Genomic DNA, 182,252 nt, shown 5'->3' on the forward strand with positions numbered 1-182,252 from the left:
ACCGCTTCCAACTGATTTCTAAGTGCTTTGGCTGACCATGCTCTGGGTGTGATTTCAGCTTGTTTAATTAACTCAATCAGCTTTTGATTGATTGGTGCTTTTAAATTTAATTGCGTTGCTAAACGAACAACTTCACCATTAATCCAGTCAATTTCGGTGGCTCGCCCCGCCATAAGATCATCTGCCATTGATGAGCGTGCCAACGGATCAATCGCCAGCATTTTCTTGCTCACGATATTGAAAATAGAATTGGGCAGTTTTAATACAAATGGCACGAACTGTGCTGGTAAAGCGGTCAATTGTGCAGGCTTAATTTTTGCGATTTTAAGTAGCTCTAAAGCTTCAATCTGCGCCATTGCCAAGCATTGACGATAGGCTCGAATTGAAAGTTGCTGTTTGAGTGGTAGCTGAGATAACGCATTCACTGAATTATTCAGATTTAGTAATAGCTTTGCCCATTGAATTGCCTGCATATCATCTTCAAGTTTCAGTTCAAGCTGAGCGCTATTAAATGCGATGACAAGCTCATTCAAGCCCGCATGTTTTTTCACATACAGCGCCCCATCTGTACCTTGATGAAAAACCCCATTTCCCAAAGCAGCGACATTAAAAGGCACCATACCTTCAAGAATTGTATGTTCGGATAAAACCTGCTTTAGAATTCCGACGTTACTTAAGCCATTCTGAAAACTAATAATGATGGTATTTTTCTTAAGAGTTTCTTTTAACTCATGTGCAACTTGTTCGGTTGCGGCAGACTTTACACAGACAAAAATGATATCAGCCTGAGCAGCAATGTTTGGATCAGTACTAAGTTGCAGCTTACTCGCTGGAACACTATTCTTTTCACCTAGATAGTCCGAAACAGTCAGTCCATAGCATTGCAATTGTTGTTGTATTTGGGGACGCACAATAAAGTCAACATCATACCCTGTTGCTGCTAATCTTCCACCAAGATAACATCCAATATTTCCAGCCCCATAAATACATATTTTCATTGATTTTCCTTGCTGGATTCTATTTCTTAACAACATCACTTTAACCCAAAACATGGAGTTAAGTTGTCACTTGGCTGACAAATTTATTTCTAAGCACAGAATTTAAGATTGAGCAAAGTTCATTCAGGAACATCTTCTTTTTCTTTATTTTTTAGTGCCCCATGCCATTCTGCCAATACATAACCCATTCCATAAATGTTATGGATGAGTTTAGGAAGAAAATTACGGTCAATCTTATTTCTTAAACGACTAATCGCCACTTCAATCATTTTAGTGTCTGCATCGTGGGTTATATCCCAAATCTGTGAAGCGATTAATGCTCTCGGTAAGACCTCTCCACGTCTACTCATGAATAACTCAATCAATGCATATTCTTGAGCTGTAAGATTAATCCGTTTTCCCGCTCGGCTTACACTGCGTTTCCATAAATCAAGTTCAAGGTCGGCAACACAAATTCGATTGATTTCATGATTCCACTGCTCTCTACTCAATAGACCTTTGATCCTTGTGAGAAGCTCTACCAAAGTAAATGAAAGGCCAAGCCCTTTCATTCGCTCTTCAATTTGATCACGCGCAATCAAAAACAAAATAGGCATGGTTTTTCCATTCTTGCCCACATCATGCAAAATATTCCAGCCATTTAAACCAGCAAACATAACATCCAAGACCACTAAATCATATTCACTAAACAATAACGCAAGATGCTTACCTGTTATTTCATCTGTGACCCAGTCGACCATATAACCTGCTTCTGATAATGCTTGGTTAAGATAACTCCCTATTTTTTGCTCATCTTCGACTAGTAATATTTTCATCTTAAACCTATTAAAGCCCTGCTTAAGAAGATAATAACGTTGTACTACTTTAAATAGTTTTGAATGACATAAATGTAATTTTGGTGTCATTTCAATGTTCATTTCTGCAATAGATCAATATAAAAATTCAGCTTTTGAAGCAAGATAGATCTGCAAAAAGATGCTTTAAGACGTTTCGCCGAGTTCATAAAAAATAAAAGCCTAGCAATTAAGCTAGGCTTTTAGATATTCCAATAACAAGGTTTATTGAAGATTAGGATCTGCCAATAAAGTTGCCGCGGCAAGTTTTCCTAGATTATTTGAAGCCAATGGGCTATCACCTGTTAATAGTTTACGATCTTGATGAACCTGCCCTGTGATGCCTTTATTTAAGATTTCGACACCTAGCTTTTCAAGATTTTCCCCCACTAACCAAGGCAATTGTCCTGGCATATAGCCGATATCAATATTTGCACCTTTGTCTAGGGAATCAGGGAACACACAAATCTTGTAGTCCTTAAAAATATAATTCTGCGGATCTTCATCTACAGCTGCTGCAAGCAATGAGGCTGGCCCATGACATAACGTAATCACATATTTATCATTTTTAATGGCCCACTTTAATAGCTGTTTGACTTCTTTACTTTCTGGAATCTTAGCAAGAACACCATGTCCACCCGGAATAAAGATACCCGCATAAGGTGAATCTGTACTTAAAGCTTGTTCCAGAATATCTGCTAACTTCAACGGTGCTTTGAGTTGCTTTTCATATTTTTTATACGTATCTAAGACCACTTGTTCTTCATTCGGCATTGCCCACATTTCCAATTTAACTGGATTGCCCGAAAGTGTTGCCACATCAAAGGCAAAACCTGCATTATCCAAGTGGAACATTGGCAATAACATTTCAACTGGATGATTTCCCGTAGAAAAGAATTTTTCGTTTTGCATCAAGATATAACGTTCATCTGTTGCAATCATTAAAATCCGTTTGTCGCCTTGGTATGGATTTGGGTAAGTCGTGCCATCGTAATCTGTTTTTGCCGAGGTGTATTGGCTCAGCGAATATGGCGATGGGAAAAAAGCATTGTCTTCTGCATGGTCTGGACTTGGGTTGCGATCATCAGGATTTGTTGTCATTTTGAGATTCCTCATCAGGTCGTTATGTTTATATGCATACTGCTTGAGTCACCTGCCACACTCAAGTTTTGAGTATGAACAGGCATGGATTGAACACAATTAGGCAAATTCAGACTTAATTTCGAGTACCACTTTGCCCGTATGTTGGCTGCTTTCCAGACATTGATGTGCCTGAGCTACTTCATCAAATGCAAAAGTTTTATAGATCATTGGCTTGCATTGATCCGCTTCAATTAAAGGCCAGACAAACTGCTCAAGTTCTTGGGTAATTTGGGCTTTCTCAACATTGGTTCTGGCACGCATTGTCGAACCTGTGACAACTGCCCGTTTTAACATCAATTCTTGTATATCAAAGCCATCGACTTTTCTGCCACCCATAAAACCGATAATCACCAATCGACCATCACGCTTTAATAATCTCAGGTTTTGATTAAAGTAAGCGGCACCAATAATATCCAAAATCACATCTACACCTTGACCATCGGTTTGGGCCAAAACTTCTTTTTCAAAATCCTGTGTTTTGTAGTTAATTACCTGTGATACTGAAGCTAATTTTTCAACTTTGTCACCACTCCCAACAGTGGAGAAGTTCTTAATACCCATCGCATGACATAAGCTGATTGCTGTGGAACCAATACCACTGGCTCCACCATGGATCAGTACGGTTTCATTCTTTTTCAACTGTCCAATCTGAAATAAATTTGCCCAAACGGTAAAATAGGTTTCAGGGATAGCAGCCGCTTCGACAAAACTCAGATTCTTTGGGATTTTTAAGGTTTGGTTGGCTGGTACCGCACAGTATTCTGCATAGCCACCACCATTCGTCAGTGCACAGACCTTATCACCGACCTTGAACTTTGTGACGTCATCACCCACTTGACTAATTACACCTGAAACCTCTAGCCCAGGGATGGGAGTGACCCCTTTAGGCATTGGGTATAATCCTTGACGCTGTAGAATGTCAGGTCGGTTGATTCCTGTTGCGTAGACTTCAATGAGCACTTCATCTGCTTTAATCTCTGGTCGAGGTCCTTGAGTCACTTGTAATACTTCTGGACCGCCCGCTTGTGTAATTTCGATATATTTCATTTGTTCTACGCTATTTTGATTCATTTAATCATGACTCCATTTGAGTATTAGTATCGGCATGTTTTGGAGGAAAACCAAATTGCTTTTTGAATTCTCGGCTAAATTGAGAAGAGCTCTGATATCCAACAGCATAAGCCGCTTGAGCCACACTTTGGTCTGCGTTTTGCAACAATTGTTTTGCCTTATGCAACCGAACCACTTTCAAATATTGCAATGGTGAATATTGTGTGACTTGTTTAAAGGCCTTATGAAATGCAGAAGTACTCATATTGGCCTGTTCTGCGAGCATCTCAACTGTTAATTTTTCGGTAAAATGATGTTGAATATATTCACAAATTTTATAAATCGGTCTGAGATTGCCCTGAGCGACCAAGCCTGTTAAGGCATCCGCACCTGAATGTTGAATAACGCGATAAAGCAATTCCCTTTTAATTTGATCCCCCAAGATCAATACATCCTGTTCAGACGTCAATGTATTTAATAAACGGATAAGAACATTCGATATCGTTTGATCATACCGGATCACACTCATTCCTGTGGTGAGTGGCTTAAACTGGTAATTTTCAAAATAGGTTTTAGCCAGTAGCTCATTTACAGTATCTGCCTCTAACTTCATGCTGATCGCAATCATTGGTGCTTCTGGACTGGCAATAGTGTCACAATCAAAGGGCATGGAAACTGAGACAATTAAACATTCGCTTTGCTTGAATGAATAAGTCTCTGTGCCGATATAGCCACGTTTTTGCCCTTGCAATACAAACACGAGGGTTGGTTCTTGTAATACTGCAATCGGTGGTGTGTTGTGGTCAACACGCATCAAGGTAATGCCATCAATCGAGGTAGCAAAAAAACCTTCTTTATGTACCAGTTTTAGAAATAAATTGATCAGTGTTTGGTCATTCATCATGTGTCGTCTGATGATTTGAAATGTGATTTTTATTATTAAATAGCAAACAGATAAAAACTGTTAGTTTTATGCAGAATTAGGCATGGAAAAGAGAGTTTTGTGAAGCCTAGCTTTATCTCACTAAAATAATCTCCAAGTTCAGGCACTCTTTCCATACACCTGATGCTCCCCAGTCTTCTCCCTCAAAACCATGATTATTTGACCGTCTCCTAGCTTTCAGATAATTTAAAATATATTTGGTAGTTCTTAAAATATTTATTAATTAAACGGTCTTCCCATTCTTTTACATTATTGCAAGAGGCATCAATAGCTACATTAACACAAGAAAAAGGTGCATCTAGATATTTTGTAAAAACTACAGGAAATCCTTTTTCTTCATAGATATGAGTTGCTAGAACTTTTCCTAAGCCCTCCTCATAAAACTCGAAAAGTTCCAATTTTTGTTCTTCACAAAATTTATATATATTAAGCTCTACAGCTAATATTTCTTGATCGCCCTGCTCAGACCAAATTGATTCCGACATTGTTAACACCTTATTTATGTTATTCGATAATTTAGTTTAGATTTATCGTATAAATACTAACACCGTCAATCTAATAAAACTGACTCGAATCCAACATCTGTAAGGTAATCTTTTTCACTTCATCACGACTTTGCATAATATGCGCTTCAATCGCATTGATCGCTTGTTCAGTGTGTCGATCGAAAATAAAACCCAAGATTTTTTGATGTTCTTGATAAGTTGCGTCAATCCGATAATCTTTAGAAAAATCCAAACGGCGAATAATCCGAATACGCTCACTTAAGTCTCGATGAATCCGCGCCATTTCATTATTACCTGAAGCTCGGACCAAAGCACAATGAAAATCCTCATCTTGCTGAGAAAGTTGTTTAATGTCTTTTAAATACTCAGAAGGTTGTATTAACCAGAGGTCTTTTAACACCGACAGCTCAACCGAATTGTGGTGGTCAATCTGACAGAGTTTCCGAATTGAATCTTTTTCTAGAACAATACGCACATCGTATAGCTCTTCATAGTAACGAAAATTGAGCGGTCGAATCTGCCAACCGCTCCGAAAACTCACATCAACATAGCCCTCTTGTTGCAAGCGATACAAGGCTTGTCGGATTGGGGTCCGACTCACATCATAGGCTTTGGCAACTTCTGACTCAGTAAAGCGTTCACCTGGCATCAATTTGAAATCAAAAATATCATTCTTGATGCGTTGGTAAACCAGCTCAGACAAATTGTCTGAGCCTTTAGTTGTACTTTTTATGTTGATGTTCGCTTCTTTCATTCAAGCTTATTCCATATAGACCAATGGTTCACCACTGTGTACGGTTTGCCCTGCTCTACAAATAATGGCCTTAACAATACCATCCTCTTCCGCATAGACAGGTAACTCCATTTTCATGGCTTCAATAATAGCAACAGTTTCACCTTTTTTAATCTCTTGACCATGTTCCACAAAGATCTTCCAGATATTACCTGTCATTGATGCATTTAAAGAAGAAAGATGGCTGTAATCGACCTGATTGGCTTGTTCTACATGCTGTTCAGGTTGTGCAGCAAATTCCTCTTTCCAGCGACTCACCTCAGTACTAAAGGCCTGTTGTTGCTTCTCCTTAAATGCAGCAATACTTTCAGCCTCTTTGTCTAAGAACTGCACATAGTCGGCATAGTCAAACTCAGTTTCTTCAATCTGAATTTGAGCGCGACCATTTTCAAAATCTGCGCGCCACTCATTCAGTTCAGCTTCAGTCACAGGGAAATATTTAATCTGGTCAAAGAATTGCAAGAACCATTGTTTATCACCAAATTGCTTGTTCTTTTTAAACTTGTTCCAGATCGGCAACGTTCGCCCAATCAGCTGATAACCACCCGGTGAATCCATACCATAAATACACATGTACATCCCACCAATACCAACAGTACCTTCCGCAGTAAAAGTACGTGCAGGATTGTACTTAGAGCTGAGTAAACGGTGACGTGGATCAATCGGCACCGCACATGGCGCTGTTAGATAGACATCGCCCAAACCGAGTACTAAATAATTGGCGTCGAAAATAATGTCTTTGACTTCATCTCGATGTGCAAGCCCATTAATTCGTTGGATAAAATCAACATTATTCGGCAACCACGGCGCTTTAGCACACACACTTTCCTGATAACGCTCCACTGCACCTAAAGTCGCACTGTCCTCAAACGCCATTGGCAAATGTACAATACGCGATGGAATCTTAAGCTGGCTTAAATCGCCCATTTCATCTTCAAGTTTAAGCAATTGATGAATGAGCTCAGCTTGAGGAATCACCAGACCATCATATTTGATTTGTAGTGAACGTACGCCCGGTGACAGTTCCAAAACACCTGCAAGATTGGCATCACGGATCATTTGAATCAGTTGATGCACACGCAGACGAAGCGCCAAATCTAAAACATTTTCACCATATTCGAGTAAGATATAGCTATCACCTGCTTGGCGATACACAGTTTTTGGTGATAAATCAGTTGGTTCACGTTGAGCCAAAATGGTGGTAAACACGTCTTGAACAGGTTCAATGGTTTCAACGACTTTGGTGGCATCTGCAAAGTTCTGAATATTATCGATTTGCTTACGCTCTAACGCATTGGCTTGTTCCGCCGTGATAGGATAAAAACGGATTTTGTCATCGGCTTTCAGTTGGCCTACTTTCCATAACTCGGCTTTGGCAATGGTCACAGGACAAACAAATCCACCAAGACTAGGACCATCTTTTGCCAAAATCACAGGGAAATCACCGGTAAAGTTGATCGCACCAATGGCATATTCACAGTCATGCACATTGGATGGATGTAGACCGGCTTCACCGCCATTCTCTCTTGCCCAGCTCGGTGTCGGACCTGAAAGTCTGACCCCTAAACGGTTTGAGTTAAAGTGAACCGTCCACTCAGAGGCAAAGAATTCTTCCACATATTCAGGTTTAAAGAAATCAGGTGCGCCGTGCGGTCCATACAGCACTGCGATTTCCCATTCATTGCTGTATTCTGGAATGAGATCTTTGGATAAGGCTTGTGGTGTCTCCGTTGCCAGCGGTAATTCCGCACTGGCAAGTTCTGCATCAACCATTTTGATCATGTCGCCAACACGTAAAGTCCGTCCTGCATGACCACCAAAATTACCTAATGCAAAGGTTGATCGGCTACCCAAATATAGGGGTACATCCAGTCCATCACGCACGGCTAAGTAAGTACGGCAGCCGGAAGCCACTTGACCTATTTTTAAAGTTTGACCTGCTTTGACCTTAATCGGTTGCCAAAAAGCAATAAGTTGATCATCTAGCACAGCAGTACAGCTCGCGCCTGTGAGTGCAATGGTGGTATCAGCATGGAACTTTAAGCTTGGCCCCACCAAGGTAAATTCAAACCCAGCTGCTTTTGCATCATTACCCACAATGCGATTAGCCAGTTGGAATGCATAATCATCCATAGGACCTGATGGCGGTACACCAATATCCCAATAGCCTGTACGCCCTGGATAGTCTTGAATTGAACTGAGTGTACCTGCTTGGATCACTTCAATGACTTTTGGTGAATAGTCAAAATCATCCAGCATACGTGTCCAGATTTGCATGGATTCAAATCGTTGGTCAGAAACAATCGCACGTGCATAGTCCAAGTTGGTGCTGATGCCATTTAAACGTGTTTCAGCTAAAACCACTTTTAGTTTTTCAATCGCAGTAGCTCGATCTTCCGCATGCACAATAATCTTGGCAATCATTGGATCAAAATACTGGGAAATTTCGGTGCCTGTTTTCACCCAAGTATCAACACGAATACCTTCTGGAAATGAGACTTCTGTAAGCACACCCGGACTTGGCTGGAAATTTTTAACAGGATCTTCAGCATAGACTCGGACTTCAATTGCAGCCCCTTGCGGTTGGATATTGCTGAGATACTCCCAATCCAATGCATCGCCAGCCGCGACTTTGAGCATACACTCGATCAGGTCAAGACCTGTCACCATTTCCGTTACTGGATGCTCCACCTGTAAACGAGTATTCACTTCAAGGAAATAAAACTCATCCCGCTTGGCATCATAAATAAACTCAACCGTTCCTGCACTGCGATAATTCACAGAGCGCCCCAGTTCTACTGCAGCTTGATGTAACTTTTTACGGGTTGCTTCAGGTAAGTTCGCCGCAGGTGTTTCTTCAACCACTTTTTGGTTACGACGTTGCAATGAACAATCACGCTCACCAAACGCAACTACTTGACCTTTACCATCCCCAAAAATCTGTACTTCGACATGACGTGCTTTATCAATAAAGCATTCAATAAAAACACCTGCGTCTTTAAAGAACTGCTCACCTAGGCGTTTCACGCTTTCATACGCATCTGCTAGTGCTTGTGGGGTGTCGCAACGGGTCAGGCCAATACCACCGCCACCCGCAGTGCTTTTGAGCATGATTGGATAACCAATCCGCTCAGCCGCAGTCAATGCTTCCTCCAAACTGTCCAACAAGCCTGTACCAGGAGTCATTGGTACATGCGCCGCTGCGGCAAGTTCACGTGCACGGTGTTTTAGACCAAATTCTAGAATCTGTTCTGCAGTTGGCCCCATAAAGGCAATGTTATTTTCTTCACAAGCACGAGAGAAATCTGCACTCTCAGACAGAAAACCATAGCCCGGAAAAATTGCTTCTGCCCCAGTCTGTTTAGCGGCTTGAATCAGTTTTTCGATACTCAAATAAGTATCAGCTGGTTTTAAACCATCTAGTGCAATTGCGACATCTGCATCCTGTACATGCTGTGCATAACGGTCGCTGTCCGAATAAACCGCGACACTGGTAATGCCTAATTTTTTCAGCGTTCGAATTGCTCTAACAGCAATTTCACCACGGTTTGCAATAAGTACGGTCTTAAACATGATGATTTCCCCCTAAAAATTAATTGGCTGCATTTGCTACTTGGTTATTGCGATGTTGGATATACGCTCTCCAACCGCCAAAATGGCTGATATTCTCCGCATCGCCTAAGCCATAGGGTTCACAAATAAAACCTTTAACCCAACGGCCATCTTCAAGTTCGACATTGCCCATACCCAATGGGGTTGGAATTTCTGCTACAAACTCACCGAAGCGTGCTGTTGGTACATCCCAAAGCTCGACAATGATGCTTTGTCCATCTTGCTGACGAGCCAAACCTGGTTTTGGCGGAACCGTGCCATTCAAGGCATACAGCGCATAATCCTGAGAGGTTTTGGTGGTTTCGACATGCACGGCACCACGCGTGGTGAGTTGGAAATTCAGTGGCATTCCCGTTAGATGTGCCCCTACAACCGCAACACGAATATGGTGAGGAGACAGCAAAGTCGGTGCACTTGCTACAGCTAATGTCTTATCTAAAGCACCGAGTTTCAGTGCTAAATAGTTCTGCCATGCTTTGCCGAAATGCACCAAGGCTGCATCATGCCAAGCAGGTGCAATTAAGGTGATACCAAAAGGTAAGTTGTCAGCTCTAAAGCCTGCAGGTAATGCCAAGGCACTTAAATCAGCGAGGTTGGTGAAATTGGTATACGTGCCGAAATGCGCGTTGTATTCAATCGGGTGCTGTTGTATTTGTTCAATGGTATAAATCGTTGGTGAAGTTGGCACGATCAAGGCATCAAACTCAGCCAAGCTAGCTTGGATTTTTCGAGTCAAATCCTGTTTTAAATATTCAGCATTGTAGGCATCCACTGCTGAATATTTTTCACCTTGTTGAATAATTTCTAAAACGGTCGGATCAAAATCAGCAGCATTGGTTTTGAGGAGATCGGCAGCCGCTGCAGTGCGTTCTGCCACCCAAGGGCCTTGATAAAGTTGTGCTGCAAGTTGCTCAAAAGCAGAAAAATCAATTTGAGTAATTTCAGCATTTAAGCTTTCCAGTAATTGAATGGTGTGTTGAAAGGCTTTTTCTGCTTGCTCGTCACCAAAGAAGTTCAATTTATTCGGAATGGCAAATTTCAATTTGCTGGAAAAACGTGCAGGTACGTTTTTAGGATGCTGACGTGAATAGCTATCTAAAGTGTCATAAGCTTCGACTTGAGCAGCCACCAATTCAGCATCAGTCACTGTGAGAGCAAAGATTGAAATACAATCAATACTTTTTACTGCAGGTAATAAACCACGATTAGAAAAGCGCCCTTTGGTTGGCTTTAAACCGACAATATTATTAAATGCTGCTGGCACACGTCCTGACCCAGCGGTATCTGTTCCTAAAGAAAATGGAACTAAACCTCTTGCTACCACACTGGCAGAACCTGAACTTGAACCACCACTGACATATTCAGGTTTAAAACTATTCGGTACAGCCCCAAATGGCGAACGTGTGCCAACTAAGCCTGTGGCAAATTGATCAAGATTGGTTTTGCCAACGACAATCGCTCCTGCTTGTTTAAGTAATCGAACCGTTTCAGCATCTTGTGTTGCAACACGATTCAATGCCTTGCATGCTGCCGTGGTAACAAAACCAGCGACATCAATATTGTCTTTGACTGCAAACGGCACACCATAGAGAGGAAATTGTTTTTGCAGATTTTCCGCATCTTGAGTCAATTGCTTTAAAGATTGAATTTGTTGCTCAACTAAATCTGCACTCGCAAGAGAAATCCAAGCAACGTCCTTAGGATCAAGTGCTGAAACTAACTCCTGCAAAATATCGAGTTGAATTTCTTGCTTTAAATACGCTGTTTGCCATTCAGAAATTGTCCAGCCTAAAGTTTTTATTTCGCTCACTTTATGAATCCTATCTTGTATACAAGTTTGAATAGATAAAAGCAGAAAGCGTGCCAAAAGTATTTTTAATATATAAATCAATAACTTAGTAAAAAACTAAAATACTAGTTCGTTTGAATGGTTAATGATGGTGCTAAAAAGATTCGACAAAAATACCTATGCGCTATAACTCAGCAAATTTTTATTGAGAGAGAAAGGATCAAAACAAAGACCATGAAATACTATTTAAATTATTTATATTTATAAGATTATTTATTTACTTTTAGATAGTTAGCTAGATCTTCAAACTCAGTTGCGACAGCCTGAATTGCTTGCTGCTCCATGGCTCTAAACTTCTTGAGCACCACTTGCCCCAATTCGGTTAGCACTGCACCACCACCATGCGTTCCGCCTGTTTGGGTATCGACCAGATTGGAATGAAAGCATTGATTCATGGTATCCACCAATTGCCATGCACGGCGATAACTCATATCCATAGATTTCGCGGCTTGGGATATTGATCCTGTACGATGGATTGCTTCAAGTAGCTCAGCTTTACCTGGACCAAAAGCAATCTGCTCATCAGATAAGATTCGCACATGTAGCTTTAATTGTGCTTTTGACATTGCATATTACCCAAGATTTGATGATGTATTTCACACCATCAAATCCTATCATTTTTAAATTAGAAGTGAATCACGGTACGAATCGACTTACCTTCATGCATTAGGTCAAAGGCATGATTAATATCGTCCAACGGCATGGTATGCGTTACAAATGGTGCCAACTCAATTTCACCTTTCATTGCATCTTCTACCATTTTCGGTAATTGGCTACGGCCTTTTACCCCACCGAAAGCAGTTCCCATCCATTTACGTCCTGTCACCAACTGGAATGGACGTGTTGAAATTTCCTGACCTGCACCTGCAACCCCAATAATCACCGATTGTCCCCAACCGCGATGTGCGCATTCCAAAGCTGAACGCATCACATTGGTATTGCCGATACATTCAAAAGAATGGTCAACGCCCCAACCTGTCATTTCAACAATCACTTGTTGAATTGGCTGATCATAATCTTTTGGATTTAAGAAGTCAGTTGCACCAAACTGCTTTGCCAGTTCAAATTTATCTGGATTGGTATCTACTACAATAATACGTCCAGCTTTGGCCTGACGTGCACCTTGTACTACAGCAAGACCAATACCCCCCAAACCAAACACAGCAACGCTATCGCCCTCTTGTACCTTCGCCGTGTTATGTACCGCACCAATCCCTGTGGTTACACCACAACCGAGTAAACACACTTGTTCATGGTTGGCTTCTGGATTAATTTTTGCCAAAGACACTTCTGCAACGACGGTATATTCACTAAAGGTTGAACAACCCATATAGTGATAAATCGGTTGTCCATTATAAGAAAAACGTGTTGTGCCATCTGGCATCACACCTTTACCTTGAGTTGCACGAACAGCAACGCATAAATTGGTTTTTCCCGATTTACAGAACAAACATTCCTTACATTCAGCGGTATACAACGGAATCACATGGTCACCGACTGCAACACTGGTCACACCTTCACCAACTTGCACCACTACTCCAGCACCTTCATGACCCAACACTGCTGGGAAAACACCTTCTGGATCATCACCTGATAAAGTGAAGGCATCGGTATGGCACACTCCTGTATGGGTAATTTTAATCAGGACTTCACCCGCTTTAGGTGGTTCAACATCAAGCTCTACGATTTGTAATGGTTCGCCTGCGGCAAAGGCAACGGCTGCACGAGATTTAATCACAATGACACTCCTGAATTTTACTTTAAATAAGATTTAAGAATTTTACTGACTTGAATGAGCTCTTGACTGCGTTGCAACTCGGACGATTCACCAACAACTAAGGTATCTTTGAGGTGAATTTCGAGAAGTTCCGTCATCAAACCATTTAATGCTCCACGAACTGCACAGATTTGCTGCAAAATATCAGCACATTCTGTGTCATTTTCCAATGCACGTTCCACACTCTGAACCTGACCTTGAATTCGTCTTACACGCGTGAGAATCTTTTTTTTATCCTCTAACTGTTTAGGCATAATGTTGACCACATTAAATCTAAAAATATACTATACACCAGTATAGTACTTAAGCTCAATATTTGTTGATCTAGATTCTATTAAGGCTGTGTCCATTGGAGTGTATTTACATAGAAAATTAGATTATTGAAATGATAACCCATTGATTATCTTTATAATTACATTTCACCCTTGGAACAAAACGGCATTTAGATATATAAGAAAATCAATCATCTATACATTACTGTTGGATCCACACGCTTGATCAATAAAATGATAAACAATTCATACCATTTTAAGATAATGACACTTGTTATCATGTTAGGAATTGGTGGCTGTTCTTTGCCACCCAATCAGAACCATGATCGGAGTAACTCCTTGCATACGAAAACAAAGTGGATGAATGATCCACAAGCCGATCTTAATATTGAAAAAGGTTTAACTGCATTTTTAGCATTGGATGATGCCTTTTTAAGTATTGCTTCCCGTATTCATTTAATTCGAAATGCCAAGCATCAATTGGATTTACAATATTATATTTGGAATGACGATGCCATTGGCAACATGATGCTGCATGAGTTGCTCAAAGCAGCTGATCGCGGAGTAAAAGTCCGTTTATTGATTGATGATCAGAATGGCATAAAACTAGATAAAACCTTAAAAGCCCTCGCCCAGCATCCAAATTTTGAAATCCGTATTTTCAATCCTTATAAGTTTAGGCACTTACGTTTTATTGATTATGTATTTAGACTGAAACAGATTAATCATCGTATGCACAATAAGCTCACTATTGCCGATCATTCAATCGCAGTAACGGGTGGGCGCAATATCAGTAGTGAATATTTTGAGGCTAGTGACCAGTTTCAGTTTAGCGACATGGATATTTTGTTCTACGGTAAAGCCGTTGATCGAACAGAACAGGTCTTCGATGAATTCTGGTCAGATAAACTCAGCTATTCAACACAACAATTAATGGGTTCTGGTACGCCTCAACAACTGGAAAGTTTAAGAAATACTTATAAAGCCTTAGATCAAGTGGATACACCCACCGAAGATAAACTCGAAGCCGCTCAAGATTATTTAAAATTACGTCTACAAAATTATCCAATCCAATGGGCAAAAGCACATTTTGTCGCAGATCATCCGAATAAGGCCTTAGGACAAGCCAAAGATCAGGAGCTTTTATATGCTCAAGTTCTGAACATTATGGGTAAACCAGCACAACATATGGAATTAGTCTCGGCTTATTTTGTTCCTACAAAACAAGGAACCACCTACCTCAATCAGCTCTCCAAAGATGGTATCCAAGTCCGTGTATTGACCAATAGCTTGGTGGCCAATGATGTCGCCGTGGTGCATTCTTTTTACAGCCAATACCGTAAACCACTTTTACAAAATGGCGTACAACTGTATGAGTTTAAACCGAATATTGAACGTAAAAAACGGACTTGGTATGAAATTGCGACAGGGAGCGTGATTCCTGTAAAAGGTAAGAACCGTTCAAGTTTGCATGCCAAATTTTTTGATGTTGATGGAAAAGTTTTTATTGGTTCGTTTAACTTTGACCCACGCTCTGCCCATTTAAACACTGAAGTTGGTTTAGTAGTGGAATCTGATCATTTACAAGACCAAATCACCGCCATGCTGGATCAGCATTTATTACAAGTGGCTTATCAGCTCAAATTAGATCAAAACGGCAATATTGTGTGGTATGAACATAAAGAAAATGGTGAGGTTATTGAGCACCATCACGATCCTGAAAGTACCAGATTCCAACGTTTTACCATGCACTTTGTGTCTTATTTTCCCGTTGAATGGATGATGTAAATCATCCATTCAATAAGATTTAATTTGCTGAATTGACCTCTTTTTTCATTCTAAAGAGCGATATTTTTTTAATTATTTTGTGCTAAGTTACGATTATAATTAACATAAAAGATAACCATATGATTTCGGAAAAAGATTGGAAAAAATATTCAGCAAGTATTTGCTGTTGCACACAAGTCATCTTTACATGCGTCTATTGCAACAGTAGATCCTTCAGGGCAGCCGACCATCACCCCTATAGGCACAATCTTTTTAAATGACAACCAAACCGCTTATTTCTTTGATACATATACTGAAAAGCTAAGTGAGAACCTTATTCAAAACACCCAAGCTTGTATTCAAGCGATTAATACCAATAGGTGGTTCTGGTTAAAGTCCTTCATCAAAGGTCATTTTGATCATCATTTTGGCATACGCTTATATGTCGAAATTGGTGATTTACGTCCAGCCACGGAACAGGAAAAGCTTGCCGTTGATCGGCGGACTAAACCGCTACAATCGACAAAAGGAAGTCAATTGATTTGGTCTGAATTTACTCATGTAAGAGAATTCAAAATCAATACGTTTAGATGGGTTAAATATCCTCGGATGATGGCACATTTAACTTAACCCAAAGTCATTTCAAACAAACACAGCCCTTCTATCTCTAACGGCATCTTAATCTGTGTAAAAGATGCCTGTTCAAGTGCATCCAAATGCTCTTGTTTGGTCATATAAAGCTGATCATTTTGCATCGCATGTGCTGCACACAAATGATCACACACTAAATAATAGCCTTGAGGTTTTAATAGGGTTTTTACGATTTTATGAAAATCGGTTGCATAGCATTTATGTCGAAGCTCATGTAATGCTTGATGGATAATAATCAAATCATACTTCTGAGAGAATGTATTCTGCCAATCAGCAGCTTTAAAGCTTCCAATAATATAGGTTGCCTGTGCTCTTTCAACAGTATTGAGCTTTTCTTGTGCTAGTTGATGCATCGCTTCTGAAAAATCAAAAGCAGTATATTCAATGTTAGTAAGCTGTGAGAGCAAATGTTGGGCTAAAAAACCAGGCCCAGAACCAAGTTCTAGTACCTGATATTGTTCAGAAACATGCTGTCTAATGAGATTGGCATAATACTCAAAGAAGTCCTTGCGCCACGGCCTTTTTATATTCGCCGTTTCTTGCCATTCCAAAGCATCAGCGAAATTTCTTAAATCAATTGGGCTTGCGACATCCTGCATTTATTTCCCCCTTATTTATATTTATACCAAGCCAATTTGTTCAAAAAATTGCTTATAGGCTTCAGCTTTCTTTTCCAGTGCTAATGGATAGGCTCGCGATGATGACGGTAATCGGTATAAATTCAGCTCTCGATCAGCATAATTTACCTGCACCGACTGTCCAATCATAGGCTTACTAGCTTGCTCTGGAAAGTGTAACATCAGCGTATCTGTTGCTTTATCGCCTGTAGTCATGATGGTATGGCACATTGGAATTTGTTCCAGTAATTTGGATAAATCTGTAGGCGTGACAATTTCTAAAAATTTATCAGAAGCATTACCTTGCAAACGTTTCACTTGATAGGCTGTGTCAAAAATTCCTACACCAATTTGAGTTAAGAACTCACGAATCAGTTGCTCTTTAAAGTTTTTATTGGGCAAATCTAAAAAGTGATCTTTATCATTAAAAAAGATCAGACCAAAGATTCGCCACATATCATTTTGATAGTTCGGATAGTAAAAATCCATCTTCCAGCGAGTTTGCGGCGGCGGAAAACTGCCCAACATTAGTAGCTTTGCAGTCACAGGTAAAAAAGGTTGCAATGGATGTGTTTCTATTTCTATATCAGTCATTTATATAAAGAGCCAAATTTTAAATTGAGTGAAAAATCTTTTGAATTTATTATAGTAAATTACATTGTTTATGAATAATCAACTGCTTAGCTACACTTTCTCTTTTATCATAATTATTTTCGCTCAAGTCATTCACTAATTGATTGGTTTTATTTTCTATCTCATTTTGTTGTTTACCAAGCAAAAAACCAGCATACACATCATTGTTGATTTTATAGTGTGTATTCAAATCCATTAAAAATTGATCAACTTTTTTATCTTTTTTTAATTCTTTAATTGTAAATTTAGAAATTTCAAATCCGTGAGCCATAGCTATTACACCTAACCTTTTTGCATTATTATCATTTTTTGCAATATTGTTTAATTCTGAACAACTAAAAGCTAATTTTATTAATTCTGATTTCATAAAAAACTCATCTTTAGTCAATTCTTCTTTACCATAAGTCGACTGAGCCATAAATAGAATTAATATCATTAAATTTTTGAATTTTGCATTCATCTAATTTGTCCTAAAAAACACGATAATTTTTAAGGAAATGTAACATTTTTAAAGTTTAGATGATATGGATTAAGTGTTTATACCTAGATAATTTTTCCACAGATATCTTTTACTCCTGTTGGGTAGATATTCTGTAATTTAGAGCGGTCAGTGACCAGTTCCGTATAAAATTGATTACTTATAATATTTAAAGTGGATGGAATATTTTTACTCCTAGGCCAACTAAAAAATTTTCTTCTGCTTTTTTTTGAAATATACACCGATACAACCTAAGTCACATCCATTGAATTCCACAGCAACTTATTGAATATATTGATTAATGTAAAACCTATCTAGGCTCTATTGTTCAAATCAATATTGCTAATCTCACCTTTATTTATCAAGTATTTTTAAATTGGGTGAATTAACCTTAAAAAATCTTTCTTTACTAACGAACTTGCCTCATAGTTTTTATTTATTCCAAATAAAACAGCAATCTCTAAAACTGGCATTTTATTAAATTAGGGACTTACAACATCTGCTTTCTTAAGCATTAAATTGTAATTGAGTCAATCCACCTAAATAGAAAATGAATACCAATAATATTTCTGTTCAGACATTTGTTATTCTCAAGTTTAATTATTGAGCTAACTTTATAGCATAAAAAGTAAAGAGGCTTACTCAAAATTCATCACTTTTTTCATATAACATCCAAAAAATTAAAGAGTTTCAAAAAACAAGTTATTAATATTTAATAAATTTATTGGTTCTTTTCACCCAATATTGAGAACATTAATGGTAATTTTTTGCCAAAATGCTCAATCCTGTATTTTTCATTCTCTTTCGTCATATTGGCAAAACAATTATAGAATGAGTAATCATATTCTTTGAATTCCAGAACATTTATTCCATGATTGATTAAACTTGTAAATATTTCACTCAGGCTATGATTCCAAGTGATTGCTTGATAGTCTATTTCTGCTGATTTATCTGCATAAGAGCCAGTAGATGTTTCACTTATAGGGTCGTTTTTGAAGTAGCTATATGTTATATTTTTAATTTGATCATCAAACATCCATATGATTGGATGAAATTCAACAATTAAAAATTTACCTCCAATTTTTAAGAAATTGGATATCACCTTAGCCCATAAATCTAAATTTTCTAACCATCCTATAACGCCATAACTCGTAAATACGTAATCATATTTTTTGTCTAAAATATTGGGTAGTTCATAAATATTAGAGCAAATAAAGTCGACATTTAAACCCAGTTCATCGTTAAACTCTTTAGCTTTTTTAATGGCTTCTTCTGAAAAATCTATAGCTGTAACATTAGCTCCAAGTTGAGCCAAAGACATAGAATCTTGTCCGAAATGACATTGTAGGTGTAGTATGGATTTTCCTGAAATATCTCCTAAAATACCCAGTTCTATTGGGTTTAGCGTGTTTCTTCCTCTTAGAAAGGAAATATTGTTATAAAAATCGCTCTTGATATGCGCATTTGTTTTTAAATTCCAAGCATGCTTATTGATACTGATATAGTCACTCATCTTTTACCCTTTTAAGAACTTAAAAGTTTGTTTTAATTATAAAAAGAAAGCCCTGAAGGGCCTTCTTTTACATCTAACCTAAGCATTAAATTGTGATTGAGCCATTTCACCTAAATAGCAAATTGAGATCGCAAATAAATTCTCTGGCTGAGCCGTAGGATCATTCTTTTGGATCCACTCGGCGCCAATGACGCTTAATTCATTCAATTTAGATTTAGAAACTGGTGGCAAGAATGTTTCTAGCGGTAGCTGAATACTAAAATTTCTGGTATTGCCATTATTACTCTTATCATTAAATGTATAAGCAATTAAGTACCAATGATATTTCTGTTCAGACATTTGTTATTCTCAAGTTTAATTATTGAGCTAATTTTATAGCACAAAAAGTAAAGATGCTTACTCAAAATTCATCATTTTTTTCATATAAATAAAGGACTCGCAACAAATTGAGATAATCTTTGATACATCAAAAGATCATCTCAAACTCCATAAGCCTAAGCTTTCAGTAAGCCTCTGTCCTTTAAAATCGGTAAAACATGATCCCTGAAATATGGAAATTCTTGGGTGTAGTTGAGAAAAGACAAGGTGCTACCTGAAAAACCTGTTTCACCTAACAGTATCAGCCCTTCTGCCACTTGTTCAGGCGTCCCAACCAACGGAAAACCACCATGACCTACGGCAATACGTTGGCGTAATTGTTCACGTAAATCAGCTGGAAAAGATTTGCAAAACGAAAATAAGGTATCCATCAATTGCTCTATCGCACCGTGATCAGCATTATTTAATTGCCGATCCCACTCAGCTTTGGCTTCTTCTTCAGTAGCGCGGCAAATCACATGGGCAAAGGTCAGGACTTTAATTTTCCGACCTAATGTTTCGGCTTCATCTTTAAGTTCTTTAATTTCTGTCATTGAACGCGCTAGATCGGCAGCGGGCGTAAATAAAAAATCTGAATTTTTAATGGCGAACTCACGTCCTTCTTTTGAACCAGCGGCATTAAAAATGGGTGGAAAAACTTGAGGAGCTGGTTTTCCATAAGTGCCTTGCGTTTGAAAAAATTTACCGTCCCAGTTGAATGGCTCAGTGCTTTGCCATGTTTTTTTAATTAATTCATACCATTCTTGTGCATAACCGTATCGTGTCTCATGATCATCAGGCAATTGTAAACCCATCGCGTCGTATTCAGGCTTATTCCACCCTGCGACGATATTTAAACCGACACGATTATCACTGACTTGGGCCATAGTTGCGATTTGTTTTGCGACCACAATTGGATGATTCAGCACGGTATGCAAAGTAGCGAAGATCTGAATATTTTTAGTTTTTGCCAATAATGCAGATGTCCATGTCACGGTCTCTAATACTGTTCCATGAAAATCCTTTTTGCCACCATGACCAATAAAACGTGCCGCGGATAACATGAAATCAATTCCAGCATCATCGGCCATTTGCGCTAATTCTAAATTTTGGCTCCAGCTGGCATCCCAGCCATCATCTAGAGTTGAAGGTGTTAAACCTCCAGAACAATTAGAGGCAAAAATGCCCAATTTAAAATGATCAGATAAATTGAAGTTGTGTTGATGCATGTTTTTTTCCTTTTTAATATATATCGTTAAAATGTGGAATGGGAAAATCAACTTCCCAAAAAAAACCAACCTTTATCAAAGTAAGGAGTTATTTCTCTATGTTATAAAATCGGTCTTGCTGTAGTTAAATTTTCTATAAATTATGTGAAATTTAATTTAGCTTAGCAAAATAAATATCAATTAGAAAAGCCATTTTATAATAGAATATCAAACTAAATTCAAAATAATCGTCAGATAATGTGATTGACAAACATTCAGTAATTCATCTATAAATTATTATAAATTTCATATATCTATAAAATCTAGGAATAAGCACAATGGAACATCAGAATGATCTTCATCCTTTGGTTGCTCCATTAGCAGTGCTTAACTACCTACATGAAGCACATCAATACATCGATAAGAACCTAACAGTGATGCAAGTTTATAATTTAATGACAGGACATCCACCCTTTTGGTTACGTATTGCATTTAAAATCAGAGATTTTTTAAGTTTAAGGTTAGGAGGTGTCCAACCGATCAGCGGCTTTGATTCGGTTAAACCCGAAAATGTTCAGATCAATGAAAAGTTGGATTTTTTTGATGTGGTGAAAATTACGGACAAGGAATTATATTTACAATCTACAGATAAACATCTCAGCGTATTGGTCGCATTACAGCTTCAGGAACATAATGAACAGGAGAATGAGTTGACCGTCACAACCAGTGTGATTACTTACAATCTTTTTGGAAAGATTTATATGCTTCCGGTCTCCTTGGTACATGATCTAATCGTCAAAAATTCATTAAAAAATTTAAATCAATCGTGTTAAGTGGCGACCACTGAAAGCGCTTCTTGCGATTTTCTTTCAGTGGCCAGATTTATATCACCTTATATCTTCATACTTACACCAAGCTGAAAACCACGCCCTGGCAATGGTGCAATATATTTCAATGGGGAATTATGCGGTCTCGCCTCCTCATTCAGTAAATTTGAACCGTTTAGGAACACGTCAATATCAGAGTTCTTTAATTTTAGATGCTTGCTAATCTGCATATCGACCATATTGAAGGCTGGCAATGGCTCTTCCTCCGAAACATTCTTGCCTAGGTATTTCGGTTTATCATAATAAATACTTGAGAGACGTGCCGCCCAATCCCCTTTACTCCACTCTACGCTTGCACCGTAGCGACTGGTTGGCATGTTTGGTAAATAATTGCCATCATTAAACAAGCTCGTTCGATTCGGATTTAAATTTTTATTTTTCACAAAATCAGCAAACACGCCTAGGGTAAAAAGCCCCAAATGCTGTGTATTAATTTTTTGTTTTAGATCAACTTCATAACCTGTGATTTCAGTATCTGTTTGAGTCCAGTATTTGAGTGGTAAGCGGTTCGCCGTTTGCATGCCAGAATGAGTGAGATAGAGATAGTTTTCAAATTTCATCTTATACACGGTAGCCTCAAGATTAAAATCTTGATAATTGAATAAAGCGGTCAGCTCTGTATTTTTAGATTTTTCAGGCGCTAACTTTTGATTTCCTTGCTCATTAACCATGATCGAATAGTGATTACCACTGGCATAAAGTTCATTCAGCTCAGGCGCACGCTCCGATACTGAATATCTAAGCTTCATGCCTAGATAGTCATTCATTCTGAGATATGAACCAAAACTATAGCTTTCTAAATCGAAATTAGTATCTTGCAACTTAGAATTCGGCGAGTTGCGAGAGACTTTAAAATCACTGTCTTTGATCGAGTGATCAATACGTTCTTGGCGATAGCCTGCATCGAAAGAAAGCCAATCTAGATCAATTTTCTCTTGAACAAAAATGGCGTGTGTCTTGGTATTTACATTGGGTAAATAGCGTAGTTTCCCCTGTCCTTCAACAGTTCGATTACTCTGACTCAGCCCAAGTAGACCATTTAAATACGGCAAAGGTTGATGTCTGAATAGTATTTCAACTTGTTTGGTATTAAAGCGGTAATCATTTGCTAACTGTGTCCCGAGATATTCACCTGAACGATTGATCACTTGATTCGCTTTGAAGTCGATTCCCTTAAAAAATGGTGTATCAAAATTATATTGACTATCCAATGTATATTTTCGTTGATCCGTCTTTATTCCTACAGGTAGACCATCATCATAAGAAGATTGAAACGACTTATTTTCTAAAGAAAAGCCTGGTACACCGTATGCATTTTTCTGGGAATCTGCACTCAAGCCAATATAGCCATTTTGCAGAAAGTAAGTACTTCCGATCGCATAATGCTGATTTTCCAAATAGCTATTGCCTAGCTTTCGATTGTAATTTGGTGTCACATCGTTATTAATTCTGTTTTCTTTAAACTTGGGTGTATCAGCAATATATTCAGGATTTGCTGGGTTGATATATGTCTTACCACTCCAAACAGATGACGGCTTATCGGTATAGAATGAAAATTTCCCATCTGCCCAATCTGGATTTTCAGTCATAAATTGGTCAATATATTTTTGCGATGCGGTGTTATAGATCTGCTGTATGCGCGTATCTTTTTGACAAGCATCTGCCAACGCTGAATTCACACCACCTGTTGCAGGAAATACTGCGCTATTACATTGCTCAGCCTTGCTGTCACCTGGAATTTTATAAGAAGAAATGTCTTGTTTAGAAAATAAAAAATTGGTTGAAAAGTTGCTTTGATTATTTAAATTCAGCTTAAAACCATGTGCATCTGTATTATTCCAACCTTTTCGCACAGCCAACTCTAAATTATGATCTTTCTTGGGAATTTCTTTGCTAATCAGACCATTCTCTACATTTACACTACCACCGATGGCATTTCCGCCGTATCGCACACTATCCGATGACTTATTTACCTGAATAGATTGATTAAATAAAGGATCAAATGAAATGGCAATATTACCACTGATAGCATTCATGCCATAAATCGATAGTCCATCCTCAAGAATTTGTACACGATTGCCACTTAAGCTGCGGATAACTGGTGCTCCTGCATTGGGACCAAAGGCACTACTCTGTACACCTGACACCTGCTTGAGTGCATCCCCTAAAGTTTGATTTTGTGTATTTCGATTCTCTACAACAATATTGTTCCCGATTGAAAGATCTGTTTCTGCTTTTAAACTGATTTTTGGCAAGATAACAGGACTATCCTGCTCATTTGCAGATGCTTGCTGATGAATGAATAGAATGGCTATTGCCAGGGCTTTGTAACGCACATTGAACTCCTTATTTTCAATTGTTATGTTATAACATAACAATTAAGTGTTCAAACAAAACCTAAGCTTCATTTTTCATTCTTAATGTGCGAGAAAAGACATCGTTCAATTCCCTTTGAACGATTGAGTGTGTGATGATTAATTAAAATAATTCAAAGGTAACTTTAAATAGCGAACCCCATTAGACTCGGGTTCTGGGAATCGGCCTGCATCCATATTGATTTGAATTGCCGGTAGAATAAGCTTAGGCATCGACAAAGTTGCATCACGTGCTTGACGCATTTGTACAAACTCATGCTTCAGTGTTTTTGCATTTAAGTGAATATTGCTTTGCTTCTGTGCCCGAATATCTGTTTCATAACTATATGTATCACGACCTTCTGGTTTATAGTCGTGACATAAAAAGACACGTGTAAGTTCTGGCAATTGATACAGTTTTTGCACAGAATCAAATAAGATATTCGCACTGCCTTTTGGGAAATCACAACGCGCCGTTCCATAATCGGGCATAAATAAGGTATCACCAATAAAAACAGCATCACCGATCACATAACTTAAGCACGCAGGTGTATGTCCTGGTGTCGGTATGTTATATGCCGCTAAGTTTCCGATACGGAAGTGTTCATGGTCTTTAAACAGATAATCAAACACTTGATGCGTATTAAAATACTTCATATCCATATGATAAATTGCACTAAATGTTTCCTGAACAATGGCAATTTTCTCACTCATGGCAATCTTGCCGCCAAGCTTAGATTTCAGATATTGTGACGCCGTTAAATGATCGGCATGAACATGCGTTTCCAATATCCATTCAACGGTAAGGGCTTGAGATTCAATATAAGCAATGATCTCATCTGCATGCTGTGTAGATGTTGATGCCGAGGCAGCATCATAATCCAAAACACTATCAATAATTGCACAATGTTTTGTTTCAGCATCATGTACAACATAACTAAAGGTATTACTTTGCTCATCAAAAAAGGCTTTGACTGCTGGATATTGCACTGCATTTCTCCTACTGTTTGGCCCAAAGACGATGGATCAACATGCCGAGCAGCATTGCTCCAATAAAATACCAAACTTCAAAATAACCCAGTCCGATCAGAGTAATTGCGGGTGCTGGGCAAATGCCTGCAATTCCCCAACCCATACCAAATAATATCGCACCTATGATCAACTTCTTATCAATTTGATTATTCTTTGGTAAAACAATCGCCTCACCTGATAATGTTTTTGGATTGCGTAAAGCTTTCTGAAATGGGAGAAATGCAACTGCAATTGCACCAATCATCACAAACATCAAGCTAATATCCCACGCGCCAAAAATGTCTAGAAAACTTAATACCTTCTCAGGATTTGACATTCCAGAAACCAAGAGACCTAGCGCAAATAGACTGCCGAAAATCAATGCAAATAAATTCTTCATTACGCTGCTCCCAGAATATGACGCACCACATACACCGTAACAAAACCAGCGATCATAAATGTAATTGTGGCAACCATTGAACGTGGCGATAAACGGCTAATCCCACAGATTCCATGTCCACTGGTACAACCTGAACCTAAACGTGTCCCAAAGCCTACCAACAGTCCAGCAATGATCAAAGCGAGCGGAGACGACTGCATAATAATTTCAGGCTTGACAAAAATTTGATAAATAAAGGGTGTAATAATCAGGCCTAATAAAAACCAAAAAGCCGAACTAGGCAAAAATGTTTTAGGCTGTAATAATTGGGCAATCAAACCACTCACACCCGCGACACGCCCATTGACGTATAAATAACCAACAGCCGCTAATCCAATTAACGCGCCACCAATCAAAGCTAGAATAATACTTGTCATCATCCTCTCTCACCATTCAATATATATTTTTATAATATATTATTTTAAATAACATTTGAATAAATCTATTCAATATTAGCCTCTAAATCGTGATTTATACGAAAAATGGCACATCTTGGTAAATATTTTCTAAAATTAAGTAAGTTAATTTGACTCTTGAGCATAAAAACAGGATGTGAACAAGCATCACATTTCTTGAATAGACTGACTATTCAAACTCAGCAAGTACTCTTTCTGCAAACCAAACAGGAAAGACTGTCACGATTGGATTGATTCTTAGTCGATCCGCTTGTTCAATTTCTGCTAAAAAAGCTGCTTTTTCACCATCAGAAGAATTATCAAATATAAAAGCTCGATCACTCACCTCAATGGCTTGCATGAGTAAGTCCATGCTACGGTAATAACGATCACGAATTTTGGGTTCTGCTACAGCATGTCCACCAGTACTTACTCGATACTGTACCCGCGCAATATTGATTTCAGGGTCAATCGTTGAAACATAGTACAGATAAGTTTTAAACCCTTGCTCCTGAGCCATTTTCAGAAACTCAACTTTGCTGATATGCGACATAACTGTTTCAAAGGTAAAACTAATTTTTAAGCTTAGAAATTCCAAACGGATAAAGTCGATAATTCTGGCAGCAAGATATGAATCAATATCTTGAATAGCAAAAAGAATAAGGTGCTCACTGAGTAATTCAGGTTCTTGACTTAATAACTTACAGGTTTTTTGATTCAATTCTTTCTTTTTGGTTTTTAAAAAAGCAATCAATTTTAGTGCGTCTAGAGACTCATGATAAATCTTTAAGTCCAAGCGATGAGTTTGATTTAAGGTTTTTTCGAGTTCATCTGCATTTAAATATGCCCCAATATGTCGGGGCAATAAATATTCTTTAATCGTACTTTTACCAGAACCGTTTGGACCAGCAAACATGCGAATTCTAGGCGTAGACTGTCGCATTAACTTATACAACAGCCTGCTTTTTTTTACGCTTCAATAGAGTACGCGATGCTTCAATAGTAGTATAAGCGCCTGAGATATCCTTGATCACTTCAGTCTCACCAGTTGGATGCTGTTTTAACAGTTGACGACCTTTGGCATAGACCACAGTAGAGGATTCACTAGCTTCTTCAAACGCATTACGGAATGCTTCTACAGCAAGCTTAGGAAGAAGACTTTCCTCTTGCGTACTCATTTTCATGATTGTAAAAGCTGTCATTAAAGACTCCTCCACCTGATTGCGCTTATACCTATACTAGCATAACTGCTAGTTTTGTCTATTTTTGCAGCAGTGAGCTTAACGAACCAGATCGTCAATACCGATCAGTTTAGGTAATTTATCAATTACCTTATTCAACTCAGCATTTGCCGGAGAAATACAACCTGTGTAATGGCTAAGCTTTGTTACAGTTCCATCAGGCTTTTTCCATGAGAAATAAGCACTTGGCTGGTCGGTTGCTGTTTCTTCACAACCAGTTGTCTTTACATTTGAACCCGTCGCAGGACGATAGGTTTTTAGCTCTTGTTGTAATTTCTTATAAACGGAAGGATCAACAGTTAAATCCTGAGTACCTGTTACTTTGGTGTATTGTTTACCATCGAAATGAACAGCACCTTCAGGTGTAATCTCAACAGAATAAATTGGGCATGCACCAAAACATGGACTAGATGAATAGCGGATTGTTTCTTGCGCCGTATCCTGAGGTTGTTGAGGTGTTGTTGCGCAGCCAACTAAAGAAAAAGTAAAAAGGCCCGCAATGAATAATTTTTTCATTTGTTGTTCCGTTATAAAGTATGTTATTCAAATTTAACAAATCATAGAAATTTTGTCATTTAGATTGATGTAAAAAAAATGGAAAAATCACTTAAATTTACTTAGGCTATTTTGAGCTAAACAAAAAAATAAGCACTTTTATATGGGCTAATTAGGCTTAGTTTTGAGCTTGAAGAATTAAGCGAGCAAGTTCTAAATCGTCAGCATAAGTAATTTTGATATTATCTGAACGTCCCTGCACCACGTGTACAGGCTCATTCACATATTCCAAAGCACTTGCTTCATCAGTGATCACGATGTGATTGGCTAAAGCTTGTTCAATCGCATTTTTAAGAACGCCGAGTTGCGCCATTTGTGGCGTTTGTGCTTGCCACAATAACTCACGACTCACAGTTTTATCGATCTGATTTTGCGGAGCCACTTGTTTTAGCGTATCACGAACTGGAATAGCCAAAATCGCACTTTGATTTGAATGTTGTGCTGATTCGACTAACCTTATTAGACAGTTTACAGTTACGCATGGCCGTGCAGCGTCATGGACCAACACCCAATCATCTTCATGAGCAATGTCAGATAAATAGATCAAGGCGTTTAAAACTGAATGGACACGCTCTGTACCACCCAAACAAAAATGTAGTTTATCTTTGTGCTGAAAAGAGAGAGTTTTGGCGAAATTATCTTGTGCACCAATGGCGAGTACACAACCAGCCAAATCTAAGGTATTTAGGCGATTAACCGTATGTTCAAGTACAGTATGATCTTGAATATACTGATATTGTTTTAATTCAGTTTTTGAAAAACGACTGCCAGAACCAGCTGCTGGTACAACCGCCCATAGCTTAGTCTGGGTTTTCATTGGTTGCAGTGTCTTCTTTTGCGTTTGGATCGATATAAATTGGTTTGTAATGGGTACTAATGGTACTCATTTGTACGAAGGTTTCATTCGGCTTGACCAAACCTAAATCTAAACGTGCATGTTCTTCAATGGCTTCACTGCCACTTTTTAAATCAAAAACCTCTGCAGCTAAAATACGATTTCGCTCTTTGAGCTCAGTATTAATTTCTGCTTGCTGCGTAATTTGTTGAGTTAAAGCTTGGTGAGGAAAATACCCTCCCTCACCTAGCCAAAATTGATACTGCAGGCTTGCCACCAGAGCGATGACAAGCACTAAAATCAATTTACTCGAGGTCGATCGAAACATCTCTATCATGAAAAATTCCCTACATCCTTCTTACAAGGAAGATCATCTGCAAATTCTATAGGATTATGAATTTGCAGAGTTTCTGTCTTTTGTAAAGAAAGATGATCAGAAGTATTCAACATAGATAAATTGACCTTAGTTTAGACCTTTGAATTCAGCTTTACCGCGGTAAGCTGCGTTCGTTAATTCTTCAATACGAAGCAATTGGTTATATTTCGCTACACGGTCAGAACGGCATAGTGAACCAGTCTTGATTTGACCAGCTGCTGTACCCACTGCCAAGTCAGCAATTGTTGAATCTTCAGTCTCACCTGAACGGTGTGAGATTACAGTGCTATAGCCATTTGCTTTTGCAAGGTAGATTGCATCTAGAGTTTCAGTCAATGTACCAATCTGGTTATATTTGATCAGAATAGAGTTACCTACTTTCTCATTAATACCGCGTTGTAAAATCTTAGGATTAGTTACGAATAAATCGTCGCCAACCAATTGGATTTTGTCACCAAGGATTGATGTTAAGTAGCTCCAACCTTCCCAGTCAGATTCATCTAAACCATCTTCAATCGAAATGATTGGGTATTGGTTTACAAGACCAGCTAAATAGTCAGAGAACTGGTTGCTTGTGAATGCTTTATTACCTTCACCAGCAAGGATGTACTGACCATTTTTGTAGAATTCTGAAGAAGCACAGTCAAGTGCCAACATAATATCAGAACCAGCTTTGTAACCAGTTTGACCAATCGCTTCAAGGATAACAGTGATTGCTTCTTCGTTTGAACGCAAGTTTGGCGCAAAACCACCTTCATCACCCACAGCAGTATTTAAACCTTTTTTGTTTAAAACTGATTTTAGTGAATGGAAGATTTCAGCACCTGCACGTAATGCTTCAGCAAAAGAAGTGAAGCCTACCGGTTCAATCATGAACTCTTGAATATCAACATTATTGTCTGCATGCGAACCACCATTGATGATGTTCATCATTGGTACAGGCATGGTCAAAGTCGTTTGACCACGAAGATCAGCGATATATTGGAAAAGAGGAATTTTCTTTTCATCAGCAGCAGCGCGCGCAGCAGCCAATGAAACAGCTAAAGTTGCGTTAGCACCTAATTTTTCTTTGTTTTCAGTACCATCAAGCGCGATCATCGTATTATCGATGTCTTTTTGTTCAAATACTGATTTGCCCACTAAAGCGTCACGGATAATGGTATTTACGTTATTAACCGCAGTTTTAACACCTTTGCCCAAATAACGTGCTTTGTCGCCATCACGAAGTTCTAAAGCTTCACGAGAACCAGTTGAAGCACCAGATGGTGCACATGCACGACCAACAACCCCAGATTCTAAAATAACGTCTGCTTCGATGGTTGGGTTACCACGAGAGTCCAAAATTTCACGTGCGCGGATGTCAACGATTTGGCTCATGAACAATTCCTCTGTTGAATGAAAAACAAGATGCAAATAATTGCATCAATGGGTGTCTAACTTTTTGAATCCTTTAACCAAAGTATCCAATTCTTTTAATTGCGCCAAGAATGGCTCAAGCTGAGATAAACGCAATGCACATGGTCCATCACATTTTGCGATTTCTGGCTCTGGATGTGCTTCCAAGAATAAACCAGCCAATCCTGTTGCCATACCCGCACGCGCTAATGTCGTGATTTGGGCACGACGACCACCAGCAGAATCAGCGCGTCCACCTGGTGTTTGCAATGCATGGGTAACATCAAAGAATACCGGCACATTCATTTCTTTCATGGTATCGAAGCCTAGCATATCAACAACCAAGTTGTTATAACCAAATGCTGAACCACGCTCACAAAGAATGAGTTTGTCATTTCCAGCTTCCAAACACTTATGCAAGATATGACGCATTTCATGTGGTGCTAAGAATTGTGCTTTTTTGATATTGATAATGGCTTGAGTTTTCGCCATTGCTTCAACGAGATCAGTCTGACGACTTAAAAAGGCAGGAAGTTGGATGATATCAGCAACTTCAGCAACAGGTGCTGCTTGGTAAGGCTCATGAACGTCAGTGATAATGGGCACATTAAAATGCTTTTTAATGTCAGCAAGCCATTCAATCCCTTTTTCCAAACCCGGTCCACGATAAGAGTTTAGGCTTGAACGGTTTGCTTTATCAAAGCTTGCCTTGAATACATAAGGAATGTCTAGGCGTTTGCAAATATCAACATAAGTTTCAGCAATTTCAAATGCTAAATCTCTTGATTCCAGTACGTTCATTCCGCCAAATAATACAAATGGCAAATGATTTGCCATTTGTATATCGCCTAAACGTACAACTTCTTGTGGTTTTAATTGTGACATTTAAACTTTCCCAGTTTATTTAAAACTTAGTACTTACTTTTGATGCTGTTTTTTTGCAGCTTCGATGAAGCTAGCAAATAATGGATGTCCATCACGTGGTGAACTTGTAAATTCCGGGTGGAATTGTACAGCAATAAACCAAGGATGTTCAGGAATTTCTACAGTTTCAACTAAATGTTGTACTGATGAATAACCCGAAATTTTCATCCCTGCTTGTTCAAGTGCAGGAATAAAACGATCATTCATTTCATAGCGATGACGATGACGCTCAGTAATTTCAGCTTTACCATAGACTTCACGTGTCTTCGTGCCTTCAACCAGTTCTGATTTTTGAGCACCTAAACGCATTGTGCCACCCAAGTCAGACTCAAGACTACGTTGCTGTAATTCACCACGTTCATCTAACCATTCAGTAATTAAACCAATCAATGGATATTTGGTTGAACGGTTAAATTCTGTTGAACTTGCTTCTGGCATCGCTGCAACGTTACGCGCATATTCAATCACAGCCAATTGCATCCCTAAACAAATACCAAGGAATGGAATCTTGTTTTCACGTGCATATTGAATGGCTTTCATTTTGCCTTCAGTACCGCGCTCACCAAAACCACCTGGTACCAAGATCGCATCAGCAGTACTTAAAACACTAATATCTTGCTGTTCAAGCTCTTCAGCATTGACATAATCAATCTGGACTTTAACAAGGTTTTGAATCCCTGCATGTAAAAGTGCTTCATTCACAGATTTATAAGCATCTGGAAGCTCTACATATTTACCGACCATTGCAACACGAACTGTGTATTCAGGGTTGAGTAATGCTTCAACGACATTGTCCCAATCTTCAAGGTTTGCTTCTGGAAGCTCATTAAAGCCAAAACGCTCACAGATCAAGTCATCAACGTTTTGCTCATAGAATGTACGTGGAATTTGATAAATCGTTTTCGCATCTTTACATACCACAACGGCACGCGCTTCCACATTTGTGAACAATGCAATTTTACGTTTAGTATCAACATCGACATCATATTCAGTACGGCAGATTAAAATATCTGGCTGAATACCAATTGAAAGAAGCTCTTTCACTGAGTGTTGAGTTGGCTTGGTTTTGAGCTCAGCCGCAGATTTGATATATGGCAACAAAGTTAAATGCATAAGCATGGTACGTTTATGACCAAGCTCTACCATCAATTGACGTACTGATTCCATAAATGGAAGTGATTCGATATCACCAACTGTACCGCCAATCTCAACGATTGCAACGTCGTAACCTTCACCTGCGCGAAGTACACGTTCTTTAATGTTGTCTGTAATATGTGGAATAACTTGAACCGTACCACCTAAGTAGTCACCACGACGTTCTTTATTTAAAACGTCTTGATATACGCGCCCACTGGTAAAGTTATTCAGTTTGGTCATTTTCGCACGACGTAAGAAACGTTCGTAATATCCCAAATCTAAGTCAGTTTCAGCACCATCCTCTGTGACGAAAACTTCACCGTGCTGAAATGGGCTCATGGTACCTGGATCGACATTAATGTATGGATCCATTTTTACCATAGTGACTTTTAAGCCACGAGCTTCCAAAAGTGCAGCAACAGAAGCAGCAGAAATACCTTTACCTAGTGATGAAACCACACCACCAGTGACAAAAATAAAATGGGTCATTGAGTTTCTCGTACAATCGAGCCGAAATCGGCCTACAATGTTGGGCAATTTTACTGTACTCTGCCCCTATAAAGCAAAGTCAAACCGCATCAATTCAAAGAACTATAAACAACTGGCTATTCTATCAGCATTTTCGATAAAAATTTACGGGTTTTGTGGATTTTTCATCCATAAATTACGTTTAACAGGCCAAAATCAATTAAAGCGATACCTAAAATCTTGCATTCATCACTTTTAAATTCTTTGCTGCTCGTCTGTTTAATTGCAAGCATTTATAAAATATAAACAAACTCAACAATTCACAGGGATTTCTTCACATAGATTTACTGTTATAATTGCTGCTGTCCTTATTTAATATGTTGTTTTAGCAATGGCGAATAAAAAACTTTTAATTTGTGCAGCACTTGCGACTGGTCTTTTATTAACTGCTTGTGTGAAAAAAGAAGAACCAAAAAACGAAGAGCAGCAAGAACAGACCGCAACTGAGACTCAAACCCAGCCCGAGCCTGAAAAAATCCAAGAGTTCGAGTCTTTAGAAAGTGTCGATAAACACCAAGCTCCAGCACCGGTTGTAGAAACAACGCGTGAAGAAACACCAAATACAACGACCGAGATTCGTCGTGAGACTCGTCCGGCTCAAACAGAAACGCCTGCTGCAACACAAACACCAACTGAAGCTCCACGCGCAGAAGAGCCGAAACCTGTAAAAGCTGAACACAAACCAGCAAAGACAGAACAGCCTAAAGCAGAACAACCTGTGAAAACTGCAAAACCATCAGCACCAGCTCAAAGTGAAGATGACGCTGTCGCTGCCGCAATCGCTGCTGCAACACCTGCTTTAAATAACTAATTCATTCGTGAAAAGTAAAAAGCCAGTTGCTTTCAACTGGCTTTTTTGTGTCTATAGATTAGTAATTTTTAAAAAAGTCCGCCATCAAACGGGAGGCCCAAGACTTCACCGTTAAACTTTCATAGAAACCACAATGACTTCCCTTTTTGGTGGTTACAACTGCAATATTGTCCATTTGCTGAATGGCATCTTTATAAGGTTCTAAGTTTTTAATTGAACAAACTGGATCATCTTCGGCATTGAGAATCATCAATGGAATTTTGACATTTTCGAAGACATAGATTGGATTAATCGCTTGGCAATAACTCTGATAATCCTGAAATCCTGCCATTTCAAAATATTCTTTTTCAAACTCTTCCAAGCTTGTGGTCGTCAGCACTTTTTCTACAGATGCAATTTGATTCCATGTATTCTGATAAGGATAAATGAAGTATTTAAATAACTTCTTGGTCATCATTTTGCTATAAAACGGATGCACATTTTTAAAACCGATTTCAGTGTTATAACCAGGGCACATTGCAAAAGCAGCTTTGAATGGCGTATCCACCCCTTGCTCGCCTAAATAGCGGACCAAAAGCCCCGTACCAGCTGAGGAACCAACTGCATATAAATCGGATTGTGGAAACAGGTTTTGAATATGCGCAAGTTGTTCTTTCAGATCACTGGTTGAACCAAACAATGAAATACGAGGCACTGGCATTGGCAGTCCTGCATGGCCACGGCGCAAACAAAGTGCAATTCGCCAACCATTATACTCATGCAAATCTTTGACCAGTTCGCGCATACTTTCAGGTGTCCCTGTAATGGTATGCATAATTACAACAGTTGGTGTTTCTACTGGTAGGTCATATCCATACCACGCAACGGCGGTAATCCCTCCATCCTGCATGATCAAACGATCAACACGGTCATATTCAAGTTTAATGGTTTTCTTACGAATCACATCAAAATACAATAAATGTAGATGTGTATTACTCAGCCAAGGCGTAGGACGATATTTTTGCTTTAACTGCGGTAATTTTTCCAAAACATCTTTAATTTTCCCTTTCGGGTCATAGTACATTTTGGGTTGCTCAGCACCGAGCACTGAATCAAGAAGCTCTGAACCTAACACTTTGATTTTATCTAAAGCAGATATACCCATATTCAATAACCGCCTCTATCTACGCATGAGTAAATGTTTGTCGCACCAAAGTTGCGACCTGTTGTCCCCAGATGGCATAGATTTCTTTGCTTGGATGAAAACCATCGCTTGCCATCGGCAAATCCATTGCTTGAAAAGCTTCAATATCATATTGAATAAATCGAAATTGAGATTGTGGTGCCAACCATTGCTGTAATGCCTGATTCATTTGTTCCGCATATTTTCCAAACAGCCAAGCCAAAGGATTAGGTAAAGCCGGAAAATGCTGCATTGGTGGTACACCGGATACAATAATGAGTTTAGGTTGAAACTGATTCTGTATATAAGTGAATAGCTGTTTTTGTTGTTTGAGCCAAGATTTTGCAGAGGTCAGTTTAGTCACATCATTCACACCAATTGAAGTGATAACAACATCATAGCACTGCTGATCTAACTGTTGTACTGCTTGAAAAACCTGTTGAGTGGTATCGCCTGTTTTAGCATGCAATTTCCATTGCAACTGATATTCATTCTGCAACTCAGCAATAATCGCCCCAGATAAAGCCTGTTGTTGGGTTTCAACACCAACACCCGCCGCTGCCGAATCGCCAAGAATGAGTAAAGAAAGTGGCTGACCCTGACCCACGATACCGTGGCGGTCGCCACTTGCTTCCCAAAGACGTGGTGTATTGTTACGAACTTTCATACCCTGTACGACTAATACAGGCAGTAATGCAAAAGTTGAAAGCTTTAACCACATTTTAATTCTCTTAATATTACTTAGGCTATTTTACAGGCATTAATTCGGTTGATACTTGGCAAAGCGTGCACCCATTTTTTCTGCTAATGCGGCCAAACCACTCATCGGGCGAATCATCACTTCAAAATCAATGATTTTGCCTTGTTCATTAAAGCGAATCATATCAATGCCTTTAAGTGATTTCCCGCTGACATTGGCGCTAAATTCCAACACCACATTTTCACCATCTTCAGTATAAAATTCACGGTGATAGGTAAAGTTTTCAAACACCTGAATCACATTCGTCAAAATAAAGAAAACCACGTGTTTCCCTTCATAAGGGTTATAGGCAACAGGCGAACGAAACACAACATCATCGGCCAGCAAATCATTTAAGTTGGATAGGTCACCTGTTTTAATCATCTGATGCCAGTTTTCTAAAGCTTGTTTTGTTGTTTCCAATGTCATTGTTATTCTCCCTTGAGATTTAATGGATAAGTCGGGAGCACTTCCTCAATAGAAATGCTCCCGAGCATGTTTACAATGTTGCTGCTAACTCAGCACCTTGGCGAATTGCTCGTTTAGCATCCAACTCACCCGCTTCTTTGGCGCCACCAATCAAGTGAACACTTTTACCGTCCGCTTTAAGCTGATCAAACATTGCGGTATACGACTCTTGGCCTGCACAAATCACCACATTATCGACTTCAAGCACACGACTTTGACCATCAACGGTAATATGCAAACCTTGATCATCCACCTTGTCGTAGCTTGCGCCGGCAATCATTTTTACATCACGATGTTTTAAGCCTGTACGATGAATCCAGCCTGTGGTTTTACCCAGACCAGCACCAACAGATGCACTCTTACGTTGTAATAAGTAAATCTCACGTTCAGACTTTTCTAACTCAGCCGGTTTTAAGCCACCTACATGCTCGTAAGAAGTATCGATCCCCCATTCTGCATAGAATTTTTCAGGATTTAAGCTGCCACTATCACCTTCATGGGTTAAATATTCTGCCGTATCAAAGCCAATACCACCTGCACCAATAATGGCAACACGCTTGCCTACAGATACTCGCTCTTTCAACACTTGGATATAGCTCAATACTTTTGGATGATCGATCCCTTCAAATTGCAACTGACGCGGCGTCACGCCAGTTGCAACCACGATATCATCATAGTCAGTTTGGCTAAGTTCTTCATAAGTCGCTGTGTGGTTCAGTACCAACTCAATATTCGGCTGCAATTCAATTTGACGTTTGAAGTAGCGTAAAGTTTCGTAGAATTCTTCTTTACCTGGAATGGTCTTGGCAATATTGAACTGACCACCGATTTGATTGCTTGCATCAAAGACCTTAACTTTATGCCCACGACTTGCTGCATATACTGCAAAGCTCAAACCTGCTGGACCCGCACCAATCACCGCAATATTTTTAACCGCATTGGCTTCTTTAAAGATCAGCTCAGTTTCGTAACAAGCGCGTGGATTGACTAAACAGGTGGCAATTTTCATTGAGAAAATATGGTCTAAACAAGCTTGGTTACAACCAATACAAGTATTGATTTCATCGCTACGACCTTCACTGGCTTTTAATACAAACTCAGGATCGGCCAGCATTGGGCGTGCCATAGACACCATATCTGCATGACCAGAAGCCAATACATGTTCTGCCATTTCAGGGGTATTAATACGGTTCGAGGTAATCAATGGGATTGAAACTTGACCTTTCAGTTTTTCAGTCACCCATGTAAATGCAGCGCGCGGTACTTTAGTTGCAATGGTTGGAATACGTGCTTCATGCCAACCAATCCCTGTATTGATAATGGTTGCGCCAGCTTTTTCAATTGCTTTCGCCAGTTGGATGACTTCTTCTAAGCTTGAACCACCTTCAACCAAATCCAGCATCGATAAGCGATAAATAATAATAAAGTTTTCGCCGACTAAATCACGGGTACGCTTTACAATTTCAATCGGGAAACGGATACGATTTTCATAGCTACCACCCCATTCATCATCACGATGATTGGTACGTGCCGCAATAAACTCATTAATTAAATAACCTTCCGAGCCCATGATTTCGACACCATCATAGCCCGCATATTGTGCCAGCTTGGCGCAGTTAGCAAAGTCATCAATGGTTTGCTGTACTTCAGCTGAACTTAATGCTTTAGGTTTAATTGGATTAATCGGTGCCTGAATCGCAGAAGGTGCAACGATCTCAGGCTGATAAGAATAGCGTCCTGTATGCAAAATCTGCATCGCGATTTTACCACCCGCATCATGTACCGCTTGGGTGATCACTTTATGTTTTTCTGCTTCTGCGATGCTATCTAGCTTAGATGCATGTGCAAAGGTAAGACCTGCATCGTTTGGAGCAATACCACCTGTGACGATTAATCCAACATCACCTTTGGCACGTTCTGCATAGAATGCAGCCATACGTTCATAACCTTGATGCGCCTCTTCTAAGCCAACATGCATAGACCCCATCAAGACACGGTTTTTTAAGGTGGTAAAGCCTAAATCAAGTGGCTTTAATAAATGTGGATAAGCTGACATGGTTTCTCCTTTGGCTCGCACTCTGCTAGCTAATGCAACTTGTTGCATAAAGTTATAAACAAGATTTGATTTTTATGCAACATATTGCATAATTCTGATGAGTCATTTTTTATTATGGAACATCATGTCACTCGCCCATGTTTTACTGACCAGCTTATTGGAAAAACCAAGTACAGGTTTTGACTTGGCTCGTCGCTTTGACCGTTCAATGGGCTTCTTTTGGAATGCGACTCATCAGCAGATTTATCGTGAACTCAACGGGATGCTGAAAAAAGGATGGATTTCTACATTAGAAGAACAAGCTGCCAACAGCCGTAAAAAAACTTATCAAGTTGAACAACTTGGAAGGATACAACTGGCATCATGGATTGAACAACAAAGTGAACCTGCTCAACTCCGTGATGATCTCATGGTTAGATTAAGAGCTGAAGCTCAACTCGGTGGCAATAATATTTTGCCCGAATTAGAGCGTCACTTAGTATTGCATAAGGAAAAATTAAGCCTTTATCAAGCTATTCATGATAAAGATTTTAAAGATAACCAACCAACCAATCGCGTTTTGTTTATCCATAAGATGATTCTAGAACTCGGTATCATTAAAGAAAATGAATGGATAAAATGGTTGGAACAAATGATTCCTCAACTGAAAAAGTTTGAAGAAGCCAACAATAGTGGAGAAAAATAATGCCGTTCTATAGCATGCCCGATCAAGAAAAATTATTTGTGCGACGCGTTGGCGAAGGCGAACCTGTGCTCGTCTTATCCGGACTGGGCATGCAAAGCTGGCAATGGCTCCCTTTCTTATTTGCCAATCGTAAACAATATGAATTTATCATTCCCGATTGGCGTGGTTTCGGCGGTTCAAAAAATTGTGCAATTCCAGAGCTCGATGCGATCTCAAGTCATTGGAATGATGTAGACTCGCTGATCCAACAATTAAAGCTCGATCAATTCATCCTGATGGGTTATTCCATGGGTGCAACTACAGCTATGCATGGTATGAAGCATGGTGGCTTAGCTGAGAAACTCAAAGCCTATCTGCATATTGATCAAACCCCTAAAATTGCAGTTGATGATTCTTGGCAATACGGATTGTTTGGTCCAAAGCATCCTCAATTTAAAAGTTTATTGCTTGAGATTCAAACGCTATTACTCGACTATAAACATGCTCAGAAACTAGAGGACTTACCCGATGATATCCGCTATAAGCTGGTCAGCTTGTGGGGTGATTTCATTGAACTGCAAGGCAGCAACAACTATAGCCCTAAAATTTTCAAGCTCGCTCTAAACCGCCCATTCCTGCAAAAATACTTACTGCCAATTCAGCGTTTAGACTATTTACTGTGGTATGTCGAAAATTATCTTAATCATAATGAAGACTATCGTGAAGCCATCAGTCAACTGAATTGCCCAACCACTTTCTTTATTGGTCGTGAATCTACCCTTTACCCAGAAACTGGCCAAACATTGATTGCTGAAAGTCTAAGCAATGCTACAGCGATTTATTTTGAACGTTCTGGACATACACCACTGATTACTGAACCAAGAAAATTCAGCCAAGAGATTGGCCACTTCCTTGCGGCTCAATCGACCCAAGCAGCTTAAGTCGACCGTAAAGAAAAAAGCCAATCAATTGAGATTGGCTTTTTTATGTCTGGTTTATTTTTTATGTCGCATTTTCTCAGCAACATCCAACAACACTTGTGCTGTTTTATCCCAACCTAGGCAACCATCCGTAACCGACTGGCCATAAGTCATATCGCAGGAAATTTTTTGATTACCATCAACCAGATGACTTTCAATCATTACACCACGCACTTTCGATTCAGCACGCTCTGCAATAATTTGCTGTAAAACCTGTGGTTGTAGTAGTGGATCTTTACCGCTATTACCATGACTACAATCAATTACCAGTGCAGGTAATTGTTTATGTTTGAAATGCATCGCTTGAATCGAAGCCAAATCATAGTTGGTACCCTGATTTGAACCACGTAAAATTAAATGCGGTAATGGATTACCTTCACTATGTAAAATCGCAGGCAAACCTTGCTGAGTCATTCCCAAGAATTGATGACCATGCAGTGCTGATTGAATCGCATCCAACGCAATTTGAATCGAACCATCGGTACCGTTTTTGAAGCCAATGCTGTATGGCATATGGCTGGCAATTTCACGATGAATTTGCGACTCACTAGTCCGCGCACCAATTGCGCCCCAAGCCAATAGGTCATCAAAATAACCTGTTGCCATTGGGCTTAAAATCTCACTTGCGATTGGCAAACCTTTCTCGATTAGCTGCAAGTAAAGCTGACGAGATTTTTCTAAACCGAGTTGTAAGTCTGATGATCCATCTAAATTTGGATCATATAAGAAACCTTTCCAACCCACCGTGGTACGCGGTTTTTCAATATATGCACGCATCACCAAGAATATTTGATCTTTAACCTGTTCTTGTAATAGTTGTAGGCGATCAGCATATTCAAGTACTGCGATAGGATCATGAATCGAGCAAGGACCAGTAATCACCATTAAGCGATGATCATGTCCAGATAAAATATTCTGAATCGTTTGACGATGTTTTGAAATTTGCTGCGCTAAAGTGGCAGACAAGGGATACTGCGCTTTGAGTTGTGATGGCAAGCTAAGCATTGATTCTTTTGTATGTGTTTGTGGTTGTGTCAAAGCAGTATTTAAAGCATTCATTTTTCAATTCCTTTGGACTGACCTTCTTCGCAGTCCTATCATTTATTTGAGCAAGTGTGATCTAAGCGATGTTGATTTTTTTGCAAAGTAAAACCAAGAAATCTTGCTAAAATATGAATAATTAAATGTATACATGGTATTTCTCCTAAAATCATGATTGTTAAAGCATAAAAAAACCTGATCGGTGTTGCCGATCAGGTATTAACTGGTTGGGCAACCTTTTTGCTGCCCGAAACGCATCAGGCAACGATCAATATTGCCAAAAGTAAAAGTATGCGTTGGTGTTTACAGTATGCTTTAACATATTTATTTCAAATATCTAAAAAACGGTGTCTAACTATTAAATTACGCACTATTTCAGCATTTGACAAGCACTTTTTATGTTTTTTTAATCATCTCTTCAAAATCTTAAAATTTGACCTTTCATCACTTCCCCCATAGAATAGTGTAAAAATAAACCAATTTGAGATCACGCCAATGAAGTAAGTTCTATTTCCATCATCAAAGTTCATTTTTCTTTTTGATGTGCAAAATAGACTTAGCTATCGTTTAGCGCTGCTTTATTCTAAAACTTATCTCGATCTCTCTATTTTGCATATCCTGTTTATGAGGTTTCTTATGACTCAACAGGCATGTATTGTTTCCAACTTATCCCTTGAATTCGCACAGCGAATACACTTCGACTCGCTTTGCTTTCAACTTCCATTACATCAATTCACAGGATTGATTGGATGCAATGGCCAAGGGAAATCACTATTGATGTCTCTTCTGCATGAACAGACAAAATTCAAGCTCCCTTATTCAGGCCAAATCTCATGGCAGTGTCCGCATCAATATCTGGCTCAACTTCAGCGTGTACAAGCAGATACAATCGCTCAAGCCTTGCATATTGAGGATTTATACCAATGCTTCGAACGGATCCAGCACGGTACTGCAGCTTTTGCCGATTATGACCAAGTCGAACATCTGTGGCATTTACCAACAGAATGGCAACAACTTTTGCAAAGTGCGGATTTACCGATAGATCTTGATACACCTATTCAATATTTGAGTGAAGGCCAAAAAACCAAACTCGCACTGTGTCGCCTATTTCTACTCAAAGATCATTATCTATTACTGGATGAACCGAGTAATCACTTAGATACACGGGGACGAGAATGGTTGATTGAGCAAATGTCTCAACATCCTACAGGTGGACTCATCATTAGCCACGATCGGCAACTACTGTCTCACGTACAGGGGATTTTTTCCTTAAATCAGCTGGGACTACATTATTATGGTGGCAATTATGCGCTATATCATCAGCAGTATCAGTTACACGTCGACGCATTATCACACGCAGTACAGCAAGAAAAACGTGAATTAAAACAGCTGAAAGAGCAGCAACATCAAAGTCAGATGAAAGCCCAAAAACGTCAAAAAACAGGTGAAAAGTTAAGGGCTTCTGGTTCACAAGCTCCCATTCTACTGGATGCTAAAAAAGAGCAATCAGAACAATCTCTCTCACATCTTCGCAAACAACAGAGTAAGCAGCTTGCAGATGCAAAAGACGAATTGCAACAGAAGCAAACTCAACTGGAACATCTCAAAACACAATCTTTCGAATTTGCACATATAGCCAGAAAGTCAGGAGAAATCTTACGTTGTCATCAATTACAACTCCCTTATGCGAAGACAAAACCCATTGATCTTGCAATTATGGCTGGGGAAAAATTGCATTTACGTGGTGCAAATGGAACTGGCAAATCAAGCTTATTAAAAACCCTTCAAGGTTTAATCCCACCACTTACAGGTGAAGTGTATTGCAAAGTAACTTCTATTTATCTTGACCAGAGGCTTTCGCTACTTGATGACACTATTTCAGCACTTGAATATTTACAACATATTGATCCCGGACTAACGGAACAACAAGGGCGAACTTTATTAGGTAACCTTCAAATTCGAAGAGATAAAGCACTTATGCCCATCTCCAGCCTAAGTGGCGGTGAACGCTTAAAAGTGGCTTTGCTTGCCTTAAAGCAACAAGCAGTTGAACTGTTATTTTTAGATGAACCCGAAAATCATCTCGATATCGAATCTCGTGAATTACTGGCTCAAGCAATTCATTCTTTTAACGGTGCTGTGATACTGGTGTCGCATGACAAAACTTTTGTTGAAGCATGCGGAATGACAGCAACTTATATCTTGGTATAGTTTTTTATTTTCAAATTCAGGCATGGCAAAACCATGTTCATGCCTGAACCCAACATTCATCTAAAGCGATCTGATTATTTTATAATTTAAGCACTCGTATCAAAACTTATAGTTCAGAGTTGCCATAAAATTACGTAGCTCCCCCCAAGTATTGATTGCCGTTCTTTTATAAATGGTATTTCCGACATTATCAACATTGATCGCAAGACTGAGATCTGGATTGATCTGATATCTCCCCCTTAGGTTCAAGAGAACATAGTCATCTTGTCGATTAAACTGAGTTGCTACGCCGCGTGCACGTGTATCAAAAATTTCACTTTGCCAATTCACCCCAGCCCCTAATGTCAATTTATCCCATTGATAATTTGTGAACAATTTCAGAGTCTGCCGTGGAAGTGAACTTCCTGTAGCTGTTGTTAAGGTTTTTCCATCACGATCTTTTGCATCTGTGTAAGTATATCCAGCAGAAATATGCCAATCAGGACTCAATTCACCAGCAATCGATAACTCCACACCCTTTACCTTAGCGCCATTCACTGCAATATAAGCAAAATCACCATCGGTCGTAAACTTTTCACCATCCCGAACAGCAAAATTATCTTGCTTGGTTTCGAAGTAAGCAAGGCTGGTATTTAAGCGTTGATTAAAGAATTCTGCTTTTAAGCCTATTTCTGCACTATTTCCCTCTTCTGGGTCTAAGAATTGGCCTGTAACATTTTTTCGAGTAGATGGATTAAAAATAGAGGTATAACTTGCATAGGCAGAGATCTGATCGTTCATATCTAAAATCAAACCCACATAAGGGGTATAGATGTTACTTTGTTTTTGTTCAGTACCTGTATTTTTGCGTTCCCAAGTACTCAAACGTGAGCCTAAAATCAGTTTTACTGGATCTGCTAACTGTAGTTTGGCCGAGGCAAATCCACCAATCTGATATTCATCGGATATCGTCCGCCCAATAGGCGTCAAGTTGATATAGTCTCCCACATCACCATGGTAGTTTTGGATCGGTCTAGATGAAAATTGCCAGACTTTATAAGCAGGATCATTGGCATTTACTTTGTATCCATTGATCCCAAAACTTAATTCATGCTCGCGACCAAGTGCTTGAAACTGCCCTGAAACAAAACTATCAATTGCATGAACTTCAGGTGTATTGATAAACTTACTGCCATGAACACTCATTTCCCTGGGCTTTAAGATAATCGGGTTACCCTCCCAGTCAGTACCATTCACGATACCCTTTTCATCTTGATAATTTAAAGTATAGCCTGCTATGTTTCTAATTTGATCGCTGTCCGTTTTGGAATAACTATAGTTAATCACCCCTTTCCAATTTGAATTAAATTGATGCTCTACACCCAATAATGCATATAGATTATTTACCGCAAGATTTGAGTTGTGAGTTGCTGGATTATCTCTTGGTCCAAAGGTCGTCTGCTTCAAACCATCTCCACTCACAAATGGAAAACCATGTTGTGCAGCATTATAGATTTTATTTTGTTGCAAACTTAGTACGGTTGTTAATGTCGTCTGATCACTGAGATCATAATCTACCGTACCATAGAGTAAGGTTGAATCTTTATGATAACGATCTTGCTGATTACCTCCTGACGAATGTGCCGCAATCAATCGCCCTTTAAGCGTTTTATCTGCGTTCAATCCACCCGATACATCAAACTGACTACGATATCGTTCCCAGCTACCCGCCTGAACTTTAATGGAACCTTGTGTATCTTCGGTCGCGCGTTTGCGTACATAGTTAATACTTGCACTCGGATTACCAGAACCGCCAAGCAAACCTGATGCACCTTTTAGAATTTCGATACGGTCATAAATAGCCGTGTCTTCCATACCAATGTTATAAGTTCCACCAAAAGATGCCGCACTGGTTGGAATACCATCTCGCATAAAATTATTAATCTTAAAACCACGAGCATAATAATCTGAAAAGCCAGCGCCTTCTTGTCCATGCTGACTTTTACTTACCCCAGGTGTTTCCTCTAAAACTTTGCTGATATCTGTTAAATTTTGATCCTCTATTTGTTGTTGAGTAAACACAGTTAAGCTCTGTGGAGTATCTTTTAAATTTAAATCAAGTTTGGCTGAACTACGGCTCGATTGAACAGTATAACGATCACGATTGTTTTCCGCTTTAACCGTTATTGTAGGCAATGTATTGGCAGTGTCGGCTGCCCACACATCTGAACCAATTACCAAGGAAATCGCTGATACTAAAATTCTGGGAGAAAATAATTTTCTGTTGAAAACTAAGGATTCCATGAACACACTCGATTGTAACAATGAAAATAAAAATCATTATCAATCGTAGCAGTATTCTGTCGGCCTGATTTTCATAACAGGCCGTAAATGTAGCCTCTTTGTGCCTATATCATTCTGTCTTGAGTTTGTATAGCACACTTGAGGGTTATGCATTGCTCTTAGCCCTAATAAAAATTTGGACAAGAACTATCTGAATGAAATTTGATTTTCTGTATGAAAAACAGGTGCCGTAATCGAAAAAATCACTCCATCTGGTTTAATCAAGCGCCATTGATCAGAGTCAATTAAATTCAAATGCTCAATTTCATGCTGTTCAATATAAGTCAACCAACAATCACCAAAATCATCATCCGTTCCAATTTTTTCAACTTCAACCCAAAAAGCAATGTAATTCATTAACTTTTGCTTTAGCACTGGGTCAATGATTTCTGAACACTCAATAGTCCCAAAAATATTTGGAAAATCAGTTTCATTCAATATGAAATCACCAACTTTAATTTCACCAAAGAAAATCTCGCTTTTTTCCATTCTAATTCAATCTATAAATAATTTACCGCACCAATCCTTGCGGCTGCAAAATGATTAAGCCAGCCCCACACAAAACCACAAGACCACCTAGAATATCCCAACGTGTCAGCATCACTTGATCAACATAGCGCAGCCACAATAAAGCAGTAAAAATATAGATACCACCATAAGCCGCATAAATACGACCTGATGCTGCAGGATGCAATGTCAGTAACCAAACAAAGACCGCTAAACTTAATGCAGTAGGAATCCACAACCAATGTGATTTTCCTTGATTCAAAATAAGATAAGGAAAATAACAACCTAGAATTTCAGCAATCGCCGTAACGAAAAATAACCCAAATACTTTAAGTACTTGGGTTATTGAGAAAGACAATTCAAACATTAAGCAGGTTCAGCACTCGGGTTAATATGATCTTCAAACACTTCCAATTTTAAGCCGACGTCTTTGCCATTTTCTGTTTTCACAGAAACTGCAACATTGCCACCATGCTCTGCAAGCTCACCAAATAAAATCATCTCAGCAAGCGGCTTTTTCAAATGTTCTTGAATCAGACGTTGCATCGGACGAGCACCCATGAGGCGGTCATAACCATTAGCAGATAACCAGTCACGAGCACTTTGATCAACATCGAGAACTACTTGTTTCTCGTCGAGCTGTGCTTGCAATTCGGTTAAGAATTTGTCTACCACTGAATCAATGATTGTCGTCGGAAGTGCTTTAAATTGAATCACACCATCCAAACGGTTACGGAATTCAGGAGAGAATGCGCGTTTCATTGCATCTTGGTTATCTGCGCTGTGATCTTGCTCAGTGAAACCAATACTTGCACGAACAATACTCTCTGCACCAATATTGGTGGTAAGCACAATAATCACATTTCTGAAGTCAGATTTACGACCATTGTTGTCAGTCAAAGCACCATGATCCATTACTTGCAATAACAAGTTAAATACATCTGGATGCGCTTTTTCAATCTCGTCAAGCAACAGGACACAATGTGGATTTTTATGGATCGCATCGGTCAGCAAACCACCTTGATCATATCCAACATAACCTGGAGGCGCACCAATCAAGCGAGAAACCGCATGACGCTCCATATACTCAGACATATCGAAACGAACCAGCTCTACGCCTAGCAATTTAGCCAGTTGTTTAGTGACCTCGGTTTTACCCACACCTGTTGGACCAGCAAAGACAAAACTACCCACTGGTTTATCTGGTGCTTTTAAGCCTGCACGAGATAATTTGATCGCTGATGCAAGCGCTGTAATCGCCTCATCCTGACCGAATACCACACGTTTAAGATCACGTTCCAAATTCTCAAGTACAGACTTGTCATCTTTAGAAACAGTTTTCGGTGGAATACGTGCAATCTTAGAAACGATATCTTCGATATTCTCAACTGAGATCGTTGTGCCATCCACTTCTGCTTTCAAGCGGCGTTGCGCGCCAGCCTCATCAATCACATCAATCGCTTTGTCTGGCAAGAAACGATCATTGATAAATTTAGCTGACAACTCAACAGCAGCAACTAATGCTTTATCATCATATTCAACATGGTGGAAATCTTCGAACTTGTTTTTCAAGCCACGTAAAATTTCAATTGTTTCATTGATGCTTGGTTCATTCACGTCAATTTTTTGGAAGCGACGCGATAAAGCATGGTCTTTCTCGAATACTTGACGATATTCTTGGAAAGTTGTTGAACCAATGCAACGTAGGCTGCCATTTGCCAAAGCTGGTTTGATTAAATTCGATGCATCCATGGTACTGCCCATGCTTGAGCCTGCACCAATGATCATATGAATCTCATCAATGAATAAAATTGCATTTGGATTCTTTTTCAACGCATTCAACAATTGTTTTAAGCGCTTCTCAAAGTCACCACGATATTTAGTCCCTGCAACCAATGCACCGATGTCTAAGCTATAAACTTCAGCATTGGCAAGTGGTTTGGGTGCTTTGCCATTGACAATCAACCAAGCCAAGCCTTCCGCAATCGAGGTTTTACCTACACCCGGATCACCGACGAGCAACGGATTATTTTTACGGCGACGGCATAAAATTTGTGCTGCACGCTCAATTTCTTTTTCACGACCAATTAAAGGATCGGTTTTACCCTTTTGTGCTTCGATATTTAAGTTCAACGTATATTGTTCAAGTGGTCCAGCATTTGCTGAAGCCGCACTTTCACCCTCAATATCTTCCACTTCTTCTTCAACCTGAATCTCATCTTTGCGTGTCCCATGAGATAGGTATTGAGTCAAAGTTAAACGGTTAATTTGATGACGTTTAAGTAAATAAACCGCGAAAGAATCTCGTTCTGAATACATTGCAACTAGAACATCTGCACCTTCAACCGTACGGTCACCACCGCTCGATTGAACATGGAAAATTGCACGTTGCAAAATTCGATCAAAGCTCTCAGTTGGATGAGGGGCCTGTTCACTATTATCACCAAGTTTTGGGGTATGTTGCTCTACATATTCCTCTAATTCTTTACGCAAGGTAACAATGTCCGCACCACATGCTTTTAATGCATTTACGGCGGAGTCGTTATCGAGCAAGGCAAGCAACAAATGTTCAACTGTCAGAAACTCATGTCTCTTTTGACGAGCCATGCTAACAGCCAAACGTAACGATACTTCTAATTGACGACTGAGCATGTAACCCCCTTATATCTTGGGCTCTATCAAAAAAAGAAAATCTTTTAATGAAAAAGCGAATTATTGACTTGATCCGCTGAGCTTCTGTAATCGTGATTGGATATACGTCTACAAGTCTCTTTGCTTCATAATCTACTGTTAGCATTAGTTGACTATCTTGGTCAAGATTCAAAACAAAGTATTGTTGTAAAAATTCAATTACAAAGAGAGTAAGACTTATCTAATCGTTCAAAAAGACAGCGAATTTGTTATTCATTTATAAAACAATATTAAACCTATGAAAAATTGTAATACTGCATGATCTTGCTTAAAGCCTAACAAATCATTCATAAGTTTAATATATTGACACACAGTATATTGTTTCATGTTTTTAGCACAAAACAAGATATGCCTTAATTTACCGCTTAAATCACATATCGAAAGATAGCCTTACTTTTTCAAGACCCACTCGCAATATATGATTTCCCAAAGTTGATATTCCGCAGCTTTTCTTACGCTTTCACTCGTAATTTATGAGCCATACTATGGTGTGCAAGAGCGTTACTTTTCTTAACGATGTTACTCGCAACGTAGTTGCTCGTCTTGCGCATGAGGAATGAAATTCCGCAAGAGCGTTGCTTTTATTAACGCTGCTCAGGCTCGATTTGGCATAACAAAGGATGACCTTGAGCTCTGGCATAGTTATTCACCTGATTTGCTTTTGTTTCAGCAATATCTCGTGGATAAATACCCGCAGTGCCTTTACCTTCATAATGAACTGTTAACATCACCTGACTGGCCTGATCGAAGTCTAACCCAAAATAACTTTGTAGCACTTCAATAACAAAATCCATCGGCGTGTAATCATCGTTCATTAAAACAACTGCATATAACGGCGGTCGTTTTAATTCTGGAGGGGCTGTTTGTACAACCACCTCACCCTCATGATCCTCTTGCGAATCACTTAAACGTGGATTCAAGTGCCAATCGACAAACCCAGATTGATGAAAAGAATTTTTCACTTCACTTAAATTCATTTGACGTTTATATCTTCGCATATTGAGTTCTTAATCTAAAATTTATTGAGCATTTGCTTCAGCTTGAGGTATTTCCGACACGAAAGCAGAACCTGCATCAACCGGTTTACCTCTTTGCCAACTAAAGCGTTTAATTACAGGTGTGCCAGCGCCTGTTAAACGCACTTCAATGAATTGAGGCGTAAACCCTTTGGGCATTGTCCAACGCCCCGTTAGGCGCTCAAAATCATCGAAATTGAAGTTTTTATCTTCTAAAGGCACAACTAAGATTTCAGTATCTTTAATTAAGCGCAACTCAACCGAACCAGAAGCACGGCGTTTATTTGGGCTTACTTGAACAAGATCAATCTGATATTCAAAGGCATTTTCCGGTAAAGATTTAATTGCCATATTTTGAATGGTTAAGCTTACACCACCACGTTGTCTCAAAATATCACGATAAATCGCATTCATCCCTTCAAATTGGGTCTTATCCGCATTGGCTTGATTCACTGCTTTGAATAAGTCATCCGCATTACCCACAGCCATATCACGCTCTTGAACAGCAGCATTCAAACTCTTGCTGACCGAATCCAATGCAGTCTTTTGTTTCTGAACCACATCTACCAATTGCTCAGCATCTGCATCATAACCAACCACAGTTAAACCTTGACGGTGGCCGACAGTATAACCAAGCAAAAAACTGCTACCGATAAGAACAGTAGCACCAATAATCAAAGGTAAATTCGTTTTTAAGAATTTATTTTTTTCAACGGAACTGTCTGGTGAAGTAGTCGGTTCAACGTTTTCCATCATCATCTCTATCGTTATGATCTGCATCAAAGCACACATTAAAATCGAAATTTAAATGTGTGTGAAGTAAAAAAGCGTTTTTTATGGTAATAAACCAATACCTTCCAAGCCTGCAGCCTCATCAAAACCAAACATTAAGTTCATATTTTGAATCGCCTGACCTGCAGCGCCTTTGACTAGGTTGTCTTGAGCAACCAAGATAATCAATTTATTGGCTTGTGGGCGGTAGAGTGCAATTCTAAGCTCGTTCGCACCGCGAACACTACGTGTTTCTGGAGAACTATTTGTAGGCATGACATCAACAAAGCGTTCATCTTTATAGAAATCTTCGTAAAATGCTTGTAAGTCAAGTTGCTGACCTTGTTCGGTTAGGTCAACATAAATCGTACTCAACATGCCACGAATCATTGGTACAAGATGCGGCACAAAAATAAGCTGATCAAACTGCCCTTTTTGTCCTGAAATATTTTCCAGCGCTTCAACAATCTCGGGATGATGACGATGTCCAGCAACACCATAGGCTTTAAAATTATCAGCGTTTTCACTGTAAATCATACCTAGGCTTGCTTTACGCCCCGCCCCAGACACCCCTGACTTTGCATCCACAATAATACTTTGTGTTTGGATCAGTTGGTCTGGATTTTTAAGTAATGGAGCTAAGCCTAATTGTACCGTAGTTGGATAACAACCAGGATTACCAATCACTTGTGCTTGCTTGATCTTCTCACGATTTAACTCAGTTAAACCATACACAGAATCTTTTAAGATGGCAGGACAACTGTGTTGCATACCATACCATTTTTCAAACTGAACCAAATCCTGCAAGCGAAAATCAGCCGCAAGATCAATGACTTTTGTACCTGTAGCAATCAATTTTTCAGCATGTTGCATCGCTACACCATGTGGCGTTGCAAAAAATACAACATCACATTGTGCTAATTGATCTAAATCCAGATCTGAAAACTCGAGTGTTGTATGCCCGCGTAGACTTGGGAACATATCTGCAACACGCTTTCCTGCTTCTGTACGAGAAGTGAGAATACGAACCTGAACTTGTGAATGTCTTAATAAAAGACGTAATAGCTCAACCCCAGTGTATCCAGTTCCACCAACAATACCAACAGAAATCACGCGTGACACCTCAAGCTTTCATTTAGATAAATAGTATGGCAGTTTGACCCATTTTACACAATCTTCAAGTACCTAACTTTTAACAAAATAAAAGTACTGTCAATCTTGATTAAACACTCAAAAGTTTATGAGAGAATACAAATAAACTCATTATATTTGGATTGATTCTACCATTGGTCAAGAAATACTATTGAATCATTTCACTATTCGAATAGAATAAAAAAATTGCGGTAATAATAAATTTCATGGATGCAAAATTTTTTGGAGAGCTGGAATGCCTTCTTTGATGTCAAAACAAAGACTACATCATCATATTTGCTTAGGGCTTAGTACACTTCTACTTAGTTCGGCATTAGTTGGTTGTGGAAGTGGTGAAAGTAAAGCGAAAGTAGAAACGACACCCACAGTATCAGAACCAAAACCGAAGAGTTTCAAGGTCAAAGCAGCAGTTGAAATGCGTGATGTTGTTCTTAGAATCTACGATAACTTTGATAATACATTAGTTCTGGAACAAAATTTAAGTACAACCTCTGACGTCAACATCACGTTACCACGCGTTTTAAATAAAGAACGCTTATACCGCATTGAGATATCAACAAACCCAAATTCTTTGGTTTTTGACTTTCAAAGTGGCCAATACCAAAATATTTCTATGACTCTACATAGTCTTGTAGAAGTAAATACCAGTAGTCTCACGCAAACGATTTATATCAATCCAAGTTCAGAAGCAATCTATCAACGTGCCCTAGTCCGCTCTGGAGGACTGCCGACGGATAGCAATATAAACCCAACAAAAGTGAGTGCTTCTCAATTAAATCTCGCAACAGAAGATGTGAACTCAGCATTAACAAGCGCATTCTATCAATTGGATATCCCGAATTTAAACCCGTCTTATCTTTTAAATGCTTTCTCACCACAAGATGCGACGTTAACATCATATGTATACATCAACACTTATCTCAGTTTCGGTTTTATTCAGCAATGGGCAAATCTTTACCCCAACAATAGCTTTGTTGAATTTACCAAGAATTTAGCAGTTGATTTAAAAGACGGTTATCTTGATGCAAAAAAATTACGCGGTGATCAAAGCACACTGACTTCATTAGTGATTCCGACACCAGACAATGTTGATTCAGCTAAAAATAACTTGATATTTATTGCAGAAAATCAAAAGAATGCAAGAGATACCTTCTCTAGTTCTTTAAAGCAAGCGGTACTACAACTGGCGGACAACTATCGTCAGGCTTCTTTAAATCCACAGGGTTACGCCTTATTACAGCAAAAGTCCTATGCAGGAAATAGCCCTATAAATAATACAGCTAATGCTTTCCGAGTCATTGGTGCTGGTGACTATCGTCGTGCTGTCGGGTTTGCAGATACCACTGAAACATGTAATGGTTCTCTTTATCCATGTAAACAAGGTATTACAGGAATCAATATTGTTAGTGCTGGCTTGCCTTCAATTGAATATTTAATCGGTAGCTATAAAGATTCAACTGGTAATTGCCAACTCAATATTCGTGGTGATGGCTGGTTAGAACTCGTTAAAGATGGTCAAACTTTTAGCTCAAAATTGGATGGCGATAGCACTGATAATTTATTACAGGTAGATAAAGCCAATGCTGAATACTTATTAAACAGCAGCTCAACTGAACCAAATAATAGCACACTGCAATATAGCTTTATTCAAGTAAAAGTAAAGAAAAATCAAGTGTTAAGTGCTAGTGCTGGTTTAGACAATCGTAAAGCGCCAGATCAGCTACAGACCACTCAATTACAGTGCAATTTCTCATAGTTCAAGCTAAATTAAAACATTGATGTTTAGCCAAAGCGTTAATGTCCAAATCCAAAATAATTTTGCCGATTCCAATAAAACAACAGCTTTAACTAAGCTGTTGTTTTATTTTAAATCTGTTATTTCAATCTTAGCTTTCTTCTTCGGCTGATATACTGCTTTAATAAACTCATCGATCTTATATTTAATGCCTCTTAAGTATCAAATCCCTACACTTCTTGTTTATTCCAGATTGCTGCTCGGCTTTCTAATTGTCGTAGTAACACTATTACGGCCTAGCTTTTATCCTCTTTATACAGTCGTATTTTTAACACTCGGACTAATGAGTGATATCTTTGATGGCATCATTGCAAGACATTTAGGCGTGTCAGATGAAAAACTACGTCGCTTAGACTCCAATATTGATCAAATCTTCTTTATTTGTGCAATCGCATCAATTTACTTACAACAACCTATTTTTTTTAAACAATACATTTGGCCGATTCTGGTTCTAATTTTATTTGAAGTGGCGATTTATATGGTTAGCTTTATTAAGTTCCGTAAAGAAGTGGCCACCCATAGTCTTGGTGCAAAAATTTGGACCTTATTTCTCTTTGCCTTATTGGTACAAGTGACACTTACAGGCCAAAGTCAAATTTTATTTTGGATTGTTTTCTGGCTAGGTCTTCTGACACGTGCTGAAATCATTGCCATTATTTTGGTACTCAAACAATGGCAAAATGATGTACCTAGCCTAAAACAGGCTATACGTATTCGGAAAGGTTTAACTATTCAGAACAATCGCTTTTTTAATGGTTAAGACAAAACGTATATTCTATTATTTTTTATAGTACCAACTCGGCAATTGAGTCTGTTTCAATTGCTTTCGATGCTCAAGGTAATTGGTATCATGCTTTTTCACTTCATTCCAAAACGCAGCACTATGATCAAAATGTTTGGTATGTACTAACTCATGTACACAGACTGATCGTACAATATATTCTGGCATCAGCACCAATGCAGCATGTAACATGATGTCATGTTTAGAACTACAACTACCCCAACGCGTCTTTGGCTTACGGATACTACATTGTTGGTAAGACAAACTGATTTGCTGGCTTACTTGAGCTAAATATTCAGGTAAAAACTGTTTTGCATAAGCCATGACAGCAGCTTGTAAAGCCTGCTCGGACTGTTCATGCCGAATCAGTAATTGTTGTCGCTCGAAATCAAACTTAAAAATATGTCGTTGCTGTTGTTGAATAATTTTAAAAGGCTGCACATGGTGAAACAATGTCAACGATTCAGGAAATGCCGTCGTTTGATTAAATTGCTGTTGTTGTTTGCCCCACGTTTCTATCAACCATTGTTCAGACTGATGCAGAAACTGCTGAATCTGTCGTTTGCTACAGAACAAAGGAACTGTGAGGCGAATACCTGTTGGCTCAACACGCAAGCGCAAATTTCTTGCCCTTGCATGTCGAACAACTTTAATTTCAGGTAACAGCGTTTCTAATGAAACTAATGGCATTATTGTGCTGTACGCTCTTCGATACCACTGTCAGTTGCTACAACAGCAATGGTTGCTGCATTTAATGCAAAGATACCATTGGTCACAACGCCTGGAATGTCGTTAATGGTCTTTTCCAACTCAATCGCATTTAGAATATTCAGATTAAATACGTCTAAAATCACATTTCCATTATCGGTTACAACACCTTCGCGATAAACAGGATCACCACCCAAGGCAACAATCTTACGGGCTACGGCAGAACGCGCCATCGGAATCACTTCAACAGGAAGTGGGAAATCACGTCCTAACTGATCTACCCATTTTGAATCATCTACAATACACACAAATTTCTTTGCAATTGAGGCAACAATTTTTTCACGGGTTAATGCCGCACCACCACCTTTGATCATATGCATATGACGGTCAATTTCATCAGCACCATCCACATAAGCATCTAAACCACCGACAGAATTCATGTCGACCACTTCAATGCCTAGTTTTTTTAGGCGTTCAGCTGTTGCAGTTGAACTTGCTACTGCTGCTTCTAATTGCAATTCAGGCAATAAATCAATTAAAAAATTAACGGTACTTCCTGTTCCTACGCCCAAAATGCCGCCTTTAGGCAAATGTTTCAAGGCTGCTTTGGCCGCAGCTTGTTTTTTTTCATCTTGGGTTGCATATAGACTCATGACTTCACTCAACTATTTTGACATTTGCTTTAAGAAAACAGCGCAAATGCACAGGGGTTTGCTACAATGATTGCCTATTTTAAACTGTTATAGGGAAGATGAACATGCTGTCTCGTGTGGTACGACAAATTTTACAAGCAACGGTTTATGATGTTGCGATTGAAACACCGCTTGAAGCAGCTCCACGAATTAGTCAGAAAATTAATAATAACATTCGATTTAAACGTGAAGATTTACAGCCTGTATTCTCTTTCAAGCTACGCGGTGCTTACAACCGAATTAGCCAATTACCAAAAGATCAGCTTGATCGTGGTGTTATTTGTGCATCTGCAGGTAATCATGCTCAGGGTGTCGCTCTATCAGGAAAAAAATTAGGGATTCATGCCATCATTGTCATGCCAAGCACTACACCTGACATTAAGGTTCAGGCAGTTAAGCGTTTAGGTGGCCAAGTTGTGTTACATGGCGACAGTTTTGATGTTGCAAATAAATATGCCAAACAGCGTGCTGAAGATGAAGGCTTGGTTTTTATTCCACCTTATGATGATGAACTGGTGATTGCGGGACAAGGAACCATTGCCAATGAGTTATTGCGTCAATGGCGTGATGTAGAATACGTTTTTGTTGCTGTCGGCGGTGGTGGTTTAATCGCTGGGGTTGCAGCCTACTTAGGTGAAGTTGCACCACATGTCAGAATCATTGGTGTTGAATACGAAGAATCCGCGTGCTTAAAAGCTGCACTTGAAACCAATGAACGTGTGATCTTACCTCATGTTGGTCTATTTGCTGATGGTACGGCTGTTGCACAAATCGGTGAGTTACCTTTCGACATTATTCGTCTTCGTAAATCAGATAATTCAGGTCCAATCGTAGAACCAGATATAGTCACTGTAGATACAGATGAAATTTGTGCTGCAATCAAAGACACTTATGACGAGAATCGCAGTATTGTTGAACCTTCTGGTGCAATGGCCTTGGCTGGGATCAAAAAATATGTCGCAGAGCACCAACTGACTGGCAAAAATATGGTCTCAATTGTTTGTGGTGCTAACATGAACTTTGACCGTTTACGCTATATTGCAGAACGCACTGAGTTGGGTGAACGTCGCGAAGCGATCTACGCGGTAACAATTCCTGAGCAAAAAGGTGCATTTCTGCATTTTTGCCGTGCTCTACAAGGTCGTAACATCACTGAGTTTAACTACCGTGCCAGTGATAGTAATCTCGCTCAAGTCTTTGTCGGAATCAGCCTCAAAGGTGGTGAAACCGAGCGTCATGAAATTCATGAGATGTTGAAACAACAATATGAAGTGGATGACCTGTCTGATGATGAGGTTGCGAAACTGCATATTCGTTATTTGATTGGTGGTCATGCCAATATCGAACATGAGCGTTTATTCCGTGTTGAGTTTCCAGAACGTCCAGGCGCTCTGTTAACCTTCTTAGAACGTTTAGGGCCAACCCACAACATTACCTTATTCCATTACCGTAACCATGGCGCTGCGGAGGGTCGTGTACTGGTTGGCCTACAAGCAACCGATGCGAAGCAAAATCCAGATGGGTTAGTCGAAACTTTAGAGAAAATCACTTATCCTTATGCCGAAATCACAGATAATACGGGCTATCGTCGTTTTCTTAAATAAGCTTTCTAATACTATAAAGCCGACATTATGTCGGCTTTATTTTTATTCGATGTTTTGCTTATAAATGTGTAGCGCAAACAAAATCATTACAAATGGAAAGTTATTCCATCTTAAAATGAATAAAAAGACATTTTTATCATTTAGTTAAGGACAGTTATGGCACAGTTTGCAGTCATTGGTTTAGGTAGTTTCGGGGCAACTGTTGCATTAGAGCTGACTAAACTGAATCATGATGTCATTGGCATTGATACCATTAAACGCAATGTTGAAAGTCTTGCTGATCGTATTACCCATGCCGTGATTGCCGATGCCACCGACGAACATGTTTTAGAAGAACTCAATATCCAAAATTGCGATGCTGTCGTTGTTGCCATTGGTGAAGATATTGAAGCCAGTATTCTCTGTGTTTTGAATCTCAAGAATCTTGGTGTTGAGAAAATTCTGGTCAAGGCTAAAACCAAAGCACATCACACCATTCTTTCTCATTTAAATGTCAGTAAGATTATCCATCCTGAAGAAGATATGGGTGTTCGGGTTGCTCAGGCATTAAATTACCCGATGGTAAGCCGTTATATGGCGCTTGATCATGATCATTATATTGTCAAAGTGCCTGTGCATGAAAAGCTCAACAACGTAAATTTATCTGGCATTTTAAAACAAGAACCGCATATCAAACTTTTATTGTTAAAACGAGATCAAGAAATTCTCTATGAAACAGACGGCAACTTCACTTTAAAAACAGGTGATGTCCTCATTCTAGAAGGTTTACTCAGTCATCTCCGAAAACTTTCAGGATGTTTCGCATAATATGGCATTCAAAATAAACTCCCAGAAAATTTTCAACCTCAGCCCACCGTCTTTACTCGCGATTGGGTTTCTTAGTTTTATTATTATTGGCACGATATTACTAAAAATGCCGATTGCAAATAAAGGCAATGTCAGTTGGATGGATGCCTTGTTTACAGCAACTTCGGCTGTGACCATTACAGGTTTATCAGTCGTAAACCTAAATGATTCATTCAATCATCTTGGGCAGTTTATTATCCTTTTGTTGATTCAATCGGGTGGTTTAGGTTTTATGACCTTCGCTATATTGGCAGCCTTAAGTCTTGCTCCAAAACTGGGGCTAAAACAACAAATGATGGCGCAAGACAGTTTAGGTCAAACCAGCCTTTCTAAAGTCACCTTTGTTGCCAAAGGCGTCGTGCTGTATACCCTGTTCTTTGAGTTGATTGGCGTCATTATTCTGACAGCCTCGTTTGCTCCAATGTATGGTTTTGATCGCGGCCTTTATTATGCTGTTTTCTATAGTGTCTCAGCTTTTAATAATGCAGGTTTTTCCCTGTTTGATAACAGTCTGATTAACTTTCAAAGCCACTATCTGATTTGTCTCACCATCAGTATGTTATATACCTTAGGCGGGATTGGCTTCTTGGTTCTGATTGATGTTAAACAAAATAAACGCTGGAGCAAGTTGACCCCGAACAGCAAATTGATCCTCAGTACGATTGCAATTTTAAATCTTGTTGCATTTATCTTAATTTGGTTATTAGAGTCAAATAATCCGCTTACCCTAGGTTCGATGAGTTTAGGTGAGCAAGCCATGAATGCATGGTTTCAAGCAACTGTGCCACGGTCTTCAGGATTTAACACCATTGATACAGGTTCAATGGAACATAGTACGGCTTTATTGACCATGTTATTGATGTTTATTGGTGGTGGTTCACTTAGTACGGCTGGTGGTATTAAGGTCGGTACTTTTGTAATTTTATTGCTCTGTGTAATTTCCTTTCTACGCCGTAATGAAGAAATTCGGATTTTTAACCATTCAGTTTCACAAGAAACGACTTATAAAGCACTTGCAGTGACTGCCATTACAGGCATGCTCGTTTTTGTGGGGTGCTTTATTGTTTTCCTGCTTGAGCCAAAATTAGATGTGCTCGATCTGATGTTTGAAGTGGTCTCTGCGGCATGTACTGTAGGACTGTCACGAGGTGCAACAGGTCAGTTGCATGATGGAAGTTTGTTTGTGCTGAGTTTGCTGATGTTTACGGGACGATTAGGGCCGTTAACACTGGCTTATTTAATCGCGACGCCGAAGAAGAGTCGCTTAAAACATGCCAATGCCAATATTCAGATTGGATGATGATCTAAAGGCTGTTCAATCACAATCACTTGTCGACAAATTTCATCACTTTGACGTTGTTGTTCAAACACTGTTTTAGACATCACGTCAAAATGATCACAAAAACTAATGTCGTGTTCATCAATTGAATAAATTAAGGATTGGTTCCCCATACCTTGTAATGTGTCATAAAACACAATCACGAAATGGCCTTGTTCAAAAGCTCGCTGAATCTCTGAATAAGTTAAAGCCGCCTGAATGGGAATCTGAAGACGCTGCGCATCAAGATAACTTTGCTTTTCCCTTTCATCAATATTAGGGTCAGGTGCCGTATAGAATGACACGTCAAACCCTAATTTTTTCAGTGCCACAGCCAAAGCAATGGTAAATGTTCCATCTTCTCGGTCATGACCAGACAAGCGAATCAGATCAGCAATATCAATATGGGTATGATATTGCTTCACGATTAACCAGAGTGCAAAGACACCACAATTTGCTTCAAGCTGTAATAAGGACTCTGGAATATTTAAACTCATTTAGTACCAGTTCATTAAAGATACACCCAAGCCGACATAGGTCGCTCGGTGGTTATAATCAATCAAGCTCTCGCCATAGCCATCAAATATTTGAAAATGACCGCGTAATTTATCTTTAATTGGGAAAGCCCAGTCAAACTGAACCGCACCATGTGAACGATCACCACCTTTTAATGAATGGCGTAACATCAAAGAAAAATCATTATTACCCTTACGGTAAAATGCGGTTAAATCACCACGACCGATATAATCCTTAATATCAGGGTTATTATCATCTTTGGCTTCTTCCTCTACCCGATACCAAGGACGAACCATCAAGGCGAAATTATCTTTTTCAAACCCAAGATTGAAAATGACACGATTCCAACTACGCGATAAAGGATCAGAACGACCATTAGACTGATGGTTCAAGGTCACACCAAGCAAACGAGCATTGAGACCTAAAATTTCATAATTGGTTCTAAACATCAAACTCGCTTCAGGCTCATAATTGGTCTCACGGAATGGTCTTGATTCCTCTGAGTTATAAACTTGCCAACGTGAAGATTGCGTATAACCCAACCAGAGATCACCATTATTACCAAAGATGTTTTCCCAAGCTTTGGTCTTAAACGAAAGCTGGAACTTTGCTTCGCTCGAGGTCAACTCTTGCTTATTTTTGACGGTATTTTCAGGGTTCGGACTGCTTGGAAATTCATTTTTATCACTGGTCCAGAACACTGGTAACAGATAAACCGGTTGATAAGCACGAATATTCCATACCCCCAATTTACTTTCTTCTGACAATTCCCAACGGCGATCGAGTAATGAAACATTTGGATCAAATTTTGGTGCAGCGCCTAATATATGCAAGTCACTGACCTTTTGAACCACCTTATCTTTCAACGACTCTGGTTTGGCTGGTTCACTCGATTCAGCCACAGGCATAGCGGCTGCAACCATAGGTGCGGCATCGGTCTGAACTTGAGTTGGAATAATGGTCGGCGCTTTAAAAAGGCTGTCATAACAAGCCAGACGCTCAGCATTTGCGGCCAAGGCCACACAGGCATCAACGGTTGCAGGACTTGCCGGTGCTGTCGCTTCAGCATGTGACAACGATGTCGCTAAAGAGCCAAGTATCGCAAGGATACTCAGCTCCAAATGACTACGTTCAAAAGATTTGAACGCCATAGATTTCTCCGATTTTTATTTTACTAATTAACTTGCTGGATATTAAATCCAAGTTTCTGCAATTCTTCACGTTTCGCAAATGGCGCAACCACCGCTTTCACTGGTTTTTGAGCCAATAGATATTGCTTCGCAACACGCTGCAAATCCTCCAAGCCCACGTTAAGTAAACGTTCTCGTAAGATTTTACGGAATTTTGGCGTACGTGCATGCAATAAGGCATAACATGCGGTAATTGCTTCCCCGGCTGGTGAGCCTGGTTTATCCATACCAGCCACTAACCCTAGAATTGCTTCTTCGAGTTGATGCGGTTGTTGTTCGGTATTAAGTAACCATTGCACACTGGCTTCAAAATCATTAAACGTTTCCGCTAGACGTGGATCACGATAGCTATAGAAACGGAATGAGCACGCATTGCCATCATAACTTGCACCACCACCATATGCACCGCCTTTTTCGCGAATGGCACTATGCAAGAAACCATTACGTAAATAAGCTGCCAATACCATCAAAGGTGCTGCATCAGGGTGTGCGACATCAACTGCTTGATAAGCAGATGAACAGAACTGAACATTCGCTTGAATTAACCATGCTTCATCATCTGAAGTATTGACCTGTTCTACTTGCGTTAAAGTGACAGGTGTTTTATCAACAACCAACTTATCCCAAACGTTTTGAACTTCTTCAACTAAACGATCAGATTGATGTTCTTCACATACCAACAAGAATTGTTTAGGTGCTTGCAGCAACTTACGATGAATCGACTGTAATTCAGTAATCAATGCTTGATAAGCGCTATCATCTTGATCAATTTTCGCAACCAAGTCACTGAGCCAGTTTAATGCGCCTAAACCCGTATTGTGATAATCACGGCGAGCAAGTGCGCTCATTTGACGTGAGGCAGCTTGCATTGCATAACTATGACCAGAGCCAGATAAACGTGATTGCCAGCGAGTTTTGCGTTGCTGCAATAACTCGATGATACGGTCTTTCTCATCAAAACGGAGTTGCTCAAATGCCAATTTTAATAATTGAATTGCATCTAGTTTTTGCGTCAGTGATTTTGTCGTCAGCGTGAGCCATGCACTAATACGGTCTTTGTCATCGACCTTGCTGCGCAATGATGCCCCCATACCTAAACCACCACTTACTGCGGTTTGGATTTGCTGGAATTCCAAATAATCGTACTCACCCGCACCAACTTCTCCCATTAGAATTGAGAGTAAATTGAAGTATGGAGATTGCACGATTTCATCAGGAATCTGAATCAATACTTGTTGGTAATAAATACCATTGGTTCCTGCATGATATAAATTCAACGGCGTATCTAAGCCATTGCAAATAATTTCACGTAGTTGACCTTGCACAATTTGCAATTCAGCAGGTACATCTTCTAAACCAACTTTTGGTAACAATTCAAGATCATCTGGTGTGTCTTGGCGTTGCTTTAATGCAGCCGTTTTTTCTTGGATTTCAACTTTCTGCGCATCCGTCAGATGAGCTGTAATCTCAGCCAAACGTGCTTGTTCAGCCTGTTGCTCTTTCACTGATTTCGTTGCATCAGGTACTAAAGTCATTTGTACACGGTGCGGATTATCCAACAAGTGGGTTTGAATCAAGTTTGATAACCACATCGGGTCTTTTAACTCTTCTTTCACTTGTTCAATCGCAGAGTCTACATCCCAGACATGAACTGGATCGCTATGATGAATCGCACTACCTAGCCCATTCAAAATCAGACTGAGACCATACGGTGTTCCATCACCATTGATTTCACGTTGATGTAATTCAATTTGATGAAGAATGGCATCAACAAAATCAGTATCTACTGGCTTAGAAGCAACCTCTTTCAGAATATCGAGAATGCCATTTTTAAATGTTTCTGCATGTTCAGCATTAGAGCCTTGAACTCCACAATAGAAGGTCATTTCAAAGTTGCTGTCATCAACTCCCATTAAAGGACCTGTTGATTGTGCATAACCACAAGTTTCTAAGTAATGGCGTAAAGGTGAAGCAGAATTTTCTAATAGAATTCCCTCAACCAAACGCATACCTAGACGTAATTTAGTATCACTGGTTTCAGGTAGCAACCACGACATGACATGGTAAGTCTTGTCTTTCAGATCTTCACTATCGACCGCATAGCTTTCAGTTACTTCTACAGGTGCAGTTAACCGCTTTTCTGGTTTTGAATATAAAGTTGTCCCTTGAGAAAACTTATGTAGAGCTAATTTCTCAAATTGCTCTTGCAGGTCATACGCACTTTGATTGCCAAAGGTCATGAACACGGCATTACTTGGGTGATAGTGAATTTTATAAAAATCCACCAACTGCTCATAGCTTAGGTCTGGAATATCTTTAGGATCGCCACCAGAATTGTAGTGATAGGTCGTTTCTGGGAATAAATGATGTGCAAGCTGATGATATAGCTGATCTGAAGGAGAGCTCATCGCTCCTTTCATTTCATTAAATACCACACCTTTATAAACGGCTTGATCATTTTCCAGCTCAATACGGATGCCTTCTTGCGCAAAATCCAAAGGATTTAAATTCGCGGCAAAGGCAGCATCTAAATACACAGACAATAAGTTTTGAAAGTCTTTTTTGTTCTGTGTTGCAAAAGGATAAGCCGTCCAATCTGCTGCTGTGAATGCATTCATAAATGTATTCAAAGAACGACGGATCATCAAAAAGAAAGGATCACGTACAGGGAACTTTTCAGAACCACAGAGTGCCGTATGTTCTAAAATATGTGCAGCGCCTTTGGAATCCATCGGCTGCGTTCTAAATGCCACCAAGAACACATTTTCATCATGCGTTGTGGCTAAATGGTAGTGAACTGCACCAGTCACTTTGTGCTTATATTCTGAAACTTGAATATCGAGTGCTTCTACATGGTGTTGACGTAATAGCTGAAACGCGGGATGTGTGGTTTGAGTAATGCTTTCAGTAACATCTACAGTCATGTGATCTCCAATTTATCTCTATTAAATTCATTACAATTGATTATAGAGAGTCTACCGAAGAATACGTATCGATATCCATGTAAATTACTATGTTTTTGTAGAAAAATGCAGCGGCTAATCCAAAACAGCGTTTCATAAAATCTTATAAAAATTGCAATGTACCGACACGATAGATTGATATCCCCGACTTTGATAGAAGTGAGCCGCCTGTGTGGTATCTGTGAATAGCTCAAGTCGCTCAAAATAAGTCTTTACGTATTGTTCAATATGCATCAATAAATAAGTACCTATTTTTTTATCACGATAATCTGGATGGATATAGAAACGACGTAAACGCCCAACTCGCTGCGATTCGGCAAAAGGGTCTTGATTCAGTCCAGCTACGGCAATCAAACGATCATGCTGATCATACACAACAAAAAGTGCTTCTCCGATCTGATCAAAACAATTGGTACCTGATTGAAATTCTTGTTTTAATCTATTTAAGAAGCGAAAGCCCTGACGTTCTGAATATTGGATCAAAACATCGATTTGTGCAGGCAATTCCAGGCTTCTTTCAATCCTAAAGTGGTCTGGCCTCATTTTCTTCCCTTTATTTATTTCACGATGACCCTATGCTTTGCTGAATTTTCTTCAACAAACTACTGTAATCCGTAGCATTCGTGTAAACTTTGCTTTTTGATTTTTACTGTGATGACAAACATGGCAACTGTTGATCTTTTTGCAATTGGTAATGCACTCATTGACCAAGAATTTAAGGTTTCAAATGAGTTTCTAACGCAACAAGGATTGCCAAAAGGTACAATGCATTTGGCCGATGGTGAAACACAGGCAAATTTATATCAAAAATTACAAGATACTCAAAGCTACAAGGGCCAAGCCAGTGGTGGTTCAGCTGCGAATACAACCGTTGCTTTTAGTGCCTTAGGTGGTACTGCATTTTATGGTTGCCGTGTAGGGAATGATGAACTCGGTCGCATTTATCTCGATGGCTTAAACGAAGCAGGCATCAAAACCACAACACAATCAATCAGTGAAGGCGTTACAGGTACTTGTATGGTGCTGATCAGCCCAGATTCAGAACGTACCATGCAAACCTATCTTGGGATTACCGCTGAATTATCCGACGAGCAAATCGACCTTGAACCGCTTAAAACCGCAAAATGGCTGTATATTGAAGGTTACTTATCAACCAGCGATACCGCACGTGTTGCAGTTAAGCAGGCACGTGAACTGGCTAAAGCACACGGCGTTAAAATTGCATTATCACTCTCCGATCCTGCAATGGTGCAATATGCACGTCAAGGTTTGGTCGAACTCTTAGATGATGGTGTAGATCTGTTATTCTGTAATGAGCAAGAAGCGCTCATGTTTACCGAAACAGACAATCTTGATGCGGCAATTGAAAGCCTAAAATTAAAAAATCAACATATTGTGATTACACAAGGCGCTAAAGGTGCTGTGATTGTTGATCAAGTACACCATTTCCATGTCAATGGTCGTACAGTTGAAGCCGTAGATACCAATGGTGCTGGCGATGCATTCTCTGGTGCATTTTTATATGCAATCAATGCTGGTTTAAGCTTGGAAGCTGCAGCACAACTTGCTATTTTGATCTCAAGTGAAGTGGTTGCTCAATATGGACCACGTTTAAGCGTGGACAATTACGCTAAACTCTTTGAACAATTCCAAAAAGCTCAACAGGAATGTGCATAACATGGAAAAGATTTGCATGACTGAAGAAGTCCCTGAACGTGAGTCTCGTGCATACGACACCATGAAAGGGACCACGATTTTTATTACTCAAAAAGATGGCAGCTTCTATGCCTATCAAAATGTTTGCCCACACTTGCAAACTGAACTTGAGTATTTAGAAAATCAGTTCTTGGACCAAGATAAAGAATATATTCAATGTTCTACTCATGGCGCACTATTTTCAGTCGAAACAGGTGAATGTATTTCAGGCCCATGTCTAGGTGAATTCCTTGAGAAAGTAAATTTGGAAGTCCACTCAGATGGTGGTATCTATATTGATTAAGCCCTAGATCATGAATTCTGCGATGACTGAGTTTTTCCTCAATTACTATCTGATGCCATTTCATATGAGTGTCGTGGCTTTAATTGTGCTCAGCATTGCAGAAACCATCGGGATTGTCATTGGCTTAAGACCAAGTCAATTGGTTCAAAAGCTCACCCCAGATTGGTTACTGAATTCACCTCTACTCGACGCGAAATTTTCTAAATACCTGATCTTTGTTTTTTTACTGATTAATTTTAGTTTTGCAGGCTATTTTCTGGAACTGTCGTTCTTTGCTTTGCAGCACTACTTCATTTCACCTTACTATTTATTTGTTCCAGCACTGATCATCGATATTTTCTTTACCGTATTTATGATTCACTGCCTAGATCAGGTGATCAAACCCAAAGTCACTCATACCCATACCAATTTGGTTGGTCGGTTAGCCACAATCTCAACTGGAAATGCGCGCCCTGGTTTCTCAGCTCAGGCACGTGTGCGTGATGAGTTCGGACAACTCTATTATGTACAAGTTGAACCTGAGTACGGTGAATTGGAATTACAGTCCCAAGTGTTGTTAATTAGCCAAAAATCAAACTCACACTATCTGGCGAAAAAAATATCTCTCTCAAATAACTTATTCGCACCAGACTGATTTTTGTCTCAAAATTGCGATTGAGTAGAGAAAAACAGTAATTTTTACATTTTATTACAAATATATCCTGCAAAAGTTTTGAATTTAGCTCTTCCCTTCTTGTTGTTTTCATGATCTCACTGGCACAAAAAACACAACAGTGATACCTATCACATTTTTTAGAATAATCTCTACCTATACACTAGGTTTTGTAGAGACTTCATTGTAAGAATTATTTAATTATGTAATTAAAACGATAAGTCACTGTATATATTATTAATTTTATATTCATACTATTTTAGTTGGTTTAATATTTATTTAATTCAGTATAAACCTTATCTTTTTAATCAGATTTAAAAATATAAATACAACCGTTTCAATCAGATTTAAAAATTAATCCAGATTATTTTAGTTGGTTAAAATAATTATTTTAAATATTTTAACAAAAATAGAATATCCATATGATTTAAAACAAATATTTAATTTTAAATTATTTAAAAATACTAAAGGTTTATTTTCAATGAATTTTATTTAATAATGTTTTACATCTTCTTTAAATATGAGGCTAGGTTCTATGAACACGAGTTCTCAAGATCCAAATCGGCGACTCATCAGAGAAATCACGATTATTCTTATTATTAAAGTTGTACTTCTCTTGGTGATTAAACACATCTGGTTTGATGCGCCAACGATTCCAAAAGATTTTAACAATGAAGTTGCCGAGCGTATTGCTGGCGACATGTCCAAAACTCAGGAGACACGTTGATGATTTCTGAAAGCGTGGTCGATCTTTCGCGGTTCCAATTTGCAATGACCGCAATGTATCACTTTCTTTTCGTCCCTCTAACTTTAGGTCTAGCTTTTATTCTTGCCATCATGGAAACCACCTATGTGATTTCAGGCAAAGAAATTTATAAAGATATGACCAAATTCTGGGGGAAACTCTTCGGGATTAACTTTGCCTTAGGGGTAACCACTGGTCTGACTATGGAATTCCAGTTCGGTACCAACTGGGCTTATTATTCTCACTATGTAGGCGATATTTTCGGGGCACCGCTTGCAATCGAAGGCTTAATGGCTTTCTTCCTAGAATCCACCTTTATTGGTTTATTCTTCTTTGGCTGGGATCGTCTATCTAAAGTACAGCACTTAGGTGTAACTTGGTTGGTGGCGATTGGCTCGAATATGTCTGCCTTGTGGATTCTCATCGCCAATGGTTGGATGCAAAACCCAGTCGGTGCTGCATTTAACTACGAAACCATGCGTATGGAACTGGTGGACTTTGGTGCGCTGATCTTTAACCCTGTGGCGCAAGTCAAATTTGTACATACGGTTTCTGCGGGTTATGTCACTGGTGCAATCTTTGTACTCGCCATCTCAAGCTATTACTTATTAAAGAAACGTGATTTACCTTTTGCACGCCGCTCATTCGCCATCGCTGCAATCTTCGGTTTAGCCTCAACATTATCTGTAATTCTACTCGGTGATGAATCTGGTTATGAACTCGGTGATGTTCAAAAAACCAAACTTGCTGCAATCGAAGCAGAATGGCATACCGAGCCTGCACCTGCTGCATTCACCTTATTTGGTCTCCCAAATCAGCAGGAAATGCGTACCGACTATGCAATTAAAATTCCTTATGTGATGGGGATTATTGCAACACGTTCTACCGATAAAGAAGTAACGGGTTTACGTGACTTGATGAAAGAACATGAAGTACGTATCCGTAACGGTATGGTGGCCTATAGCGAGTTAGAAAAACTGCGTGCAGGTGACCGTTCTCCTGACTTATTGGCTTCATTTGAGAAAAATCAAAAAGACTTAGGTTATGGCCTACTCTTGAAAAAATATTCTCCAAATGTGGTTGATGCGACTGAAGAACACATCCAAGCTGCAACTAAAGATACTATTCCAAACGTCGCGGCACTGTTCTTCTCTTTCCGTGCCATGGTTGCTTCTGGCTTCCTCATGCTGTTGTTATTCCTGTTCGCGACGTGGGCTGTGGCAAAACGTAATGCCGAAGATAAACCTTGGTTACTCAAATTTGCTTTGTTTGCTCTCCCTCTCCCATGGATTGCAGCTCAAACAGGTTGGTATGTAGCTGAAGGTGGTCGTCAGCCATGGTCGATTGGTGAAATCTTACCAACACACCTCTCTGCATCAAGCGTCAGCGCTGGTGATGTGTGGGGCTCGATTATTGCGCTTGCAGCGTTCTATACCGTACTACTCATTATTGAAATGTACTTAATGATCAAATTTGCTCGTTTAGGTCCAAGTTCTTTGCATACTGGTAAATATCATTTTGAAAAACTAGAAGCAAAAACTGGGGAGGCTCAATCATGATCGAATATGAACTCCTAAAAATTATCTGGTGGGTGCTCGTTGGTGTACTACTGATTGGCTTTGCACTTACCGATGGTTTCGATATGGGCTCAATGGCACTGATGCCATTTGTAGGTAAAACTGACTCTGAACGCCGTGCTGCAATCAATACCATCGCACCACACTGGGATGGTAACCAAGTCTGGTTTATTACAGCAGGTGGTGCACTGTTTGCTGCTTGGCCAATGGTCTATGCAGTTGCCTTCTCTGGCATGTATTGGGCCTTATTACTGGTGCTATTTGCCCTGTTCCTGCGACCCGTCGGTTTCGACTATCGCTCTAAATTAGAGAATACCCAATGGCGTACCTCTTGGGACTGGGGCTTATGTATCGGTGGTGCTGTTCCAGCGCTGGTGTTTGGCGTAGCATTCGGTAACTTGTTCCTCGGCGTACCCTTTAGCTTAGATGACACGTTACGTTCGCAATATACTGGTAGCTTCTTTGCACTATTGAATCCGTTTGCACTGATTTGCGGTATTGTCAGCCTATCAATGCTATGTGCGCATGGCGGTGCTTGGTTGATGCTACGTACCGATGGCAATTTGCATAACCGTTCTGCCAAAGCAACACAAATCATGGCAATCGTGTTCCTTGTGTGCTTCTTGGCTGCGGGTGCATGGTTATTGTTTGGCAATATCTCAGGTTATAGCTATGCAACTGCGGTCAATACCAACGCTGCGCTGAATCCGCTTGCGAAAGATGTGGTGACCAATGCCAATCATGGTTGGTTAAACAATTATACAACGTATCCGATCACCATGGCTGCACCTATCGCTGCGATCCTCGGTGCGCTATTGGTCATTGTCAGTGCAGCGAAACATAAAGCGGCTGTGAGTTTTACTGGTACAAGCCTGATGATAGTTGGTGCAATTCTCACTGCTGGTTTTGCCTTGTTCCCATTCTTATTACCATCAAGCATTGATCCAACTTCAAGCTTGACCATGTGGGATGCTGTTTCTAGTCATAAAACCCTTGGGGTAATGACCGTTGCTGCATGTATCTTCGTTCCTCTCATTTTGATCTATACCTCTTGGTCATATTACAAAATGTGGGGTGTCATCACCAACAAACATATCGAAGAAAATTCACATAGTTTGTATTAATTAGGAGATATGACATGTGGTATTTTGCATGGATTCTAGGCGTCTTGATGGCATGTTTCGCAGGTGTACTCAGTGCACTGTATATCGAACATCATCAAGATTTAGATGAGGAATAATAGAATGGCTGAAGCAATGACAACACCGAAGAATAGTAAAGCGCAAGTACTTGCAATGACCATTTCGTTTTTGTTGGCATTGCCGCTTGCTGCTATTTTACTGGTCCATCCATCGCTGATGTTGGATGCCAACGGACATTACAATCATAGCTTGCTGATGTTGGTGATGATTGGGATTTCTGGTGGCTTCGTGCATGGGGTTGGGTTTATACCAAGGTTCTGGTTATGGAAATGGTTATTTAGTCCTTATATCGCTTGGCCATTAATGGTGTTGGGCTATTTTATTTGGATTGGAAATTAACCCCTTACACCGACCATAAAAAAAGCTGCCCGTTAATCTGGCAGCTTTTTTTATTTACGAGACACTCAAAGCTAAAAAATTTGATCAAGCTTAAACTGACTCATTCTGCCTTACTCGATGTTTGAGCTTGCTCAACATTTTCAGACTGATCAATTTGAGCCTGTTCAGTGTGATCAATAGCTGTTGCATCAGAAAACTCTTCAGTATTTTGCTCTACCTGCTTCGGTGTATCTGTTATTTGCTGATACTTTGACACTGCACTTTCTTTTAAGTTCTGAACTTGCTCACTCTCCAAAATGCGTTTACTTGTATCTAATGCTTTATTGGCAAGTGCTTTTGAACCATCAACTAAACTGGTTTTTGCTGAACCCAAAAGTGCTGTTAAATGCTCAGCACTATCGGTATGAAAATCTTTTAGAATGTGTTGTTCCGTATTTTCAACTGAAAAATCCAAATAGGGTGCTTCAGAAAATTTGAGTGCATTCGCAATAAAAACAGTTGGGATAGAACCTCGTTTGGTATTGTATTCTCGAACGTAATGGTTAAACGTTTCGCGTTGATGACCAATCTCATCTTCAACAGCTTTGATACTTTGCATTAAACTTTGATATTGTTCGTTTGCTTTAAGATCTGGGTAACGCTGAACTAGACCCTGAATTCCCATCAAAGCCACCTGAGATTCACGCTGCCCAGAAACAATCTCGTTTGCCTTGGTTGCATCTTTAGAAATAGTCAGATGCAAGAGTTGCTCCCCATCTTGATAGTTCTTTACCACATCAATTAACTGATTAATCAGATTCACTTTCTTTTGCAAAGATACAGAAATATTTGAAAGACTTGATTTAATAAACTCTGCTTTCGCTTGCAAACTATTATATGCTTTGAATAGCAGATAAATCACAATTAAAACAACAAACAATACAATCCAAAACATACCACCCTCAATCTATTTTCTCATTATTTAAAATCATGCAAAATATTCCATCAATTGAATCAATATTTTAAATTTTCATGATCATCTTAAATAAAGCAAAGGGATAAAACCATCTCAAACATGAGCACTGTATCAAGTCTGTTTAATTTCAGAGTGATTAACAAAATCAGCATAAATACCTGTATTAACAAATGCTTAAGTCATTAAAAAAATCAAAAAACAAGACTTTTTCCAGCCAAAATTAATGCAAAAAAGTCCCATAATGTAAAATAAAATCTAACTTAATATTTTTATCTACTGCTATTTTTATATAAAAGGCTGCCAAATTTGAAAGCCTTTTTTTATGAGCACCTATAGGATTTCACCACTGGCTTCGATTTCAGAACCATTCGTTTTTGTTCTATTCAGGCAATATTCTGTGGATTGAAACACGCCTGCGTAAACAGAAGAATGAACCTACCAGCACCACAACAGCGTAAAGATGTCATGTTTATTGCCAATCTGACCATAGGTGCTTGCTTAGGTTGTATGTTAGCGATATTTACCAGTATGTTGATTGGTTGATGGACCCATATCATACCATTGCAATTACAAAGTCATAACTATGTATTTATGTATAGCTACTATTTAGCATTTGTTGCTTGTATTTCATACAGTTTTATTATTGGTGCAGCAACGGCTTTAGCTCAACTGTTCTTCGCCATTGCGCTTGTTTTATTACTGATTCCTGCGACTTCTCTACTTGCCTATGTGTTTCCAATTCAAGGACTTTGGTATTCAACAGCTCATTTGATTTGGATTGATATCGTTGCTTTGGTATTTGCTTTAATATTTATACGTTTTTATCAACAAGCCAGAGAGCGTGCTCAAGCTACACCAGTTGGTTCAATTTGGTCTACGCAAAAAAGTTGACCAAGTACCATCGCTTACTGAAAACCAAGCATAACCTCCTGTTCTTAACGCCATGATTGTTCCAATTCATCATGGCTTTTTTATGCATTAAAGAGATTTTTTCATTTCAATCAGTTGAATAGGTACAATGGGTTGCCCTACATCAGCCTCAATTGGATATTCGCTTTTCCGTCCCGTTATTTGGTAACCACGGCGCTGATAATACGCCAACAGTTCAATACGAACATCCAGAACATGCATGACTAAATCACGAATCTTTGGATAATTTTGTGCAATATATAACTCCGCATAATTGAGTAATTCACGCCCATAGCCTTGATTCTGTATGCTTGGATCAATCGCAAAAGTACCTATCTCTATACAATCAGCATTCAAGCTTAATCCAATGCAGGCAATAATCTCATCATTACCTAGTTCACCCACCAATAATTCGAAATTTAGTTGCTGCAATATTTGTTCTAATTGAACTTTACAAATGCGATCGCCTTGTACATACGCTTTTTCAGTTGTCCAACTACGTTCTGATTGTTCTCTATAAGCGATATTAATCAGCTTAACCAATTGTTCCAAATCACTATTCTTTGCTGTTCTAATCTTTAAAGACATTTTTATTTTATTCCACACAAAACAAAGCCGATGAAAACATCGGCTTTGTTATTAAATTTTAGATTAGTTTGTTTGACCAGCTAACCAAGCCATAAATTTTTGGCGCTCAGCTTTAGATGCTTTCTGCCACAATTCTGCCAATTGTTGATCTGTGGTTTTTGCTGTACCGGCTGCCGCTGCTGTTGTTACCGCTACAGGCGCAGTTGCAACTACTTGTGCTGTGGTTCCTGCATAAACAGGTGCAGGTTGATTCGCAGCATTATTCTTATTCTTTTGGGTTAAATCCAAAGTACGGCTTAATAAATTACTGCCAGTAAACCATGGCTGTGCTTCATTATTTGCACCTGTTTGCTGTACCACCAATTTTTTATTTTGATCATACAAAGCAACAGTAGGTTGATCTGCATACTTCTTTGCGGCATCGAAGTTTTTAGGTGCATTGACCAAACCTAGACTATAAGACTGATTGTCTTGTAAATCTGGTGCTTGAATGGTCACAACGCCTGATTTAACGATGTCATGTTCACCATTTAAATGCTCAAAATATTCACGATAGCGAACATTAACAGTTAAATTGCCTGGATCTACTTGATAGTTATTCTTCTTTGATGGAATTAATCCACTATTTACTTCTTGACCATTTACAGCAAGAATCACGATTTCTTCAGGGGCAGTAATAGTGACTGCAGAAAAAACTGAACTACTTAATAATAAACCGAAAGCAGCAACACCAACTCTTAAAGACATTAGACTCTTCTCAGTATAAACAATTTATGAAATCGTAAGCACTATGCTCCGCGATTATGACCATTTTATGACAAAAACCAAAACTGTCTATTGCAACAATTCGGCTTATTTAAGATATATACATCATATATATGGCAAAAGAAAATGACTTTATCTAACATTTTGTTTTGTAAAATAAAAATAACAAATTTTTCTTGTGCCTGCAAAATTCTGACAAAACTGTTAGTTGTCATAAAGCCAAACTATTGTTTTACTGGATCTTCTACAGATAGCTTAATCAAATCTTTTGTGTGCCTGGCGAATTAGTTCATCATATTCATCTGATGTTAGATCCTTCCGTCGATAGATATATATTTCTTTCTCTGAATTAAAACAAAATTTTGTACTGCACCAAAATATTTCTTCAGTCATTGATTCAACGTTGATGAAAGTAAACTTGCTATCATTTAAGTTTGCAAAGAAAACAGATTGCATCATTGAGCCTCAAAATTTCACGTTAAATAGGTTTTTAGACCTTCCAAGCACCTTAGTAAATCCTTAGATTCTTTCTAAAAGAATAGATTTACAGAAAGTTTTCTTCCAAATATTTATCTGGTTAAACAAAAAAATCCCATCAAAAAATTAATCTGATGGGCAAAAGGGGTTCAATTTCAGTCATGTCAGTCTCAACTAAACCCATCGTACTGTAATCAGCTCAAAACAGTACGACTTGTAGAATTTAATAAATAAAATTTGAGCCAACAAGCGTATTTCAAAGAATCTGACAATTACAGAACAATGATTACTGAATGTTTACAGCAATAGTTTTGCCAATAAAAAGCCCCATCAGTTGCAGGGCATAAAAGAAAACCTCCCGAAGGAGGCTTTCTCTTTTTATTGGTTTTTCCAAAAGGCAAAATTTATCGCCCTGTCATATGCTTGCTCTTGTAATTCTGTATATACAAAGAAATGCTGCTCTTCTTTGGTTATAGGATTAATAAGTTTCATTGGTATATAACTATGAGTATCTAAATCATTGGGATCAACATCGAATGTATCTAACTGCTGTTCTCTCCACTCACCACTTAAAACACCACCAACACAAAGCCATTTAGCTGAATTGCCTGTCATATATCACCCTTATAGTTGGTGATAATTTATACCACAGAAAAGCAAAAAGCCCATCTTTTGATGAGCTTTGCCGTTAACTAACTTATTCCCCAATTGGGATTGAGAATTTAAGTTGATTATTTCTCTGATCCAATGGCACCGGATTATGTTTTGCAATTCTTTGCTGATAATCTTTTTCAGAAATTAAACCTCTATTCTTCGCCTTCAAAATTGAGTTGAACTGTTGCTCATGTCCTTGTGCATTCAAAGCATCGAAATGTCTATGTTCCAGATAATATTGGGACCTATCATGAGGACTCATATTAGATGTATGCTGTTGTGCTACGTGCGCTTGCTCTAATTCATAATTACGTTGATTGACACGATCTTGTTCTTGTTGCTTCATCGACTCAAAGAAATCAAACTGTTCACTACTTTTAACCTCTTTATGAGACTCATCATTATTTAGAATTAAAAGTGATTTATCTTTGCTGAAGATATCATCTGCACTATACACCGAACCACAAATTACCGTACTTATAAGAAGAATTACTAATTTTTTCACCAAAAAAACTCAACACAAAATAAATAAAGACAAGTGTATATTTTATTATTTACTCACTATTATTTCAAATTAAATATTAAAAACAAAAACTTATGATTACTATAAAAAATCATAACCCTTTTACTAAAGATCCATGATGATGTAATTCTTATAATTTTTTACTTCATAAGTGAAATAAATTTCCCATAAAAAACCTCCCGAAGGAGGCTTTCTATTTCTTGATTCAATTAAAGATCAGTTCCAATAAACACACTCGAAATAAAGAATTCCGCTTCTTCATCATCAGTTGAATCAAACTCTACCTCAAGGTGAATGACTTCCGCACCAGTCTTGTCTTTGAATTCTGCAAATTTCTTCTCAAGGAAATCTGAAATCTCATTTTCTAATGTTGCTCGTTCTTGGCGATATTGTTCTATTGCTTCTTTCATGATGAATTCCTATTAATCTGAACAACCATAAAAGCAAACTATTATGAAAATAACAAGACAACAAAAAAGCACTTTAAAGTGCTTTTTTAAAAGTAATCTTTGAAACAACTCTAGCAATCATATTATTTATTCTCAACACCTCTTTGTGCAAATCTTTGATAACATCTAAACCCAATACTTTGCCCTATAAATTTTCCATTTAAATCAATCTTTTAAACTAAATGATCTACAATCATTCTTTTTCTATTACCCTCTAACTCAGCATTTTGGATTACCAGTTCTCGCAAAGTATGTACAATGCTGCCCATTTCGTCAGTACTACTTGAAACTCCATTCGTAGAAATAAAAAAAGAGCACTATACACAGTGCTCTTTTTCGCTACCCGTTTTAACTTAGTTAAAAGTTTTGAAACGTGCAGAATCATCCATATATGTTTTCTCGCCTGCCGCTGCTTCGATTGAACCGAATACAAGCTGAGCACGTAATTTCCAGTTTGCTGGAATATCAAAAGTTTCTGCAACTTCTGCATCAACAATTGGATTGTAGTGCTGTAATGATGCACCCACACCAATTTCAGATAAAGCAGTCCATGTTGCGAACTGAGCGATTGCACTTGAATGTTCTGACCATACTGGGAAGTTATCAGCATATAATGCGAATTGCTCTTGTAAGCCTTTTACAACATCTTGATCTTCATAGAATAACGCTGTACCAAAACCAGCAGCAAAGCTATCAATTTTTGCACTTGTATTTGCAAATGCTTCTGCTGGTACCATTTTACGCAAAGTTTCACGTACGATTTCCCAGAATTTAACATGAGAGTTGCCATACAAAGTCACAACACGTGAGGTTTGCGAGTTGAATGATGATGGGCTGTGTTTTACCGCTTCACGGATGGTCTCTTCAATTTTAGTTTGGTCAACTGTAAGGTTTTTACCAATCGCATAAATGGTACGGCGTGATTTAATGCTATTTAAGAAGTTGCTCATGTTGTTATTCCTACCTTTGTGCCCTTTGGGGCGTTATCTTGGATTGAATGTAGTGTATAACGACGCATTTTTTAGGAATAGTCTAAAAAACATGACAGATCGTTTTATTTTTGAAACAGTCTTATTTTTTATTCGAAATAAAAAACTCCACATGTCGTGGAGTCTTTTTTAACACAATTTAATTACTTATCGGTTTCAAATAATGCAGCAACGAATGATTTAGCTGAGAAAGGACGTAAATCATCAATCTTCTCACCCACACCGATATAACGAATCGGCACATGGGTACGACTTGCAATATTAAATAACACGCCGCCTTTTGCTGTACCATCAAGCTTGGTAATGGTAATCCCAGTTAAGCCAACCGCTTCATCAAACAGCTGAACTTGGTTAATTGCATTTTGCCCCGTACCAGCATCAACGATGAGCATAATTTCATGTGGCGCAGTTGCATCAATCTTTTGCATCACACGCTTCACTTTTTTCAGCTCTTCCATCAAGTTGGCTTTATTCTGCAAACGCCCTGCAGTATCCGCGATCAAGACATCAATGCCTTTAGCACGCGCACTTTCAAAAGCATCAAAAATAACCGAAGCACTGTCTGCACCGTGACCTTGAGCAACCACAGGGATGTCATTACGCTCACCCCAAATTTGCAGTTGTTCAGTCGCTGCCGCACGGAACGTATCACCTGCAGCAAGCATGACTTTCTTGCCTTCGCCTTGTAAACGCTTCGCCAATTTACCAATGGTTGTAGTTTTACCCACGCCATTTACACCGACCATGAGAATCACATAAGGCGATTTGTTAGGATCGATATGCAGTGGTTTAACACGCGGTGCGAGTAAAGCGACTAATTCTTCTTGCAGTGCTTTGTACAACGCATGGGAATAGATCAAATCACCACGAGCTGTTCTTTCAGTCAAATTGGCAATAATGGTTTTGGTTGCATCTACACCAATATCGGCAACCAACATTTGTTCTTCAACTTCTTCTAATAACTCGTCATCAATCTCTTTGCCACCAATCAGGATATTGACCATACCATCGGTGAAACTACGACGTGTTTTAGTCAAACCATCTTTCATGCGGCCAAAGAATCCCGTAGCTTGGGTTTCTTCTTCAACAACAGGTGCTGTTGCTGCAATTGTTACAGGTGCTGGCGTCTCAACTGTAGTTTTTACAACTGGCTCATCAATAATGGGAACATCGACAGCAGGTAAATTCGGTAATGTGACATCATCATCACCAATGTCAGCATCTATCAAGAATTTATTTTGCATATTCGATTGCTGTTGCATGTCGATTCCTTGAGAATAAAGCAGCTTTAAAAAAGACGGTCAGTCTAGCATAAATTGATTTCGTTTTCCCGACCGTGACAAGCCATTCATTTATCAATAGAAATGAGTCGTTTAAAACTCACTCATCTTCTTTTGCCATTGCGGGATATTGTTTAATACGATTAGATTCAAATTGGTAAGCATTTAAAAGCTTTAGATAATCTACACGTCGAATTTTAGCCTGCTCCAAAGTATCTTCGGCCAAATGCTGTGTTCTTGGATGGCTGGCCTGTTGTGCATACTGAACAACTTTTTGGTACTGCGCTGTGTTAATTGGACGTTGCAATGCGTTATACGCAAGTATAAAAATAGACAAAATAATAATACCGACCAAAACATTGTAAAATTGGTCCAACTTAAATCCTAATTTGGATTGCATAACCTTATGTTTAAAAATTATAGACAACATAATCTACCTCGAATTAGAGGTAGTGTAAGTCTCTGATTCGCTAAGGACAAGCACAACGTTCAATAAGTCACAATTCCACAACTTATTGAACGCACACTACTTTAGCAATGATTAACTGACTAATGTACGAACGAAGGAAAAGTACAAAATAAATGCAATGATGACTAAGGTAATAAAAATGGCAAACATCCCTACACCACTTTCAGCATCTGCAGGATGTAAGTCATCATCATCGGCAATATTTTTCAACTCTCCATCATAGATCCGATAAAACTGATCTTTTTGTTCAGGACTTAAATGACTGGCAAAGTCATACACGCGTTTACGTTGTGCTAAGCAGTAATCACCCAAGTGAATTTCTTGATGGAAAATGGCTTCATCAAGTAATTGACGATGATGATGAGCTAACGCAATAATTTGACTTTCTAATGGTGGAACATCCACAGTTACGCCATCAATGACATTGGACATGTTATTCTCCTTTTCTATTATTCTCACTTTGATTTTACTTAAAATTATTTGCGACAAATGTTTAATCGTGTAAGATTTTATTTACGTAATGACACCGAATATATTTGACAATTCAATCAATTTTGTCATAATAATTTAACAAATCTAAGTTAAAGTAGTTTAAATTCAAAGTAGAGTAACTTTGAATAGAATTTGCGGTAATCATAATTAAAATAAGGAGTTATATATGATTCAACAATTTACACACCATGAACTAGAGCATGTATATGCAAATGCGGTAAATACAATTCAATCGCAAAAAAACTTCCAAGATGCAGTGAAAGAGCTTGAAGAAGTAGCTAAAGCAGGTCACGGTAAAGCGGCATTATTTTTAGCAGAGTTGTATTATCAAGGCTTCCGAGTAGAACGTGATTCCTTGAAAGCACAGTATTGGCAGAAGATGGCAACCTTACAAGCATAATGAAACGTCACTTAGGTGGCGTTTTTTAATACCTGCATAAAACGAATCAACATGGTTCTTTCATATTCCTAACTTGCGCTGTGCCAAAGCTTAATCGCTTTGTCTTGCTCAGGTGGCGTTTTTTAATACCTGCATAAAACTAATCAACATGGTTCTTCATATTTTGACTTACGCTGCAGTAAAGCTTTAACCGCTTGGATGAGATACCTACAATATTTGCTTACGATTTAGATCAATTGTTTAAACATAACTGCCATCTATCTTTCTTATAATAAAACATAAGTTTAAGAATATTAGTTTAATAACATGTATCGTTTTAGCCATTTCCAACCAGTCTCACGTGAGTTGATGTTTAAAATTTCAATTCTAAAAACAATGATGTATTGTGGCGTTCTTTGGGGTTTATACCATCAGGGTTGGGCAATCAAATCGGATCAAGATGGTCACGTATTCCCCTTTTGGCTAAACGGCGTACAAGCTCATCGCTATGCTAAAGCACACTGGAAAAACTACACACCACGTAAGATTACGCCGAAAGATTTCCATGAGTCCTTGCTTCCAACTTTAACCCGTTTACAAGTTGAACCTGCTTTATTTAACTCTTCACATCGTAAATTTAAACTTTCAACTCAGCAAATGCAGCATTTCTTCTTTATGCCACATCAATCAGCAGTGACGGTTTAATTATTCTCTCTATTCCAATGATGACTTTTTAGACACTCATGAAGAAAAGTTATCATTGGAATGAAATTAGGGCTTTGCATTTAAAAAAAATACCGTTAAGTTAAATGAAAATGACAATACAACACAGGTGGATAAACAATGACAATCGTTGCTCAAGTCATCAAGAATAAAGCAGTACAATCAATTTTCACCATTTCACCCAATGCGACTGTACTTGAAGCAATTAAAATTATGGCAGAAAAAGGTGTTGGTGCTTTAGTCGTTGCCGAAGATGAGAAAGTCGTTGGAATTTTCTCTGAACGTGACTACACCCGTAAGATTGCTTTAATGGAACGTTCTTCAAACAACACCCCTGTTGCTGACATTATGACGGCCAAGGTCATTTCTGTAGGTTTAAACCATACTGTCGAAGAATGCCTTAACCTTATGACTGACCGTCATTTACGCCATCTACCTGTGCTTGATCAAGAAAAGTTAGTTGGATTCATCTCTATCGGAGACTTAGTTAAAGCTGCGATGGATGATCAACGTATTCTTATTGAGCAGCTTCAACAATATATTTCTGGCTGATACCCCATACAAATAAAAAAAAGGGCAAATGAATTGCCCTTTTTTTATTCAATCTACAACGATTATGCTTTTAAAAAGTTTTGAATCACAGGAACAAGACGTTGTAATAACTCATCAGCCTGTGCTTGTGTCATGTTTAAGGGTGGCAATAAACGTACCACTGAACCTGCCGTTACATTGATAATCAGCTTATATTCATCACGTGCAATCGCAACCAGTTCAGCACAGTCTTTTGGCAGCTGAATTCCAATCATCATGCCAAAGCCACGCACTTGAACGTTATAATCGGCCAATTGTGCTCTGAGTTGATCAACAATATAGGCACCCACTGTAGCAGCATTCTCAACTGCATTTTCTTTTTCCAGAGTATCAAGCACGGTATATACCACACGTGAACCTAACACTGTTCCACCATAAGTTGAACCATGGCTACCTGCACCCAGTAAACCGACTGCTTTACCTTGTGTCATGACGGCACCAATTGGAAAGCCATTTCCTAAGCCTTTGGCTGTAGTCATGACATCAGGAATAATGCTGGTGTGTTGATAAGCAAAGTATTTGCCTGTACGGCCATTCCCTGTTTGAATCTCATCTAGCATCATCAACCAATTATGTTGATTACATAGCGCACGTACATCTTCCAAGTAACTAAACCCTTGTTGTGCGGTATTCACGCCGCCTTCACCTTGGATAGGCTCAATCAGCATGGCAACAATATCTGGATGGTTAATGGCTGCTTCTTGAATTGCCTCCACATCACCAAACGGCACACGAATAAAACCTTCAACCAACGGCGCAAAACCTTCCTGAACCTTTTTATTGCCAGTTGCAGATAAGGTTGCCAAGGTACGGCCGTGGAAAGATTGTTCCGCGACTAAAATTTTAGGGTATGTAATGCCTTGTTGAGCGCCAAATTTACGTGCAATTTTGATCGCACCTTCATTTGATTCAGCGCCACTGTTTGAAAAGAAGATCTCTTCCATACCTGAAACTGCAGCCAGTTTCTGTGCCGCAGCTGTTTGCCAAGGAATTTCATATAGGTTGCTGGTATGCACCAAAGTCGCAGCTTGTTCAGCAATCGCTTCTGCAATAACAGGGTGTGCATGTCCTAAACCGCACACAGCAATCCCCGTTAACGCATCCAAATATTCTGTACCCTCTGCCGTATATAGATACGCCCCTCGTCCTCGTACAAAGCTGATCGCTTGGCGACCATAGGTTGCCATAAGATGTGATGGTTGATCAGGTTGCACAGGAGCAAGAGTGATATTAGTCATAACAAACTCAATCTATCAGTAGTTGTGGTGAAAAAAGTTATATAAGCAAAAACTTGCGTAGATTGAAAGCCTAAAGTCACATTTATATAAGAAAAATCTTTCGCAATCCTCCGCCACGCTTTTTTTTAGGTATAATGCAAGGAGATTAGTTGAGGATCTATCTATGACGGAACAAGCGCGTGATACAGTAGCGTTAATTCGTGATCAAATTGCGAAACACCCTGTTTTACTTTACATGAAAGGCACTCCACAATTCCCGCAATGTGGTTTTTCTGCTCGTGCAGTAGAAGCACTTAGCCAAATTGGTCGTCCATTTGCCTATGTAAATATCTTGGAAAATCAAGATATTCGTGCAACTTTACCTCAAATTGCGAACTGGCCTACTTTTCCACAATTATGGATCAATGGCGAGCTCATTGGTGGTAGCGATATCATGCTTGAAATGTTCCAAAATGGTGAGTTAAAACCATTAGTTGAACAGTACAGCCCAGCACCTGAAGCATAAGCTGTTAAGCAAAAAGCCAATCAAATGATTGGCTTTTTTATTGGAAGGATTTTAATGTTGACTAAATCCAACATAACGAAATAGCCCCTCTACACCTAGATCTGCTTTATAAATGTGCATGTCGGCATAGTGTGCTTGAGTAACACTAGCAAAAATATTCATATTTGGATCTTCATGAATTTCATCTACTGACTGGGGTAAAACTTCTTCAAAACGATCAGCAATAAATTCAAAACCTAAATCCATTGCCATAAATAGCGTATGCTCACAAGGTTGAATATACTGCTCTTGATCCCAGTCTAGAACCACATGCTGACAAAAAGGACATACAATGTTTTGGGTCGCATCGACAATATTGATAAGTTGATATGACATAATACTTAAGCGAAAAAAATTTCAGCCAGTTTAAAAGAATATGACGCGCTAATCTATCTTGAAGCGGAGGATTTAGCTGATGGCGACATTAGAACAAGCAATTGCATTTGCCGCAAAGCAACATTCAGGGCAAGTAGATAAAGCTAATGCCCCCTATATTTTACACCCACTCAGAGTGATGCTGAATGTACCCAGTATGGATCATAAAATCATTGCTGTTCTGCATGATGTCTTAGAAGATACAGAAACAAGCATTGAAGATTTACAAGCTTTAGGATTCCAGGCACACATTATCGATGCAATCGTTGCACTCACAAAACAGGATGGTGAGTCTCGAATCGAAGCCGCTCAGCGCACTGTACAAAACCCTTTGGCACGTGTTGTGAAATTGGCTGATATCACTGACAATATGGACTTATCTCGAATTCCATCGCCAACCGCAAAGGATTTTGAGCGAATGGAACAATATCAGCAGGTTCGGGCTATATTGTTGGCCCACAATGTTTAATAATCACTTTTATATTCATTTAACTTAATCACAATAAGCTGGAGTTTATAGCGTAATGCTAACGGATTTAGATGATTTTTATTGCTTCGCGCTGGTAGTAGAACATGGTGGCTTTAGTGCTGCTGAACGTGCAACTGACATTCCTAAATCTAAACTCAGCCGTAGGGTTTACAATCTTGAAGAACAACTGGGTGTACGTCTAATTCAACGCAGTTCGCGTCATTTTGCCGTGACTGATATTGGAATGGATGTTTACCGACATGCACAAGTGATGATGAATGCAGCCCAAGCAGCGCATGATGTGGTCAATCATTTGAGTAGTCAGCCACGTGGTGTCATCAAAGTCAGTGTACCAGTCGATATTGCTCAAAATCAGATGGCGAAAATCCTACCCGCCTTTTTGAAGAAATATCCTGAAGTTCGGGTGCAAATGATGATCAGCAACCGCCGTATTGATGTCATCAACGAAGGTGTCGATCTGGCGTTGCGTGTTCGATCTAAATTAGATGATGATCCGAACCTAGTATTACGTCAATTTGAAGCAATTGAACAACGTCTTTTTGCCAGCCAAGCCTATTTAAATGAGTTTGGTAATCTAACTACGCCTGAACAACTGGCAGAACATCGTATTATCAGCATGGCAGAAGATCATCTCGATCAACAGTTCTTGTTGACAGGCCCTGACCATCAGCAGAAAAAAATCAAAGTAAACCCCGTGATTATGGGTTCAAATTTACTGATGCTGGCGGAATTAGCCACTCAAAACTGTGGGATCGCCCTGCTTCCCGACAGTATTGCCCAAGACTTTGTAAAAACAGGGCAACTTGTGACTGTCTTACCCGAATGGACGGCACCACACGGTATTTTCCACGCAGTTTATCCATCGAGACGCGGTCTATTGCCCGCTGTTCGTGTTTTTATTGATTATTTGGTTGAACAACTTACCCAATGCTCAACTAAAAAAAAGCGCGATTAGAAATCGCGCTTTTTTTATCGGATAACTTAAACGGCTGGATAATGTCCTGTGCCATTCGGCCATGGCGTTAATAGCTCAAAACCATCATCCGTTACAGCAACCATGTGCTCCCACTGAGCAGACAATGATTTATCTTGTGTCACCACAGTCCAACCATCATTCAGCTCTCGGACATGGCGTTTTCCAGCATTCACCATCGGCTCAATGGTAAACACCATGCCTTTTTTTAGGACCAAACCTTGACCTTTCTGACCGTAGTGCAAGATGTTCGGCTGTTCATGGTAAATACGGCCGATACCATGTCCGCAGTATTCACGCACAATGCTATAACCTTCACGCTGTGCAACAGATTGGATGGCATAGCCAATATCACCTAAAGTTGCCCCAGGTTTCACTGTATGAATACCCGCTAACATCGCTTCATAAGTGGTTTCAACCAGTTTTTTTGCTTCAGGCTTTGGCTCACCAACAAAATACATTCGGCTGGTATCGCCAAAATAACCATCTTTGATCACAGCAACATCGATATTTAAAATATCACCCTCTTGCAAAATCTTTTTCGCGGAAGGAATGGCGTGACACACTTCTTCATTGACAGAAATACAGGTCGTTTTGGTAAAACCGTGATAGCCCACATTGGCTGGAATCACCTGCAACGTATTCACAATATAATCATTACAGATATCATCTAAATATTCAGTTGAAACGCCAGGCTTGATATAAGGCCCGATCATTTCTAACACTTGTGCCGCTAACCGCCCAGAGATACGTAATTTCTCCAGATCTTGTTCAGTTTTAATGGTCACAGTAGAAGCTCTCATTCGAGATTTTCCTTATTCATCAATCAGATTAAAATCACATGCAGAAAAATTAATATGGGGACTGCATAAAGTATTTCAATATTTGTACGCCTTCCCATTGAAATCTTCAATCTATTTAAGACTAAAAGAGCATTTTATTTTTGATATTTAAATTCAGTTAGGCCAATAGGAAAGAATCTATACCCTTCTGCATTTTCGAGTTTTGGAAAGCTTTTCAACACATTAGCTTTACCATTACTAATTATATGATTTTCATCATTTCTTTTTAGTCAAAAATCAACCAAATTTCACATAAATTAGTTTCAAAAGAACGCATTTTTGTTCTAAACTTCGCACTTTTATTTTATGCCTCCCTCTTTATGAATCAACTTCGTACAGGAGATATCATTGCTTTAGGTTTTATGACCTTCGCGTTATTTATTGGCGCAGGCAATATTATCTTTCCTCCAATCGTTGCTCAGCAGGCTGGTGAACATGTCTGGCTTGCGGCCTTCGGTTTCTTAATTACCGCAGTTGGTTTGCCTGTCATTACGATTATGGCCTTATCTCGCATGAAAGGTTCAATCGAAATCATCAGCTCTCCACTTGGACGCTTCTTTAGCTTACTGCTCACCATTGTTTGCTATTTGTCTGTAGGTCCACTCTTTGCAACACCACGTACTGCAACAGTTTCTTATGAAATTGGCTTCGCACCGTATTTTGGTACATCAGGTAGCAGCCTTCTTATTTATAGTATTGTGTATTTTGCATTTGTGACTGCAGTTTCATTGTATCCAAATAAACTACTCGATACGGTTGGTCATGTACTGGCTCCTTTAAAAATCATTGCCTTGGCAATCTTAGGTATCGCCGCATTTGCGATTCCAACAGGTATGATTTCAGCTCCAGTCAACAACTATATCGCAAGTCCTGTTTCTGAAGGTTTCGTTAGTGGTTATTTGACCATGGATACCTTAGGCGCACTGGTATTTGGTATCGTAATTATTCAAGCGATCCAATCACGAGGTGTGACAGATACAAAACTGATTACCAAATATGCCATTATCGCAAGTTTGATTGCGGGTGTTGGACTCACGCTTGTCTATGTCAGCTTGTTTAAACTTGGCTTAGGCAGTCATGAAGTCGCGCCTAATGCAGCCAATGGTGCAATCATTCTGCATGCTTATGTACAACACGCGTTTGGTGATTACGGATCGTATTTCTTAACCATCTTAATTTTCCTTGCATGTATGGTAACCGCAATTGGTCTTACATGTGCTTGCGCTGAATATTTTACCGAATTGACAGGTTTATCTTATAAGTTACTTGTTTTTATCCTGACTGGCTTTTCTTTGTTGATTTCTAATCTAGGTCTAACAAAGCTGATTGCAATCTCAGTTCCTGTACTCAGTGCAATTTATCCGCCAGCGATTGTCGTGATCATGCTCAGCTTCTTCTGGAAACGTTGGAACAATCCGTCGATCGTGGTTGGATCTGTGACTGCTGTTGCTTTCCTTTTTGGTATTTTTGAAGCAATTAAAGCGGCTGGTTTTACTGCACAATTACCGACTTTTATTCAGCACTTACCATTGAACGAACAAAATCTCGCATGGTTACTCCCATCGCTGATCGTTCTTGTTTTTGCAATTGTGGTCGATCGCGTATCGGCATCTAAAGATTAAAATGATTTGTCGTTAAAATGATGTTTTACCCAAACATGATTTTAGCTATACAAGAAATGTTCTTTTATCCAACGCTCATTTTTTGTTTACGACAAATCTTTCTTTTCTTAACTTAAAGCTGACGCTGTCAAATATGCCTCAATGTCTTTATTTGTGATCTAAAAACAACTATTTCAATTGAATTAGTTGATTGGCAAACTTTTCAAAATGTAAAAATAATGGCTAATATTTTACTAAAAAATAGTATAAATCAATATAAAAAATACTTAAAAGTTATATAAATCAATACATTTAGAAATTTATTTTCAAAATAGTCACTATCCCTATTGAAATGCTCAGAAAATAGCAGTACAACTTAAAAAACAATTCAGACAAAAACACATGGTTTTGTCGTCACAACAAGGAGGGATGGAGATGTTATCAATACATTTCAACAAGCAAGTCTTCATTAACGCTCTGAAGGCAAATGATTCAATCGTATATGCAACTACAACGCTTGCCTTAATGGTCACGTTGTTATTTCAAGGCACAATTAAAGGTAATTTAAAACCCGAATATTTTGCATATGCATTGATTGTATCTCTGGCCTTTTGTATGTGGGCGATCGTTGATCGAAAGTTTCGACAGTTAAGCGCAGTGCGCCAAAAAAATTCTTTAGGAAAAATGGATGAGTGATCATCCATTTTTTAATGTAAAAATTGAGCAATAGTTCCCAATACTAAAATCCCAGTTGCACCCAACTCTACAAGAATTAAACTCAACATCATCAACGTCATACACCATGCTGGTAAAGTCCATTTCCCCACTTGATGCGGCTGTTTGAATTGATTGGTTGTATCTCTTAATAATCCATGCAAAATATAGATTAAAATCGACATCGCAAAGAAGAATAGATTTGCAACAACACAAAATAATGCGATTGAATCAGATAGAACTGTAAAAAAACTTAATGCTGCTAAAATCAAACTGGCTGCCGCGTAAAGCAGACTACTCCGATGTGCAATATCCACATAATAATGTGCTCTTGCCTGCGCTGTTTGTCTAATTTGATAATATTTCCAAACTCCAGTCAGCATCCCCACCCATAGAAAAATCCCACTAAATACAATAGCAAGCTGTGTTGCAGTATTTAAAGCGTACATAACATCCCCGAAATTAAAATATTCCTTTTGTGTGCGTATATTACATAAAATTTGACTTTTAAGTCATTTTTTAAACGAGTTTCTTTTTGGAACTTGTGTAAAGTAATACTATCCACATATAAGAGTATCTTTCTAATGAAGAGTTATGAATCTTTTTGGATGAGCTGCAAAGATGACTATCAACTTGCCGCACAATTTTATCCTGCACAAGATCATACCAAACCCTACCCAATCTTGATTTGTCCAGCGACAGGAATTACTAAAAATTTCTATCATGCTTTCGCAGAATGGCTGAGCAAACAAGGTTATAGCGTTTTAAGCTTTGATTTTCGCGGTATAGGTGAATCGCTTCATGGCCCGCTCAAGAATTCTAAGGCCAGTATAAATGACTGGGGAATTTATGATATTCCAGCCGCAATTGAGACCTTATTAGAGCGAACTCAAGCTGAAAAAGTGATTATTGTTGGGCATAGTGCTGGTGGGCAATTACTTGGGATTACTTCAAACTATAACAAGGTTGCTAAGGTTTTGGCGATCGCTGGCTCTACAGGTCATGTCAAAGGCTTGAAAGGTAAAACTAAAATCCTTGCGCCCGTTATGTTTAACGTTATTTTCCCAGTTTCCAGCTTCTTGAAAGGTTATGGCGCAACTCAATTTATTGGGATGGGAGAAAACCTCCCTAAAAATGTTGCAAAACAATGGGCTGAGTTTTGCAGTAAACCTGGTTATGTCATGAATGCAATTGGTAAAAGTATCTTCGAAGATTATCATCAGGAAATTCAATGCCCGATTACTTCTTTTTGGGCAACTGATGATGAAATCGCCACCCAAGCCAATGTCAAAGACTTATTGCGCTTATACCCCAATGCACCAACCAAATTAATTGAACTGAATCCACAACAACATGGCTACAAACAAATTGGACATATGTCGATGTTTAAAAAGTCACATCAAAAGCTATGGCCCCTGATGGAAAGTGAACTTAAGCTTTAAGAAAAACATGAGTCATCACAATTTTGCACTTTACGCATCTAAACCTGTAATCCTGTTTAGATGCGTCTTTTTATCTATTTAATCTCCGAAGTTCAATTGTTATCCCTTTCATATCTCATTTTAATTTCCTACAATTCGTCCTACACACCAAATTTATGTCTAAATTGCCCCATCAAAATCTATTCAAAGCTACAAATTTTAAAATTCCATCGAAAAAATGTGATAAAGAATGTATTTATTCAACTTTTTAAAAAATTTTTATGTGCTATATTTTAACCAATTGATTAATTCAAATAGTTGTATTAGCTATTTTTTTAAGCGTTATTTATTTTATAAATATATTGATTTCGTATATTTATGACATTTTAGACAGAAAATATTATAAAAATGTCACGTCAAAAATCGTATTTTTTTTCTACAATATGATTATTCTACAAATAAGCAGTAATGCAAGGCTGTAGGACAACCTTGAAGGAAAGACGACTGGATAGTACATCATTAATAGCTGATTTATGTGAATTTTATGATGACTTATTCGTTGAGAATAAAGATAATTTCACCGTTATCTTTGAACAGATTTGTTAAAAAATGGAATGCTAAAAAAATCAGAGGATCGATTTTTTTAACAGGCAAGTTATAGACATTTCATGGAATCTAGGAGCGACTAGGAGTGGCTCCTTGTGCAAGTATAGGAAATAAGTGATGCCAAAAAAATATGCGCGTTTTTTACCTACAGCCGATTCATTTAACCTGGAAGACTTTCCTTTTTACTGGATTTCTCAAGTAAATGCTCAGTACGTTCAAAATATCGATAACGTGCTCAAAAAATATGGCTTAGACAATTCTCGTCGCCGTATTCTCATTGCCTTGCATGTCAAACCCCATGCCAGTGTGTCAGAGCTTTCCGACATGGTCATTTCCAAAATGTCGACCACAACCAAAATTGTTTATCGCCTCAAAGATGAAGGCTATATCGATACGTATTCATGCAAGGAAGATGGTCGTATCACTCGCGTCTATCTAACAGACAAAGGTCAGGAAATGATTACCAAAATTAATGATCTTACCTCAGTTATCCTCGAACAATCATTTGATGGCTTAACGCCATTGCAAATTGAAAAGACAATGGAAATTCTGCGCCATATGTTTAAAAATCTTGCGCGCTAAGCAACTGATCCCAAAAAGGCTTCCGATAGGAAGCCTTTTTTAATCTCATCAACTCAAATATTAAGCTCAATCAAACATATTCAGTTGCGGTGTTATTTTTACAATCTTTGCTTTAGGAACATGGGAACACTCAAATTCTTCTACAGGAAAACCCTGCATAAATTCATAGAGTTGATGTGGTTGTTTTAAGCTTAACCATTCATCTAAGCGCTCATGTGGAATAACCACCACTGACCGCTTTACGTCTCCCGGCTCATGGAAATCTTTCATCATCGGATGGTCTATGGCATCCATCGTAAGCATGGTTGCCGAACGGATCACCTGATCGCCCAACTTTCTGATCTCATATAAAGCCGCGATAAAGAAAGCCTTTCCATCTTTACGACGTACACCCCATCTTTGAGGCTTATTATCAATGTATTTACTTTCATAGAACTCAGAAACAGGAATAACACCAAATTTGCACTTTGAAGCCGCCTCCAAGAAACTAGGTTTCTGAAAAATAGTTTCATGTCGAGCATTATAAGTATGCTTGGAAATATTGGTATCTTCCGACCACTTTGGTACCAAACCAAACAATACTTCCCGCCACTCCAGCCCTTGCTCTGATTTAAATAGCAAAGGCGTTGTATAACTTGGGTAAACTTCTTCCCCATATTCAAATGGAATCAAAGGTAAACCAAGCTGTTGAGCTTGCTCGACTGTTAATGGTTTATAGTTGGCACACATAGTTTGTTGAGTATTTATCCTTAAAAACAAAGTTAAAAAAAGGAGGTATCAAGCCTCCTCTTTCTAATCGCATAAATTAGCCAAATAACTTTTTCATTTTTGCACTTAAACCGTGGATAAAGCGGTGCTTGGCATTGGCTTTATCGCTGGTTAAAAAGTTAATTTGAATTGACTGACGCTGTCCTTCAAAAGGTACATAACCATGCCAACCATTATCAGTCACTTTAAATGCAACCAATGTACCGGGACCCGCATCAATTTCTTCGACGTAGTCATCCATGTTCTTTTCATCATTCAAGATACGTAGACGACCTGTAGGTGCATCCCAAGACTCATTTAGATAAATAAGAATAGTCAGAAGTTTGGTTTTCGAGTCAGAATGAATGCGACCATCTTTTTGGCGTGAATAACCACGTAAGGTGATCATCATCGGATGTTCCATCACATCCACATCAAATTTTTCAGTCAAAATCTGACGGAATTCTTTGGTATCTAATGATTTTAAGAAACGATCAAAATTAGGTTTAATTTCAACATCTTCAATGTTGTAGCTACCACCCTGTTCAATCTTTGGAAAATCCTGAATAACAGCTTTCACTTCGCTGTCTATGATCGAATTTTCTACGACAAAGTAAGGATACGGCGAAGTAGAAACTTGCGCTTGTTTTAAAGCATCTAATTTTAAAATTTGTGACATCGTTATGATTCGGCTAAATGATCAAACTTCGAGAATTATAACAAAAATTTCATCAAGATGATGTTTTATCCTGTTCTAGATGAATTGGCGCACTTAAATTGAGCCTATATTTTTACAGTTAAAGTTCATACCCTGCATACCAAATAAAAAAGCCTCCGAAGAGGCTTTTTTATTTTAGATGAACTTAATCACCTGTATAACCTTTTAATTTTAAACGTGCAGCATGCAACAATGGCTCTGTATAACCAGATGGTTGCTCTGCGCCCTTAAAGATCAAATCAGAAGCGGCTTGGAAAGCAATACCATCAAAGTTTGGTGCCATTGGCGTATAAAGTGGATCGTTGGCATTTTGCTGATCAACAATCACAGCCATACGCTTAAGCACTTCTTCAACTTGTGCACGCGTTACGATACCGTGACGTAACCAGTTTGCAACGTGTTGAGATGAAATGCGTAAAGTAGCACGGTCTTCCATCAAACCAACGTTATTGATGTCTGGTACTTTAGAACAACCAACACCAAGGTCTACCCAACGAACCACATAACCCAAGATACCTTGACAGTTATTTTCAAGTTCGTTGTTTAACTCTTCCGCAGTCCAATTAGTTTCAGGTGCAAACGGTGGTGTTAACAAGTCATCTAATGACAACATGTTTTCAGCAGCCAACTCATCTTGACGTGCTTTTACATTAATCTGATGATAATGCAATGCATGAAGTACCGCACCCGTTGGAGATGGAACCCATGCACAAGATGCACCTGCATTTGGATGTGCAGTCTTCGTCGCCAACATGTCTTTCATGCTGTCTGGTTTTGGCCACATGCCTTTACCAATTTGCGCTTTACCTTGTAAACCACATGCTAAACCAATTGCCACGTTACGGTTTTCGTAAGCAGCAATCCATTTTTGTGTTTTAACTGCTTCTTTACGAACAACTGGTGCAGCTTCCATAGATGTATGGATTTCATCACCTGTACGATCCATAAAGCCTGTGTTGATGAAGATGGTGCGATCTTTCGCAGCAGCAATACAGTTCTTCAAGTTTACAGAGGTACGACGCTCTTCATCCATGATACCGATTTTGAGTGATTTTGCAGGCAAACCAATTGCTTGTTCAGCACGCTCAAATAATTCAACCGCAAATGCAACTTCTTCTGGACCATGCATTTTTGGCTTAACGATATACATTGAACCTTTACGAGAGTTTTGGTTTTCGTTTTGACCACGAATATCCGCAACTGTCAGTAATGGAGTCACTAGAGCATCCATGATGCCTTCAAACACTTCTTGACCATCAACAAGGATGGCAGGGTTTGTCATAAGGTGGCCTACGTTACGAAGCAACATTAATGAACGACCATGTAATTTAGTCGTGCCACCAATTAGGTTCTGAACAGTACGGTCTTTGTTGAGGGTACGAGTAATGGTCTTACCATTTTTCTCGATTGACTCTTGTAAGTCACCTTTCATTAGGCCTAACCAGTTACGATAGCCTTCAACCTTCTCTTCAGCATCAACCGCAGCAACAGAATCTTCCAAATCCTGAATGGTTGTAACCGCAGCTTCAAGTGTTAAATCTTTCACACCAGCAGCATCTGTCTTACCTACTGGGCTGTTGGCATCGATTTCGATAATCACATGCAAACCATTATTTAATAAAACAATCTCAGTTGGGCTTGCAGCTTCGCCATTGAAACCAACAAATTGTGATTCATGTGCCAAAGAAGTGGTTGAACCATCTTTTAAGGTTACAGCTAAACCATTATTCACCACTGCATATTGAGTTGCATCTGCATGCGAACCTTGAGCCAATGGGAAAGTTTGGTTTAAGAAATCTTTTGCGAAAGCAATAACTTTATCGCCACGAACTGAATTATAGCCTTTGCCTTTCTCTGCACCGCCTTCTTCAGAAATTACGTCCGTGCCATACAGCGCGTCATATAAAGAACCCCAACGTGCATTAGCAGCATTCAAGCTATAACGTGCATTACGTACAGGTACAACCAATTGTGGACCTGCCAATAAAGCAATTTCTTCATCCACATTTTCAGTTGTTACTTGAAAGTCAGCAACTTCTGGAACCAAGTAGCCAATTTCAGTTAAGAATGCTTTATAAGCATTTAATTCAAATTTATTATTGCGGTGCCATTCATCAATCTTTGCTTGAAGATCATCACGCTTAGCCAATAATGCTTTGTTCTTTGGGCTAAGGTCTACAACGACTTGCTCGAAGTTTTTCCAGTAAGTTTCACTATCTAAACCAGTGCCTGGTAAAGCTTCATTTTCGATGAAATCGTAAAGTTCTTTAGCAATCGCTAGCTTGCCTTTTTGAATACGTGCAGTCATTGTCTTTCCTGATGGTGCTAACTTTTTATAACAAGAATTCTAGTATACTGATTTATACTAGCCTGAATAGTAATATCACATTCCTAAATAGTAAGCATTTTCCCCATTAGAAGTATTGACAAACACAAATTTTTATACTTATCAAAATATCAAATAATGAGTTTTTTACTATCTTTATGCGACACACTCCCTTTTTCAAACTCATCTAGTTATAGCAAAATTTGACCAAGAATAAAGCCTTATCCATGTAAGTTTATAAAAAAAGGCATTCCGAAGAATGCCTTTTCATTTATGAAGTCTGTGCGACCTGAATTTGTCGGTGCTCCGAATGTAGATAATCATCCGATTGCATTTCCAATAAACGTGAACGCGTCCGTTCAATTTCAAATGCCAGTTTCTCACCTTCATACAGATCGATAATCGAATCTTCTGAGGTAAGAATTAGTTTTACGCCACGGTCATAGAATTCATCGACCAAGTAAATAAAGCGGCGTGTTCCTTCTGACAGGAAATCGGTCAAATGCGGAACATTGCTGACCAGCACGGTATTGTAGATATTCGCGATTTCAATAAAGTCGGCTGGGCTACGTGGTTTAAAGCATAACTCTGAAAATTCACACCACAATACATCTTCTGTATGACCTAAAGTCTCTACCACACGATTATTAATCATGATTGGAGAATTAGATTGCGCCTGTGTCTGGGTCAAAGCTTTAAAACGACCAGATAACCACGCTTGAGCATCATCGGTTAATGGATATTTGAACAATTGCGCCTGCTTCAATACACGCAAACGATAATCCACCCCAGCGTCAACATTCAGAACACTACAGTTCTTCTTCACCAGCTCAATCGTCGGTATAAAACGATCACGATGAATTCCATTTTTGTATAGACCATCTGGTGCAATGTTTGACGTTGCAACCAATGTTATTCCACGCTCAAACAGCTTCTGGAACAGATCACTTAAGATCATAGCATCGGTTACATTCGATACGAAAAATTCGTCAAAACAAATGACAACGGCATTCTTATAAATTTGATCAGCGACCAAATCTAAAGGGTTACGTTGGCCAGAAAGTTTATTCAACTCTTTATGTACATGTTGCATAAAATGATGGAAATGCATACGTGTTTTACGGCGAAATGGTACAGATTCATAGAACTGATCCATTAGCCACGTTTTTCCACGACCTACACCACCCCACATATAAACGCCTTTAGGATAAGTCTGACGACGGAAACGTCGAAATGCTTTCTTTGAAGCCTTATAGCGAGTGTGTAACTCTTTCCATACTCGATCTAACTCTTGCACAGCCTGAGCTTGTGCTTCATCTGGCATGAATTGTCCTGACTCAATTGCTTGAGCATAACGCTCGGCAGGTGATGTTGGGATAAATGCAGTGCTATGTGAGTCTGGTTTAGAATTTGACATAAGGTGTTATTGCAATTTTAATTGGTGAAAATTATATCGAACATTCCGTTCAATGACATTAGATTTTAGGCTTAATTATCATAGAGTTTAAACATCATAATGTACCATTTTTAATCATTTAATGATTTCGATTATATTGACGAGGACTCAATCCAAACCATCTTTTAAAGGCATGATTAAATGCTGCAGGCTCAGAATAACCCAACATTTCGGCCACCTGTTCGATTGAATATGAACTATTTTCAATAAACTTTATTGCCTTCTGTTTGATTAATCTTTCACGAATTTCTTTATAGCTGGTCTGCATTTGCTGCAATTGATGCCGCAAAGTACGCTCAGGAATATCCAATGCACACGCCGTTTCCGCCATACTTGGAATCACCCCATTTTGCATTTCTAGATAATCCTCAACATACTCAACCACCGTCAATTTGAGACTGGCAGTTTTTTCTAAATGTTGAATATCCTGTAGGCATTTTTCTTCATAAATACGATACGTCAAAATATCGGCAGACGGAATTTTTGTGTTTAAAATTTGTGTATTTTCTAAAATAAAAGCAGCTTGCGCACATCCAAATTTGACATCTTGCCCATAATAATCTTGATATGCTGCAAGCAGTGTTAAGTCTTTAGGCCGATGAAATGGCAGTTCAATTTGAATTTGAGGGACTTCAAGTCCCATCATCTTAAAGATATCTTGTAAAAACTTATAAGTGCCCGAGATTTCGCATTGCGCTCTCAATTGACCTAAATGCATACTTAAATCAATCGGTCGATACAGTAAATAGATCAAGTCATCTTCTATCTTTAACTGCAATGAACCAAAAAGATGAGTCAGTTGCTGATACTGAACCCCATTTAATAGTGCCTTATGCAAGGTATCACTAGTAACCAATAGCATCAGGAAAGGCCCATAACCCGCTAAGGCATAATGCTGTCCGATAAATAAACCTTGTTCAGGTGAAATATCCTGACTAATATGCTGCAAAATATCCCATTCAATCTCATCTGGAATAATTGAACTAGGATCTAAAGCATCGGCCTGTATTCCCATATTGGCTAAACGTGCATCCACGTCGATCCCGACATGACGCATGCCCTGAATCAAATACATCAATCCGAGGATAGATCTCTTCATAAGTCCGAATGCAGTTCTCAAAACTTTAATGTTTTACTATAAAACGTTGTGCAAATGAATTGCCGAAATGATCAAGTTTTACGTCTATACAATCATATTTAATCTCGTCAAAACCGTTAAACTTGCACAAAATTTAGCTGTGTAGGACGTAGACTATGCGTGATGTAACCAAAAATGCGATTCAAAAAACAAAAGTTGCAATTATTGGTGCGGGCTTTGGTGGCTTAGCGATGGCTATTCGACTATTACAAAGTCAAATCAATGATTTTGTAATTTTAGAAAAAACCAACGATGTTGGCGGTACATGGCGAGAAAACCAATATCCTGGCGCAGCGTGTGACGTTCAATCACATATGTATTCCCTTTCATTTGCACCTAAAACAGACTGGTCAAAACGCTATGCTGAGGCAGATGAAATTTTTGATTATATTCAAAATATTACTGAACAATACCGACTTCGAGATTATTGCAAATTCAATCACGAAGTAACCAATGCTGAATTTGACGAAAACCGCAATGTGTGGACGCTAGATTTTAAAGACCAGACAATTCTTGAGGCTCAATTTGTCATCTTTGCGTCTGGTCCCTTACACGTGCCACAAATTCCCCATATCAAAGGCATTGAGAAATTTAAAGGTAAAGTGTTCCATTCTTCGCAATGGGATCACAATTACGATCTAAGCGGCAAAGCAGTTGTTTCAATCGGTACTGGTGGTAGCGCGATTCAATATATTCCTGAAATCGCAGTAGAAGTAAAACAGCTTTATGTGTTCCAGCGCACCGCAGCTTGGGTCATTCCACGTGATGAGCGTAAATATTCTCAGCTAAGTAAGCGCTTATTTAAGGCGTCGAATATTTATCGCCAGATTCACCGTACCCGTCTCTATTGGACCAATGAATCACGTGTTGTACCAATCGTACAACCACAGATTATGAAATATGGTCAAAAACTTGCTGAAGCCTTTATTCGCTATCAAGTGAAAGATAAAGCGCTTGCGAAAAAATTGACACCAGATTTTGTTATGGGCTGTAAACGTATTCTTATTTCAAATAAGTACTTCCCAACCTTCAACCGTAAAAATGTTGAATTAGTGACAGATGCCATCCAGGAAATTACAGAGAACGGTATCATCACCAAAGATGGTAAAGAACGTCAAATTGATTGCTTGATTTATGGTACTGGCTTTATTACTGATCCACGCATTTACTTAAAACATTTCAATTGTGTTGGTCGTAATGGCATAGAACTTAAACAAGCATGGAAAGATGGTGCGGAAAGTTATTATGGCGTGAGTACCAAGAACTTCCCGAATTTGTTCCAGTTACTTGGACCAAATACGATTCTTGGACATAATTCTGTGATTTTCATGATCGAGTCTCAGGTCAACTATATTCTACAATTGATCCAAACCGTTGATAAAACAGGTACACAAGCGGTTGAGATCAAGCACGAAGTTCAAGACCGGTTCAATCAACGTGTTCAAGATCATCTCAAAGGTACAGTTTGGCAAGCAGGTGGCTGTAGCAGTTGGTATCAAGCGGCAGATGGTAAGAACTTTTCTTTATGGCCAACATATACATGGAGATATTGGCTAGAGACGCGTAAAGTGAATGTTGCTGATTATAATTTTATCAGCACAGCGGTTAATTCAAAAAACCATGCTGCTTAAGCAGAAATAGATGAATTCTTCCAAATATCAAGAACACCTTTAAAAGCTTAAAGGTGTTTTTTTTATTGCAACGCTTTATGAATCTGATTTAACCCCCCCTGTTCTTCTCTATGCAAGACCTAAATATTCATGTTAATATTTTAACTACCTACCGTTAGGTAGTTAAAATAAATATTGTTTCCCTCGAAAGAGTACACAAAACATGAACGCTGCTCCTCCCATCTCAAAGATCAGTTGGTCTTTGTTACTATTGCTCTCCCTTTTTACCGCCTTGGATGCATTGGCAATAGATATTTATTTGCCAGCATTTCCACTGCTTGCAGAAAGTTTTGCGACTACGCCAGGTCATATACAACTCACCCTGTCGGTATTTCTGATTGGACTCGCCATTGGTCAAGGTATCTATGGTCCATTGCTTGATCGCTTTGGTCGACGTAATCCCTTACTAATCGGAATCGCTGTTTTTATCTTAGGATCAATACTGGCAGCCGTTGCACCAACGATTGAGTGGTTACTGGCTGCACGTTTCTTACAAGCAATAGGTGCATCAGCAGGTCTCGTGGTTCCAAGAGCAATTATTTCTGATGTGTGCGATGCCAAAACCAGTGCCAAGAATTTTTCTATTTTGATGCAAGTCATGATGATTGTACCAATTCTTGCCCCCTTGTTGGGTAGTGTGATCTTACGCATCGGCTCTTGGCATTTGATTTTCTATACATTGGCAGTGCTTGGTTCGGTCCTGTGGCTATGGGGAAATCAAGCCATTCCAGAGACATTGAAACCTCAATATCGACAAGCATTGCAATTCACTGCGATCAAAAATAGCTATCAAACGCTTTGTCTGAATAAAAGCTTTATCAGTTATACGATTGCTGGTGGGTTTATCTTAGGTGCTTTCTTTGTTTACCTCAGCCAATCGCCTTTTATTTTTATTCAGCACTACCATATTCACAACGAAAGTTTTAGTACCTTATTTGCTGCGAATGCGATTGGCTTAATTACCCTAGGACAAACCTCAATCCTGTTACTCAAACGTTGGTCGGCTCAACAATTGCTTGTCATCGGTATGTGCTTATTCAGCGGTTCTAGTTTTATTTTGATGCTCAGCCTATATTTTTATGACTTAAATTTATGGCAATACATTGCACTTTTAGGATTAAGCATCTGGTCGACTGGATTCATTTTTGGCAATTTAACAGCACTAACCATGCAGCAAAGTCCACAGCATTTAACGGGTGCAGCGTCCTCATTAATGGGCTTACTACAGTATGCTTTCGCGGCACTGATCGGTTTTGTTGTGAGCTTAATAGAAATCAATGTCAGCTTACTTCCAAGCAGCTTGTTTATTTGTGGTGCTATCGCTCTGGGCTTATGTCTTTATGCTGCGCTAGAACAGCGCGAATCATTTGCTAGAGTAGAAACAGAATAAAGAAATTACACTTGATCAGTGTCTGAACTTAGGCGCTGATCAGAATATTTAATGCTTTTAAGATCGCATCCAATCTGAGGTGAAACTTCTCTCGCCCACCATAGATCAATTCGCTTTGTAAGGCATCGACAAAGCTCATGCATACACGAGCCAGAGCGACACTATCCAGTTGATGCTTATTTTCTATTAAAATAGAGTGTTGAATGGCTTGTAAAAATACATTTTCCAGTTCCGCCATAAAGACATGCATCGGTTCAATTACCTGATCATATAAGTGCACAGGCGGACTAATTAATGCATTCATCCAAAATTGAACACCATATGATGCATCAAAACGCTGTTCGATACTTTCAAAGTAATGCAGTAATTGCTGCTGGATTTTTTCTCCGCCTTGCAATACAACCTTGGCATGTCCCAATTCTTCATCAATCATGATTGGAATCAGACTGAGATACAATTCGTCCTTATTCTTAAAATGTGCATAAATTGAAGGTTTTTTTATCCCGACATCAGTCGCAATCTCGTTTAGCGATGTTGCTGCAAAGCCCTGTTTTGCAAACCGTTCTAATGCCACTTTTTGAATCTTAGCTGCTGTCACAAATCATCCACCTTTATTACTGCTAAAATTATATTTCAGCCAACAGGATATTCATAGCTGAATAAGAGATTGTATTTATATGCCATCTACCTGAATGGCAACATAATCATCTACTCAGTATCCCCCAAGTTTATTGATATCCGTTTATCTTCAAAACTTTCTATATCAAATGATATATAAATCTATTCAAGTATCAGATTTCCCTGCATAATAAATCAGCACTATAAACGCTCTGATTGTATGACCTCTCTTGTTTTAATCTTCCAGATTTTTGTTTGCATTAGCTTAGGCTATTTTGTCGGGCCACATTTATCACAGACAATTAAACAATTCGTATTTAAAATACTGCCCTATTTTTCTTATATTTTACTGATTAGCGTGGCATTTGAACTGACTCAAGCCTTAAATCACGTTCAAAATCCTACTGCTATTCTACCGCCAGCATTACTGATTGCATTTACCACCTCGATTGGTTCATTTTTTATTTGCTTGATCACCTACAAACTGATTGATCGCCAAAGTGTACAAGGAAAGATTTCCTTACACCTATTTCTCAATGCACTCAAGAATATCGCCAAAGCATTTTTGGCTTTGGGGGTTGGTATTCTATTCGGCGTCATGGTCAATAGTTCAGGTTTAACGATCAGCTTTAATAGTTGGTATTTATTACTGATCTTTATTTTTTTGATCGGGATCGAACTGGCCTTCACCCAATTTGATCGTAGTTGGTTGAGTTGGAAAATTTTGCTGGTTCCCGTGGCTGCATTTGTTGGTTCATGCTTGGCATCCCTGTTAAATTATTTCATCTTATCCAATGAATATAGTCTTAACGAAGTCATGGCCTTAGCCCAAGGCTATGGCTGGTATTCCATGTCAGGGATTTTATTCACTGAAATACACTCAGCCAAACTGGGTGGAATTGCTTTATTAACGGACTTGTTTAGAGAAATTTTTGCCATTTTATTGATGTATTGTCTTGGCTGGCGTTTTCCACGCTCTGCGATTTCCAGTGCAGGTGCAACGTCAATGGATGTCACACTTGCCATGGTCAAACAATCATGTGGCACACATTATGTCCCACATGCCATGATGAGTGGATTGATCTTGTCACTTCTCGCACCACTCTTAATCAGCTTATTTCTAAGTATGAAGTTTTAACATCGTACTTTATTAGATTGAAGCCAAGATTGATTTCAACATCTCAGTTGGATTCTCAGCCTTGGTAATTGGGCGGCCAATGACTAAATGCGTTGATCCGTCTTGCATTGCTTGCTTTGGCGTTACGATACGTTTTTGGTCATCTGCATTTGAACCCTCAGGACGAATCCCTGGTGTGACCAATGCAAACTCTTGTCCTAATAGTTCACGAAGGATCTTGGCTTCTTGTGCTGAACACACGACACCATCTAATCCGCTGTCTTGAGTAAGTTTTGCTAAACGCTTTACATGCTCGACAGGTTCTATATCCAAACCTAGATCACGTAAGTCTTCACGGCCCATTGAAGTCAAAACTGTGACTGCGATCAATTGAGTTGAATAATTACCCGCTTTAAGGCGCTCTACACAGGTTTCCATCATTTTACGGCCACCCGATGCATGCACATTCACCATCCACACACCAAGATCCGCGGCAGCACACACCGCTTGAGCAGTCGTGTTCGGAATATCGTGAAATTTTAAATCAAGAAAAACTTCAAAGCCTTTATCTTGTAAATTTTTTACGATTGATGGGCCTTCATGAGTAAAAAGCTCTTTGCCTACTTTGACACGACAAAGTGACGGATCAAGCTGATCTACAATTGTTAAGGCGTCATATTGGCTTTTTGCGTCTAAGGCAACAATAATACTCACGAATCTAGTTCCATCACATAAAAATCGGCTAATTATAAAGTGATTAGTAGAATGAACAAAGCAAGAAAGTCATCATAATACAAAAAAGCTTTTTTAAAATGATGAAATGATCTTTATCTTTGCTCCGATATCAAGATCGCTCTAGTATCCACTTCCAGAGCTTCAAAGATATGCGCTTGATCTGCGGGATAACAAATATAATCCCCTTCATTCAACAAAATAGGTTCCGCAACCAACCCCACTTTTGCTCGTCCTTTCATAATAATAATATGCTCAACACTCCCAATCGGGTGTGGCTGACTGCAACGTGGCTCACCGGGTTGTGTCGTTAATATATATACATCCCGTCTAGCGCCTGTTGGGCAATTGGCCAATAAGATTGCTTGATAATGCGCGATTTCAGAACTGACTGACGGCCCCTCACCAAAACGAATCACTTGAGTTTGCGCAATATTTGATTCCATCAATTTCGCAAATGGAATATCTAAAGCAACACATAAGGCCCATAAAGTTTCTAGACTTGGATTACCTTGAGCTGCTTCCAATTGAGACAGGGTCGATTTCGCAATCCCTGCTCGGCGAGCCACTTCTGCTAAAGATAATCCAGACTTCTGTCTTTCTCGTTGTAAGCCTTTGGCGACAATTTCAATTGGCAAACTCATATAACACCATAAAAAACGAACGTTCGTTTTGACGAACGGCATAAAATTAATCTATTATATCGTACGTTCGTTTGATATAGAAACCAATGATGCAAGATAAAGAACAATTTAATCTAATCAAAGCCATCGTATTGATTTCAGTTGCAACAGGAATTGTGGGCATTTCCTTGGGCTCAGTTGCTGCAAGCTTCGATGTACCGATGTGGATTCCTTTGCTGTTATCACTCACAGTCCTCGCAGGCGCTGCAGAATTTACATTCATTGGTATGATTGCAACTGGCACCAATCCTATTTTTGCGGCATTGACCGGTATATTGATCAACCTACGCCATCTGCCATTTGGTTTATCCGTTGCAACATTTATTGAAAAGAATGCTTATCGGTTTATTGCCTGCCATATCATGAATGATGAAAGCGTCATGTTTGGACTAAGCCAACAAGAAGATCAAGCCAAACAAAAAGCCTATTGGATGTGCGGATTAGGGATTGCTATTCTCTGGCCAATTGGTGTTTTTATTGGCTATATACTCAGTAAAAATATTCCTGATATTTATGTATTTGGTATAGATGCTGCATTTCCTGCCATTCTTTTCGCATTAATCTTACCTATGCTAAAGAATAAAACTACACGACACCGTGTATTTTTAGGTAGCACATTATCCGTAGCATCAATTCCCTTACTACCAACAGGCTTACCAGTGCTCGTTTCCATGTTAGGTCTACTGTTAAAAGGTAAGTCAAAATGAAATATAGTGAAAGTTATATCTTTGTTGGAATTGTTGTGCTTGCCCTTGGTACCTATTTAATTCGCTACTCAGGTTTTTATCTAGCCAATCGCATGACCTTTAAAGAACATCATAAACAACTACTGGCAGACTCTGCTTGTGTACTACTGTTTACCTTGGCCGTATTCAATACACTTTTTTCTGAGGCTCATTTTAGTGGAATCAGTAAGATCGTGGGCGTTGCCGTAGCTCTTATCTTTGCTTGGAAGAAATGTTCACTGATCGTGGTTATTCTTGCGGCCATGCTGATTACTGCCACTTTAAGATATTTAGGTTTTCCATAAAAAATGGCCCTTTAAATCCAATAAAGGGCCATTTAATAGGGTTCTAAAATCTTCAGACTTTACAACCCTCAAAATATTTTTAATTACAGTGGCGTACGCGTTTGACTTTCAGGATTAATATCCAACACTGTTTTTTCATGTCGTACACTTGCAGCAGCTTCTGCGGCAGCTTGTTGTGCAAGTTGGATCTGCTCTTTTCGAAGATAGTCGATATCTTTACGAAGCCGTTTAATTTCCCAACTGGTCTGGAAGACTCGGAAAACTTGAACGCCTAGTAATAAACCCACCACAATACCCAATGCAAGCGTCAATAAAAGGAGAAGACCTAAACGCATGGCTGGGACTTGAGTAAATAATAAATCCACTTGTAACTCAGCTGGGTTCTGAAGAACCAAAGCGAGTGAATAACCAAAAATGGCAACGAGTAATGCAATTAATACATAACGCATAAACACCTCAATTCTTATTCAGCAGATTCGTTTACTGCATCACGAAGTGCTTTACCAGGTTTAAAGTGTGGGACCGCTTTCGCTGCAACATCTACAGATCGACCTGTTTTAGGATTACGACCTAAACGTGGCTCACGGTGATGCAATGCAAAACTACCAAAACCACGGATTTCAATACGATCGCCGCTTGAAAGCGCTTCAATCATTTGATCAATCATAATCTTAACTGCATCTTCTACCAAAGGCTCAGCCAAGTGTGGGTTTTTAAGTGCAATCCGTTCAATTAAATCAGATTTATTAAGTGCTTCAGTAGTCATTGATGACCTCTTTAATTATTGCTACTTTTCAATGTTTTTAATAATAACCTGTTTAAATACAAAACGGTAGCGCAGTACATGATTACTACGCTACCGTTTGCAGTATTTTTGTATAAAAAAGTACGTCTCAGTTACAAGAAACGTACTTTTTAACAAATTACTTCATTTGAGCTTTAATTAAGTCACCAATAGTCTTAGGACCATTGCTTTCTGCAGTTTGAGTCGCAGCAGCTTGGCGAGCATTGTTCACAGCTTCTTTCTCTTCAGCTTCGTCTTTCGCTTTGATAGACAAGTTGATAGAGCGAGATTTACGATCAACGTTGATGATCTTCGCTTCAACTTCTTGGCCAACTTCTAAGAACTTAGTTGCATCTTCAACGCGGTCACGGTTGATTTCAGAAGCTTTAAGCGTTGCTTCGATGTCATCAGCTAATTTAACTGTAGCACCTTTAGCATCAACAGCAGTTACAGTACCTTTAACTAAAGCACCGCGCTCGTTAGCAGCTAAGAAATCATTGAATGGATCGCTGTTTAATTGCTTGATACCAAGGCTGATACGGTTACCTTCAGCATCTACAGATAAGATAACTGCTTCAACTGTGTCACCTTTCTTGTAACGACGGATAGCTTCTTCGCCTTGTTCGTTCCAAGAAATGTCAGATAAATGTACTAAACCGTCGATACCACCAGATAAACCGATGAAGATACCGAAGTCAGTGATTGACTTGATCGTACCAGAAACTTTTTCGCCTTTTTCATTTGCTTTAGCAAACTCTTCCCATGGGTTAGCACGAGTTTGTTTGATACCCAATGAAATACGACGACGTTCTTCGTCAACTTCAAGAACCATAACATCAACTTCGTCACCAATCTGAACAACTTTAGATGGGTGGATGTTTTTGTTTGTGTGGTCCATTTCTGAAACGTGTACTAAGCCTTCAACGCCTTCAGCGATTTCAGCGAAGCAACCGTAGTCAGTTAAGTTAGTTACACGTGCTTTAACGATAGAACCTTTAGGGTAACGGCTCATGATCGCTAACCATGGATCTTCGCCTAATTGCTTAAGGCCTAAAGATACGCGGTTACGCTCGCGGTCAAATTTAAGTACTTTAACAGTAACTTCTTGACCAACTTCAACAACTTCTGAAGGGTGCTTGATACGCTTCCAAGCCATATCTGTGATATGTAGAAGACCATCAATACCGCCAAGATCAACGAACGCGCCGTAATCAGTAAGGTTCTTGATTGTACCTGTAACTGTTTGACCTTCTTCAAGTTGAGCAAGTAATGCTTCACGGTCAGCTGAAGATTCAGCTTCCATAACTGCACGACGAGATACAACAACGTTGTTACGTTTAGCATCAAGTTTGATTACTTTGAACTCTAACTCTTTACCTTCAAGGTGAGTCGTGTCACGGATAGGACGAGTGTCAACTAAAGAACCTGGTAAGAATGCACGTACAGGACCGATGTCAACAGTGAAACCGCCTTTAACCTTACCAGAGATAACACCAGTAACGATTTCGCCGTCTTCAAAGATTTTCTCAAGTTTAGTCCAAGTTTCAGCACGTTTCGCTTTTTCACGTGATAAAACTGTTTGACCCATACCGTTGTCAAGCGCTTCAACAACTACGTCAACAGTATCGCCAACTTGAACTTCAAGTTCACGTTGTTCATTTAAAAATTCAGCACGGTCAACTACGCCTTCAGATTTAAGGCCAGTGTCAACAGTAACCCAGTCAGAATCGATACTAACAACAGTACCTTGGATGACTGCACCCTTTTCAACGTTGAGGTTTAATTCACTTTCTTCAAAGAGGGCTGCAAAAGATTCGGTCATGATATACCTGATAAAGTCCGCGGTCTTGGATCAGACAAGGCCGGTTTAGTTAAGTTGTTACATTGTCCAAAAAATCTGATCAAGCAATGCTTCAACTGATAAAAAATTGTGTATCTATTTTATACAGCTATTGATATAGTCAACCATTAACTGAAACACTTCATCGATGCCTATTGTAGAACTATCAATGATATACGCATCATCAGCTGGTTTGAGCGGAGCAACTGTGCGCTCCATATCTCGCTTATCTCTAGCTTGTATGTTAGATAAAATGTCGCTTATTTTAGCATCAAGGCCCATGCCCTGCAACTGTTTTACGCGTCGCTCCGCCCGAGACTCAGCCGAAGCGGTTAAATAAATTTTCGCTTGGGCTTCTGGAAAAATAGAAGTTGCCATGTCACGACCATCTGCAACCAATCCTGGTGCTTGAATAAATGCACGTTGGCGCGAGAATAATGCCTTTCTTAATTCAGGTACAGTTGCAACTTTAGAGGCATACTCACCCACTTGTTCCGTTCGAATAGTGTTAGTGACATCTACACCCTCCAAAAAAACAAGTGTCGCTGCTTCAGTCGTTTTAAATTCAATATCCAAATGCGTCGCATACTCAACGCATTGATCTAAGTTCGCATCAATTTGATCCAGCAAGCCTCGCTGAAACAATGACAGTCCAAGTAAACGATATAAAGCACCAGAATCTAATAAATTAAAATGATAATGTGCTGCAATTTTAGCAGCCAATGTGCCTTTGCCCGAACCGCTTGGACCATCTATCGTAATAATATGAACTGTCATTCCCATCTCTTATGAAGCAACTGATTTGGCTAATTTTGAGAACCCTAGTGTAATCGCTGCTTTGAGTTGTGCAAGAACTAATTTACTGACTAAAGGTGCTTTTGCTGTAAATTCAATCTTATAAGTTACTAAAGTTATAAAAGGTGTAATTTCTTTAAAATCAATTTGCCCCAAGTGATGCTTCACCAAAGGATTATTAATCAACTTATACTCAATACGCTTATTTTCTTCCAACAAAGTGATTTCTTCTTGTAAAGGCTTAATCGCTCCAAAGCCCATACGGCGAATCGAACCTACACCATCAGGACGTTCTGGATCAGCAGAATCCTTTACGCGAACAACCTGTAAAGGTGCAAATGCCTTGTTATAAGTGGCATGTTTTGACAGTAAGTCAAAAACTTCGGAAATCGGTGCATTAAATTCTTTTTCTATGGTGATTGCATTACGCATAAGTTCGCCTTTTGATGTAACCCAAAATCATCGGAGGCTTAGTTTGCCACAACTCATAAGACATTTTTAATCATTTAAGGACGTTTTTGACAAACGGATTTTCTTCTTTTCATTTCTTCTTTGTTTAAAAAAATCACTCAATTGCAATGAACATTGTTCTTGTAAGCAACCTTGTTCAAAGACAAACTTATGATTGTAATAGCCACTATCAAGCAATTGTCTAGCACTCACCAATGAACCTGCTTTTGGTTCAGTCGTAGCAAAAACCACACGCTGTATCCGTGCATGAATTAATGCACCCACACACATGGTACAAGGTTCAAGCGTCACATAAAGTGTTGTATCGTCGGGCAAGCGATAGTTATTTAAAGACTGACAAGCCGCACGCAACGCTTGTATTTCAGCATGTGCTGTTGGATCCGACAATTTAATTGGCGCATTATATCCAGCACCGATTACCTGCCCCTTGCTGACCAGAATTGCTCCGACAGGTATTTCACCCTGCGCTGCTGCTAATGCAGCCTGCTCATAGGCAAGCTGCATCCAATATTCATCATTAAATTTTTCAGAACTCATAACAATCAGGCAATGACACCGTATTGCTTTAATAAAGCATTCCAGCTTTCGATATTAGTCACAGGAGGACAATCTCCCAAGATACCTTTCAAGCTGAGTTGCTCAGTTGCCTGCCATTCTGGAGATAAGTCTTTATCAACCAAACGCGCACGAACCCCTTCGACAAAATCTGGGTGGCGAATTTTCCAATCAGAAATCTGTGCTTCTAATGCAAACACTTCATCCCATGCATGCCCTTGCTTGCCCCACTGCCATAACAACCATGTGATTGCAGCCGTGCTTGGCGAGCCTTTCTGTAAGTTTTCACTGGCTTGACGCAACCAGTCACTACTCGCATCACTTAAACCAATAATCGACTGATAATCATATTCAAAGCTTTGACCGCGACATACACTATGAATCACATCAATCGAGTTTTGTAATGGTCCAGATGCCACAGGGCGATGCAAACTATTTAAGGTATCGTCAATCGCTCTAAATGCGCCAGCAGGGTAATGATTCCAATCCACACTGAGTACTTTTTGAAGCATATTATCACGTTGCGCTTCGCAGATATGCGTCGCCCAACCGATGCTAAATGCACCCGCTGCCGTCATAATTGAACCCGTCAAGCCAGTAAACAAACCAATTTGTCCACGATCAGCCAAGAAGCGGCTTGCACCAACATCAGGGTATAAGCCGATATTGATTTCTGGCATAGCCAAACGTGAATAAGGCGTAACTAAGCGAAATGGTGCAGCCATAAATAGACCAAGCCCACCACCCATCACATAACCCTCTCCCCAAACCACGATTGGTTTAGCATAGTTATGCAACAGTAAATCAAGTGCATATTCCTGCTGGAAGAATTGATTCGCAGCATCCACTTCCTGATTAATCACCAATTGACGTAACTTGCGAACATCACCGCCCGCACAAAATGCTTTTGGTGTAGTTGAGTCAAACCAAATCGCTTTAACCGTCTCATCGACATGAAAATCTTCAAACACTTGAAGCAGCGCACTTACGATTGATTCATCTAAAGCGTGCAACGATTTAGGTCGATTCAGACGAATGATTCGCCAACCATTTTTTGCGTGTTCAATAACTAAATCTGGATGATAGCTATTTAAATCAGGAGAAGTCATTATGCGTCCAATTGCCAGTCTATAGGCTCAATGCCATGTTGTTTCAAGTAATGATTTGTTTTTGAAAATACTTTACAGCCAAAAAAACCACCACGATTCGCTGCTAGCGGTGATGGATGCGCTGCACTTAGTACTAGATGTTTATTACGATCAATACGTTGACCTTTGCGCTGTGCGTAGGCACCCCACAAAATAAACACGATATGTTCACGTTGTTCATTTAATACATCAATTACGCTATCCGTGAACTCTTCCCATCCTTGTTTTTGATGTGAAGTCGGTTGTCCTGCTTCTACCGTGAGTACACTGTTCAGTAAGAGTACGCCTTGTGCCGCCCATTTACTTAAGTCGCCATGACGTGAAACTGGTACTGCCAAGTCCGTATGTAATTCATGAAAAATATTACGCAAGGACGGTGGTAATGCAATCCCTTTTTGTACCGAAAAGCTCAAACCATTGGCTTGGTTTGGACCATGATACGGGTCTTGCCCTAAAATCACCACTTTGACGCCACCAAGTGGTGTCGTATTCAGCGCATTAAAAATTTGTTTACTTGGTGGATAAATGGTTTTTTCTGCAAGTTTTTCTTGTTGCAAAAACTCCCTCAAATTATCCATTTTTTGACTCAATAGAAACTCTGAAAGTGAGATTTTCCAAGACTCATCCAACTGAACTTTACTTAGTTTGTCCTGTTGCTGTTCAGTAAATTGCATCCACATTCCTTGAAATAAATTCACTCACTGGAGTGAAAACACACTCAAATATTAACTTGTAATTCTACGTTTGGGTTTTGGAATTTGATTCCTTTTTTCAGATTTTCATACATCTGAACATCACTCCATTCAGCTTGTACTTGCTCTGAAAATACAATTTGATCCAAATTTAATACACCCATTTGCTCATTGTCGATATCTTCTTGAAAACTCTGTGCGTAACCTGTATCCGTTTCATGCACAATAACAGAATAAACCTCAACATCACCCTCACCATTTTGAGTGGTGGTCGAGTTCAATACCTGCTGAGCAAGATAAAAGAAAATACGAGAAAACTGTTCAGCCGATGGGGAAACAGGTAACGCAATCCAACGCGCGCTAAATGTTTTACATGCATCAATATAAGCAAGATCATCTTTCTGCCAAAAACAAATTGCATGATCAAAACTATCATACAACTCTTTGATGACGCCTTTTAACAGACCGAAGTCATAGACCATTTGCCCATGATCTAACTTTGACGCTTTTAATAATAATTCAACTTTATAGCTATGCCCATGAATCGAACGCTTACAACGGTCCGATGTACAGTTACGTACAATATGAGCATTTTCAAACTTAAACAATTTACGAATTAACATGCACCAAGCTAATCTTTTATCTGCAAACGAATTTTATTATAAAGCAAAAAAACAAGCATTGGGATTGATTTTAAATCTTGTCACCATTTGATAACTCAATAAAGAATACTACTCAAATGGCGAAAGACTTCTAGAATAAACAAATACTTGCTTGTCTTTTCGTGCTAATGAGCTGGTAAACTGTCTTTTCCGTTCGCTTAAAACAACTTCAATTTGAGCAGTGAAATAGCTTGATTTGCTATCAAGGAAAGTCGCAGCATCAGTTTTGCTTTGTTCATCTATTCCAGAAAAAGCACTTAACTTCCATAAATCTTCAACATTATTGAAATAAGTCAAATTGGCTTGTTTGGTTTTCAGTTCCTGCTCTACCGCTTTAACATCAACTTTCGGATCAATACTGGCGAGCAATAATGCAGGTGCTGTATTCATATTTACTTTGGTCTGTTCGGGCAGTGCCGTGACATAAGGCTTTATTAAATCGTAATTTTTACCTTCAAATCCCTTTACCAGTTTCAGTTCATCTACACTATGAAACTTCGTATTCGGCACTAAATATGCAGGGTCTAAACCTTGATAATAATTACTCTCAGCGCCCATTGCACCTGTTGTCTCATCATTAACATCTTGCCAGTCAATCACAGCTTGACTCAGTTCAGCGGGTAAACCAACTCGCTGCAACAATTTTTCAAACCAACGTCGAGCCGAATCATCAACTTGACTACCATCTGCCTTAACTAAATTATTAAGATTAAATTTCCCGGATTCATCCATTAAGCGCCCAGAAACAGAACCATCCTCGACTGGGAATGGTGGCATAGGTTTGGCCCAGTTCTCCTGTAAATGATCAATCGTGCCGCCATTATCGCTGTCTTGAATAAGTAACTCAGAAAAAAAAGCTTCAGCACTTTTTGCATACAATAAAGATTGATCTTGGCGCATCAAATACCCAGTATTTTCAGAGGTATTGGTCTGGCGTTTGGCAATGGTCGCTGCCAAAATCGTTGCTAAAGCGACCATGACCAAAATGGTTAATAATGCAATGCCACGCTGAGCAACTCCATAACTTTGAGCTTTTCTAATCACTGAATATGCCTCTTGCTCATTGTGTTGGAAGTTGAGTAGGATTAGATGAATTTGATCCATCTTTATTATTAGGTAAATTTGCGCCCCCACCCATACCGCTTGAATTTCCTATCGACTGTAAATATGCCTGTGTATTCAATAAACTATAGATCCATTCATAGTCCGTACCTGCAACAGTTAACTGTATTTTTATGCCTAGCGGTAATTTTTTAAGTTCAGTAATATTGCTCGGGTCACTATTCTCAGGCCACTGTGTCAATTCTTGCGGGTTCAAAACCAGCACTTTAAACTGATCTACATTTTCCAACAATGTACTTGAGATCGGTTGCACACGATTCGGGATATTGAGATTTGAATATTTCAATCGATACACTTTCTTCTGTGCAGAATCATAGCGATATTCAATACGCTCATAAGGTGATAGTCCCTGCTTCAATGGATCAGAAACACCTGCCTTACTAAATGAAAAACTTTGATCATTCAATACAATAGCTGCTTGCAACTGCCTTCCATCATTTGCTGTCAATGGAATAATCTGCAAGCTATCTCTTAATACTTGTTGATATGCATCTTGCAAGGCAAATAGGTGCATTTCATGCTCAGCATTACGATCTTTTACTTTTAATAGATAATCAAAGACCTTCCACCCCAGCATCGAAAGCACGGCAAAAATCGCAATTGCAACCAACAACTCAACCAAGGTAAAGCCAGAGTGAGGCGAAAAGCGATGCTCAGCATTATATTTCATTGTGTTCTCGCCTTTGCAGGATAGTTAAAGAACACAAGATTGGTAATACCCGCCTCGACCTTACCTTGTTCATTATTAAATAAGCTGACTTGCAACTCGATACGTTGGATTTTCGGACTAATCGTCGACTGGGCCTTTTTATCAATTTGCCAGGTTTCACCTTGAGAAGTCACTTGCTTGGATTGTGTTCCCTCTAGCCATTCCTGATTGATTTCCATCGATGCAACTTCATTCATCCCTACAAATTGCGCTTTGGTACGCAAAATCGCATTCGATGTCGACTGAGTGTATTGCATGGCAACTTTAGTTAAGGCAATTGCAGCTACAGCAAAGATTGCCAAGGCCACCATCACTTCGAGCAAGGTAAATCCTGAGCGAGGGTTAATGAAACAACGTTTCACCCGAGCGCAAGACGGAGAGCTATGCTCGACGTGAACACGATTAAATCGAGCAAGGCTCGATCGTGTCGCAAGGCGAGAAGCTATGCTTCGAGTTGCAGGGTTAGTGAAACAACGTTTCTCCCTGAGAAGCGTCACTTCGCAAGAAGACTGAGAAGCTTTACTTGAGGTATGAGGTTTCCCTGCTGCAAGACCGAAAGCTATGCTTCGAGTACACGATGAAGCGCGATTTCCCCAATATCTAACTTTCATCAATTTTACCCAAGTGATCTAACTGCAACTCATGGCCAATCGGTTTTTGCTCATAGTAGAACTGAATTCGAACTGGTTTCACTTCACCATTCCCAAACCAAATCAATTGAGGAGCTCTCCCCCCCAACAAGTCTTCATTTTTTGCTTTGTTATAAGTCGCTGTGTCCAAACTTTGGATACTGAAAGACACATGATCGGGTAATTGGCGAGTTTTAAATTCTTTATACAGTTGCCAAGTACGGTCTGCCTGCTGAATCTGCTCACGACTTTGATCATGGTATTCAAACAAGTTATAGCTAAACGGTGCAACATCTGTGGCATTCTGAGTATTTAGAGCAAAAACTTTGGCCTGATCTGTTGCTTCTTTATTTATTTTTTTAAGATCAAGAATAAACATTTCTCTGGCTTGCATGGCCCGGCGTTGATCGACCCCACCAATATTTAATACCACCAGAGATGCCATGATTGTCATAATGACAATCACCACCATGATCTCAATCAGGGTAAAGGCTTTTTGCGAATGCAGTGGCGATCTCATTATTGTTTCAACTATGGGAGAACAGGTTCGAGTAGCTTAGGTAATGCTAAAGCCTGCTCAATATAGGCAACGCGTAAGGTATCTCGAGAACCTAAATAGCGTTGATAGAAACTCGAATTCAATATAACCGCTGCACCGTATGTTAACGACCAAATTGATGCGAGATAATCACGTGTGGTCATCGTGCTATTGATACCCAATAAATAACTTTCAGTCATACGAATAATGATACGTAAGCGCTGTCGGCGTACTTTATACAACTCACTAAAAAGCAATTGAATGCCCTGGCCCGTTGTCGAAAGACGTTCTTCAATTTGGTGAAATAATGCTGTACGTTCTGGGTGATGTAAATGATGCAGCATAAAGAATGCTAAATGTTCAGGGAAAGCCTTTTCCGTATCCTGAATCATTTCCAATAACATACGCTCATTACGGATAATGAGCAGCATATACAATTCATCTTTACTTTGAAAATGCTTATATAGCGTACCTTTGGCAAGATCCAGCTCAGCTGCCAAGGCATCCAGCGTCATACCAGCTTCGCCATTTTCTAATAGGAGTTGCTCCGCGATTTGAAAAATTAATACTTCTCGTGCTCTAAACTGAGCCTGACGATCCATTTTCACGTAATAACTCTCTTTCCTAGTACATCAAAAACCGTTTATTTCAAATTTAAGAGATTCTCAAAATTTTGTGTTGTAATCATGCCAATCTCTTCAACCGATTTATCATATACATCACTTAATGCTTTTGCTACAAAAGGAACGTATTTCGGTTCATTGGTTTTACCACGATATGGCACAGGCGCTAAATAAGGGCTATCTGTTTCGATAAGCAAACGATCAAGTGGTACCTGCTTCGCAACATCACGTAAGTCTTGCGCATTTTTAAAAGAGACAATACCTGAAAAGGAAATATAATAGCCGCAATCTAATACAGCCTTTGCGGTTTCCCAGTCTTCAGTAAAACAATGCAAGATGCCATGTGTAGATTGTTCTGACCGAATGATATCTACCGTATCGTGTTTCGCTGCTCGGGTATGCACCACCACAGGCTTTTTAACAATTTTCGATGCTTCAATATGACGTGCAAAACAACGTTTTTGCTCAGCAACAAAATCAGTACTGTGGTAATAATCTAAACCCGTTTCTCCTAAGGCCCAGACTTTGTCTGACTGAGCGAGTTGCACCAGATAATCCGTTGTTGCACGTGCCATAATATGCTCGTCTTCACAAGGGTGCACACCCACTGAATAGCCTACATCCTGATGGCGAGCAGCAATTTCAGCCAATTTAACATGATCATCAAGATCAACTGAAATCCCCATGAACTTGGAAACACCTGCAAGTCGTGCTTGTTCAAGTGCTTGATCCAAATCCCCTTGATAAGGACTGAGATCTAACATGGTTAAATGGCAATGCGTATCAACAAACACTCGTTCTTCCTATTCTCTTTACAACTACATCGTATAGCTTGGACGATCCAAGCCTTTCATACCCGCCAATAATTTTTCAGCTTCGTTTTTATAATACACACCTTTTTCCCCCACAAGTTGGATCGCAAAGCCTTGTGGTTTAAAATGCGTCTGTTTATGCGAAATCCAGATCACTTTTCCAGTCAAAGGAATCTTTTGTGATTGCTCTGGCAAGGTTGCCAATACAAACACCTCTTGTCCCATTTTAACGGCTTGTTTCGTCGGTACGAACAAACCACCACCCACAACAAAAGGCATATAGCTGGATTGCAATGTGGTTTTATCTGGAATATTGACCTGTATAATTCCGCCCATCATTTGTGGTTGCATAACATTCCCCTGTCAAAAACGAATTCATCAAAACGTTAATAATTTTATACCATTGATAAATCTAAAAATATTACTAACCATACATAATTTTAGAGAATTCTCATTGGTGACCGTCTAATAAAAAATCTATACTCGATTTATGACTTGATTATAGAAAACAATCGAACAAACAACAAATAATGTTTAAATAAAACCCGAACAAAGCAATCAATCTGCGCTTTATTTAAACAAGCCATGCATTATAGAAAGGATTGTTTAAAACTAGATGACAATTCACCAAAACAGACTGAACCTACTCGACTAAAACATAAAAAGGCAGATCCAAAGGAATTTAGAATGAAAAGAATAAGTCTAATCATCTTGTGTAGTGCTTATCTATTAAGTCCGTCCGTGCTCTATGCGAAGATTTTGAACAAACAACCTAAATTCACCGACTATCCAGTGCAAATCTATACAGGACCCACTGCAAAATTAGACATGAGTGATGCTGATGCTCGTTTGTTTAGAACACGATGATCAGAAGGACTGAAACAAAAACCTGACTATGCTGGAGAATATGTCGCGGTTGGTTGGGGTTGTGGTGCTATGTGTTTCAGCCTCACTTTAATCAGCAAGAGAACAGGAAAAATTCTCGAAGTATTCGGTGGTGAAACTGGAGAAAAATTAATTGATATCCAACCCAATAGCTTATTATTGGTCACACATGGTTCCGTTCAAATGAATGGAAAAGATATCTATGCTAAAAAATTCTACCTCCTCAACAACAACCAATTAAAACTGGTTTATCACACGCCCATTTCTGCAAAAAGTGAAGATGATAACAACACGTTAAACCCATAAATACGTCAGATCGATAAAGATAGTAAGACTTGCTTACTATCTCGATCAAAATATTACTTTGTGGCTTTTACGATCTCGGCTTTATCAAATGAGAACCAACATTCACCTTGTGTCGCCCATTTCGATTCTGTGGTACCAAGCACACCCGTCACGATAATTCGATCGCCAACTTTTAGATTGCTAATTTTGTCTGTATTTACTTTTAAATCATCGCGAGTCAAGCCTTGCCCTTTACACTTACTATTACTTGGATCTTTAAAAATAATTGCGATTTGGTTTTGAGAAATCACTTCACCTGTTTTAGTAATGCGGGTAATGATTCCCGGCACTTCAAGACGTTGAGCATCCCATTTCCGCTTTGCAGTAATTTCATTTTGTTGCCAATCTCTCCAGATTTCAGAAAGTGTTGCTTTCTTTGCGGGGCCTAAACCACGAAAGTCTCCACTCAGGATATCTCCAGTTTTATTTAAAATTCCATCCGTTGCAGACATTGCTGAATCCAATGTCTGACAAGCACTCAATGACAAAAAGCTTAAAGCGACCAAAAGTGTTTTTATGTGCATATCTAAATTCCCTAGCATACCTAGCAAAACGCCATGTGAAAAAATAACATATTTATTTGTATATGTGAATTTTTAACATCCAGCGTAATAGAAATTTTTCCCATAAAAAAAACCGCTCTTCCAAGCGGTTTTTTTACTGAGTATTCAATATATGCATGACTATTTTTCAGTACATTTATAATCAAAATCCAAGGTGCTAATCATTTGGTCTGTATTTCTTGAAATCACGGAAATATTACTCACCCCAGCTTCAATATAAAACTTACCACTGAACTGACTCGCTACCACACCTTTGGCATGATTGAAAGAATAGCTATAGACACATTCATATGCTTGAGAACCTGCATTTGAAGCATTAATCGCAAATGAGGAGCCATTAATATTGGATACAAATTTCGGTTCAGCCATTGCAATATTAGGTATCATTGCAAATGATAAAGCAATCGCGATAAATGTTATTTTCATCTCTATATTCCTTATTTTTTAATATTATTGTGAAGTAACTCACATTTTATATATTTTTAATAAGGTTTGAAGAGCCTCGAACAATTTATATACAAACTTTACATAAACATGATAAAAACCCACCCTCCTGATTTTTCCAGAGGGTTAAGTCTATAAATTTAATTAAAATATTTTTAAAATTTACTTAATTAACATTCATCAATTGAATAAACAACTCATCCAATACCAATTGGGTTTGTACATTTTGTTCAATCATTAACTTTTTTTGCTGTAAGTCAGAATAAATAGTAAAAAGTGCCTCTAAACTATAGAATTCGGCTAGTGATTTAAAGTCCAAATCATTATTTTTTAATGATTGATTCAATTTTAAACTAATCAGATCCCCTAAAAGATATTCAAACATGGTGATCAATTCAGAGAAATTTAATTCTTTAGACCACTTATTTGAATAGTTTAAAGGCATATTTTTTTCAGCAACCAATTTAAACCAATCACTCAAGAATAATGCACGCTTCTGTAACCACTCACTCTTTTCAATCTCAATAGCAGTCAAAGGCATATCATTAGCAAGACTCAACAATAATGAGATTTGTTCATTCGATATTTCTGGAATTTGCTGCTGCACAAATGTTTGTGCATCCTGAATCGTCAAGCGATCTAAAGCGAAGTGCTGTAATCGACTTCGAATGGTTGCAGGAAGTTTTAAGTAATGATCTGCAAGCAAGATCAATACAACCTTCTCACCAGGCTCTTCCAAGGTCTTGAGCAGTGCATTGGCTGAGGCGGTATTCAGTGCTTCGGCAGGCTCAATAACCACTACCCGCCAACCTTCTCCTGTTTGCTGAACAAACGGAAGTAGGTCTCGAATTTTTTCAATTTTAATCTTTGCATTTTGCTTTTTATTGTCTTCATCTGTGGTGATATGCACATAGTTTGGATGCGTATCAGACTTCAACCATTGACAACTGGTACACTCACCACATGCCCGTTGTGCTTGCTTATTTAAACACAGCACCCAAGCCACAAATCGCTCTGCAAACTCTTTCTTGGCGCAACCTTTCTTTCCGTAAAATAAAAGACCATGCCCAAGTTCAGGGAAACGAGTTGTTAATAGCTCCCATGTCTGAGCATGCCAAGGATAAATCACTGTAGCTTGAGTATCGACCATAATTATTCAAATGCACTCAAAGGCAAAGTATTTAGACGGTCTAAATCTGCCTGAGTATCAACCCCTGGCGGTAAGTTGGCTTCTGCCACAGCAATAGCAATACGGTGACCGTTTTCGAGCACACGGAGTTGCTCTAAACTTTCCAACTTTTCGAGATGACCTTGTTCCCAAGTGACATAATCTTGTAGTAATTTCACACGATAGGCATATAGACCTAAATGACGAAAAGCTTGATCATGCAATGTTGGTTCAGCCTGTTTCGCAGCATCACGATCATACGGAATGGTTGCTCGGCTAAAATACAGCGCCTCATTACGCTTACTCATCACCACTTTAACTATACTATCTCGCTGAAACTCTTCTAACTGATGGATTGGTTCACACAGCGTAGACATTGAACATTGCGGATTTTCAACTAAAAGCTGACTCACCTGCTGAACCAATTGTGCAGGCAACAATGGCTCATCGCCTTGTACGTTGACAATAATATCATCTTGTGACCATCCTTTCAGACGTGCAACTTCGCTTAAACGGTCGGTGCCTGAAGGATGTTCTGCACGGGTCATCACCACATCAATTCCTTCCGCTCGACATACCTCTGCGATGCGCTCGTCATCCGTAGCCACACACAGATCATCAAAACCAGCAACTTTTTTGGCTTGGTCGACCACACGCAAAATCATTGGACGGCCATGAATGAGTAATAACGGTTTTGCTGGTAAACGAGAACTGGCAAAACGAGCTGGAATGACAATATGTTTCATGGTCGCTCTCTAAGAAAATTGAATACCGACGTGTTGTAACTGCTGTTTCAGCAAGTCATAACAATCGGATGATAAAACGGCCTCAACAGGAACCACCCAAATCGGCGTGTTAAATTCAGGATGTTGCTTTAATAAGGTTTTAAACTTTACGGCATCTTTTTCAGTGGTGATAATAGCTTCTTGGTTGTCGAAGCTTAAATCATCAATTTCATAATCATGATGATCTGGGAACTCATGCGCCTGATATTGCTGCACGCCTATCGTATTTAAGGTGTGATAAAAACGTTGTGGAAAGCCAATACCAACAACCGCATTAAAATATTGAGTAGCATCAAACCAATCCACTTCAACATTTGTATTTAAAAGGTATGGCTGGCCAACCGCCAAATACATACTTCTTTGTGCTTGTGCGGTTTTGCTATGCTCAATGACAGTACTACCATTTAAGCGTGATTTAGGCTCACGTAGATAACCTTCTGGTAATAGTTTTTCATTACCTAAACCTCGATTTTGATCGAGTACAATCCATTCAAGCTGACGTGCCAGAGCCCAATGTTGCAAACCATCATCACTAATAATGAGATCCAGTTGTTCATTTTCGAGTAACAACTCAATCGAAGCTTGTCGATTCGGCCCAACCGCCATTGGCACTTGGGTAGATTGGACAATAAGGCAAGGTTCGTCACCTGCAGCATCGGGCTCAGATTGTTGAGTCACCAAAAGCGGAAATGGGCCTTCGCCGCCATAACCTCGACTAATCACACCCACCCGAATCTGCTGTTGCTGTAAATATTTGACCAGCTGAATCAACAATGGTGTTTTACCACTCCCACCAACCGTAATATTACCAATCACCATGACAGGTACGGGTGCTGTATAAACGGGTTTAATTCCGTGTTTATACAAGGCTTGATTGGCACAAAAACCAAATCGGTATAACCAAGACAGTGGGCGCAACACCACCAACCACGAAGCTTGTTCATTCCAAGCATCCTGTATTCGTTGCGCCATCGACATACTTAGTTTTCCTCAAAATTGCGTTGGTGTAGCTGATAATACATGCCATGTTTTGCTAATAGCTCAGCATGGGTACCTTGCTCAATAATCTGACCTTTATCCATCACCACAATGACATCTGCATTTTCAACTGTAGATAAGCGGTGAGCAATCACGATAGTGGTACGACCTTGCATAGCTTCATCAAATGCTTGTTGGATGAAGTATTCAGATTCGTTATCCAAAGCACTGGTCGCTTCATCTAAAATTAAAATCGGAGAATCTTTTAAAATTGCTCTTGCAATGGCAATACGTTGACGCTGGCCACCTGATAGGTTTAAGCCTTGGGCACCTAGAATCGTGTCATAGCCTTGTGGCAAGTTCATAATAAAGTCATGTGCATAAGCAGCTTTAGCAGCGGCAATCACTTGCTCATCACTTGAGTCTTGTAACTGACCATAAGCAATGTTATCGCGTACTGAACGGTTAAATAACACCACTTGCTGATTCACGGTTGCAATTTGTGAGCGCAGATAAGCTAACTCAATCTCTTGAACAGGAATACCATCAAAATAGATTTGCCCTTCGCTTAACTCTTGAAAGCGTGGCAGCATGTTGACCAATGAGGTTTTCCCAGCCCCCGAACGTCCAACCAGTGCAACAGTTTGACCAGCCTTAATATCCAAAGAGAAGTCTTTAATCGCATGGGTGCCATCATCATAACGCAGGTTGGCATGATCAAATTGAATATTACCTTTCAATGCAGGCTTAAGTTGACCATTATTGACTTCTTCAGGCATATCCAATAATTCAAAGACCGAATGTGCTGCTGCCAACCCACGTTGTAGTTTTTCATTGATATCAGTCAGGTTCTTCACTGGCTTAGAAATCAAGCCCGCTGCGGTAATGAATGAAATAAACTCACCCGCTGAGGTATCTCCAAATACTTGTGGGCGCAACGCCAGCCAAAGAATGATTGCCATCGCCATTGATAATAACAGCTGAATAATTGGGCTGTTAATATTTTGTACCACCACCATTTTCAAACCACGGCGTAAGTTTTCTTCTGAGGACTTATAAAAACGTTTTTGTTCAAACGCCTCACCCGTAAAACTCTTCACAACCGAGTTAGCGGTAATGGTTTCTTGAACCACATGGTTCACATCACCCATGGTATTTTGGACTTGGATCGAAAGTTTCCGCATTTTCTTCGATGCGATTCTGACCAATATCCCAATAAATGGCATGAAAACCACGATACAAAGGGTTAAACGCCAGTTGGTATAAAGCAGATAGCTTAATAGACCAATAACAATCAAACCATCTTTGATCAGGGTCTGCAAAGATTCAGAAGAAGCAGCTGTTAACTGCTCTACGTTATACATCAACTTGGCACTGATATGACCCGCACTGTTATCAAGATAGTATTGGGCTGGGAGTCTTAACAATTTTGCATAGACTTCCTGACGGATACTAAACACCAAACTACGCGAAATAACCGCAGAAAAATATCCACCAAGGAATAGACCAACACCACGGAAAAACATCAGTAAAACAATCAGCGCTGGAAACCAATCTAAGTTTGTACGACTGCCTTCTTGGATGGCATCAATAATGTATTTCAGCAACTTTGCGACAGAAACCTCCGTCGCAGCGTTGATTCCAAAGCCAAGCAAGACTAATAAGGCAACGCCCCAATAAGATTTTAAATACGATATTAAACGGACATATACCTTAAAATCCTGATTCACTCAGTAAAACCTCTCGTTGGAACTTTAGTGCTGATATTGACGTTAACAAAACCGAGTTGACCTGCAACATCCATCACACGAATTACGTCTTGATGCGCAGCTTTGGCATCAGCCGCAATAATAAACATAAAATCACGACGATCTTGTGCAACCTGCTTAATTGCCGTGCTTAAATCCGCAATATCTTTACTTGATAACGCTTGACCATTCACAGAATAGTGCCCTGTGGAGTCTACCATGATTTCAATTTTGTGATCGAATTGTTTAGGTGGAACACCCTGCGCATCTGGCAATGTCAGGTTTATACGACTTTGTTGACTAAATGTCGTCGATAATAATAAAAACACCAAAATAAATAACATACAGTCAATCATTGGTGTCAAATTGATATGAATATCTTCAACTTGAGAGCGCTTAAACTTCATACGAGCACCTCGGCTTAGCTTGCACGACGGTGTTCTTGGACATGTGCTGCTTTTTTATAAAAAAGCGCAGCATGAAACAAAGTCGATTGTTGCTCTAATTCAGCAATATATTCATGCACAACTCGCTGGAAATAGCGATAAGCAATCATTGCAGGAATCGCAATCAACATCCCGACAGCGGTTGTAATCAAGGCTTTAGAAATACCCGGCATCATCATACTGGCATTACCAGCAGAGCCAACATCAATTACCAAAAATGATTCAATAATCCCGAGGACCGTTCCAAGCAAGCCTAATAAAGGTGCAATTGCACTCAGAGTGCCTAAGAAATTGATATTTTTTTCGAGATGACTGATTTCTTGTGAAGCCGTTGCTTCCATCTGAGCACGCGCAAACTGTTCGCCTTGATCTTGATGTTCATAACCCGCTTTTAAAATACGACCTAGTGGGCTTTTTGCTGCATCATCTTGTTGTAAACGAGCAATCACCGATTCAACATCCGAACCATTAACAAGCAACGCCTGCGGCAAAACTTGTGACCGTTTTAAACGAATATATCGTTCAAGTGTAATCGCAACCGTAAAAATTGATGAGAGAATGAGAGGCAGCATTAACCAACCACCCGCTTTCACAAGTTCCCACATATTATTCCCCAATAATATTTAAACTATAAAAGGATAGATTCGGATTCATTAATCACTCAACAACCTCAAAAGTGACTAACAAACCCACCCTTAATATTAGTTAGGTAAACAAATATTGAGGATTCCATCCAACTCATCCAATGAGTGGTAATGAATGACCATTTTCCCTTTACCTTTTTGGTTATGGTCAATTTTCACATTTGCTCCGAAACGCTCTGAAAGTTTCTGAGTCAATTGTTCAATATCTGGAGAAATTTGGGCCTTTTCCTTTTCAGGCTTTGGTTCACTCCACTCACGAACTAACTGTTCAGTCTGACGTACTGACAAACCTTTTTCAATCACGATTTGCGCAACTGCAATTTGATCTTTGGGCTTCAAAGTCAGAATTGCACGGGCATGTCCCATATCAATCTGACCTTGTTGTATTAGGTCTTTAATCGGATCAGCTAAGCTCAACAAGCGCAACAGATTACTCACTGTTGTACGTGCCTTACCCACCGTATCTGCAATTTCTTGATGACTTAAACCAAATTCATCATGAAAGCGCTGTAAAGCGACTGCTTGATCAATCGGGTTTAAATCTTGACGTTGAATGTTTTCAATTAGAGCCAAGGCAATTGCGACTTGATCATTTAAGTCACGCACAATCGCAGGAATTTCAGTCAAACCTGCTAATTGGGCAGCACGCCAACGACGTTCACCCGCAATAATTTCGTAAGGATGTTGCTCATCATCCACAGGACGGATCACAATCGGTTGCATCACACCATGTTTTTCAATTGATGCTGCAAGCTCTTGTAAATCTTGTTCTTGGATAAAACTACGTGGTTGGTATTCACCACGTTTCAATAAATTGACATCAATTTGCTTGAGTTGACCATGATCCAAGGCTTGTGCTTCAAGTTGCAATTTCTCTTTTTGAATTGAACCCAATAGCGCATCTAAACCACGACCTTTAGCCAATCCGCGTTTTTTGATGCTCATACAGCACTTCCTTTTTTCACTTTACTTTTCTTCAACATTTCTGCGGCTAAGTTCAAATATGCAATCGCACCTTTGGAACTTTTCTCGAAATAAATCACAGGTAAACCATGGGCAGGCGCTTCTGCTAGACGGATATTTCGAGGAATTACCGTTTCATATAACTTTTTACCAAAATATTGCTCTAACTCAGCAGACACATCGCGGGTCAACGCATTACGAGCATCATACATGGTACGTAATACCCCAACGATTTCCAAGTTTGGATTAAGGGCTTTTTGTATACGATCAATGGTCTGTGTAAGATCAGCCAAACCTTCCAAAGCATAGTATTCACATTGCATTGGAATAATCACACCATTTACGGCAGCCAAGGCATTCACCGTGATCAGGCTTAAGCTTGGTGCACAATCGACAATAATATAATCAAATGCAGAATCAACTTCTTGCAGTGCATTTTTAAGAATGAACTCTCGCCCTTCCTGTTCTGCAATGGCAAGTTCTACACCCGCAAGTTCACGGTTTGCACCTAAAACCTTATAACCCACTTCAGCTTTTTGAATCGCCGTTTCAATCGGCACTTCACCCAATAACACATCTGTGACTGAATAAAGTAAATCATTCTTTTGAATACCAGACCCCATGGTGGCATTCCCTTGTGAGTCCATATCGACCAACAAGACACGTTTTTTCAAGATCGCCAAAGAGGCAGCAAGATTGACTGCTGTCGTGGTTTTTCCCACACCACCTTTTTGGTTTGCAATCGCAATAATTTGAGCCATGACTACCCTTAATATTTTTTATTGAATACGTTGAAGTAAAAGTAAATGACGCTGTTCATCCAATCTTGGCACACGCAGTTCAATGATCTTACATGAATACTGATCTTTCATCTGCTCAACTTCATCCTCTGGGATTAAGCCTTTCATTGCAGCAATGATACTTTGTTCATGCATATATGGTTGTGCTGCATCTACAAAATCGGTCAATGAAGCAAATGCTCGACTTGTAATGACATCAAACTGACCAAGTTCTCCAATGCTGTCTTCATTTTCAACACGAGTTTGGACTGCAATTACATTTTTCAGTTTTAAGTCTGCAATAAATTGCTTCAGGAAACGAATCTTTTTCCCATTCGAATCTAATAGTACACAAGAACGTTCTGGTTGGCATAATGCAATGATCATGCCCGGCATACCACCGCCCGTACCCACATCTAACAAACGGCCTTGGGGCAAATCATTTAAGATACTTAAACTATCTAATAAATGTTTAACCAGCATTTCTTTCGGCTCGCGAATTGCCGTTAAATTGTATGCCTTATTCCATAGCACTAGCGCATCTTGATATTTCAATAAGAGTGTTAGGGCTTCTTCACTTAGGTTAAGACCTAAAGCTTGGCTACCTTGCTTTAATTCTTGAAAAAAAGGATGCATAACAGTGCGACATCTCGATAAACTTGCTGTGCAGTATACCGATTTCTGATACAAGGCACAGCAGGACTTGTTGAACGATTATGCAGTTAATCATTTACAAGCATGATAAACTGCACAATCCTTTAAGTTTTTGTCTTTTCTTATGCAAATCACAGATAGACAAAGCATTTTTTATTATGCAAACGCGCCCTGCTTGATTTGTTGATCAAGCTGCTCTAAACGCTCAGGTGTACCAACATCCACCCAAATTCCTTGCAACTTTTCAGCCGAAACTTGCTGCTGCTGCATGGCTTGTTTCAATAATGGCGCTAAAGGTCGTTTGCCATTTTCCAAACCTGCAAACATCTGTGGTGCAAAAACAGCAACACCACTATAAGTTAAGGCTTCACCCAATTGCTCTTGCTCAAAAGTGTAAGCTAAATCATTCGCTAGAATAAAGTCACCTTTTAAGTGCTGAGGTGGATTTTCAACCAAGACTAAATGTACTTGTTTATCTTCCAACCGAACATTCAACAATGAAGAAAAATCCATTGTGGTCCAGACATCACCATTGACCAAAATAAAAGGTTCATCACCCAACAATGGCAAAGCATTAATAATGCCGCCTGCTGTTTCCAAGCCTTCACCTTCGTGTGACCATAAAATAGTTACACCAAATTGAGAGCCATCACCTAAAGCAGCAACAAGTTTTTCACCCAACCAAGCCGTATTAATGACAATCTCGGTGACGCCGATTTTTTGCAACTTCTCAATATGCCAAACAATCAGTGGCTTACCACCGACTTCCAGTAAAGGTTTTGGCGTATACAAGGTCAATGGTCGCATACGATTACCAAGACCAGCCGCAAGAATCATTGCTTTCATTATGCTGCAACCTCGTAATCACCATATTTTTCGATAAACTTCGGCATTACGATGTCACGAATGAACTGCATAAAGTCATTCAGTTCATCATAACCTTGGCTTTCTTCAAGCAAATACCACATCACGCGCGGTAAATCTTTTAAATAACCTGATTTGCCATCACGTTCAAATAGACGCACAAAGATACCCAAGATTTTCAAATGACGTTGGATCGCCATCAGATCAGCATCTCGTTTGAACTGCTCAAAACTACGATTTTCTTTCGCTGCTGCTGGCAATAAGTTATAGAACACTTCAAACCATTCGTAGACACGCTCAGCATTCCACTGCACATAAGCATCACGCGTAATCGAGATGAGATCGTAGGTATCAGCACCGATCACTGCATCTTGGAAGTCAATTACACCAAGCTCTTGCTCATCTTCGATTTTCATCAAATTACGACTATGGAAGTCACGATGTACAATCACTTGCGGTTGATTAGTCGCCTCGATCGCAAGGAAATCAAATGCCTGCTCAATCGTTTCCAACTGCTGCTCTGTCGGCTGAATGTTTAATGATGGTAACATCCACTCTGTCAACAGACGCATTTCCGTCATTAACTTTTCATAAGAATACGCAGGTAATTGCGCATGACCATTGATCTGCTGTAATTCAATCAACTGCTTAAAACTTTGTGCATAGTAATGATCAACTGTTTGATCATTGAGTAATGTTGATAAAACAACATCACCAAAATCCTCAAGCAGTAATAAACCCAAGGTTAAGTCTTTCGCAACGATATGTGGAACTCGCACACCATTTTCATCAAAAAACTCATCAATGCTGACAAATGGCGCACAATCTTCTTTTTCAGGAGGCGCATCCATGAGCATATATGTTTTGTTTTGTATCGTAATTCGCGCATAGCGGCGAAAGCTTGCATCTCCTGCTAAAAAGTTGATCTCAAATTGATCAGATTGGAGAGTGGCTTGAAGCCAAGTTTGTATCAATTGTTCACGTTGTGTATTCATTTGCAATAAAATCTAAAACTAGCTGAGATTTTGAAAGCTTAAGTGTAGCCACTTATCAACTTTTTCTCTATGATGCGACAATAATTAATTGTGAATTAGCGTATTGGTTAATGAGACAATGAAACATCAGTTTAAATTTAATCCTTTAGCAACAGCTATTTTGACACTCTTGTGCGGCGGCTCGATTCAATCAGGTTTCGCGGCGCAAGCTGATGCTGTCTCTACGCTTGACAATAAACAGCTCAAAGCTGCCATTCGACAGAATCAAGAACAGCAAAACCAAGAAAGTTATCCTGGGGAAAGTTTTTTCCAGCAATATTATGTAGATAAATCTGCACCAGAAGCGCAATTACGTGACAATCGTTATTTAAGCTCTTCATTTTGCCAAGGGACTTGGGTCACTCCAATCAACCCCGAAACAAAGGCTGGTAATGCAAATACGACCACTTCTGTGCTCACCGCTGATTATGGGCATTACAACCCGACAGGTGATTCTGTTTTACAAGGCAATGTTGTCATCGATCAAGAAGGCCGAACTATTCGTGCTGATCAAGTTACAATCGATTCGACACAAACATTTGCCAATGCCGAAGGTCGTGTTCAGGTTGCTCAATCAGGATTACTCACCCAAAGTGATGCGATTAACTATAATTTAAAAACCCAGACTGGTGATTTAAACAATAGTTTCTATATCTCTGAACAACAGCATGCACATGGTCATGCCAGTCAAATAAAACGGGAAAATCAGAATTTAGTCATTTTTAAGGACGCGAGCTATACCGCTTGTCCTCCTGAGCAAAAACCTGCATGGAAAATTCAGGCCAAAGAAATTGAGCTAAACCAAGATACAGGTCGCGGTGTAACCCGCGGCACCAAGCTTTATGTCAAAGACGTACCTATACTTGCAGTCCCATATTTCAACTTTCCGATTGATGACCGACGCACTACGGGTTTATTGAGTCCAAATTTTGGCTATAGCAATGATGGTGGTGCGCAGTTAATCACCCCTGTTTATCTCAATCTTGCGCCAAACTATGATCTCACACTCACCCCGAGCTACATGAGCAAACGTGGCCCGAAATTAGATGCTGACTTCCGCTATATGACTGAAAACTTTGGTTCTGGTCGTATTTGGGGAGGCTATATCGCCAAAGATGATCAATATGGCGGCGAAGCACGTGATGACCTTCATTTTGTTCACAATTGGAAAATCGACGACCAATGGTCGACCAATTTAGAATATAACTACGCATCAGATAAAGATTACTTCGCAGACTTCAATAACAACCCGAACACACGAACCGATCTAAATTTGCGCCGTGCTTGGGAACTGAATTACCAAAATGGGATTCCTGGCCTTAAAGCTCAGTTGAAGGTTGAAGATTTCCAAACCCTAGATAAAACCATTAAAGATGTCGATAAACCTTATGCTCGACTTCCACAATTCTTATTAAACTACGTTACTGGTGATCCACAAGGTCTACAATACGAGTTTAATAACGATACCGCTTATTTCAAAAAGTCTGTAGATGATGGTTCTGCGCTAGAATCAAGTGGTACGCGTATCTACAACCAGTTTGCAGTTCGCTACAACTATTTAACCCCTTCTTGGTTCTATGTCGTTCCAGAAGTCTCTGTACGTAGTATTAACACCTTCTACGATCAAGACTCAAAAGAAGGCCGTGGACTGTCTGCTTCTGATGATTTAGAAAAATCAGTTGTTGTTCCTCAATTCACGCTTGCCACAGGCTTAACGTTCGAGAAAGAAGGCAAATACTTACAGAGTATTTCTCCTCGTGCTTTTTATGCTTACTCACCTTATAAGAACCAAGATGATCATCCAAACTTTGATTCGACTACAGCGTCGATCAACTATGATCAACTGTTCAACCCATATCGCTTCTATGGGCATGACCGTCTAGATGACAATAATTTCTTGTCGCTCGGTGTGACTTATAGCTTGTTAGATACTGAAGGCCTAGAGCGCATTAAAGCAAGCATTGGTCAAAGTTATTACTTTAGTGACCGCCGTGTCAGTCTGAATGAAAAACTCGATGAGTTTGATACCCAAACACGTACAGGCCCTATTGTTAGTTTATCAAGCCAGCTTAATCAGAACTTCACCATTACATCTAACTCTGCATGGATGTCGAATGGCGAAAATGCACAACGCGATTTCCAAGCTTACTATACCGGTGACAAAGGTAATCTTTACAACTTAGGCTATTTTTACCGTAAAGATATCCCAGATCGACAAGATTCTTATGACCAAGTTGTTGCATCCTTTATACAACCTGTAAAAGACAATTGGCGTATTATGGGTCATGCTCAATACGACATTGACAATAATGTGATGCGTGAATATTTACTTGGTGTAAATTACGAGTCATGTTGTTGGGCTGTCTCAGTTTATGGTCGTTCTTACTACAATGATCTGGATGACCCAAACACCCCAGGCGTTCGTAAAAAGAATGCTGTTATGGCTGAATTCACCCTAAAAGGTCTCGGTGCTTTAAACAATAAGCTTGCTTCTCTCCTAGAAAACAGAGTTTTAGGTTTCAACAAAATTAATCAATCTTGGACACAACGTTAATGAAGATAAAACCTTTTCAACATATCTTTAAAGCAACTGTTCTCGCTGCCCTAATTTCTTCATCAATGCAAAGCTTTGCACAGCCAACGGATGAGGTTGTTGCCATTGTAGATAGTAGTGTCATTCTAAAAAGTGATTTAGAACAAGGGATTGCTGAAACAGAACACCAGATGAAAGCACAAAACAAAACTGTTCCTCCACAACAGTATTTACAAATGCAAGTGCTTGATCAACTCATCATTCGCCAAGCTCAATTAGAGCAAGTAAAGCGTTATGGTATTAAGCCTGATGAAAAGAGCTTAAATGCTGCGGTACTAAAAGTTGCAAATCAATCAGGTGCAAATACTCTTGAAGCATTTCAACAAAAGTTAGATGCAATTGCACCAGGTACATATGAAAACTTGCGCAACCGTGTCGCAGAAGACTTAGCCATTGGTCGTTTACGTCAGCAACAAGTGATGTCACGTATTAAAATCAGTGATCATGATGTTGAAAACTTTTTAAACTCCCCAGAAGGTCAAGCTGCGCTAGGTACTCAAGTCCATGTGATTCACATGCGCATTTCGGGTGAAAATAACAATGAAGTACAGCAAGTCGCTCAACAGGTAAAACAATCCCTCACAACAAGTGATGACACCAAATCGATTAGCTCTAAGCTATCAACAGCTTCAGTGAAAGTCGATGGTGCTGACATGGGTTTCCGCTCATTATCAGAAATCCCAACGGAACTCTCTGCACGTATTGCCCCACTTCAAGTTGGACAAACCACCGAGTTAATCAATGTTCGTGATGGTGTGCATGTCTTAAAACTACTTGAACGTAAGCAAAACGAACAAAAAGCATTAGTCTCTCAATACCAGACACGCCATATCCTAATCCAACCATCTGAAGTTGTAAGCATAGATCGCGCTAAGCAAATGATCGATAGCCTATACAACCGTGCTAAAGCGGGTGATGATTTTGCAACACTTGCTGCAACCTATTCAAATGACACAGGCTCTGCGCGGGATGGTGGTAGCTTAGGTTGGGTAAGTCCGGGCGTAATGGTACCTGAATTTGAAAAGGTGATGAAAGAAACACCTGTTGGACAAATCAGCAAACCATTCCAAAGCCAGTTCGGTTGGCATATCTTGCAAGTCACAGATACACGTGAACAAGACATGACCAAAGAAGTACAAGAACGTATGGCACGTCAAATCTTAGGTGAACGTCAGTTCGATACCGAAGTTGATAGCTGGATGCGTGAACTTCGTGCGAATGCCTACGTTGAAATCAAAGATGCAAGCTTAGACTCAAAAGCACAGCAAAAATAAATATGCAGAATAAAAATGCCAGCAATTCGCTGGCATTTTTTATTTAAAAAATTAATCAATTAAAAAAATAGCGGCAATCGCCGCTATTTTTTTACATTACAAATTGATTATTTGTAACGATCAACCATTTTCTCTAAAGAAATTGGACGAATTTTATCTGCATTACCTGATGTACCAAATGAATTATAACGATCCACACAGATTTGCTTCATTGCTTCAACTGTTTCACCAAAGAATTTACGCGGGTCAAATTCACTTGGTTTTTCAGCCATCATACGACGCATTGCGCCAGTAGAAGCCAAACGTAAATCGGTATCAATATTAATCTTACGTACACCGTGCTTAATCGCTTCTACAAGCTGATCTACAGGCACACCATAAGTTTCTTTAATATCGCCACCATACTGGTTAATCACAGCTAACCACTCTTGTGGTACAGAGCTTGAACCATGCATTACAAGATGCGTATTTGGTAACGCAGCATGAATTTCTTTAATGCGGTCAATAGCCAAGATATCGCCTGTAGGTGGACGTGTAAACTTGTACGCACCATGTGAAGTACCGACAGCAATCGCCAAAGCATCAACATTGGTATCCGCAACAAACTGAGTTGCTTCTTCAACAGAAGTTAACAGCTGAGAGTGGTCAAGTACACCTTCTGCGCCCACACCATCTTCTTCACCCGCCATACCAGTTTCAAGGCTACCTAAGCAACCAATCTCACCTTCAACTGAAACACCACATGCATGTGCAATAGACACCACTCGACGTGTTACATCAACATTGTAGTCGTATGATGTTGGTGTTTTACCATCTTCACCCAATGAACCATCCATCATTACTGAGCTAAAGCCCAACTGGATTGAACGCTGACAAATATCAGGACTTGTACCATGATCTTGATGCATTACCACTGGAATATGTGGCCACTCTTCAATCGCAGCTAAAATAAGATGACGTAAGAATGGTGCACCCGCATATTTACGCGCACCAGCCGAAGCTTGCACGATAACAGGTGAATTCGTTGCATCTGCAGCGAGCATGATTGCGCGCATTTGTTCTAAATTGTTTACGTTAAACGCTGGTACGCCGTAGTTATGTTCTGCAGCGTGATCCAAGAGCTGGCGCATTGAAATTAGAGCCATAATATCCTCCCAGGTAATGCGCCATATTCTACATGCTGATCTATTTCAATTCAGCAAATAATCACAGTAATTATAAAAAAAACTTTAATCTTTTGTGTAATTTGAGTTGTTATTCTGACTAAATAATCAAAAAGGCCAAATCACAGTATGATTTGGCCTTTTGCTTAAAAGATATTGCGCTTAAATACATCCAATAAAATGGATCAAGACTTAGCAATAACCCTCTAAACGCGTTAATGGTAATTTTTTACCAATCGCTTTTTCAATTTCTGGCAAATAGAATGCATCATCTTCCGAAAGGAAACTGATACTCACACCCTGCGCGCCAGCACGCCCTGTACGACCAATACGATGTACATAGTCATCAGACTGTTCAGGCAAAGTAAAGTTAATCACATGCGAAACACCATCCACATGAATACCACGACCAGCAACATCAGTTGCAATCATAATATTGTTCTTACCTTGTTTGAATTGGTCTAGCATTTTTAAACGCTTATCTTGTGCAATTTCACCAGATAACATACCAACTTTATAACCATCACGTTTCAAATGGTCATACAAACGGCGTACCTGATCTCGACGATTTGCAAAGATCATGACTTTATCAATTGGCTCTTCACGCAAAATATCTTGCAATAACTTGTATTTATCTTGTTTAGCAACCACATAAACACGTTGTTCAACATCATTATTGGTTTTTTGCTCAGGTTCAATTTCTACCGTTACAGGCTCGAACAACCATTGACGTGCAAGATTTAAAACATCATAGCTAAACGTCGCAGAGAACATCAAAGTTTGACGTTGTTCTTTAAATGGCGAAAAGCGAACAATTCGTTTAACCGATGGAATAAAGCCCATATCCAACAAACGATCTGCTTCATCAATCACCAGAAATTCAATTTTATCCAACCAAACTTCTTTTTGCTCCACAAAATCGATCAAACGGCCTGGTGTTGCAACAATGATATCAACAAAGTTGCGATCCAACATTTTCTTTTGTTTTTCAAAATCTACGCCGCCTAATAAGGTTACAAGATGTAGGTTTGAAAACTTGGTTAATGCTTGCGCATCACTTTCAATCTGTAATGCTAACTCGCGTGTCGGCGCTAAAATTAACGCACGTGGCTCACCACGGAATCGTTGCTCTTGAACTGGATTATTGAGTAGATCATTGATCACACTAACCAAAAAGGCAGCTGTTTTTCCTGTGCCTGTTTGTGCTCGACCAATAGCATCATGCCCTGCTAATGTATATTTTAAAACCTTTTGCTGAATTGGGGTCATTTGTGTAAAACCCAAAGCATCAATCGCTTTCTTCAACTGCGGATGTAAATTTAAGGTTTCAAAACCAGATGTCATATATGCTCTCGAACCATCAACGACCAAAAGAAAGTCATTATTATAAACCATAAAAAATAAAAACGCCCCAATAAGATTGGGGCGTTTTTTATTGCGTTAAGGCAACAAATTAGTCTAAAGGCTGAACGTTTTCAGCCTGGAAACCTTTTTGTCCTTGAACAACACTGAATTCTACGCGTTGGCCGTCACGTAAAGAACGGTGGCCATCACCCATAATCGCGCGGAAATGAACAAATACGTCATCACCACCATTACGCTGAATAAAACCAAAGCCTTTAGTGTCATTAAACCACTTTACTACGCCTTGTTCACGAGCTGTCATAAGTCAATCCTCAGATATTGAAAGATAAGGACCTTCCGGTGTTGCAAACAGCAGAGCCAACAAGGTTTTAAAATATTTATAATTTTAAAGCTTGTAATCATTCTGTAAAACTATCAACAATTTCCGGTTACATCCATTTGTTATAGAGTTTAAAACAATTAATTTGCATTAAACAACTTTCTAAAACGCATCGAGCTTATCATGGGTTTATCACAATTAATAGAATTATTTTTAGTTATTTCCGATGTTTCTATCTGTTTTTTTCAATAATTTAGCTGTTTTTTTAATGAAATTTTTCTCTCAAAAATTACGCAAAAATTTGTTAAGATAATTTTGAATGAAGTGATTTAATCGTATATGACCAACACATCCAACACACCCATCATTATTGATGCTTTAGGGCAACCTTGCCCAATGCCACTATTGATGTTGAAGCGTGCTTTAAAGAAAGCCAACGGCATACAACAATATCTATTGAAATCTTCTGATCCACATAGTGAAATTGATGTAACACGATATTGCCAAATTCAGCAACTTCAATGTTTAACTCAGAAAATTTCAGATCGTGAATTTCACTATTTAATTGAATCTACGTGATTCTTTGCTAAACTCTAGCTAAAGATAAACTAGATAACTTTACATTTTTATACTCAAATTTCCTTAGTGATGAAGAACATTCGCATTAAGATGAAATTGTTGACTTAAATACCATCCTATAAGGAGACTCCATGACTACTGACAGCAGCAATCAATTGATGCCCCTGTCATTGTCTGCGCCAGGCGTAAACCTTGGTGCATATATCAGTACTGTCAATCAAATTCCAATTCTAACGGCCGAGCAGGAAAAAGAACTTGCTGAGCGTTATTATTATGACCAAGATCTTGATGCTGCCAAACTATTGGTAATGTCACACCTACGCTTTGTTGTCCATATTGCACGTAGTTATGCAGGTTACGGATTGCCACAAGGCGATCTCATTCAAGAAGGTAACCTTGGATTAATGAAAGCGGTCAAACGCTTCGATCCAAATATGGGGGTTCGCTTAGTTTCTTTTGCAGTGCACTGGATTAAAGCCGAAATCCATGAATATGTGATTCGTAACTGGCGTATTGTCAAAATCGCAACGACAAAGGCACAACGTAAATTATTCTTTAACTTACGTAGTCTTAAAAAATCAAGCAAACGACTCACTTTGGAAGAAGCGAAATCAATTGCCAATGATTTGAATGTCACACCAGAGCAAGTGCTCGAAATGGAAGGTCGCTTAACCGCTTATGATGCTGCTTTTGAAGCACAAGGCGATGATGATGACGATACACCACATACAGCACCTGCACTGTATCTCGAGGATAATCGTTACGATCCTGCTCGATTAGTTGAAGAAGAAGACTACGAAGAACAAAGCACCACTGCCTTACATGAGGCAATGGATCAGCTAGATGATCGTTCACGGAATATTTTACAACGTCGCTGGTTAGATGATGACAAATCAACTTTGCATGAACTGGCTGCAGAATATAATGTTTCCGCAGAACGTATTCGCCAGCTTGAAAAGAATGCAATGGAAAAAATCAAAACCGCCATGTCTGCAAGTTAAAATCGAATCAAACACAAGGGCTTTAATGCCCTTTTGTTTTATCTGGCTTTGTTTAAGCACCCGAATATGTTAACTTTGTTCATCAAATTTCCAGTTCCATTATCATTATGTGGATAGCTATCTCGGCGCTTAACCTTGCGCTTGCAGTTATGTTGGGTGCTTTTGGTGCTCATGGACTCAAATCTTTTGCAACCCCAGAACAACTTACTTGGTGGGGTACAGCAACTCAATACTTTTTCTATCATGCGATTGGATTGCTTATCTTAGGCGTCATGCATAAAACTACAGCAACATTTCCAATAAAAATTCCTTTTATTTTGATCCAAATTGGTATCATCTTTTTCTGCGGTTCGTTGTACATTATGGCGCTCGACCTACCTCGCATTTTAGGTGCGATTACACCGATTGGCGGTGCGTTTATGATAGCGGGCTGGCTGTTACTCGCATGGCAAGCAATCAAGCATGCGAAATAAGGATTGATCATGCACATCTATTTAAATGGCGAGTCAACAGACACGTCTTGTGAAAACCTACAGCAATTAATTCAAAATTTAGCCTTAGAAGGCAAACGCTTTGCTGTAGAGAAGAACCAACAGATTATTCCGAAAAGTAGACTTGAGCAAACATTAATTGCTCCTGAAGATCGTATAGAAATTATTCAAGCTGTTGGTGGCGGCTAATCGGCTAAAAATGGAGTAAGCCCATGCAAGATTCCCCTTTAATTATTGGTTCACGTACTTTCCAATCTCGTTTATTGGTCGGAACGGGTAAGTATAAAGATCTCAATGAAACTGATTTAGCCATTCAAGCCAGTGGCGCTGAAATTGTCACAGTTGCAATTCGTCGTGTAAACATTGGTCAGCATGCCGATCAGCCGAATTTGCTTTCAGTGATTCCACCAGAAAAATACACGATTCTGCCGAATACAGCAGGTTGTTTTGATGCAGATAGCGCGATTCGTACCTGTATGCTGGCACGTGAACTGCTTGATGGTCACAATTTGGTGAAGCTAGAAGTGCTCGGTGATGAAAAAACTTTATACCCAAATGTCACTGCAACACTGAAAGCAGCGCAGACCCTGATTGATGATGGTTTTGAAATCATGGTCTACACCTCGGATGACCCAATTGTTGCCCAAGAACTTGAAAGTATGGGTTGTGTCGCAATCATGCCTTTGGGCAGTTTGATTGGTTCTGGTCTCGGTATTTTGAATCCACACACCATTTCAATCATCAAAGAGAACGCTAAGGTTCCTGTGTTGGTGGATGCAGGTGTGGGTACCGCCAGTGACGCTGCCATTGCAATGGAACTCGGTTGTGACGGCGTATTAATGAATACAGCAATTGCTGCTGCACAAAATCCAATTTTAATGGCTTCTGCCATGAAAAAAGCGGTTGAAGCAGGTCGTGAAGCATTTTTAGCGGGTCGTATGCCGCGTAAGCGTATGGCCAATGCCAGCTCGCCTGAGACAGGTTATTTCTTTAAGTAAGAAAAGAAAAAGCAAAGGGAGCTATTTGCTCCCTTTTTTAATCGCCAAAACACTCATTTCTTTCTAGCATTTTAATGTTATCTGCAATGAGCTTTTTATATCATTCACAATATATTTTGGTGCAAGGATAAACAAAAGCATTTCAGCCCAATAAGGCTCACTCTTAGCATACACTTCCATCGATAATTTTTTCATTAATTGGCAATAATCATGATAAGCAATGCGATGAGTTTTATAGTTCACAGGACCATCAAACAAATTAAAAATCGTATTAAGTTCATATTGAGTTATATCAGCATTCCTTCCGACCGGCTGAGGATAAAATTCCTTTAATGTTGAATATTTAAACAACAACCAGTTTAAAGAATAAATGACTCTGGAATCATAAACTGCATAAGCCTGATGATCCATAAATGATGCGACTTTTGATAAAGAAGAGATCACTGAAAAAGTAGTTCTTGTTAAAGCACCTTTTGTAAGTTCACTTTCAAATTTAAGCAATAACAGGTCATTTTTAGGATTTTGCTTAAAAGAACGTATACCTCCCCACTCTTGAATCAACCAGTACCGACCAGCTAAATCATCTGAATTCAATAAAGAATTGAAATTATGTTTTAAATAAATATTTTGCTCAAATACGGAGGCAAGATGTACAGGGATTGGTAATGGATTACTTTCTGGCAACTCCCATATAAAATATTTTTCTAACGGATGCTGTTTCGCTAGCTCTTTCAATGTTTGAATTAGCTGATCCATGATTCTCTCAATTCTAAATGTTTAATATTCGATTTAAATTTTGCTTCGCCCTTTGCTCAAAATTCTGTTGAAAATATTCGGTTTGATACAGTGATTCTGTCTGATAAAAATGCGCTAGAACTTCTTTTCTCTTAATCGCATAAACATCTGGATCTACCCAAGCATATTCCTGTTGAATCTGCTGCTCATACTCCGCAAAACGCTCTGGCGAAGCCGCTAGAATCGCTAAGTCAATATCCAGTAAAAACTGCAAATCCAACTCATTCGTCGATTCGTGCTTTTGCGTGGCAATAATCCACTGCTTTATCTTCTGAACAATATCAATTGATAAATCTTGAGCTAAATATTGCTCGAATAGCTCAGCACTTTTCAGCTCATTATCTTTTGCTTGGGGATCATAAATCGCATCATGAAACCAGAGCGCCAATGTAACAGCATGTGCATCATTTAAATCAGCTCGAATCGAATCAACTAGAACTAGACATTCATACAAATGTTGCAGAGTATGATAAGCCCGCTGCTTTTCACTGTAGGCAGCAATCAACTTATTAAAAACTTTCTGCGGTTCAGAAAAATGATAATGCTGATGCAGCTCAAACCATGATTTTTCTAATGAAGTTAAATATTGCGGCATTGCTTATCCTCATTGGATTTCTTTATTCAGCCACTTTGCCAATGATTCAGCATCTTTACGCTCTAGAAAAAGCTGATACAAGGTACAGGAACCAAACTCATGTTTTAGTTCCTGTTGGCGCATAGGATGATTACCAAATCGGAATCGTCGAGTACCGTCTCGATCAAGCGGCAATGCATACACCCCATAACTACGAGGTTCTGTCAAATGCCCTTTTATCTGGACTTGATCAGACGATATCGCGTGTTTTAATAAATGTTCTTTGGTTAACATCCCACCCTGCCCAAGGCAAACCTAAGCTGCGTGCTGTTCATCTCGCTTAAAGACCAATTCTTTATTCGATGAACTTTCAGCATCAAAGTAATACCCTTCACTATCAAATGCTTTTAATTGTTCTACTTGGCTTAATTTATTCTCAATCAAGTATCTTGCCATCAGACCACGCGCTTTTTTCGCATAAAAACTGATGACTTTATATTTTCCGTTCTTTTGATCCAAGAATACAGGCTTGATAATTTCTGCCTGAATTTTCTTTTCATTCACAGATTTATAATATTCGTCAGAGGCCAAATTTACCAACACTTTTGCATCAATTTCAGCTAAATCTTGGTTAATTTGATCTGTGATAATACTGCCCCAGAATTCATATAGATTATGGCCGCGGCTATTTTTTAGTTTAGTGCCCATTTCCAAACGGTACGGCATCATCAAATCCAATGGACGTAATAAACCATAAAGACCAGACAGCATACGTAAATGCTGTTGGGCAAAATCAATATCTTGGTCTTTTAAGTGATAAGCATCTAAACCCGTGTACACATCACCTTTAAATGCAAACAAAGCTTGACGTGCATTGGAAAAATCAAAATCTGCATTCCAGTCACGGAAACGCTCTACATTTAAATTGGCAATTTTTTCACTCACGGTCATCAACGATGCAATTTCTGTCGCAGAAAGCTTGCGACAAACATCAATCAATTGTTGTGATTGCGCCAACAAACGTGGCTGAGTATGTGTATCTGTAGGAAGTGCTGTGGTGTAATCGAGTGTTTTAGCAGGAGAAATTAAAGCAAGCATAATCAATCAGAATAAATTTATCTTGGTGAAACTATAACAGTTGATAATTTTTAATGCCAATTCGTGTTCTCGTTCAGTTTTATCGGTAAAATAGTGGATTCTTCCATTATCCATTGCGTATCTTATGTCTGAGCAATTATTCATCCAAGGTCCTGTTGGTCAAATCGAAATGTTTGTTGATCAACCCCAAGGTGAAATCACAGGTTTTGCTGTCGTCTGCCACCCACATCCTTTGCAAGGTGGTACTCCGCATCATAAAGTCCCTGTTTTACTGGCTCAGATTTTTAATGAAATGGGGTGTGTAGTGTACCGTCCTAGCTTCCGTGGTTTAGCTGGCAGTGAAGGTACTCACGACCAAGGGCATGGCGAAACTGATGATATTATGGCCGTGATTGAATATGCCCGTGCAAAACATGCAGGCTTAACCTTCTATGCAGGTGGTTTCAGTTTCGGCTCTCATGTACTCGCAAAATGCCAAGCGCAACTTAGCAATGAGTTACGTCCAAAGCAATTGGTATTATGTGGCTTACCTACAGGTTCTGTGGTGGATTTACGCCACTACACAACTCCTGCAATTGACGGCGATATCCTATTTGTACATGGTGAACAGGATGATATTACCCTGCTCTCAGATATGATCGCGTGGGCAAAACCACAAAAACATCCGATCACGATTTTACCAGGCGCCAATCATTTCTTTACTGGTTATCTAAAACAATTACGTCAAGTGATTGCTCGCTTTTTAAAACTGTAGACTTAACAACAAATTACTAAGAAAAATATACGTGTTTTGAATCCAATGTCTGTTATATCAATATAGATGTACAGACATCAGGTTCTTTAATAATGAAATTAAATAAAAAACAGGGACTTTTTTTAAAGCAAACCATTGAGCAATGGCAACAGCAAGGTACGATTACGCCTGATGTAGCCAATGAGCTAGAGCAGAGCTTTTCGATTCGGCCTTTTGATTGGGAACGACTGGCAAAATATTCATTTTGGATTTCCATGATTTGTGCTGTGATCGCGATTGCCGCTATTACTGCGGACAAGTTCTTGATGGAGCTGATTGAAAAACTCTTTATTGACTCCAAAATCATTCCTTGTCTGATTTTTGCTGCGGTTGCTGCAGCTTTTTATGGCTTTGCCTATCGTCGACGCAAGACCAAACCCTTACATCAATTTAGCAATGAAGCCATTATTTTTGCAGGCGTGCTGTCTACCGCAGCGTCTGTCGCCTATTTCGGCCAAGCGATTGATACAGGCAGTGGGCATTTCTCTTTATTATTCCTGCTCTCCACCATTATTTATGCAGCACTTGCCTTCTGGTTCCCCTCTAAACTGATTTGGGTGTTCTCACTGCTTTCGCTCGGTTCATGGTTTGGGACGGAAACTGGCTATATGTCGGGCTGGGGTGCTTATTATCTAGGGATGAACTTCCCTTTACGCTTTGTATTCTTTGGTGGCGCACTGATTGGATTGAGTCTTCTCTTTAAACGTTATGCACATTTTAAAGACTTTGCGCATTCAACTTATGTCATGGGCCTGCTGTATCTATTTATTGCCTTATGGATTCTCTCAATCTTTGGCAATTATGGTGACTTAGGGAGTTGGTATAGCGTCAAGCAATATGAGCTATTACATTGGGGCGTACTATTCGCGTTTATTGCCATCATCGCAATTGTCTATGGTTTAAAACATGATGATGCCACCTCACGAGGTTTTGGTATCACCTTCTTATTTATTAACCTCTACACCAAGTATTTTGAGTTCTTTTGGAATGGCATGCACAAAGCTATTTTCTTTATCTTGCTGGCTGCATCTTTCTGGTGGATTGGCCGACATGCTGAAAAACTCTGGAACTTAGAGTTTTTACCCAGCCAATCCCAAATAAAGAGAGATCATCCAGCTGAATGATTACTGAAAGTCACTCCAACTCAAGCCAAACCGAGCCAAATACTTTTTGACTCGGTCGCTGTCATTGGTGGTATTACGTTGCTGGCGTGAAGCTGCAAAAAGCTGACGTCCAGCATCAGCCATCGATTTGGCATTTTCACAGACTTGCAGGACGCCACGCAGTTGAATCTGATCAAACTCATCGATCTCGCTCAACTGGGTTTGATCTAAATATTTGAGGAGAATATCGATATCTTTAGATTGGTTTTCTGTGGTTTGAATCGACCACAGTTGCTTTAAACGCTGAATCTCTTTTTCCACCGTTTCTGAACGGATCAACTCACCACTGGATAATGTCGCCAGCCGTGTCACACTAGCAGTCAAATCACGAAAATTTCCCTGCCATGATGCTTCCTTCGACTTGGCAAATTTCAAATACACATCAAGTGCATCACGTTGAAAACGTAATTGTCGTTGATGGTTCGCCGCAAAACGTTGCAACTCGAACTCAATATTGGGGGCAATATCTTCGATTCGATCTTTAAGATTGGGTAAAAAGAAAGTCCATGTATTCAATCGTGCCCATAAGTCCTCACGGAAACGCCCTGCTTGCACTTCAGTTCTTAAATCTTTATTTGTCCCTGCGATCAATTGAAAATCGGCCTGAACCTCTTTATCACTTCCGACTGGAAAAAAGGATTTATCTTCAAGTGCCTTAAGCAACATCGCTTGCTCATCTAACCCAAGCTCGCCAATTTCATCCAAAAACAGAATCCCCTGATCAGCACTTTTTAATAAGCCTGCTCTTGAAGCCGCTGCCCCTGTAAAAGCCCCTTTGATATGCCCAAACAAACTCGACATGGCACTATCACCACGAAGCGTCGCACAGTTCACATCAATAAAACGCCCACTTAGATGAAACTTGTCTTTCTTTAATTGAAAAATTTGTTTGGCTAAATGCGATTTACCTACACCTGTCGCCCCCATAATCAAAATCGGCGCACTAGAGCGTGTCGCCACCAACTCAACCTCGGTAATCAGTTGATTAAATTCATCATTATAGGTTGAAATATTGGCTTTTAACTGTTGCCAGTTTTGTTGTTGCTCATCTTCAAAACGCTGCTTGAGGACATCATAGCGAGATAAATCCAGATCAATAATTCGATATTCACCTTCTGGCGTTTTCTGTTGATTTGGCGCACTTTGAATCAATTTGGCAGGTAAATAATTGGTATCGACCAGTAGATACCAACAGATTTGAGCAACGTGTGTACCTGTAGTGATATGCAAAAGATAGTTATTTTTTTCAGTATCAAAGGGATAACTTTTCACAAAGTCATATAGCGCACCATAAACCTCAGCAAAATCCCAAGGATCACGGATACTCACTCGCTGCCCCGATACTGTGGTCAATGGCGACACATCCTGAGCATCTTCAGCAATAAATTTGACTAGATTATGATGTTGTCGATCATGTAATAGCACCAATTCATCTACAATCAGATCTTCATGCATCAGAAGGCTCAAGGTCGGACGCCAGCGTTGCCAACGGTCAGGACGCTTTCCTTGATCCAAGGTAGAACCCACAAAACCAATTACAACAGTTTTTTTTGCATTCGCCATAATTTCTATAATATTTTATATATGTCTATTATATACAATACGCAATTCGATGAAAAATTCCAACAATATGCTTCATTTTACTTTTTTAGGCACATCTTCTGGTGTACCCACGCCCACACGCAACGTTTCTGCTCTAGCAATCCGCAATAGCAAGAATAAAGACTGGATACTGGTTGATGCAGGTGAAGGTACACAGCATCGCATTCAACAGGCCAAACTTTCATTACAAAGCTTAGTTGCCATCTGCATCACCCACGTACATGGTGATCATTGTTATGGATTGGTCGGCTTATTGGCCAGTGCAGGTATGAATGCCCGTACTGCAGCCTTAACCATTATCGCGCCCAAAGAAATTCAACAATGGATTGAAGTTACAGCACAATTAACAGATTTACATTTGCCCTATCCACTCAACTTTATCGATGTGAATGAAGCAACTCAGATACTACAGTTAACCGATGAACTCTCGATTCAAGCTCATCCACTGAGTCACCGTGTACCCAGTTTTGCATTTAGTGTTATTGCGCAATACACTCAAAAGAAATTAGATACACACGCCTTAATTCAACTCGGCGTAGCAAAAGGCAAAGTTTGGGGGGATTTACAGCAAGGCTTAGACGTCCAATTTAATGAGCAAACCTTAAACGCGGTTGATTTTATTCAAATCCAAACGCAACGTGCACATGCAATTGTCGGTGGAGATAATGATCGTCCTGAATTATTGGCACAAGCTTGCCAAGATGCCCAGCTCTTGATTCATGAAAGCACCTACACCCAAGCCATTTTAGATAAAGTGGGTTCAGGCCCCATGCATAGTTCGGCAAAGATGGTTGCAGAATTTGCTCAACAACAAGGTCTAAGCAATCTGATCCTGACACACTTTAGCCCACGCCATCAAGACAGTGCTGGACAGCAAGTGATTGCGGAAGAAGTTAGAAATTTCTATAAAGGCAACTTCTACTTGGCTCATGATTTTGATCAATTTAGCTTAGACGAGACAGGTCGGCTTTTAAAAATCGATAAATCTTAATAGATCCTCTGGTATATGATCTATCAATAAAATCTCAGGATAGATTCAATATCTTTCTAAATACTTTTATATCTATTTAGATATATTTTACATATTAAAATCCACTAACTTTTTCCAATAAAAAAATATTAATTATTTTATTTTCAATAATTATCAATACCTTATAAAAACTTAAAATAAAAACAAGAATGTTGGCACACTCTCTGCAATAACACATCCAAGAGACAACAACTTGAATTTTATAGAGGATGAGTCATGGTAAACCAGACAATTTTTGCCTCTCAGGCAACTAAAAAACAATTGATCAGTAATGAAGCTGGCGGTCGTGCATTTCAATTAAATCACCGTCAAGCCTTAGCTCAGCTTGCTGCAACAGGCACGTTGAATCATACCTTTTATCAAACCGCACAAATGCAATTGGATCAAGTATTGGTACTAACACAAGATATTGATGCAGAATTTATTGCTAAAACGGCAGTTTACACTCGCCAAAATAACCACATGAAAGACATGCCAGTTTTACTATTGGCAATTTTATCACAACGCGATCAAAGCTTATTTAAAGCAGTATTTCCATTGGTGATTGATAATGGCAAACAGTTGCGTAATTTTGTACAAATCATGCGTTCAGGGGTAATACAACGCAAATCTTTGGGCAGCTTGCCAAAGAAAATGATCAATCAATGGTTGATCAATGCCAATGAAAATCAATTGTTGGCAGCCAATATTGGCAATCAGCCTTCTTTAGCAGATGTATTAAAAATGACTCATCCAAAACCTAAAGATGCAACTCAGGAGGCGTTCTTTGCTTATGTGCTCGGTAAAAAATACGAGCTTGAGCAGTTGCCTGCCAAAGTTCAAGCCTTAGAAAAATTCCGTCAAGGTTTAAGCCATGATGTTCCCGACTTGCCAATGCAACTTCTCACCAATTTACAACTTTCAGCACAGCAATGGGCTGAGATTGCTAAAAATGGAGGTTGGCAGATGTTAAGAATGAACTTGAATACTTTTGCTCGTCATGGTGTATTTCAAATCGAAGGCATGGATGAAATCATTGCAAATAAATTACAAGATCAGGATATGATTCGCAAAAGCCGAGTTTTGCCCTATCAATTAATGACAACTTGGTCGGCATTGGATGATGCGGTCCCTCAAGTTGTACGGCAATCTTTGGAACAGGTGATGCAAGCCGCTTTGCAAAATGTGCCTCGCCTCACTGGTCGCGTGGTTGTTGCGATTGATGTCTCAGGTTCAATGGCAAGCCCCGTGACAGGCTATCGTAAAGGCGCAACATCAACTTTACGTTGTGTCGATGTGGCATCGTTATTTGCTTGTGCGTTAAAGCAAGTAAATCCTGACATTCAAATTATGCCGTTTGATACCCAACTTCATTCATTGAATATTGCGGAAAATGAATCTGATCAAGCAAGCTTATTTGGTCGATTAAAACAGGTTTTTACAGGTGGTAAAACAGGCTCAATTTTTGAAGTCGCCAAACAATTTGCTGCGCTTGGTGGCGGTGGAACGGATTGTAGCATTCCATTAAATCGACTCAATCGAGATCAGACACCTGTCGATTTGATGATTTATTTTTCAGACAATGAGTCTTGGGCTGACCAGTTACGCACACGCCATAAAACAGGCATGTTGTATGAATGGGATATTTTAAAACAACGCTGTCCAGAAGCAAAATTGGTCTGTGTAGATTTACAGCCATATACGCACACTCAAGTACCTGAACGTACTGATGTGATGAATATTGGTGGTTTTAGTGACCATGTATTTACGCTGATTGATTTATTTTCGCAGGGTAAAATGCACGCTGATCACTGGATCAATGAAATTGAACAAAGCAAATTACCGACTTGATTCGTCAAGTCTGTAAATAGGGTAAATGCTTTAGGAACTACATCTTTCCAATGCTTTTGTTTCTAAATTCAATTTGTTACCCTATAATAAAAATTGCACAAATGCAGATGGAACTACATCACTATCCTTCCAAGATAGCTCAGTGAAAGCTGGCTCGATGTTTCATCATTATTGTTGTGCAAGGAATGGTTGTAATAAATGCCGATGGAACTACATCTTGTAGATAAAACGTTTCATTACACCTTGTTATTACAGCCAACCAGTAAAATGCAAATAGGACTACATTTGTTGAGGGTTCAAGTCCCTTCAAATTGATGAAAATTAGTTTGTAGCTCAATTGGATAGAGCCATGTATAAAAGGTCTTATCATTTTTGTTTACTGGTCTATGCAAAATGCAGTCAGGACTACAATAAGGGGTTCACCGTTAGCAATAACTTGATGGTTCGAGTCCATCTTGATCGACCTCGATCAATGGCGGAAAGGGAAACGCAGTGGAAGAGTTGTCTTGGCGATTAATTGTTTGCATATTTTTTTGTGGTACGGCATAAAATGCTTTTAGGACTACATCCTACCCCATAAATGTGAGTAACCACTCTCACCTGCATCTACAGTGTATGCAGTCGTCTAAATTAAGGCATATGATTTAAGTCTTAGATAATTTTGTTTATGTCGCTTCATCACAAATGCCAATGGGACTACATGATGAATGCGAAAGCATAGAGTTCAAATCTCTAATCCTTTTTAAGGAAAGTCTCATTATTTTTGTTGTGATGATCATCTTTAATCTCAATCAAATGCGATAAGCACTACATAGCAAAATCGTGCGTAGTTGTATATCTATTTTCATAGATAAGGCAGCTAAGGAAAAAGTGTTTATCCTCCTTGTTGATTGAGATTCACCCTCTTTATGGAATATCAGGCGAAAAGAAATCAAATATTCTTCGTAATAGGCGAAATGGTAAAGTAATAATTCGATACACCACTTCAATAGAAGTATCAATCAAATCGAACCAATCCCAAACATCATTTCGACGATGATACCCCTCTCGTTTCGGTTTCACCCAATAAGCAAATAAAAAACAAACTAAACTTAGTGCGAGAAGCATAAGAGTAAAATCTTGCAACAAGAACTGCACAAGACAAAATACCCCTGCAACAAATAAAATAATCGTGAGTAGATAACGAAAAAGGTCCATAGGACTTGGCAATTTATTTCTATTTTGCTAGGGTTATAACATGTCTTTATACAAAGACATACTTACATCCAGATTAAACAACAGATTTTCATCTGAAAAATATCAAACAGCTCCCCATCCATTTGCTAAAGCAGCGATATAAAACACCCATGAGAAAAGACAAAGCTTGATATCAAATAGAAATCAGGATTTCTCTCTTCGACCCTGTACTCAACAATGCCTTATAATTTAAAATTGCAAGCGAGCTAAAATTTGCTTGGAAAAGCAAATATATGACAACCAAAAAATATCTTTTAAGATATTTCCATATCTAATTAAATACAAACTCCAAGCAGAAAGAAAACCAACACATCTCAATTAAATACAATTAAAATAATATTTTTATTAATTATCAATACCTTAAAATAATTTATAGTTGATTTTTAAAAAGTTGGCACAGTCACTGCAATAGTATAAGCACACAATATCATTGGGATCTTGTGAATATCACCTGCCTGCAAACGCTTGGCAGGCAGGCTTTGAAAGGAAAATTAAAATGTCTGTCGTTGAACAAATCAACCAACAAGCTCAATTTGAACAAGAACAGCAACAACGTGCTTATCAAGTTTTAAAAAATGAAACGAGTATGCCAGTAAAAATGTGGACCAATGGTGTGCTTGTTGACGACAACTCAAAACAACAATTGCTGCAAACTGCCCAAATGCCGTTTATTTATAAATGGATGGCAGTAATGCCAGACGTTCACTTTGGCTTAGGTGCAACCATCGGAAGCGTGATTCCAACTAAAGGTGCAATCATTCCTGCTGCGGTCGGTGTCGATATTGGGTGTGGAATGATGGCGACTCGTACCAGCTTAACCGCTTCTGATTTACCTGATAACCTATATGCTTTACGTACTGAGCTTGAGCGCTTGATTCCACACGGAATGACCAAACGTGGACGAGATAAAGGTTCTTGGGAAACACCACCTGAAATGGTAGATCAAGCTTGGGCTGATTTAGTTGCAGATTTTGAGTTAATCTGTGCGAAGCACCCTCGCCTAAAAAACACCAACAACCGCAAGCACTTGGGAACTTTAGGAACAGGAAATCACTTTGTAGAAATCTGTTTAGATGAACATGACCATATTTGGATTATGTTGCACTCAGGTTCTCGCGGTGTGGGTAATGCCATCGGTAATCATTTTATCGAACTGGCGCGCAAAGATATGCAAAAGCACTTTATTAATTTACCCAATAAAGATTTGGCTTATTTAGTCGAAGGAACTGAACATTTTGATGATTACTGGTTTGCTGTAGGTTGGGCACAACGCTTTGCCATGAAAAACCGTGAAATCATGATGCAGTCTGCAATTAAAGCCTTAGCAACGATTATTCCGAAACCGTTCCAAGCCCGATTAGAAGCCGTGAATTGCCACCATAATTATGTGGAAAAGGAAGAACATTACGGCGAAGAAGTGATGGTGACTCGTAAAGGTGCTGTTCGTGCACGTTTGGGGGAATATGGAATTATCCCAGGGTCAATGGGTGCCAAGTCCTTTATTGTTCGCGGGCTTGGAAATCAGGAATCGTTCTGTTCATGTTCGCATGGCGCAGGACGCGTAATGAGCCGCGCTGAAGCAAAACGACGTTTTACCTTGGAAGATCAGATTGCGCAGACTGAAGGTGTGGAATGCCGTAAAGATGCTGCTGTAATCGATGAAATTCCATCGGCCTATAAACCGATTGAAGATGTGATGAAAGCGCAACAGGATTTGGTTGAAGTGGTGTATACATTAAGACAAGTGGTTTGTGTTAAGGGTTAAATATGATCCATGAGGTTGAGGAAAATAAAATGACTACTCTAACTGATTTAAAAAATTTAATTACAGAGGCTTATCAACTATTTTCCTCATATTTAATGGGGGATCAATTCGAGGTTTGTCATGGTACTTGCTGCTTACAAACCGCTGATGGTGAATTATTAAAACGTCTACCAGTGGCACAGCTTAATTGCCGATTGATTTATGAATATCTTGATGCTGCTGAAAGTATGGATAAATTTGCATTAGCACAACAAATTAAACATTTGCTACCTAAAATATTGGAATTACTGATTCAAGGCGAAAACCTTAGTCATAGCACAGAAATTATTTTAAACAAATGTTATTTTAATTTAGAGAACGCTTGGAAAACGAAAGAAATCCAATTTATGCAGAAATTTGCTTTGGCTTTCTTCCAATATAAAGCAATATATTTCGATGAAAATTATAGCTTAGATGAATACATTACTATGTTTCATCTAGCCGGCTTAGATATTCAACCATTACTTGATGAGTGGGTTCTTTTATTAACTCACTATTCAGCATTAATCAATTTAGCAAATATGCTCAATTATTGGTTCTACAAAGGTATCTACAACAATAGTTTTGCGGATCACAAGCTAAAACAAATCATGTATGTTTGGATTAAAAATTCAGAGCATCAAAATATCATATTAGATCAATTTCTATATGCACTTGAACAGAATAGTTTAACTCCACAGCAAATAGAAACAATCAATTCCGCCTCTTATCATCTTTATTAAAGAGAAATGGAAATAAAGGTAAATAAAATGAAACTCGCAGAAGCACTTTTACTGCGAAGCGATCAACAAAAAAAGCTCGCTTCATTAAAACAACGGATCAACGCCAATGTATTGGTACAAGATGGCGATGAACCCAGTGAAGATCCAAATGAACTGATCAAACAGGTATTTGCTTTAACCCAAGAAAGTAATCAGTTGATTTGTCGTATTCATTTGACCAATGCACAGGCCAAGTTGGAGGATGGCAAAGTTCTGCTGTCCCTATTAAGCTTGCGTGATAGTTATGCTGAACAGCATAAGATTCTGGTTGATGCGATTGCCAATACCCATCGTGAACCGGATCGATATAGCTCACGTGAGATTAAATGGCAAAAAGTTATCCCTGTTTCTAGTTTGCAAAAACAAGCCGATGATATCAGCGCGAAACTTCGCGATTTAAATATCAAAATTCAGGCTGCCAATTGGCAGATTGATTTAGTCGAATAGACAACAGATTTTGTGAATTTAGTTCACAATCACAGTTTGGACATACTGGGCGAGTACAAGATCCTGCGTTACTCCGATCTGAGGGATTGAAAATAATTCAGGCGGCTATGGCAGCATGTGAGCCGTGCATCAATCTTCACTGATTAGGCTCAGCACCATGTACCTAGCAAACCTTTGCCAAAAGCAAAGTCACGCGTTACTTCGCATTACCATGTACTGACAGTATGTTCATTAAATTAGAAAATAAGGAAAATAGACGTGAATAAAGCTTTGGCAAATATGCCAGTAACTATCCAGATTGATGGTTCACAAGGTGAAGGGGGTGGACAAATTTTAAGAACCGCCATTGCCCTTTCGATGATTACAGGTCAAGCATTTGAATTAATCAACATTCGTGCTGGGCGGAAAAAACCTGGCTTAATGCGCCAGCATTTAGTCTGTGTACAGGCATCTCAACAGATTAGCCAAGCGTATGTAGAAGGTGATGAACTCCATAGCCAGCGTTTGTACTTTGCACCGCAACATGTACAAAGTGGAAAATACCAATTCCAGATTGGTTCGGCAGGAAGCACAACTCTGGTTTTGCAAACCCTGTTACCTGCTTTGTTATTGCAAAATGAAACCAGTGATCTCACGATTTCTGGGGGTACTCATAATCCACTTGCACCAACGGCAGATTTTATCGAGCATTGCTTTTTACCAGTATTAGAAAAACTTGGAATAGAGGTCGAGTTTAAGTTAAATAAAGCAGGTTTCTTTCCGATTGGTGCAGGTGAAATTCAAATCAAGATTCAACCGTGGCAACATCGAAATAAGCTAAGCTTATTAGATCGTGGCGCTTTGCAAACGACAAAGGCTTTTGCGGCAGTACTCAACCTTTCCGAAGAAGCACAAATCGCACAACGCGAATTAGCAACTTTAAATAAAAGACTAAAACTGGATACACAGCAGCAATTCCATTTAAGTGGGATCAGTCAGGGCAATACGGTGTATGTCAAAGTTGAACATCAGCAGCACATTCAGCTATTCACGGCTTTAGGTGAAATGCGTAAAAGTGCAGAACAAATTGCCAATCATTTGGCGGAACAGGTAAAGCAATATCTGGAATCTAATGCTGCAGTCGATGAATATTTAGCGGATCAGTTGTTATTACCTTTGGCATTGGGACAAGGGGGCGAATTTACCGCACAATGTATTAGTGAACACACCCGTACTCAGGCCACGATGATTGAAAAATTTATTGATTGCAAAATTGAATTTATCGAGTTGGATAAAACGCTATTTCAGGTCAAAGTAAACGTAGAATAGTGAATATTAAATATGAAAGAACATACTCAAATAAGCAAATTTTTAAGCCTGATATTAAGACATAAGCCTGAACAAATTGGACTTCAGCTTGATCAAGAAGGTTGGGCAAAAATTGCTGAGCTCATTGAAGCTGCGCAACAACACGACGCTCGTCTAGATGAAGCATTACTCCATATAATCGTCGAACAAAATGATAAAAAACGCTTCCAAATCTCAGACGATGATTTGATGATCAGAGCTGTTCAAGGCCACTCAACACATACCGTACAACGGCAAATGATTGCGCTTGAGCCACCACAATATTTATTTCATGGCACAGCGAGTCGATTTATAGATTCAATTCAGACGCAAGGCCTAATCGCAGGACAGCGCCATTATGTACATCTAAGTGAAAATAAAGAAACGGCCTTGAATGTAGGCCAACGCTACGGTAAGCCTGTACTCTTCTTAATTAACACACCGCAAATGTATAAAGATGGCTTTGAGTTTTATCAAGCAGAAAATGGTGTTTGGCTAACAATACATGTACCAACACAATATTTATCGTTGATTGATCAGACCAAGACAGGATCATTGGTCTGATCTGATTCTAAGATTCAGTTAACGCACACTTTCCAAAGCTGTCACCAATAACTTCCAGCATTTCTCTACCGTGTCGACTTTAACTCTTTCACCGGGTGCATGTGCGCCCTGAATATCAGGGCCAAATGACACCATCTGCAAATCAGGATAATGCTCTGCAATAATGCCGCACTCTAAACCAGCATGAATCACTTTCAAGTTCGGCTCAATTCCAAATGCAGATTGATACGCTTGTTGTAAGCATTTCAATGCAGCTGAATCTGGATTTGGTGTCCAACCTGAGACCAACGGTGTTAATTCAGATTGAATCTGGAAATTGGCAAAGTGCTGTTGAATGTTATGTGCAAATGTCACTGCTTCTTGGTTGACCATCGAACGAACCATAATCAAAGTTTTGGTTTCGTCTTTCGTCAGTTTGACCACACCAATATTATTCGAAGTCTCAACCACATCAGCTAAAGCACGGCTCCACTGTGCAATGCCGTATGGACACGTTGCCAATGCCTGCAACCAAGCTTGTTGCTGCTGCAATGTCATAACTTCATTTATCGGGTTGACATTTTGCTGTACGCTGATCTGTAGCTGATCATCAACGCCCTGTAGCTTTTGTTGCCATTCAACCTGTGTTGCTGCGACGGCTTTTTCTAGACCAGTCAATTGATCTATTTTAATTGCAATGGTTGCCACAGCTTCACGTGGGATGGCATTACGTGCCGATCCACCGACAAATTCAACCAGTCGACCATTGGATGGTGCCAAATAATCATTCAGGAAATTGGCTAAAATCACATTGGCATTACCACGACCTAAATGAATATCAACCCCTGAATGGCCGCCTTTTAGACCTGACACCAGCACATCTACATAAATTAAATTAGCATGTGCTTTTTCATATTCAATTGGCTGCCCTGCTTCTAGGTCAATACTCCCAGCACAGCCAAGATACAACTCGCCCCATTCTTCGGTATCAATATTAAAAAGCCACTGTCCTGTTAAAACACCTGACTCAAGTAAACGAGCACCACTCATTCCTGCTTCTTCATCAATGGTTAGCAGAACTTCAATCGGTCCGTGGGCGATATCGCTAGATTCTAATACAGCAAGTGCCAGCGCAACTCCAATGCCATTGTCTGCACCTAGTGTGGTATTTTCAGCAATCAGCCAGCCGTTTTTTAATACAGGTTGAATGGGATCTTTAAAGAAATCATGTTGCGTACCACGATTTGCCTGAGTCACCATATCTAAGTGCCCTTGCAAAATCACACCTGCAACGTGCTCTTTACCTGCTGTAGCAGCTTTTCGAATAATTAAATTACCAATGTCATCGACATAAGTTTCTAGGTTGCGCTGTTCCGCCCAATCTTTTAAATGTTGTCTTAGTTGTTGTTCATGCTTGGATGGTCGAGGAATCGTACATAAGGTCTCAAAATGTTGCCAAACTGCTTGGGGTGATAATTTAGAAAAATCGACCTGTATCATGCACCTATACTCTCAAATAAAGCGTTTAAATCAATATACACCATACAACTCAAATGGCGGTGCTTAAATCACTTCAATTAAGATTTTATGCGCAAAATTGACTTAGCTTTTCCACACAAACTGAGAAAAACTATGTTCTGCTTTTAAACTGTTTTCAACAGCCTGAGCCAATTGGCGGATAATACTTTGTGTTTCTATACGCTCAAACCAAGCTTGTTCTTGCTGTGGATTGGCTGAGATTTCACAAAGAATATGTCCTTCGGTATCTTGCTGCGAGCATAAGATTGAAAGTGGTAACTGGTGATTGTCGATACGCACTTCAATTTTTTCATGCTCATGACGAATATGCTGTGCATCAAAGCCATATTGTTCTAATTGTTTATATAGCAATGCAGCCACGTACTCTTGCGTGATATAGCATTCATTCGGTGGATGATCAACCACCCCATGTTTTGGGCAATCTGCTATAAATTGCAACGTTTTCATGCTATTCCCTCTATTTTTATGTTTTTAACTCTGGATCGCAGAGTAAATCCGACGCGAACGGTAAGAATTATTATATATACAATTGTCTTTAATAGATTAGCTGATTGTCTTAGTTCTATAGCTAAATTGATAAATTTAGACCCGATTAGATATGTACATCTACAAAATCAGCATTTTTCTTATTTAAGCGTTTTCGCCTTATGTTTAGCCAATTGTTTTTATGAATATGCTTATAAAAAAAGCAGCATTTAACTTAATTAATCAAGCTAAACACTGCCTTTCCAGATCAGCTTATGGATTCACAACCTGCAAATCCAAACCTGCAGTATTTGCAAGCTCGGTGAAGGTTGGGAAACTTGTTGCCACAGTTTCTGTACCATGAATGGTGATGTTACCTGAAGTACGCAAACCAGCCATACTAAAACTCATAGCAATACGGTGGTCATGGTGTGACTCAATTTCACCACCAGCGAAAATAGCAGACCAATCACCTGATTTACCTTTACCTTCAATGATGATGCCATCGTCGGTTGGGGTACAGTCAATGCCCATAGTTTTCAAACCATCTGCCATCACTTGAATACGATCAGATTCTTTAACACGCAGCTCAGCTGCTCCTGTTAGAACAGTTTGACCTTCGGCACATGCAGCAGCAATAAATAATACTGGGAATTCATCAATTGCTAATGGCACTTGGTCTTCTGGCATATGAATGCCTTTCAGCGTTCTAGAACCTTTGATATGAATATCTGCAATGGGTTCACCACCTGCAATACGTTCATTTTCTACAGTTAGATCAGCACCCATTTGCTTAAGAATTTCAATGACACCTGTACGCGTTGGATTGATGCCAACCGCTTCAAGGATCACATCGGCACCTTCGGTAATTGCAGCACCGACCATAAAGAATGCCGCTGAGGAAATATCCGAAGGTACTTGAATATCGGTACCGACTAATTTGCCACCACCGATAAGCGAGATTTTATTGCCTTCGGTTTTCACATCATAACCAAAAGCACGTAACATACGCTCGGTATGATCACGGGTTGGTTCTGGCTCAGTCACTGAAGTTTCACCCGCAGCCCATAAACCCGCCAATAAAATGCCTGATTTCACCTGAGCAGACGCCATTGGTAAGTCATATTGAATGCCTTTTAATGCTTGGCTACCTGTAATGCTGACTGGAGGTGTGCCTTTCTCACCGGTGGTTTGGATGAGTGCACCCATTTCACGAAGTGGTTTTGCAATACGTTCCATTGGACGTTTAGACAATGACGCATCACCGGTCATCACTGAATCGAACTTCTGCGCAGACAACATGCCAGATAGCAAACGCATACTGGTGCCAGAGTTACCCATATACAAAGCACTTACTGGCGCTTTTAAACCTTGCATGCCCACGCCATGAATAGTGACTTCACCATTCTTCGGTCCTTCGATGCTCACACCCATATCACGGAAAGCCTGTAAAGTTGCGAGTGCATCTTCACCTTCCAAGAAGCCTGTTACATGTGTTGTGCCTTCTGCAATCGCCCCAAACATGATTGAGCGATGTGACACAGATTTGTCACCTGGTACGGTGAATTTACCTGTAAATGTTTTCTTTCCCGGTAAAATGGTAAATTGCTGTGTCACCTTGTTTTTCTCCATCAAAGGTTTTTTGGCCAACATATGGTTAAAGTGCTGACGTGCTGCTTGAGCATGCCCGAGCAGTCCCATCAACGCGTGCGAATCTTCCTGTTCAATCAATTTCTTTAAAACGGACAATTGCTGTTCAAAGCCATCAACAGCATTCAGAATTGCAGTTTTATTGGCAAAGAAAATATCATGCCACATCTGTGGATCACTGGCAGCAATACGCGAGAAGTCACGAAAACCTCCTGCTGCATAGCGGAAAATATCTAAATTATCTTCACGATTTGCCAGTTGCTCGACCAGATTGAATGCCATCAAATGCGGTAAATGGCTGGTATGTGCCAATACTTCATCGTGTTTGGTGACATCCATACAAATCACTTCTGCTTTTGCAGCAGACCAAAGTTGAATCAGTTTTTCAACCGCCCAATCAGCACTGGTTGGAAGTGGTGTCAAAATCACTTTATGATTGACGAATAAATCAACTTTACCTGCATGTACCCCAGTATGCTCAGCACCTGCAATCGGATGCCCTGGTACAAAACCAACAGGTAGATTTTCACCAAATACGGCTTTTGCGGCTTCAACCACATTGCCTTTGGTACTACCGACATCGGTAATGATGACATTGTCTGCAAGATAAGGCTTGATCTGTTCCAACACTTTTTGTGTCGCACGAACAGGTAATGCTAAAACAATTAAATCTGCATCCTGAACTGCTTCTTCTGGCGTTGCATAACCGTGTTGAATAAGACCGAGTGCCTTAGCATCTTCTAATGTTTTTTTTGAGCGTGTTGAAGCCACAATTTGAGCTGCAAGTTGTTCTGCCACAATCACACGAGCAAGACTCGACCCAATCAGTCCAAGCCCAATAAATGCAACTTTCTTAAATAATGGTTGAGACATAAAACATATTTGCCTAATGAGACGACTTTGATATGGATAGATACCGAAGTCATCTATCCATACGATAAAACGGGATTATAAAACAGCGATTGGATACGAACCGAGTACGCGTAACTCTTTTACCATTGGACGGATTTCTTCCAATGCCGCCGCAACATTTTCCTGACCGATATGTCCTTCTAAATCAATAAAGAACACATAAGCCCATTTCTCAGGCAATGCAGGACGCGTTTCAATACTGGTCAAGCTGATCTGATGCTTGGCAAACGGCGCAAGAATTTCCAATAAAGCACCCGCACGATCATGCGCAGAGATCAATAAAGAGGTTTTATCATTACCGCTTTGAGGAATCTTCTCACGCCCAATCACAAGGAAACGTGTGGTATTTTCAGGATTATCTTCAATATTGCTATGTAAAATCTCAAGGTTGTACATACTTGCCGCAATATCAGATGCAATCGCAGCTGAATGCCACTCGTTACGAATACGACGTGCCGCTTCCGCATTTGAGTTTAGCGCGACACGCTCTACACCTGGATAATGTGCATCTAACCACTTACGGCATTGTGCCAAAGTTTGCTGATGCGCATAAATCTGCTTAATACTATCTTTGCGAGTATTTTCAGATACAAGGAACTGATGATGGATACGAAGTTCAACTTCACCAATTACATTAACTGTCGATGATTTAAAGCAATCCAGTGTATGGTTGACGATACCTTCTGATGAGTTCTCCACGGGAACGACACCATAATGTGCACTACCCGCTTCAACTTCACGGAATACTTCATCAATGGTTGGCAATGGACGCACAACAGCATCTTTACCAAAATGCTTTAATACCGCAGAATGGGTATAAGTCCCTTCTGGTCCGAGGAATGCGATGCTTTGTGGTGCTTCAAGTGCCAAACATGCTGACATGATTTCACGGAACAAACGTGCCATGGTCGCATCAGACAAAGGTCCCTGATTACGCTCCATGACTTTACGCAGCACTTGAGCTTCACGTTCAGGTCGATAAAACAGCGGATTCTCTTCGGATGCAAATTTCGCTTTGGCTACAGCTTCTGCAAGCGTCGCACGGCGGTTGAGTAACTCTTGGATTTGTTGATCAACACTATCAATATCGTTACGAATTTGTTCTAAATTAAGTGAATTCGATGTGTTTTGTCCATCGTTTACCATTGAATGCAGCCTCAGCAAAATCATCTATAAGAATGGATTACAATTCATCTGTGAATTGATTATCCGAGCTAGTATAACAACACTTTAAGCTATTAAACACGCTGAGTTTTAACTCTTTTTATTACCGAACTTTATTGATAATGATTTTCATTATATATTGCTAGCAAAATTTCAATGCTTGCGAATAAATTATGTTTAAACCACTTGGTATTTTGACTTTTTCTCTGCTCATGGCAACACCATTGGCTTTTGCTCAACCGACGATCTCGAGTTCAAATAAAGCGCCTCTTAAATCACAAACCAATATTCAACAAAGCTTTGTAATCGCATCCAAATATACAAAACATGATTATTTGATTCAGATCTCGGTTCCTGCTGGTGAAGTCCCAAGTGAAGGTTTTCCTGTGCTGTATGTATTGGATGGCAATGCCGCATTTGATAGTGCTGCCAATATTGCTAAGTCGGTGGGTGGTGGTGCCAATCGTTTGGGCTTGAGTCCAGTCGCTATTGTTGCAATCGGCTACCCACAGCAAAACAGTTTTGATGTCGAAAAACGTGCTTTAGACTACACCCCAAAAGCATCGGCTGAATTTCAAAAACAAGCCAAGTACACTTATGGTGGCGCAGACCAATTCATTCAATTTCTTGAGAAAGAACTAAAGCCTGCGATTCAAACCAAAATTAAAGTTAATCCACAGCAACAGAGTTTATTTGGACATTCCTTTGGTGGACTATTTGTTTTACACACTTTCTTTAGCCAACCGCAAATGTTTCAACGTTATATTGCGGCCAGCCCTTCACTCTGGTTTGATAATTATGCGTTGCTCAATCGGCAGGCAGATTGGTTAAAGAATCAAAATAAAACTCAAGATATCATGCTGATGACCACAGTGGGTACACATGAACATGGTCGAAGTCCAACACCAGACGCTGAATCCTTGCAGAAGCAGAATAACTTCTATCAAAACTTTAATCAGCAACGTTCAAAGCATTTCTTGTTCTTGAATTATCGACATCCTGCTGAACAGCATTTGACTAATATGTATGCCAGCTTACCGAAAGCGATTATGTTGGCAGGTTGTCAGCCACAAAGTTGTTCAAATCTATTTGATGAACCAACACCATAAAGTCCTGAATAAACATAGCTAAATTTAAGCGGGCTATTTGTTCCACTTAAATTTGAACTTTTCTATAGAATAGATTGGTTATACTGCAAGAAGATGTCATAACAACAGTAAATACAATGAATAAGATTTTCAGCTTAGCTTTACTGAGCCTAATTAGTATCGGTTTAACCGCATGTAGCGGTTGCCCCATGATTGCAGGTTGCAATGGCACCGATCGCTCACCTTACTTTATCACTCCTGTGGGCAGTCAAGCTCGAGGAATTCCCATCCCCCATCAAACCAAATTGACTTATCAATCACAGCACTTTAAACAAGAATTTCAGCAAACTCATGCTTTAAAAGAACAGAACTTAACTGGTATCGCCTTGCCTGAAAATACTGCAATCCTTTGGGGCGGTATGCCGGTTGAGCGGTTTATTCAATATGCCAATCCCGCAATGCAGGGCTTTACGGTTTACCCTGCAACAGGGTTTAAATCAGAACAATCCAATGCATTCTTAAATTTATGGAAAAGTTGTGAAAGTGACTTAGATATCAACTTAAAAAACACCAATGACTGGTCATTTAATCCATCTAATATGCAAATACGAGGCTGTGGCCGCTTTCAACAACGCAGTGAATATACGGAAGATACCTTTCGGCAAGATGAAGCCAATGAGTTTCTTAGAAAGATCAACCAAGCCTTACAGCAATTACCTAAACAACAGAACTATCCCATGATCCAAAGACCAAGCAAATAGTTAAAACAAAACAGCCTGCTCAAAAGCAGGCTATTTGACGAGATAAATGCCAATTAAGCTTTACCGATAATGCCACGCGCCACGATTTCTTTCATAATCTCGTTGGTTCCGCCATAAATACGCTGAATGCGCGCATCAACAAAGAAGCGTGAAATTGGATATTCAGTCATATAGCCGTAGCCACCAAATAATTGCAGCAAGTTGTCAGCCACTTTCATTTGCATATCAGTACTAAAGCTCTTCAAGGCTGCGGCCGTTTCTACATCCAGTTTACCTTCATTATATAAAGCCACGTTTTGATTATAGAAAGCGGCTGTTGCCAACTCATCAATCTTCGCTTGTGCCAATACAAAACGTGTATTTTGGAATTGTGAAATTGCCTGACCAAAGGCTTGGCGTTCTTTTACATATTGCGTGGTAATATCAATCGCACCACGAATTGCACCCAATGCAGTCGCAGCAATCGCAGTACGTTCACGCGGAAGCTCTTGCATCAAGTAAGCAAAACCTTGCCCTGCTTGACCCAACAATTGATCTTTCGGTACTTTGACATTATCAAAGAATAATTCTGAGGTGTCTTGTGAATGCAAACCAATTTTGTCGAGGTTGGTGCCCTTTTTAAAGCCTTCTAAATGTGTATCCACTAACATCAAAGACACACCTTTGGCACGTGCTTGTGGATCCGTCTTCACTGCAAGAACTACAAGATCCGCATGCTGACCATTTGAAATAAAGGTTTTTGAACCATTTAACAGATAATGATCATCTTGCAGGATGGCACTGGTACGCATCGCCTGTAAATCTGAACCAGCACCTGGTTCTGTCATGCCAATGGCACCGACCACTTCACCCGATACCATTTTTGGTAACCAATACTGTTTTTGTTCTTCTGTTGCAATGTGTTGGATATAGGGTGCTGCAATTTCAGAGTGACATGAAATCGCGGTTGATAATGCACAGTAGCCCGCACGTGCAGACTCTTCAACCAACATCAATGAATAATGCGTTGGCACACCATAACCACCGTATTCTTCTGGGACATCGACACACAAGAATCCATTTTCGCCTAATGCGTTCCATACTGAACGCGGCATGATGCCTTCACGTTCCCATTGCTCATAATGAGGTGCAATCTGCTCGCTCATAAAGCGTTTAAAGTTATCGCGGAAGAGTTCCAAATCTGAATCGTAAGCTAACATCATTATTTCCTTTCGCTTTCATTGTTCTTAAAAATTCGTTCGCAGTCATGCTAATAACTTTTAGATAGGTTGTCATGTCCCGTTTACATCAAATCACTAGACTGATTCGGTCAATAATTTTGTTTGCATCGTCTATCTTTAGACAACAGTTGCTTATTGATTAAACAGCTTGTTGGTTTTTTTATGCTACACAGCTCAGTTTTATGTCATATTCGTTTTATTCTTTGTGACAACCTTCAATACGACCATGAACACAAAACGTAATATCTATAAAACCGCTGAACATCCTTTTGCTCAATATGTGCGTATTTTAGGTAAGGGCAAAACTGGTTCCCGTTCGCTCAGTTATGAAGAAGCCTATCAAGCCTTTAGCATGATTTTAAAAGATGAAGTCTTGGATGTGCAGTTGGGTGCATTCTTGATGCTCTTGCGTGTTAAAGAGGAATCTGTCGATGAATTAGCAGGTTTTGTCCAAGCTACGCGAGATCAACTCAACTTTCAGCCACTTGAGGTCGATCTTGACTGGTCTTCTTATGCAGGCAAGCGTAAGCACTATCCATGGTTCTTATTGGCAGCACTGACTTTAGCACATCATGGTTACAAGATTGTGATGCATGGTGCATCAGGTCACACCATTAACCGTGTCTATACCGAACAAGTTTTACAATACTTAGGCTTTTCAATTTGTCAAAATCAACAGGATGTCCGTGAACAACTTGAACAGCACAATTTTGCTTATCTACCACTTGAAGCCATTTCACCAATTCTAAGTGAATTGATCTCGCTAAGAAATGTGATGGGGTTACGCTCTCCAATCCATACTTTGGCACGCTTAATTAATCCATTTAATACCAAAGCGACCTTACAAGCGATCTTCCATCCAGCTTATCGTACTTCACATCAACAGACTGCGTTCCGCTTGGGTTATCAAAACAGTGCAGTGATTAAAGGTGAAGGTGGTGAGTTTGAACGTAATCCTGATGCCAAAACGTTAATTTGTGGCATTAAAAATGGTGAATTGTACGAACACGAACTACCAAAGTTAACCCCTGACCGTAGTCCGATTGAAGAAGAGCTTGATTTAGCTGTGTTTAAAGCGGTTTGGTTGGGCGAACATACGCATGAATATGGCGAATTGGCAATCGTCGAAACGATGGGAATCGCGTTGTATACCATGGGTGTAGTCAATAGCTATGATGATGCAATGGAAAAAGCGAAAGAATTGTGGAAGAGTCGTTTCTGATTATACGAATGACCAAGGTTATATCGGATAGCCTTGGTTTTAAGTTTCAATATAATAAAAATCTGGCCAAAACGGATATTCCCGACCTGAAGAATGAATATTTCTTAGCTTCAGGTGATCACCTATTTTGATTGTAATCTTGTTAGGATCGTAAGGACCCGAAAGATAAGCATCTCGTTGTTGACCTATAAGTGCCTTACAATATGCATGATGCGCTTTGACCTTTTGGGAGCTTCGTATTGATTGCGACTCCATCACCTGAATCCCAATCAATAACATGGGATAACCATCGTTCTTTATACTTGTATATTCGGTTTGGGGAGAAGTGTATTTCTGGTTGGCAACGACCTTCACCTTGAGTAAACATTCAATGGGTTGTTTAGCCAATACAGCATCACTAAAAAATATAAGAGATAATAGTGCATAAACAGATTTTAAATGTTTCATAAGATTCTTTATTATATTTTGTAAACATAAAAAAAGCCCAGTAATCACTGAGCTTCTTAAATTAAACAAAACGAATCGGTTTGAATTCTGGTTCGTTGTGATGGTGGTCATCATCACACTCCTCACCGTCTTCTTTAGTACCACGATCGATATAACCGCTACGCTGTTCTTTTGGTAAATGTTCCATTTCCCATGCATACACTGCTTGCATACAGATTTCACGCTGTTCTTTGGTTAATGCAATCCCATTTGGCCATTTGCCAATTTCAACAGCAGTACGAAGGCGCTCAACAATTTCAGGATTTAAAATAGCGAGCATTTGTTCAATATTCATGAGTCATCCTGTTGAAAAGATTCAAAATCTTGATTCCACCCCAATTTGGTACGACATGCCATATAGAAATCATAACCTGGTGGATGTAATAAGCTTAGTTTAAACGGATGTTTGCGAATATGCACCGTGTCACCGACATTTAATGCAACACTATGTTGACCATCGGCACTGACCATCGGCAAAACACGGTTTTCACGAATGGTAATTTTAACTTCACTGTGACCACCCACCACGATCGGTCGTGACGACAACGTATGTGGATGCATCGGCACTAAAGCGATCGCATCCATACTCGGATGTAAGATTGGCCCGCCACCTGACAGTGAATATGCGGTTGAACCTGTTGGCGTTGAAACAATCAAGCCATCACTGTGCTGACGATAGACATATTGTCCATCAATATTCAGTTCAAAATCGATCATATGAACCGATTTCCCAGAGTGTAAAACCACATCATTCAATGCAATTGCATCATAAATCGTTTCACCATTGGTACGAACTTCCATTTCCAACAAGAAACGGCGATCTAGCTGAAATTGACCTTGTAGCACCTGATCAAGCTTAAATATCGCTTCTGCTGGCTTAATATCTGTTAAAAAGCCCAGTCGACCGCGGTTAATTCCAATTACAGGCGTATTATGTCGAACCAATGCACGTGCAGCATGTAAAAGTGAACCATCCCCCCCTACAACTACAACTAAATCAACCACTTCCCCAAGTAAATTTCGGCTCACTGTCTGCCCATAACTATAAGGCACCAGTTTGGCTGTTTCCTGATCAAAAACGGGGTTTAAACCTAAAGTGATCAAATGATCATGAATTAAACATAACGTTTCTACTACAGAATACTTGTCTGGTCGTCCAATTAGACCAATATTTCGAAAGGATTTATGTGAAATTTGCACGAATAATTCAGCTCCGTCGCGATTACTGACTATCATATCATTAACAACCAATGTTGCGTTGATGATTGATTAAAAAGTATAAAAATGTCTATCCGTTGTTTTTTTATACGTTTAATGTCAACGCATTCTTAAAGTTTTTATTGCATGTTGCTATTTATTCACAGTTTTATGATTGCAAAATGACAATAAGCTATCGCATCATTACCGACATTGTTTTGGTTTTAACGCAAATCTATGAAGTTTGAACGTGGTATTGGTTTTCTAGCACTCATTTTCTCAATGTTAGTGATAGGTGTCTTTGTTGCTTTTAGTATCTATCTGATCCGCTTGGATAATATTATTCGTGACAAGTTTGAAGGTCAGCGTTGGGACATCCCTGCCAAGGTGTTTGCTCGCCCATTAGAAATCTATTCTAGTGCACCGATTACTCAAGAGAATTTTACCCAAGAGTTAAAATTACTAGGTTACAAAAACACAGCGAATTATGACAAGTCTGGTAGCTATGTAGTACAAGGCAACCAGATGTATGTACATACCCGCGGTTTTGACTATGGCGATAGTAATGAACCTGAGCAAGTGCTAGAACTTGCTTTCGCTGATGGTCAGGTGAGTGAAATCCGTTCAACCAAGCCTTCGAGTACAGGTGTCGCTCGTTTAGAGCCTTTATTGATTGGTGGTATTTATCCACAGCACAATGAAGACCGCGTTCTAATCAAACTAAATAAAGTTCCAAAAACCCTGATTGAAGCGCTAATTTCAACAGAAGATCGTAATTTCTATCATCATCATGGTATTTCGATCCGTGGTACAGCACGTGCCTTGGTCAGTAATGCCACAGGTGGTCGCCGTCAAGGTGGTTCAACTTTAACGCAGCAGTTGGTCAAGAATTTCTATCTATCACCAGAGAAAACGCTGAAACGTAAAGTCAATGAAGCATTGATGGCTATATTGATTGAATTACATTACAGCAAAGATGAAATTCTTGAAGCCTATTTAAATGAAGTGAATTTAGGCCAAAATGGCAGCTATTCGATTAATGGCTATGGTCTAGCATCACAGTTTTATTTTGGTTTACCTCTACGTGAGCTGAATATTTCACAGCAAGCCTACTTGGTTGGTCTGGTTCAAGGCCCTTCTTTATATAACCCTTGGCGTAATCCTGAATCTGCGAAAAAGCGCCGTGATGTTGTTTTAAACAACATGAAAGTGATGGGCTATTTAACAGAAGCAGAATATCAAGATGAGATTGCTCGTCCATTAAATGTGGTGAGTAAGCCAACCTTAGGCCCTGCAAAATTCCCAGATTTCTTGGATATTGTGCGTCGTCAACTTCGTACTGAATACCAAGAAAGTGATATTACCAATCAAGGCTTAAGAATCTTTACCACACTTGATCCAATTGCACAGACCCAAGTCCAAAATGCATTTAAGAGCACTGTCGATCGTTTAGCCAAAGCCAACCCTGCCCGTTTGAAAAACTTGCAAGGTGCGGTTCTGGTTGCTCATCCTGAAAATGGTGAACTGGTTGCGGCTGTGGGTTCCACTCAAGACTTTACAGGCTTTAACCGTGCCTTAGATGCTAAACGTCAAGTGGGTTCATTACTCAAACCAATTATTTATTTAAATGCAATCGAATCTGGGCGTTATACATGGGCAAGCCCAATTGAAGACAGTGCAGTCAATATTCCGATTGATGGTGACAAGAGCTGGACACCGAAGAACTATAGTGGTGGTGAACATGGTGTTGTGCCAATGCAACAAGCATTAGCAAATTCATACAACCTTTCTACTGTACGCTTAGCCAATGAATTTGGTTTATCTGCATTCAGCAATAAGCTCAAACAGTTCGGGGTAAGTTCTGATATCCCTGCCTACCCTTCGATTTACCTTGGTGCTGTAAATATGTCACCAATGGAAGTATTGAGCATTTACGGTAATTTTGCGACAGGTGGCTTTAAATACCCACCACGTTCAATTCGTACCGTAGTCGATGCCAAAGGCCATTTACTGGAACGTTATGGCTTAAATGTACAACAAACCATTGATCCTGCTGCTGCCTACATTCTTAACTATGGCCTACAGCAAGTGATGCGTTCTGGTACGGGTCGTTCTGCATATAACAGCCTACCAGAATCACTCAATTTAGCAGGTAAATCTGGAACTACAAATGACACCAGAGACTCATGGTTCGCAGGTTATTCTGGCAATCATGTTGCAGTTGTCTGGTTAGGTCTGGATGACAATAAAGTCACTGGCTTAACTGGTTCATCAGGTGCATTGCCTGTGTGGATCAATGTGATGAAACAGCTCCGTCAAGAACCTGTCAATCTGCGCCAAACCGATAATGTTCAATGGCAATGGATTGATAGTGCCAGCGGTGATTTATCTGCTCAAGGCTGTGATGGTGCGATGTATATTCCATTACTGCGTCAGACCGTACCACGTCGTGCAACCTTATGCGGTCAATCTCACTACGAAGTAGAACCAACTTATATTCCGAACGATGCAACACCTACAGATGATCATAATGACGGTATAAGCAACTATATTCGTGAAAGTGAAACTCAAATGGATACAGATTTATCCAATCACACTCCAACACGCGTTATTTCTAGCGGCAGCTATAACGGTAACAGTGACAATTAAGTTTACAAGGATGATTGGACATGATGAATAAAACCACGGTTCTACTTGGTGTGCTGCTACTCGCAGGTTGTACAACTGCACCAGAGAAAACCACCAAACCTGCAAATCAGCCACCAACGAGTAGCTCGCAAAAGAAGAAGGTCACCCAACCTTCTTCTGGTGTAAAAATTACACCTTATGAACAGAAAGAAATTAAACGTCAAAGTGTTCCCGTTGTTGTTCCGCAACAAAAGGTTCAGCAGAAGTTTAATGATGGTAGCCAGTTACCTGCATTTAAGACTTTAATGCAGAAAACACAAGTGGCTTATAAGCAACAGCAACTCGCAGAAGCTGAGCGTTATGCCTTACAAGCACAACGTATTGCGCCACAAGCCACAGAAACTTATTTGTATTTGGCAATGATCGCGGATCAGCGCAAAGAATATGCCAATGCCGAAGCATTGGCACGTCGTGGCTTAAGTTATGCGCAAAGCAACGCTATGAAGAAACAGCTTTGGTTTATCATCCTGAAAGCGAGCGAAGCACGCGGTCATACCATTAAGGCCCAAGAAGCACGTAGAACCATTCAGACACTTTAAGCTTAATCAATTGAACTAAACTGTCGAATTCCAGCAAGCCCATAAGCATGATGTTTTTGGGCTTGTTCTAAATCTGCCAGTGCAAGCCCACCTAAAGCAAATACAGGAATATCACTATTCTGTGCCAATTCCTGAAAACGATCCCACCCCAATACTTTCGTTTCTGGATGCGTCTCTGTGGCATGTATAGGACTCAAAAACACAGCATCACAGCCAATATGCTGAGCGTGTTGTAACGACACAGCATCGTGACAAGCAGCGATAAAGCGTTTCCCCACGACCAAGCCACCTTTGCTTAAACTCATCAGCTGCGATTGCTTTAAATGAATGGTCTGTATCTTGTTTTGCAGTTTTACACTTAGTTTTTGCCACAGATCAACATTAACAATGAGTTTTCTCAATTGATCAACCTTTAAAGCATCAAGCTGTTGCTCAATTTGCTCAATATCATCCGTTTGTGTACGCCAATACAATAGCGCCTCTTGTTGCGGCAAAGCATCGATCTGATCGCTAATTTTAATCAGATGTGGCCAACTTAAACGTTGCAGAATTACGGTATTTGCTTTCGGGAAATTGAGATCAATCAATTGATCACGGTTATACCAAGCCCATGGTTGATGAATAAGATTAAGTAACTCATCAGGTACATAAGCATGGAATAAGTATAAATTGACAATGATGTCTTCATATTCATGTTGGATCAGATCAAAAGCATGCCACTCTTTTAAACCAATGCCAACTTCCTCATAAATTTCTCGACGACAAGCCTGTTCAGGTGTTTCACCCTGCTCAACTTTTCCGCCAGGAAATTCATGTTTGTTGCCTTGATGTTGGTTTGCTTGTCGCCAACCCACTAAAACTTTAGTTTTGTGTAATAAAATTGCGATCGCAACATCAACTGTAGCTTTTGTCATAACCGTTTAAAATCTCTCAGCTTTTCAGATCCATTCTAAGGAATTTAACTCGGCATTCCCATGTCAAAAAATAAAATTAATAGATGATTTTGTAAATTCTTAAAATTTCCGTTGACAGGTCTATTCGATAATGATTATCATTTAAAACATTAAAAAACACACCACGGAGCATAACAAATGAACGCACCATTCAGCCTATTTACTCGTAGTACCGATGCAGCTCAATCATTGCCAATGTTGCATTCAAACAACCTTTTTGCCTTAGGTCGCGAAATCCGCATCATGCATGCTGGTGAGGAATATCGCTTACGTTTAACCCGTAATAATCGCCTGATTTTAACGAAGTAATATAATAATAATCGGACAATAACAAAAAACGTGGGAATAGCAGTATGTCAGCGCATACTGCTTTTTTAATGCGTTTGATCTCAACCCCAACCCAACTTAACGTTTAAGCAGGATGCTGACCTTCAGACCACCATATTGGGACTGTTCAAACTGAATTTTACCTTGATGTAACTCGACAATTTTGCTGCAAATCGATAAACCCAAACCAGAGCCTTGTGTTTTGCTTCCCAAAGCCCGATAAAAACGTTCACCCAAACGTGCTAAATTTTCTGTATCCATCCCTTGGCCTTCATTTTCTACAATCAAAGCCAAATATTGCTGCTGTTGCTGTAAAGAGATATAGACTTGTCCATATTCTGGCGTGTATCGAATGGCATTGTCCACAAGGTTTCGAACACAGGTAAAGATCAACTGCGGATTGGCAAGAATCTGCCCCTGCAGATCTGCTGCAGCCTGCCAATGCAATTGAATATGCTTTTCCTTGGCAAATAAGTGAAGTGCCTGTATTGCCTCTTCAACACTCTCCTGCATCGAAAGATAAGTCTTGGGCAAATTATCCGTGTGCTCTGGGTCTAAACGTGCCAATAACAATAAATTCTCTAAAATTTGAATACCTCGACTCACATCCTGCTGCATTTGGCTAAAGTCAACTGCGCGTTCTGGATATTTACGCTGCAATAACTGCAAACGCATCTGAATCGCAGACAAAGGAGAACGTAACTCATGCGAGGCATCCGCGGTAAAACGTTGTTCAGACTGTAGGGAGTGGTCTAAGCGCTGTAATAAGCGATTAAGCTGACCCAACATCGGTTGTAGTTCTTTTAACTCCACCTCACCCGCTTGAACAGGACTAAGATCATCCGCATTCTTGGCCGAGATTTGCTTTGATAATTGATGAATTACGTTAAATTGGCGCTTGATCAGAAAATGCAGCATGATCCACTGCATTAACCACACCAACATTAAGACCAGTGCATATCCCACAAAGTTATGCAGTAAATCTTGGAAACGTTCCTCTAAAGGTTGCAATATCAACACTTGCATATGCGAATTTTCATCTTCACCCGCATAACTTCGCCAGAGTTGACCTTTCTGCCAAATCAAACCATAGTCGCCATGTGCGGCCTCAATCAAACTGTAATACTGTTGATCGAGATGAAAGCCTTCTGACTGGGTCAGTACCTGCTGCTGATTGCTCAAACGATATTGAATATCAAACTGATCACTGAGCTCATCAATTTGCTGCCCAGAGGGGCTGGTTAAATCCGCGATAAGCAACATATCTGAAATCTCATCCATGATTTCGTCTTGTACTTGCATGGTTTGGTACGCAGAAATGACCGCGAATAAAAGCAGTGCCACACATCCTGCAACGACGGAGCTGATTAAAGAGGTTTTAACCAGTTTGCTTTGTAAAGACACCACTTTCATGCTGTTATTCCTGATGCATGCGATAGCCTAAACCACGAATGGTTTTAATATATTGCCCGCCAATTTTCTTCCGAATCTGATAAATAAACACTTCAATGGCATTACTTTCAATTTCATCCCCCCATGCATATAAGGATTCTTCCAATTGTTCCCGTGTCAAAATATGATCGGGCTTTTGCATGAGTTTATGCAAAATCTGAAATTCCTTTGCGGTCAGATTAATGGCCTGTCCTGCTTTGCTCAGTGTTTTGGCTTGTGGGTCTAGCTGTAAATCGGAAAAATTTAGATACAGCCCTGCTTGGGCTTGATGCTGGCGTAATTGTGAACGGACCCGTGCCGATAATTCCTCTAAATTAAATGGCTTCACCAAATAATCATTAGCACCAAGGTCTAAACCTTCGACCCGATCATGAATATGATCTTTGGCCGTAATAAAAATAACCGGAGTTTTGCTGTCCTGACGGCGAATCGCTTTCAGAATGTCATCCCCTGTGGCCTGTGGTAAGCCCCGATCCAGTAAGATGCAATCATATTGATGCTGTTCGACCGCCAAGATGGCATGATCACCACGTTCAACCCAATCAACGCTATAACCATCCATCTCTAACCAGTCTTTAATACTCTCTGCCTGAGAGGCATCATCTTCAGCCAATAAAATTCGCATAAAATAATCCTCTCACTTGATCTATAACATTTTTCTGAGAATAAAGCATAAGCAAAAAACCACATGATTGTCATGTGGTCTTTTGGGATGATCAGCTTACTTAGAATTGAACTTGGTCTACATCAACCTCAACACGCTTGGCTGGTTTGTAATCAATATCAATTTCACCAATCAATGTCACAGGCGTTTTTGCCGATACGGCTTTACCTTGCCATAAGTCATCATCAATATCGACGGTGATTGAACCGGTTTGATCGCTAAACTGATATTTCTCATCACCTGTTGCTTTCACCACATAACCCTTTAATTGCACTGGCGTATCATCTTTCATCGTCAATGCTTGTTTAACGGTAGTGATTTGAGTTGGTGCCAGTGCTTGTTGATTTACTGCATTTGTATTTGCAACTGCAAAAGTTGTCACACCAACCAAACCAGCAATCACTGCAACTTTAGAAAAAACGTTCATCTTGATACCCTCATTGTGGTTCATCATTTCGATGTAGGCATTAAAACAAATGAAGATGAGGTGAATCTGAAGATTCAAATTTTCTGTTTAACTCAGAGGCACCACGCGTAAAACTTCTTCCAAAGTGGTTACCCCTTCAAGGACTTTACGTGCCCCTGCAATACGCAAGGGCTCAATCCCTTCTTTTTTGGCCTGTGCTCTTAAATCATTGAGTGTGCAATTTGCACTGATCAACGACTTTGACTCCAAACTCACTGGCATGAATTCATAAATGCCAACGCGGCCTTTATAACCGGTCTGACGACACACCTCGCATCCTACAGCCTTATACATTGTAGTCGGCATATCCATCATATAGTCAAAAGTGAGATGTTCCCATTCTTGCTCATTGATGGCGGTTTGCTGTTTGCAATGCGGACAAAGACGACGCACCAAACGTTGTGCTAATACCCCTAAAATTGTTGCTGCGGTAAGGAACGGTTGGATTCCAAGATCATGTAAACGCGTCAAACTCGACGGCGCATCGTTGGTATGTAAAGTAGAAAGCACCAAATGCCCTGTTAATGCCGCTTGTATCGCCATATTTGCAGTATCGTGATCACGAATCTCACCGACCATAATAATGTCAGGGTCTTGACGCATTAAGGCACGCACACCATCCGCAAAGCCTAATTCAATATTCGGATTGACCTGCATTTGGTTAAAGCTTGGCTCCAGCATTTCAATCGGGTCTTCAATAGTACAGACATTGACCTGCTCGGTTGCCAATTGCTTTAACGATGAATACAGCGTAGTGGTTTTACCTGAACCTGTTGGGCCTGTCACCAAGATAATGCCGTGACTGTGCTGAGTGAGTTGCTGCCAGCTCTGCAATAAATGCCCTTCAAAACCCAATTGCTGGAAACTACGGACCAACACTTCTGGGTCAAAGATACGCATCACCAACTTTTCGCCAAAGGCGGTCGGTAAGGTAGAAAGACGCAATTCTGTTTCTTGCCCTTTCGGTGTACGCGTTTTTAAGCGCCCATCTTGCGGTTTTCGCTTCTCAGCCACATTCATACGACCCAAGATTTTAATGCGCGAAATCACTGCAGTGAGTGTATTGGCAGGCATGTTATAGATCGTGTGTAAAACACCATCAATACGGAAACGTACCTTACCTTTATCTTTCCTTGGCTCCAAATGAATATCACTGGCGCCTTGCTCGAAGGCGAATTGCAGCACCCAATCTACCAACTTTACAATATGCTGATCATTGGCATCAGGGTTTTGGGTATCGCCTAACTGCAATAAAGCCTCAACACCTTTATTTTCCCGATCATAAATACTGGCATTCTGCGATGAACTGACCGCCCGGCTGACTTGATAGTATTCAACCAGATAACGTTGCAGTTGCTCGGGATTGAGCAGCACTTTCTCAATTTTCTTTGGCGCTAAGCTTCGTTCCAAATTATTGAGCCATTCAGTGGTAAAGGGTTGATCGGTTCCAATCAAAATCCGATCTGCGTGTACTTCCACCGCCAGAATATGGTTTCTGGCCGCAAATTCTTGTGACATGACACTGGTTAAAGCAGCTACATCTGCTTTGAGTGGGTCAATCACAAATAAAGGAATATCTGCTTTTTCAGCCAACCACTGACACAAGCGATTCATCGCTAGCGTGGAACCGACATTGAGTTGATCTTTTAAATTAAAATTGGCAATCCACTGCAAAGGATGCCATTTCAACTGATCCTTCTGACGATGTGTGGTTTGGATGAGTAACTTATCCCGTTCAGTAATACGACCATCTTTCAGTAGTTGCTCTAAGCACCACGTTACATCAATCGTAAACGAAAAGTTTGCAAATTTTGCCTGCGCTTGTATCACCGTCAGTTCCCCAAATGTATGACTCAATTATTTTTTTAAAGTTTTTTAGCTTTGCTCTACAGCTACAACTGTGACACTCCGATCATCCACTGTAAAACGAATATTCAATTCTGAAAAACACATGCCATATACCCGCTCAGCATCATCTTGATACGCAGGTCTTGGATCTAAAGATAACACTTGTTCCAGTTCATCGAATATCTTTTTATCCAAAATTCTCTGCTTTAATAACTGTTGCTGTTGTGACTGTGCAGTTTCCGTCCAAAGCACTGTTTTACGGATTGGCTCTTCTTGCGCATAACCACTCTGTGAATCTGCAATCGCATCCGAATATTGGATATACGGTTTGATGTCTAAGATCGGTGTACCATGCAGTAAATCACTGCCCATAACATACAGGCGAACTGACTTAGCCTGCTTTTCAACACGTAAAAAACGTACCACAGACAAGCCCATTGGGGATGGACGATACATACTACGGGTTGCAAAAACACCTATTTTTTGATTACCACCGAGTCGTGGCGGCCGCACTTGTGGACGAAATTTAGACATTTGATTCAAAGAGTTATCTTGATTTTTGTTTTCATGGAACTGCCATAACAGCCACAAATGACTAAAATCTTCGATCCCTTCAAAAGCCAGAATATCGTTATAAGGCTCCGCCATCTCTATATAGGACTCGACTTGTACGAGATTTGGCTGTCGCGGAATACCAAACTTCTCACGATAAGGCGAATGCATATGGCCAATGATCGGCATGACTACTGAGTTGCTCATCACTTTTTCTTATAAACACAATTAAATATATTCAGTTTATCGAGAATGATTTTAGATTAGAATAGCCATCTGTTTCTTTTAACTGTGATCGAGACCTTTAATGGCTGCTTTTAACGTTGAACGCATTACTCATGTTCACCACTGGAATGACACGCTTTTCAGTTTTAAAACTACACGCGACACCAGCTTACGTTTTAAAAATGGTCAGTTTGTGATGATCGGCCTTGAAGTGAATGGTAAGCCTTTAATGCGTGCTTATTCGATCGCGAGTGCGAATTATGAAGAAGAACTCGAATTCTTCTCTATTAAAGTACAAGACGGTCCATTAACTTCTATCTTACAAAAAGTACAAGTGGGCGACGAGATCCTGATTTCTAAAAAGCCTACAGGCACTTTAGTACACGACGATTTATTACCAGGTAAAAATTTATACCTTTTATCTTCTGGTACTGGCCTTGCTCCATTCCTTTCACTGCTTCGTGATCCTGAAACTTACGAAAAGTTCGAAAAAGTAATTATGGTCCACGGTACACGTTATGTATCAGAACTTGCTTACCAAGATCTAATCTTAAATGAACTACCAAACCACGAGTTCTTTGAAGAATTAGGGATTAAAGACAAATTGGTATATTACCCAACGGTGACACGTGAACCGTTCCATACTCAAGGTCGTGTAACGACTGCAATTGAATCTGGCGAACTATTTGAAAAAATAGGTTTACCACGTTTTAACCGTGAAACTGACCGTGCCATGTTGTGTGGTAGCCCTGCCTTCCTTAAAGATGTTGCAGCACTGCTTGATGAACATGGTTTAGTTGAATCACCACGCATGGGCGTGATGGGTGATTATGTCATCGAACGTGCATTTGTTGAAAAATAAATTTCAATCAATAATCTAGAAAAACCGAGGTATTAACCTCGGTTTTTCTTTTTTAAACATGAGTTAAATTAAGCTTAATTTTTTATTTATATTAATTTTCATAAAACCGTCATTAAAAAAAACTAAACAAAATAATTAATTAAGCCGCCTCTAAATGAATCAAACGCTCAATATAATACCAACACTCTTCGATTTGGGCATGATCCTTATTCACTTTTGCATAAGCTGTCATACCGTCTAAAATATTGATATACATGGCTGTGAGCACATGAGGTTGAAATACTTTAGCCTTTTCAAATAAATCTTCAACCAAAGCCATTAACCACTCTCGATATTCGACAATTGGCCCAATAATAGAGGGATATTGTTGTAGAATTTCTAAAGAAGCTTTTTGAAACATACAACCATGAAAATCATCGGAATTGAACCAAGATAAATGCCAAAAATAGACTGCCTTGATTTTCCCCAAATAATCATCTGCTTCGATTAAGCTAATTTCATGTTCAATGGCCGCCTGAATACTTTTATTCCTTCGAGACAAGCACTCTTCGATCAAGTTCTCTTTGGAAGGAAAGTATTTGTAGAACGTCATCTTAGCAACACCCGACTCACTAATAATTCGATCCACACCCACAGAACTGTAGTTATGACGGTTAAAAAGGTCTAGAGCCGTTGCAATAATATCTTCTTTTTTTGACATTTTATTATCCTTGTAGAATTCTATCAAAAAACTTAATGCATTATTTAGACATAGTTTACATGCTGGAAAATTCTGGCCACTATGTATGTTTATGTTATTTTAAGAGCATTAATAGAAAAGTCGTATTTTCTTTATTGTTCCTTTTATAGGGTATGTAAAAATCAGTCTACATACAAGATCATTTGTAAAAAAATCTTTCTATTTTTAAAATATTTGTTTTTTCCGTGAAACACTTCACTGTTTACTTACAGTTAAGTTAATTCATAAACTTTCTTGCTATTTTTTAGCCGACTTAATAAATTGATTTCACAAAAAATTCATTTTATATTTAAATCATCCAATAAAAAGTTCTTTGGTTGAACTAATAGTTATATTCATAAGCAACCAAACAAAATCTAACTAAATAATTGGAAAAGCAATAATATTATTAATTCATCGAGTACAAGACTATGCCAAAAAAATTTGAAAACTTTAACGACCCAAGACAGAAAGCTATTGAAGGAATGAAGAATAGTATTTCTGCAGAACAATGGAACAAGAACCTGAACTTTCTGAAACAACTACGTGCAGAAATTTCAAATCACCCTGTTTCACGCCATCCAGCTATTCAACTTTTAAATGACGGTGTAATTGATAAAGAAACCTTAAAACACATTCATTTAGAATATCGCCATGCCATCGTACAAGTATTTACTGATGCTTTATTAATGGCTCAATTTCAAACCAAACAGTTAGAACCGCGCTTACTCTCTGGTTCAAAAATGTTCCCTCGTTTTTTACTTAATCTTAATATTCTGGATGAATTTGGTTTCCGTCCTGGTTTAGACGAAGAAGGTTACTATTCAGGCAATCCTGAGTATGCCCACTACCCACTGTTTGAAGATGTGTTAAATGACTTTGAACTCAGTCAAGCAGAACGGAATGACTATCAACCTTCTCTTATTTCACAACGTGTTCGCAATTATCTGGAAAACTCATTTCATAGCTATCAAGCCGTTTCTGCCCTGTTAGCAGTCGCGGAAGAGGAAGTCATTTTATTTAGCCCTGCATTGCGTCAAGCAACCAACGCTATCGGCTTTGATGTTAATAGCGGTTATTACTATGTTCATGGTGTTTCACATGATGCATCTGCTGAAGCGGCTGATGATGATCATGAAGACGATTTATGGTTCGTATTGGCACAAGCCTGTGTTGAATCTGAATATGCATCGATCCGCCAAATTTGCCTTGAATATTGCGATTTATGGGAACAGTTCTGGGATGAACAAATTGCCTATTATGGAACATTCAAAAAATTGGCTTAATCTCTTTCGCACAAGGAAGCCATCTTCAACTTTTAGTTGAAAGATGGCTTTTTTAATGTCTTGGAGAATCTACAAAATCCTGATTGTGAAAGCCTTCCCCTCAGCTATTAAAATGAATTTAACCGAAGTTAGCCTATATTTTACGGTATAATTCAACTTTCTTTCCCGCAAACGTTTCGCGCATGTTTTCACAATTTGATGTCAACTTATTGGTTCTGCTTGTTTTATTGGGCTGCGGTATCTTTAGTCAAAACACGGCAGTCACAGTCGCAGCAGCATGCCTGATCTTAGTTAAACTGACTCCTCTAAATCAGTTTTTCCCCTATATTCAAAATCATGGTTTGAATATAGGCATTATTATCCTGACCATTGGTGTCCTTGCACCGATCGCAAGCGGCAAAATCAGCGGTGAAAGCATTCTAAAATCATTTATCAGTATTAAATCATTGGCTGCGATTGCAGTTGGGTTATTAGTGGCGTGGCTCGGTGGACGCGGTGTCAAACTGATGAGTAATCAACCCGATGTAGTTGCAGGACTTCTGATTGGAACGGTTGCAGGCGTTGCGCTCTTACGCGGTGTTCCTGTAGGTCCATTGATTGCCGCAGGAATCTTATCTCTTCTCATTGGCAAGTCTTAAATATTGAATGCTTGCATGCATTATCTTATTGCTAAAAGGTAGAAGGCTATTTCCCTCTACCTTTTATAAATTGCAATCAAAACTCAATTATTGCTCGTAATAAACCGTTCGCATCTTAGAAAACTTTTCAAGTTGCTTAATAAAGCCCTCAAAATAGTTTTTTTCCTTATCTTCTGTTCGATAACCAGCATATAAGGTACGTCTCAATCCTTGTGGTGAAACACAGGTTAAACGACGGCTTACTACCCAACCTTTTTGCTCATACTCATTCACGACCCAATCAGGTAATGCTGCAATACCACGCCCACTGGCAACCAATTGAATCAACATTTGGGTCAAATCGGTGGTCCGAATATGTTTGGGTTGAATATTGGCAGGGATAAACAAGTGCGCCATGATATCAAGACGATGCTTATCAACGGGATAGGTAATTAAGGTTTCTTCTGCTAAATCTTCGACTGAAACCTGCTCTGCACGTACCAAGGGATGGGTGTTGGAAAGCACTAAACGAGATTCGTATTCAAAGATTGGGAAATACTCAATTCCTTTTAATGCAATCGGATCAGCCGTAATTAATAAATCAAATTCCGCATTTTGCAATAACTCGTGCGGATTCGATTCGAAACCTGCTGCAAAGTCTAGGTCCACATCAGGATATTGCAGGCGATATTGATTGAGTAATGGCATGAGCCAATCAAAACAGCTATGGCATTCGGATGAGAAAATAATTCGTCCAGTTTGCCCATGCACAATACGGGTAATATCGGTTTGTGCAATTTGCACCTGTGGCAGTACATCATCTGCCAGTTTCAGTAAACGTTCACCCACATTGGAAAAACTCACAGGACGGCTACGACGGTTAACCACTTCTACCCCATACCAGTGATCCAATTCTTTTAATTGATGTGAGATTGCCGATGGCGTAAGACATAAATCTGTTGCTGCAGATACTAATGAACCGTGCTCTCTTAAAGCAATTAACGTTTTTAAATGACGGAGTTCTAACACGACCACTACCATTATTGAATTTAATTCATCTTAGCATGATATTAATTAGTTTGTCTCACCATGACTTTTATTTCATTACTTACCTGTTCACGGGCGTTTAAAAACTCAGCACACCAATTTCGATTAATACTCCAATGCTTTTGGTATTTAAAAATTTTCAGCTTGAGCTGAGAACATTTCATGGAATTAGAGCTCCACAGACGTTTAAAGCTTTTACAATAAACAATTCACTTTTGCAGACTATGCCGACGATGCCTCATCCAAGTCAAAAGACGCTTGAACGCCAAACACTCAGCCTACCTGAAGGACATGACAAACTGTTGCTGCATTCATGCTGTGCACCATGTTCAGGTGAAGTGATGGAAACCTTGATTGAGTCTGGCATCGACTTTTCAATCTTTTTCTATAATCCGAATATTCATCCTGTGAAAGAATATCTAATCCGTAAAGAGGAAAATATTCGCTTTGCCGAAAAGCATAATATTCAGTTTATCGATTGTGACTACGACACGGATAACTGGTTTGCCCGTGCCAAAGGCATGGAAAATGAGCCTGAGAAAGGCATTCGCTGCACCATGTGTTTTGATATGCGCTTTGAACGTACCGCACTATATGCCTATGAACATGGCTTTAGTCTGATCAGCAGTTCACTGGGCATTTCACGTTGGAAGAATATGCAGCAAATCAATGACTGTGGTCTGCGTGCAGCGGCGCATTATCCAGATATCCAATATTGGGATTATAACTGGCGTAAACATGGCGGCGCAGTCCGTATGTTGGAGATCAGCAAACGTGAAGAGTTCTATCAACAGGAATACTGTGGCTGTGTTTATTCGCTCAGAGATAGTAATCGCTGGCGTATGAGCAATGGTCGAGATCGAATTAAATTGGGCGTTAAATTTTATAGTAATGCAATGGATGACGAGTCAAATCAATCAAACTAGCTCTTCGATGCTAATATTATAAATGTATGATCATCTAAATGATTTATATACCATATAAAAGGCAGCTCATATATTTAGATACGCGGCAACGTCATTCGCAACTGTTTGAGACAGGATTACTTTTGCCAGATAATGTTTTTGCGATGCAAAGTGTTAAATGTTGGTAGCGAACGAGTTTTGCGAATGGCAATGGTTTTGCCTACTTTTCCCGAAAGAAAAGTAGGTCGAACCGAAGGTTAATCCTTATACTAGTCTTTTCATTTAAAGACTCTGAAATAGCATAATTTCTCTAGATTAATCTCCATTAAAAGGTCAGTTTACAGCAACACTGATAATGCTATAGAACTGATTGCTTGGCTTTTGCTTCGTATCGACTGCTTCGCTGACTTCAATCAAATACTCGCCTGCTTTAGCAAAAACTAAATCAGCACTGCCATCTGCAGCTGTCTTCAAGCTAATGCCTTGCTTATCGGTTGCCCCTTTAGCACGAATGACCACATTGGCATTGGCCAATGCTTGATTGGTTTTTGATACTTTAATTTTCACTGTTTGATTGGCCTTTAGCTCACTTGGATGGGTTAAAAATTCAACTTGAATCGGTGCTGTGCTTGCTTGCACTGGCGTATTCTTCTCTTTAGACACATAAGTCAAAAATGTCCATTCACGGGTAATTTCAACAGGTGTAAATTTTTTCGCTTTTAAATCTGAAGGAATGATAAAATCACGCTCAGTTCTGACAGGTGCTTTGTCTGCTGGCATATCAAAGAACATTTTCCATTCTTTTTGATCTTGCACATATTTCAAAGGATAACTGGCACTGGTTTTGACCGTATAAGTCCCAGCTTCAGGCAGTTTCAAGTCAAATACAGTTGCCGAACTGAGCTTAGAATCTGGCTCAATTGTGGTTTTCGTATTATTCGGTGCGGTAATTTCAAACTTCGCATTTTTTAATGCATATTCACTTTGTAAAGCTTCTTCTGCATAACCCGAGATAATTGCGACTTGGTGACTACTAATATTATAACTATAACTGAATGTTGAGATAATTGTGGGATTGAGTGGGATATTGTGGGACTTAATGGGATGAGATTTGAAAAGGCGTTTCAGATTTTAGAAATGGAAAAGCGGATTGTTAGTCCGCTTTTTTTAATCGCTGAATAAATCAAGATTGGGGTCTTCCTGAACATTAAGCTTCTCTTCAGAGTTTACGATACTGCGAATTGTACGCAGAGTCACGCTGAATTTACGAGCAAGCTTTTCTTTTGACATCGTTGGAGCTTGTTCGCGGATCGCTCGGTTTCGCATAGCAACGGTGATTGGTGTATGTGCCTCAACTGTTGAATGGATTGATTGCAGCCAATAATCAAGTGCCACTAGATGTACAAGCAATTCAGTTACTGCTCAATGATCAAACCAAGCAAGCGCAAAAAACCGCTGAAGACTGGACACAAGACCTGATTGCTAAAATCCAAGCTGGTCAAAGTGATGAAGATGTGTTGGCTGTCTTAGCTGAGTTATATCCGAGTGATGACGAGCCAGCCTTGCAAGACAAACTAACGAAGTTGTTTTTTGCTGCTGAAGTGTTTGGGCGTTTAAGTGCAGAGGCTGAAAATGGCTAAAGTACCGCAACGGCCTGAGCTGAATGCGCTGTTTAAACTCCCTCCTAAAGATGCGATTGCATACTTAGAATCGAAGGGTTTTAAAATTGGCTGGGACTGGCACGAAACCCTTGATCATGCGCATAGTCGAGCCTTTACCGTTGCCAAAGTTGCACGGGTGGATTTACTTCAGGATATTAAAAGCTCATTGATTACCGCCTTGGAAAAAGGCCAAGGTCTGGAGCAATGGAAAGCATCCATTATTCCCACGCTACGCGAAAAAGGCTGGTGGGGAAAACAAACCGTAATCAACCCAGCTGGTATCGAGCAAACAGTCCAACTCGGCAGTCCACGACGTTTAAAAACCATCTTTGATACCAACGTGCATAAGAGTTTGGCGGCTGGACGTTATAAGGGATTGATGGCAGCCACAGATACGCGCCCCCTGTGGGAGTGGGTGCATATTTCCATTACCAACCCACGTAAAGTGCATTTAGCACGTAATGGTGAGACTCGATACTATGATGATCCATTTTGGCTCTATGCATATCCACCAACAGAATGGGGTTGCAAATGCACAGTCCGTGGCCGTCGCGTAAGTGATGTTGAGCGTTTAGGTTTGCGGCAAGTCGAAACCCTGCCTGAAGATATTGAACAACACCAAGTCGTGATTGGTAAAAGCAGTTTTACTGGTCAAGATGCAGTGGCTCTCCGTACACGTATCCGCGTTCGTCAGAATGATGGTCAAGTGACTTACTTCTCTCCAGCAGCTGGCTTTAACAGTCATCCAGCATCGAGCTATTTACTTGATACAGAACTGACCAAGCGAGCAGCTGATCTCTTGGGTGCACAGTCAGCGACTCAGCAAGTTCAACAGATGTTATTGAGTCCGCCACGAATGAAGGCACATGAGGCTTTTGTCAAAAACAGTTTGAATTTTGCCAAACCACAAAATATGACCAGCACGGTTGGTGTTGTTGGCATGGATGATATTAAAACTCTGACTGCAAAGAATATTGCAGTTGAAAGTCCAATTATGACGGTCTCAGATCGCTTGTTAGTTGGTCAAGCTACAAATGCACTGAGCACTGAAGAATGGCTGGCATTGCCAAAACTACTTCAGCAGATTCAAAAAGTGTTATGGGATAGTAAAAAGCGTCAGATGGTGTTCGTTGTACCCGTGTTGGATGATGCTGGACAGAAAGTAATTCGAGTATCAGTACAATCCAAAGATGGCGTTATGGAAGTGACCGATATTGCAAAAGTATCGAGCAAGTCAGTGATGACAAACTTTGAACTGATCCGAGGTAATGAATGACTGCTATCAAAATCAATGATGAGGCATTGGCGGATCGCTTACTGCAAGTTGGCCGTCGCTTGACTAAGCCGAAACAAAAATGTTTAGAGCTGGTTATGTTGCAACAGATGGCGACTGGACTTATGAAGGTGAAACAAGTGGGTTTGCA

At 39.5% G+C, this 182,252-nt stretch carries 188 protein-coding genes and 5 pseudogenes (1 of these 193 cut by a window edge); 66 read left to right on the forward strand and 127 right to left on the reverse strand.

Going from position 1 to position 182,252, the window contains the following annotated elements; genetic code table 11:
• From MN869_RS01375 to MN869_RS01430, 12 genes are all read right to left on the reverse strand, one after another.
• Positions 1–998, reverse strand: partial view of a 2-dehydropantoate 2-reductase gene (locus tag MN869_RS01375; RefSeq protein WP_033132852.1) — the 5' portion only. It extends 22 nt beyond the left edge of the window; 998 of the gene's 1,020 nt are visible here — the first part of the coding sequence; its start codon is at positions 996–998; its stop codon lies off the left edge, out of view.
• Positions 999–1,117: 119 nt separating this feature from the next.
• The gene (locus tag MN869_RS01380; protein ID WP_033132901.1) at positions 1,118–1,813 is read right to left on the reverse strand and encodes a winged helix-turn-helix domain-containing protein; all 696 of its coding nucleotides are present in this window, start codon (positions 1,811–1,813) and stop codon (positions 1,118–1,120) included.
• Positions 1,814–2,056: 243 nt separating this feature from the next.
• Positions 2,057–2,932, reverse strand: a complete 876-nt coding sequence (hchA, locus tag MN869_RS01385; protein WP_033132853.1) for a glyoxalase III HchA — start codon at positions 2,930–2,932, stop codon at positions 2,057–2,059.
• Between the two features lie 99 nt (positions 2,933–3,031).
• Entirely contained in the window at positions 3,032–4,045 is a 1,014-nt protein-coding gene (locus MN869_RS01390; protein ID WP_033132854.1) for an NAD(P)H-quinone oxidoreductase, read from the reverse strand.
• A gap of 4 nt (positions 4,046–4,049) precedes the next feature.
• Entirely contained in the window at positions 4,050–4,928 is an 879-nt protein-coding gene (locus MN869_RS01395) for an AraC family transcriptional regulator (RefSeq protein WP_033132855.1), read from the reverse strand.
• A gap of 209 nt (positions 4,929–5,137) precedes the next feature.
• Positions 5,138–5,452 carry a hypothetical protein gene (locus MN869_RS01400; protein ID WP_033132856.1) on the reverse strand — a complete coding sequence of 105 codons (315 nt, stop codon included), beginning with the start codon at positions 5,450–5,452 and terminating at the stop codon, positions 5,138–5,140.
• A 70-nt stretch (positions 5,453–5,522) separates the two neighbouring features.
• Positions 5,523–6,227 carry a GntR family transcriptional regulator gene (locus MN869_RS01405; RefSeq protein ID WP_033132857.1) on the reverse strand — a complete coding sequence of 235 codons (705 nt, stop codon included), beginning with the start codon at positions 6,225–6,227 and terminating at the stop codon, positions 5,523–5,525.
• A gap of 6 nt (positions 6,228–6,233) precedes the next feature.
• Positions 6,234–9,839, reverse strand: a complete 3,606-nt coding sequence (uca, locus tag MN869_RS01410; protein ID WP_033132858.1) for an urea carboxylase — start codon at positions 9,837–9,839, stop codon at positions 6,234–6,236.
• Between the two features lie 19 nt (positions 9,840–9,858).
• Positions 9,859–11,688, reverse strand: a complete 1,830-nt coding sequence (gene atzF / locus MN869_RS01415) for an allophanate hydrolase (protein ID WP_033132859.1) — start codon at positions 11,686–11,688, stop codon at positions 9,859–9,861.
• Between the two features lie 248 nt (positions 11,689–11,936).
• The gene (locus MN869_RS01420; protein ID WP_005203818.1) at positions 11,937–12,293 is read right to left on the reverse strand and encodes a LysR family transcriptional regulator; all 357 of its coding nucleotides are present in this window, start codon (positions 12,291–12,293) and stop codon (positions 11,937–11,939) included.
• 59 nt (positions 12,294–12,352) lie between these two features.
• Entirely contained in the window at positions 12,353–13,462 is a 1,110-nt protein-coding gene (locus tag MN869_RS01425) for an S-(hydroxymethyl)glutathione dehydrogenase/class III alcohol dehydrogenase (protein WP_026057450.1), read from the reverse strand.
• A gap of 20 nt (positions 13,463–13,482) precedes the next feature.
• Positions 13,483–13,758, reverse strand: coding sequence for a metal/formaldehyde-sensitive transcriptional repressor (locus MN869_RS01430; RefSeq protein ID WP_004653592.1), 276 nt, complete (start codon positions 13,756–13,758; stop codon positions 13,483–13,485).
• A 297-nt stretch (positions 13,759–14,055) separates the two neighbouring features.
• Between MN869_RS01430 and MN869_RS01435 the strand changes: the two genes are divergently transcribed.
• Together MN869_RS01435 and MN869_RS01440 are read left to right on the forward strand one after the other, a co-directional pair.
• Entirely contained in the window at positions 14,056–15,564 is a 1,509-nt protein-coding gene (locus tag MN869_RS01435) for a phospholipase D family protein (RefSeq protein WP_033132902.1), read from the forward strand.
• Positions 15,565–15,683: 119 nt separating this feature from the next.
• Positions 15,684–16,173, forward strand: a pseudogene (locus tag MN869_RS01440) (pyridoxamine 5'-phosphate oxidase family protein).
• Here the strand turns inward: MN869_RS01440 and MN869_RS01445 are convergent.
• The 6 genes from MN869_RS01445 to MN869_RS01470 form a co-directional block, all read right to left on the reverse strand.
• Positions 16,170–16,793, reverse strand: a complete 624-nt coding sequence (locus MN869_RS01445) for a class I SAM-dependent methyltransferase (protein ID WP_005313613.1) — start codon at positions 16,791–16,793, stop codon at positions 16,170–16,172. The pseudogene MN869_RS01440 and the gene MN869_RS01445 sit on opposite strands and share 4 nt — an antisense overlap.
• A 21-nt stretch (positions 16,794–16,814) precedes the next feature.
• A complete protein-coding gene (locus tag MN869_RS01450) occupies positions 16,815–17,405 on the reverse strand; it encodes a uracil-DNA glycosylase family protein (RefSeq protein ID WP_005313610.1) in 591 nt (196 codons plus the stop codon).
• A 49-nt stretch (positions 17,406–17,454) separates the two neighbouring features.
• A complete protein-coding gene (locus MN869_RS01455) occupies positions 17,455–17,904 on the reverse strand; it encodes a hypothetical protein (RefSeq protein ID WP_033132860.1) in 450 nt (149 codons plus the stop codon).
• A 739-nt stretch (positions 17,905–18,643) separates the two neighbouring features.
• Entirely contained in the window at positions 18,644–19,435 is a 792-nt protein-coding gene (locus tag MN869_RS01460; protein WP_033132861.1) for a class I SAM-dependent methyltransferase, read from the reverse strand.
• Between the two features lie 78 nt (positions 19,436–19,513).
• Positions 19,514–19,774 (reverse strand): hypothetical protein, encoded by a 261-nt coding sequence (locus tag MN869_RS01465; protein ID WP_033132862.1) that lies wholly within the window; start codon positions 19,772–19,774, stop codon positions 19,514–19,516.
• A 155-nt stretch (positions 19,775–19,929) separates the two neighbouring features.
• A complete protein-coding gene (locus MN869_RS01470; RefSeq protein ID WP_033132863.1) occupies positions 19,930–21,021 on the reverse strand; it encodes an LLM class flavin-dependent oxidoreductase in 1,092 nt (363 codons plus the stop codon).
• Between the two features lie 317 nt (positions 21,022–21,338).
• On the opposite strand from MN869_RS01470, the gene MN869_RS01475 reads away from it, so the two are divergent.
• Positions 21,339–21,833, forward strand: a complete 495-nt coding sequence (locus MN869_RS01475; protein WP_033132864.1) for a DUF2867 domain-containing protein — start codon at positions 21,339–21,341, stop codon at positions 21,831–21,833.
• Between the two features lie 59 nt (positions 21,834–21,892).
• On the opposite strand, the gene MN869_RS01480 is transcribed toward MN869_RS01475, so the two are convergent.
• The 12 genes from MN869_RS01480 to MN869_RS01535 all read right to left on the reverse strand — a co-directional run bounded on the left by MN869_RS01480 (position 21,893) and on the right by MN869_RS01535 (position 33,038).
• Positions 21,893–24,223, reverse strand: a complete 2,331-nt coding sequence (locus tag MN869_RS01480) for a TonB-dependent receptor (RefSeq protein WP_033132865.1) — start codon at positions 24,221–24,223, stop codon at positions 21,893–21,895.
• A 138-nt stretch (positions 24,224–24,361) separates the two neighbouring features.
• A complete protein-coding gene (locus tag MN869_RS01485) occupies positions 24,362–25,231 on the reverse strand; it encodes an MBL fold metallo-hydrolase (RefSeq protein ID WP_033132866.1) in 870 nt (289 codons plus the stop codon).
• 10 nt (positions 25,232–25,241) lie between these two features.
• Positions 25,242–25,652, reverse strand: a complete 411-nt coding sequence (locus MN869_RS01490; protein WP_033132867.1) for a DUF6691 family protein — start codon at positions 25,650–25,652, stop codon at positions 25,242–25,244.
• On the reverse strand, positions 25,652–26,068 hold the full coding sequence (locus tag MN869_RS01495) for a YeeE/YedE thiosulfate transporter family protein (protein ID WP_033132903.1): 417 nt from the start codon (positions 26,066–26,068) through the stop codon (positions 25,652–25,654). The genes MN869_RS01490 and MN869_RS01495 overlap by 1 nt, the downstream gene beginning before the upstream one ends.
• Before the next feature lie 208 nt (positions 26,069–26,276).
• The gene (locus MN869_RS01500; RefSeq protein WP_033132868.1) at positions 26,277–27,029 is read right to left on the reverse strand and encodes a zeta toxin; all 753 of its coding nucleotides are present in this window, start codon (positions 27,027–27,029) and stop codon (positions 26,277–26,279) included.
• 4 nt (positions 27,030–27,033) lie between these two features.
• The gene (locus MN869_RS01505; RefSeq protein WP_033132869.1) at positions 27,034–27,288 is read right to left on the reverse strand and encodes a hypothetical protein; all 255 of its coding nucleotides are present in this window, start codon (positions 27,286–27,288) and stop codon (positions 27,034–27,036) included.
• Between the two features lie 78 nt (positions 27,289–27,366).
• Positions 27,367–27,843: a DUF6438 domain-containing protein gene (locus MN869_RS01510; RefSeq protein ID WP_033132870.1), complete on the reverse strand. Its 477-nt coding sequence runs from the start codon at positions 27,841–27,843 to the stop codon at positions 27,367–27,369.
• Positions 27,844–28,000: 157 nt separating this feature from the next.
• Positions 28,001–28,699 carry a 2-C-methyl-D-erythritol 4-phosphate cytidylyltransferase gene (ispD, locus tag MN869_RS01515; RefSeq protein WP_033132871.1) on the reverse strand — a complete coding sequence of 233 codons (699 nt, stop codon included), beginning with the start codon at positions 28,697–28,699 and terminating at the stop codon, positions 28,001–28,003.
• Positions 28,683–29,054, reverse strand: a complete 372-nt coding sequence (gene ftsB / locus MN869_RS01520) for a cell division protein FtsB (RefSeq protein ID WP_004806821.1) — start codon at positions 29,052–29,054, stop codon at positions 28,683–28,685. The genes ispD and ftsB overlap by 17 nt, the downstream gene beginning before the upstream one ends.
• Positions 29,055–29,180: 126 nt before the next feature.
• Positions 29,181–30,470: a phosphopyruvate hydratase gene (gene eno, locus MN869_RS01525; RefSeq protein WP_004806818.1), complete on the reverse strand. Its 1,290-nt coding sequence runs from the start codon at positions 30,468–30,470 to the stop codon at positions 29,181–29,183.
• Positions 30,471–30,515: 45 nt separating this feature from the next.
• Positions 30,516–31,373: a 3-deoxy-8-phosphooctulonate synthase gene (kdsA, locus tag MN869_RS01530; protein ID WP_005204020.1), complete on the reverse strand. Its 858-nt coding sequence runs from the start codon at positions 31,371–31,373 to the stop codon at positions 30,516–30,518.
• Positions 31,374–31,406: 33 nt separating this feature from the next.
• On the reverse strand, positions 31,407–33,038 hold the full coding sequence (locus MN869_RS01535) for a CTP synthase (RefSeq protein WP_033132872.1): 1,632 nt from the start codon (positions 33,036–33,038) through the stop codon (positions 31,407–31,409).
• Between the two features lie 370 nt (positions 33,039–33,408).
• On the opposite strand from MN869_RS01535, the gene MN869_RS01540 reads away from it, so the two are divergent.
• Complete coding sequence (locus tag MN869_RS01540) at positions 33,409–33,888, forward strand: hypothetical protein (protein ID WP_033132873.1); 480 nt, start codon at positions 33,409–33,411, stop codon at positions 33,886–33,888.
• A gap of 58 nt (positions 33,889–33,946) precedes the next feature.
• Here MN869_RS01540 and MN869_RS01545 read toward each other — a convergent pair whose 3' ends face one another.
• From MN869_RS01545 to MN869_RS01560, 4 genes are all read right to left on the reverse strand, one after another.
• Complete coding sequence (locus MN869_RS01545; protein WP_033132874.1) at positions 33,947–35,032, reverse strand: alpha/beta fold hydrolase; 1,086 nt, start codon at positions 35,030–35,032, stop codon at positions 33,947–33,949.
• A 19-nt stretch (positions 35,033–35,051) separates the two neighbouring features.
• A complete protein-coding gene (locus tag MN869_RS01550) occupies positions 35,052–35,771 on the reverse strand; it encodes an SGNH/GDSL hydrolase family protein (protein WP_033132875.1) in 720 nt (239 codons plus the stop codon).
• A gap of 39 nt (positions 35,772–35,810) precedes the next feature.
• On the reverse strand, positions 35,811–36,218 hold the full coding sequence (locus MN869_RS01555; RefSeq protein ID WP_004806805.1) for a nuclear transport factor 2 family protein: 408 nt from the start codon (positions 36,216–36,218) through the stop codon (positions 35,811–35,813).
• Between the two features lie 70 nt (positions 36,219–36,288).
• Positions 36,289–38,313: an NADPH-dependent 2,4-dienoyl-CoA reductase gene (locus MN869_RS01560; RefSeq protein WP_033132876.1), complete on the reverse strand. Its 2,025-nt coding sequence runs from the start codon at positions 38,311–38,313 to the stop codon at positions 36,289–36,291.
• 124 nt (positions 38,314–38,437) lie between these two features.
• Between MN869_RS01560 and MN869_RS01565 the strand changes: the two genes are divergently transcribed.
• Entirely contained in the window at positions 38,438–38,998 is a 561-nt protein-coding gene (locus MN869_RS01565; RefSeq protein ID WP_005313568.1) for a PadR family transcriptional regulator, read from the forward strand.
• Positions 38,998–39,918 (forward strand): alpha/beta hydrolase, encoded by a 921-nt coding sequence (locus MN869_RS01570; RefSeq protein WP_033132877.1) that lies wholly within the window; start codon positions 38,998–39,000, stop codon positions 39,916–39,918. The genes MN869_RS01565 and MN869_RS01570 overlap by 1 nt, the downstream gene beginning before the upstream one ends.
• Before the next feature lie 54 nt (positions 39,919–39,972).
• Here MN869_RS01570 and MN869_RS01575 read toward each other — a convergent pair whose 3' ends face one another.
• A complete protein-coding gene (locus tag MN869_RS01575) occupies positions 39,973–41,016 on the reverse strand; it encodes a 3-deoxy-7-phosphoheptulonate synthase (RefSeq protein WP_033132878.1) in 1,044 nt (347 codons plus the stop codon).
• 618 nt (positions 41,017–41,634) lie between these two features.
• Here MN869_RS01575 and MN869_RS01580 point away from each other — a divergent pair.
• Positions 41,635–43,209 carry an ATP-binding cassette domain-containing protein gene (locus tag MN869_RS01580; protein WP_033132879.1) on the forward strand — a complete coding sequence of 525 codons (1,575 nt, stop codon included), beginning with the start codon at positions 41,635–41,637 and terminating at the stop codon, positions 43,207–43,209.
• 99 nt (positions 43,210–43,308) lie between these two features.
• Here MN869_RS01580 and MN869_RS01585 read toward each other — a convergent pair whose 3' ends face one another.
• The 8 genes from MN869_RS01585 to argC all read right to left on the reverse strand — a co-directional run bounded on the left by MN869_RS01585 (position 43,309) and on the right by argC (position 51,629).
• The gene (locus MN869_RS01585; protein WP_243306799.1) at positions 43,309–45,492 is read right to left on the reverse strand and encodes a TonB-dependent siderophore receptor; all 2,184 of its coding nucleotides are present in this window, start codon (positions 45,490–45,492) and stop codon (positions 43,309–43,311) included.
• 186 nt (positions 45,493–45,678) lie between these two features.
• Positions 45,679–45,969 carry a hypothetical protein gene (locus tag MN869_RS01590; RefSeq protein WP_227505269.1) on the reverse strand — a complete coding sequence of 97 codons (291 nt, stop codon included), beginning with the start codon at positions 45,967–45,969 and terminating at the stop codon, positions 45,679–45,681.
• A 73-nt stretch (positions 45,970–46,042) separates the two neighbouring features.
• Positions 46,043–46,405 carry a YnfA family protein gene (locus MN869_RS01595; protein ID WP_005204046.1) on the reverse strand — a complete coding sequence of 121 codons (363 nt, stop codon included), beginning with the start codon at positions 46,403–46,405 and terminating at the stop codon, positions 46,043–46,045.
• A complete protein-coding gene (gene clpA, locus MN869_RS01600) occupies positions 46,405–48,690 on the reverse strand; it encodes an ATP-dependent Clp protease ATP-binding subunit ClpA (protein ID WP_004806787.1) in 2,286 nt (761 codons plus the stop codon). The genes MN869_RS01595 and clpA overlap by 1 nt, the downstream gene beginning before the upstream one ends.
• Positions 48,647–48,835 (reverse strand): hypothetical protein, encoded by a 189-nt coding sequence (locus MN869_RS01605; protein ID WP_241305294.1) that lies wholly within the window; start codon positions 48,833–48,835, stop codon positions 48,647–48,649. Before MN869_RS01605 ends, clpA begins: the two co-directional genes overlap by 44 nt.
• Positions 48,836–49,313: 478 nt before the next feature.
• Positions 49,314–49,727 (reverse strand): ATP-dependent Clp protease adapter ClpS, encoded by a 414-nt coding sequence (gene clpS / locus MN869_RS01610; RefSeq protein WP_004806784.1) that lies wholly within the window; start codon positions 49,725–49,727, stop codon positions 49,314–49,316.
• Between the two features lie 21 nt (positions 49,728–49,748).
• Complete coding sequence (locus MN869_RS01615; RefSeq protein ID WP_171061045.1) at positions 49,749–50,504, reverse strand: DUF6776 family protein; 756 nt, start codon at positions 50,502–50,504, stop codon at positions 49,749–49,751.
• 75 nt (positions 50,505–50,579) lie between these two features.
• Positions 50,580–51,629 carry an N-acetyl-gamma-glutamyl-phosphate reductase gene (gene argC, locus MN869_RS01620; protein ID WP_033132904.1) on the reverse strand — a complete coding sequence of 350 codons (1,050 nt, stop codon included), beginning with the start codon at positions 51,627–51,629 and terminating at the stop codon, positions 50,580–50,582.
• Positions 51,630–51,903: 274 nt separating this feature from the next.
• On the opposite strand from argC, the gene MN869_RS01625 reads away from it, so the two are divergent.
• A complete protein-coding gene (locus tag MN869_RS01625; protein WP_241345084.1) occupies positions 51,904–53,424 on the forward strand; it encodes a hypothetical protein in 1,521 nt (506 codons plus the stop codon).
• A gap of 187 nt (positions 53,425–53,611) precedes the next feature.
• Entirely contained in the window at positions 53,612–54,223 is a 612-nt protein-coding gene (locus MN869_RS01630; RefSeq protein WP_033132882.1) for a CDP-alcohol phosphatidyltransferase family protein, read from the forward strand.
• An 18-nt stretch (positions 54,224–54,241) separates the two neighbouring features.
• Here MN869_RS01630 and MN869_RS01635 read toward each other — a convergent pair whose 3' ends face one another.
• Together MN869_RS01635 and rpiA are read right to left on the reverse strand one after the other, a co-directional pair.
• Positions 54,242–54,934, reverse strand: coding sequence for a SprT family zinc-dependent metalloprotease (locus tag MN869_RS01635; RefSeq protein WP_033132883.1), 693 nt, complete (start codon positions 54,932–54,934; stop codon positions 54,242–54,244).
• Positions 54,934–55,605, reverse strand: a complete 672-nt coding sequence (gene rpiA, locus MN869_RS01640; RefSeq protein WP_004806773.1) for a ribose-5-phosphate isomerase RpiA — start codon at positions 55,603–55,605, stop codon at positions 54,934–54,936. The genes MN869_RS01635 and rpiA overlap by 1 nt, the downstream gene beginning before the upstream one ends.
• A gap of 98 nt (positions 55,606–55,703) precedes the next feature.
• On the opposite strand from rpiA, the gene ilvA reads away from it, so the two are divergent.
• The 3 genes from ilvA to MN869_RS01655 all read left to right on the forward strand — a co-directional run bounded on the left by ilvA (position 55,704) and on the right by MN869_RS01655 (position 59,394).
• Entirely contained in the window at positions 55,704–57,248 is a 1,545-nt protein-coding gene (gene ilvA / locus MN869_RS01645) for a threonine ammonia-lyase, biosynthetic (protein WP_171061068.1), read from the forward strand.
• 156 nt (positions 57,249–57,404) lie between these two features.
• Positions 57,405–58,055 carry a TrkA family potassium uptake protein gene (locus MN869_RS01650; protein WP_005204057.1) on the forward strand — a complete coding sequence of 217 codons (651 nt, stop codon included), beginning with the start codon at positions 57,405–57,407 and terminating at the stop codon, positions 58,053–58,055.
• Position 58,056: 1 nt separating this feature from the next.
• Complete coding sequence (locus MN869_RS01655) at positions 58,057–59,394, forward strand: TrkH family potassium uptake protein (RefSeq protein ID WP_033132884.1); 1,338 nt, start codon at positions 58,057–58,059, stop codon at positions 59,392–59,394.
• Here MN869_RS01655 and MN869_RS01660 read toward each other — a convergent pair.
• The 4 genes from MN869_RS01660 to MN869_RS01675 form a co-directional block, all read right to left on the reverse strand.
• Positions 59,382–59,909 carry a cysteine peptidase family C39 domain-containing protein gene (locus MN869_RS01660; protein ID WP_005204061.1) on the reverse strand — a complete coding sequence of 176 codons (528 nt, stop codon included), beginning with the start codon at positions 59,907–59,909 and terminating at the stop codon, positions 59,382–59,384. The two genes, MN869_RS01655 and MN869_RS01660, sit on opposite strands and share 13 nt — an antisense overlap.
• Positions 59,910–61,079, reverse strand: a complete 1,170-nt coding sequence (locus MN869_RS01665; protein ID WP_033132885.1) for a phospholipase A — start codon at positions 61,077–61,079, stop codon at positions 59,910–59,912.
• A gap of 23 nt (positions 61,080–61,102) precedes the next feature.
• Complete coding sequence (locus MN869_RS01670) at positions 61,103–64,042, reverse strand: insulinase family protein (RefSeq protein WP_033132886.1); 2,940 nt, start codon at positions 64,040–64,042, stop codon at positions 61,103–61,105.
• Positions 64,043–64,174: 132 nt separating this feature from the next.
• Entirely contained in the window at positions 64,175–64,624 is a 450-nt protein-coding gene (locus MN869_RS01675; RefSeq protein WP_033132887.1) for a GNAT family N-acetyltransferase, read from the reverse strand.
• A 120-nt stretch (positions 64,625–64,744) separates the two neighbouring features.
• Here MN869_RS01675 and MN869_RS01680 point away from each other — a divergent pair, with 120 nt between their 5' ends.
• The 8 genes from MN869_RS01680 (at position 64,745) to MN869_RS01715 (ending at position 70,595) form a co-directional block, all read left to right on the forward strand.
• A complete protein-coding gene (locus tag MN869_RS01680; protein WP_033132888.1) occupies positions 64,745–65,758 on the forward strand; it encodes an adenosine kinase in 1,014 nt (337 codons plus the stop codon).
• 16 nt (positions 65,759–65,774) lie between these two features.
• Complete coding sequence (locus tag MN869_RS01685; protein ID WP_017402009.1) at positions 65,775–66,080, forward strand: Rieske (2Fe-2S) protein; 306 nt, start codon at positions 65,775–65,777, stop codon at positions 66,078–66,080.
• 22 nt (positions 66,081–66,102) lie between these two features.
• A complete protein-coding gene (locus MN869_RS01690) occupies positions 66,103–66,714 on the forward strand; it encodes an OB-fold-containig protein (protein WP_162180560.1) in 612 nt (203 codons plus the stop codon).
• A 553-nt stretch (positions 66,715–67,267) separates the two neighbouring features.
• On the forward strand, positions 67,268–67,459 hold the full coding sequence (gene cydP / locus MN869_RS01695; RefSeq protein ID WP_004806751.1) for a cytochrome oxidase putative small subunit CydP: 192 nt from the start codon (positions 67,268–67,270) through the stop codon (positions 67,457–67,459).
• The gene (locus tag MN869_RS01700; protein ID WP_004806748.1) at positions 67,459–69,036 is read left to right on the forward strand and encodes a cytochrome ubiquinol oxidase subunit I; all 1,578 of its coding nucleotides are present in this window, start codon (positions 67,459–67,461) and stop codon (positions 69,034–69,036) included. Before cydP ends, MN869_RS01700 begins: the two co-directional genes overlap by 1 nt.
• Entirely contained in the window at positions 69,033–70,178 is a 1,146-nt protein-coding gene (gene cydB / locus MN869_RS01705) for a cytochrome d ubiquinol oxidase subunit II (protein ID WP_005204073.1), read from the forward strand. The genes MN869_RS01700 and cydB overlap by 4 nt, the downstream gene beginning before the upstream one ends.
• Positions 70,179–70,192: 14 nt before the next feature.
• Positions 70,193–70,294 carry a cytochrome bd-I oxidase subunit CydX gene (gene cydX, locus MN869_RS01710; RefSeq protein WP_004653762.1) on the forward strand — a complete coding sequence of 34 codons (102 nt, stop codon included), beginning with the start codon at positions 70,193–70,195 and terminating at the stop codon, positions 70,292–70,294.
• A gap of 4 nt (positions 70,295–70,298) precedes the next feature.
• Positions 70,299–70,595, forward strand: a complete 297-nt coding sequence (locus MN869_RS01715; protein WP_004806745.1) for a cyd operon YbgE family protein — start codon at positions 70,299–70,301, stop codon at positions 70,593–70,595.
• Positions 70,596–70,695: 100 nt separating this feature from the next.
• Here MN869_RS01715 and MN869_RS01720 read toward each other — a convergent pair whose 3' ends face one another.
• Positions 70,696–71,529 (reverse strand): LemA family protein, encoded by an 834-nt coding sequence (locus MN869_RS01720; protein WP_033132891.1) that lies wholly within the window; start codon positions 71,527–71,529, stop codon positions 70,696–70,698.
• Between the two features lie 389 nt (positions 71,530–71,918).
• Between MN869_RS01720 and MN869_RS01725 the strand changes: the two are divergent.
• Positions 71,919–72,475: pseudogene (locus MN869_RS01725) on the forward strand (PepSY domain-containing protein); the annotation flags it as partial.
• A gap of 53 nt (positions 72,476–72,528) precedes the next feature.
• On the opposite strand, the gene MN869_RS01730 reads toward MN869_RS01725, so the two are convergent.
• From MN869_RS01730 to MN869_RS01770, 9 genes are all read right to left on the reverse strand, one after another.
• Positions 72,529–73,047 (reverse strand): GNAT family N-acetyltransferase, encoded by a 519-nt coding sequence (locus MN869_RS01730; RefSeq protein ID WP_033132893.1) that lies wholly within the window; start codon positions 73,045–73,047, stop codon positions 72,529–72,531.
• 63 nt (positions 73,048–73,110) lie between these two features.
• Positions 73,111–73,794 carry a DUF2057 family protein gene (locus MN869_RS01735; RefSeq protein ID WP_005204082.1) on the reverse strand — a complete coding sequence of 228 codons (684 nt, stop codon included), beginning with the start codon at positions 73,792–73,794 and terminating at the stop codon, positions 73,111–73,113.
• A gap of 873 nt (positions 73,795–74,667) precedes the next feature.
• Positions 74,668–74,904: a hypothetical protein gene (locus MN869_RS01740; protein WP_033132894.1), complete on the reverse strand. Its 237-nt coding sequence runs from the start codon at positions 74,902–74,904 to the stop codon at positions 74,668–74,670.
• Between the two features lie 82 nt (positions 74,905–74,986).
• Positions 74,987–75,448: a hypothetical protein gene (locus MN869_RS01745; protein ID WP_033132895.1), complete on the reverse strand. Its 462-nt coding sequence runs from the start codon at positions 75,446–75,448 to the stop codon at positions 74,987–74,989.
• A gap of 227 nt (positions 75,449–75,675) precedes the next feature.
• Positions 75,676–75,876 carry a hypothetical protein gene (locus MN869_RS01750; RefSeq protein ID WP_004806733.1) on the reverse strand — a complete coding sequence of 67 codons (201 nt, stop codon included), beginning with the start codon at positions 75,874–75,876 and terminating at the stop codon, positions 75,676–75,678.
• A gap of 392 nt (positions 75,877–76,268) precedes the next feature.
• Entirely contained in the window at positions 76,269–76,865 is a 597-nt protein-coding gene (locus MN869_RS01755) for a nitroreductase family protein (protein WP_033132896.1), read from the reverse strand.
• Between the two features lie 182 nt (positions 76,866–77,047).
• Positions 77,048–78,166, reverse strand: coding sequence for a signal recognition particle-docking protein FtsY (gene ftsY / locus MN869_RS01760; protein WP_005212624.1), 1,119 nt, complete (start codon positions 78,164–78,166; stop codon positions 77,048–77,050).
• Positions 78,167–78,284: 118 nt separating this feature from the next.
• A complete protein-coding gene (locus MN869_RS01765) occupies positions 78,285–78,614 on the reverse strand; it encodes a hypothetical protein (RefSeq protein WP_004806727.1) in 330 nt (109 codons plus the stop codon).
• Between the two features lie 111 nt (positions 78,615–78,725).
• Positions 78,726–79,085: a hypothetical protein gene (locus MN869_RS01770; protein WP_004806721.1), complete on the reverse strand. Its 360-nt coding sequence runs from the start codon at positions 79,083–79,085 to the stop codon at positions 78,726–78,728.
• A gap of 226 nt (positions 79,086–79,311) precedes the next feature.
• Here MN869_RS01770 and MN869_RS01775 point away from each other — a divergent pair, with 226 nt between their 5' ends.
• The 3 genes from MN869_RS01775 to MN869_RS01785 all read left to right on the forward strand — a co-directional run bounded on the left by MN869_RS01775 (position 79,312) and on the right by MN869_RS01785 (position 80,799).
• Positions 79,312–79,545 (forward strand): hypothetical protein, encoded by a 234-nt coding sequence (locus MN869_RS01775; RefSeq protein WP_004653777.1) that lies wholly within the window; start codon positions 79,312–79,314, stop codon positions 79,543–79,545.
• Positions 79,546–79,851: 306 nt separating this feature from the next.
• Positions 79,852–80,229, forward strand: a complete 378-nt coding sequence (locus tag MN869_RS01780; RefSeq protein WP_004806719.1) for a DUF2750 domain-containing protein — start codon at positions 79,852–79,854, stop codon at positions 80,227–80,229.
• A gap of 138 nt (positions 80,230–80,367) precedes the next feature.
• A complete protein-coding gene (locus tag MN869_RS01785; RefSeq protein ID WP_005313493.1) occupies positions 80,368–80,799 on the forward strand; it encodes a CBS domain-containing protein in 432 nt (143 codons plus the stop codon).
• A gap of 62 nt (positions 80,800–80,861) precedes the next feature.
• On the opposite strand, the gene MN869_RS01790 is transcribed toward MN869_RS01785, so the two are convergent.
• Positions 80,862–82,076, reverse strand: a complete 1,215-nt coding sequence (locus MN869_RS01790) for an aspartate aminotransferase family protein (RefSeq protein WP_033132905.1) — start codon at positions 82,074–82,076, stop codon at positions 80,862–80,864.
• Between the two features lie 163 nt (positions 82,077–82,239).
• Here MN869_RS01790 and grxD point away from each other — a divergent pair, with 163 nt between their 5' ends.
• Positions 82,240–82,581, forward strand: a complete 342-nt coding sequence (gene grxD, locus MN869_RS01795) for a Grx4 family monothiol glutaredoxin (protein ID WP_004639270.1) — start codon at positions 82,240–82,242, stop codon at positions 82,579–82,581.
• A 51-nt stretch (positions 82,582–82,632) separates the two neighbouring features.
• Here the strand turns inward: grxD and MN869_RS01800 are convergent, their stop codons facing one another.
• Positions 82,633–82,956 carry a hypothetical protein gene (locus MN869_RS01800; protein WP_033132906.1) on the reverse strand — a complete coding sequence of 108 codons (324 nt, stop codon included), beginning with the start codon at positions 82,954–82,956 and terminating at the stop codon, positions 82,633–82,635.
• Positions 82,957–83,035: 79 nt separating this feature from the next.
• On the opposite strand from MN869_RS01800, the gene MN869_RS01805 reads away from it, so the two are divergent.
• A complete protein-coding gene (locus MN869_RS01805) occupies positions 83,036–83,464 on the forward strand; it encodes an HD domain-containing protein (RefSeq protein ID WP_033132907.1) in 429 nt (142 codons plus the stop codon).
• A 55-nt stretch (positions 83,465–83,519) separates the two neighbouring features.
• Entirely contained in the window at positions 83,520–84,440 is a 921-nt protein-coding gene (locus MN869_RS01810; protein ID WP_004806707.1) for a LysR family transcriptional regulator, read from the forward strand.
• A gap of 26 nt (positions 84,441–84,466) precedes the next feature.
• Here MN869_RS01810 and map read toward each other — a convergent pair whose 3' ends face one another.
• The gene (gene map / locus MN869_RS01815) at positions 84,467–85,261 is read right to left on the reverse strand and encodes a type I methionyl aminopeptidase (RefSeq protein WP_005313487.1); all 795 of its coding nucleotides are present in this window, start codon (positions 85,259–85,261) and stop codon (positions 84,467–84,469) included.
• 359 nt (positions 85,262–85,620) lie between these two features.
• On the opposite strand from map, the gene brnQ reads away from it, so the two are divergent.
• Positions 85,621–86,922 carry a branched-chain amino acid transport system II carrier protein gene (gene brnQ, locus MN869_RS01820; protein ID WP_005204102.1) on the forward strand — a complete coding sequence of 434 codons (1,302 nt, stop codon included), beginning with the start codon at positions 85,621–85,623 and terminating at the stop codon, positions 86,920–86,922.
• Positions 86,923–87,336: 414 nt separating this feature from the next.
• Positions 87,337–87,597, forward strand: a complete 261-nt coding sequence (locus tag MN869_RS01825; RefSeq protein WP_005204103.1) for a hypothetical protein — start codon at positions 87,337–87,339, stop codon at positions 87,595–87,597.
• An 11-nt stretch (positions 87,598–87,608) separates the two neighbouring features.
• Here the strand turns inward: MN869_RS01825 and MN869_RS01830 are convergent, their stop codons facing one another.
• The gene (locus MN869_RS01830; RefSeq protein ID WP_033132909.1) at positions 87,609–88,064 is read right to left on the reverse strand and encodes a hypothetical protein; all 456 of its coding nucleotides are present in this window, start codon (positions 88,062–88,064) and stop codon (positions 87,609–87,611) included.
• Positions 88,065–88,199: 135 nt separating this feature from the next.
• On the opposite strand from MN869_RS01830, the gene MN869_RS01835 reads away from it, so the two are divergent.
• Positions 88,200–89,057 (forward strand): alpha/beta fold hydrolase, encoded by an 858-nt coding sequence (locus MN869_RS01835; RefSeq protein ID WP_033132910.1) that lies wholly within the window; start codon positions 88,200–88,202, stop codon positions 89,055–89,057.
• Positions 89,058–89,759: 702 nt separating this feature from the next.
• Positions 89,760–90,224, forward strand: a complete 465-nt coding sequence (locus MN869_RS01840; protein ID WP_004653790.1) for a MarR family winged helix-turn-helix transcriptional regulator — start codon at positions 89,760–89,762, stop codon at positions 90,222–90,224.
• A gap of 66 nt (positions 90,225–90,290) precedes the next feature.
• Here the strand turns inward: MN869_RS01840 and MN869_RS01845 are convergent, their stop codons facing one another.
• From MN869_RS01845 to MN869_RS01865, 5 genes are all read right to left on the reverse strand, one after another.
• Positions 90,291–90,953, reverse strand: coding sequence for an SOS response-associated peptidase family protein (locus tag MN869_RS01845; protein ID WP_005188056.1), 663 nt, complete (start codon positions 90,951–90,953; stop codon positions 90,291–90,293).
• A gap of 76 nt (positions 90,954–91,029) precedes the next feature.
• Entirely contained in the window at positions 91,030–91,650 is a 621-nt protein-coding gene (locus MN869_RS01850; protein ID WP_005313478.1) for a 2OG-Fe(II) oxygenase, read from the reverse strand.
• Positions 91,651–91,834: 184 nt separating this feature from the next.
• The gene (locus tag MN869_RS01855) at positions 91,835–93,997 is read right to left on the reverse strand and encodes a malate synthase G (protein ID WP_033132911.1); all 2,163 of its coding nucleotides are present in this window, start codon (positions 93,995–93,997) and stop codon (positions 91,835–91,837) included.
• Between the two features lie 289 nt (positions 93,998–94,286).
• The gene (gene zapE, locus MN869_RS01860) at positions 94,287–95,432 is read right to left on the reverse strand and encodes a cell division protein ZapE (protein WP_005313475.1); all 1,146 of its coding nucleotides are present in this window, start codon (positions 95,430–95,432) and stop codon (positions 94,287–94,289) included.
• 118 nt (positions 95,433–95,550) lie between these two features.
• Positions 95,551–96,570, reverse strand: a complete 1,020-nt coding sequence (locus MN869_RS01865) for an AraC family transcriptional regulator (RefSeq protein ID WP_004806683.1) — start codon at positions 96,568–96,570, stop codon at positions 95,551–95,553.
• A gap of 155 nt (positions 96,571–96,725) precedes the next feature.
• Here MN869_RS01865 and MN869_RS01870 point away from each other — a divergent pair, with 155 nt between their 5' ends.
• On the forward strand, positions 96,726–98,240 hold the full coding sequence (locus MN869_RS01870; protein ID WP_033132912.1) for an NAD(P)/FAD-dependent oxidoreductase: 1,515 nt from the start codon (positions 96,726–96,728) through the stop codon (positions 98,238–98,240).
• A gap of 202 nt (positions 98,241–98,442) precedes the next feature.
• A complete protein-coding gene (locus MN869_RS01875) occupies positions 98,443–99,669 on the forward strand; it encodes a multidrug effflux MFS transporter (protein WP_033132913.1) in 1,227 nt (408 codons plus the stop codon).
• 28 nt (positions 99,670–99,697) lie between these two features.
• Here the strand turns inward: MN869_RS01875 and MN869_RS01880 are convergent, their stop codons facing one another.
• A complete protein-coding gene (locus MN869_RS01880) occupies positions 99,698–100,267 on the reverse strand; it encodes a TetR/AcrR family transcriptional regulator (protein ID WP_004806677.1) in 570 nt (189 codons plus the stop codon).
• 240 nt (positions 100,268–100,507) lie between these two features.
• Here MN869_RS01880 and MN869_RS01885 point away from each other — a divergent pair, with 240 nt between their 5' ends.
• Positions 100,508–101,425, forward strand: a complete 918-nt coding sequence (locus tag MN869_RS01885; RefSeq protein WP_033132914.1) for a lysine exporter LysO family protein — start codon at positions 100,508–100,510, stop codon at positions 101,423–101,425.
• Positions 101,426–101,437: 12 nt separating this feature from the next.
• On the opposite strand, the gene pyrF is transcribed toward MN869_RS01885, so the two are convergent.
• Both pyrF and MN869_RS01895 read right to left on the reverse strand, forming a co-directional pair.
• Complete coding sequence (pyrF, locus tag MN869_RS01890; protein ID WP_004806673.1) at positions 101,438–102,118, reverse strand: orotidine-5'-phosphate decarboxylase; 681 nt, start codon at positions 102,116–102,118, stop codon at positions 101,438–101,440.
• 113 nt (positions 102,119–102,231) lie between these two features.
• A complete protein-coding gene (locus tag MN869_RS01895; RefSeq protein WP_005188020.1) occupies positions 102,232–102,780 on the reverse strand; it encodes an XRE family transcriptional regulator in 549 nt (182 codons plus the stop codon).
• Between the two features lie 89 nt (positions 102,781–102,869).
• Here MN869_RS01895 and MN869_RS01900 point away from each other — a divergent pair, with 89 nt between their 5' ends.
• Positions 102,870–103,526: an AzlC family ABC transporter permease gene (locus tag MN869_RS01900; protein ID WP_017401926.1), complete on the forward strand. Its 657-nt coding sequence runs from the start codon at positions 102,870–102,872 to the stop codon at positions 103,524–103,526.
• On the forward strand, positions 103,523–103,849 hold the full coding sequence (locus MN869_RS01905) for an AzlD domain-containing protein (RefSeq protein ID WP_241345082.1): 327 nt from the start codon (positions 103,523–103,525) through the stop codon (positions 103,847–103,849). The genes MN869_RS01900 and MN869_RS01905 overlap by 4 nt, the downstream gene beginning before the upstream one ends.
• 83 nt (positions 103,850–103,932) lie before the next feature.
• Here the strand turns inward: MN869_RS01905 and MN869_RS01910 are convergent, their stop codons facing one another.
• The 16 genes from MN869_RS01910 to MN869_RS01985 form a co-directional block, all read right to left on the reverse strand.
• Positions 103,933–104,298: a lipopolysaccharide assembly protein LapA domain-containing protein gene (locus MN869_RS01910; RefSeq protein ID WP_016163885.1), complete on the reverse strand. Its 366-nt coding sequence runs from the start codon at positions 104,296–104,298 to the stop codon at positions 103,933–103,935.
• A gap of 14 nt (positions 104,299–104,312) precedes the next feature.
• A complete protein-coding gene (locus tag MN869_RS01915) occupies positions 104,313–104,615 on the reverse strand; it encodes an integration host factor subunit beta (RefSeq protein WP_004806663.1) in 303 nt (100 codons plus the stop codon).
• Positions 104,616–104,772: 157 nt separating this feature from the next.
• On the reverse strand, positions 104,773–106,455 hold the full coding sequence (gene rpsA, locus MN869_RS01920; protein WP_004806660.1) for a 30S ribosomal protein S1: 1,683 nt from the start codon (positions 106,453–106,455) through the stop codon (positions 104,773–104,775).
• Positions 106,456–106,569: 114 nt separating this feature from the next.
• Complete coding sequence (gene cmk / locus MN869_RS01925; protein WP_033132916.1) at positions 106,570–107,250, reverse strand: (d)CMP kinase; 681 nt, start codon at positions 107,248–107,250, stop codon at positions 106,570–106,572.
• 9 nt (positions 107,251–107,259) lie between these two features.
• Complete coding sequence (locus MN869_RS01930; RefSeq protein WP_005204193.1) at positions 107,260–107,700, reverse strand: SRPBCC family protein; 441 nt, start codon at positions 107,698–107,700, stop codon at positions 107,260–107,262.
• Between the two features lie 66 nt (positions 107,701–107,766).
• A complete protein-coding gene (gene tadA / locus MN869_RS01935; RefSeq protein WP_033132917.1) occupies positions 107,767–108,276 on the reverse strand; it encodes a tRNA adenosine(34) deaminase TadA in 510 nt (169 codons plus the stop codon).
• Between the two features lie 5 nt (positions 108,277–108,281).
• Positions 108,282–109,406 (reverse strand): enoyl-CoA hydratase/isomerase family protein, encoded by a 1,125-nt coding sequence (locus MN869_RS01940; protein WP_171061051.1) that lies wholly within the window; start codon positions 109,404–109,406, stop codon positions 108,282–108,284.
• The gene (gene ung / locus MN869_RS01945) at positions 109,403–110,116 is read right to left on the reverse strand and encodes a uracil-DNA glycosylase (protein ID WP_004806648.1); all 714 of its coding nucleotides are present in this window, start codon (positions 110,114–110,116) and stop codon (positions 109,403–109,405) included. Before ung ends, MN869_RS01940 begins: the two co-directional genes overlap by 4 nt.
• Positions 110,117–110,160: 44 nt before the next feature.
• Complete coding sequence (locus tag MN869_RS01950; RefSeq protein WP_033132918.1) at positions 110,161–110,757, reverse strand: 6-carboxytetrahydropterin synthase; 597 nt, start codon at positions 110,755–110,757, stop codon at positions 110,161–110,163.
• A gap of 108 nt (positions 110,758–110,865) precedes the next feature.
• Positions 110,866–111,900: a type II secretion system minor pseudopilin GspK gene (gene gspK, locus MN869_RS01955; protein WP_171248643.1), complete on the reverse strand. Its 1,035-nt coding sequence runs from the start codon at positions 111,898–111,900 to the stop codon at positions 110,866–110,868.
• A complete protein-coding gene (gspJ, locus tag MN869_RS01960; RefSeq protein ID WP_033132919.1) occupies positions 111,857–112,588 on the reverse strand; it encodes a type II secretion system minor pseudopilin GspJ in 732 nt (243 codons plus the stop codon). The genes gspK and gspJ overlap by 44 nt, the downstream gene beginning before the upstream one ends.
• Positions 112,585–112,974 carry a type II secretion system minor pseudopilin GspI gene (gene gspI, locus MN869_RS01965; RefSeq protein WP_032811635.1) on the reverse strand — a complete coding sequence of 130 codons (390 nt, stop codon included), beginning with the start codon at positions 112,972–112,974 and terminating at the stop codon, positions 112,585–112,587. Before gspI ends, gspJ begins: the two co-directional genes overlap by 4 nt.
• A gap of 253 nt (positions 112,975–113,227) precedes the next feature.
• Positions 113,228–113,776, reverse strand: coding sequence for a type II secretion system protein (locus MN869_RS01970; protein WP_005204208.1), 549 nt, complete (start codon positions 113,774–113,776; stop codon positions 113,228–113,230).
• Positions 113,777–113,787: 11 nt separating this feature from the next.
• Positions 113,788–114,396, reverse strand: a complete 609-nt coding sequence (locus tag MN869_RS01975; RefSeq protein ID WP_017401929.1) for a TetR/AcrR family transcriptional regulator — start codon at positions 114,394–114,396, stop codon at positions 113,788–113,790.
• Positions 114,397–114,437: 41 nt separating this feature from the next.
• On the reverse strand, positions 114,438–115,211 hold the full coding sequence (locus MN869_RS01980; protein ID WP_005204211.1) for a TatD family hydrolase: 774 nt from the start codon (positions 115,209–115,211) through the stop codon (positions 114,438–114,440).
• Between the two features lie 24 nt (positions 115,212–115,235).
• Complete coding sequence (locus MN869_RS01985) at positions 115,236–115,580, reverse strand: PilZ domain-containing protein (protein ID WP_004806631.1); 345 nt, start codon at positions 115,578–115,580, stop codon at positions 115,236–115,238.
• Between the two features lie 336 nt (positions 115,581–115,916).
• Here MN869_RS01985 and MN869_RS01990 point away from each other — a divergent pair, with 336 nt between their 5' ends.
• Positions 115,917–116,096 (forward strand): hypothetical protein, encoded by a 180-nt coding sequence (locus MN869_RS01990; protein WP_227505270.1) that lies wholly within the window; start codon positions 115,917–115,919, stop codon positions 116,094–116,096.
• 69 nt (positions 116,097–116,165) lie between these two features.
• Positions 116,166–116,420, forward strand: coding sequence for a hypothetical protein (locus MN869_RS01995; RefSeq protein ID WP_227505271.1), 255 nt, complete (start codon positions 116,166–116,168; stop codon positions 116,418–116,420).
• A gap of 53 nt (positions 116,421–116,473) precedes the next feature.
• On the opposite strand, the gene MN869_RS02000 is transcribed toward MN869_RS01995, so the two are convergent.
• The 13 genes from MN869_RS02000 to MN869_RS02060 form a co-directional block, all read right to left on the reverse strand.
• The gene (locus MN869_RS02000) at positions 116,474–116,983 is read right to left on the reverse strand and encodes a hypothetical protein (protein ID WP_033132998.1); all 510 of its coding nucleotides are present in this window, start codon (positions 116,981–116,983) and stop codon (positions 116,474–116,476) included.
• Positions 116,984–117,142: 159 nt separating this feature from the next.
• Complete coding sequence (locus MN869_RS02005) at positions 117,143–117,448, reverse strand: hypothetical protein (RefSeq protein WP_004806625.1); 306 nt, start codon at positions 117,446–117,448, stop codon at positions 117,143–117,145.
• A 184-nt stretch (positions 117,449–117,632) separates the two neighbouring features.
• Positions 117,633–118,616 carry a DNA polymerase III subunit delta' gene (locus MN869_RS02010; RefSeq protein ID WP_033132920.1) on the reverse strand — a complete coding sequence of 328 codons (984 nt, stop codon included), beginning with the start codon at positions 118,614–118,616 and terminating at the stop codon, positions 117,633–117,635.
• Between the two features lie 2 nt (positions 118,617–118,618).
• A complete protein-coding gene (kdsB, locus tag MN869_RS02015) occupies positions 118,619–119,380 on the reverse strand; it encodes a 3-deoxy-manno-octulosonate cytidylyltransferase (RefSeq protein ID WP_004806621.1) in 762 nt (253 codons plus the stop codon).
• A gap of 9 nt (positions 119,381–119,389) precedes the next feature.
• Positions 119,390–120,397 (reverse strand): tetraacyldisaccharide 4'-kinase, encoded by a 1,008-nt coding sequence (lpxK, locus tag MN869_RS02020; protein WP_033132921.1) that lies wholly within the window; start codon positions 120,395–120,397, stop codon positions 119,390–119,392.
• Positions 120,398–120,399: 2 nt separating this feature from the next.
• Complete coding sequence (gene msbA / locus MN869_RS02025; protein WP_004806618.1) at positions 120,400–122,127, reverse strand: lipid A export permease/ATP-binding protein MsbA; 1,728 nt, start codon at positions 122,125–122,127, stop codon at positions 120,400–120,402.
• On the reverse strand, positions 122,124–122,552 hold the full coding sequence (locus MN869_RS02030; RefSeq protein ID WP_004806616.1) for a biopolymer transporter ExbD: 429 nt from the start codon (positions 122,550–122,552) through the stop codon (positions 122,124–122,126). Before MN869_RS02030 ends, msbA begins: the two co-directional genes overlap by 4 nt.
• Before the next feature lie 14 nt (positions 122,553–122,566).
• A complete protein-coding gene (locus MN869_RS02035; protein WP_004806614.1) occupies positions 122,567–123,196 on the reverse strand; it encodes a MotA/TolQ/ExbB proton channel family protein in 630 nt (209 codons plus the stop codon).
• A 96-nt stretch (positions 123,197–123,292) separates the two neighbouring features.
• On the reverse strand, positions 123,293–124,180 hold the full coding sequence (locus MN869_RS02040; RefSeq protein WP_033132922.1) for a ParB/RepB/Spo0J family partition protein: 888 nt from the start codon (positions 124,178–124,180) through the stop codon (positions 123,293–123,295).
• Positions 124,177–124,959 carry a ParA family protein gene (locus tag MN869_RS02045; protein ID WP_005204229.1) on the reverse strand — a complete coding sequence of 261 codons (783 nt, stop codon included), beginning with the start codon at positions 124,957–124,959 and terminating at the stop codon, positions 124,177–124,179. The genes MN869_RS02040 and MN869_RS02045 overlap by 4 nt, the downstream gene beginning before the upstream one ends.
• Before the next feature lie 18 nt (positions 124,960–124,977).
• A complete protein-coding gene (gene rsmG / locus MN869_RS02050; protein ID WP_004806608.1) occupies positions 124,978–125,613 on the reverse strand; it encodes a 16S rRNA (guanine(527)-N(7))-methyltransferase RsmG in 636 nt (211 codons plus the stop codon).
• 174 nt (positions 125,614–125,787) lie between these two features.
• Positions 125,788–126,477: an N-acetylmuramate alpha-1-phosphate uridylyltransferase MurU gene (murU, locus tag MN869_RS02055; RefSeq protein ID WP_243306801.1), complete on the reverse strand. Its 690-nt coding sequence runs from the start codon at positions 126,475–126,477 to the stop codon at positions 125,788–125,790.
• Positions 126,477–127,490 carry a phosphotransferase gene (locus MN869_RS02060; RefSeq protein ID WP_033132924.1) on the reverse strand — a complete coding sequence of 338 codons (1,014 nt, stop codon included), beginning with the start codon at positions 127,488–127,490 and terminating at the stop codon, positions 126,477–126,479. Before MN869_RS02060 ends, murU begins: the two co-directional genes overlap by 1 nt.
• Before the next feature lie 118 nt (positions 127,491–127,608).
• Here MN869_RS02060 and lptD point away from each other — a divergent pair, with 118 nt between their 5' ends.
• Entirely contained in the window at positions 127,609–130,083 is a 2,475-nt protein-coding gene (gene lptD / locus MN869_RS02065) for an LPS assembly protein LptD (RefSeq protein ID WP_033132925.1), read from the forward strand.
• The gene (locus MN869_RS02070) at positions 130,083–131,396 is read left to right on the forward strand and encodes a peptidylprolyl isomerase (RefSeq protein WP_033132926.1); all 1,314 of its coding nucleotides are present in this window, start codon (positions 130,083–130,085) and stop codon (positions 131,394–131,396) included. Before lptD ends, MN869_RS02070 begins: the two co-directional genes overlap by 1 nt.
• A gap of 107 nt (positions 131,397–131,503) precedes the next feature.
• Here the strand turns inward: MN869_RS02070 and fba are convergent, their stop codons facing one another.
• The 3 genes from fba to MN869_RS02085 all read right to left on the reverse strand — a co-directional run bounded on the left by fba (position 131,504) and on the right by MN869_RS02085 (position 134,225).
• Positions 131,504–132,541 (reverse strand): class II fructose-bisphosphate aldolase, encoded by a 1,038-nt coding sequence (fba, locus tag MN869_RS02075; RefSeq protein WP_004806599.1) that lies wholly within the window; start codon positions 132,539–132,541, stop codon positions 131,504–131,506.
• 210 nt (positions 132,542–132,751) lie between these two features.
• Positions 132,752–133,903: an ATP-dependent RNA helicase RhlB gene (rhlB, locus tag MN869_RS02080; RefSeq protein WP_004806597.1), complete on the reverse strand. Its 1,152-nt coding sequence runs from the start codon at positions 133,901–133,903 to the stop codon at positions 132,752–132,754.
• Between the two features lie 109 nt (positions 133,904–134,012).
• Positions 134,013–134,225, reverse strand: coding sequence for a cold-shock protein (locus tag MN869_RS02085; RefSeq protein WP_004653893.1), 213 nt, complete (start codon positions 134,223–134,225; stop codon positions 134,013–134,015).
• A 357-nt stretch (positions 134,226–134,582) separates the two neighbouring features.
• Between MN869_RS02085 and MN869_RS02090 the strand changes: the two genes are divergently transcribed.
• From MN869_RS02090 to MN869_RS02110, 5 genes are all read left to right on the forward strand, one after another.
• A complete protein-coding gene (locus MN869_RS02090; protein WP_004806594.1) occupies positions 134,583–134,822 on the forward strand; it encodes a sulfurtransferase TusA family protein in 240 nt (79 codons plus the stop codon).
• A gap of 131 nt (positions 134,823–134,953) precedes the next feature.
• A complete protein-coding gene (gene rpoH / locus MN869_RS02095) occupies positions 134,954–135,823 on the forward strand; it encodes an RNA polymerase sigma factor RpoH (protein ID WP_004653896.1) in 870 nt (289 codons plus the stop codon).
• Between the two features lie 107 nt (positions 135,824–135,930).
• Positions 135,931–136,296, forward strand: a complete 366-nt coding sequence (locus MN869_RS02100) for a DUF423 domain-containing protein (RefSeq protein ID WP_033132927.1) — start codon at positions 135,931–135,933, stop codon at positions 136,294–136,296.
• 9 nt (positions 136,297–136,305) lie between these two features.
• Positions 136,306–136,503 (forward strand): sulfur carrier protein ThiS, encoded by a 198-nt coding sequence (gene thiS / locus MN869_RS02105; RefSeq protein WP_033132928.1) that lies wholly within the window; start codon positions 136,306–136,308, stop codon positions 136,501–136,503.
• A gap of 23 nt (positions 136,504–136,526) precedes the next feature.
• Entirely contained in the window at positions 136,527–137,312 is a 786-nt protein-coding gene (locus tag MN869_RS02110) for a thiazole synthase (protein WP_004639328.1), read from the forward strand.
• Between the two features lie 63 nt (positions 137,313–137,375).
• Here the strand turns inward: MN869_RS02110 and MN869_RS02115 are convergent, their stop codons facing one another.
• From MN869_RS02115 to yaaA, 4 genes are read right to left on the reverse strand one after another with little or no spacing between them, the layout of a single operon-like run.
• Entirely contained in the window at positions 137,376–138,068 is a 693-nt protein-coding gene (locus MN869_RS02115) for a hypothetical protein (protein WP_004806588.1), read from the reverse strand.
• 13 nt (positions 138,069–138,081) lie between these two features.
• On the reverse strand, positions 138,082–138,702 hold the full coding sequence (locus MN869_RS02120) for a metal-dependent hydrolase (RefSeq protein ID WP_033132929.1): 621 nt from the start codon (positions 138,700–138,702) through the stop codon (positions 138,082–138,084).
• Positions 138,703–138,711: 9 nt separating this feature from the next.
• Positions 138,712–138,975 carry a hypothetical protein gene (locus MN869_RS02125; protein ID WP_004806584.1) on the reverse strand — a complete coding sequence of 88 codons (264 nt, stop codon included), beginning with the start codon at positions 138,973–138,975 and terminating at the stop codon, positions 138,712–138,714.
• Positions 138,976–138,996: 21 nt separating this feature from the next.
• Positions 138,997–139,779, reverse strand: coding sequence for a peroxide stress protein YaaA (gene yaaA, locus MN869_RS02130; RefSeq protein ID WP_005204244.1), 783 nt, complete (start codon positions 139,777–139,779; stop codon positions 138,997–138,999).
• Between the two features lie 124 nt (positions 139,780–139,903).
• Between yaaA and MN869_RS02135 the strand changes: the two genes are divergently transcribed.
• The gene (locus tag MN869_RS02135) at positions 139,904–140,533 is read left to right on the forward strand and encodes a hydrolase (protein ID WP_033132930.1); all 630 of its coding nucleotides are present in this window, start codon (positions 139,904–139,906) and stop codon (positions 140,531–140,533) included.
• Positions 140,534–140,625: 92 nt separating this feature from the next.
• Complete coding sequence (locus tag MN869_RS02140) at positions 140,626–141,696, forward strand: DUF2157 domain-containing protein (protein ID WP_033132931.1); 1,071 nt, start codon at positions 140,626–140,628, stop codon at positions 141,694–141,696.
• On the opposite strand, the gene rtcR is transcribed toward MN869_RS02140, so the two are convergent.
• Complete coding sequence (gene rtcR / locus MN869_RS02145; RefSeq protein ID WP_033132932.1) at positions 141,697–143,298, reverse strand: RNA repair transcriptional activator RtcR; 1,602 nt, start codon at positions 143,296–143,298, stop codon at positions 141,697–141,699.
• Positions 143,299–143,365: 67 nt separating this feature from the next.
• Between rtcR and MN869_RS02150 the strand changes: the two genes are divergently transcribed.
• Together MN869_RS02150 and MN869_RS02155 are read left to right on the forward strand one after the other, a co-directional pair.
• Positions 143,366–144,328 (forward strand): ribonuclease Z, encoded by a 963-nt coding sequence (locus tag MN869_RS02150; RefSeq protein ID WP_033132933.1) that lies wholly within the window; start codon positions 143,366–143,368, stop codon positions 144,326–144,328.
• Positions 144,329–144,583: 255 nt separating this feature from the next.
• Positions 144,584–146,197 carry a TROVE domain-containing protein gene (locus MN869_RS02155; protein WP_033132934.1) on the forward strand — a complete coding sequence of 538 codons (1,614 nt, stop codon included), beginning with the start codon at positions 144,584–144,586 and terminating at the stop codon, positions 146,195–146,197.
• Positions 146,198–147,103: 906 nt separating this feature from the next.
• Here the strand turns inward: MN869_RS02155 and MN869_RS02160 are convergent.
• A complete protein-coding gene (locus tag MN869_RS02160; RefSeq protein ID WP_005313381.1) occupies positions 147,104–147,394 on the reverse strand; it encodes a hypothetical protein in 291 nt (96 codons plus the stop codon).
• Positions 147,395–147,929: 535 nt separating this feature from the next.
• On the opposite strand from MN869_RS02160, the gene MN869_RS02165 reads away from it, so the two are divergent.
• From MN869_RS02165 to MN869_RS02185, 5 genes are all read left to right on the forward strand, one after another.
• Positions 147,930–149,198: an RtcB family protein gene (locus tag MN869_RS02165; protein WP_033132935.1), complete on the forward strand. Its 1,269-nt coding sequence runs from the start codon at positions 147,930–147,932 to the stop codon at positions 149,196–149,198.
• A 29-nt stretch (positions 149,199–149,227) separates the two neighbouring features.
• Positions 149,228–149,959 carry a hypothetical protein gene (locus MN869_RS02170; protein WP_225761706.1) on the forward strand — a complete coding sequence of 244 codons (732 nt, stop codon included), beginning with the start codon at positions 149,228–149,230 and terminating at the stop codon, positions 149,957–149,959.
• A gap of 27 nt (positions 149,960–149,986) precedes the next feature.
• A complete protein-coding gene (locus tag MN869_RS02175; RefSeq protein WP_033132936.1) occupies positions 149,987–150,445 on the forward strand; it encodes a DIP1984 family protein in 459 nt (152 codons plus the stop codon).
• A 258-nt stretch (positions 150,446–150,703) separates the two neighbouring features.
• A complete protein-coding gene (gene rtcA / locus MN869_RS02180) occupies positions 150,704–151,753 on the forward strand; it encodes an RNA 3'-terminal phosphate cyclase (RefSeq protein ID WP_033132937.1) in 1,050 nt (349 codons plus the stop codon).
• 12 nt (positions 151,754–151,765) lie between these two features.
• Positions 151,766–152,335 (forward strand): RNA 2'-phosphotransferase, encoded by a 570-nt coding sequence (locus tag MN869_RS02185; protein WP_033132938.1) that lies wholly within the window; start codon positions 151,766–151,768, stop codon positions 152,333–152,335.
• An 18-nt stretch (positions 152,336–152,353) separates the two neighbouring features.
• On the opposite strand, the gene MN869_RS02190 is transcribed toward MN869_RS02185, so the two are convergent.
• The 4 genes from MN869_RS02190 to pheA form a co-directional block, all read right to left on the reverse strand.
• Positions 152,354–153,814, reverse strand: coding sequence for an aminoacyl-histidine dipeptidase (locus tag MN869_RS02190; RefSeq protein ID WP_033132939.1), 1,461 nt, complete (start codon positions 153,812–153,814; stop codon positions 152,354–152,356).
• Between the two features lie 102 nt (positions 153,815–153,916).
• On the reverse strand, positions 153,917–154,300 hold the full coding sequence (locus MN869_RS02195) for a hypothetical protein (protein ID WP_004653914.1): 384 nt from the start codon (positions 154,298–154,300) through the stop codon (positions 153,917–153,919).
• Positions 154,301–154,591: 291 nt separating this feature from the next.
• The gene (locus tag MN869_RS02200; RefSeq protein ID WP_033132940.1) at positions 154,592–156,841 is read right to left on the reverse strand and encodes a bifunctional prephenate dehydrogenase/3-phosphoshikimate 1-carboxyvinyltransferase; all 2,250 of its coding nucleotides are present in this window, start codon (positions 156,839–156,841) and stop codon (positions 154,592–154,594) included.
• A 75-nt stretch (positions 156,842–156,916) separates the two neighbouring features.
• Positions 156,917–158,026, reverse strand: a complete 1,110-nt coding sequence (gene pheA, locus MN869_RS02205; protein ID WP_005204264.1) for a prephenate dehydratase — start codon at positions 158,024–158,026, stop codon at positions 156,917–156,919.
• A gap of 191 nt (positions 158,027–158,217) precedes the next feature.
• On the opposite strand from pheA, the gene MN869_RS02210 reads away from it, so the two are divergent.
• Together MN869_RS02210 and MN869_RS02215 are read left to right on the forward strand one after the other, a co-directional pair.
• Complete coding sequence (locus tag MN869_RS02210) at positions 158,218–159,153, forward strand: alpha/beta hydrolase-fold protein (RefSeq protein ID WP_033132941.1); 936 nt, start codon at positions 158,218–158,220, stop codon at positions 159,151–159,153.
• A gap of 116 nt (positions 159,154–159,269) precedes the next feature.
• Positions 159,270–159,893 carry a hypothetical protein gene (locus MN869_RS02215; protein ID WP_033132942.1) on the forward strand — a complete coding sequence of 208 codons (624 nt, stop codon included), beginning with the start codon at positions 159,270–159,272 and terminating at the stop codon, positions 159,891–159,893.
• Positions 159,894–159,946: 53 nt separating this feature from the next.
• Here MN869_RS02215 and MN869_RS02220 read toward each other — a convergent pair whose 3' ends face one another.
• Positions 159,947–161,092, reverse strand: coding sequence for an acyl-CoA dehydrogenase family protein (locus MN869_RS02220; protein ID WP_033132943.1), 1,146 nt, complete (start codon positions 161,090–161,092; stop codon positions 159,947–159,949).
• Between the two features lie 247 nt (positions 161,093–161,339).
• Between MN869_RS02220 and MN869_RS02225 the strand changes: the two genes are divergently transcribed.
• Positions 161,340–162,335 (forward strand): glycosyl transferase family protein, encoded by a 996-nt coding sequence (locus MN869_RS02225; RefSeq protein ID WP_033132944.1) that lies wholly within the window; start codon positions 161,340–161,342, stop codon positions 162,333–162,335.
• A gap of 39 nt (positions 162,336–162,374) precedes the next feature.
• On the opposite strand, the gene MN869_RS02230 is transcribed toward MN869_RS02225, so the two are convergent.
• From MN869_RS02230 to MN869_RS02240, 3 genes are all read right to left on the reverse strand, one after another.
• The gene (locus MN869_RS02230) at positions 162,375–162,782 is read right to left on the reverse strand and encodes a hypothetical protein (protein ID WP_032859000.1); all 408 of its coding nucleotides are present in this window, start codon (positions 162,780–162,782) and stop codon (positions 162,375–162,377) included.
• 61 nt (positions 162,783–162,843) lie between these two features.
• Positions 162,844–163,116 (reverse strand): DUF1315 family protein, encoded by a 273-nt coding sequence (locus MN869_RS02235; protein WP_005313347.1) that lies wholly within the window; start codon positions 163,114–163,116, stop codon positions 162,844–162,846.
• Complete coding sequence (locus MN869_RS02240) at positions 163,113–164,021, reverse strand: NAD(+) kinase (RefSeq protein ID WP_032858932.1); 909 nt, start codon at positions 164,019–164,021, stop codon at positions 163,113–163,115. The genes MN869_RS02235 and MN869_RS02240 overlap by 4 nt, the downstream gene beginning before the upstream one ends.
• A gap of 234 nt (positions 164,022–164,255) precedes the next feature.
• Between MN869_RS02240 and mrcB the strand changes: the two genes are divergently transcribed.
• Positions 164,256–166,667: a penicillin-binding protein 1B gene (gene mrcB / locus MN869_RS02245; RefSeq protein ID WP_033132945.1), complete on the forward strand. Its 2,412-nt coding sequence runs from the start codon at positions 164,256–164,258 to the stop codon at positions 166,665–166,667.
• Between the two features lie 20 nt (positions 166,668–166,687).
• Complete coding sequence (locus MN869_RS02250; protein ID WP_005204291.1) at positions 166,688–167,245, forward strand: tetratricopeptide repeat protein; 558 nt, start codon at positions 166,688–166,690, stop codon at positions 167,243–167,245.
• 2 nt (positions 167,246–167,247) lie between these two features.
• Here the strand turns inward: MN869_RS02250 and MN869_RS02255 are convergent, their stop codons facing one another.
• Positions 167,248–168,159: a thiamine phosphate synthase gene (locus tag MN869_RS02255; protein ID WP_033132946.1), complete on the reverse strand. Its 912-nt coding sequence runs from the start codon at positions 168,157–168,159 to the stop codon at positions 167,248–167,250.
• A gap of 177 nt (positions 168,160–168,336) precedes the next feature.
• On the opposite strand from MN869_RS02255, the gene MN869_RS02260 reads away from it, so the two are divergent.
• Positions 168,337–168,507: a hemin uptake protein HemP gene (locus MN869_RS02260; RefSeq protein ID WP_004653932.1), complete on the forward strand. Its 171-nt coding sequence runs from the start codon at positions 168,337–168,339 to the stop codon at positions 168,505–168,507.
• Positions 168,508–168,603: 96 nt separating this feature from the next.
• On the opposite strand, the gene MN869_RS02265 is transcribed toward MN869_RS02260, so the two are convergent.
• The 5 genes from MN869_RS02265 to tsaA all read right to left on the reverse strand — a co-directional run bounded on the left by MN869_RS02265 (position 168,604) and on the right by tsaA (position 173,696).
• Positions 168,604–169,938 carry a HAMP domain-containing sensor histidine kinase gene (locus tag MN869_RS02265; RefSeq protein WP_033132947.1) on the reverse strand — a complete coding sequence of 445 codons (1,335 nt, stop codon included), beginning with the start codon at positions 169,936–169,938 and terminating at the stop codon, positions 168,604–168,606.
• Positions 169,939–169,942: 4 nt separating this feature from the next.
• A complete protein-coding gene (locus MN869_RS02270; protein ID WP_033132948.1) occupies positions 169,943–170,602 on the reverse strand; it encodes a response regulator transcription factor in 660 nt (219 codons plus the stop codon).
• A gap of 100 nt (positions 170,603–170,702) precedes the next feature.
• Positions 170,703–171,068, reverse strand: coding sequence for a NirD/YgiW/YdeI family stress tolerance protein (locus MN869_RS02275; protein ID WP_171548809.1), 366 nt, complete (start codon positions 171,066–171,068; stop codon positions 170,703–170,705).
• Between the two features lie 87 nt (positions 171,069–171,155).
• Positions 171,156–172,934, reverse strand: a complete 1,779-nt coding sequence (locus tag MN869_RS02280) for a GspE/PulE family protein (protein WP_032811639.1) — start codon at positions 172,932–172,934, stop codon at positions 171,156–171,158.
• Positions 172,935–172,982: 48 nt separating this feature from the next.
• On the reverse strand, positions 172,983–173,696 hold the full coding sequence (tsaA, locus tag MN869_RS02285) for a tRNA (N6-threonylcarbamoyladenosine(37)-N6)-methyltransferase TrmO (RefSeq protein WP_004806525.1): 714 nt from the start codon (positions 173,694–173,696) through the stop codon (positions 172,983–172,985).
• A 118-nt stretch (positions 173,697–173,814) separates the two neighbouring features.
• Here tsaA and MN869_RS02290 point away from each other — a divergent pair, with 118 nt between their 5' ends.
• Positions 173,815–174,594 carry a ferredoxin--NADP reductase gene (locus MN869_RS02290; RefSeq protein WP_004806522.1) on the forward strand — a complete coding sequence of 260 codons (780 nt, stop codon included), beginning with the start codon at positions 173,815–173,817 and terminating at the stop codon, positions 174,592–174,594.
• 139 nt (positions 174,595–174,733) lie between these two features.
• Here the strand turns inward: MN869_RS02290 and MN869_RS02295 are convergent, their stop codons facing one another.
• Positions 174,734–175,294, reverse strand: coding sequence for a TetR/AcrR family transcriptional regulator (locus MN869_RS02295; RefSeq protein ID WP_004806520.1), 561 nt, complete (start codon positions 175,292–175,294; stop codon positions 174,734–174,736).
• 449 nt (positions 175,295–175,743) lie between these two features.
• Between MN869_RS02295 and MN869_RS02300 the strand changes: the two genes are divergently transcribed.
• Positions 175,744–176,598 carry a hypothetical protein gene (locus MN869_RS02300; protein ID WP_005204303.1) on the forward strand — a complete coding sequence of 285 codons (855 nt, stop codon included), beginning with the start codon at positions 175,744–175,746 and terminating at the stop codon, positions 176,596–176,598.
• Between the two features lie 182 nt (positions 176,599–176,780).
• Positions 176,781–177,236, forward strand: coding sequence for a DUF441 domain-containing protein (locus MN869_RS02305; RefSeq protein ID WP_005204306.1), 456 nt, complete (start codon positions 176,781–176,783; stop codon positions 177,234–177,236).
• Positions 177,237–177,323: 87 nt separating this feature from the next.
• Here the strand turns inward: MN869_RS02305 and MN869_RS02310 are convergent, their stop codons facing one another.
• Entirely contained in the window at positions 177,324–178,244 is a 921-nt protein-coding gene (locus MN869_RS02310) for a LysR family transcriptional regulator (RefSeq protein ID WP_162180561.1), read from the reverse strand.
• 242 nt (positions 178,245–178,486) lie between these two features.
• Between MN869_RS02310 and MN869_RS02315 the strand changes: the two genes are divergently transcribed.
• Positions 178,487–179,188, forward strand: coding sequence for an epoxyqueuosine reductase QueH (locus MN869_RS02315; protein ID WP_033132950.1), 702 nt, complete (start codon positions 178,487–178,489; stop codon positions 179,186–179,188).
• 312 nt (positions 179,189–179,500) lie between these two features.
• Here the strand turns inward: MN869_RS02315 and MN869_RS02320 are convergent.
• Positions 179,501–180,193: pseudogene (locus MN869_RS02320) on the reverse strand (DUF4198 domain-containing protein); the annotation flags it as partial.
• 141 nt (positions 180,194–180,334) lie between these two features.
• Positions 180,335–180,511 (reverse strand): annotated as a pseudogene (locus MN869_RS20375) (transcriptional regulator); the annotation flags it as partial.
• Here MN869_RS20375 and MN869_RS02325 point away from each other — a divergent pair.
• Both MN869_RS02325 and MN869_RS02330 read left to right on the forward strand, forming a co-directional pair.
• Positions 180,511–180,807, forward strand: a pseudogene (locus tag MN869_RS02325) (DUF935 family protein); the annotation flags it as partial. The pseudogenes MN869_RS20375 and MN869_RS02325 sit on opposite strands and share 1 nt — an antisense overlap.
• A complete protein-coding gene (locus MN869_RS02330; protein WP_243306809.1) occupies positions 180,800–182,104 on the forward strand; it encodes a phage minor head protein in 1,305 nt (434 codons plus the stop codon). The pseudogene MN869_RS02325 and the gene MN869_RS02330, both read left to right, overlap by 8 nt.
• The last annotated feature ends 148 nt before the right edge of the window (positions 182,105–182,252 follow it).

It is taken from the genome of Acinetobacter sp. NIPH1876, assembly GCF_022808535.1.
GTDB classification, from domain to species: domain Bacteria; phylum Pseudomonadota; class Gammaproteobacteria; order Pseudomonadales; family Moraxellaceae; genus Acinetobacter; species Acinetobacter higginsii.

Excerpts from the sequence above, each read along its gene's own strand:
- MN869_RS01380 (WP_033132901.1), bottom strand. The coding sequence starts at position 1,813 with ATGAAAATATTACTAGTCGAAGATGAGCAAAAAATAGGGAGTTATCTT.
- hchA (WP_033132853.1), bottom strand. The coding sequence starts at position 2,932 with ATGACAACAAATCCTGATGATCGCAACCCAAGTCCAGACCATGCAGAA.
- MN869_RS01390 (WP_033132854.1), bottom strand. The coding sequence starts at position 4,045 with ATGAATCAAAATAGCGTAGAACAAATGAAATATATCGAAATTACACAA.
- MN869_RS01395 (WP_033132855.1), bottom strand. The coding sequence starts at position 4,928 with ATGATGAATGACCAAACACTGATCAATTTATTTCTAAAACTGGTACAT.
- MN869_RS01400 (WP_033132856.1), bottom strand. The coding sequence starts at position 5,452 with ATGTCGGAATCAATTTGGTCTGAGCAGGGCGATCAAGAAATATTAGCT.
- MN869_RS01405 (WP_033132857.1), bottom strand. The coding sequence starts at position 6,227 with ATGAAAGAAGCGAACATCAACATAAAAAGTACAACTAAAGGCTCAGAC.
- uca (WP_033132858.1), bottom strand. The coding sequence starts at position 9,839 with ATGTTTAAGACCGTACTTATTGCAAACCGTGGTGAAATTGCTGTTAGA.
- MN869_RS01420 (WP_005203818.1), bottom strand. The coding sequence starts at position 12,293 with ATGTCAAAAGCACAATTAAAGCTACATGTGCGAATCTTATCTGATGAG.
- MN869_RS01430 (WP_004653592.1), bottom strand. The coding sequence starts at position 13,758 with ATGCCTAAACAGTTAGAGGATAAAAAAAAGATTCTCACGCGTGTAAGA.
- MN869_RS01435 (WP_033132902.1), top strand. The coding sequence starts at position 14,056 with ATGTTAGGAATTGGTGGCTGTTCTTTGCCACCCAATCAGAACCATGAT.
- MN869_RS01445 (WP_005313613.1), bottom strand. The coding sequence starts at position 16,793 with ATGCAGGATGTCGCAAGCCCAATTGATTTAAGAAATTTCGCTGATGCT.
- MN869_RS01450 (WP_005313610.1), bottom strand. The coding sequence starts at position 17,405 with ATGACTGATATAGAAATAGAAACACATCCATTGCAACCTTTTTTACCT.
- MN869_RS01455 (WP_033132860.1), bottom strand. The coding sequence starts at position 17,904 with ATGAATGCAAAATTCAAAAATTTAATGATATTAATTCTATTTATGGCT.
- MN869_RS01460 (WP_033132861.1), bottom strand. The coding sequence starts at position 19,435 with ATGAGTGACTATATCAGTATCAATAAGCATGCTTGGAATTTAAAAACA.
- MN869_RS01465 (WP_033132862.1), bottom strand. The coding sequence starts at position 19,774 with ATGTCTGAACAGAAATATCATTGGTACTTAATTGCTTATACATTTAAT.
- MN869_RS01470 (WP_033132863.1), bottom strand. The coding sequence starts at position 21,021 with ATGCATCAACACAACTTCAATTTATCTGATCATTTTAAATTGGGCATT.
- MN869_RS01475 (WP_033132864.1), top strand. The coding sequence starts at position 21,339 with ATGGAACATCAGAATGATCTTCATCCTTTGGTTGCTCCATTAGCAGTG.
- MN869_RS01490 (WP_033132867.1), bottom strand. The coding sequence starts at position 25,652 with ATGAAGAATTTATTTGCATTGATTTTCGGCAGTCTATTTGCGCTAGGT.
- MN869_RS01495 (WP_033132903.1), bottom strand. The coding sequence starts at position 26,068 with ATGACAAGTATTATTCTAGCTTTGATTGGTGGCGCGTTAATTGGATTA.
- MN869_RS01500 (WP_033132868.1), bottom strand. The coding sequence starts at position 27,029 with ATGCGACAGTCTACGCCTAGAATTCGCATGTTTGCTGGTCCAAACGGT.
- MN869_RS01505 (WP_033132869.1), bottom strand. The coding sequence starts at position 27,288 with ATGACAGCTTTTACAATCATGAAAATGAGTACGCAAGAGGAAAGTCTT.
- MN869_RS01510 (WP_033132870.1), bottom strand. The coding sequence starts at position 27,843 with ATGAAAAAATTATTCATTGCGGGCCTTTTTACTTTTTCTTTAGTTGGC.
- ispD (WP_033132871.1), bottom strand. The coding sequence starts at position 28,699 with ATGAAAACCCAGACTAAGCTATGGGCGGTTGTACCAGCAGCTGGTTCT.
- ftsB (WP_004806821.1), bottom strand. The coding sequence starts at position 29,054 with ATGATAGAGATGTTTCGATCGACCTCGAGTAAATTGATTTTAGTGCTT.
- eno (WP_004806818.1), bottom strand. The coding sequence starts at position 30,470 with ATGAGCCAAATCGTTGACATCCGCGCACGTGAAATTTTGGACTCTCGT.
- kdsA (WP_005204020.1), bottom strand. The coding sequence starts at position 31,373 with ATGTCACAATTAAAACCACAAGAAGTTGTACGTTTAGGCGATATACAA.
- MN869_RS01535 (WP_033132872.1), bottom strand. The coding sequence starts at position 33,038 with ATGACCCATTTTATTTTTGTCACTGGTGGTGTGGTTTCATCACTAGGT.
- MN869_RS01540 (WP_033132873.1), top strand. The coding sequence starts at position 33,409 with ATGGCGAATAAAAAACTTTTAATTTGTGCAGCACTTGCGACTGGTCTT.
- MN869_RS01545 (WP_033132874.1), bottom strand. The coding sequence starts at position 35,032 with ATGGGTATATCTGCTTTAGATAAAATCAAAGTGTTAGGTTCAGAGCTT.
- MN869_RS01550 (WP_033132875.1), bottom strand. The coding sequence starts at position 35,771 with ATGTGGTTAAAGCTTTCAACTTTTGCATTACTGCCTGTATTAGTCGTA.
- MN869_RS01555 (WP_004806805.1), bottom strand. The coding sequence starts at position 36,218 with ATGACATTGGAAACAACAAAACAAGCTTTAGAAAACTGGCATCAGATG.
- MN869_RS01560 (WP_033132876.1), bottom strand. The coding sequence starts at position 38,313 with ATGTCAGCTTATCCACATTTATTAAAGCCACTTGATTTAGGCTTTACC.
- MN869_RS01565 (WP_005313568.1), top strand. The coding sequence starts at position 38,438 with ATGTCACTCGCCCATGTTTTACTGACCAGCTTATTGGAAAAACCAAGT.
- MN869_RS01570 (WP_033132877.1), top strand. The coding sequence starts at position 38,998 with ATGCCGTTCTATAGCATGCCCGATCAAGAAAAATTATTTGTGCGACGC.
- MN869_RS01575 (WP_033132878.1), bottom strand. The coding sequence starts at position 41,016 with ATGAATGCTTTAAATACTGCTTTGACACAACCACAAACACATACAAAA.
- MN869_RS01580 (WP_033132879.1), top strand. The coding sequence starts at position 41,635 with ATGACTCAACAGGCATGTATTGTTTCCAACTTATCCCTTGAATTCGCA.
- MN869_RS01585 (WP_243306799.1), bottom strand. The coding sequence starts at position 45,492 with ATGGAATCCTTAGTTTTCAACAGAAAATTATTTTCTCCCAGAATTTTA.
- MN869_RS01595 (WP_005204046.1), bottom strand. The coding sequence starts at position 46,405 with ATGTTTGAATTGTCTTTCTCAATAACCCAAGTACTTAAAGTATTTGGG.
- clpA (WP_004806787.1), bottom strand. The coding sequence starts at position 48,690 with ATGCTCAGTCGTCAATTAGAAGTATCGTTACGTTTGGCTGTTAGCATG.
- MN869_RS01605 (WP_241305294.1), bottom strand. The coding sequence starts at position 48,835 with ATGCTAACAGTAGATTATGAAGCAAAGAGACTTGTAGACGTATATCCA.
- clpS (WP_004806784.1), bottom strand. The coding sequence starts at position 49,727 with ATGCGAAGATATAAACGTCAAATGAATTTAAGTGAAGTGAAAAATTCT.
- MN869_RS01615 (WP_171061045.1), bottom strand. The coding sequence starts at position 50,504 with ATGATGATGGAAAACGTTGAACCGACTACTTCACCAGACAGTTCCGTT.
- MN869_RS01625 (WP_241345084.1), top strand. The coding sequence starts at position 51,904 with ATGCCTTCTTTGATGTCAAAACAAAGACTACATCATCATATTTGCTTA.
- MN869_RS01630 (WP_033132882.1), top strand. The coding sequence starts at position 53,612 with ATGCCTCTTAAGTATCAAATCCCTACACTTCTTGTTTATTCCAGATTG.
- MN869_RS01635 (WP_033132883.1), bottom strand. The coding sequence starts at position 54,934 with ATGCCATTAGTTTCATTAGAAACGCTGTTACCTGAAATTAAAGTTGTT.
- rpiA (WP_004806773.1), bottom strand. The coding sequence starts at position 55,605 with ATGAGTCTATATGCAACCCAAGATGAAAAAAAACAAGCTGCGGCCAAA.
- ilvA (WP_171061068.1), top strand. The coding sequence starts at position 55,704 with ATGAACATGCTGTCTCGTGTGGTACGACAAATTTTACAAGCAACGGTT.
- MN869_RS01650 (WP_005204057.1), top strand. The coding sequence starts at position 57,405 with ATGGCACAGTTTGCAGTCATTGGTTTAGGTAGTTTCGGGGCAACTGTT.
- MN869_RS01655 (WP_033132884.1), top strand. The coding sequence starts at position 58,057 with ATGGCATTCAAAATAAACTCCCAGAAAATTTTCAACCTCAGCCCACCG.
- MN869_RS01660 (WP_005204061.1), bottom strand. The coding sequence starts at position 59,909 with ATGAGTTTAAATATTCCAGAGTCCTTATTACAGCTTGAAGCAAATTGT.
- MN869_RS01665 (WP_033132885.1), bottom strand. The coding sequence starts at position 61,079 with ATGGCGTTCAAATCTTTTGAACGTAGTCATTTGGAGCTGAGTATCCTT.
- MN869_RS01670 (WP_033132886.1), bottom strand. The coding sequence starts at position 64,042 with ATGACTGTAGATGTTACTGAAAGCATTACTCAAACCACACATCCCGCG.
- MN869_RS01675 (WP_033132887.1), bottom strand. The coding sequence starts at position 64,624 with ATGAGGCCAGACCACTTTAGGATTGAAAGAAGCCTGGAATTGCCTGCA.
- MN869_RS01680 (WP_033132888.1), top strand. The coding sequence starts at position 64,745 with ATGGCAACTGTTGATCTTTTTGCAATTGGTAATGCACTCATTGACCAA.
- MN869_RS01685 (WP_017402009.1), top strand. The coding sequence starts at position 65,775 with ATGACTGAAGAAGTCCCTGAACGTGAGTCTCGTGCATACGACACCATG.
- MN869_RS01690 (WP_162180560.1), top strand. The coding sequence starts at position 66,103 with ATGACTGAGTTTTTCCTCAATTACTATCTGATGCCATTTCATATGAGT.
- cydP (WP_004806751.1), top strand. The coding sequence starts at position 67,268 with ATGAACACGAGTTCTCAAGATCCAAATCGGCGACTCATCAGAGAAATC.
- MN869_RS01700 (WP_004806748.1), top strand. The coding sequence starts at position 67,459 with ATGATTTCTGAAAGCGTGGTCGATCTTTCGCGGTTCCAATTTGCAATG.
- cydB (WP_005204073.1), top strand. The coding sequence starts at position 69,033 with ATGATCGAATATGAACTCCTAAAAATTATCTGGTGGGTGCTCGTTGGT.
- cydX (WP_004653762.1), top strand. The coding sequence starts at position 70,193 with ATGTGGTATTTTGCATGGATTCTAGGCGTCTTGATGGCATGTTTCGCA.
- MN869_RS01715 (WP_004806745.1), top strand. The coding sequence starts at position 70,299 with ATGGCTGAAGCAATGACAACACCGAAGAATAGTAAAGCGCAAGTACTT.
- MN869_RS01720 (WP_033132891.1), bottom strand. The coding sequence starts at position 71,529 with ATGTTTTGGATTGTATTGTTTGTTGTTTTAATTGTGATTTATCTGCTA.
- MN869_RS01730 (WP_033132893.1), bottom strand. The coding sequence starts at position 73,047 with ATGTCTTTAAAGATTAGAACAGCAAAGAATAGTGATTTGGAACAATTG.
- MN869_RS01735 (WP_005204082.1), bottom strand. The coding sequence starts at position 73,794 with ATGTCTTTAAGAGTTGGTGTTGCTGCTTTCGGTTTATTATTAAGTAGT.
- MN869_RS01740 (WP_033132894.1), bottom strand. The coding sequence starts at position 74,904 with ATGACAGGCAATTCAGCTAAATGGCTTTGTGTTGGTGGTGTTTTAAGT.
- MN869_RS01750 (WP_004806733.1), bottom strand. The coding sequence starts at position 75,876 with ATGAAAGAAGCAATAGAACAATATCGCCAAGAACGAGCAACATTAGAA.
- MN869_RS01755 (WP_033132896.1), bottom strand. The coding sequence starts at position 76,865 with ATGAGCAACTTCTTAAATAGCATTAAATCACGCCGTACCATTTATGCG.
- ftsY (WP_005212624.1), bottom strand. The coding sequence starts at position 78,166 with ATGCAACAGCAATCGAATATGCAAAATAAATTCTTGATAGATGCTGAC.
- MN869_RS01765 (WP_004806727.1), bottom strand. The coding sequence starts at position 78,614 with ATGTTGTCTATAATTTTTAAACATAAGGTTATGCAATCCAAATTAGGA.
- MN869_RS01770 (WP_004806721.1), bottom strand. The coding sequence starts at position 79,085 with ATGTCCAATGTCATTGATGGCGTAACTGTGGATGTTCCACCATTAGAA.
- MN869_RS01775 (WP_004653777.1), top strand. The coding sequence starts at position 79,312 with ATGATTCAACAATTTACACACCATGAACTAGAGCATGTATATGCAAAT.
- MN869_RS01780 (WP_004806719.1), top strand. The coding sequence starts at position 79,852 with ATGTATCGTTTTAGCCATTTCCAACCAGTCTCACGTGAGTTGATGTTT.
- MN869_RS01785 (WP_005313493.1), top strand. The coding sequence starts at position 80,368 with ATGACAATCGTTGCTCAAGTCATCAAGAATAAAGCAGTACAATCAATT.
- MN869_RS01790 (WP_033132905.1), bottom strand. The coding sequence starts at position 82,076 with ATGACTAATATCACTCTTGCTCCTGTGCAACCTGATCAACCATCACAT.
- grxD (WP_004639270.1), top strand. The coding sequence starts at position 82,240 with ATGACGGAACAAGCGCGTGATACAGTAGCGTTAATTCGTGATCAAATT.
- MN869_RS01800 (WP_033132906.1), bottom strand. The coding sequence starts at position 82,956 with ATGTCATATCAACTTATCAATATTGTCGATGCGACCCAAAACATTGTA.
- MN869_RS01805 (WP_033132907.1), top strand. The coding sequence starts at position 83,036 with ATGGCGACATTAGAACAAGCAATTGCATTTGCCGCAAAGCAACATTCA.
- MN869_RS01810 (WP_004806707.1), top strand. The coding sequence starts at position 83,520 with ATGCTAACGGATTTAGATGATTTTTATTGCTTCGCGCTGGTAGTAGAA.
- map (WP_005313487.1), bottom strand. The coding sequence starts at position 85,261 with ATGAGAGCTTCTACTGTGACCATTAAAACTGAACAAGATCTGGAGAAA.
- brnQ (WP_005204102.1), top strand. The coding sequence starts at position 85,621 with ATGAATCAACTTCGTACAGGAGATATCATTGCTTTAGGTTTTATGACC.
- MN869_RS01825 (WP_005204103.1), top strand. The coding sequence starts at position 87,337 with ATGTTATCAATACATTTCAACAAGCAAGTCTTCATTAACGCTCTGAAG.
- MN869_RS01830 (WP_033132909.1), bottom strand. The coding sequence starts at position 88,064 with ATGTACGCTTTAAATACTGCAACACAGCTTGCTATTGTATTTAGTGGG.
- MN869_RS01835 (WP_033132910.1), top strand. The coding sequence starts at position 88,200 with ATGAAGAGTTATGAATCTTTTTGGATGAGCTGCAAAGATGACTATCAA.
- MN869_RS01840 (WP_004653790.1), top strand. The coding sequence starts at position 89,760 with ATGCCAAAAAAATATGCGCGTTTTTTACCTACAGCCGATTCATTTAAC.
- MN869_RS01845 (WP_005188056.1), bottom strand. The coding sequence starts at position 90,953 with ATGTGTGCCAACTATAAACCATTAACAGTCGAGCAAGCTCAACAGCTT.
- MN869_RS01850 (WP_005313478.1), bottom strand. The coding sequence starts at position 91,650 with ATGTCACAAATTTTAAAATTAGATGCTTTAAAACAAGCGCAAGTTTCT.
- MN869_RS01855 (WP_033132911.1), bottom strand. The coding sequence starts at position 93,997 with ATGACTGCACGTATTCAAAAAGGCAAGCTAGCGATTGCTAAAGAACTT.
- zapE (WP_005313475.1), bottom strand. The coding sequence starts at position 95,432 with ATGTCAAATTCTAAACCAGACTCACATAGCACTGCATTTATCCCAACA.
- MN869_RS01865 (WP_004806683.1), bottom strand. The coding sequence starts at position 96,570 with ATGAAGAGATCTATCCTCGGATTGATGTATTTGATTCAGGGCATGCGT.
- MN869_RS01870 (WP_033132912.1), top strand. The coding sequence starts at position 96,726 with ATGCGTGATGTAACCAAAAATGCGATTCAAAAAACAAAAGTTGCAATT.
- MN869_RS01875 (WP_033132913.1), top strand. The coding sequence starts at position 98,443 with ATGAACGCTGCTCCTCCCATCTCAAAGATCAGTTGGTCTTTGTTACTA.
- MN869_RS01885 (WP_033132914.1), top strand. The coding sequence starts at position 100,508 with ATGACCTCTCTTGTTTTAATCTTCCAGATTTTTGTTTGCATTAGCTTA.
- MN869_RS01895 (WP_005188020.1), bottom strand. The coding sequence starts at position 102,780 with ATGAGTTTGCCAATTGAAATTGTCGCCAAAGGCTTACAACGAGAAAGA.
- MN869_RS01900 (WP_017401926.1), top strand. The coding sequence starts at position 102,870 with ATGCAAGATAAAGAACAATTTAATCTAATCAAAGCCATCGTATTGATT.
- MN869_RS01905 (WP_241345082.1), top strand. The coding sequence starts at position 103,523 with ATGAAATATAGTGAAAGTTATATCTTTGTTGGAATTGTTGTGCTTGCC.
- MN869_RS01910 (WP_016163885.1), bottom strand. The coding sequence starts at position 104,298 with ATGCGTTATGTATTAATTGCATTACTCGTTGCCATTTTTGGTTATTCA.
- MN869_RS01915 (WP_004806663.1), bottom strand. The coding sequence starts at position 104,615 with ATGACTACTGAAGCACTTAATAAATCTGATTTAATTGAACGGATTGCA.
- rpsA (WP_004806660.1), bottom strand. The coding sequence starts at position 106,455 with ATGACCGAATCTTTTGCAGCCCTCTTTGAAGAAAGTGAATTAAACCTC.
- cmk (WP_033132916.1), bottom strand. The coding sequence starts at position 107,250 with ATGACAGTTCATATTATTACGATAGATGGTCCAAGCGGTTCGGGCAAA.
- MN869_RS01930 (WP_005204193.1), bottom strand. The coding sequence starts at position 107,700 with ATGCGTAATGCAATCACCATAGAAAAAGAATTTAATGCACCGATTTCC.
- tadA (WP_033132917.1), bottom strand. The coding sequence starts at position 108,276 with ATGAGTTCTGAAAAATTTAATGATGAATATTGGATGCAGCTTGCCTAT.
- ung (WP_004806648.1), bottom strand. The coding sequence starts at position 110,116 with ATGCAATTTACTGAACAGCAACAGGACAAACTAAGTAAAGTTCAGTTG.
- MN869_RS01950 (WP_033132918.1), bottom strand. The coding sequence starts at position 110,757 with ATGTTAATTCGTAAATTGTTTAAGTTTGAAAATGCTCATATTGTACGT.
- gspK (WP_171248643.1), bottom strand. The coding sequence starts at position 111,900 with ATGGATCAAATTCATCTAATCCTACTCAACTTCCAACACAATGAGCAA.
- gspJ (WP_033132919.1), bottom strand. The coding sequence starts at position 112,588 with ATGAAATATAATGCTGAGCATCGCTTTTCGCCTCACTCTGGCTTTACC.
- MN869_RS01970 (WP_005204208.1), bottom strand. The coding sequence starts at position 113,776 with ATGAGATCGCCACTGCATTCGCAAAAAGCCTTTACCCTGATTGAGATC.
- MN869_RS01975 (WP_017401929.1), bottom strand. The coding sequence starts at position 114,396 with ATGGATCGTCAGGCTCAGTTTAGAGCACGAGAAGTATTAATTTTTCAA.
- MN869_RS01985 (WP_004806631.1), bottom strand. The coding sequence starts at position 115,580 with ATGCAACCACAAATGATGGGCGGAATTATACAGGTCAATATTCCAGAT.
- MN869_RS01990 (WP_227505270.1), top strand. The coding sequence starts at position 115,917 with ATGAAAAGAATAAGTCTAATCATCTTGTGTAGTGCTTATCTATTAAGT.
- MN869_RS01995 (WP_227505271.1), top strand. The coding sequence starts at position 116,166 with ATGTGTTTCAGCCTCACTTTAATCAGCAAGAGAACAGGAAAAATTCTC.
- MN869_RS02000 (WP_033132998.1), bottom strand. The coding sequence starts at position 116,983 with ATGCACATAAAAACACTTTTGGTCGCTTTAAGCTTTTTGTCATTGAGT.
- MN869_RS02005 (WP_004806625.1), bottom strand. The coding sequence starts at position 117,448 with ATGAAAATAACATTTATCGCGATTGCTTTATCATTTGCAATGATACCT.
- MN869_RS02010 (WP_033132920.1), bottom strand. The coding sequence starts at position 118,616 with ATGGTCGATACTCAAGCTACAGTGATTTATCCTTGGCATGCTCAGACA.
- kdsB (WP_004806621.1), bottom strand. The coding sequence starts at position 119,380 with ATGAAACATATTGTCATTCCAGCTCGTTTTGCCAGTTCTCGTTTACCA.
- lpxK (WP_033132921.1), bottom strand. The coding sequence starts at position 120,397 with ATGTCGATGGCGCAACGAATACAGGATGCTTGGAATGAACAAGCTTCG.
- MN869_RS02030 (WP_004806616.1), bottom strand. The coding sequence starts at position 122,552 with ATGAAGTTTAAGCGCTCTCAAGTTGAAGATATTCATATCAATTTGACA.
- MN869_RS02035 (WP_004806614.1), bottom strand. The coding sequence starts at position 123,196 with ATGTGGGAACTTGTGAAAGCGGGTGGTTGGTTAATGCTGCCTCTCATT.
- MN869_RS02040 (WP_033132922.1), bottom strand. The coding sequence starts at position 124,180 with ATGAGCATCAAAAAACGCGGATTGGCTAAAGGTCGTGGTTTAGATGCG.
- MN869_RS02045 (WP_005204229.1), bottom strand. The coding sequence starts at position 124,959 with ATGGCTCAAATTATTGCGATTGCAAACCAAAAAGGTGGTGTGGGAAAA.
- rsmG (WP_004806608.1), bottom strand. The coding sequence starts at position 125,613 with ATGCATCCTTTTTTTCAAGAATTAAAGCAAGGTAGCCAAGCTTTAGGT.
- murU (WP_243306801.1), bottom strand. The coding sequence starts at position 126,477 with ATGAAAGCAATGATTCTTGCGGCTGGTCTTGGTAATCGTATGCGACCA.
- MN869_RS02060 (WP_033132924.1), bottom strand. The coding sequence starts at position 127,490 with ATGAATACACAACGTGAACAATTGATACAAACTTGGCTTCAAGCCACT.
- lptD (WP_033132925.1), top strand. The coding sequence starts at position 127,609 with ATGAAACATCAGTTTAAATTTAATCCTTTAGCAACAGCTATTTTGACA.
- MN869_RS02070 (WP_033132926.1), top strand. The coding sequence starts at position 130,083 with ATGAAGATAAAACCTTTTCAACATATCTTTAAAGCAACTGTTCTCGCT.
- fba (WP_004806599.1), bottom strand. The coding sequence starts at position 132,541 with ATGGCTCTAATTTCAATGCGCCAGCTCTTGGATCACGCTGCAGAACAT.
- rhlB (WP_004806597.1), bottom strand. The coding sequence starts at position 133,903 with ATGACATCTGGTTTTGAAACCTTAAATTTACATCCGCAGTTGAAGAAA.
- MN869_RS02085 (WP_004653893.1), bottom strand. The coding sequence starts at position 134,225 with ATGACAGCTCGTGAACAAGGCGTAGTAAAGTGGTTTAATGACACTAAA.
- MN869_RS02090 (WP_004806594.1), top strand. The coding sequence starts at position 134,583 with ATGACCAACACATCCAACACACCCATCATTATTGATGCTTTAGGGCAA.
- rpoH (WP_004653896.1), top strand. The coding sequence starts at position 134,954 with ATGACTACTGACAGCAGCAATCAATTGATGCCCCTGTCATTGTCTGCG.
- MN869_RS02100 (WP_033132927.1), top strand. The coding sequence starts at position 135,931 with ATGTGGATAGCTATCTCGGCGCTTAACCTTGCGCTTGCAGTTATGTTG.
- thiS (WP_033132928.1), top strand. The coding sequence starts at position 136,306 with ATGCACATCTATTTAAATGGCGAGTCAACAGACACGTCTTGTGAAAAC.
- MN869_RS02110 (WP_004639328.1), top strand. The coding sequence starts at position 136,527 with ATGCAAGATTCCCCTTTAATTATTGGTTCACGTACTTTCCAATCTCGT.
- MN869_RS02115 (WP_004806588.1), bottom strand. The coding sequence starts at position 138,068 with ATGGATCAGCTAATTCAAACATTGAAAGAGCTAGCGAAACAGCATCCG.
- MN869_RS02120 (WP_033132929.1), bottom strand. The coding sequence starts at position 138,702 with ATGCCGCAATATTTAACTTCATTAGAAAAATCATGGTTTGAGCTGCAT.
- MN869_RS02125 (WP_004806584.1), bottom strand. The coding sequence starts at position 138,975 with ATGTTAACCAAAGAACATTTATTAAAACACGCGATATCGTCTGATCAA.
- yaaA (WP_005204244.1), bottom strand. The coding sequence starts at position 139,779 with ATGCTTGCTTTAATTTCTCCTGCTAAAACACTCGATTACACCACAGCA.
- MN869_RS02135 (WP_033132930.1), top strand. The coding sequence starts at position 139,904 with ATGTCTGAGCAATTATTCATCCAAGGTCCTGTTGGTCAAATCGAAATG.
- MN869_RS02140 (WP_033132931.1), top strand. The coding sequence starts at position 140,626 with ATGAAATTAAATAAAAAACAGGGACTTTTTTTAAAGCAAACCATTGAG.
- rtcR (WP_033132932.1), bottom strand. The coding sequence starts at position 143,298 with ATGGCGAATGCAAAAAAAACTGTTGTAATTGGTTTTGTGGGTTCTACC.
- MN869_RS02150 (WP_033132933.1), top strand. The coding sequence starts at position 143,366 with ATGCTTCATTTTACTTTTTTAGGCACATCTTCTGGTGTACCCACGCCC.
- MN869_RS02155 (WP_033132934.1), top strand. The coding sequence starts at position 144,584 with ATGGTAAACCAGACAATTTTTGCCTCTCAGGCAACTAAAAAACAATTG.
- MN869_RS02160 (WP_005313381.1), bottom strand. The coding sequence starts at position 147,394 with ATGGACCTTTTTCGTTATCTACTCACGATTATTTTATTTGTTGCAGGG.
- MN869_RS02165 (WP_033132935.1), top strand. The coding sequence starts at position 147,930 with ATGTCTGTCGTTGAACAAATCAACCAACAAGCTCAATTTGAACAAGAA.
- MN869_RS02170 (WP_225761706.1), top strand. The coding sequence starts at position 149,228 with ATGACTACTCTAACTGATTTAAAAAATTTAATTACAGAGGCTTATCAA.
- MN869_RS02175 (WP_033132936.1), top strand. The coding sequence starts at position 149,987 with ATGAAACTCGCAGAAGCACTTTTACTGCGAAGCGATCAACAAAAAAAG.
- MN869_RS02185 (WP_033132938.1), top strand. The coding sequence starts at position 151,766 with ATGAAAGAACATACTCAAATAAGCAAATTTTTAAGCCTGATATTAAGA.
- MN869_RS02190 (WP_033132939.1), bottom strand. The coding sequence starts at position 153,814 with ATGATACAGGTCGATTTTTCTAAATTATCACCCCAAGCAGTTTGGCAA.
- MN869_RS02195 (WP_004653914.1), bottom strand. The coding sequence starts at position 154,300 with ATGAAAACGTTGCAATTTATAGCAGATTGCCCAAAACATGGGGTGGTT.
- MN869_RS02200 (WP_033132940.1), bottom strand. The coding sequence starts at position 156,841 with ATGTCTCAACCATTATTTAAGAAAGTTGCATTTATTGGGCTTGGACTG.
- pheA (WP_005204264.1), bottom strand. The coding sequence starts at position 158,026 with ATGGTAAACGATGGACAAAACACATCGAATTCACTTAATTTAGAACAA.
- MN869_RS02210 (WP_033132941.1), top strand. The coding sequence starts at position 158,218 with ATGTTTAAACCACTTGGTATTTTGACTTTTTCTCTGCTCATGGCAACA.
- MN869_RS02215 (WP_033132942.1), top strand. The coding sequence starts at position 159,270 with ATGAATAAGATTTTCAGCTTAGCTTTACTGAGCCTAATTAGTATCGGT.
- MN869_RS02220 (WP_033132943.1), bottom strand. The coding sequence starts at position 161,092 with ATGTTAGCTTACGATTCAGATTTGGAACTCTTCCGCGATAACTTTAAA.
- MN869_RS02225 (WP_033132944.1), top strand. The coding sequence starts at position 161,340 with ATGAACACAAAACGTAATATCTATAAAACCGCTGAACATCCTTTTGCT.
- MN869_RS02230 (WP_032859000.1), bottom strand. The coding sequence starts at position 162,782 with ATGAAACATTTAAAATCTGTTTATGCACTATTATCTCTTATATTTTTT.
- MN869_RS02235 (WP_005313347.1), bottom strand. The coding sequence starts at position 163,116 with ATGAATATTGAACAAATGCTCGCTATTTTAAATCCTGAAATTGTTGAG.
- mrcB (WP_033132945.1), top strand. The coding sequence starts at position 164,256 with ATGAAGTTTGAACGTGGTATTGGTTTTCTAGCACTCATTTTCTCAATG.
- MN869_RS02250 (WP_005204291.1), top strand. The coding sequence starts at position 166,688 with ATGATGAATAAAACCACGGTTCTACTTGGTGTGCTGCTACTCGCAGGT.
- MN869_RS02255 (WP_033132946.1), bottom strand. The coding sequence starts at position 168,159 with ATGACAAAAGCTACAGTTGATGTTGCGATCGCAATTTTATTACACAAA.
- MN869_RS02260 (WP_004653932.1), top strand. The coding sequence starts at position 168,337 with ATGAACGCACCATTCAGCCTATTTACTCGTAGTACCGATGCAGCTCAA.
- MN869_RS02265 (WP_033132947.1), bottom strand. The coding sequence starts at position 169,938 with ATGAAAGTGGTGTCTTTACAAAGCAAACTGGTTAAAACCTCTTTAATC.
- MN869_RS02270 (WP_033132948.1), bottom strand. The coding sequence starts at position 170,602 with ATGCGAATTTTATTGGCTGAAGATGATGCCTCTCAGGCAGAGAGTATT.
- MN869_RS02275 (WP_171548809.1), bottom strand. The coding sequence starts at position 171,068 with ATGAACGTTTTTTCTAAAGTTGCAGTGATTGCTGGTTTGGTTGGTGTG.
- tsaA (WP_004806525.1), bottom strand. The coding sequence starts at position 173,696 with ATGCCGATCATTGGCCATATGCATTCGCCTTATCGTGAGAAGTTTGGT.
- MN869_RS02290 (WP_004806522.1), top strand. The coding sequence starts at position 173,815 with ATGGCTGCTTTTAACGTTGAACGCATTACTCATGTTCACCACTGGAAT.
- MN869_RS02295 (WP_004806520.1), bottom strand. The coding sequence starts at position 175,294 with ATGTCAAAAAAAGAAGATATTATTGCAACGGCTCTAGACCTTTTTAAC.
- MN869_RS02300 (WP_005204303.1), top strand. The coding sequence starts at position 175,744 with ATGCCAAAAAAATTTGAAAACTTTAACGACCCAAGACAGAAAGCTATT.
- MN869_RS02305 (WP_005204306.1), top strand. The coding sequence starts at position 176,781 with ATGTTTTCACAATTTGATGTCAACTTATTGGTTCTGCTTGTTTTATTG.
- MN869_RS02315 (WP_033132950.1), top strand. The coding sequence starts at position 178,487 with ATGCCGACGATGCCTCATCCAAGTCAAAAGACGCTTGAACGCCAAACA.
- MN869_RS02330 (WP_243306809.1), top strand. The coding sequence starts at position 180,800 with ATGGCTAAAGTACCGCAACGGCCTGAGCTGAATGCGCTGTTTAAACTC.